We start from the raw sequence: 230,686 nt of genomic DNA on the forward strand, positions 1-230,686 counted from the left end.
CGTAACGCTCCTGGATCTTGCCTTCGAGTTGATCGCGCTTGCCGGCGATGCGGTCAAGGTCATCATCGGTGAGTTTGCCCCACTGCTCCTTGACCTTGCCTTTCACCTGTTTCCAGTTTCCTTCCACGCGGTTCCAGTCCATGACACCGTTCTCCCTGTTTTGGAAAGGTCCGGAATAGGAAACGCAATCCAGTCAAGGATGTTCCTGGAAACAGCCAACGCGCTGCCCGATGCCGAATCGGTTGCCAGAAGTTATCGCCCCTTGCGGTCCGCAAAGTACGTTCGAGCCAACTTTCAGCCGAGCCATCGTCGCTCGCTCAAACCCGCGTATTGCACGTCATATGCCAAGGCTCTAAACGGCTCCGACGATGCTTTACATTCGTGCCCGATCACGTTTGAGTGCTGTCAGGCAATCAGCGCTAACTCCAGCGGAGGCGACAACACACCATCGCCGCCTAATCCCCCTACTCCCACTCAATCATCAACTAGACTTATAAGTCTATGATTTCCTTGGTAAATTGTTTTAACTTATTTCACGATACCGCCAAAAATACCGACGGATTCCTACGCTGTTGAAAAGGCTACAACAATGTAGCCGCTCTTGTGGCATGCACACTTTTGACTGCATCATCTATCGCCGATGTTTCGGGTAGCCCAGCCGGCTCTTTGCTAACCTGGTACTAGCAGAGGCGCGGCGACACTGTCGGGTTGCCGGCCAGTGCCCTTCCGCGCCTCAATTCACCTGGCCCTGCTCACAAGTTCGGAACCGGTTGCGCCTGCCCTGATAAAGTGCCAACATTCGCCCCGTCCACTGTTCCGAGGTGTGGACAAATTTCTGCCGGGCTTAGGCAATTAGGTAGTCCGTGACGTGGTCGGCGGGGCAGCCCAGGCTTCGCCCTCCGCCTTAGCACGATCAACGAATGGAAAGCCCGAGTGGGTCGCCCCGACTTTGCGCCGGACTTCAAGCGGATCCAGCCTGCCGAGCTCCTATAGGCATCTACACCTAGGCCCCGACCGCGACACCCGCGTTTGAGGAGCCTCCGAACCAGAGTGCGGAATGGGCTGCTGCACCGGCGGGAAGGTAAGGCCGTTTCCATTGCGGAAGGTACTTGCCCTCGAAGTCGGTCGGCTCACCCGAAAGGAACCGCCGCCAGATGATCAGGAACTCGCCGGTCTGCGCACAGCACTCATCCTAACTCAGCTTGTTTCGACAGCCGGCGTTCGCTGGGATTCGGACAGGTGACGACGTTGAGCAGGCGCGGCCGTGGCAGGTGGGCTCCCGAAGCAGCCCGGCCGCCCCCAAAGCCCTCGCTCTAGCGCCTGGCGAAGGCAAACAGCCCAGGAATTGGCATCCGGCACGGTGGCGAGTTGAGCAGCCGGACCTGGCACCCATTGATCCTCAGAACGCAATCTGCGGCTCATCGTATAGAGACGCGCCCCTTACATTTGACCTGCATATATGAAAGGCGGATGGTGGGCACTCAGAAACCAATAGCATCGTGGCCGGAGAGACGCTTTTCGTAGAAGATCACGGCATATCCGTGCAACGTCCCTTCCCCGCGGCCAATATAGCCAGCCGTCTCATAGAGTTTTTGAGCCCCTACTTGGATTGTGGTCGTCTCGAGCACTATGTATTTGAATCCGAGAGCAACGGCTCGCGATTCCAATTCGCTAAGAATTCTCCTTCCAAGCCCTCGTCGTTGAAAGGCGGGATCGACCCGCATACGTTTGAGCTTTGCGATTTCATCGTCGACAGGCTGCAATCCGCCCATAGCTGCGAGCTGGGTACCAATATGCGCAACCACGAAGTCCCCGCCAGATTCGATATATGCTTCTTCGACATTGCGCAAATCATCCTCCCACACCCCTTCCGGACCATACACACCAACAGCCTCGGATGCACTCCTATGCAGGTGCCATACACTATCAACATCCTCACGTTCAAACCTGCGAAAGACCATGCCGTCTTGAGACATCGACCATCACCTATTGGATGCCGGCGCGGCTGGAGTTGCGCCGGTTTTTACGCAGACAATTGCGCCCGTCAGCTTTGATCCGCCGCCGTTAACAGCCGCTGTGAAAGCACAGCGTCCATGCTTTCCGACGCCTCAACTCCAGCGATGGGGCGACCCGGTTCAATCGTATGCTTAAAGGCTGTCTTCCGATGCATCCGGGTGAACCGATCCAGCGCATCGACACAGGACGCGTACAGCTCTCGGATATGAGTGCCTTTCCGCTCCACGACGGGCGAGACGGTTGCAATTTTAGGAAAGGCTGCTTTCCCTTCAAGCCAGCCTGGCCGGACCCCCGCGCGCCTCTTATCTGGTGATAACCAGCCAAAGACCGCCCCAATGCATCCTCTGGGGTAATATTCTGACAGCCGATAAACATCCCTATAGAATTGCGGTTTTTGGCAGAAGATTTCTTCACCGATTAGCAGTACAGAGACCGCGACAATGCGGGCCGAGAATCGGCCACTTGGGGCCAGCCTATTCTTGTATGGGTTTTTTCCGTAGAACTCGCGAAATTCGCCAAATAGATCGGGCGACATATAATCATGAAAGCGCGTCAGAATGTAATTCGCCAACTCCAGGTGCTCTAGGCACAGCGTAAGGCACTGGCGCGCATCCGGCCCGACCTCGTCACGCAACATAAGCAGGGCGTCGATTGCGAACTGCAAGTCTCTCTCAATGAGTTGGTGACCTAGGCAGAAATCTCGCTCCTCGACACCAGCTGAGTCGAGACAATATACTCGAGGATCGCTCTCTACGGGATTGGTAAGGATCATATCTTCATAGGAAAGAACATCTATGCTAGGCTGCTGCTTGCAACTTAAATCTGCAATACGCCTCAGACGCCCTCCCACCGCTAACTCTGCATCGTCATGGTTAAGTCCCGCAAATGCAGACATCTGATAAGCAATATTGACGAGATATTGGATGTCTGTTTTGGCGACCCCAAACTCGGACTGGGTCAGGTTTAGCAGGTGCGCCTCGTAGTCCTCTCCCGCCAGCATCGTATCAATGCTACGCCCGAGCGCCTTGACCGCTTCAGCACGCCGTTCACTATTTTTGACCTCCGCGATACGGTGCGGGAGTTGGTCGGCGACAAAATCGCTAACCAGCCCAAGCGGGCGTATTCGCAGGCGGCGATTGATGTTGTCAGCTCGGTGAGAGAAGATCCCCCGCGCGGCCCGCTGATCTGGCAAGGCCGCGGCATAACTCGGCACGTTCATTTCTTCAGGGCTCCTTTGGGGGTCTTTCCTGGGAAGTCAAGGCGCAATGAGTTGCGCTCGGCAACATCGCTGTCAGTTTGGTGCACGTGGCGGAGTTCGATGAGCGGCCCCGCTCGGTGGTTTCCAGACGCGGACGAAGGTTAGGGGATGAACATAACGGTGCAGGTCTGTGGCATCGACTGATCGAATCGAGGTCATTTGAACTCCGGCGTACGGACTGCGAGACCCCGTGGTCGTGCCGGTCCTTTGCGGCGACCATGCAACCGGCATGCCAACAAAAGTTTGTTGTGAGGCTGCTCTTGAAAGACGGAAAAACATGGCACGGCTGGCCCGCCGAGGGAATACTCGTGGCCTGAGCGTTGGTTTTGGAACAACCGCGTCTGTAACCGCACACGGCTGAACTGTAAGACAGTTTTCGAACGCGGGAGAATAGACGCCTCGTGCGCGCTACAGGCAGGCCGAGACCTCTCACGACAAAGGCACTCTGTTAGCCTAGCCGCCCGCCGAAACGTCAACCGGTGGGCTGATGCGCCGAGGGCAGCAAGCGCGCCTGCCGCAACGCGGCCAGATCAGCCGAGCCGGTGCAGAAGCAAGCGACGGCCAAATGGCGGATGACGATCTCGAAATGCGCGACAACCGCCTCGGTGGACACCGTCGCCGCCCGCAGCACGCCGGCCGCCTGCCCGGCAATGTCCGCGCCCAAGCCGATGGCCTTGGCCACGTCGACGCCGTCGCGGATCCCGCCCGACGCGATCAGCTTCACCGCTGGCAGCGCCCGACGTACCGCCTGCACGCTGGCCGAGGTCGGAATCCCCCAATTGGCGAACGCCATCGCCCTGCACGATCGGCGGCATCGCGGGCGCGCTCGCCCTCCACGCGGCCCAACTGGTATCGCCGACTCGGAAGGTTTCTCACTCAGATATCGGGAGAGTGTCGGAGTAGGAAGGTAGGTCCAGTCACTTACCTCAGCCCGATTGGGCGCCGGGATTCCGTTGCATACAGCCACGCACCAATCATCAATTTCGCGCTCGATCAGTCCAGTTTCGACGCGCGCCTCATATCGAACACGCCGGCTGGCCCAGCGGCAATCAAGTCCCATCTCTTCTCGAGCCGGCGGTGAGCGGCGGCCAAAGTCGCCTCACTTGATCGGGGATGACCGCAGAACGTGTTAGACCAACAACCCGGCGAGTGATACTTCACTGCCGCTCCGACTGGCGCTGCAGCTCAGTACAACTTAGGAAGGAACACGGTTGGGCTATATGGTTCTAGCTTCGCTGCTCGGGGAACGATTTCCGATCTGGTGCTTTCATCGTTTGAGCATGGCCGAGATGACATGCCGGACAAGGGGAACATGTTGGGCGAATCGAAGCCCCGCATGGCGTGCAAGCCGTGCCACCGGTTGCTCGCTCGAGTAGAGGCCGACGAGTATATTCGTAGCGTGGTACAGAGGCGCCGCGGACAGGCGCAGCCACCTTTCGTATCTGTGCAGCATGGCGGGATCGGCAATGTCACGGCCGTCGCGACTTGCAGTTAAGATTGCATCGGCAAGTTGCTTTTGGCTGCTGAGACCGATGTTGAAGCCATGGGCAGTCACCGGATGCATTCCGATAGCAGCGTCTCCGATGAGTGCCGCGCTCGGAGCTTTAAATTTGTGCGCCCACGTGGTGACCAGCGGATAGGTGTGGCGGTTGCTTGCCAATCCCATCTTCCCGAGACGGCCTCGACACCGGTTCGTCAATTCCAAGAGGAACAAATCGTCATTGAAGGCAAGCAGACTATCGGCCTCGCTTGAGGGCAGAGTGAGCAGCAGCGAGGACACCCCCTCCCCGAGAGGCAACATCGCTATCGTTTGATGATGATCGAACCATTCGGTTGCCACCTGGTGATGGGCGCCCTCATGCCGCACCCGGCAGATCAGCATCGAGTGGCCAAGCCAATTAATGTCGGCGCCAATGCCTAGCAGGTCACGCGTGGGAGACAGGCGCGAATCCGCGGCAACAACAAGCCTGGCGCTCAACTGCATGCCGTCGGAAAGCGTTATCACTGCTCCTTTGTGGCTGGTCGTTGCACGGACAACCGGGTGGCCGCACAGCAGAAGTGGCGCGTCACGCAGCCGAACGACTTTGAACAACGCATCGCGAATGCGGCAGTTCGGGACCAAAATTCCGAGGGGTTCTCCAGACGCTATGGGAGCGTCAAAACGCAGTGCGAAAGCGCTCGAACCGTTGAGCACGCGCGCGCCATAAAGCGGAGATTTCTCCGAAGCTGGGATCGTATCCCAAGCGCCGAGCTGGCGAAGGATTCTGATGGAGGCGGAACTCAGAGCGATTTCGCGGCCATCGAAAGGCGCATTCGCGAGACAGTCGATGGAGTTCTGTTCAACAACTGCCACCTTGAGTTGGCTTTGGGCGAGCGAAGCGGCGAATGAAAGGCCGACCGGCCCGGCTCCCACGACAACAATATCGAAGCTATGGTTAGGGCTGCACATCACCGTACCGCCATGGGTGGATTGTGCAGGGCAGATGCAGGTTACAGCCGGACCGGTGCTGTGCGCCGCCTTCGGGCGGCTGCATCGCCCCAAGGCGCAGGGCAGTAAAACCCGAACTATACCATCGGTTCAATCGCGGACGCGCATGATTGGACCAGTCATAGTCTCCTCGCAGCCAAGCGTAAGGCCAGCCAGCAAGCGAGGTTCTCACAGTGCCGGCTGTTGACGGGCGAAGCGCCGCAATCACGCTGCGCACAGGGTCGGCATCAACCATTGTCGAGCGGGTCACCCCAGACCCGCGGAATGATCTGGCCGCCGCCCGCGCTCCCACATGGCCTAATCTGGCTCTGCTCATTCTTCGTGGCCGTTTTGATCGAAAGCGCGCATAGGTCTTCGGCCGCGGCTCGTCGAAGCAGCAGAGCCGACCCTAGCGTGAAAAAAGCCAAAACCGTCGAGACGGTGACACTGGCGGCCAAACTCCCACTGAGCATTAGTTCTCCCTTGCAGGGCCGATAAAGCACGGCAATGAGGAGATAGTCCTGATCTGGATCAGCCAGACGCATTGGAAGGTAGCGCGGGCTCCCGCTCCACTGGTGATCGCGAACTCGCGCTCGCAACCCGTACGCCGCCAACTCCGCACGTGGACTGGGCAACGCAATCACTGTCTGAGAGGGGCTTTTCACAATCAACGTCAGGTCGGGCCTGGGGATTGCAAGCTGCTGAGCATCCCCACCTTGTTCCAGAACATGGACAGCGGCTTCATTCAGCGTTCCAGATCGTCATCCTGGTCGATGAGGATCCGCTCGGCGGCGCCGTCGAGATCCTGATATTGACCACTCCTCAAGGCCCACACAACGCCAGACAGCCCCAGCGCGCCGAGAAACAGAGCAACCGGAATGAGATAGACAAGTGTCGTCACGACGGCTGCGCCGATGCCTGAATGCCGGAACCAGCGGCTGTCGAAGAAACTCTCGTCATCCTTTTCGGCGCAAAGCCTTGCAAACGCAGCGCATTTCCAATGACGAGCAGCGATGAGGCGGACATCGCGATCGCCGCTATCAATGGTGTCACGTGCCCCAGGACGGCGATCGGTACGGCGACAGTGTTGTAAACGATTGCGATCGCGATGTTCTGGCGGATCAGGTGTCCTGCCTGGCGCGAGACGTCAAGCGCCAGCGGCACAGCCAGAAGGCTTTCGCGCAGAAAAACGAAGTCGGCTGCATTGCGGCCAATGTCGGCGGCAGTGGCGGGCGCGATCGAGACGTGCGCAGCGCTCAGCGCCGGCGTGTCGTTGAGCCCGTCGCCAACCATCAGAACCTTGTGCCCGTCTCTCGCCAGACGCTCGATGCGTTCGACCTTGCCGGACGGCAGCAGGCAGGGAACGAAGTCATCGATACCCAGCACCTTCGCAACCTCGGCGCAGGCCGGTGCGGTATCGCCCGACAGCATTTCCACGGACCCCCCAGCGTTATGCATTTGATCGACGGCCGCTCTGGCGTCGGCGCGTAGCGCATCCTCGAAAAAGAAGGGTGCGACAATCATTCCGTTTTTGGTTAGGACCGTTCCGCCGTGGCCATATTTGCCTTCGCCGCCAGTTCGAGCCTTCCAGCCTGCCCATCCGCGTCGACCCAGCCGCCAGATGTTTCCGGCGTCGGTCGCTTCGATTCCAAAGCCTGGATGTTCTGTCACCGCATCGAATTTGTGCCGCCGGCCAGCAGCGGCAAAGCCGGCTATGGCCTTTGAAAATGGATGACGCGAGTGCGCCGCGAGGTCAGCTGCGACGGCCAGCATGGCGGGATCGATCGACGACGCGTTCACGAGCCGGGGCTGGCCAAGCGTCAGCGTTCCGGTCTTATCGAACACCGCAATGTCCACAGCCGCCAGGCGCTCCATGGCCGAACCGCCCTTGACCATGATGCCGTTCTCGAACAGGCGCCGCGCGGCGACCACCTGAACGATCGGCACGGCGAGGCCGAGCGCGCACGGGCATGTGATGATGAGAACGGCAATGGCGATGGTTATCGCCCGGTGCCAGTCACCGGTCGCCGCCATCCAGCCAAGGAACGTCGCGAAGGCGGTGAGATGAACCACCGGGGCATAGAGCGCTGAAACACGATCGGCTATCCGGCGATAATGCGCGCGGCCGCCCTCTGCAGCCTCCATCAGCCGAACCATTTCCGCCAGGAACGAATCCTTCGCGGCGGCTGTCGCCTCGATCGTCAGCGGGCCGGTGAGATTGAGCACGCCGGCCTGCACAGCTGCGCCCGGCGCCACGTTCTTCGGCGTGCTTTCGCCTGAGGCCAGCGAGCAGTCGAGATCAGACGCTCCGTGGATGATCTTGCCATCCACGGGGATCCTTTCACCGGCCGCGATCAGCAGCTGCATGCCTGGTTCGATCTCGCCAACCGGCAGATAGTCGCGCGCGCCGTCGCCGCGCAGCACCATGGCGCCACGCGCGGCGAGCTGCGACAGGCCTTTCACCGCGGTGCGGGCACGTTCGCGCATCACGTGATCCAGCGTGCGGCCGATCAAAAGGAAGAACAGCAGTGATACCGACGCGTCGAAATAGGCGTGATCGCCATGGTTGATCGTCTCGTAGAGGCTCATCGCGTAAGCGAGCGACACCCCAACCGCGATCGGCACGTCCATGTTCATGCGGCCGTGGCGCAGTGCATTCCAGGCCGAGCGGAAGAAGATGCCGCCGGCGAAGGCAAGTGCCGGGATGGCAATCAGCGCCGAGACCCAGTGAAACAGGTCGCGGGTAGCCCCTTCGGCGCCGGACCAGACCGAGACCGAAAGCAGCATGATGTTGCCTGCGGCAAAGCCGGCGACAGCAACGGCGCGGATCAGCTCGGCAAGCGTCTTGTCATTTTTATCGGTCTCGGCGGCGAACAGATGCGACTCGTAGCCCAGTCGTCCCAGTGAAGCGACGAAAGGCGGCACCTTGTCTCCACGCCATCGGATCGCGACCCGCTTCGTCGACAGGTTGACACGCGCGCCTTCGACATTATCGAGTTTCGCCAGCGCCGTCTCGATCGTCCGGATGCAGGCTGCGCAATGAACCATCGGCACTGAAAGATCGGTCTGACGAAGATCGTCGCCAAGCGAGCGACTCGCGAGCCTGATTTCCTGGCTGGATGGCAGCACCGATGCCGCGCTGCCCAGGTCCAGCGCCATTTCGGCGCCCGGTGCACAACAGCTCATTGTAGCGCTCCATGGGAGATCATGATCCGGCGGACGTCGCGATACGGTTTATCCAGGCCGGCGTCGGCGTCGACTTCCACAATCCAGACGCCGTCCTTCGGCATGTGCTGGGCTGCGAATTCCTGGTCCGAGGCGGGCGCGAGGATGACCGACTTGTCCTCTTTCTCGTAGGCCGGATGACGAAACAGCACCTTGACGCCATGCAAGGGAACCGGCTTGCCGGCGGCGTCGGCGAGGCCATAGCGAACTTCGCCCCATGCGATGGTCAGCTTGCCGGTCCAGCCAAGGGCTGCCTGTGCCCGTCCTTCCGTGGCCTTCTTGTTGAATTGCTGGCTCGCCACATAGGTGTTCTCGACGACAAGGCCGGTCCAACTGGTGTTGGCGAGCGTCGCCATGGTCAGATTGACCGCGATGACCACGCCGAAAAAGGCGAGGATGATGGCCAGCATGTGCCTGCCGGTAAATTCACGAGGCTTTTGTACATTGGCAGTCATCTGGGGGCCTCCGGCGCGTTGAAGGTGGCGGTGTACTCGTTCGACTCGAAGCTGGCTCTGTCCTCGACGCGGAACTTGAAAGTCTGCGCCGGCGCGCGGATCTGGTCCGCCGGCTGGCGCACGAAGACCTTCAGCATTTTAAGGCGGTCGGGTTCGATCGGAACAGCGAAGGAACGGCCTGCGGGAATGTCGTCGCCGACGACGACCATGTCAGCACCTTCCAGGCCCCTCATGGTGACGACGATCGTCCTCGGCTCGGGGATCATGTTGAGCAGTTTGACGGTATAGCCGTTGCGGATGGACCCGTCGGACAGGGTGACGAACTGCGGATTGCGATCATGCAGTACGTTCAGTTCGAGCCGGTCGCGCGTCAGCAGCGAATAGAGCAAGCCAAGGCCGATCAGTGACCACACGCCCATGTAGATGTAGGTGCGCGGCCGAAAGATCTTGCGGAAGTGAAAATGCGCCACCTTGTCGGAGAAAGCGACACCAGCAGTCCTGACCAGTGATGGATTGACTGAGCTGGACCCGCCTGCGGTCGCCAGCACCATGTTGGCGTTATAGTCGGATAGCGTCGCATAGGCGATCAGCCCACGCTCCTTGCCGAGCTTGTCCATGACGCCGTCACAGGCGTCGATGCAAAGCGCGCAGGTGATGCATTCGAGCTGCTGGCCGTCGCGAATGTCGATCCCCGTCGGGCAGACCGCCACGCAGGCATTGCAGTCGACGCAGTCGCCCACGGGCTGTCCCGCGGCAATGACCTTCTTGGCGTGACGCGAGCGCGGTTCGCCGCGCCAGTCATTGTAGGTGACGGTGAGAGAATTTTCGTCGAGCATGGCCGCCTGGATGCGGGGCCACGGGCACATATAGGTGCAGACCTGTTCGCGCATCAGACCGCCGAACGTGTAGGTGGTAGCCGTCAGGACGGCGATGGTGATGTAGGCGACGGGGGCTGCGGTGCCGGTGAAGAGTTCGCCAGCCAGCGTCGGCGCCTCGGCGAAATAGAAAATCCAGGCGCCGCCGGTGGCCGCGCCGATGACGAGCCAGATGGCGTGTTTCGATAGGCGCAGCAAGAGCTTGCGGGCGGTCCAGGGACCAGCGTCAAGTTTCATGCGGGCGTTGCGATCCCCCTCGATCGCACGTTCGACGACAAGGAACAGATCGACCCACACCGTCTGCGGGCACGTATAGCCGCACCAGGCACGGCCGACAGTCGAGGTAATCAGGAAAAGTCCAACGCCGGCCATGACCAGAAGGCCGGCCACGTAGTAGAATTCCTGGGGCCAGATCTCGATGAAGAAGAAGTAGAAGCGCCGATTGGTGAGATCGAGCAGCACGGCCTGGTCCGGGGCAAATGGACCGCGGTCCCATCGCAGCCACGGCGTCATGTGGTAGATGCCAAGGGTGATCGCCATCACCAGCCATTTGAAGCGGCGAAAGCTGCCTGAGGCGCGCTTGGGGAAGATTTTCTTGCGTCTGGCATAATGCGGCCGGCGCGGGTTGGGGGAATTCATGGCCGAGGCTTCGAGCCGTTCTATTCGCGTACTAATGCACACGTGCATCTCCACTCCCAGCCGATGTCAGAAGCGTGCCGCATTGATGATGCGGCGCAGCCGAAATGGTGTCGAGGCCCGGCTCGCGCCGGGCCTCGTCGCTTGGCAGGGGGAGGCCGAGAATAGGGCTTTCCTTCCTATTCTCCGCCGCCAAGCGAATGGACATAGACCGCAAGCTCCTTGACTTTGATCTCGCCGAGACGGCCGAGCCAGGCCGGCATGACTCCCTGTTTCGGTGCACGGACCTGGGCGGCGATGGCTGTCTCGCCGGATCCATAGAGCCAGATCGCATCGGTCAAGTCGGGCGCGCCGAGTTCCCTGTTGCCTTTCGCATTGTCGCCGTGACAGGCGACGCAATTTTCAGCAAAGACCTTGGCGCCGGCCTCGATCAGACTTGCGTCCTGGACCTTGCCGGAAAGGCTGGCGACGTAGGCGCTGACCTGAGCAATCTGGTCAGCGCCTATGATGTCGCCAAAGGCAGGCATTTCCGACAGGCGCGTTTCCGGATCGGACGCGAAGCGGATGCCGTGCGTAATCGTCTGCTGGATCTGCTCGGCCTTGCCGCCCCACAACCAGTCGTCGTCGTTGAGATTGGGAATGCCCTTGGAACCTTGGGCGCCGGAGCCATGACATTGGACGCAATTGATCTTGAAGGCGGCGCTACCGGCGGCAATGGCGAATTCGCGCAGGGCATCATCCGAGACGATTTCCGAGACACTTTTCGACTTCACCGCCGCTAGGTATTTGCTCTTCGCTGCTTCCGCATCCGCCAGTTCGTTCTTGACGTCATTGCGGCTCGAATAGCCGAGAACACCCGTCGTCGCAGAGTGCAGCAGTGGCCATGCGGGATAGGCGATTGTGTAGCCGATCGCCCAGACGATGGTGACGTAGAAGATGGTGATCCACCAACGCGGAAGCGGGTTGTTCAGCTCGCGGATGCCATCCCATTCGTGGCCGGTGGTCGAGACCCCAGAGACTTCATCGATGTGCTCCTCGCTCATGATCACTCGTCCTGAAGCGGAATTCGGGCAGCTTCGTCCGCCAGCTCGCGGCTGCCGGGACGCAGGGCAAAGACACTTGCCCCCGCGAAGAAAAGCGCCATGGCGACCAGACCCCAGCTGTCAGCAAACTCCCGCATAAGATTGTAATTCATGGAAAACTCCTCAGCGGTAGCCGGCGCCTTCGTCGTAGTTCTTGAAATTGACCAACGTGCCGAGCATCTGCAGATACGCAACGAGCGCATCCATTTCGGTGACCTGTTGCGGGTTGACGTCGAAGTCGCCGACCTTGGCTTTGGGATAGCGTTTCTCGAGGCCCGAGGTGTCGGCATTCGGGTCGGCCTGCGCCATCAGATCAGCGTTGGCGTTGGCGACCATGTCATCATTGTAGGGAACGTCGACCCGCCTGTTGGCGACCAGATGCGTCGAGAAATCCTTCACCTCGATCGGCGTGTCTTTGAGGAACGCGTAGCTCGGCATGATCGATTCCGGCACCACGGAACGCGGATCCGAAAGATGCGCAACATGCCAGGCATTCGAGTAGCGGTCACCGACCCGGGCCAGATCCGGCCCCGTCCGCTTCGATCCCCATTGGAAGGGGTGATCGTACATCGACTCGGCGGCCAGGCTGTAGTGACCATAGCGCTCGACCTCGTCGCGGAACGGCCTGATCATCTGGCTATGGCAGAGGTAGCAGCCCTCGCGCACATAGATGTTGCGCCCGACGAGCTCGAGCGGCGAGTAGGGACGCATGCCTTCCACCTTCTCGATCGTGTTGTCGAGGTAGAAGAGCGGCGCGATTTCGACGATGCCGCCGACAGTCACGACAAGAAGGGAGCCCACGAGAAGAAGCGTGGCGTTCTTCTCGATAATGGCATGTTTGTCCATCAAGCCCATTGGTTTGGCTCCCTGGCTGGCTGAAGGACAGGCGCGGCACCCGACATCGGTTTTTCCTCGCGCTGGCGGCCGAGAATCGTCATCGCGATGTTCCAGGCCATGATCAGGGCGCCGGAGAGGTACATGGCGCCGCCGATAGCGCGCATCACATAGTAGGGGCGCATGGCAGCGACGGTTTCGGCGAAGGAGTAGACCAGGAAGCCCTGCTCATCGTATTCGCGCCACATCAGGCCCTGCGTGATGCCGGACACCCACATGGCGGCGGCGTAGACGACGATGCCGAGCGTCGCCAGCCAGAAGTGCCAGGTAACCAGCCGCAGCGAATAGAGCCGGTCGCGGTTCCAGAGCTTCGGCACCATGTAGTAGATCGCGCCGAAAGAAATCATGCCGACCCAGCCGAGCGCGCCGGAGTGCACGTGACCGATGGTCCAGTCGGTATAATGCGACAGCGAGTTGACCGCCTTGATAGCCATCACCGGGCCTTCGAAGGTCGACATGCCGTAGAAGGCGACGGCCATCACCATCATGCGGATAATCGGATCGGTGCGCAGCTTGTCCCAGGCGCCGGACAGCGTCATCAGGCCGTTGATCATGCCGCCCCAGGACGGCATCCACAGCATGATCGAGAACACCATGCCGAGCGTCTGAGCCCAGTCGGGCAGAGCGGTGAAATGCAGGTGGTGCGGCCCGGCCCAGATGTACAGGAAGATCAATGCCCAGAAGTGGATGATCGACAGCCGGTAGGAATAGACCGGGCGGTTCGCCTGCTTCGGCACAAAATAGTACATCATGCCGAGGAAGCCGGCGGTGAGGAAGAAGCCGACGGCGTTGTGACCGTACCACCATTGCGTCAGGGCGTCCTGGACACCGGAAAAGGCTGAGTAACTCTTGGAACCTAGGAGAGAGGCCGGCATCGAAAGGTTGTTGACCACGTGCAGCATCGCGATGGTCACGATGAAGGAGAGGTAAAACCAGTTGGCGACGTAGATATGCGGTTCCTTGCGCTTCAGGATCGTGCCCAGGAACAGGATGAGATAGCAGACCCAGACGATGGTCAGCCAGATGTCCACATACCACTCGGGTTCGGCGTACTCGCGGCTCTCGGTGATACCGAGCAGATAGCCGGTCGCGGCCATGACGATGAAGAGCTGGTAACCCCAGAACACGAACCAGGCGAGATCGCCGCCGAACAGGCGCGCGCGACAGGTGCGTTGCACGACGTACAATGACGTGCAAAGCAATGCGTTGCCGCCGAAAGCGAAAACGACGCCCGACGTATGCAGCGGCCGCAAGCGGCCGAAATTAAACCAAGGTTGAATGTTGAGATCGGGGTAGGCGAGCTGCAGCGCGATAAGCACGCCGACCACCATGCCGACAACACCCCAGAACATGGTGGCGATGGCGCCGTAGCGGATTGGACCATCCATGTAAGCGGATGGATCGATCGGAGCGGCCGGCTTGAATTCCGTGTTGCGCAACAAGATCCCGGTAAAGGCAATAAGGGCAAAAGACAGCACCCCCATATGCTGGCGGAAAGGTCCATCAATGCCGAGGCCGGCAGCCACCAGGGCTGCAAAAGCAAAAAAGCCCACCACGACGATCGCTGTGCCGAATTTCATCGCAAATCCTGATCCCGAATCGGGCGGACGCAAATCCGCTCGGCATCAATTGCGCAGCTGCCCTCTGCCCGCCCTGATCCATGTCAGGTGCCAGGTTTGTTCGGCAGAATCGAGTTCGCGCAAATCAGAGCGGACGTTGCGGCGGCGGGTATGTCGAAGCGCGGCCCTCCGCGACGTTGGAAGTAGCGCTGCTAAGGTCGCTTGGAATGGCTCGGAAAAGACGCAGTGACATCGCCGCCACCCTGCGGGTACGAGGACCTCAAGGATCAATGCTTCACCGGCGAGCTTTCCGGAACTCTTGCCGGCTGCCTCGATATCCGACAAGGGTCGCGGATGCTCTTGGGTCTATGCTACCGGGGCGTCTCGAGGCTACAGCAATCGATTGTGTTCGAACGCAGCATGTCCTGCCGCGGATCGGAGTTGGAGGCGCAGAGCCCGCCGCTTGGGCTTATCCAAACTGCCGCGGCCTTCGGCCGCCGCAACGCTGCTCCAGCCGGCCGACGCTCTCCACCCTCACATGGCGTTTGTTCTCGATCCGGATCACGCCTTCAGCTCGCAATCGAGTCAGCTGGCGGCTCACCGTCTCATTCGTCAGGCCAAGGAAATCAGAGATGTCGGCACGAGTCAGTGGCAGATCGAAGGACGCCGAGATAGCGGCCGGATCAACACTGGAATCCATGTTCAGGGCGAGCATGACGAGAAAACTCGCCACCTTTTCCGATGCCGTCTTGCGCCCGAGCGTCACCATCCATTCGCGTGCTGCGTCAAGTTCGTCCAGCGCCTGCTTAAGCAGGCGATGCTCGAGTTCCGGTGATTCCTTCACCATCCGTTCGAGGGCTGCCTTGGGGAACGAACACAGCGTGACAACGGTTGCCGCTTCCGCACTGATCTCGCTTTCGACCTTGAAGGGTCGCCCCAGAAAATCCGGTGCAAACTGGAGCCCTACGATCTGCTGGCGCCCGTCCGAAAGGCTCTTCGTCAGCTTCACCACGCCTGAAAGCACATTCGAATAGCTGTTGACGGCCTCGCAGTCGCCGACCAGTTCGACTCCTGGCTCGATCTTGTGCCGCGATGAACTCCTGGCAAGCGCAGCCAAACGGTCTGGATCGAGTGCGCCGCAAATACCGCGACGCCTTCCCTCGCAAGAGCGGCAAAGAACGGGAATGCCGGAACTGTGAATGTCCTGCCGTAGTGTCATGCGCTCGCTCTACCCTCTTCCAAGCACCGACAGGGTAGCAATCCAGGGTAGGAAAATCCTTGCGGCAGTTTGTCCGAGCTGCACTTGATCGAAATCAGGGTGCTGGCCGGCCAATCAGTCAAGAGTTCCAGCGGTGCAAACATGGTGACCACGACATGCAGTCGAAAGTAGCTGCTCGGATCGTCGAAAACGTCCCTCGCTATACCAGCTATCCCACCGCACCGCATTTCCACGTGGGCGTCGATGCTGCGGCTTATCGTGGCTGGCTGGAGGCGCTCGGCGAGGACGATGAGATATCGTTCTACGTGCACATCCCTTTCTGCGACAAGCTTTGCTGGTCCTGTGCGTGCCACACCAAGCAGACACGCCACTATGAACCGGTCACCAGATATCTGAGATCGCTGCATGCGGAGATCGCCACCGTCTCACGTCTCGCCGGAGGCAAGGGCCGGGTGCGTGCCGTCCATTTCGGTGGCGGCTCACCGACGATGATCAAACCACAGGACATGGTGGCGCTCGGAGCAGTTCTGCGCAACAGCTTCTCATTTCTTCCCGGCGCCAAGATCAGCGTCGAAATCGAACCCAACGACATGGACGAAGAGCGCCTCGACGCACTCGCCAAAATCGGCATGACGAGGGCCAGCCTCGGGGTCCAGGATTTCGATGCGAAGGTGCAGAAGGCCATCAATCGCGAACAGACCTTCTTGCAGACCAAGACAGTCGTCGACGGCGTTCGGTCACGCGGCGTCGAGTCGGTTAACCTCGACCTGCTCTACGGCTTGCCGGACCAGACCGAGGAGAGCGTTTTGTCCACCGTCAGGCAGGCGCTGACGCTCGAGCCCGACCGGATCGCCCTTTTTGGCTATGCGCACGTGCCTTGGTTCAAGAAACATCAGACCATGATCGACGAGGCGTGGTTGCCAGGCCCGGACGAGCGGTTTGCCCAATCGCAACTGGCAGCACGCGCCATCCTCGACCGCGGATATGGAGCAATCGGTCTCGACCATTTCGCCAAACCGGACGATGCGCTGGCGCTTGCCGCGCATGCCGGAACGTTGCATCGCAACTTCCAAGGCTATACCGAGGATCGCTGCGAAACCTTGATCGGCCTCGGTCCGTCGTCCATCAGCCAATTCCGGCAAGGCTATGTACAGAACATGCCTTCTACCGCCGAGTATCGGCGCATGGTGGATGGCGGTGGGTTGGCTTCGGTCCGCGGCATTGCTTTTTCCAACGACGACCGCGCTCGCGGCTGGATCATCGAGCGGCTGATGTGCGATTTCGGTTTTTCGGCGATCGACCTCGTTGAGCGCTTTGGCAAAGCCGGCCAGAAGCTCCTTCTCCGGTCGAGTACCGTGGCCCTCGACAACCCCGTCCGATTGCTTGAACTCGATGGCGACCGTTTCGTCGTACCGATGGAAAGTCGTCCCTTTGTCAGATGCGTCGCTGCGAAGTTCGACAAATATCTCAAAACGGGAAAGGCCAGGCACTCCGTGGCAGTTTGAGCGAGCGAGTGCGTCGCGGTCCGCGCGAGGGTCCATCATCGGTGACCTATTTGCCATACGACGATGTTGCCCGCGCACACCCTTCTTTGACAGGCACGCAGGCAGATCAACGCGCTGCATCCACGCTGCCGCCGGTGATCGTCTTCCCGGTCGACATCGGCCGGCACATGATGGAGAGATGGAACCTTCGCTTGGCACAGCTCGGCCTCATGGATGGACCGGCCGAGCGTGCGGTGCGCTACAATTGCACTTGACTGACTCTCTGCTTCGGTCATTCGGAATCTGAGGCTTTCAAAGACCGCGATTCGTCTGAGATGCTGGCCGTCGCCAGACCTTCTTTTCTGGCCTTGGCAAACGCTCGGTCGCCGTCCAGAAATCCCGCCAGCATGAACGGGATGAGTTCCGCGACTGTTTCAGACTCGCCGTAGGTCTGACGATAGAGCGCAGCATAGGCCTTGAGTTCTTGGCTCAACTCCGCGCTGACGGTGATGGTAATCTTCAAAGGCGTTCGGTCTGGAAGCTTGCCAAGTTTCAAGTTGACCATAATCACTCCCGTTCAATTTTGTATGGTCGCAGCAAGAGATCCTTGTGCACGATGACGCGCAGTGGCCAGCCTGGTCGGATCGTTATGGTGGGCTGAACGTTGAGATTTTTCTCAGTTATGCGCTGGCCAGCTCGACTGACGTTCTGCTGGGCGGATTCGCGGATCGCCTTGACCAGATCGCTTTCATTGTCTCCAAGGGTCAATTCGGTACCCACGCCAAGCAAGGTCGCAAGCGCAACCCCCTTGATCAGCTGCCAGGTGTGGAAATCCACCTTGTCCTCAAGCCCTGCATATCCGGCGGTGTCTGTCGCCGGCAGATTATCGATTTCGATCGAGGACCCGTCCGGCAGGATTATTCGCTGCCAGACCAGCAATGCGCGCTTTTGCCCAAACGCCACCACGCTGTCATAGGTGCCGATCAGTCGGGAACCTTGTGGAATGAGCAAGATGCTCCCAGTGACTGTGTCTTGCACATTCTCTGTGACCTGCGCGACGACGAGGCCGGGTAGGTCGGAATTGATCCCGGTAATGAGGCTTGCCGCGATTACGCTGCCAGCCATCAGCTGGTAGGGCGAAGCAGATGTCTGCAGCGCATGCGGATTGTAGATTCCGCTTGTGCTCCGCTGACTGACAAAATCCAGCTTGCGCTGTTGGTTGTTCTGATCGCCCTCGGCTGGAGCGACGGAAGCCGACGCGCCTGTCGCTCCCGGTTGCGGAACCGCTTCAGGCCGCTGCTGTACACTCTCCCCGCCGCCGGCGAGATCTGTCGGTCTGGATCGATTGTCGATTCGGAACAACACTTGCGACTCGCGCGCTTCGATCGCCTGCTGGGCAAGGCGTTGATCCTCGGCGGAGACGTCCTGTCCCGGCGCGATGCCGAGTTGGCGCTGCCGCTCGAGGATGGGGCGGCCGAGATCACCGGGTAGCGGCGGTCCGAGCACCGGGGCCTTCGGCTTGACGCCGGAATAGTCCCTGGGCAGGCTGTCGAGCCCCTCGGCGGTGGGCTTGTGGTCAGGATGGTAGAGGTCTTCCGCCAGCTCTTTGAATCGCAATGCCGGTCCCTGAAGCGCAATGATCATGACGCCCAGAATGGCACCACATCCGGCGGCAGAGATCGCGACAATCACACCCCGCCTGAAGCGCACAGCACCGCGGGGTGAGGCGCGCAGCTGCAGCTGGTCGGGATCGAGTTTCGGCGGCGCATGGGAGTGGGACGTATCGGTCATGAGCCTTTCCCTCACCTGCCGAAACCGGCAAAGAGTGGCATCCGACGCGGCAATTGCCGGCCGTCAATCCTTGAGATGCGCACGACCTGCTGCGGCTTGGCGCCGAGGCGCAGTTCGGCCGCGGCGAACAGGCGATCGACGATGTAGTAGTTGCCACGCATGCGGTAGTTGACCAGCTGATTGCCGCCGTCAGTACCGACGATGAAGAGCGGCGGCGCCTCGCCCTGATCGATGCGGCGTGGGAATTCGATATAGACTTTGCTGCCGTCGTCAAAGGCTCGTGTCGGTCTCCAGGGCGGTGTGTCGCCGGCGATTGAATAGCGGAAGCGGATATTTTCGAGCGCAACATTCGATGCGACCGGCGTTGCAGCGTCGGCCTGAACGTTTCGCCGGGAGAGCGCAAGGATCTGGTCTTCGCTGTAAGTCCAAGAGATGGCCGCCATTGCGGTCTTCTCCGTGCTTTGGAGCTGCAAGTGATAGGTGCGTCGATCCGTGGTGATCACCAGATTTGTGGTAAGCTCGGGCGCGAACGGCTTCACCAAAACATGGGTGCGCTGACCGTCACCGGTGCCACTGACGGTGTCGCCTATGACCCAGCGGACCGTGTCCCCGGCGGACACCGCCGTCAGTTTCTCGCCCGGCTGCAGAGCGATATCGGTGACGCGCTCCGGCGCTGCAAAGAGCTGATAAAGCGCCCCATCGGTGAAGGGATAGACCTGGACCGCGTTGACATAGCCATACCTGGTTGGCTGCCGAGTTGCGGCCCTATTGGCATCGGCAACGCGTTCTTCAGGAGAACGCTTGTCTTCGGCGAACTTGACCGGGTCAGGCTGCAACTGGCCTGGAAGCGGTAGCGGCTTTGGCACCTGGACGATTTTAACCGGTTTCTCTGGCGGCTTCTCGATCGACGCTGCTTTGAAGTCGGCAGCGTCATAGGCAATCTCGGGCGGCGGCACCGGCTTGGATGCGCAGGCGGACAGCACCGCTGCTGAGGCCGACAGGATCAGCGCGGCACGGAGCGATGGGGCTTTATTTGTCATTGGCGGGCTCCTTGGGGGAAACGGAGGTCGGCGCGGCACTGTCGAGCTCGCGCGACCAATCGATGGCGTTGATGAAGAGGCCGAGCGGATTCTTGCGCAGTTGGTCTGTATTGCTTGGCGGGCGGATCATGACCGTGAGGATCGCCGTCCAGCGGGTCGTGCTGGCAAGGCTGCCGCGCTCAAAGACCTGCTCGGTCCATTTGACCTGGAACGAGCTGCCGGAAGCCCGCACCACGCTGGTCACCTGGACGGACACGCTTCGCGTTCCGATCTGACCGAAAGGATCGTTCGCCTTGGCATATTCGTTGAGGAAGAGCGCGGCGCGGTCACTGGCAAAGTCATAGGCGGCCAACCAGTTCTGCCGCACCAACACCGGATCGGTGGAAACGGAACGGATATTCTGAATGAAACGGCCAAGATGCCAGGCGATCTGGGCGTCCGTCGGCTCGTAGTCCCGGATTGCCGAGGCTACGGCGCGCGCCTCGCCGAAGCGGTCGACCTCGACGACGTAGGGCACAACCCGGCTCTGCATTGACTGCCAAACGAGCCCGCCGGAGAGCCCGGTTGCCAATGCCAGGCAGCCAAGAGCCATCAGCCGCCAGTTGCGGGCCTGCACCCGCGATGAGCCGATGCGCTCATCCCACAGCTGGCCCGCCTTCTGGTACGGTGTGATGGGCTCGGGTGTCTTGCCGTAGCGTTGAACGGATCGCTTGAAGAGCATCTAGTCGTCCTTGTCGTTGAGAGAGGGATTGGCGCTACCGCCCGGTCTGTCACCATCGCGCACGGCCTGCATGGTGGCGTGGCGGTGGGCTCGCGCAGACTGCTGGGAACGCAGGCGCCTGGCCCAGCTAGGGGCAGCATCGGTGGTCGGACCCGCAGGAGTTTCGGTCATCGAGGCGATGGGAGACCCGCCGGTCGCGGTCCATGCGGCCTGGCGCCCGGCGTCAGCGCTGCGCCCGAAGGTTTCCGCGGCAAATCGTGCCGCTCGCACAGCGGCGCCACTGGCGGCACCTGCCACGCCCTGCATCCCGGCAGCCACACCGGACAGGCCGGAGTCAGGCGAGGTTGCGCGCCCTAGTTGCCAGGCAGAGGAAGCTGCCGAACCGATCGTGGTGCCGGCGCGAATTGCGGCAAGCCCGCCATCAGCTGCCATGCGCACCCCGGCGATCGCAGCGCCTCCGGCAACGAGTGACGCACCGGCGGCGGCGGCGGCCGTACCCAGTGCAGCGCCCGCACCAAGCTGCGGGGCACCCGAGACGAGACCGGACGCTATTCCAGGCCCAAAAATACCTAGTCCAAGCAGCGCCAGCGCGCCCAACACCTGTGACATGGCGGCGGCCAAATCCGGCTCCTTGCCTTGCAGCGCCGAAGCGAACTCGCCGAACAGTGTGGACCCGATGCCGACGACGACGCCAAGCACCATCACTTTGATGCCCGACGAGATCACGTTGCCGAGCACGCGCTCCGCCAGGAACGCCGACCGGTTCCAGACTGCGAAGGGCACCAGAACGAAGCCGGCGAGAGTGGTGAGCTTGAACTCCAGGATGGTGATGAAGAGCTGGATGGAAAGAATGAAGAAGGCAATGATGATCAGGAACCAGGCCACGAGCAGCACGAAAATGGTGAGCGCGTTGCCGAAGATTTCGGGAAAGCCAAGAAGCTGGCTCGCTTGATCCAGCAGCGGCCACGCGCCCTCGAACCCTGTGGCGGCAATACGTCCGGGCCGCAGGAGACTGTCGGGCGACAGATTGGCGGCCGAAGCGTTGATGCCCAGCCCGGCGAAGGAGCGGTATATAATGTCGGCGAGATTCTTGAAATTGTTCAGGATGAAGGCGAAGACGCCGACATAGAGCACCTTGCGGATGAAGCGGCCGAGAATGTTGGGCTCGCCGGCGAATGCCCAAGCGAGCCCGGCTAACGTGATGTCGATGCCGATTAGGGTCGTGGTGAGGAAGGCGACATCGCCCGACAGCAGACCAAACCCGCTGTCAATATAGCGGATGAAAGTCTCCATGAATCGATCGATGACCCCGAGGTCGTTCATTGCGCCTTCCTCGTGACAGAAATGGTGATCAGTTGCCGGGATAGGCCGTGCCGGTGCCGAGGAAACGCTTTGTCGTCTGGCGCGCGGCTTCTTCGGACTGCGCCTTGCGAGCCGCATCCTCCGCCTCAGCGCGAAACTGCGTCGCAAGCAGCGTCTGGATCTGCATCTGCTGCTTGGTTGACAGCGCGATCAGTTGGTTGGTGGCCTGGCTTGCCTCAAGCGCACCGGCAGCACCCTGGCTGCGGTTGACGAGATCAGCAAGCAGGTCGCGATCGCCGCGGACGTTCTCGAGGATCTGCGACTGGACACCCATCGTCTGCCGGAACGCCTGCATGGCGCTCTGCCAGCGCTCGCGCGCTGCGCTTGCCACATCGCTGACCTTGATCGTGGCGTCGTAGCTTTCGGGATATTGATTGCGCCACTGGTCCTGCAGCTTGTCCAGATCAAAACTCAGGCCACTCGCCTGGTCCATGAGCCCGTCGATCCGCTGCAGAGAACCGGTGAGCTGGCCCACCGAAGAAAAATCCAACCTCTGAAGGTTGCGCGCCATGTTCTGTAGCATGGTCGCCTGGTTCTGGAGCGACTGTATCTGGTTGTTGATCTGCTCCAGTGAGCGTGCCGCCGTCAGCACATTCTGGGTGTAGTTCGAGGGATCGAAGACAATGAGCGCGTAGGCTGGCTGGACATAGCCGGCCATCGGTTTGGCCATCAGGGAAAGGGTGATCAGGCCGGAAAGGAAACGGCGCCGCATCATGATTACTCCATGTCTGGTTGAGGGAATTGGCGGAGAAGCTCGGCGGCCCAATCGAGCCCGCGGGCATTCAGGAAATGAAAGGCAAAGCCGTCCTGTCCGTGTTCCGACATGATCCTGTCGATCAGGGTCTGGCTGGCCGGATCGGAGGCGCCGCACAGCGCAAGCGCGATTGGACCCAAGCCCAGCTGAAACAGCCGGTTGCCGCGGCGCGATTGCAGATAATAGTGCCGCTTCGGCGTGGCGCGCGCGACCAGTTCGATCTGCCGCTCGTTCAAGCCGAAACGCTCATAGGCTTCCCGTGCCTGTGGTTCCACGGCACGGTCATTGGGAAGAAAAATGCGCTGTGGGCAGCTCTCGATGATGGCCGGTGCGATTGCAGAACCAGCGATGTCGGCCAGTGACTGCGTGGCGAAAATGACGGAGACGTTCTTCTTGCGCAGCACCTTCAGCCATTCGCGTATACGCCCCGCAAAGAGCGGATTGTCGAGATAGAGCCAGGCCTCGTCGAGCATGAGCAATGTCGGTCGTCCATCGAACCGCGCCTCGAGGCGATGGAAAAGATAGGTGAGCACCGGCAGCACAGCGCCTTGGCTGTGCATCAGCTCTTCGGTCTCGAAGCACTGCACATCCGACAAGGCCAGCCGATCGTGATCCGCGTCCAGCAACCGGCCGAAGGGTCCGTCGAGCGTGTAGGGCATCAAAGCGGACTTCAGCGTGTTGGACTGAAGCAAGACCGACAGGCCGGTGAGTGTGCGTTCCTGCGCCGGCGCCGTTGCAAGACTGGTGAGTGCCGACCAGATTGCCTCTTTCGCCTCCGGGGTGACGGTGACGTTCTCATGGGCGATCAGCCCGGCGATCCATTCGGCTGCCCAGCTGCGGATCGCCGGATCGTCAATCTTGCGCAGCGGCTGGAAGGCAAGCGCACCGTGCGCGCGCAGCGCGTGATGCTCGCCACCCATGGCAAGAATTGCGGCCCGGGCTGAATTGCCTTTGTCGAAGACATAGACCTGCGCGCCGGCATAGCGTCGGAACTGCAGAGCGAAGAGGGCAACGAGGACCGACTTGCCGGCGCCGGTCGGTCCGACGATCAGCATGTGGCCGACATCGTCGACGTGGGTGGAAAGCCGGAACGGTGTCGACCCGCTGGTTGAGGCGAAGAGAAGCGGCGGGGCCTCTGCCTGTGTAACTTTGGCGAGATGCTCGTTCGCCGCCGGGCCGGCCCACACCGAGGAAAGCGGCATCAAGTGGGCTAGGTTCAATGTGTGAACGAGCGGCTGACGGACATTGGCATAGACATGGCCGGGCAACGAGCCGAGCCAGGCCTCGACCGCATTCACGCCTTCATGGATCGTGGCGAAGCCGAGGCCATTGACGACCCGCTCGACCGCGCGGAGTTTCTCCGCGGCCGCCTGATGGTCCTCGTCCCATACCGTCACCGTCGTCGTCAGATAGCCGAACCCGACATGATCGCCGCCTAACGCCTGGAGTGCGGCGTCGGCATCGAGCGCCTTGTTTTCGGCGTCGGTGTCAACGAGCGGGACTGGTTCGCTGGTCACCACCTCGCGCAGGATGGCCGCGATCGATTTGCGCTTGGCAAACCACTGCCGCCGCAACCGCGTCAGCGTCCTGGTGGCCTCGGTCTTGTCCAGCGGAATGAAGCGCGTCATCCAGCGATAGGGGAAATCCTGATGGTTGAGCGCGTCGAGAATTCCGGGCCGTGTGACATTCGGAAAACCGAGAATGGTGAGCGTGCGCAGATGTTGCTCGCCGAGCATCGGCTCCAATCCGCCCGTAAGCGGCGCATCGACCAGGATGCCGTCGAGATAAAGCGGCGTTTCCGGCATGGCCACTGGATGGCGGCTGGTCGAGATCGTGCCGTGGAGGTAAGTCAGCGTCTCGACATCATCGAGTGCGCGTATTTCGGGCATCAAGCCCGACAGGAGATCCAGCACGCGGCCGGTTTCGTCCCGGAACCGCGCCAGTTCCTGGCGCCACTCTCTCTCGCCTTGTGAATGATGCGAGTCGACCAGAGCGCTTTGCGCCCGCGCCTGGCTGTCCGGCGGCGGCATGAACGTCAGCGTCAGGTGATAGCGGCTCTCGTAATGCGCGACCTTGCCTTGAAAGGACGCGCGCCGTTCTTCGTCGACCAACCACGACGCAGCGTCGGGGAAGCGCGAGTCTGGATAGCCCAGCGCCTCGATGCGGTCGGCCTCGAAGAACAATGCCCAGCCAGAGCCGAGGCGTCTGAGCGCATTGTTGGCCCGCGCGCAGATGCCGATGAGTTCGGCTTCTGTTGCGCTCTCGAGATCAGGGCCGCGGAACCCAAAGGTGCGCTGGAAACTGCCGTCCTTGTTGAGCACGATGCCTGGTGCGACCAGTGCGGCCCAAGGCAGATGATCGGCAAGCCGGTCGGCCTTACCCCGATATTCTGAAAGATTCAGCATGCAAGCCACCCCCTCAGGCGAAGGTGGCGGACGAGCACGCTGGCGAAGTCCGGGTCGCGGCGGGCCGCGTAGACAGCCACCGTGTGCCCGCAGATCCACAGCACCAGTCCGGCAATCCACTGCTGCAAGCCAAGCCCGACGGCCGCGGCGACGGTGCCACTGAGGATGGCCACCGCTCGCGGCGCGCCGCCGAGCAGGATTGGTTCGGTCAGTGCGCGGTGAACCGGAACCTCAAAGCCCTCGATATGGTGCTCTCCGGCCAACATCAGACGAGTGCCCCGCCGCCAAAGGAGAAGAAGGAGAGGAAGAAGCTCGATGCGGCAAAGGCGATCGACAGGCCGAAGACGATCTGGATGAGCCGACGGAACCCACCTGCCGTGTCGCCAAAGGCGAGTGTCAGGCCGGTGGTGATGATGATGATGACCGCGATGATCTTGGCGACTGGACCCTGCACCGATTCCAAGATTTGCTGCAGCGGCTGCTCCCAAGGCATGCCGGAGCCGGCGGCGTATGCCGGAAACGTGAGAAGAAAAGCGAACGCGGTGGCCCAGAGAAAGCGAAGCTTCTTGCGCATGAAGTGACCTTTCAGAGTTGCTGGAGTTGCGGAAGCGTGAGCTGGGTGACGGCGTAGTCGCCACTGCCGTCGAGGCCAGTGACCTCGGCGATCGCCTCGATGCGGCGCGAGGATCCGCGGCCGGCGATGAAGACGATCAGATCGATCGCCTCGGCGATGAGCCGGCGGGGAACGGTGACCACGGCTTCCTGTGCGAGCTGCTCGATGCGGTAGAGGGCAGACCGCGCCGAGTTGGCGTGAACCGTGGCTATGCCGCCTGGGTGACCGGTGTTCCATGCCTTCAGCATGTCGAGCGCTTCCGCGCCTCTGATCTCGCCGACGATGATGCGATCGGGGCGGAGGCGCAGTGTGGAACGCACCAGATCAGCGAGCGTGACAGAACCCCGCCTGGTCCTCAGCGCAACGCAGTCTTTTGCTGCGCATTGAAGTTCGCGCGTATCCTCGATCAGGATCACCCGCTCGTCGCAGTCGGCGACCACGGCCAGCAGCGCGTTGGCAAGGGTTGTCTTGCCCGAGGACGTGCCGCCTGCGATCAGGATGTTGCGCCGTTCGCGGACGGCTCCCTTCAACGCATTGGCCTGCAGCGGCAGCATGACGCGGTCGGCGACATAATCGGCCAGGGTGTAGAGTTTTGCGGCAGGCTTACGAATAGCAAAGCATGGCGCCAACACCACGGGTGGCAGCAGGCCTTCGAATCGCTCGCCCGACGGCAGTTCGGCGCTGACGATCGGCTTATCCGCATGCGCTTCGGCGCGCACATGGGAAGCGACGAGGCGGACGATTCGCTCCGCCTCGGTAGGATGGATGTGCACGCCTGTGTCGACCAGGCCTTCTCCGAGCCGATCGAGCCGCAGTGCGCCGTCGGGATTGACCATCACCTCGATGACCAATGGATCGGAGAGCGCTTTGGTGATCGCCGGACCCATGGCGGTGCGCAGCATCGCGCTGCGGCGGTGGTCGGCTTCAGGATGAGAGTTCACCCTTCCCCTCCCACGTTATTGTCTTTGGCAAGCGATCGCTTTCCGGACGCGATCTGCCGACCCACCTGCTCGACAAATTTGTCGAAGCGCTCCTGGCCAATGGCCTGCGTTACCCTGTCCGGAACGGGCGTGTGGGCGTGAAGCGTGATCGAAAAGCGAATGAAGAGCGCCAGGCTCTCCAGCATCATCTCGACGTCGCGCCTGACATAAGCGAGGTCGCGAGAAAGACGGTCGAGCCGTACTCCGTAGCGTTTGTCGAGCTCGTTCTCGGCACGCCGCTCCATGAAGGCTTGTACGGCCTTCGCGACAATCGCCGATTTGGTGGTCGAAGGGTCACGACTGAGTTTGTTCAGCTTCTCGCTCAGCTCAAACTCAAGCAGAAACTGGTGACGAATGCGGCGGGGCTTCATGTGGCTTGTTCCAGCTGCCATGCCGGCGCGCCGGCGACGGCAACAAGCATCCCCCAGATGCCCACGAAAGCTTATCGCCGTTATCTACGCCGAAGTACGCCGTCAGGAAGCGGCGTTCAGAAACCGGGCACGATGTCTTTATCGTCGCCCCTTCCCTCGTTGATGCCGTAGGCGCGGGCAGCCGTCGAAATCCGATCCATGACGCGCTTGTCGGCGACCGGCTCGCTATCATCGTCAACAGACTTGAAGAGCTCGCCCTGGTCAGCTTCTTGAGAAAGCACGACTTGATCTTCCGGCAGAGCTGGATGTCGCTGCTGCTGGACGCCGCCCTCGTCCCCGATCGCCGCGTCGACAATCTCGTCGCCTGCAGCTAGACGGCTGTCAACGCCGCGCACCAGACCAGTCCAATCGTCCGGGCGCGAAGCGGGACAGTCGGCGTAAGAGCCGTCCCGCAGCACCGGGGAAGATAGCACGCGTTCCGTGAAATTCCGATCCTGGTAGTAGCGCAGCTTCTGCGCGCGCAATGGCGGCAGCCCTGAAATCAGCACCAGCTCGTCGGCCTGGGGCAGCTGCATCACCTCGCCAGGAGTCAGCAGCGGTCGGGCCGTTTCCTGACGGCTGACCATGACGTGCGACAGCCAAGGGGCCAGGCGATGGCCGGCATAGTTGCGCATGGATCTCAGTTCCGTTGCCGTGCCAAGCGCGTCCGAGATGCGCTTGGCCGTGCGTTCGTCATTGGAGGAAAAGGCAATGCGCACATGGCAGTTGTCGAGAATGGCGCTGTTCTCGCCGTAGGCCTTGGATATCTGGTTCAAGGATTGCGCGATCAGGTAAGCGCGAATGCCGTAGCCGGCCATGAAGGCGAGCGCGGTCTCGAAGAAATCTAACCGACCGAGCGCCGGGAATTCGTCGAGCATCATGAGGAGCCGATGTTTGCGACCCTTCTTAGGGTCGCCCTCAAGACGCTCCGTCAGGCGTCTGCCGATCTGGTTCAGGATCAGTCGCACCAAGGGCTTGGTGCGCGAGATGTCCGATGGCGGCACCACCAGATAGAGCGACATCGGTCGCTCGCCATCCATAAGATCGACCAGGCGCCAGTCGCAGGCCGATGTTGCCGCCGCAACCGTCGGGTCGCGATAAAGCCCGAGAAACGACATGGCGGTCGATAAAACACCCGAACGTTCGTTTTCCGATTTGTTCAGCACCTCGCGTGCCGCCGAGGCCACGACCGGATGGACCTCAGGCTTGTCGGGCGTGCCCAGGTGGTTGGTGGTCATCATCCGCTGCAGCGTCGCGGAAAAGGAACGTTGCGGGTCCGACAGGAAAGTGGCGACACCGGCAAGCGTCTTTTCCTCTTCGGCATAGAGCACGTGCAAAACGGCACCGACGAGGAGGGAATGACTTGTCTTCTCCCAGTGGTTCCGGCGATCCAGCGCACCTTCCGGATCTACCAGAATGTCGGCGATGTTCTGAACGTCGCGGATCTCTTGCGGACCCTTTCGCACCTCAAGCAGCGGGTTATAACGCGCCGACCTCGGATCTGTCGGATTGAAAAGAAGACAAAAGGAGAATTTCGACCGCCAGCCCGAGGTCAACTGCCAATTCTCGCCTTTGATATCATGAATGACGGCCGAACCCGTCCAGGACAGAAGCGTTGGAACAACCAGTCCGACGCCCTTGCCCGATCGTGTTGGGGCAAAGGCCATGACGTGCTCGGGTCCGTCATGTCGCAGATAGCGATCCTCCAGCTTGCCGAGGAAAACGCCGGCCGGGCGAAACAGGCCTGCCGTCTCGATTTCCTGAATCGTTGCCCACCTTGACGAGCCATAGGTCGTCACCGATCCGAGCTGTCGCGCGCGCCAGAGCGAGCCCGCGATGGCTGCGGCACAGCCCACGAACCCACTGGCGCCGGCGAGCGCACCGGCCTTATCGAAGACCTCGGGCGCATAGGCGTCGAAATGGTACCACCATTCGAACAGGTTCCACGGTTTGTAGATCGGCCAGCCAGCCACGACAAACCACGGCGTGCCGAGTGGCGGCTGATAGCCTAGCATGTGGGCGCACCACTGCGTGGCCGTCCACACTCCGAGCATGACGATCGCGAATACGACGGCGATCTGCCCAATCAGCAACTTCGTGGGCGTCATTGGCTTGCTCCGCTGTTCTAAACATCGGGCAAGCATCGCGCGGCGCGATGTGAACTGAAATGCACACTACGCACGACCAGGTGCGATGGGGAACGGGGATCGCTCAGAGAGCAGCCTTTTACGCGCCCGCCCGCGCGCCAGACTGGGTCAACGGCCATGGCGGCCCTCGGCGATCGCGGCCTATTCTGTGTTTTTGCTTCGTCTGATCAAAACGCGGGCATGCGTTCAGCGCGAGATACGATCCACAGACAGCTGAACGGACCGGCATCTCCTCGACATCCAAGTGGCCGATGACGCGCTTTGCTCCGGCGTATTTCGTCGAAGCAGCGGCCCCTTTCTCATCAGTGAGTGTGGCTAGAACCACAAGCTGGCAGGTGAAGGCCTTGGTGGAGGCGACGCCGATCTCCGGGCCGGCAAGGATCGGGAAGACCGCGTCGGCCTCCCGCGCGATGCTCGATTCCCGGCTGTTGACGACATCGCCGGTCTTCAGCCCACGCGCCTTGCAGTATCTCAGGGATGCGAGCGTGTCGGCGGTTTCACCGGACTGCGAAATGAAAAGAGCCGCCGACCGCGGCGGCAATGGGATCTCCCGGTAGCGGAATTCGGACGCGACGTCGATTTCGACCGGCAGGCGCGCATAGCGCTCGAACCAGTATTTTTTGCGATCAGTCCAGCCAGATAGGCGGTGCCGCAAGCCGAGATCGCCAAGCTCGGGATCCTGGCAAAATCTATGCAAGAAGCCTTATCGACGCGATTTCCTTCGAAGCTGATGTGATGACCGAGCACGGGCGACAACCTCGGGCTGCTCATGAATTTCCTTCTCCATAAATGGCGATACTTGCCCTTATCGGCCAGGTATCCCCGGCAAGGGAAGCTGGCGCGGACGCTCTACGGGATGGCCATCCAAATTGAAGATATCGGCGCCTGTCTTGCTAATAACGGCCCAGTCGCCGTCGACGAGATAGGTGATTGCATTTGTGAAGGGAGCAAGCGCAATGGCGTCGGAGCCTAGGAACATCTCGCCGTCGCCGTGACCGATCGCCAATGGCGGTCCGTTGCGCGCCGCCATGATGGTCGAGGGATCCTCCTCAAAGAAAACAGCAAGCGCATAGGCACCCCTGACGCGCTTCAGCATGGCGTGCATTCCTCACCCCGCCCCATGCCCTCACGGCGATATCGTGCCAAGAGATGAACGACAACCTCGGGGTCGGTATCGATCTGAAACTCGGCGCCCGCCGCCGCCAGTTCGTCCTTCAGCTCGGCGAAATTCTCGATGATGCCGTTGTGAACCACGGCAACACCCTCCGCAATGTGCGGGTGCGCGTTGCGCTCAGTGGGTGGCCCATGGGTCGCCCAACGCGTGTGTGCGACGCCGACGATGCCGCTCAGCGGTTCTTCCTTAAATCTTCTCTCGAGATTGACAAGCTTGCCCTTGGCGCGCCAGCTTCTCTAGTAGAATTCGGCAAAACAGGTAAATCGATTTGCCATCCAGCCAGCGGATAGGCGAGCACGTGTTTGACATCGGCGAGACGGGGCCGTTGATTTCGGCTATCCAGGTCTCCTGACGTTAGCTTCACCCGTCACGGAGAGTGAGAAAGCCGTCAAATTCGCCACCAATTGCCGCGATGCGGCTTTGTTCAGTGCTTTTTCGACCTGCGCGGCCGCGCAGATTGTCCCTGCACGCTGTTCCTCTTGGGGACCGCGTTTCGCGGAGAGGATGGACCGGTGGCCGACTTAGTCGCGGAGTGTTCGGCTGTGCGGAGTTTCGGCCGCTGAAATTCAGCCGTGGCAACGTCGCCGAGTTGCCTACGCTGCCGCCGCAACCGGGCTGTGTCGATCTTAGACAAGGCCGAATGCCACGCTCTGCCGATGGCCCTAAGGATCATTTGCATTGCTAACTTCCTCTGCTGCCCAGCGCATTCCCGTCGTCTGCGTCAGTCGAATTGGGATCGTGCATCAAAGATCGATGCCGATGCGAATCGGGTGGCTATCAGCCCATTTTTGGCTGCCTATGCAAGGAGGCGGACGCATTATGCCATCTTATGCCTCATGGCTCGGATCACCTTGTCGAGCTCTTGCCGGGCCGGTCGAAGGCACACCACCTGCGCATTGCTGCCATGAAAGTCACGAAACGCTGGGTCCACTCCTTTGCCGACCGATGCTCCAAGAGATACCCTCGCGCTGCACCACGCCGGAAACCTCTTTGCCGATATGCCGCTCAAGAACCGGCCGCCAAGGCAGGAGCACGAACTCGCGCGATTTCTCGATGACGGCATATTTGCCGCTGGCGAGCTCAACTGAGCGGCGGAACGTGCCCTCTACGCGGTCTCCGAGTCGCGTTTCAGCATAGGATAGACCAAGCTCTTCCGAGAGCTGACCGGCAACACGGTTCAGCTCTCGCTGGCGGAGGATCGAAATCATGTTGGCGCGATAGACGATCCGATCCTGCTCCTCTTGGGCAAGGCCCTGCGCGATCAGCCACTGCTGCCGGCGGCTCCGCGCCTCCTTCACCTCACGGCCGAAGCCCGAGTTGCGTAACCTCTCTGACGCCTCGGAGACAAGCTGGCTGTCGACCCAGGTCGCGCCGTCAAAGCCAACCTGCCGCTCCAGCGGCATCGAAGAGAGCTTGTCGACCGTGACAGGTTGGGTCCTCGCTTGCTGGCGCTCGTAGGCGGCGACACGATCGAGATGATCCGGCGCGATGATCCAGGTGCCGTCTGGCTGGCGCGCCACGCCGCCGGTACCGCGCCGGATCGCCTCCAGCCGGCGGACATGTGTTTCGGCGAAGCGGTCGGTGGCGGCCGGATCGTGCTTCAGATGAATGTCGATGTTGTAGCGGCCGTCATGTGCAGCCGCGATTTCGGCCACAGTGCGGTCAGCCGGCCTGGGCTCTGTGTTCCTCGGCGCGACACGCACGATGCAGCCGTCGGGCGTCGGCTCTGTCGCCTCGCCTTTGCCGATGTCGATGTATCGGGTTTTGCCGTCCACACCGTCGACGATGAGGTAATGCCGGTCGCTGAGCTCGTCGGCCAACCCGCGTGCGACAACGCGGCCGACGACAGGGTCGGCCGGCTCGCCGGATCGATCGTGGATCACGCAGTCGGCGGCACTGCGGGAGATTCCCCTGCCCGTCAGTTCGCGATGCAAGGTCTTGATGATGTCGCCGCGTTCCCCGATGCGGCGCAGTATCGCTTCAAGCCCGTCATCCAGGCGCCAGCGGCCTAGGCCGACCTCTTCGGCCAGATGCATCCGCTCGAGCTTGCGCAGGCGCCCCTGGTGCAAGGTCTGCCGAAACGCGTCGCGGCTATCCGGTGAAACGAGCCCGCTGTCATCACGCAACTGCAGCAGGCGGCGGTCGATGCTGGTGAAGCGCTCCTGCTCCATTTCCTGGCGCAGGCGGTGCTCGATCTCGTGGTCTGTGCGCGGACCGAGATCGAGGCTGACCAGCTCGGCGGCGCGCTCGCGGATGCCGCTCGAGATGTATTCGCGCGCTATGACGAGATTCTCGCCACGATCGTCCTTGCCACGCACGATGATGTGGGTGTGCGGATGGCCGGTGTTGAAATGATCCACGGCAACCCAGTCGAGCTTCGTGCCGAGATCCTCCTCCATCTGCGCCATGAGGCGCCGCGTCAGCGGCTTGAGGTCGTCAAATTCGATGCCGTCTTCGGGTGCGACGATGAAGCGGAATTGATGGCGATCGCCATCGGCACGATCGAGGAAGTCGTTGCCGGCGACGCGGTCGCTGTCGGCGCCGTAGAGTTCGCCAGGCGCGCCGTCCCGGGTGACGCCGTCGCGCTGGATGTAGCGCAGATGCGCACGCGCCCCGTCCGCGCTCTTGCCGGCCAGCTTGACGACACGCGCCTTGACGACGACCCGGCGCTGGCGGAAGGCTGCATGGCGATCGCGTGATTTCAGCAGCGCGGCCGTCGCCCCGCCCCGGCCTATCCGGCTGCCCGCGAAGCGGCCACCACGCTGGGGCCGGCCACCAGCTCGGTTGATCGCCGCCCTGATCTGGCCGGCAAAGCGTTTGCCGGCCTTCGAACCACGGGAGCCTATTTTCCCGAGCTTCGGTCTGAACTCGTCATCCTGCATGCTTGGCCTCCGCCTGTAACAAGGTCGAATCAGCCATTTGCGCTCCAAAGCTCTCCTGACGCTGGAGGCTGCCTCCTGCAAAAATGATGTGCAGACAAACACTTCGCCGCTTCTTGGAGGCGGTGCCTTTATCTTGCCTTACGCGCCCTACCCCTTCGGACGCGCCCCCGCCCGCCCGATCCCTAGCCATCCGGCTTCTTCGGCCGCGTGCCATTCTTGCCAAGCGGTGCGAACAGATCGGCGCTTCCGGCGCCTGCGCGAACACCATTTTTGAGGAAGAACAGCGAGCGCCCCGAGGGCGCGTTCTGTCTGATTGGAGCGACAGATTTGCCCCTGAATTCCTTCATGTCGATGGAGGAAACACCCGCCGCCCTGAGCTGGTGGAGGTAGTCGATGGTTTCTTTCGGCAGCGGCTTGCCGCGCCTCAAATGCGCCTCATAGCGCTCTGGGCCGGCATTGTAGGCGGCAAACAGGCCAGGAAATCCGAAGCGGTCATACATGGCTTTGAGATAGGCGGTGCCGGCCAGAATGTTGTCGCGCGGGTCGTGCGGATTTGGGCCGAGACCATACGCGATGCGCATCTCCTGATAGGTACCGGGCATCACCTGCATGAGGCCCATGGCGCCGGCGCGCGAGGTGATCAGGCGGTCCTCGAGCATGGTCCTGCCGCTGCTTTCGGCATCAATGACGGCATAGATCCACGGTCGGGGAATATGGAATCGTGTGCTTGCTTCCGTTATGAAGGGGTGCCATTTTTGCAGCCGCGGGTTTAGGGAGATGGCGGCCGGCTCAGCACCGGTCGAGACGGAGCAGGCGCATGGCGCGACAGCGATCATGCCGAACAGCAGAAGGGTCACTCGGTCCATAGCGGCACGAGCCTCCCCACAACATTTGCGGCCGGCACCGGCCCGAAATAGCGGCTGTCGAAAGAGCGATTGCTCTCGCTGCCGAGCAGGAACACCTCGTTGCGGTCAAGCGCTCGGCAGCCGTTCCACCATGGCAAAGGCCGGCCCAGGGTGTCGGTGTTGAGCCGGCGCGCGACGATCTCCCCGCCGATGATGATGGCGTCATTAAAGGCGCAGACGTGCTCGGTCGGCAGCGCGGCAAACCGCTTCACCAGCGGAATGTTGCGCGGCAGATAGCCGCGTTCGGCGGCGAGATACGCCACGTAGTCAGGCGTGCGGACGAGCACGAGCTCGCCACGCGAAGGCGCGCCCGCAGCGACGCGATAAAGACCGATGGGAGCACTCGCCGAGGCATTCCACACCAACCGTGGCGCTGGTTTGAGGTGGCCGGCAAAACCGATCAGAGCAATGCCGATCGCGGCAACGGCGATGGTTTTGCGTGCCCGAAGGCGCCGCAGTCCGGAGCCGATCAGACGGATGGGAGGGCGCGTCCTCATCAGCGGCCTCCCGCATCGGCCGGCGGGGAACCGGCCTCAGAGGTCCTGTCCTGGGGACGGCCTTTGGACCACGCGTCGAGCTCGTCGATGTGATAGCGAACATAGCGGCCGTGCTTGCGGAATTTCGGGCCGCCGCCCTTGAGCCGCATCTTTTCCAGCGTCCGCTGAGAGAGCCCGATGTAGAAGGCAGCTTGCGCGGTGTTAAGAAACGGGCTGCCCTTCTTGGCGCGGGCCGCGCGTTCGTTTTCGTCGTCCATGATGGTCCTCGTTTCGCCGATGGAAGCCTCCTGGAGAGGATCGGCGAAGCAGGTCGCCTTGGGGACGGGCGAAGAGTCGGGGGCGAGTTTTCGCCGCTCTTGTGAGATGACCCCGCGCCTGTCACGGCGCGGGGTTCGAGGTCCGCTCGTCAGTCAGCCGGGTTCCAGATGATGGCGTAGGTGTCATCGTCATCCTGGCCGGCGGCGCGGCCGAGATTGGCGTAGAGCTTGCGGGGTCCGAACTCGGGGGCGGCGATCGACAGGCTCACATAATCCTTGCCGGATGCCTCGCCGATGCGGATCCAGCCGGCGCCCACTTCGACGCCCTGCGTCAGCAACCGGAAGTCGGGGTGATTGTCGGCGCTCTTGGCCTGGTTGGGTACGATGTCGATGTCGGCGCGGACGCTGAGCGTCTTGAGCTGGCCCTTGAAGCCGCCGTTGTCCTGCTTGGTGACGTATCCGATCGCGGTCATTTCTGTGTCTCCTTTTGCTGTCGCCGGGGACCATTCCCCTGCGATGGCGGACCGTGATGGGCGCGTCCGGCCCGCTCGAACCCGACAGGGCCGCAGCGGCAGCGGAGGACCCGAGCGCGCAGGTTTTTTGGAGCGAAGCGGGCGCGAGGAGCCGCCGCAGGCGGCGGGGAAAAAAGCTGCTGGCCGAGGGTTTCGGGCGGGCCGGAACGCCCATAGGTCGACAAGCCAGCCGCAGGGAATGGTGCTCGCACAGGAATGGAGACAGGGTACGCGAGCGCCAGCACGGCCCCAAGCTCCAAATGCAGGCGGCTTCCCGCGCGCAATCCGCATGATCCCGGGTTTGGCATCGTACCCTGTGAGCATGGCGCCAGACCTGGCAAACCCGGCCCGCCCGCGGGGCTGTTGCAACATGAAGAATGTAATATCGGAGTCCGCGCGATCATTGCCGGAAGGCACGGAAATGTGCCTCGCCGACCGCCGAAAAGCCCGACCGCCTGTTCAGCGCACGGGTATAGCCCGACACGGGCGGCGCTGAGCGGCGACAATCGTGTCTGCAAATTGCCATCCGTGTCACGCCATTCTCGGCCGGCGCAGGTCGTCGAGGTGCGGTTTTCGCCAATCAGGTGAGCTGGCACGTTCGTTGCGGTTGAGGGTCGTCATCGCTCAGCGAGACGGACGGAATAAAGATCGACAAGCGCGATGCTTTCGCGTTTGCCAGCTCGCGCTCGTGTCCAAGGCACAAGGGCGCCACTACAAGGGTGAGACGGTTTGTTGGAGTGGCCACTGTGCGGCTCCGAAACGGAGTCTCAAAAACAAAGCGGCGCCTGAAGCGGGTAAAAACGCCGTCGACTGGAGCTGCCGCCATCCCGAGAGGGGCTGCGATGCCCGTGCCGCAGATCCATGCCCAGACTCTTCTCCAGCCGGTTGGGAATGGCACACCGTCAGGAGGAGGAGAATGCCAACTGAAGCTGCCAGACAGAGAGGAAGCCGTTCAAATGACATCCCATGATCTTTGCACCAGAACCTCGGTGCACCGCCGCTCCCTGCCCAGTATTGGCAAGCATCTCCTAACGACCGCATTGACGGCGGCACTGATGGCGGCAACGTCGCTGGCGACCGAGGCGCGAGCTGACATTGCGGTCGACGCCACTGATCCGATCTTCGCAAACGGCATCATCGCGGCCGAACAAAACGTCCAGGCAGATTTGGTTGTCAGGGCCTTGGGCATTTGCAGCTATTCGAAGGAAAAATGCACCGCATTACCCCTCATCCTGATTCAACGGCGGACGTCAAAGGGATTGGAAGAGGTCAACAACACATCGATGACGGATCCTTTCGCCACCGCCCGATCACGTGAGAAAAGGATCACTGCCGATGGCTGCGAATGATTAGCTGGTCTTCGCCACGACGCCCACCAAAGCAATGCCCGAGTGGCGGCACTGGAAGTGCCGCCACTCGGTCATAGTGCTATTGGCCGGCGAAAAGCGTCCGCACCTTGGCCCATTGATCGGCCGTTCGGAAGCCATCACGCGCCGTGTAGCTTTCGACGGGGAATTTCATCCAGCGCGGCAGCCAGCTTTCCACCTTCTCGCGGCCGTTCTCGCCGGCAAGGAAGTCGCGGATGATCTTCTTTTGCGTCTTCACCTTCTCGGCGACATTGCCGTCCGCGACATGCTTGCCGCCGAGCTCGGCGAGCATGGAATTGGCAATTTCCTTGTCGCGCAATAGGTCGAAGAAGGCGTCGTCCGGTTGCCAGCAAGCGGCGAGGTCGACATGCAGATGATGCCCAAGCGCCTCGACGACGGCGTTGCCGGCTTCGAGCGTCTCGGCCATGACGATGGTGAGGACGCGCATGACATCGTCGTCGGATAGCGTCAGCAGACGGGCAAAGACATGTGCCGTGTCATAGCCGTCACCATGGCGGCCGACCACCGTGGCCTCCTCGTCCGGTTGCCCGAGCAGCGCGAGAGCCGCGCGCCGCTTTTCGGCGAATGCGGCCTCGGCCTTGCAGGCTGCAAGGCTGGCGGCGATCGTCTCGTTGGCGGTGCGCTGCGGCTCGCAGCGCACCTGCCATAACCCCGAGCCGGCAATCGCGTGCGCCACCATCAGGCGAAGTGCTGCTGCCGGATGGTCGAGCAGGCGCAAGCGCACGGCGGCATGACGGTGCAGATCGACATAGTTCTGCATCGGGCCGCTGAGTTCGGGGCGGGATGACTTGGCGGGCGCTTCGTCCTGCTCGCTACCCTGGCTTTGATCGCGGGCGCGACGGGCTTCCTTGCGCGACAGCCAGCCTTCGTGACACTCGACCTCGCCGCGATGCGACACGGTGATGACGACCTTGCCGCCCTTCTTGCTGGGCGTCTTCTCATGGTCCCATGAACGGAAATGCTGGCCGGGTTCGAGTACGGTCACGCCGCTCCAGCCGGCCTCGATATAGGCGTCGCGCCTGGCGGAAATCGCCTCGTTCTGCTTCAGCCAGAACAGGTCGGCATCGGCGAAATAGCTCTCCTCGCCGAACAGATCGGAGACGATCAGGCCGGGATAGTCCTCGATGGCGAACAGCGCCACCTTGGTGGAGATCGACTGGCCGCCGAACAGCCATTGCTTCAGCTGGTAGCCGCGCGGCGCGTATTGCTCGGGATCGGCATAAAGCGCCAGCCAGTCCTTCTGCTGCGTTTTCGAAGCCATGGTGAGATAGCGCGCCGTCTCGGCGTCGATCTCCTCGCGGCGATAGGCTTCGCGGATCTTGGGCAACAAGTCACCAAGCGCCAGCGAGCGCTTCACCATCAGTTCGGTGATGCCGAAGGTGGCGGCGATGTCGGCAATCGAGCGACCTTCCCTGATCAGCCGCGAGAACGTCTCCCATTGCGAGACTTCGTCGGGATCGAGGCGAGCGATGTTTTCGATCAGCGAGGCTTCGAGCGCATCGGCGTCGTCGCCGTCTTCCATGATGGCGCAGGGCAAGGGCTCGGCCTCGCCGCGTTCGTCGGCGACGGTCTTCGCGGCGAAATAGCGTCGCCGTCCGGCGACGATCTCGAACGTTTCCGGCGAGCCGTTGGGCCGCACCAGTAGCGGCACAAGGACGCCGCGCGCGCGCACCGACGGCAGGATGTCCGACAGGTCCGGCGCGCGTTTTGCGTGCCGCATGTTGGCGGGGGAAATGTTGAGCCTATCAAGCGGGATGTGGGCAAGCTGCATGGTTGGTCTCCTTCGGTTTGGTTGAGGTTCTCCCGTCGCAAAGGCCACAAGGCCGGCGCGGCGGGACGGTTTTCGCGCCTAGCGGCGCGTCTGTTCCGCCGTATCCGGCGGAAGCTCGGAATCAGATTTGGCAAGTGCTTCTGCCGCCTCGCGCAGCAGCCGCTCATCCTCGGTGATGTGGCAGGACAGCCGAGCGGCTTCGGCATAGACGGAGAGCGGAAACTCGGCCTTGAAATAGCGGTCGCGCTCGATGCCGAGGCCAAGCCGCCCCTTGACACTTTCAAGCTCGGCAAGGCTGACGCTTCCCAGTTCAGGGAATCCGAGGCCGAGGTCGCACAGGCCGAACAGCGTGTCGCCGTCGGCGTCGAGCTCGCTCAAGAGCCAGGTCGCGGGTCCGGTCGGATCGAACAGTTTGACGACCGGGTGATGGTCGGTTTCTGTTTCGGCCGCGCCGTTGGCGAGCAGCCGGGCGCGAAGGTCGTCGGTGATGAGGATCATGGCAAAACTCCTTGTCAGAACAGGTCGAACTGGTTGCGGGCGTTCGGCGGGGGAAAGATTCACTGGATCTTTCTCTGATCCGCCTCACCATCAAACAGGCCGATATCGAGTGGCTTTTGCGCCTTGCGCCGCAAAGGCGCGTCCGTGAGAGGGCAAAGCCGGTCGCGCGTGGTGACAGGCCGGAGACCGGGAATGAGCGTCTGCTCGCCTTCCGGCGTCGCCTCGGTCGGCAGCGCGTGGGGATCGCGCGCGTTCACGCCGCGATCTCCTCACGGTTCGAGATTTCAGCATCCGCGTTAGGGCCGAGCAGGAAATCGGCGGCTTTGGAGGCAAGGCTTGCGGCGCGGAAAATGGCGCGGTTGTCCTCGCGCAGCACGGTCAGCCATGAGCCGATGTAATCGGCATGGCGCACGGTCGGCTCGATGGCGAGAGAGCTGCAGACGAAGGCGGCGCAGATTTCTGCGACCAGTTCCTCGCGCGCATATGTCTTGGTGCCGAAACAGCCGGAGAGGTCGCGCGCAAGCCGCGCCGGGTGGCCGGTCCAGTGGCCAAGCTCGTGAAAGCAGGTGCGGTAGTAGTCGATCTGCTGAAAGAAGGCCGGCTGCGGCGGCACCTGAATGAAGTCGCTGCCCGGCATATAGAAAGCGCGATCGCCGCCGATGCGGACATCCGCGCCGCTTGCACGAATAAGGCTTTCGGCCTGCGGGACGATCTGACGCTGCGGCAGCGGCTCGGCGGCGGCATGGAGATGGTCCGGCAGGTTGTCGCATTGCGCGACATTGAAGACGGTGAAGCGCTTCAAAAAGGGCACGGCCTGCGGTTCGTCGCCATCGGCCTTGGCGCGTTCCTTTTCGTCCTTCGGAACAAAGCGGTCGGCGTGAACGATGGTCGTGCCGCGCTCGCCCTTCCTGACATTGCCGCCAAGGGCCAGCGCCTGCCGGAAGGTCAGCCAGTTCTGGCTGGCATAGCTGCGCTCGATGACCGCGCCCCAAAGGATAAGGATGTTGATGCCGGAATAGCGGCGTGCGGTGGCCGCATTCCTGGGCAGGCCGAGGCCGGCCTTTGCCCTGCCCCAGGGCTTGACCCATGGAACGGTGCCGCGCTCCAGCTCGGCGATGATGCGGTCGGTGATTTCCTGATAGAGGCTGGCGCCCGTGCGCTCGCCTTTGCCTGCGCCAGCCTGCCCGATGGCGGAACGCTTGTTGCTTGCACGCATCGTTTGGTCCTCCGCTCTTCAATTCCGCGCCGTCCCCCGGAAGCAGGGTGGGCGGCGAAAACGACCGGAAAGGCCCGCCGCCGAAGGCAGACCGCATCCGAAGGACCGGAACGAAGAGGAGGACCCTGAGCGGCAGCGAAGGGTTGCGGGATGCCGCGGCGGGCCTAGAAGGGAGAGCCGCCCACCGCGCGCCACCGGGGGATGGCCAACAGACAGACCACGCCGGGCAATCGGCCGGCGACCATCAGCAGCCGCCAGGCTGCCCGAGCCAGGGGGCGAAGCCGAATGGCCGAGACCGCCTGAGGCTTGCCGAAGAAAAGCGGGCTCGGTTCACGAGCACCCGGCGCGCGCCCCTTCAGGCGCGCGGGCACCCCATAATAGCAGCTGGCTGGTTTTCTTGACTGAGGTTGAGCACTAATCCCCGTTGCACGGCGGTCTTATGAGCTCGCACGGATTGACACTGAATGTTGCGTAATGGCCAAGATCGTCAGGCAAACCAAGCCCACCGGTCCGATCTGACGGAAGAGGAGCGGGAACAGATCGCGCCAATATGCCCAAGCCGGGCACTTTCGAGCCGTCCGCGCGAGGTTGATCTCCGCGAGGTGATCAACGTGGTGCGCTACCTTGTTCCATCAGGTTGCGCTGGCGGATGCTGCCGATCCATTCGGCGCCTGAGAGACGGTGTAGGGCTGGTTCTGCAAGTTGGCGGCGTCTGCTGTTCCAGCTGGTGCTGGGCCACGAGCGGGCCATGCAAGGGCCGGTGCACGGCATCATCGAAAACAGTCGGTCACCTCTCCGCAGGAGAAACAAGAGGATGCACGCCGTCAAAATTTGTTCCGCCTTAGTCCCACATGCGATCGATTCAGTTGGACGGCCGCTGGTCGTCAACATCACCTGCGCAAGCGCTCGTCCCGCCGTCCGTAACCTCTTGCCGACCGGGAATGGATGGCCGGGTGCCAGCTCGCCATCTTTGCTTTCAACGGGAACGGTCGCCAGCACCGTTTGCGGATCATGCCCGTCCCGGCATCAAGAGAGCGATCCGCCTCACAATTACCTTGGATTTATCTCGCCTGCGCTAGCCTGACGAAATGCGCTTAAAAGGGGCGCCCGGGAACAGGGCACCCCTTCTCGCCGACGAAATGCCCGGATGGAGGTCCGTAATCAAGCAATGCGCCGGCAACCGACTTGAAGGCTCGCACTCATCCGCTTCGAACGCGGGGTACGAACCGTTCAATTCTTAGAATGAGCGCTGGAACCGAACAACACCGCCAACGCTGTTTTTCTTGTCAGCAGCGGTCCAGTCCAAGGCCGCAGCAGGAGAAGCAGCACCGAACTGGTCGAAGCGGCCTGCATGCAGGTAATCGACTTCGGTCGTGATCGTGAAGCCGGGAACGATAGCGTAAGCGATATTCGCCGCAACACCGAGGTTCTTCCACTCATCGTAGGAAACCTGGGCATTCAATGAGGTCTTCTCGTTGAACTTGTAGGTGCCGCCGCCCCAGACCGCCCAGCTGCCGCCCCACTGTTTGTAAATGCCGCGACCGCGGCCCGGGATCGCGAAGGTCGGATCCGACAGGTTGTCATCCGTGCCATAGCCGCCCATCACGAATAGCGAAACGGCCTCGCTTACATCGACGTCCAGGCGGACCTTGCCTGCGAGTTCTTCATAGTTGCTGTCGTAAGCGATGACGCCGCTGATGGCGCCCCAGCCCTGCGTGTACTTCACGCCGCCGACGACGTGCGGCACATAGCTGTCGATGGTGCCCTTCGCGCCTGAGCCTTCTTCGAGCGAGACCACGGCCGAGAACCCATTGCCGGCGTCGAAGTAGTACTGGACGACGTTGGTGTCGAAGTCGCCGTAGGGAACCAGCGTATCCTGGATGACGTTGCCGGCGTAGCCAATGAACGTATCGAAGGCCGATTCGTCCTTACCGACGCGCAGACCGCCAAGCTGGATCCATGCGAAGTTGAGCGAGACGTCCTTGTTGTGCGCGTCGTTTGAGCCAACAAGAGGATTAACGGTGCTGTTGCCGAAGTTGAAGCGGGTCTCGGTGTAGGTCTTCAACGTGCCGAGCTCCGTTTCCTGACCGGTCCAGGTTTTCAGCGCGAAGCGGGCATCCTTGTACCAGGTTCCCTGGTTTTTGCCGTCCTGCACATCGTTGCTGCGAGCACCGTCGAACGAGCCGACATCGCCAGCGCCGATGTCATAGCGGACGTAGCCGCCGATGCGAAGGCAGGTTTCGGTGCCGGGAATATAGAAGTAGCCCGAGCCGTAAAGGTCGCAGATCTTGACGTGTTCAGCGGTTTCCGGCTCGCCGACGGCGACATCGGCGGCGCGCGCACCGGAAACTGCGATCAGGGCCGCAGCGGAGCCGAGAAGAAGGCTCTTGATGTTCATAGTTGATCTCCTTGAATGATTTGAAAAGAGCGAGGTCGCCGACGGACGAATCGCTCCCTATCGTCACGGTCGAAAAGGATGCGAGTCGCGAAGCATCCTTTCCGGTTCGGAAACTATTCACCGGACGAGATAGCGCAAGGCAGAATTACGTTGATCATCTGCATATAGAATCAAAGTTGTATTTTTATCACTATTTTCGATATTACTTGCACAATTGTACAACTATACATTTGCACAAACGGGACAATTGTACATTGGCCATTTGGAGCCCCTATAGAACACACCCTGTGATCGATGAATCGATTGCGAAGTGACGGCCGCGTTTTGTGCTGATTCAACGTCCACTTCGATGGAGGTTGACGATGGGATAAGGATTGAGCGTGGATCTTCGTCGCGGCTGAAGCCTACCTCGTCTGGCCGACCGAGGAGCGCAAGGACGTCACGCTGAACGAGATGGTGGAGCGGCTCGCCGCCGAGTAGTCGGTGCGCATCAGCCGCAGCGCGTTGAGCGCCTGCCTTCGCCGCCACGGCTGGACGTTCAAAAAAAGTCCGCGCACGCGCTGGAGCAGGATCTCTCCAACATCCTGAAGCGGCGCCGGGACTGGTTCGACGGCCAGCTCGACCTCGATCCGGCCAAGCTCGCGTTCATCGATGAGACGGCCTCTCCACAAAGATGGCCCGCCGGCGTGGAAGAGCGCCGCGCGGCGAGTGCTGCCGGGCCGGCGTGCCGCATGGCCACTGGAAGACCACCACCTTCACCGGAGCTGCGGCTGACGGGCATGACTGCGCCCTTCGTCTACGACAGCGCCAGGAACGGCAACGTGTTCCGGGCCTATGTCGAGCAGGTGTTGGTCCCGACATTGTCGGAGGGCGACGTAGTGGTCATGAACAACCTGCCCGCCACAAGACCGCCGGCATGCGCGACGCTCTCGAGGCCGCAGGCGCGAGCCTGCTTTACCTGCGCCTTACAGTCCCGACTCACCCGATTGAGAACGCCTTCGCCAAACTCAAGGCGCTGCTGCGAGCAAAGGCCGAGAACCATCAGGCTCTCTGTGGGACGCGGCCGACGCGGTCGTCGACCGCTGCACGCCAGCCGAATGTGCAACTACTTCAAAGCCGCAGTTTATCACCGGATTTAACAGGACGCTCTAAGTGTTTGAGGCACGCAAAGAGCCACGCACGTCTGACGACCGTCAGCCAGACCCAATCAGGGAAATAGCATCGGCGGCCGATGCAACAGCTTCCGTGTTCATCCCTGCCCTGAGCAATTCGATAGGGACGCGCCCCTTGAGAAGAGGCGAGGGACTGATCAGCCACAGCCAAGCCAACCTGGGGTCGGAGATCGAGGAAAGGACCTCCCGGATGCCGGGCACAGGCCTGCCGTCGATGAACTGAGCCAGGGGAAATACATGCTTGCGGGAGCCTTTGCGAAAGGCAATCACATCGTTGTGCCGCTGCCACCAATGCAGCGTTGACCGCGGTATTCCAAAATGTCTCTCGAGATAAGTTGAGCCCGCAACCGGACCGGCCCACTCAGCAATCGGCGCCCCTTCTCTTGGAAACTCTTTCAGAACCGGATGCCCGAGCGGATGATCGGCTGGCCGGGGTCGCGAATCGATCTCGAGCGCCTGAGTGTCTAGCCGTTGCGCTGCTTCGGCCTCGAGCCTGCCAAGCACCTCGGTGGCCACGGCGGTGGAGTCGTCGGGAGCAGAACCCAAAGGCGGAACAGCGGCCTTCTGGCGCTGCCTCGCCTCATCGCATTCGGCGAGAATGCGCTGCACCTCCCTCATGATAAAGCTTGAAAGCCTGCTCTGGCGCCGTTCATGCGCAGGATCATCCGCTCCGGACATATATGGTTTCCTAATAGCAGCCCCTCAGCAACCGGCCGAAAAAGCGTTGAACATAAGAGTTTCGAGGGCGGCGATGTGTTGCGTCCTTTCATATGATCGCGCCCTAGCAGGCATCTGGCGGCTTTAGGTTGTGCCGCTTCAACAGGATGGAGAAGAATGTCGATTGACGACCACCTTTGCCCCCCATCAAGTCCGCTGGCTTTGCCGAGCAATTCCGAAGCCAAACCTCGAACGCCGCTTGACCCCAATTTCATGATTCGGGCTTGCAAGGGCACGCTCATCTGATGATCAAGGCAGTGGGTTAATTGACCGGTGGCTGGCGGTAGTTGCTATGCAGCATCATCACAGGTCGGTAAACTTGGTTGTCTGGATGGAACGCATCCATTGCATGGATGCTCGCAAGCTGTCTCTTACGGCGCAACGCAACCTATAAGCCTCCGTCGAAAGTCGGCTGGATGCGAGATTTCGGGAGGTTGTCCTCGGACCTGCGGTGCTGAAGCTTGGTCACTCCGGTGTCCTCGGGCGGGGTCCGAATGGACCGCCTCACAGCCAGGCCATGCACTGAATAGCCTTTCGACCAGCATTCGGCCAAATCGGCGCATCTTTACCGGTGATGCCAGTGATCAACTTTCTCGCTTAAACCTGGGACGGCATTAGCTTGACTTGATTACGACCTGTGACGTTGGACTGTCACGTTCGGCCATATACGTCCTCAAGCCGCACTATGTCATCTTCGCCGAGGTAATCGCCGCTCTGCACCTCAATGATCACGAGGCTGATGCTGCCGGGATTCTCAAGCCGGTGTTTGTGGCCGCAGGGGATGTAGGTCGATTGATTGGTGGTCAGGAACAATTCCTGATCGCCGTTGACGATCTTGGCAAGACCGCTGACCACGACCCAGTGCTCGGAACGGTGGTAGTGCATCTGCAAGCTCAAGCGCCCGCCTGGTTTTACCTCGATGCGCTTGATCTTGAACCGCTCGCTTTCCTCCAGAACCGTGTAGGTACCCCAAGGCCGGTGCACCGTGTTATGGAGCAGATGCGCCTTGTGTCCCGCGGCCTTTAGTCCTTCGAAGAGCTTCTTGACGTCCTGAACGCGATCTCGGGATGCAACAAGCAATGCGTCGGGGCAATCCACAATCACAAGGTCACTGATGCCGACGGTGCCGATGACTCGCTTGTCCGAGCTTATGAAACTGCCGACGGTGTCCACCACGTGAACATCGCCGCGTATCCTGTTGCCGCTCGCATCCGCTGGGATCAGTTCGGCCATGGCACTCCATGATCCAATATCGTTCCACCCCATTTCGCTGGGGACCACAGCGAGATTGTGGGTTTTTTCCATTACGGCATGGTCGAGCGAAATACGTGGCGCCTGGGCGAAATGCTCTGATGAGAGTTCGATGCTGGCAGAGCGCTCGCCGTCAATGATTGCGGCGTTCTCATAGCTGCGGAGAACCGCATCGAGCACCTGCGGGCAATGCAGGGCCATTTCGTCGAGCATGACCTGCGCCTTGAAGCAGAAGATGCCGGCGTTCCAAAAGAAACGTGTGGAGGCGAGATAGGATTTGGCAGTCTCGACGTCCGGTTTCTCGACAAACCGCACGACTTCCCCACCTACGGCCTCGATATAGCCAAACGCCGTTTCCGGCCTGTCGGGCGTTATCCCCAGCGTTGCGATGCGCCCCTGGTGGGCGTGTTCGATGGCCCGGCTCATGACGTTTTGAAATGCCGGAACATCACCAATAATGTGGTCGGCAGGAAAGATGCATAAGATCGCATCGGGACCTTGTGTCGCCTCTGCATGGATGGTTGCCGCTGCGACTGCGGCAGCGGTGTCCCGACCCTCTGGCTCAAGCAGGAAGGTGCGTGGCAAAACGACGGAATCCAGCTCCTCCAAATCGTCTTTCATGAGGAAGATGTGCGCCGAGGACGCCACGGTAATAAACTCAACGACGTCCCGCATCGCGGCAGCTCGCAACACGGTATGCTGGATGAGCGAATGTCCATCCGCCATTTTGAGGAAAGGTTTGGGGTGCGATTGCCTTGAAGCAGGCCATAGCCGAGAGCCAGCCCCGCCGCTTATGATGACCGGTACCACTTTCATCAAACGACCTCTATTTCGTCGGTGAGCGCGAAAGCGTGCGCCCGTTTCAGCGTCAGGGCGACGATCGCTGTGGCCCTTCTTTCATTCCGAGCCTCGGAGTAGCAACGCAGTTCCGGGGCGTTGGCGGAAGGCCGCAGATGCACGATCTCACCGGTAAGCAGCTGGGTTCTCAGGCCGTCGGTTTGGTCCACTTCAGCAACCGTCCCGAAGGGGGCAAGAAAGCGCTGTAACGTGGCCCGGCTCGCCAGGCGATCCATCAATCTGCGCGAACGTTTCGTGGGGAAGTTTTGCAGGCGGCCACTCGCGCACACAGGAAGGTTCCACAACCGGCGCAGTCGCGACAGCTTCATTCTTGTCGACGCCATGGTGCTGAGGACGGCCAGGATCGGGAGGAATGAATCCCGCGTCGGCAGTGCGGCCAATGTCTTTCCGTTCAGTACGCAGTCCGACCCTAGCAGAACACCACCATTGGCCTCAAAACCAACAACGATGCTGCCGGCACGCTGTGCCGCTTGCATGGCTTCAATTACAAACGGAGACCCGACCTTCGTCCTGAGGACCTGCAAACCGAAAGCGTTCGAAATGCCCGAGTTGGAGGTCACTGGCGTCACGACGGTATCTGCTTTCAAAAACAGACCCGTGGCGAGCCCAATCAGGTCGCCCCGAAACAGATCGCCTCTCTCGTCGGCGATAAGAGGCCGATCGGCGTCCGCATCGGTCGACACGATGGCGTCGAGACCGAATTCACGGACCCACTGCTTTAGTTTTGCAGAAGTTGTTGCGTCCACGGCTTCCGTATCGAGAGGTACGAAAGTTTCGGTTTTCCCGACTGCGACCACTCTGGCACCGAGCGACTGAAGAACCTCTACCAACAGCTCCGCCGCGACGGAACTGTGCTGGTAGACACCAAGTCTCATTCCCGCAAGTGAGCCCGGCTCCAGCACGTCCTTGGCGCGATCTCGATAGACGGCGATCGCCTGTTCGTGCCGCATAGGCGATGCCGTTCCCAGAGGAGCCGGTGGCAAGCAATACAGATTTGACCTTTCGGCTACAAAGCGCGTAATCGCGGCCTCATCCGCCTTGGTGATTTCACCATTCGGACCATAGAATTTGATGCCGTTGCGATCGGCTGGAATGTGCGACCCTGTGACCATGAGAGCCGCCGCGCCGTATCTGCGTGCATATAGTGCCAGGGCAGGCGTAGGTATGGTGCCGCAATCGACCGGCCGGAAGCCATTTGCGGCCAATGCCGCCGTGCAATTGTTCACTATCGCCTGACTGCTGTCACGTAGATCGCGGCCTATGAAGACCAAATTATTCCGGTGAACCCGGCTCGAAGCCAAACGCACAGCAAAACCTTCAGTATAAAGTCCGCTGGCTTTGCCGATCAGTTCCGAAGCCAAACCTCGGACGCCGCTTGACCCGAATTTCATGATTTCGTATTGGAAAATGACGCGCTCATCTGATGATCAAGGCAGTGGAGTTGATCGACCGGGTGCCTGCCGGTAGTTCGCTATGCAGCGTCATGAAAGGGCGGTAAAGTTGGTTGTTTGGATGGGACGCATCCATTGCACGGATGCTCTCCAAAAAGCTGGTCCTATCCCGGTACAGCCTTTGGTTTTTTAGGTTTCATCAAAGTCGGCGAGAGAGCTGCTGATAGCGCGTCACCTGTGGCGCTCAGCCCAAGCAGAAACCCTACTTTGATCAGCTTCGACGATCGGACTTGCAAGGAAACTTGCCTCTGGGATTTGCAATCAGAGGCAAGTTCTCCATGGAAGCGCGGCATGATGGCGGGGAACGGCCGATGCAGGGTGAGGCAAAATTCTTGGTCTCATCCCCAAGCTGCGGCAGTCGGAAAAATCACCGAACGGGCGTCGTGATCAGTTTCGCCTGTCCACAGAGATGGCGCGCGGCGAAATCCAAAGCAGCGGATCGTCCTCTGTGCGAGTGACGCCCCGCACTCGGCGAAGCTCTCGGATTAGTGGCCGGTGAGCAACGCCGGGGCCGCAGCGGGCGAAGGCGTCGTCATGAATCAACGGGATGACCCGAAACCCCAGCCGACCGCAGCGTGTCGCGGATGTCCTGGCGCTTGGCCTGGCAAACATGTTGTTCTGAACATTGTGCGACACTCGGACAGGCTTTGCGCAACGCCAGCGCATTCATCGGGCATGCATTTGCAGACGAGCGATGCGGGCGGTAAACTGGCATGTCGCAAGCTTCCGCGCCGGCCAGGTTAACAATGCGCGATCCCGCGCTGGGCCCGGCCAGACGAGAGTCGCTCACTGATACCGTGATCGGCCGAGAACCGGTTTCCACAATACCGGTCCGTTCAGACGTCCCCTCCGGCGGATGCGCAAAAGGCCTGAGAAATCTCCAGATAGCCGGCCACCGCTTCCGTTTTGCCGACGGGCTTCGGTTGCCCGATGCGCGACAACGGCCACGTCGCGAGGCGAAGGATTCGTTCCACGCAGGTATCAGTCACCGTCACTATCCCGGTGAGCTTGCTGGTCAATCCGAACTCGATCATGCCGGCGAAGAGCTCGTAAGTTGCTTGGGCCAGCCCACCCGCCGCTTCGAGCGGATTCAGGGAAGTCCGGCCACTCCTCGCGACCCTCGTCGTCGCGCGACACCGCTGGAGCTTACCAGGCGACAGCCATCCGTTAGGGGGTTTCATGGCTAGCGAGGGCACGATGTCGGGTCTGCAACCAAAAGTCGGAAGTCGGACACAGAAGTCAGTTTACGCAGCTTATCCACGCAGCTTTTGAACACTTTAATCCTTCGGCACGATTAGTGCAGCGGATTGCGCAAAGTTGCAGGGAGCCGTTCCGATGAGAGGGCAGCGTCATCCAGATTTTGCGTTGACCGTCCACTCAATCTTGACCAGTGGCAGCGCGCGGCCGCAGGCGACGCCGCCCAGCCCGATAGCTCATCGATCCAGTGCGGCCGACGACAATAGACAGAAATGGGAGAGACACAGGTATGAACTGCGAAATGGAGATGGTTGCTCGGGTGAGTGCAATCACCTTGCTCTGTACGGCCAGCGCTGCATCGGCGAATGAAGGCATGTGGATGCCGGGCCAGACTGCGGAAGTGGGCGCGGCAATGCGCGCCGATGGCGTCGAGATCGATCCCGCGCAGCTGAGCCGACTGGACGCTGCCCCGCTTAATGCAATTGTATCGCTAGGCGGATGCTCCGCCTCCTTTGTGAGCCCACAAGGGTTGGTCGCGACCAATCATCACTGCGTGTTGCCTTCCATCCAGTACAACAGCAAGAAGGGCCAGGACTATCTAACAAACGGCTTTCTGGCGAAGAGCCTGGTTGACGAATTGCCTGCGACGCCCGCCAGTCGCATTTATGTGGTCGAAAATATAAGGGATGTGACGGCCGACATGCTTAGGGGCGTCTCGGACACGCTGAGCGGCTTTGATCGCCATGAGCAGCTCGACACGAACCGCATGGCGCTAATTGCTCTATGTGAAGAACAGCCCGATCGCCGCTGCGATGTGAGGCCCTATTATGGCGGCGCCTTCTACTACCTCCAGCAGAAGCTAGAAATTCAGGACGTGCGCCTCGTCTACGCGCCCGCGCTCGGCATCGGCAACTTCGGCGGCCAAACGGACAATTGGATGTGGCCGCGCCACACAGGCGATTTCGGGTTCTATCGCGCCTATGTCGCTCCTGATGGTTCCTCCCGGCCCTATGCGCGCGAAAATGTGCCTTACCGACCGAAGAGTTGGCTGCCCATAGCCCGCGAAGGCGTCCAAGAAGGCGATTTCGTGATGGTCGCCGGCTTTCCCGGTGCAACCCAACGGTTCCTCACCGCAGAAGAGGTCCGGTTCAACTTCGCGCAACTCGAACCGCTGTCTCAACGTTTGCTGTCGGATTATTCCGCCCAGATCGACCATGCCGTAACAGGCAATCGCGAAGCGGAGATCCGCTACGCATCGCTGCGCAATGCGATTGAAAACTTCGAGAAGAAGCTGGCTGGCGATCTTGCCAGTGCCGACGCGACCGGCCTTGACGCGCGCAAGGCTGCCGAGGAGAAAGCTTTTCGCGCCTGGGTCGCTGAGTATCCCGTGCGGCAGACGCGCTTTGACGCAGCAATCCGCGAACTGGACGCGATGGTGGGCGAGAATGGCCGGGTCTTGCTGGCGAGGGTGCGCCAGGCGTTGCTCAATCGCGCGCAACTACTGTCATCGGCACGCACTCTCTATCGCTGGACAAAGGAGCACGAGAAGCCGGATGAAGACCGTGAAAGCGGCTTTCAGGATCGTGACCGCAAGCAAATCTCGGATCAGTTGACACAGATTGAACGCGGTTATCTGCCCGACATCGATCGCAAGTTGTTCGAGGCCGCGCTCGATGAATATCGCCGGCTGGACGCAAAGGATCGCGACACTGCTTTCGAAAGCGCTTTGGGCCAAATTGGCCTTGAGCGAGTTTATGCAGACACCAAACTCGCAGACACGGCAACGCGGCTCGGCTGGCTTGACAAGCCCGCTGCTGCGTTGGAGGCGTCGGACGATCCTTTCATCAAGCTGGCGGTGGCGCTCTATCCCGGCGACATATCTGCGGAGCGCGCGGCGAAGGACCGCGCCGGCCGCGCGCAGGCGGCGCGCGCGACCTATATGCAGGGTCTGCTTGCCTATCGGAAGGCAACCGGTCGGCCGATCTATCCCGACGCGAATGGCTCGCTGCGCATCACCTGGGGCAAGGTGGCGGGGCGAACACGCGACGGGCAGATCTGGATGCCTTTCACCACGGCCGAGGGGCTTCTGGTTAAAGAAACCGGCAAGGGTGAGTTCGATGCCCCAGATGCGGCAATCGCCGCGATCCGAGCCAGGGATTATGGACCCTATGTCGCGCCGGCGCTGGGCACGTTGCCGGTCAACTTCCTGTCCACCGCCGATATTACCAGCGGCAACAGCGGCTCGGCCACGCTGAATGGGCGCGGCGAGTTGGTCGGTCTCGCCTTCGATGGCACGCTCGAGGGAGTGACCTCAGATTGGGCATATGCCGCAGACCGCAATCGCAGCATTCATGTCGACAGTCGCTTCATGCTCTGGACCATGGACAAGATCGACGGCGCCGGGCGGCTGCTCAAGGAAATGGGAGTGCGGCCGGCGCGCTCCTAAGCGGGTAGTCCGGCCGTCACAGCAATCGTTCATGCTCCAGATCGACGCGCGATGGTTCACGACACCAGACGTTCAGGTGCGGAGTTCCGGACGGCCTGCGCCGCGCCGGTCGCGTTGCGAAATTAGCCTCTGCGCCGGCAGCGGGCGTGAGTGGAGATTGCGCAAGCCCACCCTCCCCATGAACGTCAGGCAGATCCTGCGCGTGGCGAGTATTGCTACCGACCATCACGAGCCGCCTCAGATGTATCGCTCTCACCAATTTGCCCACCGGTCGATATTTCTGTCTTAGCTGCTGCGTTCCTGGTGGTGTTTGCCAGCTTTGCGATCACTTCCTGCAGCATCTCCACACCCGTCTCGATCTGCCGGATGCTCAATGCGGAATAGCCCATCACAAGCCCCACATGGTGAGACGGCCCCGGGGTTAGGCAATATAGCGGCGAGATCGGGTACAGCCCCAGCCCGGCGCGACGAGCCGTTTCGACCAGCACCGCTTCGACTGATCTCGAGAATTCTTTGAACCAAACGACGAGATGCAGTCCAGCTTCCGCCCCTTCAATGGCGATGTGATCGCCGAAGCGCTGCTTCAGGCAGCTCAGCAGTGCGTGCCGGCGCTCGCCATTGAGCCGGCGCACCCGGCGCACATGGCTTTCGTAGCTGCCGTTCTCAATCAAAGAGGCGAGCGCCTCCTGCTCCGCCACCGGAGAATGCCGATCGGCAAACTGCTTGGCTGTTTCGAAAACCTTCTGTAATTCCCGCGGAACAACGAGATACCCGATTCTTAGCATCGGCGAGAGGGTCTTGGAGATCGTGCCAAGATAGATTACGGACTCATGATCTCCGAGGCTGTGCAGCGGGGGAACAGGACTGATATCGTAGCGATATTCGCTGTCGTAGTCGTCTTCAATGATGTAGGCGCTCTCGTTGCGCGCCCATTGCAGAAGCTGATGCCGGCGCGCGATTGGCATGACACCGCCGAGCGGAAACTGGTGCGAGGGAGTCACGTAAGCCAGCCGTCCAGCCAGGCCGGCCAATCGCTCGGTCCGCATGCCGTGCTCGTCAACCCCGACTGGCACGGGCATGGCACCTGTGCTGGCAAACACCTGGCGCGCCATCCTGTAGCAAGGCTCTTCGATGACGAAGCTGTCGCTCGGGTCGAGCAGCAGGCGGGCACAGAGATCGAGACCTTGTTGTGAGCCATTGACGACGATAATCTGGTCGGGTTCGCAGCGCACCATACGAGCCCGCCACAGATAACTCTGAAGTGCTTGACGCAGCCGACGCGAACCGCGCGGATGCTGATAAGCGAGCCGGGCCGGCCGCTGCGCCATGGCGTTGTTCATCGCGCGTTTCCAAATCGATGTCGGAAAGTCCAAGGGCGCTAAGTCCCCATATCGAAAATCGATCTTCAGCGCGTTCGGCGGATGACCGAGCCACGGCGGTGTGGGCCGCAACCGTTCTCCATAGGCGGACAACCGGACCAAGGTGATTGGCCTTGGACGATTGACGGTTAGCCCATTTGCGATAAGTGAGAATACGACACGAGGTCGCGCACCTTGGCGGACCTCGATGAAACCTTCTGCGGCCAATTGCTCGTAGGCCACGGTAACGGTGGTTCGGGAGACGCCAAGTTCATTAGCGAGACCACGGGACGACGGGAGTTGACTACCAGTGCCGTAAACGCCTGTGAGTATCTGCTCGCGAAGTGCTTCGTAAATCTCGCGGGCGCCCAAGCCATGATGGCGGGCAGAAGACGGACCGGGAGTTGGAGAGTGGGTCATTCGATTTCTGCCAACTGGACATTCCACAAGACAGTTTGCAGCCACCCTTTGCAAAAGCCAAGAGACGTCCGCAGGTTCACGCCAGGATGGCCAGCCGTTCCAATTCTGACAGCCGGCGAGGCCTGCCGACGAGGCCGTTTTCGCCTTCGTCACCAGCGCCGTTCACACGGTCAGATCCGGCTGGCTCCGTTCGCCGACCATCTTGCTGACTCGATCTAACGCTTCGAAAGCGTTTCGATACGTGAGGCCGCCGCCTTGGGCGGGAGAGTCTATGCGCGCCAACCACCGAGATTCTTGGAAAAGGGTGTGGCTAATCTGCAAGGATTCCGAAGCTGGATTGGGTGGTCGCGTCAGAAATAGCGGACAGGCCGTCCCGCGGTTCGGGATTAAGGTCGTTTCGCTCGATGTCCGATCCTGCCAATCTCGACCGCCATCATGGACGGCGCCGCCTACTCTTCTTCACGCCAGTGAGCCCGTTGAGCCGCAATGTCGATATAGCTAAACTCCGAGCGAGCCCACGCGCAGCGCGATGGTGATAGCACCCTCGCCTCGCCCGGTTCGCGTCCGCTCGAACACGGCGCGGGGGTCGTTGTCCAATCGCTGACGGAACTACATCAACGTCGCAGCAATGGTCCCAGGGGGGCATCCTCGGGACTGCAAAAACACCGACACGCGGATCGTACTGTGCTATTGGAGCTGCGTTGGATGCGCGTTTGCCGCCGAGCGACGCGAAACGACATACATCGCTTGGATGCGATGCATTGAAACAATCGATTTCACGACGTTTAGAGGACATGAAAAGAGCACGCGGCAGGCAGCGCTCCCAGGAGCGCGCCTACCGGGCGGCTGCGGCAGCTTGCCGTTCTCTGTTCGACAGTTTCATCCACGGACACAACAAATGAGTTTACCCCGGCGAACGGCATTTATCACAGGCATCACGGGCCAGGATGGCGCGCTTCTTGCCGAGTTGCTGCTGTCGAAAGGCTACATGGTGCATGGCCTGAAGCGGCGAGCCTCGCTGATCGGGAACACTCAACGCATCGATCATCTTTATCAGGATCCTCATGAGGACCATCCCGACATGGTGCTGCATTACGGGGATATGACGGATGGGACCAACCTGATCCGCCTCCTGCAGGAAACCCAGCCCGACGAAATCTACAATCTCGCTGCGCAAAGCCACGTCCAAGTCTCTTTCGAGACGCCCGAATATACGGCCAACGCTGATGGTCTTGGCACGCTGCGGCTGCTGGAAGCTATCAGAATCCTGCGCCTTGCGGACAAGGCGCGGTTTTACCAGGCGTCCTCTTCCGAACTGTTCGGTCTGGTCCAGGATGCCCCGCAGCGGGAGACGACGCCGTTTTACCCGCGCTCGCCCTATGCTGTGGCGAAGCTCTACGCCTACTGGATAACCGTGAACTACCGTGAGGCATACGGGCTATTCGCCAGCAACGGCATCCTGTTCAATCACGAAGGACCGACGCGCGGCGAAACTTTCATCACCCGTAAGGTGACACGTGCGGTGGCTGCAATCTTAGCCGGCAAGCAGGACTGCCTCTACGTTGGAAACCTAGAGGCAAAACGCGATTGGGGCTCGGCGCGCGACTATGTCGAGGGCATGTGGCGTATCCTGCAGCACCATGAGCCTGACGATTTTGTGCTCGCGACCGGCGAGACGCATTCGGTGCGCAGCTTTGTCGAGGCTGCCTTCAAGCGCGTCGAGAAGGAGATCGTCTGGGAAGGTGAAGGCGTGGACGAGGTGGGCCGCGAGCGCAGGAGTAACAAGGCGCTGATTCGTGTGGACCGACGCTATTTCCGCCCGACCGAGGTTGACCTGCTGATCGGCGACGCCTCCAGAGCGGCGACCAAGCTCGGGTGGAAGCCAACGACCAGTTTCGACAAGCTCGTCTCGGAAATGGTAGAGGCCGATTGCCGCGCCTACGGGATCACATTGTCATGATTTCGCTGCAAGGCAAACGCATCTGGATCCCCGGCCATCGCGGCATGGTCGGATCGGCTCTGGTGCGTCGGCTGGACGAAGTGCCCGGTGTAGAGATTCTGACTGCGGACCGGAGAGATCTCGACCTGACCGATCGCGCGGCGACGGCCAGATGGACCCGGGCACAACGTCCCGACCTGGTTTTCATGGCGGCGGCCAAGATCGGGGGAATCCTGGCCAACAATGAACGTCCCGTTGATTTCCTCCAGGACAATCTCGCAATCGAACTCTCTACGATCGCGGCCGCGTTCGAGGCCGACGTCGAAAAGTTCATGATGCTTGGTTCGTCGTGCATCTACCCGAAGTTCGCAGAACAGCCAATCCAAGAAAGCTCACTGTTGAGCGCGCCGCTGGAGCCGACCAACCAGTGGCACGCGATCGCCAAGATCGCCGGAGTGATGCTGTGCGACGCTTACCGTCACCAGTTCGGGCGCAGCTTCATTTCGATCATGGCGACAAACCTGTATGGGGCCAACGACAATTTCGACCCGCTTTCGAGCCATGTGTTGCCTGCGACGGTCCGAAAGATCATAGAGGCGCGGAACGGCGGGTCGAATCGGGTCACCATATGGGGCAGCGGGTCGCCGTTGCGCGAAGTCATGCATGTCGACGATCTTGCTGACGCTCTCGTCTTTCTCATGGAGCGCTACGACCAAGCCGGGCCGATCAATGTCGGCAGCGGGCAGGAGATATCCATACTCGGCTTACACCAGCTGGTGGCGGAATTGGCTGGATGGCGCGGCGAGTTTGACTTCGATAGGTCTAAACCGGACGGCACGCCGCGGAAGCTCATGGACTCTAGCCGCCTGACGGCACTTGGATGGAAACCGAAGATCCAACTCCGCGACGGTCTGCGTCAGATGATCGGCAGCTACGAAAATGCAGTTGCTGTTCAAGCAGTCTCGCCATGATCACGGCCGCACCGCGAATTTGCCAGTCGGCCTCCTTGAGAAGCACACACTCTCTCTAGGCAGGAGGAAATTGTGAGCTGGATGATGAGATCGCCGAGGGCCAGACTCTTTCAAGGTAAAATGGAGCAATGCCGACGACAAAGACAGCGTCGGCGGGATGCTGCGTTTCGAAGGCTCATCTTGATGCCGGCTGCATTCCGGGGCACCGCTCGGGCTAAAACATCCGGTGGTCGCCACTTTCGACGAACGGCGGCTGCCTTGCTCTGGAGATTTACCGGTTTCGTGAGCAAATTCCGCGCATGGCTGTTCATGACGTTCAGATCCCGGCTGTCGCCGACCGTCGGTCTAACCCCTTAAGAGACCGCCTCGGGTCCGTCACACTGATCTGTTTCCGCTGCTCACGTGCCGTGTCATCGAAGCCGGGAGCAGTCATTTCAGGCCGATGGTGAAGGTGCTTGAAAAGGGCCGGAATTCCAGGGACGATCAAACGCCGGATTGCGACGCTAGAGTGCTATTGCAGTCCAAGTTTCCTTTTAAGTTCCAAGTTCTCCTTGCGCAGGCGTTCGGCCAGCAGGTTCTTCAGCCGCCTGTTTTCTTCCTCAAGTTCGACCAGACCCTGCGGATTGTCACCATCTGCTGAAGGATTCGTGACCTTCTTCCAGAGATAGTAGGTCTGCTCCGATATCCCAGCCTGCTTTACAGCGCTTCTCCCAGTGGCGCCGCCGCTGATCAACATCTCGATTTGGGTCAGTTTCTGGGTCCGTTCCTCGTCAGAGTAGATCTTGCGGCCCCTTCGCACTATCGCTGCTGGCACTTTCTCCGGCCGGGGCGCCGCACTGGATCCATTCTCCGGTGTACCCTTCCTGGGCTGCGCCTTTACCTTATTATGCGATTTTGGGCTTTTCTTGTTGGCTGGCGGTTCGGTTCCGGCTTCTGACTTGGCGTGCGACGGTTCTGGCATAAGATGCTCCGCTCGTGGACTGTGCATAGGTTCAGCATCAGGGGGTGACGGAGTGGAGTCAATACACCCAGCCATCGGCCGCTCGGTCTGTTCAATCTCCGTTGTCGTCTCGGCCATAGCTGCGGAGAGATCGACATCGGCCCAGATGGCACCACCTCGTCGCGGATGACTGCGTTTGTGTTTGACCTCCACTATGAACGGTCGAGTCTGCCGCCTCATAATCTCTTCCTTGTTAAATGAATGGGCAAGAGAGCCGCGGCTGATGGATTGAAGCTCTGGCGACTCCTGTGTCGCGCCGAGCTATATGGGATAAGGCAATGCGGGAGCAAGTCGCACCTGGCAATGAGCCCACACCTTTAAAAAAGCACTGGCGCAGTCGCTTGCGCACTGCTTTACGCGGCAGAAGTCGTTGGCCGCGAGGATCTCGCGGCATTCTTCCAAATGATGCATGTCGACCAACCTCGTGTCAGCTTTGTAGACTCCGCGACACGATGATGCAGGGGGCGTGATCTCGTTTGACCGATTCCGAAGGGAGAACAAATGCCGTCACTCTTTTCGCCCGCTTGGCATGAATTTTGAAGCTCTGGTCGCACCGGCGGCAGAACGATCGACCGGCTTAACCTACTGAAGGGGACGGCAATGATAGCCTGTAGGATAATTGATCCAGCGCCTGAGAGTATGTCCAGTGCCGGCGAACTTGCACTATGAACGGGCAATCGCTTACAAGCCAGATTCGCAGGTCGCAGGCTTAGCGGCGTGCCCGAATGCCCCCTCCTCCAGTCTTGACCAAAAATAATCCAAGGCCTATTTGTGCGTCGTTAGCACTCGCCGGAGTAGAGTGCTAACGACGCTCCGGCTACGGAGAACTGTTCAACCATCCACACCAGGGACATCCAAAAATGGCAAAGTCGAACTTCCGACCGCTGCATGACCGCGTGGTCGTTCGCCGGGTCGAATCCGAATCCAAGACCGCTGGCGGGATCATCATCCCGGACACAGCAAAGGAAAAGCCGCAGGAAGGCGAGATCATCGCCGTCGGCTCCGGCGCTCGTGACGAAGCTGGCAAGCTGGTCCCGCTGGACGTCAAGGACGGCGACCGCATCTTGTTCGGCAAGTGGTCGGGCACGGAAGTCAAGCTCAATGGCGAGGACCTTCTGATCATGAAGGAATCCGACATCATGGGCATTATCGGCTGATATCAGGCCTTTTCTCAACTGAATTCCCGGGCTCGATCAAAGCCCCTGCCAGGAGCTAAAAATGGCTGCCAAAGACGTAAAATTCTCCCGTGATGCCCGCGAGCGCATGCTGCGCGGCGTCAATATCCTCGCCGACGCGGTGAAGGTCACGCTCGGTCCCAAGGGCCGCAACGTCGTCATCGACAAGTCGTTCGGCGCCCCGCGCATCACCAAGGACGGCGTCACCGTCGCCAAGGAAATCGAGCTTGAAGACAAGTTCGAGAACATGGGCGCGCAGATGGTCCGTGAAGTTGCTTCGAAGACGAACGACATCGCCGGCGACGGCACCACGACCGCAACCGTTCTGGCACAGTCGATCGTCCAGGAAGGCCACAAGGCCGTTGCCGCCGGCATGAACCCGATGGACCTGAAGCGCGGCATCGATCTGGCCGTCACCGAAGTCGTCGCGGCGCTCGGCGAGGCTGCCAAGAAGATCAAGACCTCCGAGGAAGTCGCCCAGGTCGGCACCATCGCCGGCAATGGGGACGAGTCGGTTGGTGCCATGATCGCCGAAGCGATGCAGAAGGTCGGCAATGAAGGCGTCATCACGGTCGAGGAAGCCAAGACCGCCGAGACCGAACTCGAAGTCGTCGAAGGCATGCAGTTCGACCGCGGCTATCTCTCGCCCTACTTCGTCACCAACGCCGACAAGATGGTTGCCGAGCTCGAGGACGTCTACATCCTCCTGCACGAGAAGAAGCTGTCCAACCTCCAGGCCATGCTGCCGGTTCTCGAAGCCGTCGTGCAGACCTCGAAGCCGCTGCTCATCATCTCGGAAGACGTCGAAGGCGAGGCTCTGGCCACGCTGGTCGTCAACAAGCTGCGTGGCGGCCTGAAGATCGCCGCCGTCAAGGCGCCGGGCTTCGGTGATCGCCGCAAGGCCATGCTGGAAGACATCGCCATCCTCACCGGTGGCCAGGTCATCTCGGAAGACCTCGGCATCAAGCTCGAGAACGTCGGCCTGAACATGCTCGGCCGCGCCAAGAAGGTGTCGATCTCCAAGGAGAACACCACCATCGTCGACGGCGCCGGCAAGAAGGCCGAGATCCAGGGCCGCGTTGCCCAGATCAAGCAGCAGATCGAAGAGACCACTTCGGACTACGACAAGGAGAAGCTGCAGGAACGTCTGGCGAAGCTCGCCGGCGGCGTTGCGGTGATCCGCGTCGGCGGTGCGACGGAAGTCGAAGTCAAGGAAAAGAAGGACCGCGTCGATGACGCCCTCAACGCGACCCGCGCGGCCGTCGAAGAAGGCATCGTTGCTGGTGGTGGCGTCGCGCTGCTGCGCGCTTCGGCCAACATCAAGGCCACCGGCGTCAACGCCGACCAGGCCGCCGGCATCAACATCGTTCGTCGTGCGCTGCAGGCTCCGGCCCGCCAGATCGCGGCCAACGCCGGTGCGGAAGCATCGATCGTTGCCGGCAAGATCCTTGAGAACAAGGGCTTGACCTTCGGCTACAACGCCCAGACCGGCGAATATGGCGACATGATCGCCATGGGTATCGTCGATCCGGTCAAGGTCGTTCGTACCGCTCTCCAGGACGCGGCCTCGGTCGCCGGCCTGCTCGTCACCACCGAAGCCATGATCGCGGAGGCTCCGAAGAAGGAGTCGGCTGGCGGCGGCATGCCTGGCGGCATGGGCGGCGGCGGCATGGGTGGCATGGGTGGCATGGGCGGCATGGATTTCTAAGAAGCCTAAGACCCATTAGCCTTCACAAGTGGAAAGGGCGCCCAAAAGGCGCCCTTTTGCCTTCGAAACGGGTATCCATTACGGCCTACATACAAACTGCACGCAACCGGCTGAGCCATTCATTACGATGGCCGTCGACAACCAGGCAACGGGCCGCGTATGTGAATTGCACAGGGATCGCCCCCAACGCCGCTGAACCGGTGGCTCAAACGAGAAAGGCAGCATCTTTTGTGCCTACAGGTTTCCATGTAACGACTGTCGTGGACGAGCAAGGATCGCTTGGAATCCGTTTCATTCATGACGAAAGGGCGGAATGCTAGACGTTGCGCTAGACTAGTGCGCGTCCATAAACGGCTGTTTTCCCGGAGTTTTCAGCGGTCTTTGGCCTGCTGAAGCGATGTTTTTGGGGACGCGTGATGGTACAAGTGCATGGAGGTTGCGGCCGGGGGTCGATCTGGCGGCAATGGGGTCATAGGGGTATCGGCCGGCGCTCGCCGGCGTGCTCCTGAACGCAGCCCGATGACTGGGGTCAGGTCGATCTGAGGCGGGTGAAGAGGGCGAGATTGTAAGCGACCACCGAGGACCAGACGTAAGCCTTGAAGTGGTTGAGCCCGCGCCAGGTGCAGCGGGCCAAGCCATAGGCGCGCTTCAGGCAGGAGATGCTGGCCTCGATACCAGCGCGGAAGTTGCGCAGCTTGCGATAGACCCAGCGGCTGCTGACCATGTCTTCGATCCTGAGGGCGCTCTTCTTGTGGAACGCCATATCGCGCACGCCCCACGCCTTGGCTTGGCGCAGATTGGCGCGGCTGGCATAGCCGCCGTCGGCCGCCGCCTGACGCGGCGGCTCGCCGTAAAACGCGATGTGGCGCTCCAGCATTAGCAGCAGACGCTCGCTGTCGGCTGGGTTGCCCGCTTCGATGACGAGATCGAGGATCAGTCCGCTGCGACCGGTGGTCAGATTGATCTTGTGACCATAATCGACGTCGCGGCTGCCCTTGACGATGATATCGGCATGCGGCTCGAACAGGCTCACCAGCTTCTCGCCGGCCGGGACCGGCTCGCCTGCCAGGACCCGCCGTTCGGTCTGGGCGATGATCCGCTCGATCAGCGGCCGGTAATGGCGGACTTGGGCCTGCCACAGTTCAATGGCCGGGCTCGCCGTCAGGGTCAGCTGCTCAGCCGCCTGATGGAGATAGCCCAAGGTGGTGCGTGTGATCCTGAGCAGCTCGCGGTAGTGCTTCACCCGTTTCGGGCGGCCGCGGGTATATTCGATCGACCGGGACCGCTTCTTCGCCGCGCGGCAGTGATCGTGCCATGGGATGGCGCTGCCCAGTGCATCCGCGTGCTGCAACAGCCGCACCATCACCCGCACAGCGTCCCATAACAGGCTGCTGTCGCTCGGCTCGTGGACGAGTGCGGCGGTGACGGTGCTGTCCACGCGCACGACCTTGCCGCCTTCCAGCTTCTCTCGCCTGGCGCTTGCCAGCAGTACTTTGTTGATTTCTTCCCAGGTCGGCGCCTGGATCGCGCTGATCGTCTTGTGCAGGACTGATTTCTTTGGGCTCCACCCCCATGGCAGCCGGGCAAAAGCCCGGAACGAGGCGGAATCCTCCAAGTGAAAGGCCAGTTCCTGATAGCTTAGTTGGCGGTGCTGCTTGAGCAGCGCGCAGCGCAGCACAGCCTCCGCCGGCAGGCCCTCGCGGCCGGTCTCCTTGAGATCGTGCCGGCGCAGGTCCCGCGTCACCAGGCTCAGAAGCTCGCGATGCTCGTCCAGCCATTGCGACATGGCTTTCAATTCACAGCCGATCTCGTGTCCGGCGAAAAGATCAAATACACTGGATTGGACGGTGCGTTCTTGGCGCATTGTCGGCCCCGGCGGTGGCAGAAACGCTTTGGAATCAGTGGCTTGATCTCGAAGTGTATCTGAACCCGCCGGGCCTTGCCTACCCAAAATCAGGATTCATTCAATAATATCAGCAGCTTGCCGTTTATGGACGCGCACTAGACTAGTTTCCATCCGTAAACCTGCGTATTTCAGTCCGTTTTAATGAGTTGCGCATGATCGAAGGCGCCTTGAAGGGCGCGGACGGGTCGAAGAGTGCTGTTTGTCGCCAAAATAGTGTCACCGGTGCATGCGGTGGCGGCCGGCATGGGTCGGCGCGGGGCAACCTGCGATCCCGGGGGCAGTTCAGGTCGGATTGAGACAGGTGAAGATGACGAGGTTGTAGGCCACGACCGAGGACCAGACGTAGGTCTTGAAGTGATCGAGGCCGCGCCAAGCAACGCGCCAAACCGTAAGCACGCTTGAGGCATGAAATGCCGGCCCCGATCCCGGCGCGGAAGTTGCGCAGCTTGCGATAGACCCACTTGCTTCTGACCATGTCCTCGATCCTCAGGCCAGCTTTCTTGTGGAAGGCCATGTCGGAAACGCCGCACGCCTTCGCCGTGGCAAGGTTGGCGCGAGTGGCGAAGCCGCCATCGGCGGCCGCATGCCGCGGCGCTTGGCCATAGAATGCGACGTGGCGCGCCAGCATTGGCAGCAAGCGGTCGCTGTCAGCCGGGTTGCCTGCTTCGATCATCAGATCCGCCCATGAATACATCCATTCCGCAAATGTCCCTCATCAAAGCAATCGATTAATCAAATTTTCCGGTGAGGATTATGAAGGCGTCGTGTAGTGGTCGGATGAATCATAGGGAGTATTTGCGATGGCAAACATAATCGAGGGTAGGTTCGCGCGTCCCGAATGGCTCATCGGCACCGATCTCGATGATTGGATGGCGGGTGACCAGGGCAATGACCGGCTTGAAGGTCGTCGCGGAAATGACAAGATCGCCGGTGGCCATGGCGATGATCACGGCATCGGCGGCGAGGGAAATGACCGAATCTGGGGCGGAACGGGGGACGATTATCTTCGCGGCGACAACGGCCGCTTCCAACCGCGCCTGGTCGGTGAGGATAATGACAAGCTCTTCGGCGGTCCCGGCAACGATGTCCTCTACGTGAGTGACGGCAACGACATTTTAAGGGGGGAGGACGGCAATGATACGTTTTTGTTCCAGTTCCACAATCCAATCCAGGGAGTGGTCGAGGGACTGGCGGACATTACCACTATCAGCGATTTCAACGCGAAGGAGGACACTTTCGCCTTCGATGCGGTGGGCGTCGGCGACGACGGTTTTGGCGCGAACTTCGTCAACAACGCCGCCGCAAAGTCTGGCAGCCCGGTGAGCAGCTTCTACAGCGGTCCGTCTGCGGGTGCGAAGGGCGAGCATGTGGTGGTGATCACTGACGGTTCTTTTGAGACTGCCTCTGACGCAGCGCTTAAGATCTCCGGCGAGGCCGTCGGCGACATCATCGTCTACTACTGCCACGAGGATTTTAGTAAAATGGCGAAGCTGGCGTATGTCACCGGCGAGAACCAGGCGCATGACTTCGTCAACATAGGTGGTGTGACGAGCTTTAGCGCCATGGCCGACCTAGGCCTGACCGCGTCGGATTTCACCTACATTTAATCCGGAAAACCCCATATGAACCCGCGCCCCGCCCCCCCCGGCGGGCGCTTTCCTTTCCGCTACTTGCCGCTGGCCGCGGGTTCCGGAGCGGGCGAAGCGTGATTAAACCTGTGGGTCGAGCCCGAACCCCTCCCTGAGGCCGACATAGTCGAGGCGGTAAGGCTGTTCTGGCCTGCTGCCTGCGTCGATAAAGTTACCCCTCCAAAGGTTCAGCCGGAGGCTGTTGTTGACGCGCACCATCATATGCCGGGATCAGACGCGTTCGGCGCGAAACACTGTTGCCCTGGATCAGCGAGCGGATGCGGTCAGTGTCTAGGCTCCTGCGGCGAGCACTATGCGGTGCTGGATCGACAGATCCTCACAATGCTTGTTAACGGAGGGCGCCTTGAGTAACCATCCCTGGAACATTTCAGCTTTGAGACCTTTCCCTCTGACCTCCACTATGTGGGGAATTTTACTAATCAGTGGCGTGGTTAACGTGCTTGCGCTGATCTCGCCGCTGTTCATGCTGCAGGTCTACGACCGCGTTCTGGCAAGTGGCAGCGTACCGACGCTGGTGGGGCTCGTCGTACTTGCTGCGGGGCTCTTTGCGTTCCAATGCCTGCTCGACATTCTTCGCGCCCGCGTACTGCTGCGGATCGGGGAGCGTTTCGATGGACAGTTTTCCGGACGCGTTCACGATGCGATCGTTCGCCTTCCGCTTTCAACGCGTATGCCTGGCGACGGGTTGCAGCCGCTTCGTGATCTCGACAATGTTCGCGCATTCTTAGGTGGAAACGGCCCGACGGCGTTTTTCGATCTGCCGTGGATGCTGTTTTATCTTGGCATTTGCTTTCTCTTTCACTTCTGGATCGGCATGACGGCGCTTATCGGAGCGATGATCCTCATATCTCTGACACTTCTTGCCAACACTCTCTCGCGACGGGCGATAAGCGATACGATTGCCCACAGCATGGTACGCAGTGGTCTACTGGAAGCAGCGCGCCGCAATGCCGAGGTCGTGCAAGCTCTCGGTCTCGGAAAGCGGATCGCTGCCCGATGGCACAAGGCCAATGCCAAGTATCTGGCCGCCAACCGCAAAGCCGGGGACGTGGCAGGTGGGCTGGGTGGCGTTTCAAGATCGCTGCGCATGATGTTGCAATCGGCCATTCTTGCCGTCGGCGCGTACCTTGTCATTGGGCAGGAGGCTACGGCCGGAGTCATGATCGCCAGCTCGATCATGATGGGACGTGCGCTGGCTCCGGTCGATCTGGCCATTTCAAGCTGGAAACCCTTTCTCATGGCGCGCCAGGGTTGGGCGCGGCTGGAGGACCTGCTGGCAAAGGTTCCTGAAACCGCTCCTGTTATGCCAATGCCTGCACCAGAACGCGAACTGCGCGTCAACGGCGTGACAATCGTTCCGCCCGGCGAAAGCAAGCCAACCGTGATCGGCCTTGCGTTCGCCGTTCAGGCGGGAAGCGCACTCGGGGTCATCGGTGCGTCGGGTTCCGGCAAGTCGACACTGTCGCGCGCCATCGTCGGCGCATGGGCGCCGGTCGCCGGAAAGGTTCGTATCGACAGCGCAAGCCTCGATCAATGGGACCGGGAAGCACTAGGCCGTCATATCGGCTACCTGCCGCAAGGCGTTGAACTGTTCGACGGCACCATTGCCGAAAACATCGCTCGATTTGAAGACGATCCCGACCCTAAGGCTATTGTAGCGGCGGCGAAGGCAGCGGGCACGCACGAACTGATCCTCCGATTTGAGCACGGTTACGAAACTCCGATCGGTGATGCCGGATCGGCGCTTTCCGCCGGGCAACGCCAGCGTATCGGTCTTGCCCGTGCTCTGTATCGCGACCCCTTCCTTGTTGTGCTCGATGAACCCAATGCCAATCTCGATGCGGAAGGAGAGGCCGCCGTCGTTAAGGCGATCGCCTCCGTGCGCGAGCGCAAGGGCATTGCGGTTGTCGTCGCCCATCGGCCGAGCGCGATCCGCGTCGTGGACTACGTGTTGGTGATGGAAGGTGGGCGGCAGCGAGCATTCGGTCCGCGTGATGAAGCCCTTTCCAAGGTCCTTAAGGGGGCAGCAGTGGCCCCAGGCGCTGGGGTCAAGGCGATCGAGTGCACACAGGGTAACAAGGGAGAGCGCGCTGAGATGGAGGAGCCCAATGGCCGGCATTCATCAGAATAATGACGTTTCTCGCTCCATTCACCGCCACCTGTTGGCGGGCCTTCTGGCGAGCGTGATCTTTGTCGGAGGAGCCGGAGCTTGGGGGGCGGTCACGACCCTCTCCGGTGCGGTTGTTGCGTCCGGACACTTTGTCGTCGATTCCTACGTGAAGAAGGTGCAGCACCCAACAGGCGGTGTCGTGGGAGAAATCCTGGTGCGCGAAGGCGAAAAGGTAAAGGCCGGCGACATCCTCGTTCGGCTCGATGCCACCCAGACCCGGACCAGTCTCGCCATTGTCATCAAGCGTCTCGATGAGCTGGCCGCCCGGCTGGCGCGACTCGAAGCTGAGCGTGACGATTTGGCCGAGATCGCCTTCCCGGATTGGCTGCTCGCCCACAGGCATGTTCCGGACGCTGCTTCGGCAATCCACAGCGAGATGAGGTTGTTCGAATTTCGCAGACGATCCCGCCAAGGAAAACAGGCCCAGCTAGCGGAGCGCATTACACAATATGAGCACGAGATCGAGGGGCTCAAGGCGCAGGAAGTTGCCTATGAGAAAGGCATCGAGATTATCCAAAAGGAAATTGCCGTGCTCAGTGGGCTGCGCGATCAAGGCATTGTCTCGGACCAACGCTTGAACAGCCTGAAGACGCAGGTTGCCACTTTCGGCGGCGAACGCGGTGAGAAAATTGCTCATCAGGCACAGACGGAAGGTCGCATAACCGAAACGCGCCTGCAAATCCTGCAGATCGATCAGGATCTCAAGACGGAAGTCGGCCAGGAGTTCAGAGACGTTCAGACACAGGTTGGGGAATATATCGAGCGCAAGTCGGCGGCTGAAGACGAACTACGACGGATCGATATTGTCGCACCGCAGTCAGGCACCATTCAACAACTCGCAGTTCACACGGTCGGCGGGGTGATTACGCCCGCCGATCCCATTATGCTAATCGTGCCGGAAGGCGACGATCTCGCGCTGGAATTGCGGATCACCCCGAAGGATATTGACCAGATCCAGCTTGGTCACAAGGCAGTGCTGCGGATGTCAGCCTTCAATCTGAGAACCACGCCGGAATTGAACGGATATGTCAGCCGGATCGCAGCCGATCTGGCGACGGACGAAAAAAACGGCATTTCCTACTACCTGGTGCGCCTATCGGTTTCCCATTCGGAATTGGCAAAGCTCAAGGACCTGACGCTCGTGCCCGGCATGCCGGCCGAAGCGATGATCCAGACGAGCGAGCGGACGGCACTTTCTTATCTTGTGAAGCCGCTGTCCGACCAAATCAGTCGAGCATTCCGGGAGGAATGAAATTGCACCTTTCGCTGCTGAAGCCTTGCTTTGCGGAGCGTTGACTTGCGAAACCTGTTCGTCATTCCGCGTACTTCAGCGCAAAGGAAGGCGTTCTGAAGGCACCGCAGGTCGAAACCTCCAGCGCTTTCATGGCGCCGTAGACGAACACGAGCTTCGCCGGATCGAGATCGAGCTGGCCGTCGAACTAGGCACGGCGGCGCTTCAGGATATCGGGGCGGTCCTGCTCCAGTGCGTGTGCGGACTTTTTCTGAATGTCCACCCGTGGCCGAGAAGCCATGTGCTCAAGGCGCTGCGGCTGATCCATCGACCGCTCGCCTCCCAGCCGCTCCACCATCTGGTTCAACGTGATGTCCTTGCGCTCATTGATCAGCCCGACGATGAAGACTTCTGCGCATCGAGACTGGACGTGCGCGGCGGCCTTGCGGCCGGGGCGCCAGTATTTCCGCCGCTTCGGATATGTACTCGCGTCCTTTCCAACGGAAGACGATGGTCGACACGTTGGTGAACATCTTAATGATGACCACGGCCGCGGCTACGGTGGCTCCCGCTTCTGCCCAGCCAAGTTTGAGTCACTGCCGTAAGGCGATCGATTCCAACCCATAAAAGGCCCACGATGCCGCCGGCCTCGCACCTAGCTGAGCGACAAGGATGACGACATACCAGGTGCCGACAATGGCTTCTAATCTGACACACTCTCGAGATAGGCAATGACGTTCTTGATATCGTCGGGATTCTTGAGGCCAGCAAATCCCATTTTGTTCGCTGGCACTTTCGCTTGGGGATTTCTCAGATATTCCAACAGATTCGGCTGATCCCATACGAGGCCGGCTGTGCCCATATCCTTCATGGCCTTCGAATACGAATACCCAAGGACGGTCCCCGCTGTCCGGCCCACAACCCCTTTCAAGGTTGGCCCGACCTTGTTCGCGCGAGTATCAGCGCTGTGACAAGCGGCGCACTTTTTGAAGACCGACTTGCCTCCCTCAATGTTTTGGGCCCCGACGGCCGGAGGCAGTAGCGCCAAAACCATTGTAGCACCGACGACCATACTTTTCACGAAGGAACTCCCTGATTTGCGGTCGATCTGTTTGAAAGCCATGATGCCATCCTCGGTTGGTGTACGCTGCTCAGGCGGCCGTAAGAGGCCCGTAGGACTCCCACACGGCTAGACTTCGCCTTTGGCCGCAACGCGCAACGGTTTCGGGGGTGAAATGCTCAAGATTTGCTGCCCTCCGGCCCTTACTCTAGACATGCGGCGATTGCGGTTCATTGTTCTTGGAAATGGCTGTGCAACGCTTGTGCCAACCGGAAAGCCCGGACGCGTCGTTGACGATGAGAACTTCGGCGAACTCGCGATGCGCTGCTCCGGCGAGCGATCCGTCGAGTGCACCAGGAACGAAGGACAAACGGGCGCCGCGGTTTTCCGGCGCCAACAAGCGGGCAATTGATGGCCAGACTGAGAGCATCGAGATATTCGAGTCCTCTCAGTCGTTGTTTCCAGAGCCTCGCAGGCCAGCGTGACAGGTCGCCGGCCGACGTGACGATATCGAGCAAGGGTTAGTGGGACAAGTATAGCACTGCTGGCGCATCGATCAGGTCGCGCTTGAACGCTGAATTGCGGCGTAAGAACTCCCAAGCCCATTCGTGCAGCGTCAGGCCAGCAGTGTAACCGTATGATCTTTCATCCCGCCAATCGGCCTGATGTTCGCCAGCCATGACTATCATGACCAGCACCCCCTGCCCGCCCCGACCACCGAGCTTATGCTCGGCACCACCTATGCCAATATCACAGGCCGGGTTCGATCGGTGGGCTGGGCAATATCGGCAAGGTTTGGCTGCTGCCGCCGACGCTGACATTGCAGTACCGCTTTACCGATTCGGCGCCTTTAAACCCTATGTCGGCGCGGGCGTGAATCAAACCGCGCCAGAGCTCATGCTGGCGATCTAAGAAAGTGTGGGTGGGAATGATGGACCGGCAGGTTTTTTGACCGGCTCCGCTGACGCCGTACCCGCATCGCTGCTGACGCGGCGTGCAGGTCACGATGCAACGCCGGATTGCCCGTCCAAAGCACCGGACCTCAACGGCACTGGTCCTAAAGCCTGAAGTGTAGCCGATGAACGGGCGCCGCCTGTCAGTTCGTCCAATCATTCGACGGTGACTGATTTTGCGAGGTTGCGCGGCTGGTCCACATCTGTGTCCATGAAGACGGCTGTGTGATAGGCAAGAAGCTGTATCGGCAGCGAGAAGATTATCGGGGCGATTATCTCGTCGACAGCAGGCAGCACGATTGTGTGCATCGTGGCGAGCTTCGATGCGGCTGCTCCTTTTTCATCCGTGATGAGGATAATTCGCCCGCCACGGGCGGCCACCTCCTCCATATTGGAGACGGTCTTGTTGAAAAAGCGATCATATGGCGCGATGACGATCACCGGCATATTCTCGTCTATCAATGCGATCGGACCATGTTTTAATTCACCCGCCGCATAGCCCTCGGCGTGGATGTAGGAAATCTCCTTGAGCTTCAGCGCACCTTCCATCGCCAGGGGGAAACTGGTGCCACGGCCGAGATACAGGACGTGATGATACTTGGATAATTCGCGCGCCAGGGGCTCGATCTTTGGTTGGATGCTGTTGAGGACCTGGCCCATGATGCGCGGCATTTCGGCAAGGCTCATGACAAGCGCCTGCACCTCGCCTTCGGTTACCGTCCCGCGGGCCCGGGCGGCGTTGATGGCAAGTGCGGCAAGAACGGCAAGCTGGCAGGTGAAGGCCTTGGTGGAGGCGACGCCGATCTCCGGGCCGGCAAGGATCGGGAAGACCGCGTCAGCCTCGCGAGCGATGCTCGATTCGGGGGTATTGACGACAGCGCCAATTTTGAGCCCAAGCGCCTTACAGTACCTCAGTGAAGCCAGCGTGTCGGCGGTTTCGCCAGACTGCGAAATGAAAAGAGCAGCAGACTGGGGCGACAACGGGATCTCGCGGTAGCGGAATTCGGACGCAACATCGATTTCGACCGGCAGGCGAGCATAGCGCTCAAACCAGTATTTTCCGATCAGCCCGGCGAGGTAGGCGGTGCCGCAGGCCGAGATAGCCAGACTCGGAATGCTGGCGAAATCGAAGCTAGGAACCGGATCTGCGCGACTCTCAATCACGCTGATATAATGGGCGAGCACATGGGCGATGGCCCCAGGCTGCTCGTAGATTTCCTTCTCCATGAAGTGGCGATATTTGCCCTTGTCGGCCAGATAGACCGTTGCCATGGAGGTCTGACGCGGACGTTCTACGGGGTAGCCGTCGAAATCGAAGATGTCGGCGCCCTTCTTGCCGATAACGGCCCAGTCACCGTCCATGAGATAGGTGACTTCATTTGTGAAGGGAGCAAGCGCGACCGCGTCGGATCCCAGGAACATCTCGCCGTCGCCGTGGCCGATTGCCAGCGGTGGTCCATTGCGCGCCGCCAATATGCTCGACGGATCATCCTCGAAAAGGATGGCGAGCGCGTACGCGCCCTTGACGCGTTTCAGCATGGCATGCATCGCTTCGCCACGCCCCATGCCCTCCTGGCGGTGTCGGGCCAAGAGATGAGCGACGACCTCGGTGTCGGTGTCGGTCTGGAACTCGGCTCCCGCCGCCACCAATTCCTCCTTCAGCTCGGCGAAATTCTCGATGATGCCGTTATGAACGACGGCCACACCGTCAACAAAGTGCGGGTGCGCATTACGTTCCGTCGGCGCGCCGTGGGTTGCCCAGCGCGTGTGGGCGATGCCGATGGTGCCGTTCAGCGGCTCTGCATTCAGTCTCGTCTCGAGATTGAAGAGCTTGCCCTCAGCGCGCCTGCGCTGCAAGGCGCCCTCGGTGATCGTCGCAATGCCGGCGGAATCGTAGCCGCGATATTCAAGATGGTTTAACGCGTCGACCAACCGCACCGACACGGGCCGTTGTCCAACGATACCAACAATCCCGCACATGCCGTCCGAATTCTTTCCGGTAGCCTCAGTCGAAGCACCAATCACGAAGAGGATACCCAACGCGCTGTAATTCAGGATTCCTAATAGGATCTGATTAGATCGGTAAAATTGATTTTTGGAATAGCACTCATCCACCCGACAGATGGTCAAAAATTTCGCGGACGCCGCTCCGTGGCAAGAGCCCCGCGCCGGCTGCGGCGCGGGGCTCGGGTCGGCCCGATCAGTCGGCCGGGTTCCAGATGATGGCGTAGGTGTCGTCATCGTCCTGGCCGGCGGCGCGGCCCAGATTGGCGTAGAGCTTGCGGGGTCCGAACTCCGGCGCGGCAATCGACAGGCTCACATAATCCTTGCCGGACGTCTCGCCGGTGCGGATCCAGCCGGCGCCAACTTCGACCCCTTGCGTCAGCACCCGGTAGTCGGGATGGTTGTCGGCGCTCTTGACCTGGTTGGGGACGATGTCGATGTCGGCGCGGACGCTGAGGGTCTTGAGCTGGCCCTTGTAAGCGCCGTTTTCCTGCTTGTTGACGTAACCGATCGCGGTCATTTCGAAGTCTCCTTTTGCTGTCGCCGGGGACCATCCCCTGCGATGGCGGACCGTGATGGGCGCGTCCGGAGCGCCTGAACCCGACAGGGCCGCAGCGCCAGCGGAGGACCCGAGCAGGCAGCTTTTTTGCAGCGGAGCGGCGCGAGGAAGCCGCCGTAGGCGGCGGGGAAAAAAGCTGCTGGCGAGGGTTTCGGGCGGCCGGACCCGTCCATAGGTCGACAAGCCAGCCGCAGGGGATGGTCCTGGCACAGAGCATGGAGATCGTGGCAAGCGCGGTCGCTGCAGCCAAGCCAAGAGAGCCGGGATTTGCGGGACTGCGGCTGATGCCGTGGCATGCCGACAAGAGATCGTGCCTACGGGTCAGGCGCCAGAACAGACATCCGACGGTCTGATCGATCCACGCGGGATCAAGGCGGCTTGCAGGGCTGGATTTGTGCCGCGGGGACGCGGGGGCCAAAGGTCTCGAACATCCGGCCAGGGCGCCTGGGTACGATGCCGAACGGCGGCCAACCTGGCAGCCGCCGCCCAGCGTGACGCCTATTGGCAGCCGAACAGGGACCGGACCCGCGCCCATTGATCGGCGGTGCGCAAGCCGCCTCGCTGCGTGTAGCTTTCGACCGGGAATTTCATCCAGCGCGGCAGCCAGCTTTCCACCTTCTCGTGGCCGTTCTCGCCGGAAAGAAGATCGCGGATGATCGTCTTTTGCGTCTTCACCTTCTCGGCGACATTGCCGTCCGCGACATGCTTGCCGCCGAGCTCGGCGAGCATGGAATTGGCAGTTTCCTTGTCGCGCAATAGGTCGAAGAAGGCGTCGTCTCGATGGTGAGGACGCGCAGGACATCGTCGTCGGACAGCGTCAGCAGATGCGCAAACAGGATTGTGTCCGTGATGTCTTGATCAAGGCTGGCGCCTGAGCGCCCGCCCCTGCTTGCCCCAGCCTTTCGGCTGCCGGAACGCTTGTTGTTTGAACGCATGCCCTGGTCCTCCGCTCTTCAATTCCGCGCCCTCCCCCGGAAGCGGGGTGGGCGGCGAAAACGACCGGAAAGGCCCGCCGCCGAAGGCAGACCGCATCCGAAGGACCGGAACGAAGAGGAGGACCCTGAGCGGCAGCGAAGGGTTGCGGGATGCCGCGGCGGGCCTAGAAGGGAGAGCCGCCCACCGCGCGCCACCGGGGGATGGCCAACAGACAGACCACGCCGGGCAATCGGCCGGCGACCATCAGCGGTCGCCAGGCTGCCCGGGGCGAAGCCGGATGGCCGAGACCGCCCGAGCCTGCCGAGGAAAAAGCGGGCTCGGTGCACGAGCACCGGGCGCGCGCCTTCAGACGCGCGCGATTACAGGACTATTAGTCGGCACCGCGACTGATGGTCAAACCATCAGATCCTTGAACCTGGACGTATCACGATATGGTCGATGCCGCAGAGCCGCGAATTTCCACCTCTCGGCGCCCCTTGCTGCGTAAAGGAGAAGGTGTTCAGGAAGCGGTATCGCGACCGCCGCGAATGTCGGTTTCGATAGCTGCACAGCGGGACGCCGGCCACGTTCGCCGTCGCGCCCGCCTGCGTCACGATGCGGTCAAGAAGCCAACCACGAAAAAGGCGCTCAGGAGCACATCAAAACCACCCCGACAAGCGATCCTGCGGCCACGGCATTGCCGACAGTATGTCAAAATGCCGATTTTGCAGCTGTCGAAGATTGTACCTTTGCTTCCGCGCGCGCTTCAGCGATGGCGCGTTGCAGTCTGGCGATGCCGACTTTCCCTGGGAGCACCTCGTCGCCGATCACCAACGCCGGTGTGCCGTCGATATACAGATCTTTGGCGAGTGCGAGATTGCGTGTGATGGCATCTGTGATGGCCGGGTCTTGCATGTCCCGCTTCAGTTGCTCGAGATCGAGGCCCACACGCTCTGCAACGGTCAAGGTGCTGTGCTCGTTGACGAAGCCGGGGAAAGCCATGAGGGCGAGGTGGAACGCCTCGTACTTCCCCTGTTTGTGCGAGGCGAGCGCGGCGCGCGCGGAGAATCTGGAAGCTGGCCCCAGGACTGGGAAGTCCTTGAACACAAGCTTCACATTGGGATCATCCTTGAGGGCTTGCTGGAGATCGAGGGCTGCCGCCTGGCAAAAGCCGCAGTTGTAGTCGAAGAACGAGACCACAGCGATATCGCCAAGCGGATTGCCCGCGACTGGCGAGGCTTGGTCGTTGAGGAGGGCGTCGCGCCGCTGCGGAATGCGTATGCGCAAGTCAGCCGCTATCAGGCGCTGGTCTTCCAGACGTTGCAGGTTCTCGGCCGTATCCAGTTGTTGTTTCAGCGCTCCCAGCACGAACAAAGTGAGGGCCAAGAGAGCGATCACTGTAACAAAGGCGGCATTTAGCTTGGACATGGGTGAGGCTCCCATCAGAAATTAACGGCAGCACGCCGGGTACCGGCACTCCCGGCGCCTTGCCGCGCTTCCCATCGCGGCGCTCCGGTCAAGCGCTGCACCCCCGCCACTGCAAATCGCGAGCCAAGCGGCGGCGCGATGTCGCGCAGGTGCTGCGCTGCGAAAAGCGCCCGCTCGGGCATCGGAGATCGCTGTTTGGCTTGCCCATTGGACTTCGAACACCGTGGGGCGACGCGCGACAGCTATGTCCAGCGCACCATAAAACGGGGGGATCGGTGGCCGTTGTGCGACATAGGGTCGGGAACCATTCAATCTGCGAGGGGATTTGTTGGCGATCCCTGTTTTGGGCACTTTGTCGAAAATGGTTCTGTGCAGTTTCAAAACCGCGCGGCCACAAAGCCCAGGTGATCGCGGGGTCCCTCCGATATGCGCTCGCATTGCAAGCGCATATGCCTCGTTGATCTCCGCCCTGAGCACCCCTGCGGTTGCCCCGGCAGGCGCTGTCACATCCGGTTGAGTTCGTCAGCCGGAAATCCGGTGGATACAGTTCCGCGCCGGCATGCGGGACCTAGACGGCTCTCCTGTTCCCCCAGAGCAGAAGGTGCAGCTGCGGCAACACGCGAGCTTCGAACCACCTGTCTCGCGTCACCTTTTCGATCAGCCACTCCAAGCGTCTCATGATTCCGTCAAGGTCGACAGGTGCGTCTTCATCGCCAGGGCGCGGTGGCGTGTGATTGCCAGGTTGCAGATAGACCGGGAGACGTGGAAATCGCGCGGCGGCGTCTTTGGCGAAGGCGTAGTCGCTCTCGTCGAAAACGACGAGCTTGAGCACGACTTGCGGCTTCTCCCGCGCCGCTTCCATGCACGCCTGCAAGGAGGCCCAGTCGGGCCGCATTTCGCTCGACGGAGGCTTTGGGCTGAGGACCAGCACATCAAGCTCGGCAAACCAGTTCTTGACCACCGAACCCTGGGTTTCCAGCGCAAAACGGTAGCCTTCACCATGGCCTCGCTCGATCAGCCCGCCGAAGGGCTGAATGGCCGGATTGCCGCCCGACAGCGACACCATCACTGGCCGGCCGCCGGAAAGCGCAACCACGCTTTGCCACACCGCATCCACCGGCATCATTTTCCATTCATGGCGGAACTGGTTGTCCACCGCATGGAGGCTGTCGCACCAGGAACAGCGGTAATCACAGCCCCCGGTTCTGATGAAGACGGTCGGCAAACCGATGAGCACGCCCTCGCCCTGGATCGTCGGCCCAAATATCTCGCTCACCCGGATTGCGGCGCGCGTGTCCGTCACGGTCGGTACTCCGCCCAGGTTTTCGGGGTTTCGCTCACCCTCACGGCCGCGGTTTCCGGCAGCCGTGCCTTGCACCATTCATAGAAATGCCTGGCCAAGTATTCCGCCGTGACCTGCTCATGTGCCAACGCGTCGTTGAGATGTCGGTGGTCCAAGCTCTCGTCGATATAGCGTTTGAGCGGCGCCAGATCGTGATAGTCGCGCACGAAGCCGTGCGCGTTCAGCTCCTCGGCCGAGAGCTCCACTTCGACGATGTAGTTATGCCCGTGCAGGCGCGCGCACTGATGTTCGGGTGGCAAGGAGGTGAGCTGATGCGAGGCCGAGAAGTGGAATTCCTTGGTGATGCGGAACATCAGGCGCTGCGCCTCCGCAGTGCCTCAAGCCAGAAACCGGTGTCCTCATACTCGGTCGGATCGGCGTGCTGCGCGAGTTGAAACGCCTCGCGTCGCTCGACGCAGGTCCCGCACCGTCCGCAGTGACGCTCGCCGCCCTTGTAGCAGGACCAGGTCTGCGCAAATGGGGTTCCGTGTCTTGCTCCATCGCGGACGATGTCAGCCTTTGTGAGGTTCACATAAGGCGTATAAAGGCGGATCTGCGCGTCGCCATCGAGCGCTCGGTCCTGCATCGTCTGGAAAGCTTCGATGAAGGCGGGACGGCAGTCTGGATAGATGAAATGGTCCCCGCCATGAGCGGCCATCGCCACCGCTTCGGCCTTGTGCGCGGCGGCGAGACCAAACGCGATAGCCAGCATGATGGCGTTCCGGTTCGGCACCACCGTGACCTTCATGGTGTCTTCAGCGTAGTGGCCGTCCGGCACGTCGACACTGTCGGTCAGCGCCGAGCCGCGAAGGCCGCGGCCGATTTGGCGGATGTCGATGGTCTGATGCGCGACGTTCAGTCGCTCCGCGCACAGAGCGGCGAATCTCAATTCTTTCCTGTGCCGCTGACCGTAGTCGAAGGACAGCAGCCCGGCGAGTTCGTGCTCCGCTGCCACTTTGTGAGCAAGGGAAACGGAGTCCAATCCGCCGGAGCAGATGATGAGAGTCTTCATCGTGATATCCTTGTTTTGACCGGGTAAGGCTGCGACCGGAGATTTCTCTGCGCTCCCCCTACCCCAGCCAGCCAACTTTGTGAACCCTGCGGGGAGTCTGATGCGCTGAACGTGCCGGGGTGCGGCAGGGTCGCGAATGGCGGGACTGAGCATCGTTGCTGGATGTTCTACCCCGGGCGCACGCTCAGGAGCACAAATGCGGCGCGTCCTCGCGACGTGGACGCGAGTGCACAGGTCGAGGTTTAGCGACTGTGGGCGTGCCCCCGCTTCAGCATCAGTCCGACCGGACATCGCGGTCAGCCGGTGGCGGGGCGGCAGAACCGCTAAGGATTGGTCGTCAGCCGACATCTGTGAACAAGCCGTGTGCGTCGTTGTAATCACCCCTCCGTTGCGCGCTATTGCAGCCATGGCCTCGGATGAACTGGATTGGGCGATTTTCCAAATGGCGGTCGAAAGCGTCCGCTCCCTCTCGCTATGCTTCAACGAAAGAGCCGTGGAGATAGCGGCGAGGAGCCAGGGTACCTTGGTTTTCGACGTGCGGGTGTACGGTGACGCGCAGGTGCAGAGGGTCGCAGCCATCCGGTATCAAGGCGAACGGACTGGCGTGGTGGCGTTGGACAGACAAGGCCTCGTTACCCACTATTGCATGGTGAATGGCACTTTCTCAGATCTGATGGTGCCGTTGGAGAAATGGACCAGCATGCCCCTGGCGATGCAAGCTAAGATCGATGTTACTGTCCATGCCGGTCTCTTCCTCGGCGCCTTACGAAATGCCGGTCATATGCTTGGCGGTTAGCGTGACGCAATGGATGCGTGATTTTGCGTCCGCCCGACCGCAGCCTGCCAGCGGCTGTCTACCGAGCTTTCCAGGCGCGGATGGATCACGACGCGACCATTTGCTGCTCGTGTCGTGATATCCTGGCGCACGGACCCGTGGCGCAAACGCCGGATTCCAATATGTTGGGGAACGCAACGCCCGATCAGTTGATTGCTAGGAGACCTGATCCCCGGCAGCCGACGGGCAAACGAATCTTCCGCTGATCAGGCAGCGTCCAATATGTCCGGCTCCGCCTCAAGAATTCCGCTGGGTAGGGACAGAGATTTCGCGATCCGGTCGCGATAACCCTTGCTGTACCTCCGACCGGACTCAATGTTGAGGATTTCCTCAGCGGCAAGCCCGCACGCCACTGCCAGATCATCGACGGAATATCCAAGGTGCTCACGATAAGCGCGGATAATGTGGGTCCCCGCCGACATGGCCGTCAACACCGGCTCGGGAATGCATGGATCTTTCATAAACACCTCGAAGAAGAGCAAAGGCGGCTTGCCTCGGGAGAGCTCCTCTGGACCGGGACTCCCAGCAAGTCAAATAAACGCACGCCAATTCAGCCTGGAAAATCTCGTCACATTGGGCACTTTGGACTGGCGGGCGGAAGCGGTATATGGTGGTGCAACTGCGCCCGATCAAGTCGGAAGACTCTGGCCGCCGCAGGATGGTCTGACCGGCCGTGCCGTACCGATTCCTGCGCCATCCCCGTGGCTGATCATCGCCGAACTTCCTAGCAGGAATTCGGTGCCTGCTAGCCCTGAGATCGGTGGTCGTATCAGCTTCCTTGCCATCTCGGAGCGGCCGCCCCGGGCCTGGTAGGGCTGTCCGGGGAAAGTATCGAGTGAATCGAAATGCCGCAGGAGCAGCGAGACTCAAAAAGGAGCGGAGCCTGCGCTTTAGCCTGGCATTTTCCGACAACTGCTTGAAGCTTCAACCAGCGTAGGTTCAAGAGATCGTCCATCGTCACGACGGTGAGGCCTAAGACAGTCGTTCAGGAGGTGGGACCATCTTGTAGCGCTGATCTTTGCCCAATTCTGTGCCGGCACCAGCCTGCGTGGACTGGAAGCCACCTGGAACGCCAACGGCCAGCATCATTACCATTCGCCCAGCGGTCGGCTGATGCGATCTTACCTGGTCGGATGCCAACATGCGGCGTCCCGTCGCGGTCTTTTCCGAGACGTTCAGCTTGGTAGCGGGCCACTCGACCGCAGACGCGCCGCGAGGGCGCGGCAATGCTGCATTTGAAGGATTTGACTCCGGTCAGCTCGGCAAACTGTGCGATTGGGCCACGTCGAAACGGTCGCATCCACGGCATGAAGATGCATGTCGTCTACGATCCCAATGCCGATCATCCGCGCATCCTCGACATCACCGATGCCAATATCAATAATGCCCAGCCAGGCTTGACCATTCCGCGATCATCTTGCCGACCGATTCGTCGTCATTTGCCGAGATGGTGCCGACTTGGGCAACTTCCTCGGAGGCCTTTCTTGGCAGGAAGACCGCCCAAAAAGAACTCGAAGTCGTCCAAGGCATGCAATTCGACCGCGGCTATCTCTGGCCCTACTACGTGACCAACGCCGACAAGATGGCTGCCGATCTCGAGGGCGCCTACATCCTGCTCGACGAGAAGAAGCTCTCCAACCTGCATGTGATGCTGCCGGTACTCGACGCCCTTGTGCTGACCTCCAAGCCGCTGCTCATCATCTCGGAAGACGTAAGGTGAGGCCGCCAAGGGCACCAAACGAAAACTCGTGATCAGTGACCAACAGTGTTGGAGAAAAGGTTGATCACTACGACGCCGCAAATAATCAGGATGATCCCCAACACTGCAGGCAGATCAAGTGGCGTCCTATAGACCTGAACGCTCACTATAGTTGTCAGCACGATGCCGACGCCGCACCAGATTGCGTATGTGACACCCAGGGGGATCAATTTGAGGGCATGGGAGAGAAAGAACAACGCGACGACGAAGCTGGCGATGGCAGCTGCAGTAGGTCCAAGCTTCGTGAATTGCTGTGTTTCGGGCAACAGCGATGAACCGATGACTTCGGATACAATGCCCAGCACCAGGGCGCTGTAAGCTATGACCAGAGGGTTCATGAAGTCACCTTCCCGAGCAACGCCTGACAAGCCTCTCCAGAAGGGTGCGCAGCCAAGGCGTACGGCATTTTCGCGGCAACAGTGAAGTCCATTCGGTCGACGAGCGCCATGGGAAGCCCATTGTCGTGTCCTAACTACATGTTGCTGTGGTTCCGCCCTGTCGAGGCAGTGGGTACAAGCGCTTTCAGAACGTCCGTCATGTTGAGCGTGCCCACCCGAACTCCGTCCGAGTGCACCGCGAAGAATTTGTCGGCGGCGCCGTGGGATCGCAGGATCGCCCGCTCCAGGGTCTCGTCCCCGTCGAGGATCTCATAGCCATCGTCCTCCGTGATCGTCTTCTCCATTACCGATCGGACTCGCAGGACGCGTGCGCGGTTGATATCGCTGACGAAGTCTTCAATGTAAGGGTCGGCCGGGTTGAGGAGGATGTATTGCGGCTCCCCCTGCTGCACGATCTCGCCGTCCTTCAGGATCACCAGGTGGTCCGCAAGCTTGAGAGCCTCATCGAGGTCATGGGTGATGAATACGACGGTCTTCTGAAGGTCCTTCTGCAGCTCGAGGAGAAGGTCCTGCATGCTCGACCGGATGAGCGGGTCCAGCGCTGAATAGGCTTCGTCCATGAGCATTAGCTCGGAGTTCGACGTCAGAGCCCGGGCGAGGCCAACGCGCTGCTGCATGCCCCCCGAGAGTTGGTGGGGATAGAGCGCCTCGGAGCCCGCGAGCCCGACCCTGCTCAGCCACTTGCGGGCCGTTTCATCAGTTTTGGCCCGTCCGTCGCCTCGCACCGAGCATGGCATGCCGGCGTTTCGCAGCACCGTCTCATGCGGAAGCAACGCAAACTTCTGAAAGACCATCGACATCTGGGTCCGGCGCAGCTGCTGGAGTCTGGCCCGGTCGAGCTTCATGATGTCTGTACCATTAACGATAACCTCACCCGCTGTGGGGTCGACGAGGCGGTTGAGGTGACGGATCAGGGTCGATTTTCCCGAGCCCGAGAGGCCCATGATCACAGTGATTTCGCCTTTTTTGATCTCGACGTTGATGTCGCGCAGCCCGAGCACATGGCCGTGGGTCTGCAGCATGTCCTTCTTATGCATCCCCGACTTCGCGTAAGACACCATGGCTGGCGCATTGTTGCCGAAGATCTTGTAGAGGTTGCGGATTGATACGAAGCTCTCGGTCATGCTCATGTCCGCGGCTGGTGCATCTTGTTGACGCGCTGGAGGGCCGCCCGGCTGACTCGGTCAAGCACAATGGCCAGGAGGACAATGCCGAGGCCTGCGACGAGGCCGACGCCGAGTTCAAGTTTGTTGATACCGCGCAGAACCAGCGTTCCCAAGCCAGGCGCAGACACTAGCGAAGCGATGACGACCATGGATAAAGACAGCATGATGGTCTGGTTGATGCCCGCCATAATGTTCGGCAAAGCGAGCGGCAACTGGACGCGATAGAGCTTTTGCGAGGAGGTCATGCCAAACGCCTCCCCCGCTTCCAGAACGTCCTTGTCCACCAACCGGATGCCCAAATTGGTAAGCCTGATAGATGGGACAATCGCATAGAAAATGATTGCGATGCCGTAGAGCTTCGGCTCCGTGACGCTGAACAGGAAGATCAGTGGGATAAGATAGACGAAGGTGGGCAGCGTCTGTAGCAGGTCGAGAAAAGGCGTCAGCCAACGCTCCAGGCGGTTGCTGCGTGACATCGCTATGCCGATCGGCACGCCTAACAGGACACAGATGAATGTACAGACCATGATGATGGCGAGGGTCTGCATGGCGTAGCCAAAATGATCAATGAACGCCAGGCCTAAAAATGCCGCCAGTACGAAGATCGTCACGCCGATGCGGCGCCCGGCAAAATGGGCGATGGCCACCAGGATTATGATCGCCGCCCACCAGGGAAGAGACTGCATCAGGTCGATGGCGTTGCGCAGCGCCCAACTCAATGGCTGGGTAACCGGGTCCAGAACGACTTTCACGGGGTCTTTCACGTCAAGGAACAGGCGTTCCAACCCGGCTGTCATGTCGCGGGTGCGCGGGATGGCACCGCAGGCCTTGTGAAGGACGTCCAGCGATGGAAACGGGAAAGATTCGGCTTGGTCGGTCCCCGCCGCGCCAGCCTTGGCAAGTAGATCGTCCATCGACATGGGACCGCCGATGGCGCCGGCATCGCACCAGAACCGCAGTCCAAGCGAGTCAAAAGCTCTTTCGTACGCTGCCATGGATCGCCTTATATCGCGGTAATCCGGCAGCCACGCTCATCAGAGCGTGGGCCACCGGAACTGAAGGAGATTTGCTTGTGGACGTGTTTGAGGTGCCGCCAAGCCTTCGCGCCTTGCCAAATTCACTCAACAGGTCGGTCACCTCCGTTGGGTGCGGAGCCCAGGTGAATGACGGATCTCACTTGAGGACTGCCGCGAGCTTTTCCTTGGCTTCGGGGCTGAGCCAGTCCGCCCAAATCGTTTTGTAGGTGGTCAGAAAGTGGACCGCCGATTCGTCGGCCGAAGCCTTCTTGCTATCCTGCCAGGCCAGTGTCTCGCTCATCTGCTCATTTGTGAAGGTCACTTTGGACATGAGCGCTGCAATCTCCGGCTCGCGCTTCTCGAAATCCGTCGTCGCTGCCGTCACCACCTCTGCCGGCGGATAGGCCGACTTGCCGGGTGTCTTGCAGGTTTCTACCGCGTTGCAGGCGTGAATCTCGGGGACGTACGGGCCAATGTCCACCTTGACCATCTTGTACTTGCCGAGGACGGACGTCGGACCCCAATAGTAACCGAACCAAGGCTGCTTATTCTCGTTGGCCGCAGCTATCGCGGCTGCCAGCGTCTCTCCGGAGCCGTGATTAAAAACTTCTATGCCGTGGCCTTTAAGATCGAAAGCCTCAGCCAAATGGTCGTTGGTGATCTTACAACCCCAGCCTTCCGGGCAATTGTGGAATTTGCCGCCCACCCAGTCGGGGTGCGCCAGAATGCCGTCGATCTTCGCAAGTTCCGGATGTTCGTCCACCAGGTATTGCGGAACCCACCATGCATCAATGCCGCCGGGGGTGAGGACATGGCCCAGCGTCTTGACTTTGCCGGCGGTCACCAATCCTGGATAAGCCGGCGCGCCGTTGAGCCAGAGTTCGGTGACGATGTCGGGGCGGCCGGTCTCAGCAACTGAGGTGACTGCCGTAGCCGTGGCCGATGGAACCACCGTGACCTTGCAGCCGTATCCCTGCTCCATCAGGAACTTGGAAACGGCGGTGACGATCGAGCCCGAGGCCCAGTTCATCTCGGTGACCGTGACGTCACCGCATTTTGCCTCGGCCGCAGTCGCCGCGAGCGTTGCGATGAATACAGCGGCGCTGAGTTTCAACGTGCGTGAGAGCATTGTCTTCTCCTGTTGGTTTTCCATTCCAGGCGATGTCCTCGGCAGCCTGCGCTACCGGGCCGGTTCCCCACGTCGTCAATTATAGGATCACCCAGCATTTAACTAACGAATATAATTCGACCCTGACATCGAGTTATTCGATGCTCTGTCTCAATCGATGGCGAAGCGAGTCACGGCGGCCTCGTCGAAGGTGAAACCTGTCCCGGGACGGGTGGGTATCAGGATGTCGCCATCCACGATCTCCATCTCTTCGCGAAAAAGTGGGGCGTACCACGGCATATGTTCGACGGAGATACAATTGGCGGCTGAGCCGGCAATGCAAAGGCTGTGCTCCGTGAAAATATGGGTGGAAATGGGCAGGCAATACGCCTCCGCCAAGGCTGCCACCCGGCGCATTTCGGTGAGCCCGCCAATCCTTTGGAGGTCCGGCATCAGCACATCGGCGGCGCGTGCTTCGATCGTGTTGCGGATGCCGAAGCGGGTCCACTCCGTTTCACCCGAGGCAATCGCAATGTGGAGCGCATTCCGGACCTCGGCCTGGCCGATGAGGTCGTGGACGGATACCGGTTCTTCGAGCCAGCCGACGTCCAGTTCCTCGAGCATCCGGCCCAGGCGGATCGCCTGCTTCGGCCTGAGCGCTTGGTTGGCGTCCGCGAGGAGTTCAATTGAGGGTCCAACCGCCTCGCGGACAGCCCTGACGCGCTCAAAATCCTCTCGAGGGTCTTCTTTGCCGACGCGCACCTTCATCGCCCGGAAACCCTGGTCCAGGAAGGTCGCCGCTTCATCAGCCAGATCGTCAATGCTCTGGGATAGCCAGAGCCCGCCACTGGCATATGTGCGGATGCGGTCCCTGCACGCTCCGAACAGATGGTGCAGCGGCCGGTCCGCGCTTTTGCCGATCAGATCCCAGCAGGCCGTGTCGAGCGCGCAGAGCGCGGAGATCGTGACGCCTGCATAACCGGTCGGATTGATTTCAGACCAGATGGCCGAATTGATCGCCGTCACGTAGTGGGGATCCTGGCCGACAATGCGGTGCGAAAAGCCGCGGACCATCTCGTCGAACGATTTGAGCCGGACTGCATTCAATGTGAAGATATAGCTTTGGCCCACCAGTCCGGTGTCAGTTTCTAAGTATACAAGCAGGCAGCCGACCGACCGCATGTTATGAATGGCGGTCGTGATCGGCTTGGTAAAAGGTACGTCGGTCAGTCGTGTCTTCAACGCTGTGATTTTCATGTCATTCTCCGGCAAGGGACTGGAAATCAGGTGATTGTGTCGCGCAGAGCCTGCACAGCGGTTTCGATAAATTCCGGCGCAATGACGTCAATACGAACGGCGACAAAGACTGTCCGTTGAAAACGTGGTGCTCCCTCGACCACATGCAGGCGTCCAGACTTGACCTGAGACGCCACGGATTCGGCCAGAAAATACCCGGAGCCGTTGTTGGCCAGGATATGATCCATGGCTACTGCGGAACTGCGGATTGTGAGTTTGTGGCTGAAAACGCCCGGAAAATGCATGCTGTGCTGAGCCCGGAACGTCTCGCCCCAATCCACGAACACGTACCCCGGGACAACCCCGCTCTCCACGGGACGCGGCTTCGACGAGACCATCACGAGTTCTTCGCTGATGAGCGGCTCGATCCGTGCTTCCGCGCAATGGCGCGGATCATAAAGGACGGCAATGTCAAGCAGGCCGGCGCGCAGTTTCTCCATGAGAATGTCCGAGCGCTCGCTGATGGCGCTCGCGACGCCGTCGGGCAGCGCCTTTGCCATTCGTTCCAGCCAGCCCGGCACGACGCGTGGCCAATGATTGTCTTCAACACCCAGCGTGACAAAGGCATTCAGGCCCTCCGGCAGCGTCGCAACTTGCTGGCCCCGCTCCCAGGAACGCACGATATTCACTGCGCTTGCGTGGAATTGATGACCGCCCGTCGTGAGCGCAACTCCGTTGCGCTTGCGGTGAAATAGTTGGCGGTTCAGTCGGCGTTCAAGCGCCTTTATCCGGGCGCTGATGGTCGACTGGGTGACATTGAGTTGGTCGGCGGCGTGCTGGAAGCTGCCTGTCGTGGCGACTTCCAAAAAAGCCTTGATGTGCTCGATGTTCATGAAAGGAAACCCTGTTAAATCGAATTCCTCGATATGAGTCGGTAATTATATTCGTTTGCCACGTCAACCAGAGTGAGGAAGAGTGGGTGGGTAGAAAAAGCGCCTGCGCGACGGAGCAAACTCTGGCTGGCCAACGGAGACATTTATGCGGATTGCATTCATTGGGTTGGGCAACATGGGCGGGCCAATGGCCAGCAATCTGGCGCGTGCCGGGTACGAGCTTGCCCTTTTCGACCTGGATTCAAATAAGGTCGAGGCCGTGCGGGCGACTGGCGCAGCCGCCGGCAACCGAGCAGTCTCGTCTGCCCCCACCGCCGCGGAGGCGGCCGCCGGAGCCGACATAGCCTTCACATCGCTGCCAAACCCGAAGATCATCGAGGCCGTGGCGCTGTCCGAACAGGGCATTCTGGCCGGGCTGCCGAAAGCCGCCGTCTGGATCGACCTTTCAACCAACAATCTGGAGTGCGAGCGACGCATCCGCGCCGCTGCCACCGACCGGGAAATTGCCTTTCTCGACGCACCGGTAACTGGCGGGATTGAAGGCGCAGCTGCCGGCACTCTGATGATCATGGTTGGCGGCGACAAGCATGTATTCGCGCGGTGCAAGCCAGTTCTGGAAAAGATTGGCAACCGGATCATGCATCTTGGCCCTCATGGAGCTGGCTACGTGGCCAAGATTTCGCAGGTTGTGCTTTGCTACCTCAACTCGGTCGCGCTGAGTGAAGCCCTGATGCTGGGAGTGATGGGCGGGGTTCCTGCCGCGACGATGCTTGCAATCATTCAAGGCAGCACTGGGGCGAGCTATGTCGCAGACCGATACGGTCCGGCTATTCTTGACGGAAGCTACGATCCTGGCTTTGCGCTCGGTCTGGCACATAAAGATTTGGTCCTGACCCTGGAGCTGGCAAGGACGGTTGGCGCCACGTTGCCCATGTGCGAACAGGTTGAGGCAATCTACAAAAAAGCCGTCGACCAGTACGGGTTTGACCAGAACCACCTCATGGCCGTGAAGCTCTTGGAAGAGCAGAATGGCACATTCCTCCGCTCCATCTGACAATACGATCGAAAGGACAACCAATGGCACATGAGATGAAAGCCGAGGACTTCAGCGTCCAGGGCGGCCATGCGAACATCTCCAAGGAAGAATGGGAAGCGCGCGTCGACCTCGCTGCTCTGTACCGCCTCGCCAACATGTATGGCTATGACGATCTTATCTGGAACCACATCACCATGCGTGTCCCAGGCACCGATCACCAGTTCCTTCTGAACCGCTTCGGTCTACTCTACAACGAGGTCTCCGCGTCCAACCTGATCAAGGTCGACGAGCAGGGAAAGGTCCTTTACGGCCCGCCGGACGTCAACACCGCAGGGTTCGTCATCCATTCAGCAATCCATAACACCCATCACGACATGAAGGTAGTGTTCCATAGCCACGCGCCGGCAGGTCTCGCCATCACGGCGCTACAGGATGGGCTGGAGTTCCTGACGCAGGACGGCTCGATGCTTTGGGGCGACATCGGCTATCACGACTGGGAAGGCCTGTCGCTGACCCTCGAGGAGCGGGATCGTCTCGCCAAGAACATCGAAGGTAAGAAATGCCTGATCATGAAAAACCATGGGTTCCTTGCGGTCGGCGCGAACGCAGGCGAAGCGTTCATGAACCTTTATTACACCGTCCGCGCGTGTCGTGTACTGATCGATGCCTATTCCACCGGCCTGAAGCTCGACAAGAGCAGCGAGGACATCTGGCGGCTGGCACACCGCCAATACGACGATTTCCCGCTCGGCAAATATGAGTGGCCCGCCCTGTTGCGCCAGTGCGACCGGGTCGATCCTTCGTATCGCTATTAATCGAACAGCTTGAACCCGGCGGAGACTGGCCGGGCTTTCCAGCGCCTACTGTCTGCAGAAGCCTTGCGCGGAGGTCGAATGGCCAGCCGTTCCCTCCGTGCGGGCCTATTCTCCTCCAAGGGGGCGCCCAAACCCATGACCATCCTGTTGAACAACCATGGCTACGATAACGAAAGTTGGCGAAAGGAAATCAGCCGCCAGCTTCCTGAATTGCCCGTCAAAGTGTTTGGTGAACCCATCGACCCCAACGAAGTCGTATATGCGATGGTCTGGAACCACCCTGCCGGCGATCTCAATCGCTATCCGAATCTCAAGGCAATCTTCTCGCTCGGCGCCGGTGCCGAGCATTTCGTAGCAGATGCAAGCTTGCCGGACGTCCCGGTAATTCTGCTCGCTGATCCAGCCGTCGCCCGCGACATGGCTGCCCATGCCCTCTACTGGGTACTAACGTTCCACCGGCGGTACGCGGACTACCGATCGCAGCAGCAAGACCGGGTCTGGCATCGTAAGCAGATCGTCCCCACGAGAGAGTTTCGCGCTGGTGTATTCGGCCTGGGCCGCATCGGCACAGAGGTCGCCAGCCGCATTCGTGATTTTGGATACGCCGTGAGCGGTTGGGATCGCAGCGCTCGACAGATCGAGGGTGTAGACTGCTATTCAGGAAAGAACTCGCTTGCTGAGTTCCTGGGCCGCAACGATGTGCTCATTAATGCCCTCCCCTTGTCCCCGAAAACCCGCCACTTCGTCGATGGCAAGACTTTCGCGGCGATGCGGCCAGGTGGTTTTTTGATCAACATCAGCCGGGGAGCGGTTGTCCATGATGAAGCCTTGCTAGATGCCCTTGACCGGGGGCACCTTTCCGGCGCCGCCCTAGATGCATTCGCCCAGGAACCGCTTCCTCCCGAGCATCGCTACTGGTCGCATCCCCAAGTGTACGTTACGCCCCATATGTCCGGTGCAACATTTGCGTCGAGCGCAGTTGCCGTGATAGCCGACAATCTGCGCAGGCTTGAGCGCGGATTTGAAGTCTTTCCGCTGTTCAACCGGAAAGCAGGCTATTGACGCTGTGGCATGCAGCCAAGCTCTTACTTTGTATCACCGCCGCTCCCGATAGGCCCGCAGTCGTGGCACGCTGCTGCGTTGATACGTTCAAGAACCGTCCGGCCGGAAGGTTGCGAGCTTCGTGGGGGGCGATCTGATGCGCGTCTCGAAAACACCTCGAAAAGTGGGACGCCGACACGAAGCCGCAGCATACCGCAATTTCCAGAATCGGCATGGCCGACTGGGCAAGCAGGAGCTTCGCGTGTTCCAATCGCAATTCTCGGAAGTAGCGGCAGGGAGAGCGACCGATATCATTGCGAAACAGACGTTCCACCTGCCGCCGCGACAGCCCCACAGCCGCCGCGAGGTCGGTCATGGTCAGCGGGGCGGCCAGATTCCTCTGCATCAATTCGATCAGTTTCACGACGATCGGGTTGAGCCTGCCATGCTGACGCAGTAGCGGCAGCCGCTGGCGCTCATCGCCCGTGCGGGCACGGCCGGCGACGGCCAACTCCGCAACGCTCACCGCAAGAGGTTCGCCGCAATGATGTTTTACAAGCTCGATCATCATATCAAAGGCTCCCGTGCCGCCTGCGCAGCTCCAGATATCGTTGTCGACCTTGTAGACGGTCGCCTCCGCCTCGACGCGCATGAACCGCTCTTTGAACCCCGGCAGGGCCTCCCAATGGACGGCGCACTTGCGGTCATTGAGCAGACCAGCTTTCGCCAAAGCAGCGACACCACTCCCGAATGCGCCCGTGTCGATGCGGCGCTGCCGGCATTCGCGCAACCACGCGCTCAGCACCTTGGTTTCACGACCTTGATCAGGCTCATCGCCGCAGACGAGAGCCAGTGCGGGTCGTTCAGGCTGCTGCAGATGCCTGCGTTCTTGGGCCAGGTCGGCGTCAGCCGCGACAACAATACCGCAACTGGCCCGCACGGCTTCGCCCAAGTGGGAAACCGTACGCCAACGAAAAGCTTCCCGTCCGGCCGCTTTGTTGGCGAGGCGAAAGACGTCCAGGGCAGACGACAGAGCGAGGAGTTCGAACCCGTGCGCCAAGTAAAGGGTGACGGTAATTGGCTCATTGGCGGAAACGGACGCCCAAGTGTCGCGGGACCAGTGGTGGACCATGTCAGACTCTCCGCCGTGTTCTCTCAGCGACACCGGATAGCCGGCTCGCGCCCTATTTGAGGGACGGGGAGAAAACGCGAAAGGACGTTTGCGTCGGCATGACAGTAGATTTGCGACAAGGCCCCGGTTCATCAGCGAAGCCGGCACAAAAGGTAGGCCGAGCCCTTGCCCCGCTCTCTGTCGGTTTTCTCCTGCTCCATCGGTTTACCCTGGGGGCGTTTGCCAATTTCGTTGACGTGCTGCGTCTGGCCGCCGACGAAGGGGACCGCAGCCGCCCAATCCGCTGTCAATGGCGGATTATCTCGCCTGACATGTCGCCAATCCTGTCCAGTTGCGGCGTTGCCATCTCTCCCCACGAAAGGATCGGAGACCTTCGCCGCTTCGATTACCTAGTGGTTGTCGGCGGGGTGCTTGGAGAGGAAAGCCTCCTGGTCGACAAGCGGTTCGACGACCATCTGCGGCACGCTGCCGAGGCAGGCATACCGCTCGTGGGCCTGTGTACCGGCTCATTTATCTTGCATCGCGCCGGCCTCATGCACGGCTACAAGTGTTGCGTCAGTTGGTTCCACAATTCAGATTTCTTGCGGCTTTGCGAGGGTCTACAGGCCGTGTCAGACCAGATCTTCGTCGTCGATCGAGACCGACTGACCTGTTCGGGGGGAGCCAGCGCCGCACATCTAGCAGCCTTTCTGATCGAGAGGCACCTTGGTAAGGCCCTCGCCGCCAAAAGCTTGCGGATCATGATGTTCAACGAGGTGGCAAAGGGCGAGACCGCCCAGCCAACTGGAAGCCTGCAGGTCGTCGTCCGGGACGAAATTGTGAAACGAGCGGTGCTGGTGATGCAACATCACCTGGAAGTCCCGCTGACTATCGGCTGCTTAGCCGACAAGCTCGGCATAAGCAAACGAATAGTTGAACGCCACTTTCGGTCGGAGCTCCGCAGCTCACCTCGAGCCGTCTACACGCAGATCAGGCTTGATCATTCGCGCCATCTTTTGCTGAGAACGGACAAGTCTGTTTCCGAGATTGCACTTGAGTGCGGATTTTGCGACGGATCGCATCTGAACCGGATTTTCCGGGCCAATTATCTGCGGACTCCTCAAGAATTCCGTTCGCAGGAAGCAGTTCTGGCGGATGGGTGTGAAACAAAGACATCGCACGAGCGTGATATCATCTCCACATGACATAAAGCCTTTTGTTGTGCACTAGAGCAAATCCAGAGATCGATGAAATCGATTGTGTTGTGACACAGGCTCGCTCGGCTGATTCGAAGTAAGCGCCTGGCTTGGCAAACGCGGTTGCCATGACTTCATTCGGCTATTCGCCAGTTGAGCTAGCCAAACGCCGCCACATCGCAAGCCTCGAAATGCCAGCTTCGAAGTAGAGCCTTTGCCACCCGCCCATTTGAAGGCTATGCTTGCCTTATCGGCAGCGATTTGCATCGGATACGGCCGACTGTAAGAGGGTACTCGCTCTTGCCCGTACGGGAGAGCGCCATGCCCCAATACCTTCTTCGCAACCAGCTTTTGAAAGGCCTCTCCTCGGAGGATTTCGCACTTTTGCAGCCATCGCTGCATCAAGTCGAAATGGCCATCAAAAGCCAGTTGGAGGTCGCATATCAGCCGATCGCAAGTGTGTATTTTCCGGAGACGGGTATCGCCTCGGTGGTCGCCACGATGACTGGCGGGCGCAAAAGTGAGGTCGGCCTCGTCGGCTACGACGGCATGACCGGCATTGCGGTTATACTCGGCCAGGACAGGTCTCCCAATGAGACCTATATCCAAGTCGCCGGCCAAGGCTGGATCCTGTCGGTCAAGAGCCTTCGCGCCGCGATCGCCACAAGCCTGACCCTTCGCGAGTCACTGCTTCGCTATGCCCATGCGTTGCTAGTCCAGTCGTCCCGGACGGCACTGGTTAACGGCCACTCGAAAATCGAGGAACGGCTGGCCCGCTGGTTGCTGATGGTCCATGATCGCGGTGACGGAGACAAGATTTACCTGACGCATGATTTTCTAGCGACCATGCTTGGCGCTCGTCGCCCCGGCGTCACGACCGCCCTCCAAATGCTCGAATACCGGGGACTGGTCCGCGCCACGCGGGGTGAAATCACGATTGTCGATCGCGCCGGAATGATAAGGCTCACGCATGGCGCTTATGGCGAGGAGGAGCAACGCCATTTTGGCCTGGTTTCCGCGTGATTGTCCGGAATCAGACAGAGCCTTGCAAGCTGCGGAATTCCGGCCCTAAATCCACTTGGTCAGAGTTTCAGGGAGGAAATCTCGATGACCAACGCTTTTCACTCGGTCACGGTTGAACGAGCAGCCGAAGCCTATGTTCTTTCCAGGGGCAAGGCCCGGTTCCTCTCCATCGCACAGGCAATCCGCGCCATCCGAACACTCATGCCCGCATGCAAGGCGACCGACCGCGAACTGGAGGAGTTGCTGGCGGCGGCATCGATCATTCACGGTGTCCGCGTCGCCTTCGACGCAAGAACGGCGGAAGCCGCAGAACCGCGGCTCCATTCGTAGCGACGATGCCAGCGCCTGCGCAGTCCCACACCTTATCGGACGTTCGCCAAGCGATCGTCGGCCATCTGATCGATAACGTTGGCAGCCCGTGCATTTCGATGTCCGAGGTTCGTCACGCGGTGAGACGAATGTTTCCGCCTTGCGACCTCACGGATTGGGAACTTGACGATCTCATTGCGCGAAGTGCAATCGACGCGGGATTTGCGATCGAATTCGACGCCGCGGCACCGTAAGCCCGAAGGCCAAGTTGCCGGGAAGCCCGTGGGTTGTGCCGAGCCAGATCAGGTATATGTTTGCCGAACGGCTTGAGGACTTCGGTGTGGGAAATCACGGCAGCGTTATTGAAGGATGTTGCGAGGCATATTACCGCAAAGGGCAATTGCACGAATGGTGATTACTGAGGGCAAATATCCGGGAGAGCTCGCCTCCCCGCAGCAGATCCATGAACTGGCGGAAGAGTATCGCAAAGCGGCAGCCCTGCTCGTTCCGCTTGGCCGATCAGGCAAGCCGCTTAGCCGAGCGCCGTTTAGACTGTCCGCCATCCACGCGATCGAACTTTATCTGACCGCGCTTTTGCTCCACCGTGGGCACGAACCCCATCAAATCCGCAAGATGCATCACGACTTGGCAGCTCGGGCGAAGCACACTGTCGAAGCAGGACTGCGTCTTCGCGCAAAAACCGCCAATCATCTTCAGTCCCTCAGCCAGAACCGGGAATATCTGATCACCCGCTATGGCCCGGAACTGGCCGCAACCGCCTCGCAGATCAACCGGCTCACCGCCACCCTCGAAGAGGTGGCGGTGAAGGTTACCCTTTTGATCGCGCCGTCCTCAAGAACGGATCCACAGCCAGCCGCGACCGTAGCTGGCAAGGCCTGACCAGATTACCGACTTGCTTGGTTCAGGGCTGCGGTTCGGCGGCCTCCTTGTCGGCGTCATCTGGTAGGCCAATGACATGATGAACCACGAATACAAGCAGGCAACCTCGTCGCGCCACATCGGCAGCTTGTCGATCAGGTCACTAGCCAGCCTAAGGTCGCTGCACTGCCCTAATCTTAGTGGTGGGTCCGTACTTACTCGGCGGCGATTGCCAAGCTTTCGCTTTCAACCTTTGCCGACGTACGTAGCGCAGCGGGACCCAGCCCTTGCCGTCCAGTTCCGTCTCGGCGTGCAAGCGCCTTCAGGTTCGGAGCGTGTTCTACAGCTTTCGCCGTGGCATCGGCAGCATGACGTCAGCGATGTGGGCTTTCGACAGGCGTGCAACGAAGGCCCCCGGAGTCCACCTGAGGCGCCTGTCCAGCCCCACCGTTTCCGCCAGCAGGTCGGCTGTTGCGATGCCTTCCCTGCCGGTTTCATGGCGGGCGACCACGGCGTCGAGGTTCGCGGCAGTCGCCATCGCCGCCCGCGGGCAGAGGAGTGGTTAGGCCGAGCATCCTCAAGCGCTATGCCGACAGGCCGAGAACCGGCTGCCACAATACAGGTCCGTTCAAACGTCCCCTCCAGCGGACGCGCATGAGGCTGGCGTGGGAAACCTCGAGAGAACCGGCGACCGCCTCCGTGTTGCCGACCGCCTTCGGCTGCCCGATGCGCGCCAACGGCCACGTTGCGAGACGCAGGATCCGCTCCATGCGTGTGTCGGTCACTGTCACAATCCGATCGAGTTCGTTGGCCAAGCCGAATTCGATCATCCCCGCGAAGAGCTCGTAGGTTGCTTGGGCCAGCCCGCCAGCCTTGGGTGTTGATGCAGGCAGGTCCAGTGCAAAACGACTGCTCTCCCAAACGCGGGCACTCGCTGGCGCCGCTGTCTCACCCAGCAGCATCGGAAAGGTGTCGCGCAACATTGTCGGCCCCGTTGTAGGCAAAAAACGGACGCAGCCGCAAATGCGCCAGTCGGATCCTTTGAGAAGGAGATAGACTGGCTTCAGGCCGTCATATGCGTCTGTCTCCATTTCCTCTGCGGTCTGAACATCCCATTCCAGCCTTTCCTTGAAAACCCGATGCCTCAGTCCGAACATTTCTTTGAGCTCGCTTGAAAACTCGTCGTAGAGCTCAGGTGTAATTAGCTGCATCATTTGTCGCCTCCGTGCGGGATGTGTTCCCGCCATCGAAGAGCAAAGCCGACACTGATGCAGCCTGTAGACCTTTACAGGTATCCGAAGAAAGGAATCAGGATCTCGACTGACGGGAAGCAGCCAGCCGTGCTACAGCTTGGTTGATGGTTCTCACACCAAGTTTTGCCTTGGCGTTCTCCAGATGGAAGGTCACGGTGCGTTTGGAGACGCTAAGAATCTGGCTGATATCCCAGGCCGACTTGCCGTCCGCCGCCCATTTCAAGCATTCAAATTCTCGCGGGGTCAGGACTACGCCATCCACCACGCAGTCTTCGGCGAGCCTGCGCCGGGCATATATATGAAAGCTGATCGCCACCAGCTGCAATGCTTTTTCGTAACGTGTCAGTGACCGCAAAAGAGGCGGACGGGACTGGTCGGATGCGAAGGTCAGCGCAGCAAAGCGGCCGCGATGGTCGTGCATCGACATGGTCAATCCGCCACGAATGCCATATCGAGCTGCTTCTTCCAGAATTCGTTGCTGTGACGCCGCGAGATGTTGCCGAGGTCGATCCACACCCCAATCAAAGGTGTCCCAACCTTGAAGCCCGCGCAGGATGACCGGATCATGGCTATGGTAGCGCAATTGCATATAGCGAGATGTCCAGGAGGACGGATAATTTGAAATCACGCGCGGCTTCTGGCAGGAGGCCGACGGGCAACTGAAATAGGCGAAGAGCGGAAAGTCGAATGCGGCCGCGGCAGAGGCCATTGCCTCACACAGATCGACAGCATCGACGCTTTCGGAGAGTTGCTCGAGGAAATCTTCAAACACGCGATGCATCTGCGCTTTGCATAACCTCCGTGCCGTTGCTCGATCGCAGGCGGAGACCTTGGTTTAAATGCTTGGCGATCGAGGCAACGTGTGCGAGTTCGTCAGTTTAATCGCCGGCAGCTTTGCTACTTTGTTTAATGAGGCTGTTTGCGTGGCGACTCAGCGCCGCGAGCGTCTAAAATCGGTGACATCCCTATGTTGTCGATGAGCCGTATGTCGCCGAGCCATGCCGCGACGAGCAAGCGTGCTGGTCGGTCAAGGCTCGTCAGCGGTTGCAGATCCACCTCGCCGCGAAGTTCGAGATATTCGACTTCGCGATAGCCTGCAGCCAGAATTGCAGCGCGCGCTTCGGCTAGAGTGGGCAGGACAGGAGAGCCGCGCGCAAGCCGGTCAGCCACCCCGAGCAAGACCGCTGCCAACTTTGGGGCAATGGCGCGCTGTGCTGGCGTGAGCCGAAGGTTGCGCGAGGATAGTGCAAGACCATCGGCTTCGCGGACGGTCGGACAGGCTAGGACGGTGGTTGGAATGTCGAGATCCCGAACCACGCGCCTGACCAGCTGAAGCTGCTGAAAGTCCTTTTCGCCAAAACAGGCCAAGTCAGCGCCGGACTGCAGGAAGAGCTTGGCAACCACCATCGCCACGCCATCGAAATGGCCCGGCCGGAAGCCGCCGCACAGGCCCTCGCTGAGGCCGGACACCGAAACGGTCGTGGCGAAACCTGGCGGATACATCTCCTCGGCATCCGGCACATAGAGCAAATGCGCGCCCAGCGGCGCGAGCTTTGCAGCATCTTCGTTTTCCGTGCGAGGATAGGCAGCGAGGTCGGCAGCACTGTTGAATTGCTTGGGGTTGACGAACAGCGTCACCACGACCCGATCGGCCTTCTCAAGCGCGGCACGCACGAGACTCAGATGGCCTTCATGAAAGGCCCCCATGGTCGGCACAAGGGCGATACTGGCGCCCGAGCGACGCCATTGCGCGGCAACAGCGCGGAGCTCGGCAACGGTTCGAACGATCGGCACGCTCATATGACGTCTCCGGTCTCCGGGTCGTTGGTGTAGAGATGTTCCGCCGCCGGAAAGCACCGTCTCCTCACGTCAGCGGCATAAGCCGCAATCGCTGCATCGGCCTGTTCGCCCAGTTCGGCGTAGCGCTTGACGAATTTCGGCCGGAAGGAGCTGAAAAGCCCGAGCATATCGTCGCTCACCAGAATCTGGCCGTCGCAGGCGAGTGAGGCGCCGATGCCGATGGTTGGGACGGCGATCTCCGCAGTGATGCGCTTTGCGAGGGGCTCGGGCACTTTCTCCAGCACCACGCAGAAGGCGCCGGCCTCCGTAACCGCACTGGCATCGCGCCTGATGCGCTCGGCATCGTCTCCCCGCCCCTGGACGCGGTAGCCGCCCAAAGTATTGACCGCCTGCGGCGTTAAACCGACATGGGCCATGACAGGGACGCCGCGGGCGGCGAGGAAGCGAATGGTCTCGGCCATTTTCTCACCGCCTTCGAGCTTTACAGCTGCACAACCTGTCTGCGCCATCAGGCGCGCAGCGTTGCGAAAGGCCTGCTCGGGGCTCTCTTCATAGGAACCGAATGGCAGGTCTACGACCATTAAGGATCGCACCAGACCGCGGCGTACCGCCTGACCGTGCATGATCATAATGTCGAGAGTGACGCCCAGCGTCGACGGGAGGCCGTGCAGTACCATGCCGACGCTGTCGCCAACGAGAACGATGTCGCAATGTGGATCAACCAGTCTGGCGATCGGCGTCGTATACGCGGTCAGGCAGACGAGTGGAGTCTGGCCCTTCCGCATTTGAACATCCGGCGGTGTCATCGCCTTTGTCTCACCAGTTGCGCTCACCCGACGCATCCTTCCCTAGCGTTACCCGCTGCGGGTGTCGCGTTTGGCACATTTTTGTGCGAGTGCGAAGAGAAAAAAAGACCTCCAACTGTGCGGTGTTGACCTTCGTGCAGCAACGCTTAAATTCAATCGATTCAATCACCCTGAATTTGGGGCCAAATCATCATCGCGAACATGGACCATCAGGCAAAAGGAACCAGAAAAGGCAGAGCCGCTGTCAAGGCCGACGAAGCAAAAGTGGACCTGATCGCCGTTGTCGTCGCCGTAAACGACAGTGAACCCTGTCTTCTCACCATCGGGAACGCGGACACCCTTCCGTCCGGACCATATGCGCTAGAGCATCGATCGCTGCAATCCGGTCTGAGGGGTTGGGTGGAGCAACAGACCGGCCACCCGCTGGGGTACATCGAGCAGCTCTACACTTTCGCCGATCGGGACCGCATAGGGGCTGAGCGCCAGGAACGCGCCATCTCAATTAGCTATCTGGCACTCACTCGGAAGGACCAGGCAACGGGCTCCGCCAATTGTGGGTGGCGGAGTTGGTACGAGTATTTTCCTTGGGAGGACCATCGCTCCGGCACGCCGGTGGTGCTCGATATTTTACGGCCACGCCTGATCGAGTGGGCCGACGGCGCCGGCGATGCGACCACGCGACGCGAACGCCGGCAGCGCGCCGCGATCGCCTTCGGTTTCGACGACCGCAATTGGAACGAGGAACTCACGCTCCAACGCTATGAGTTGCTCTATGAATCTGCCCTGATCGAAGAGGCTGGTAGCGGACGGGACGTCGCGCCTGCGGTATCTGGCAAGGCAATGATCGCCGACCATCGGCGAATCCTGGCGACCGGCATTGCGCGGCTCCGTTCAAAGATCAAGTACCGGCCGGTGGTGTTTGAGCTCATGAGGCCGTCCTTCACGCTGCTCCAGCTGCAGCGGACCGTGGAGGCGCTCGCCGGGAGGCTCATCAACAAGCCGAACTTCCGAAGACTTGTCGAGCAGCAAGAACTGGTCGAGGAAACTGGCGAGACCTGCCTCGAGACGGGAGGGCGGCCGGCAAAGCTCTATCGGTTCCGCCATGCCGTCCTCGACGAAAGGGCTGTGGCCGGGACAAAATTGCCGCTCGCGCGGGCTTGACATACTTATAGTCAAGGTAGACATATTCCCCTTATTGTCAGATGGAATATAATCGGAGGCGCTGATGACTGGGGCGTTACCTACGGCTGCGTCCCTGTACGAGCGCGTCCGACGGGTGATCCCGCCGGTCGAGTGGCCGGCCTTCACCAACGACATTGAAGCCATCCTCGCGCTGAAGCGTGATCGCAATGCGGTCATCCTTGCGCACAACTACCAAACGCCGGAGATCTTCCACTGCGTGGCCGACATTGTCGGCGACAGCCTGGCACTGGCCCGCAAGGCGGCTACGATCGAGGCGCAAATCATCGTGTTTGCCGGCGTGCATTTCATGGCCGAAACGGCCAAGCTGCTCAATCCGAACAAGATCGTCCTCATCCCGGACCCCGGCGCCGGTTGCTCGCTGGCCGATTCGATCACGGCACAAGACGTGCGGCTGATGCGGCAGCGTTATCCGGGGGTCCCGGTTGTCACCTACGTCAACACTTCGGCGGCTGTAAAAGCGGAGTCGGACATCTGCTGCACCTCGGGCAACGCCAAAGCGGTGGTGGAATCGCTCGGCGTGCCGCGTGTGATCATGGTGCCCGATGAATATCTGGCGAAGAACGTGGCGGCGCAGACGGAGGTCGAGATCATCGCCTGGAAGGGCCACTGCGAAGTGCATGAGCGCTTCACGTCGGCCGACATCCGGGAACTGCGCGATGCGCATCCAGGGGTCATCGTGCTCGCCCATCCCGAATGCCCGCCAGAGATTGTCGCAGAGGCGGAATTCTCCGGCTCGACTGCGGCCATGTTGGAATATGTTGAGCGCGAGAAACCGTCGCGCGTCGTCCTGCTAACGGAATGTTCGATGAGCGACAATGTCGCGGTCGCGCATCCCGAGGTCGAGTTCGTCCGCCCATGCAATCTGTGTCCGCACATGAAGCGCATCACCCTGGCTAACATTCGCCTCGCACTCGAGGAGAACCGGCATGAGGTCCGGATCGATCCCGCGATTGCAGGGCGCGCGCGCCGCTCGGTCGAGCGTATGCTTTCCATATGAGCCTCGACGTCCATGACATCGGCGGGGCGCCGGTCATCATCGGCGCCGGTGTGGCAGGCCTGATGACCGCGCTTCACCTGGCGCCGGAACCGGTTGTGCTTCTGTCCAATGCGGGGCTGGGAACCGGAGCCTGCAGCGAACTCGCCCAAGGCGGTCTTGCGGCAAGTGGCGGCGGCGAGGACAGTCCCGAACTTCATCTTTGTGACACCCTCGCAGCCGGCGACGGCCTCTGCGACGTGACGATGGTGCGGCGAACTGTCCGAGCTGCACCCGAAGCGATCAGGACTCTAGAACGATTCGGTGTGGCATTCGACCGATGCGCTGACGGCGCGTTGCGTCTCGGGCTTGAGGCGGCGCACTCGCAGCGGCGGATCGTGCATGCGGCAGGCGATGCCACGGGACGCGAGCTTGTCCGGGCGCTGATCGCCGCGGCACGGCGCACAGCCTCCATCACTATCCTGGAGAACGTGGAGGCCCGCCGGCTTGTCGTGGAAGACGGGGCGATCATCGCCGTGGTCGCGGCCGGGTGCACGGGTGCAATCGCCTTGCCAACGCGCCGCGCGGTCCTGGCGACCGGCGGCATCGGCGGCTTGTTTAGCGATACGACAAACCCACCTGGCTCATTTGGACAGGGGCTCGCCCTCGCCGCCTGTGCCGGGGCGGAGTTCGCGGACCTGGAATTCGTGCAGTTCCACCCAACCGCCCTCGAGGGTCCGCGGCGGCCGATGCCGCTGGTGAGCGAAGCGGTGCGTGGCGAGGGTGCTGTGCTCGTCGATGAGCAAGGAGAGCGTTTCCTCGCTGAAACCCCAGGGGGCGAGCTTGCGCCTCGCGACGTGGTTGCGCGCGCGGTTTGGCACCAGCTCGCTGCCGGACGCCGTGTGTTCCTGGACGCAAGGCAATGTTTGGGCCTCAGATTTGACAAGCGCTTTCCGGCAATCGCCGATTTGTGCCGCAAGGCCGGCATCGATCCCGCGACCGACCTGATCCCGGTGCGCCCGGCGGCACATTATCACATGGGCGGTGTTGCTGTAGACGCTGCCGGCCGCAGCTCCATCGAGGGACTGTGGGCATGCGGCGAGGTCGCATGCACCGGTCTGCACGGCGCGAACCGACTCGCCAGCAACTCGCTTATCGAAGCGGCGGTCACAGCGGCCTGGGTTGCTGAAAGCGTCGCCGGCGTATCCCACACCCGGCGACCGCGCGTGTGTTCCGCATTCGTGCCTCAACGGCCAGACGCCTCCGGCATCCGCCCAATCGTCTCCGCCGCACTCGGCATCATCCGCGATGGCGAGACGCTACGCGACGGGGTGGCGGCCCTGTTGCCGATTGCAGCTCACGACAGTGCTGCCTCCGACCCCGCCTTGGTCGCGCTGATGATTGCCATTGCGGCCCTGCGGCGAGAAGAGAGCCGCGGCTCGCACTGTCGTTCCGATTTCCCCGGACGCGATCCCCATGCGCGCCAGTCGCGGCTCACACTGCGCAGCGCAATACAGACCGCCATCGGACTCAGCTGGCGGGCACCGATACGGAGCACCCTGACATGAATTCGTTCTCTCCCCTTCCCTCAACCCTGATCGAGCCGATCGTGCGCGGTGCTCTTCTCGAAGACCTGGGCAGATGCGGCGATCTGACCAGCGATGCCGTGATCCCGCGTGATCGCACGGCCACGTTGGTGCTCAAGTCGCGACAGACGGGGATCGTTGCCGGGCTCGATCTGGCAGCCTTCGCCTTCATGCTCGTCGAACCTGCGATCGACATGCAGATCTGGCGCGCTGACGGCAGCGATGTCGCGGGGGGAGAGACTATCGCCATGCTGTGCGGACCGGCGCGAGGCCTGCTCACGGCCGAGCGCACGGCGCTCAATTTTCTGTGCCGTCTGAGCGGCATTGCCACGGCCACGGCGGCGATGGTCGAAGCCGTGCGTGGCCACAAGGCGAGGATCGTGTGCACGCGAAAGACGACGCCCGGCCTGCGAGCTTTGGAGAAATATGCGGTACGCGTCGGCGGCGGCGCCAATCATCGCTTCGGGCTCGACGACGCCGTGCTGATCAAGGACAACCACATCGCAATCGCCGGCGACATTCGCACGGCAATAGAGCGGGCGCGCGCCGCCGCAGGGCACATGGTGAAGATCGAGGTTGAGGTCGAGACGCTTGAGCAGCTCGATACAGCACTCAGGCTGGGCGTCGACGCAGTGCTGCTCGACAATATGTCGGTTGAGGACCTTACCCGCGCCGTAACAATCGTCGGTGGCCGCGCCATCACGGAGGCTTCCGGTCGGGTGACGCCGAAAATGGCTCCCGCGATCGCCGCGACGGGAGTTGACCTTATCTCGGTCGGATGGCTGACACACAGCGCGCCCATTCTCGACATTGGCCTGGACATGCCGTGCCGCGGGAATATCCGCACTCATTTGAACTAAGGGAAACACAATGAGGAGCAACGCGCGCGCGGCTGCATGCGCAGACAAGACGCTGGAAAAGCAAGCTTCATACGGCTCACCTCAATACCCGGTGTCCGGGTACAGCGCTCGCCGACGAGCCCATCGAAAGGGGCTCGCCACTGGACGGTCTCATGTGCGCTCGCTGATCAGCAATAGAGGTTTTTGACGATGACGACGGGAATGAACGAGGAGTGCGACTCGAACTGTGCCACGCAGTCGATGGAGGCAGCACTGCCGCGATGGAATCGCAAAGAGGCCGAGGCTATTTACGGCATGCCGTTCAACGATCTGCTCTTCTTGGCCCAGACCATCCATCGCCAGAACTTCGATCGCAACCGGGTGCAGCTGTCGCGGCTGCTCAGCATCAAGACCGGCGGATGCCCGGAGGATTGCGGCTATTGCAGCCAGTCTGCGCATCACGAAACCGGCCTGAAGGCATCGAAGCTGATGGTGGTCAAACATGTCATCGAGGAGGCGACCAAGGCACGAGATGCTGGCGCAACCCGCTATTGCATGGGCGCTGCCTGGCGCAGTCCGAAGGACCGCGACATGGACGCCGTGCTCGCCATGATCGAAGGCGTGAAGGCGCTTGGCATGGAGACCTGCATGACGCTCGGCATGCTCGACCTCAGCCAGGCGCAGCGCCTGAAAGCGGCCGGTCTCGACTACTACAACCACAACATCGACACGTCCGCGCGCTATTATGGCAAGGTTGTTTCGACCAGGACCTTTGCCGACCGGCTCGAAACGCTCGGGCGGGTACGCGAGGCTGGGATCAAGGTCTGCTGCGGCGGCATTGTTGGCATGGGAGAGGAAAAGGCTGATCGCATCGACATGCTGGTAACGCTGGCGAACCTGCCCGAGCCGCCGGAAAGCGTGCCGATCAACATGCTGGTCCCCATCGCGGGGACGCCGCTTGCCGATGCCGAACCCATCGAGCCGATCGATTTCATCCGCACCATTGCGCTCGCCCGCATCATGATGCCGAAGTCGGATGTAAGGCTCTCCGCCGGCAGAACGGCGATGAGCGACGAGACCCAGGCGCTGTGCTTCTTTGCCGGGGCCAATTCCGTGTTTGTTGGCGACACGCTTCTGACGGCGGACAATCCCGGGGAGGACAAGGATACTCGTTTATTTAGACGTCTCGGCATCGAACCGATGCAATGCGAGGCGAAATGAACGAGCCACCGCTCGCCCGCTATGAAGCCACCTTGCAGGGACTGGCACGCAAGGACCGGCTGCGCACATTGGCGCCGCGGGTCGGTTTGGACTTCTCCTCCAACGACTATCTCGGGTTTGCCGCCTCGAAGAGACTTGGCGATGCAGTTGCGGCCGCAATCGAGCGGGGCACCCCTGTTGGCGCTACCGGATCGCGGCTTCTGCGCGGCAACGCGCCGGAGCATGAGGCATTGGAGGCAGATGCGGCGGTGTTCTTCGGGGCCGAACGGGCGCTGTTCTTCGGCAGCGGCTATGTCGCCAACTTCGCCCTGCTGAGCACCCTGGTGAAAAAGGGCGACCTGCTGGTCCTCGATGAACTGGCGCATGCCAGCATGCATGAAGGGGCGCGCGCTGGACGCGCCGAGTTCAGGCTGGTGGCGCACAATGACATTGATGCTTTTGAGGATGCGATAAGGCGCTGGCGCGCCGAAGGCGGCTTGGGGCGCATCTGGATCGGGGTCGAAAGCCTTTACAGCATGGATGGCGACCGCGCGCCGATGGGGAGCCTGGTCGAGCTTGCCGATCGGCACGGGGCATTCATACTGGTTGACGAGGCACATGCCACCGGGGTCTGGGGATCGGGGGGCCGCGGGCTGGCCGCGGCGTTCGAGGGCCGCGACAACATCATGGCCCTTCATACATGCGGCAAGGCGCTGGGTGCATCCGGCGCGATCGTCACTGGGCCGGGAGTGCTGTGCGACTATATTGTCAATCGCTGCCGGCCGTTTATCTACGCCACCGCGCCATCGCCGCTCATGGCAGCGGCGGCGCGCGAAGCGCTCGCAATGCTGGTCGACGAGCCGATGCGCCGCGTTCAGTTGCACCAGTACGTTGGCTTAGCAAGCAGGCAACTGGCCGAGCGTTGCGGAGCCAAGCCCAGCGGTTCGCAGATCCAGCCATTTGTCATTGGGGAGGTAACGCGCACAATGGCGATCGCGGCGGCTCTGCAGGCCCGCGGCTTCGACATACGCGCCATTCGTCCGCCGACCGTGCCGGAGGGTACCTCGCGGCTGCGCATTTCACTGACGCTCAATGTCGGCAAGGCTGACATTTCGGCCATGGTCGAGACGCTTGCTGAAGTGCTGGCCACGGCATGAGCAAGCGCATCGTCGTCACCGGAACAGATACGGGAATTGGCAAAACGGTTTTTGCCGCGGGGCTGGCGGGCCTGCTCGACGGCTTCTACTGGAAGCCGGTGCAATCGGGTCTCGATGAGGAGACCGACAGTGAGGTGGTCGAACGGCTCGCTGGCCTGCCATCAGGGCGCGTGCTGCCGGAGGCCCACCGCTTGAGGAGCCCGCTGTCGCCGCACCGCTCAGCCGAAATCGACGGTGTCTCGATCGAGGCTGCCGATCTTGCTTTTCCGGTCCTGCCCACACCGCTCGTCATCGAAGGCGCTGGCGGACTGATGGTGCCGATAAACCGACAGATAAGATTCATCGACATCTTCGCTGAATGGCGGCTGCCGGTGATCCTGTGCGCCCGCACCGAGCTCGGCACGATCAACCACACTTTGCTGTCCATCGAAGCCCTGCGGGCTCGCACCATCCCGCTGATCGGTGTTGCCTTTGTCGGTGAAGAGGCGGCCGATACGCAAAGGACAATCACCGAATTGGGCGCGGTGCGTCAGCTCGGCAGACTGCCACACCTGGCTCCGCTCACGCGCGAAACTCTGCGAAAGGCGATGATTGCCGGCTTCGACCTCGCCCAGATTGCCGGAGGCGAGTGATGTCGGGGTCGCGCGTGTGGCATCCATTCACCCAGCATGCGATCGAGCCGCCGATGCCGGCCGTTATCCGCACCGAAGGCGCTTGGCTACAGACGAATGACGGTAGGCGTATCCTCGATGCAATCTCCTCCTGGTGGGTGGTCACTCACGGCCACCGCCATCCACGGATCATGGAAGCGATCCGGATTGCGACCGGGACGCTTGACCAGGTGATCTTCGCCGGCCTAACCCATCAGCCGGCAGAGCAATTGGCCTCCGCGCTGATCGAAATGGTACCGCCAGGCCTCGACTGGGTCTTTTATTCCGACAGCGGCTCTACCTGCGTTGAAGTCGCGCTGAAGATGGCGCTCGGCTATTTCCGCAACATCGGCGCGCCGCGCTCGCGCATCGTCGCGGTGGAACACAGCTATCATGGCGACACGATTGGCACGATGAGCGTCGGCGCTCGGGGCGTGTTCAATGCCGCCTACGAACCGCTTTTGTTCGAGGTCGACATCATTCCTTTTCCGGCCGCGGGGCGCGAGCAGGAAACGCTTGATCGTTTCGAGGTTCTGTCTCGCGACCGCCGCGCCGCCGCGCTGATCATCGAGCCGCTCGTGCTTGGCGCCGGCGGCATGCTGATGTATCCGGCCTGGGTTCTGACCGAATTGAAGAGGATCGCTGAGGCCTCCGGCACGCTCTTGATCGCCGACGAGGTGATGACCGGCTGGGGACGCACTGGAACCATGTTCGCCTTCGAGCAGGCGTCCATCTCTCCGGATATGCTGTGCACCTCGAAGGGTTTGACCGGCGGGGCCGTCCCGCTGGCGGCCACGCTCGCCAGCGATACCATCTTCCAGGCCCACTATTCCGTAGACCGGAAGAAGACCTTTTTCCACTCAAGTTCCTACACCGCCAATCCTATCGCCTGCGCGGCCGCATTAGCCAACGTGGAGGTCTGGCGGAATGAGCCTGTCGCCGAGCGCATTGCGGCCTTGAGCGCGAAACAGGCCACTGGCCTGCAACGCTTCCGAAACAATCCCTTCTTCGCCGACGCCCGAGCGAACGGTACGATCCTCGCTCTCGATCTGCGCACCGGCTCGGCCGGCTATCTGGCGGAGATCGGGCCGAAGCTGCGTGCTTTTTTCCTCGAGCGCGGCCTGCTTGTGCGCCCGCTCGGCAATGTGCTCTATCTGCTGCCGCCCTATTGCATCACCGGAGACGAGCTGGACGGGCTCCATGACGCCATCGAGGAGGCCGGCGAACGTTTCGGCTCGCGGTCATGAGCCGGTCGTCGCGCATACTGGGCTTCGGTCATCATGCGCCTGCGCGCAAGGTCGAGAACGCGGAAGTCGAAGATCGTCTCGGGCTCGAACCCGGCTGGATCGAGCGGCGCACCGGAATCCGCTCGCGCTTCTGGGCAACAGACGAGGACACGCTGTCGGGCCTTGCCGCACATGCCGGCGACATGGCGCTGGCCAATGCCCGCATCGAGCGCAGCGACATCGGTCTGCTGTTGCTCGCGACGTCTACGCCCGACCATCTTCTGCCGCCGAGCGCGCCGCTGGTGGCACACCGGCTGGGACTCGGCCGCGCCGGTGCGGTTGACCTGACAGGCGCCTGCGCCGGCTTCATCTATGCCCTGATGTTCGCGGACGGATTCACCCGCCTCCATGGCAAAGCGAGCCTGGTCATTGCCGCCAACATCCTCAGCCGCCGCATCAATCCGGCCGAGCGCGCCAGCGCGGTGCTGTTTGCCGATGCCGCCGGCGCCGTGGTGATCGGCTTCGGTGACAACCCGGATCGGGGCATCCTCGGCGTTTCGGTGGATTCCGACGGATCGGGCTACGGGCTGATCCAGATTCCCGCCGGCGGAAGCAACACCCCATTCCATGGCGACCTCGACCTCGAGCAGACACGGATGACCATCACGGACGGCCGTGAAGTGTTCAGCAAGGCCGTGGAGATGATGACCGCCTGCTCGCAGGCCGCGCTCACTGCTGCCCGAATGAGGCCGCAAGACATCGATCGTTTCGTGCCGCATCAGGCCAATGCGCGCATTTTCGATGCAGTTGGCAGGAACCTCGGCATTGCCGATGAAGCGATCGTCAAGACGATCGCCGACTACGGCAACTCTTCCGCCGCGACCATCCCGCTTTCGCTTTCGCTTTCGCATCGGGCACAGCCGTTTCGGCCCGGTGAAAAGATTCTTCTTACGGCAGCCGGTGCCGGTCTCAGCGGAGGCGCCCTCATCCTAGGAATTTAGCCGCACGCCGATCATGCACAGGAGTTGTCACGGATGATCCAGCAAACGGGTCTGCCAAAAAAGGTCGCCGCCAAGCTTCACGGGCGCTGGCGCGGTGACGCGAGAGCGATCAAAGTTGCAGGCTATTCTGTCGATCAGCACAATCGGCAATGTTGTCTTGCCGCAAGGGTCGTCGGCGCCTGGGAGAGGACAGAGCTCATGCACAGCTTCCTCGTTCGACGGGTCATCCTGGTCGGGTGGTCGGCCCTTCCGATGCATAGATCAACATTGTAGCGCAGCAGTGCAGCCGAGAATTTGAATAAGCGGCCCTCGAAGGCATCATCATGCAGTCCGAAAAAAATACCCATCTGCCTGCCTCAACAACACTGGCTCCCTTTCGAAATCCGGTGTTTCGCTCGATCTGGACGGCTACACAAATATCCAGCCTCGGCTGGCTCGTGCAAACGGTCGCCATCAGCTGGCTGATGGCCACGATTTCCGCTTCGGATCTGATGGTTGCACTCGTGCAGGCTGCATCCACCTTGCCGGTATTTCTCCTTTCGATCCTGGCAGGAGCCATTGCCGACAACTTCAGCCGCCGATGGGTGATGTTTGCCGGACACTGCCTGATAGCCTTGGCGTCAACGACGCTGATGATTTCTGTGGGTCTCGGATTTGCCGGTCCCTGGCTAATTCTCGGATTGGGTTTCCTGGCCGGCTGCGGCTTTGCCTTGAATGATCCGGCCTGGCACGCTTCTGTTGGCGATATCCTTCACAAAAGGGACATCCCGGCCGCGGTCACCCTCATGTCGGTCGGATACAACATTGTGCGTAGCCTCGGTCCGGCCTTGGGGGGCATGGTCTTGGCGTTCTTTGGACCGCTGGCCGCTTTCGCCTTGGCAGCGTTGAGTGATCTGGCGCCGCTAAGCGCAATATGGCGTACTCGATGGGATGTTCGCACTTCCCCTCTCCCTCGTGAACGCATGACGATGGCAATTCATGACGGAGTGCGCTTCACGGTGATGTCTCTGGAGATCAGGGCAGCAATTGCCCGTGCGACCCTTTTCGGCCTGGCAAGCATCTCCATCCTTGCATTGCTGCCTCTGCTTGTCCGGGACCAGCTGAAAAGCGGACCCATCATCTACGGCATCTTGCTGGCCGGCTTCGGCATGGGTGCTTTCATGGCGGGCATGAGCAATAGCTTTCTGAGGCGGGTCACGTCTCAAAACAGGCTGGTGTCCTTCGCCTCCGTCGCTTGTGCAGCATGTTGCCTTTCGCTTGCACTCACATCGTCGATCCCTGTGGCGGCGATTTCGCTGGCACTTGGCGGCGCGGGTTGGCTCATCACCTGGACTGGCATCGACGTGTCGGTGCAGCTCGCAAGCCCCAGGTGGGTGGTCGGCCGCACATTGTCGATCTACTACGCGTTGAGCGCAGGCGGGATGGCGGCCGGCAGCTGGATCTGGGGTACTGTCGCACAGAACTACTCCTTAGGCTGGGCTTTGGAGGGCGCCGCAGGCGCTCTGTTGCTGGTTGCAGCTGCGGGAATACTGTTTCCAGTCGGTCCATGGGAGGAAACGGACCAGGAAAGTTCGGGTTTTCGGCCGCCGGAGCTGGCACTCGACTTGAAGCCCAGAAGTGGACCCATAGTGGTGAAGGTGGAATATCGTATATCCGAAGAGAATATCGAGACCTTTCTGGGCTACATGCGCGCAAGGCGGCATGTTCAGAGCCGTGCGGGTGCGCGAAACTGGACATTGCAGCGAAATCTTCAAACGCCTTCGATTTGGACAGAGACATTCCGCACGCCAACCTGGATGGATTTTCTTCGCCTGAATCATCGGCTCACGGCAGCGGATAAGGAAGTCGGCCAGCGTCTCCTGGCACTGCATGATGGAGAGCGTCCTCCGGACACAGTGCTTTCGATCGAACGAACGACTGAGGCAGCCCGTGCCTCAACACTCTTTTCTCGTCCTCCCAGGTGACGTGATCACAAAAGGAATCGCATCGGGCATCGGGATCTGCGGCGCCGGTCGAGTTCAAGCAGCGCGAAGCCCGCAGGCAGTACACGAGGTATGCGGCCGGTGCTCTCTCGAGAATTGCCCCGCGGCGTCGAGCTCGGGGAACTCCGCTCAGGGCGATCCGCGAGGCGGCGCGAGACCGCAAAGAAGCGCATGGGTCTTGAGTGCTGGTGGTCGCCCGGCTGCGCCCTTCGGCGGGCGGTTCAGCCTTTGTGCGGCCCGCCCGGATGGCAGGATGGCCGGCAAGAGGATCTGACTCGCTGCAGGCTGGCGCTGGGCCAGCCAGAACCGGGGCTGTTCGAGCCCAAGCGTTTCGAATCGCACTGGCGAAGCGCACGCGTGGCCTTCGAGCTTTCGGCGCCGGAGAGGGCGGCCAGACGGAGCACCAGCCGAGTTGACGCCCTCGAAGGGCGGCCTCCGAGGAACGAGAACGCATTCAGTATCATTGCTGCGCCCTTTGGGCGGCTTGCCTTTCGCGATGTTCGAACGCGTCGGTGAAGCTATAGTTCTTGGTCGGTCACTCCAAGCGCCCGCCCCTCCTCACGCCATGTGGCGACCGCCCTTTCGACTTCTGCGAGGATCGTCTTCGCTCGATCGCTCCTCATCCGGAAATAAGAGATTACCGACATCGGTGCGTCGACAGTCGCTTCGGGTCCAGTTTCCTCGGATATGCAGGTTTTCAGCTCTCGCACGCGCTCAGGGAACGGGTTGATGTCGAATGCAGGCGCCGAGCACCATTGGCCGCGATGCACATGGAGAAAGCCGTGATTGTGGAGGCGGTCTTCGACATTGGTGATAGAGATCGAGAACGCGATACGGCGCCAAATGCGTCGAGAGTTGGTCCGTTTGGCCGAATCGACAAGGCGGTGGCGCTGCAACCAAACACGCTACTCTCGTGAGCATGTATTCATCCGATCCGCAATGGGCGCCAGGTGAGTCGCACAGGGGGGCGAACGATTGCGCCGCGGCAAAACGAAACGGGCGATCCTTGGCACGATCCAGACGTGGCAGCAGCAGGGCTCCCGCCTGACGTACCGAGCGGCGCCGCCGCATGCCGTCTCGACCTGAGCTTTAGCAAACAGGTGCTGTCGGCACCCAACGAAAGTGTCACATATCGAACATAGAGCCGTGTCCCAAACGTCTGCTTGGGTGCTCAGCCTGACCCCAAAAAACCAAAAAGAAAGGAGCGCGACGAAGTTGCGCCGGCCAATTAAGTGTCAGCGCGGAGCTACCTCTTCAGAATGGCACGTCGCTTGCTGCTCCGCATCGAACGCCGACGGCAACCCACATAACGGAGATGAATATTGGTTCAGAAATGCTGAATCCCGATGTATCGCGCATTCCTCAGGTACGAAGGAGGACCGAGGTGCACATGTTTTTGGTCAGGGATAGGCCGCCAGTTCGCCCTTTGACGCTTCCGCCTTTTATTCTTTGAACTGGAGATCCAGAATGAACGTAAGCAGCCTTCTTTTCGGCTCAGTTGCGGCCCTGATCTCCGTTTCCGTCGCTCGCGCTACGGACGAAGTCTCCGCGCCGGGTCCGAACGAATACGTCAAGATCTGCGACGTCTACGGTTCGGGCTACTTCCTTATCCCCGACACCAAGACCTGCGTGCGCATCGGCGGCTACATCCGTTACGACATCGGCCTCAGCGATGTCCGACCGTATGACGGGATAGGAACCTCCGATGTGAGAACTGGCGAGGCTCAGGGCACCTGGCGAAACAACACGCGCTTCACGTTCAAAACTTGGACGCGCCAGGAGACTGAACTCGGCGCACTGAGGGCCTATACTGAAACTCGCGTGAACTTCGGCAATCACAACGCTTATCGGGGTCCGGAAAGCCCTCACAACTATAGCTTCAACAGCGGCGTCACGTTGAATTCCGCCTGGATCCAGCTTGGTGGCCTCCGAGTTGGCAAGGACGAGTCGGCCTTCGACACGTTTGCAGGCTACGCCGGAAACGTGCTCAATAACGTACTCGTTCCGTACGGGGACTTCGATACCAACGTGGCTCAGTATTACTTCGATGCCGATAATGGCTTTTCGGCCCTGTTTTCACTCGAACAAGCGTCGGATGTAGTCGGTACTGTCGCCAGCCACGTTCCGCACGTCGTCTTCGGCATGAAACAGACGCAGGGCTGGGGCGCGATCACCGGCGTAGTCGCTCGTGACAGCGACTACGAAGCTTTGGCCGGCAAGTTCCGAGTCGATGTCAATGTCACAGATGACCTGTCGCTATTTGGAATGTTTGGCTACGGCTCCATTGGCAATCTCAACCATGACCCAACCAACGCGGTCGCGGCTCACGGTCGCGGCTTCTACAAAATTTGGAGCGGCAGCTGGGCTTTCTGGGCGGGCGCCACTTACACGTTAAACGAGAAAATTTCGTTCAACCTTCAGGTCTCGGGTGATCAGCTCAGGAACTCCGGATTGGCTGCAAACGTCGCCTACACGGTCATTCCTAGTTTCACGGTCACAGCCGAAGTCGATTATACCAATTACGCCAAGTTCGCTGCCGTCGACCGTTCCGGAACGAACCCGGCTCACGTCGGCAAAAGGAACAGCCTTGGCGGCGTGCTGCGATTCCAAAGCTCGTTCTAACGGAGCGAATCTGAATGTCGAAGGCCCGACTGGAGGCCTCGGTGTCTAGCTTTACGATGTTCAAAAATGTGGTCCCGGACGATCATGCCCGGCCAGGCAGCCCTTGCTTTTAAAGACGCCGTCCATTTTGCTAACGATCAGCCCGAAGCCAGTCTTGGGCCTCGCGGTTTGTGCCCCGGCTCTTCATGCCAGATGACCTGCCGCGGATCACGCATGTCGACCTTCTGCCCGCAGTAGGGGCAATTGTAAAAATGGTCGCGTTCGTCCACCACAGGGGTGCCGTGCCGCTTGCCGGAGATCGGGGGGCCAGGATCCGATGTCTTTGTCATGGCTACCAAACTTTCAATTCGTCTAAAATGTTCCGGAACTCTTTGACCACGCTAATTGACTTGCCGCCTTGCGAGTCAGTTCATGCGAAGTTCATCCCGCCCTTGATGCCCACCTTGGTGGAGAAGCCTCCAGGAGGGGATGGATGGATTCACGAGATCAAATTCGACGGCTACCGCTCGCAGCTCATCAAACGCGTCCAGGAACACTCCGGTCCACCGCCGAAGGGATGAAGCGGCCAGCGACGCAATGGGTCAAGCCGGGCCTGATCGGCCGCGTTAAGCACTGGCGAGGATGATTTGCGGTACGCTTCGCTGCAAGATTTCCGGGAGGAGAAGAGTGAAGTCTGATCATGGCCATTCGACGAAAAGCTACGGAGGCCGGTGTCTTTGACCCGTCTGAATTGGCCTTGTTGGGACGAGTTTTCGAGCAGCTTAAGGCTACCGGCCAAGCAACGGATGCGAGGGAAGCACTCGCATCCCGGATTATCGCGAATTACATGGCCGGCGTGACTGACGAGGCAGAGCTGGTTTCGCTTTCCAGGCAGCCTTTGGGTCGTTAGAGCATTCGACCCGCGCGGATCATCGCGCGAGCGATGGCAAGTTGCGCTTCCGTGCGTGCGTTTTCTTTCTGGGTCATGTTGTCGTAGGCAATCAGTCGTTTCAATGCTCGCAAGGTCTCGCCTCGGGTCCATCCAACTTCCAGCATGCAATCGAGAATGGTCTGAAAACCCGGGCTCCATGGCCTCCTGGCAGTCGATCGAGCGATCGAGATAGTCGTATTGACGTCTTGGCGGTTGATCATCTTGCCCTATAGCGATCGCCATGCTCTCGGTGCCCGAAACAAAACCAGTGCGGCTCTTGCCCTGGCTTGGCAAAGCCGAACGGAGCACGCACGCCGCACTCAGGAAACTCGCAGACGTGGTTTTCAATCCTCGCCCGCTCACGCGGTATGGCTGTCAAATGGCTTCCGCAAGTCTGCTTGGCTCGTCGCTCATAGGAGTGCAATCGGCTCGATCATTCCTGCATTATCGTTGGGCTGCTTATCGATGACTGTCGCGTTGACCTCCCGGCCGACACGATAGAATTGCAGGCTGCCGTCAATGTCGTGGCTGAGTATGTCCTTCAGGTCGCCAGCCGGCGTCTTGGGGTCAAGCCAGACATCGTAATAGGCTGGATCCAGCATGATCGGCTGGCGGTCGTGGATCTGATTGATGGGTGCCGCAGATGGCTCGGTTATGATCGTGCAGCTGGTCACGTCCAAGTTCGAATTGTAGGCCCAGAGGCCAGCGAACGAGAACGGTGCATCGCCAGGCTGGAAAATGTGCCATGGGTCTTTCTTGCCGTCGGCAGGCGAAATCGTCCACTCGTAATAGCCATCGGCCGGAATGAGGCAGCGTTTCGATCTGAAGGCATCCCGGAATGCCGGCGTTGTGTCGACGCCTTCGATGCGAGCGTTGAACATGGTGGCCCTTGGTATTTCCTTGGCCCAGAAGGGAACCAGCCACCATCGCCCGGTTCGAAGCCTTTGGTTGCCATCGTCGGCAGCCGTTATGAAGGGCACCTCATCTGTAGGCGCGATGTTGTAGCGAGGGACATCGTTCCGGCCAACCTCGGCCGGCGCCGTCAGCCGGTAGAGCCGGTGGATTTCCGACCAGGATAGATATCGGGTGTAGCGTCCGCACATGGTCTTACCCCTAGCTGCGCAGGATCTCGTGAACGCTGAGAGGGCCGAGATCAAGAATCCGCTCGTAGCTGCCGGTGCGGCGCCACACGCCCCGTGCCTTGCCGCTTTCTCGGTCGCGCTTCGGATCGAACACCAAGTGGTCAAGGAATGCCGTGTCTGCGAAACAGTGGAGCCTCCAATTTTCATACTCGCCGCCCGGCCAGATCGCCTGCACTTGGCGCGTCCTGTGGCGCAGCCCCCGTTCATCGCAAAACTTCTTGATCAAAGCGAAGTTCCGGTCGACACCAGATCATCCGGCAAGGCGACCTGAACGGCCATTCGCGGTCGATCCTTGCCGGTGTAGGGCCGCCGCTGCGCGTTACCACGCCGGCTCGGAAAAACTGTCAGCCTGAAGCCGCATGGCCGCCAGCGTCAGAGCAATCGCGGTGTTGGCCGGGGGCTTATCCATGTAAAGGCGGCCGTCGAAGTAACGCCATGCCGCCACGCTCCTGTCGTCATCGTCTTCATCGTGCTCCAGATCAATGATCCGCGCATCGCAGGGCTCTTGGTCGATCTCGATCTTCCAGCCGGTGAGTGATTTCTCGGCAATTGCGGCCACCTCGGCAAGATTGGCGGTGAGGTAGGGCAACCTATTTCGGCAGCCTCTTCCGGCGTTCCGGGCTCATTCACCCAACCCATCACATAGCAGATGTCGATTTCTAGTTGCCGATCAGGTCCGACGGCGGTTTCAAGGCGCTCTATGATCTGAGGATAGAGCTCCTTCCTTTCGGGCCACGTCGCCGGATTGACCGTTTTCACTTTCGGTTCATCCGGTCCGACAGCTGTGGATGTGGAATATGCCGGATTCACGACATCGAGTTCAACCCTGCAAAGTCGGTGAACTGTCAAGCAAAGTCGTGCGCGCTCTTTGTTGTCCTGATGCGTGAGCACAAGTTAGAGCCATACATGCAGTCGCCTGAGGTCTTCGTTAGCAAGATCACACAACACGCGCGCGACCCCCGGCCTCACGAGACATATTGGAAGCAACAGCGGTTGGTGAACCCGCTGGTGGCTCTTTTTGGGTCCACTCGCGACGACGCAGGGTCGCTCAGCCGATCCAGTCACCCTTGGCGTTCTCCCGGTATACTGATTTGCCCTCATAATATTCTAGGCTGACGTTACCATCGGCATCGACATCACCGACGATTTGATCGTCGCGCTTGAACAGTAGCCGCCTGAACTCCACGGCAGCGTCGCTCGAAACAAGCGCCTGAATATCTGCATTTAGCCAAAGAGATTCAATTGAGTCGGCAACGAAGCAGAGTATGAGTCTAGACGAATACACCAAGTTGCTAGAGAGATGGCGGATTGCGTCACGGACCTCTTGGATCTCAAATCGCCCGTATCTGGCGTAGAGCCAGTGCAGCATCATGGTGTCGTCGCCGATCTTTATGAGGTGCCGATACCAATGGTAATCCCGGGGCATCTGGAAGATGCCGCAGAACTCGACGCGCTGGGCGTTCGCTGCGTGAACCCAGCCTTGCACTGCCAAGCCGACAACTTCGAGAAGATGGTTGCGGCGAGCGATTTGCTCAAGGTCGTAGCCGGAAGTCGCCAACCGATTCCGCGTGGGGATGCGCATCTTCCATCCTGCTTCTAACACCGTCACCGCTCCTGGGCTAAACTCCGCCCAATACGCTTCCCGCGTCACCGGGTCGCAAATCACCACCAGCACCGGGAGCGAGAAGTCGGACCAGTATTCTAGATGCTTCAGCTCTCCACGATAAATGAAGGCATCGTCATCTATCCCGCGGAAAAAACTCTCTCCGCACTTGATTTGGACGGCGACAAGCCGACCGGTGCCCCGGCGCTTCTCGTCCTGTTTGTCAACCAACTCGATTTCGCCATCGATGCCTAAGTCACGCCGCTCGCGAGGCCGAAAGATGTAGCGCAGCTCGTCATGGACGATCCCGTCCACTATTCGAACGCCCAGCGCCCCAAGTTCGGATTCATCGGTGACTATCGGTCGTGCCATGGCATCCTCCTGACCGCGATATCAGGTGCCGGAGCCAATCGCGTCAAGTACGATAGCCAGTCCATTTGGTTATCACCGACCGTAAAATCCGGTGCCTTCGACAGCCGCGTCTGCTTGCCCACTTACGCTGAGTGTTGGAAACTGAAGGAAAGGCGGCTTTCGGGATCGCTGACCTTTGTTCGGAGCGACTGTGATGAGGCGCGAAGCGGCCGTTCACAACGTAAAGAGCTTGGGGAGCGTGTTCCCGCGCTCTCAGGGAAGGCGCACGTGCCAGAAGTCGATGCCCTCAAAGCTATCCAAACCCGAATTTAGCGACGCCATTGTCCATAAGAAACCGCAATTCAGGCTGAGTCGCGACCCAGAAAGTTCGAAAAGCTTCCAAGAACCCCAACCAAACCGGATGCTGAGCAAGGCGACTTCGCTCCAAGAACCGCCTTAGTTCTACTGTCGCGAATACTCCTGAAATAACATCAAGGGTTGTCCGAAGACCGTGCGAACTCTGCGTCGCCTCCACTGCAATTCGATAGACCAGGCTTGTGAGGGCGGTTGCGTCGTTGATCATCAACCAATAGAGAGGGGATAAATCAGACAAAAGGACCAACCAATGACCAACCCAACCAGTACCCGCGCTGCCGAACTAGCTGAGTTAACCGCCGACATTGTCTCAGCATATGTCAGCAACAATCCTTTGCCGGTGGCTGGCTTGCCGGAGGTGATAGCATCGGTTCATGCTTCGCTGTCCGGACTTGGCACGCCGATCGCGCCTGTTGTTGAACCGCAAACTCCTGCGGTCAACCCGAAGAAGTCGGTGACGCCAGACTTCATTATCTGCCTCGAAGACGGCAAGAAGTTCAAATCCCTAAAGCGGCATCTTAGCACGGACTTCGGCCTGACACCGGATGCCTATCGCGCCAAATGGAACTTGCCGCACGACTATCCTATGACAGCTCCGAACTACGCCGCTCAGCGCTCGCAATTGGCGAAGTCCATCGGGCTTGGCCGCAAGGCTGAACCCGTCGCACCAGCCAAAAAGGCACCTGCGAAGCGGAAAGCCAAAGCGTAGTCCGCCACCACCTGACGCGACGGAAAGACTCAGCTATGTCTGGAGAGCGGCGGACCTGAAAAGGACCGTCTGGCCGGCGCCATTCGGGCAACCTCCTAGCGAGGGCGCCGGTCTTTTTTCCTAGCGAAGTTCGTCTTGTCAGGATATCTGCACTTAGAACCAGTGGGGAACGGGGCGTGACAATTAGGGCGATGCTGTCTTTTGCCCCGAGAACAATTTTTCCCGAGGTTGGCTGATCGGCGATTGTGGCCTTCGCCCAATAAATGTTCAGGTCGCCACAAGCGACTTGATTGTCAAACGCAGTTATCCGACCAACCGGCTTGCGGTCGAAGATGCGCTCGACAAAGAGAATTTCGGCCATGAGCCGGCCGCTCAGCACGAAGAAGAACTCGACACCCATGACACCGAGGTTGATATCAGAAACGGGGAAGAAGTGGCCGATCAACACCAGTGCGATCGACAGGCCGCGCCATCCATCGAGATAGGTCAGCCTTGTTCTTGACGATGTATCGGCGGCGGACAGGGACACGACAAGCTGCGTCGCCGAGATATCCGTCATGCCGTTGCCTTCGCATTCCAACGATGCGAGGGCTGCAGATGCTCCTAGTCCGTTCGCATTCCTCGAAGCATATTGCAGCGCAATAGAGAGCGAGATGGCAACACTGTGGCGTTTACGGCCGTTATATCCGGGAGCGACGAAAAGGGCCGCGAAGACCCCTTCCCCAGGGTTGCCAACCCCAAGATCGGCAATCGGTATCTCAGTTGGCGGCAGCCACCGCGCGACGATGAGGATGAGACGGCGTCTCACCTTGTATGGGATCCTCCTCGCATTTGGTGCAGGACTCTTTTTCGGGTGTCTCCTTTAGTTGGGTCAAGCGGCTGCCGGCGGTCGGCTCTGTGGGGGTGGATAGGCGCCGCACCGGTACGTTTTGAGGTCAAGGTGACCGGGGCGAACCACGGGCTAAGCCGAGCTCAATCCATGGTCCTATCCGGAGCAATGCCGCCAGCTAGGCGATAGCTGCTTTCGACCGGACCCGAATGCGCTTGACAAATCGGAGCCGGCCCGTTCAACCTGGGGCATTGACCAGGGGAGTCCCGGCAAGGGGCTGAGATACTGCTGGCTTTCGCGGCGCAGTGACCCGTTGAACCTGATCCAGTTCATACTGGCGTAGGGACGGTGCAAGCGCTTTGCGGGAGTTTACGCCCGAGGTCCTGTTTCAGCAGGTCAACAGAAGCGTCTTTTCATCCTTCCGGCACAGAACTGGGTCTCCAATGCATGAGCAAAGGAGCCTCACGATGAATGCCATCACCCCTGCGGTCTCGACGGGACCACTGCCCGCCTCGCGGAAAATCCACAAGCCCGGTGCCATCCATCCCCACATCAGGGTGCCGATGCGAGAAATCTCCCTCCATCCGACGGCGGGCGAACCGCCTGTCACCGTCTACGATCCGTCCGGTCCCTATACCGACCCGACTGTCGAAACCAGCATCGAAAATGGCCTTGCCCGACTTCGCCACGAATGGATTACGGCACGCGGCGATGTCGAGGACTATGACGGCCGCCACGTCCGGCCGGAGGACAACGGATTTGCGGCGGGCGAGCGGCTGACGCCGGAGTTTCCAATTCGGAACCGGCCGCTCAGGGCCAAGCAGGGCAAGGCGGTGACCCAGCTTGCCTATGCGCGCGCCGGCATCATCACGCCCGAAATGGAGTTCGTCGCCGTCCGCGAGAACCTTGGCCGCGACATCTGGCGTGGCAAGCTTGAGCGCGACGGTGAAAGCTTCGGCGCGGCTATTCACGATTTCGTCACACCGGAATTCGTGCGCGACGAGGTGGCGCGCGGGCGCGCGATCATTCCCGCCAACATCAATCATCCCGAGAGCGAGCCGATGATCATCGGCCGCAATTTCCTGGTGAAGATCAACGCCAATATCGGCAATTCGGCGGTCACCTCCTCGATGGCGGAGGAAGTGGAAAAGATGGTCTGGGCGATCCGCTGGGGCGCCGACACGGTGATGGACCTGTCGACCGGCCGCAACATCCACAACATCCGCGAGTGGATCGTTCGCAATGCGCCGGTGCCGATCGGCACGGTGCCGCTCTATCAGGCGCTCGAAAAGGTCAACGGCATCGCCGAGGACCTGACCTGGGAAGTCTACCGCGACACGCTGATCGAGCAGGCCGAGCAAGGCGTCGACTATTTCACCATTCACGCCGGCGTGCGGCTGCACTACATCCCACTGACCGTTGACCGGGTCACCGGCATCGTCTCGCGTGGCGGCTCGATCATGGCCAAATGGTGCCTGCACCATCACCGGGAAAGCTTCCTCTACGAGCATTTCGCGGAAATCTGCGACATCTGCCGCGCCTATGACGTGTCCTTTTCGCTCGGCGACGGGCTCCGTCCGGGCTCGATCGCCGATGCCAATGACGCGGCGCAATTCGCCGAGCTCGAAACGCTCGGCGATCTGACGCAGATCGCCTGGGCCAAGGACTGCCAAGTGATGATCGAGGGTCCCGGCCATGTGCCGATGCACAAAATCAAGCAGAACATGGACAAGCAGCTCGCCGTCTGCGGCGAGGCGCCGTTCTACACGCTGGGACCGCTGACAACCGACATAGCGCCGGGCTACGATCACATCACCTCCGGCATCGGCGCTGCCATGATCGGCTGGTACGGCACCGCCATGCTCTGCTACGTCACGCCGAAGGAACATCTCGGCCTTCCCGATCGCAACGACGTCAAGACCGGCGTGATCACCTACAAGATCGCGGCGCATGCCGCCGACCTCGCGAAGGGGCATCCAGCGGCGAAAGTCAGGGATGATGCCCTTTCCCGCGCGCGCTTCGAGTTCCGCTGGGAAGACCAGTTCAACCTGTCGCTCGATCCAGAAACGGCGCGATCCTTCCACGACCAGACCTTGCCCAAGGAGGCGCACAAGGTGGCGCATTTCTGCTCGATGTGCGGGCCGAAATTCTGCTCCATGCGCATTTCCCACGACATCCGCGCCGAGGCACATAAAGAGGGCATGGCGGCGATGGCGGCGAAGTATCGCGAGGGCGGCGATCTCTATGTGCCGGCGGACGAGACCGACGCACCGCTCATGCCACAGGCGCACGAGCGACCATGAGGGTGCTGGTCAAAGGGGCCGGCGTCGCCGGCCTCACCGCCGCCTTCGAGCTCGCCACACGCGGCGCGGCGGTGACAGTTGCCGAGACAAGGCCTGGGCTTGGCGGCAACGCATCATGGTTCGCCGGCGGCATGCTGGCGCCATGGTGCGAGCGCGAAAGCGCCGAGCAGCCGGTGCTCGATCTCGGACGCGATGCCGCAGACTGGTGGGATGCGGCAACGCCCGGGCAGGTGACGCGGGCCGGAACGCTGGTCGTGGCCGCGCCGCGCGATGCGGGCGAGCTCGACCGGTTCGCCCGCCGCACGTCGGGCCATCGGTGGGTCGATGAAAGTGAAATCGGGTTGATGGAGCCCGACCTCGCCGGCCGCTTCCGTCGTGGATTGCTCTTCTCCGACGAAGCCCATCTCGACCCGCGCCAGGCGATGGCGGCACTTCATGACAGGCTGGCGGTGATGGGCGTCGAATTCCGCTTCGGCACCGACGCCCGGCTTGCCTCCGGTTTCGATCGCCGGATCGACTGCACCGGAATGTCCGCGGTAGATGACCGACTGCGCGGCATTCGCGGCGAGATGCTGATCCTGCGCTCCCCCGATGTCTCGCTGTCGCGCCCGGTCCGACTGCTTCATCCGCGCTTTCCGCTCTACCTGGTACCGCGCACTGACCACCATTTCATGGCCGGCGCGACGATGATCGAGAGCCAGTCCACTGGACGGGTCACGGCGCGTTCCATGATGGAGCTTTTGGGCGCGACCTATTCCCTACATCCGGCCTTTGGCGAGGCCGAGATCGTTGAAACCGGTGTCGGCGTCCGCCCAGCCTTTTCCGACAATCTGCCGCGTGTCGAAGCACGCGAAAGCACTGTGGCGATCAACGGACTTTATCGCCATGGCTTTCTTCTCGCGCCCGCCATGGCGCGCCAGGCGGCCGAACTCGTCTTCAGTCACGACAAACCTTTGGAGCTCGCCAATGAAACTGATCGTCAACGGCCAAGCGCGTGAGATTCACGCCTCCACGCTGGCCGAACTGCTTGCCGCGCTCGACTATGAAGGCGATTGGCTGGCGACGGCTATCAACAGCGACCTCGTGCACAAAGCCAACCGGGCGCAGTTCCAGTTGAGCGACGGCGACCGGATCGAAATCCTCTCACCGATGCAGGGAGGCTAGCGTGTTTGACCTTCTCGGGACGACGCTTCCTTCCCGCCTGCTTCTCGGCACCGCGCAATATCCATCGCCGGCCATCCTTGCCGATGCGGTCCAGGCATCGGGCACGTCGGTGGTAACGGTGTCCCTGCGGCGTGAGATGGCCGGCGGCAGGGACGGCGAAAAGTTCTGGTTGTTGATCCGCTCTCTTGGCGTAAGAATCCTCCCCAACACGTCTGGCTGCCACTCCGTCAAGGAAGCGGTCACGACCGCGAAAATGGCGCGCGAAGTGTTCGGCACGAACTGGATCAAGCTCGAAGTGATCGGCAACCACGACACGCTGCAGCCTGATGTGTTCGGCCTGGTCGAAGCTGCGCGCATCCTGTGCGACGACGGCTTTGCGGTATTTCCCTATACCACCGATGACCTTGTCGTCGCCGAGCGGCTGCTGGAAGCGGGCTGCCAGACCCTCATGCCTTGGTGCGCGCCGATAGGCTCGGCCCTCGGGCCAATCAACCTCACGGCGCTGCGCTCGATGCGCAAACATTTCCCCGACGTTCCCATGATCGTGGATGCCGGGCTCGGACGGCCGTCGCACGCGGCCACCGTCATGGAGATCGGCTTTGACGCCGTGCTCCTGAATACGGCGGTCGCCAAGGCAGTCGATCCAGTCGGCATGGCGCGTGCATTCGGCAAGGCAATCGATGCCGGCCGTGAGGCCTTCCTGTCGGGGATGCTGGAACCGCGCGACGTCGCGGTGCCATCGACGCCGACCATCGGCAGAGCGGTTTTTTCATGAAGCTCGATCCCTTCTACCTGATCGTCGACAGCGCTGCCTGGATCGAACGGTTGGCGCCGCTCGGCGTGAAGCTGGTTCAGCTTCGCATCAAAAGCATGAATGAGACCGGGTTGCGCGCGGAGATCCGCAAGTCGAAGGGCTTGTGTGCCCAACACAAATGCCAGCTCATCGTCAACGATCATTGGCGCCTGGCAATCGAGGAAGGCTGCGATTTCGTGCATCTCGGCCAGGAGGATCTGCAAACCGCCGACCTCTCGAGGATACGGGCAGCCGGCGTCAAGCTTGGATTGAGCACGCATGATCGTGTCGAGCTGGAAACGGCTATGTTTGCCGAGCCCGACTATGTTGCGCTCGGACCGATCTATCCCACCATCCTGAAGAAAATGAAGTGGATGCCGCAAGGGCTAGAGCGGATCAGCGAGTGGAACCGGCGAGTGGCGCCGATCCCATTGATCGCTATTGGCGGCCTCAACCCTGACCGCCTCAACGGCGTCTTTGAGGCCGGCGCTAACAGCGCGGCAGTGGTTACCGACATCACGTTGAGCTCCTATCCCGAAACGCGCACGCGAGAATGGATCGAAAAGACGGACCGATGGCGATGAGACGAGAACCGCATGTGCTTGTCATTGGCGGTTCGGATTCCAGCGGGGGTGCTGGAATAGCACGCGACATCGAGACGATCTCTGCCATTGGCGTGCGCTCCTGTCTCGCCGTCACAGCGCTGACGGTGCAAACGCATAACGCCATAATGGAAATCCATCATTCGCCACCCAGCTTGGTGGCCGATCAGATGTGTGCTGCGCTGCAGGCCAACGAAGTGGCCACGATCAAGATCGGCATGCTCGGAACAGCCGAGATTATCGCTGCGGTTGCCGCCGTACTGCGCGAAAATCGACAGGTGCCGGCACTACTCGACCCTGTGCTGGCCTCCTCTTCAGGCCGCGCACTTCTGGAAGCAGGCGCCATCGCTGCCATGAAGCGCGATCTGATGCCGCTTTGCTGCATTGTCACGCCCAACCTGCCTGAACTGGCGCTCCTTACTGCCTGCGAACTGGCGGTGGATGAGGACGGAGTGCTCCAACAAGGACAAAGATTGCTGGGCGCCGGCACTCAAGCCCTGCTGATCAAGGCTGGGCATGCGTCGGGAGCCCGATCGACCGATATTCTGTTACGATCCAATCAAGAACCCATCCGCTTCGACGCACCGCGCCTTGCCGGATCAATGCGCGGAACAGGTTGCATGCTGGCCAGCGCGATTGCGGCGCATCTGGCGAAGGCGAAGGCGCTCGAAGACAGTGTGAGCGAAGGCAAGCTGTTTGTTTTCGAGAGGCTCAGAAGAAGGCAGTCACGCGAACGCGGCACCTGACGACAACGTGCTCGAGGCATGGCTTTCGGTGTTTCGCCTAAGAGTTCAGATCTACAAGGCCGCCATTTCGAGAAGTCCGTCACCGTGCTTTGCGTTCGTTGGGCAAATCTGACAACGGGCTGGGAGTCTTTGTCCACCTCTGCTTCTCTGAACCCGCGCTCGTCGGCTTCGGTCGAACGCTGCCCGTCCTCGCTCGGCTTTCTTCTGACACGCTGCTCGCTTTCGCGCGGTTTCCGCCTCGCTGCTGCCGTCGAGCCTCTCATACCGGATGCTGCGCTCCATCGCGCTGATTGGCGTCTGGTCGTTCTTAACGATCTCATCTCTATCGTGTGGGCGCGCCTTCTGCCAGCCTGCTGTCCGCGCGGCGCTGCTGCTAGAACTCGCGTCGAAGCGCCACGGGGACGCGCGCGGCGATCTGCCGTAGGACGAGCGGGCGACGAAATTCGCGGGGCATTAACTGCGCGCTGGCCTCGCCTCATCAGCCGAGGTCCACGACGCTACGTGCGAACAACTCGGCCTCGCCGAGATGATCCGAGCAAAGGGGCGTCCTCAGCAGCACCGCAAATTGGGCATGATGCATCCATTTCGTGGATGTTCTTTATCGAAGCAATCGATTTCTCTGATTGCCCGATGATGACTATGAAGCGTCTGTTGGCGTGGTGGGCGCCATCGGAGTAGTTGCATGGAATCGCTTGTCCAGTGCGGCCCGGGTGCCGAGGCGATCTTCGGTGGGGTCGACCATGTGATCTGCAGCCGAACGGCAATCGGCCGTCGTGGAGACAATGAGCATGGATCCGGCCGGGTGGTCTACCTTGTGAAAATAATAGCTGAAACAAACCGCGTGTGGTGGCGAGCAAGGCCACGCGCGGGAGTCGGAATCCACGTCGAGAATCATCGGCTTGCGCCGCGATGGTGACGCACCGAACTGTTCGGCCGCAAATTGGGAAGGCATCGCCCACATCACCGCTGTGCCTGCAGTCCCCATGCCAGCGCTAAATTTGACGTGTTCAGTAGGAGCCAAAGCAATATGCACCGCCGTAGTCTGATTAAGGGATTCGTTGCACTCGGCGCGTGTCCTGTTTGCGCTGAAGCCGCGCGGGCGACCAGCACCGAATGGGGATATGCCGGCCCGGTCGGACCCGAAGAATGGGGGCATCTGGACAAGAAGAACTTGGTCTGCTCGGCGGGCATGCAGCAATCGCCGGTCGATATCAAAGGCGCGGTCAAAGCGGATATTCCCCACATCGCCATAGGTTGGCACAGGGACGGCGGTAGGATGGTGAACAACGGCCACACCATTCAGATCAATCTGCCGCGAGGCAGCACGCTCACTCGGGGGGACCGTGTCTATGAACTGCTACAGTTCCATTTCCATGCGCCAAGCGAGCACCACGTTGCAGGCAAGAGTTTCCCGATGGAAGTGCATTTTGTCCATAAGGACCGCAACAGCGATACTCTCGGTGTGCTGGCCGTGTTTCTGACGCCAGGCCGCACAAATGCGAGCTTTGCCAGGCTTGCTGCAGCACTTCCAGCAACGTCAGGCAAAGAGGCAGCGGTCGACGACGTCGACCCGAATGGGCTTCTGCCGGCTTCGCTTCGCTATTGGACTTATGAAGGGTCTTTGACGACGCCGCCATGCACCGAAAACGTTGACTGGATGGTGGCGACGGAACCGGTTGAGGTCGACCCAGCGGATATCGAGCGATTTACCTCGCACTATCCCCGGAACGCGCGCCCTATCCGTTCACTCAATCGGCGATTCATCCTTGGCCTCAGTTGAGGCCCCTCCCGCCGCGACGGGGCGAAGCACCGCCTGCGCGTCATATTCATCTGCTTCCAAGATCGTGAGGATGAGCTCCGCGTCGCGGAGGCGCCTCTGGGGGCTCGTTCTATGCCTGGAAGCGGGCCAAGACCAAATTCGGCAAACGGTGTTTAAGCCGTCCTTATAAGGGGAGAGGTAGGCGTGGCTTTCCTGTTCCAGCAGCAACCGGCCGCATACCGAACCCATGACGAGCTGGACTTCAGGTTGGGCCTTCGCAAGGCGTGCACCGCGGATCAAACGCCGTTTCCTTGGGAAACACGGCTCAGTTCCGACAAAGCAATTGTAATCGCCCTAGCCGCCACGATTGCGCTCTTGATCGGGACGCAGGGGCAGCCCCCGCAGATCGACGACGCGATCCTAAGCCAGTTGCGAACGATACAGATCAACGATGCATTGCTGCGGCGCGACGTCGCCCGCGCCGGGACGTATATGGTATTGGACTCCCGGTCGGTTGCTTCTGCCGGACAGGCTTTGCAAAGGAATCGTGAGAACTTGCAACGCTCTCCCGAGGCTTCGCCGGATGAGAGCTCCGTGCAATCCAGATTGCGCGCGCAGCTCATAAACTCGATCGAAAACAAGGAGGCTGCCGTCTCAGCCTTGGTCAAGCAAGACCAGCTTGTGCAAAACTGTCTCGCAGATCTTGCTCGCTCGCTTGGTCGCCTTGGGGAGGCACCGTCGCGCAGGGTTGTACTGTCCAAGCTGATCGCATTTTCGGCCGAACCGGGGCTCACGCTCGCATCACAGATGGATCAGCCTCCCTACCGGGTTGCTGCCAGCCAGGCCCGGGCTGCCGCGGATGTTGTGGTCAAGGCCGGCGCTGCCGCGTCTTCTTTATGGAGGTTGGACCAAGCTGCCAATCAGGTCGCATCCCTCGACACGTCATCCAAGGCCGCCGAACTGGAACGAGAGCATCTGAAAGGCTATAGCCTGGCCAGTGCGCAAGCGCAGCGTACGCGACTTTTCTTTGGCTTTTTGTCCATATGGATCTGCTTGTTTGCGATCATTCGATCCTCCAGACAGCATCTGCGGACGAACCGACTGAAAAGGCGGCTGGAGGTTGAAGAGGCGATGAGTGAGATCGAAGCTCGCTTCAACGACAGTAGAGCAAAGAACGACGCAGCGCGCTTTTCCACTGAAGCAGCGCTTAGACTCGTCCAACGCGTTTTCCATGCGGATCAATGCGCACTTGCTCTGGTTGATCCGAGCCTCAGCAGGCACACCGAGTGCTTTTTGGCAAACACGTGCATACCCGTCTGGAACGTCGCACTTGTTGATGAAGTTGTTTCACTTGTCCGCGAAGGACGGCCAGTGTTTCGCGTCGTTCCTGCGGCGGAAGTGGTTCGCACCGCCAAAGGCGCTTCAGGTGTTTGTCAAATTGTTGCTTGCAGGGCCTCCGATCAGCAGGCTGCGGTTTGCATCCTTGTTTTTGAACAAAATCGCTCACTCCCCTCAGCTGACGACCTGCGGGTTCTTGCAAGTGCTATTGCGCGTTTGAGCCACCATCTTGAGATGCAACGTGTAAATGCCGAACGCGACCTTCTGGTGAGTCGATGGGAGCATTTGGAAAGGCTAAGGACAATCGGCACGATTGCAAGCGCCGCCACACATGAATTCAACAATATTTTAGGCGCAATAATCGGCTATTCAGAGATTGCTCAAGGTCTTGTACGTCGCCCCTCCAGAGTTCGGAACCACATCAACCAAATCATCTTAGCTGGACACCGAGCCAAGCTGATCGTTGACCAGATCTTGTCACTCAGCCGAAACCGGAAGCGCGAGGCGGTCCCTATCAGCGTCTCCGAGATTGTTATGGATCTTGCGCCATTGCTGCGGGTGACAGTTCGAGCGGATGTTCAGTTGAACTTCAAAATCGACGAGTGGCAAACGGTGGTCGAGGGCAGCCCAACCGAGATACAGCAGATCCTTATGAATTTGTGCAAGAACGCGTCGGAGGCTGTCTTGAACCAGGGCCGTGTCGAGATTAGCGTTTCTCGCGCCCAGGTTTGCCAAACAAAGCCGCTGGCTCAGGGCACCTTGAGACCTGGACATTACGTTCTCCTGTCCATCAGCGACGATGGCCCAGGAATTGCAAGTTCGATACTTCCGCATATCTTTGAGTCCTTTTTTACCACCCGCTCTCGCTTCGGCGGGACCGGGCTGGGTCTTGCTGCGGTTGACAGGCACGTGAGCGCGCTCGCAGGATGCCTTGACGTCACCTCGGCTGTTGGCCGAGGTACCCGCTTCGATATCTACTTACCGGCCTCTGAGGAGGAGCCCGTCAGCGCTGACATCGCTGTCGGCCCATACGACGGATCACTTGGCAACGGAGAAATTATTGCGGTCGTGGAGTCCGACCGAGCAGAGTTGGAGAACTACAAGAAGAATATCGCCGCGCTGGGTTATAAGCCGGTCGGCTTCGCGACCTTCGAAAGCCTTTGCGGCTGGATCGAGAGCGGGAAAGCAGCCGACCTGCTGATTTTCGGTAAAGCGCCTTTCCTCGAGCGAGGACAGGCAGAATCCGCATGCCCCACCCTCATGAAGGTGCCTGTTATAATTGTCGGTGAAATCGACCCCATGCCGGTCACATCTGCCAATCAGGCCTTCGTCCTTCGGCTAGCGAAGCCGGTCTCGTCCCGGACAATGGAGCATGCGGTTCGTACAATGATGATGGCATGATGCCGCCGACTCGCTCAGCTATCCAAGCACTCCGAGAAGGCCCGTCAAAAAAGACATCGGAGCAGAACAAACTGAGGCGTCACGTTCACCAACTGATCGATCCCCAGACGTTGTTCCAGCCTTAGTGCTTGTTGAGAAGGTCGGCCACTGTCTCTCCCCGTCGCCGGGCATCGGCGGCGAGCCATACCTCTCCCACCTCATACACGTCGCCTTGGGTACGGAACGGTACAATGACGTCAATGGCAGCCGACAGCATGTCAAGAAGCGTGCGGTCTTCCACAGCGGCTCCTTGCGCGCTGCTCTTGACGAGTGAAAAGAGCTTTTTGAAACCTTGGACCGGATCAGCCCCATGGATCGTTGATATTGATCCCGCATGACCGGAGACGACTTCACTAAGGTAGGCCCAAGCGGCATCGTCGCGCATCTCGCCAAGCAAAATTCGATCAGGGCGCATGCGCAAGCTGGCTTGCAACAGTTGCTCGGCCGTCACCCCACCTGCGCCTGCTCGGTCCTTCGGATAGAGTAACCGGACATGATTCTCGTGCGGGATTGCAAGTTCGAGCGTGTCCTCGATACTGATCAACCTCTCATGCGGGGGTATAGCGTTGATCAAAGTCTTGCTCATTGTCGTTTTGCCGCTTCCAGTAGGTCCGCAAAGCAGCAACGTGAGCCGCCCGCAGACGCAGGCTCGCAAAAATTGCTCCAAGTCACCATGGTCGTAGTGCTGAAGAATCGTTTCGTCCTGCCGCTCTTGGCGCTCTTTTCGCGAGCGCCATTGATTCCAACGCGAGTATTCGTAGCGAGATGAAACTTCCTTGAGTTCGGTCACACGACTTGAGGGACGCCGTATCGTCAGGCTTATTGTTCCTGATGGTACAGCGGGCGGCAAACAGATCTGCAGCCGCTCTCCGTTCGGCAACTCAGTCGCACAGAGGGGGCTTTGCGGTCCGACATCTTGCTTGCGCAGCGCTCCAGCGAGGATCGCGATGTCCTCAAGGTCATCATAAGACAGTGGCAGCGGATGTTTCGTGAACACGCCGGCCTGTCGGACAAAGGCTTCCCCAGGCCGGTTGATAGCGACCTCTTCGGTTCTTGGCTCCTCAAGCCATTTTAGAACGGGCTCGAGAAGCAAACGCAATTGAGGATCAGCCTCCGACCGCATTGTTGTCTCTCCTGCGTTCGCGATGTTGGGGGCTTGGCGCCGCGGCAGTCGCTCTAAGATCGTATACATCTGAGAAATCGAGGTCCCGAGCCACAAAGATGGATACAGCATCTCCCTGGTTTTTCTTCAGGGTTGGCGGAACGTTAATCGTCGCTCTCAGTGTCGTCTCGACGGCTTGTCCACCATTGCTCTGGAAGCTGTTGATGCCGCTTCCTCCACCAGAGCCGGCCGCGTATTGACCTGCCGCCTGAAACGCGCCTTGAATGACGCTCATGAGCATTGCGCCGCCAAAGCGTTCCCGGAAATGACTGTCCACCGTGCCAGGCATTCCGGAGCGGCCGAGCTCGTCAGCGCCCGGCGATGCAATCGAAACGAGGGCATGGTCAGGTGTTTCGATGCGCGTCCACAGCACGAAGACACGCGCATCACCCTGCTGGAGACCGCGCTGGATCTCGCCAATCACCGTCGTCCCGCGGTCCAAGAGCACGACATTGTTGGTTGTGCCGCGGACGTCTTGAGGTAAAACGCACTTCACATAGCCGGGTAAATTTGTGTCAATTGCTGTTTGCAAAATGCAGGGAATGATCGCTCCTTGCGTAATCACGAGATCAGGGTGCGGCAAAAGTGTGGCCCGGCTCGGCTCCTGTACATCTGGCTTCAATCGGCCTGACAGATCGCCACCGATTGAAATCTCATCCGGTGTCGTGGGAGCATCCTTATGGTCGTCTTCGCTCCGCTGACCGTCATTGGGCATTTGACTGCTGCTAGTGTAAGCGAAGATTGGTGTTTCCTCCGGCTGCACATCATCTGGCGCCGTTGGGGGCGGCGTGGATGGCGCAGGATCTGCTGCCTGCGCCGCCTGAACGGGTGCTGGAGGTTCGGGAGCAATCTCAATTGGCACGGGGCGGAATGGCTCGGCGTTGGCGACAATTGGCGGTTTTGGCTGAGATAGCTCGTCTTCTGTGCTGGAACGACCTCCGAGCCAGATAAGCGATAGAGATGAGACGAGAACAAGAGCAGCGACGGCCAACTTCTGCGATCCCGAAACATGCCGGCGGGTCGGCTCCGACACGATCGATCCGGATGCATGGACATCATGTCCCGCCTGTGGGCCGGTATCATTCATCGACCCGAGCCTTTCAAAACGCGCCACACGTCGGGTGTCACTGTACCGGTCCCTGGCGCTCGTCCCAAAGGATCATAAGCCCTGTTGAAAATGGACAAGACCGTATTGCCATCTCTCAGACGCCATTCCCGAGCGACTGCGGACACTTCCACATAGTCCCCTTTGACCGTGTAATTGGCAGCGGCTTCCTTGCCGTCGGGATTGATAACGTAGAGGGAGGGTATGCGGGAATTGCTTGCGAAGCCAAATACGGTCGTAAAGCCATTGTCGAAAACTTCCAGCGGCGCCAGCGATCGATCGCCCTTTGCGACGTAATGAAAATTGCTTTCGTCCGGACTTGCATTTGCGGCGGGGCGATTCAACAGATCCTGAACTCTCTCGTCTTGCAGCACTTTTGCCCGGTCCCGGCCAAGAATCGAGCGCCTTTCTACTTCCTTTCTCTGAGCAGCAGCCTCATCTCCTGGATAGGTGAACTGCACACTGTAGTATAAGTCTGGTTGCTTCTCATCGAGTTTTGGCATCGCCTTCGTTGAAATACTGAAGACGTATCTCCGTGTACCCGACTCACTCTCGGCCAGCACGATGACCGGCTGCGGCGAAAGGATCCGGCTAGCCTTAAAAAAGAGATAGTTGGCCCGTGGGAGCGCAGCCAGGTCTTTGCTATTGGAAACGGCTACGGCTGCGACTGTCTCGTTGGCCGCGAATGTGACGACCAGCGTCGCCCCCACTGCGGTCGATAGGCGCACCACTTCGTCGGGACGGTAAGCCAGGTAGCGCATCCGCGCATCATGTTTGCCCGCAAGTGGCGTGTCTTCCGCGCGCGCTTCCATCGCGAAGAGGAGTGAACAGGCCAGCGCGAGAAATGCTCTTTTTGTCATGGCTGCACGTAGCCCAGGTTCGATACGGTATCTTCCGAGGCTTGATAGGACGTGACGAGTAGACCTCCCGGATTGGTGAGCCTGGATTGGCCAGGCAGACCCGTCAAGCGCTCGTAGCGGATGGTAGCTGTCCAGGAGGTCACTGTCGGCATCTGCCCATCGACAACAAGCGTCCGTTTGTATCGGATCTGTTGAACGTCGGGACTGATGTCGTTCGATGAAATATGCCCGATCTCGAGCTTGCCGCGCTTGCCGACCGTGACTTGCGGCGAAGTGGGATTCGGATAGTTGAAGAAATCTTGGTATTGCTGTTGCACAGCCGGTGCGCTGAAACTGGATACGAGGTCATAGGCGTACTGGGCGGTATCTGCCGTGTAGCCCTCGCGCAGGCGTACATATTCCCACAGCGAAGCGTTTATGACGGCTCGGTCTTGGGTTGCGGGCAATCGAGAGATTGACACTTCGCTGTCAACGGTCCCGTCTGGCCGTACCCAGAGGAACACAGGTACTAGCTTGGCCAACGGGAACATGGCGGCGAGGGTAAATGCCTGGGCAACATTTCCTAGGACCGCCGCTGCCGCAAAGGCTATAAGGGCCTTTGACAAGCGCCCCGCAGACTTCGCTCGTGAAGTTTGAAACGCTTCCACCTTCTTGTAGTGAGCGGCTAGCGTTTCTCTCTCCACTAGGAGGGCATGTTCAGGAAATTTCATTTGGGCTCTTCCGCACACTCGACCTGAAGATCCTCAGGGGTGGTTTCCCATTGTCCCGCGTTCAGTTGGAATGGCGTACCCGTGCAGGTCGCAAGCCGATCGGTTGTCTTGCAGGCCGCCAAAGCGAGGATTGACAGAAGTAGATAGCGTTTCATGTTTTTGGCACCGCTCGTTGATTTTAACCGCCCGCCGTTCTGGCAAAGTAGCGATTGAGGTTGTTAAGAGGTCGGCTCGTCCCTGCCCAAGACCCGGCGGCGATGCTGCTGGCGATCGTCGGAAGCGCGACGATCAGAGCATCGCCAGCCAGGAAAAGCATGTCGAGCTCGTAAAGCCCGATGATCTTGGCTGCGGTCGTGCCCGAGTATTTGATCATCAAAAGCATCGCTGCCAGCGAGACTACTTCGGCCGCGATAACTATCGTGGCAACGATATTAAGAAGGAGAAGCAGCAGCCCGTACGAGAGCAGTTGGCCGATCCATCTTGTAGCCATGTCTCGAGTGTGATCAAAAAGGTAACCGACAAGAACCAGGGGGCCGATCGCCAAGAGCACCTTCGTCAAAATCCCAACGGCATCATAGATTTCGAACGCTGTCCACAGCGAGCCGTAGAAAATCCATTGCGCTCCTTCGAAAGCAAGTATGTCTTGGCCGTTCATAGGCCCGATTTCGGAAGCAATCATCTGAAAGGCATACTGAGTTGAAGCAAACATCCAGTCGAGCTTCTGGGGAATATCGGTGAAGGGCAAGTCGCTGCCACTGATCTGGTGAGCAAGCCTTGGAATCGTGTCGTCGAAGACCGTTTCAATGTAATTGTGGTAGTTGGCCTGCCCTAAGACAAGGCCGACTACAATCGACACCATAATTACGCGCGAGATACCTGCACGCGCATCGACTTGACCACGCATAACCAGACAGCCTTGGATTATTATCCAAAGCGTCACACACGCAACCAGAGGCGCGCTGACCGCCTCTTGGATTTTTTCAAGCACGTTGTGCAGCCCTGACGTAAAGGCCACATGAAAGATCGTGTGTATGGCCGTGAATGGCGCGGAAATCTTAAAATCCATGGCGTGAGCCTGATTTGTCCCTGATCAGCCCAGCTGAGCCGGCTTAGCGTCTGTTTACTGGCGCCAAAAAAAAGAGGCCAGCAGTCGTCTCGCGTTCGCGACGTTGCATCGCGGCCTCCTCTGCTGCGTGAAGGCTTGCTTGTGCAGTGGCCATCGTCAGCAGACTCGTGGCCTGGGCATTTTGGATGATCGCATCGTGAATCTGCTTGAGGACCAGACCGTTGGTCACTGTGGCCTGCATAATATTTCGCGAGCGGGAAAGCTGACCAAGAGTGCTGGCGTTCTCCTGAAGGCGCTTGTCCATCATAACCAGATTCTCAGCTGCGAGACCTGCAGCATTGGCAGCACCGGCGACCTGTCCCTGTAACAGTTTCGCTTCCAGATCGGTGCCGTCGACTTTCCGATCTGGGTCCTGCGCAATCGCACGCGCTATATTCGAAGCTGGCGTCTGGCTGTCAAACATCTGCCGCTCTAGCTGATTGCTCGACGGGTACTGATTTTTTTGGTTAAGTGAGCCCAGCAGTCCCATGACACCGAACGACGACGTTAGCATCTCCACCATGGCGATTGTGTTGCTGAGCGTCACGATTGAACTCTCAAGGATCGCCGCAGTGGAAATCGCGGTCGCGGTCGATTGTGCTTCTGTTATAGGGTCGCTGACGATAAATTGCGACCTGGCCTGTCCGTGAAGCAGAAGGGAAGCAGCAAGCGTCGTTGCTGCAAGCTTAGCAAATTGCATGAATATTTCTCCGTCAGTCTTTAACTTCATGGTAATGGGCCATGAACTTGTCGAGCCACCTATCTGGGGCATCTCCGTGCTGGTCGCGAAGCTGGTCGGCAAAGCGCACGGTGTTCGCCCGCCCCGAGAGTACGGCTACATACTCGCGCATCTGCCCAAGATCGAATTCGCAAACAATACTCCCGCTGTCGCGCTTGAGCAAAAACTTGCGGCTGCCGATTGCCATTTCCTGGCGGATTGCCTCGAACTCCGGCACAGTGCATTTCAGGCCATCGACATACGCGGATCGGTCCGCCGTCGGTGACGGGTAGAAAATTTTCGTCATACATTGCGCAACGAGACTAGCTCCAAGAGGCGATTCCAGCACGTGCTCAGGCTGCTGCGTAGCAAGTATCAACATGCCGTTGTTCTTGCGGACGGTGAGCAAGAACTTGTCGATAACAGCCGAGAATTGGGGGTTGAGCAGATAGAAGCGAAATTCGTCGCAGCTCATGACGAACCGACGGCCATCGACAACAGCGCCCACTCGATGCAGAAGATATGCCGCGGCCGGCGCACAGACCTCCTCATATTCCAGGAGTTGCGTCATGTCGAACCCGGTAATGGAGGCATCCAACCTTACTTCGTCGACATCGCCGTCAAAGGCCCATCCAAGCGCGTTGCCTCTACACCACCGCTGTAGCCGCGCTCCAGCGCCCTCGATGGGGCCGTGCAGCAGGAATTCGCGCAGGCCCGCAATTGAGCGCATTACGGGTTCGAACGAAAGTTGACGAACAATGCCACGTTCCAGTCGACGGCTTTCCTCCGGCGAGATCGGACCACGACCGTCACTCTCGATTAGCGCCACCAACCACTCGCGAAGAAAGTCCCGCGAGGCGGAACTGTTGTCCAGTCCACGCAGAGGGGCCAAGCCGCTCGCAGCGCCTCTGCGCAACGCCAGATATGTCCCTCCGGTGGCTCGCACCAGCAGTTCACCACCCCGGTCCTTATCGAAAAAGACGATCGCACCATCGCGATCGACCACGCTTTGCTCAAGCATCGCGAGGATAAAGGTCATCAGCGTCGTCTTGCCTTTGCCGACGGGTCCGAATATCGCCGTCATGCCGACGTCATTCTCATGCGGGATGTAGTCGAAAGAAGTTCCACCGTTCGTGCGAAAGCGCGCAACAGCTTTGCCCCAGTGGCCGGTAGTGGAACCACTTGGGAAGTTCTCAAAAGAGACAAGCCCGGCAAAATTGTGCGAAGTGATCGCCCCGGGGCGCGTGCGCCACTTCTTGTTCCCCGGAAGTTGGGACCAGTACGCGGCCTCCATGCCGATACCCTCTTGGACAATAACGGCGCCCGTGTCGGCCAGCCTTGCGCGGGCATTTGCTGCGCGATCTCCAAGGCTGTTGAGGCTGTCGGCATAGACGCACAGGCTCAAATGATGTGAACCCATGACGAATTCGTTGCTTGCCAGCGCGTCCTCTGCTTCGGCAAGTTCATTAATTTGGGTGAGAGCCTTGTCGCCGGCGCTCGTCATCTGGCTGGACTTAAGACTAAGCTTCGCATGAGCTTGTGGCCGAGTGAGGAAGGAAAAGCTCTGGCTGAGGACAAGCGGAAAGTTGGCGGACAGCAACGGATTTAGCATGCCTGGCCGCGTCGTCGCCGGATACTCACGCAACGAAAACAATGATCCCACGGAGCTATCCCCGGGTCTTCGAATCTCAAGCGCCCGCTTCCCGCATATGACCTGGTCAGTGTAGATCGAGGCGCCAAGTGAGCCGGTAACCATCGGAACCGGGAGAAACCGGCAAGTCATTATCAGCCGAAGCGCCTCGCCGATTTCCGTGAAGAGCACGTCGCCTTTCTCACGAATACCCAGCCGGCGCAGACCGTAACCGCCGAGTGACCCAGCAATGATCTGCCAGAGGTCCTCCAGGATTCGTATTTGTGCGGCCAGATCGCTGTCATTCCGCCTGGGGTATTTGGCAATGCGCCAGCCAATCTTGCCGATTGCGCTTCGTGGGAACACGACGACCGTGAGGAAGTGATCGTTGCGAAAGAGCTTGCCCGACAGCACACGGCTCTCATAGGCCTCGCTAAGACTGCCAGCGAATGCACTTTGAAACTGGCGCGATGCCGGCGCCGGCACATCGTTGTTTCGCACAAGATGGGCGTACAGCGTGACATTGTCGTCGGCGATGTTGCGCAAGAGAGTGTTGAACGCGCGGCAGCGCGCGTTGCGCATCTCAGGGTCTTCCAAATCAAACGGCAGCCCGTTCACATGTGCCATGGCCATGATCGATCCGTCCTCCAGAAGGACAACCTGATCGCTTAGATGACCGACATACGGAAGGTAGATCTCGCCAGATCTCTCGGTCCGGCCACTGGCGCCAAACATTACACCATTCCTCTTCCGCGTTTCGGCACTCTGATCGGATTGGCGCTGACGCTCGCGCCGCCCCACACCTGTCCGTCCACGCTTCTGCCGGCGGTCTGTAAATAGAGGAACGCGACGCTTGCCGCGTTATAGTCGCGCTCAACAATCAACCGTGCTCCGAACCAGAGTGGCACGAGCACGACTTCATAAAGTGGGTTCTTAAGGATAATGATGACGAGCCCACCCAACATCATGAGCGCTCCGGCCAGCGTCAGCGGCACCCCCAGAAAAAGTGCAGGGCGTGTCGCCGCCACATAGAGGGTGCTCACTTCCAACCGGTCGCTCATCAGCCACCGCCTATGAGCGCCTTGCCCAGGAAGCTGGCGCCGAACATGATGACGATCCCTCCAACGACACCCGCAACCAGGCCAAGTGAAGCACGACCGAACATCCAGGAGATACCGATGGCCACGAGTCCGAGCACGGCCAGCGATTGTCCGAAGGGGCCAAGTATGAAGGTGCAGATATTCTGGACCATCTTGGCAGGATCCGTCCCTCCGGTCACCTGGGCCGCGGCTGGCCCGCTGGAGAAGACCGCCCACGCCACGCCTGCAGCAACGGCCGGTACATATTCAGCCGCCATGCGCAGCATGGAAAAAGGCGAAGGAACATGCGTTTTAAGCGCACGAAGCATTTTGAGTGGCTTCATCATTGTATCTCCATGATTCAATCGAATATGAGTTTGTTCGGGTTCGAGGGTTCCCGCTCTCCAGCTGCCTGGCTGCCGGTCGGACCGGAGGGATCGGCCCCGGAGCCGTTTGGCTGATAGGAACCCCAGATGTCCCAGGAATTTTGGTTGGGCTGCTTTCTATTGGCCTGTTGGCTCTGTTGGAGCAGAGGCGGCACGGCTTTCCGACCGGGTGCCTCAAGATCTGGCGCATCTCGGGCGGTCGGCTCCAGCGTTCGCTCAAGGTGACTTGAGATGTCCTTTGCGGCCGACTCGACCTTGCGTACATAACCGTTGGCGAAGCCACGCGTGACGTCGCCCGTGTTATAGGCCGAGATGGCACGGCGAAGGGCCAGTTGCTGCGCCGGAGCAGTCGTGCCCCCGGCATACCGGCTTTCAAGCAAGTGGGCGGCAGCCGAAAGGGAGGCGCAGGGCTCGAAAGCCTTTTCCGGCGTGAGACTGAGCATGGAAAAGTTCTTGCTGTTTATCTGCATCAATCCAACATCGACAGAATGTTGTGCGTCGAGGCGGTCCTTGATGCCCCGCGTGGCTTCCAGGTGGTCTATCCAGCGAAGCTGCTCGCCTGTTGTGTTGTCATGGGCCACCAGCGTTTCAAAGCCACTTTCAATCTTGGCAATCGCGGCGAGCGTGGACGGCGCAACCCAGGGAGCGCATTTGCGCGATAGGCGGTGGAACTCACGGGGCGAAAGTGGCGCGGGCGCGGCCGGGAGTGACATGGATGTCAACAGGACAATGGCCAGCGACCAAACTGCAATAAACATTCCCTATCACCTACCTTTCCAAGCCGCCGGACGGGTTCTGGCCCTGTCCGGCACGCGCTTATCGGGAAGGTTTGTTACTGCGTGATGTTCAGGTTCGGCTTTTCGGTTTCAATTGAAGCAAAGACCGTGTTGGTCAGCGTGGGTGACCAGCTTGCGCATGCGTGGATGGCGCGGGGCGTGATCAAGCCGGCGACATCCAAAGCATCTTGCTACGAGACGCCCTGTGCGGGATTGCCCGTCCGGCGGTCCGTTGCTCCTGGACTGTAAGCCGCGGCTTCGGCGTCATGGATGATGATGGGATCTTCTACGGGCGCTGGTCAAAGGCAAATGGAAGCTCGGCGGGTTATCCAGGCTGCGGGTGCCGTGAGTCGATCGAACGGGAGAACCGACAAAGGCGCCAAGCTGCCCAATGTTGCGTATGCTGTCATTGGCCTATGAGACAGCCATGAGCGGCCCTGCAAGATCAGGTCATCGACACCGCGAGGTCTCCGCGAAGCTGGCTCGAAGGCGCAAATCCGCGGCGCGGGGGTCAACTGGAAGACGTCGCGGCGCAGCCCAGCCTGCTGCGAGCCTGGCTCAGCTGTTCGGCCGGTCGCCAACAGGGGATCATGTACAGTCCATCGGCACAAGAACCGCACGCAATCGGTGGCGTCCGACGGCGCAGTCGGCAAGCAAAGTGACTGGCTCAAAGGGAGGGTGTGCATTCAACTGAGAATATGTTAGCTCGGACGGTAGCCGCGACCGGACCTGCCGGTCGCCCGAACCAGGCGCTGCCGGCCGCTTCGGAAGAACCCGCCGTAGGCAGGAGACATACCACTGGAACAAGGCCGCTGTTGAGAATCCCTTGCGCCGACCGGCCCTGTGGTTAATCAAACGCCGCGCTGCAGCACCGCGTCCGAGCCGGACGCGCGAGCGGGAGGCTTTCGAGATGATCCAGCTCCGCAAGCGCGTGTTGGCAGGCCTGCATATAAGCTCGAAGCGAAAAAGCGAAGGACCCAGGGCGGGGTCATGCCGGCGCTTGGAACCTGTCTGATCGTCACGGGCTGCCTGGATGCAGTCAATTCGCTGTGGATGAAAAGACCAGGACGAGCAACGGCCTCATTGGCCGCAGGCGACGGCGAGTGTAGCAAGGGGCAGCTGTTTTGCGTCGGTGCCACAAGGTTGCTCGGCGCGCTTTAGACAAGGGGATTCAAGATTGAAGGTGAGCCGTTGAAACATGTTCTTGTCATTGACGATGATGCCGCAATGCGGCGCCTCATCGCCGAGTATCTCATGATGCATGCCTTAAAGGTGACCGCAGTCAACGATAGCAAGCACTTTAACTACGTTCTATCGCATGAGCCTGTCGACCTCGTGGTGGTTGACCTCAACCTGGGCCGGGAGGATGGGCTTGCGATCGTCCGCAATCTGGCGACAAAATCGGATTTACCCATCATAGTGATCAGCGGCGACCGGCTTGATGAGGCGGAAAAAGTTGTAGCTCTGGAGCTCGGCGCAACCGATTTCATCCCGAAGCCTTTCGGGCTGCGCGAGTTCCTGGCCCGCATTCGCGTAGCGCTACGCCAGCGCATTGCCAGTCCGTCAACCAAAGATCATCGCTCATTTCGGTTTGGAGCCTGGAAGCTCAGCGTCAAGCAGCGGCGGCTGATCTGTTCAGAGCGTGGCGAGGTCAAGCTTACGGCATGTGAGTTCAATCTCTTGATCGCGTTCTTGGAGAACCCCCGCAACGTGTTATCCAGAGAACGGCTTTTGCTCGCGAGCCGTGTGCGTGGAGAAGAGGTCTACGATCGAAGTATCGACGTCCTGATCTTGCGGTTACGACGAAAGCTGGAGGCTGACGCGGCCAATCCTCGCCTGGTCAAGACGTGCCGTGGTGCGGGGTACTTCTTCAACGCTGACGTAGAGGTTAGCTACGGAGGCACCTTGGCCGCGTGACAGGAGCTATTCTGGATAGCTGATGAGGCTGATCAAGCGTAAGCGTTGTTTTTCCGGCCACGGCCTTTAGCTCTCGGGCGTCCCAGTGTAAGCCCAAGGCGCAGGTCGTCGATTTGGCTGATGGAATGGCTGTTGACGATCCTGGCGAGGCGCCCAAAGGAGTGGCTCTTCCCCGGCGATCGTGCCGGCAGCCGATCACCAGGAATGCGGTGGGACAGGCCTGCGCGAAAGCGCGCGACCGCTCCGGATTGTCCAAGCCGGTCACGCCCCATTCGCTTCGCCACGCCTTCGCCGTCCATCTGCTGGAGGCCGGCGCCGACGTGCGCACCATTCAACTGCTGCTCGGTCACCGCAGCCTCGCGACCACCGCCCATTACCTGCGGATCGCCACCCTTCGAGCTCTTGCCGAGGCCGGCGCCCACCCCGCCGCCGCCCGCCAAGCCGCAGTACTTCTGAGCTCGCGCCGATGGCCTGCTCGGGGCCGGAAGTGGCGGACATCTTCCGCCGCTACGGCGAAGCTTATCGTGCGCATGACGCGCAGCTGTCGATCGCCCAGCGCCGCGTCATGACGGCGTCGAACTGTGCCGGACCGCCGCGCTCGGTGGGCATGTCGAGCAGTGCGATCACTGTGCCACCGGCGCATCGTCTTCAACAGCTGCCGCGACAGGCATTGCCCCCGCTGCCAATCGCTGGCCCGCGCGCAGTGGCTCGAGGATCGTCGCGCCGAGCTGCTCGACACACAGTACTTTCACGTGGTCTTCACACTGCCCGGCGACATTGCCGCCATCGCCTATCAGAACAAGGCGCTCGTCTACGGCCTGCTCTTCCGTGCCGCCGCCGAGACGCTGCGAACCATTGCTGCCGACCCCAAGCACCTGGGTGCCGAGATCGGCTTCTTCGCCGTGCTGCATACTTGGGGCCAGAACCTTCCATCATCCGCACCTGCATTGTGTCGTCGCCGGCGGCGGCCTTTCTGCCGACGGCAAGCGATGGATCGCCTGCAAGCCCGGCTTCTTCTTGCCGGTCCGGGTGCTCTCGCGCCTGTTCCGACGATTGTTTCTGGACCATCTTGGGAAAGCCATTCGACGCCGGCCAGTTGAGGTTCTTCTCTGGCCTGCAGGACCTGAGCGAGCGCGACGTCTTCCGGCGTTATTTGGCGCCGCTACGAAAGGCTGAGTGGGTCGTCTTTGCCAAGCCGCCCTTCGCAGGACCTGCCCAGGTGCTCGACTATGTCGGGTGCTATACGCACCGCGTTGCCATCAACAACCGTCTCATCGACATCGAGGACAACGCCGTTCGTCTCCGCTGGATGGACTATCGGACACGGCAATCGGCAGAAGGTCATGACCGTTACGTCCGACGAGTTCATTCGCCGCTTCTTGTTGCACGTCCTGCCCGAGGGCTTCCATCGCATCCGCTACTACCGCTTTCTCGGCAATCGCTACCGCGCGCAAAAGCTTGCCCACTGCCGCGACCTGCTCGGCATGCCGGTTCCCGAGCCGTCGGATGGCTCATCCGAAAGGGATTACCGCGACCCGCTATGAGGATCTCACCGGTCATTCCCTCAGGCAATGAAACCCGACCGTTCCCGAACGCCGAAAGCTGCCTGCGCCTGATCAGGGCGCTGGCCGTCGAAACCAACGAAAACTGGATGGAGCCAACCGCTACATCAACATGGCTGATCTGCGCGGCACAAGAAGCTCGCCTGCGCCAGCCGCATGACCAGCTTCATGGCCGCCCCCTTTTTTGCAGAACTTGACGCACAAAACCTTGCCAAAAGAGCTGTTCTGCTTCATCCGCAATCGACCTCAACGCCCGGCGTCGGAGCGCTCTCTGCTTCTGGAGGAAGCCATGAGATCTGCTCGGGCTTGATCGGGGTCTTGCCTGATGGACGACGTATTTGCTTCGCTCGCTTGCCGCCCCGTGGCGAGGGTTTGCGGACTGTCAGTCCTCTGCCTTTTCGCCGGTCTCAACAGCGCTGTGTAATGTTCGGTGTTGATGATGACGCCCCCGCTGTTGGCGCGGTTGCTCCTGTCAAGTGGTCTCGTCAGTTCGCCCTGGGCCTCGCGCGACTTGCTCAAGTGCTGGTCAAACGGCGCTGGCGCGACTTGTCGGGCTTGCTGCTCTTGCAACACGGCTTGTTGCGACCCGGCTGCTGCAAAAGCTTCCGCGGGGATTGCGGCAAGCTCGTGCGGCAAGCGGCCCTGCCTCAGTCGGTTTTGCAGCCCCTGCCGGTCGGCAACGAGGTCGGCGAGGTGCAGCGGCCGCTGCCGTTCCGGCCACTCTTGGTTCGCCAATCTCCGAACCAGCGCGCGCGTGCCGCCCACCACGAAGACACCGCAATCAACACCGTTGTTCTGCTGGGCCATGGCGGGTGTCACCACGGTGGTCGCGTCCAGTCTTGTTGCGAGCTCTCGTGCAGGCGCGTCGTTGTATCCCTGTCCATTGTGCTGGATGGAATCGTAGTGATAGGCGACCGCTCTTTCCGGGTCGCGGCGATCTACGAGCAGCAGCGACCAATGTTCGACGCGTCGAGAATCCGGCGCCGGATCCATAGGATCGGCACTGTTCACTGGCAGGAAAACGAATTCGGCTGGGGCGTCGCTTTGATGATAGATGGACAGCAACCTACCTTGCACGTCCCCGTCGTCACGGCGCAGCTGATGGGCGACCAACGCATCCACCAGCCGCGTTCGGGCGGCGAGCGCTGGGTGGGCCTCCTGCAGGTCCTGCTCCAGCAACCGATAATCCCTGTGGATATGGGCGTCGCTCAGCAGGTCGGCGCCGAGTACCGCCCCCTCGGGGAGGATGGACGAGCCTGACGGAAAAGCTCCGATCTGAGCATCGGAGGAGGTGGTCAGATCGACTAACGGAACACCGCGACCGGTGTCTGACAGCCTGGCGGTTGCTGGCGAGGCGAGTTCTGGGGTCCTTGCCGGTACTGCTGCCGCTGCAGCTTCCCTCAGCGGACCGCGATCAACGAGCCAAAAGTCGTTGCGCCCTTCCGGCCTCTCGGCGGTGTAGCCGTGACCTTTAATCTCGTAGTTCCATTCCGGCTTTTCCGCATCCGGCAAGAGGTCATAGTGGCCCAAGGAAGAGAGCATCGCGTCTGGGGCGGGTTGAGTCCCATGGGAGAAGCCTTTGGGGACGGCGAATGAGACGTCTATAGAGTGCTCGATCGCAGCGGGGGGCTCAGACCTTGCGGAGGGCGCGGCCTCCGCATGCAGCCTTCCGATGTATTCGGACCTTGTCCCTTGAACCGATAGCCCTTCCAATGGCAACTGCTGCATGGGAGGCTGCATCGGCACGCGGCCGGCTGAATTGCCGATTTCGCTCAGCGGCTGCTGAATGGCGGCGGCTTGCGGCGTATTCAGGGTCCTCTGCCTCTCCGCTGGCCGCAACGGCGCTGTGTAATGTTCATCGTTGATGATCACCCACTCGGGTGCTGGCGGGTGGTTGCCCGGGTCAAGCGCATCCGGCCAGGGCCGGATCTGCTGTTGGCTGGCAGCTAACGGCGGCGGGGCGGCGATCTCAACTCCGGCGTGCCCAGAGCCGGCCGCCGCGAAAGCGTCCGTCACGCTCCTGTGTGACGCAGACTCCGTATCGCGAACCCGTCCCAACGCCAGGCGGAGCTTGTTGTTGCCTGGAAACGACGTCTCGGCGAATTTGATCCGTGAATCATGATCCAGCCCAGAGATCGTTAGGCCCTGACTCTCCAGCGCCTCAGAAAATCTGCGAAGACTACGACCATAGACAACACGGGTCTCTGAGGCCAAGCTGCTGTCACTGGCCATTTGTTCCAAGATATGCGCGTCTGCCTTTGAGGGCACCGGCACTCGCCACCGGCCAGTCGCTGAATAGCCCGGCTCATGATACGCACGCAGGACGTTCAACGCCGGCCTTATATACCTTATGTCAGTGTTTTTCGGAAAGAAAGTATCGAGGTGATCGACCAGGGATTGGTGATTTTTTAGATCGGTCACTTGCCCGCGAGCGCCGAGATCATTCGCCAATCGGCGAAGCGCAAAGGAGTATATTTCGAGCGTGCTCCCGCGATATTTTTGCTGAGCCGCAGCGTGGGCGATCGCCTTATCAATAACGTCCCGGTGTTCGTCGGACAGATGGGGATGGCGGGCGCCAACAGTCGCTGAATAGCCCGGCTCATGATACGCACGCAGGACGATCAACGCCCTCTTCATATCATCGTCTTTCGGAAAGAAAGCAATGACGTGATCGAACAGGGGCTGGTGATTTTTTAGATCAGTCGCTTGGCCGCGAGCGCCGAGATCATTCGCCAATCGGCGAAGCGCAGACGTGTATTTTCGGACCGTGCTCTCGCTATATTTTTGCTGAGCCGCAACGTGAGTGATCGCCTTATCAATAACGTCCCGGTGTTCGTCGGACAGATGGGGATAGCGGGTAGCACGGGCGCCACTCGCGACAGGTTCGGCTCGGCGCGGCTCGGCCACGTGCTGCTCAAAGCCCACTTGCCGGGCCTGGCTCGCATCCGGCAAGAGGCCATAATGGTCCAAGGAAGAGAGTATCGCGTCTGGGGCGGGTTGAGTCCCATGGGAGAAGCCTTTGGAGACGGCGAATGAGACGTTTATGGAGTTCTCGATGGCAGCGGGGAGTGCCTCAGACCCTGCGAAGGGCGCTGCCTCCGCATGCAGCCTTCCGATGTGTTCGGACCTTGTCCCTTGAACAGGTACCCCTTCCAATGGCAACTGCTGCATGGGAGGCTGCATCGGAACGCGGCCGGCTGAATTGCCGATTTCGCTCAGCGGCTGCTGAATGGCGGCGGCTTGCGGCGTATTCAGGGTCCTCTGCCTCTCCGCTGGCCGCAACGGCGCTGTGTAATGTTCATCGTTGATGATCACCCACTCGGGTGCTGGCGGGTGGTTGCCCGGGTCAAGCGCATCCGGCCAGGGCCGGATCTGCTGTTGGCTGGCAGCTAGCATTGGCGGGGCGGCGGCAACTCCGGCGTGCCCAGAGCCGGCCGCCGCGAAAGCGTCCGTCACGCTCCTGTGTGACGCAGACTCCGTATCGCGAACCCGTCCCAACGCCCAGCGGAGCTTGTTGTTGCCTGGAAACGACGTCTCGGCGAATTTGATCCGTGAATCATGATCCAGCCCAGAGATCGTTAGGCCCTGACTCTCCAGCGCCTCAGAAAATCTGCGAAGACTACGACCATAGACAACACGGGTCTCTGAGGCCAAGCTGCTGTCACTGGCCATTTGTTCCAAGATATGCGCGTCTGCCTTTGAGGGCACCGGCACTCGCCACGGGCCAGTCGCTGAATAGCCCGGCTCATGATACGCACGCAGGACGATCAACGCCCTCTTCATATCATTGTTTTTCGGAAAGAAAGTATCGAGGTGGTCGACCAGGGATTGGTAATTTTTTAGATCGGTCACTTGGCCGCGAGCGCCGAGATCATTCGCCAATCGGCGAAGTGCATAGGTGTATATTCGGAGCGTCGCCGGGCTATGGTGTTGCTGAGGCGCAGCGTGGGCGATCGCCTCATCAATAACGTCCCGGTGTTCGTCGGACAGATGGGGATAGCGAGTAGCAGGGGCGCCAGCAGTCGCTGAATAGCCCGGCTCATGATACGCACGCAGGACGTTCAACGCCCTCTTCACATCATCGTCTTTCGGAAAGAAACCATCGACGTGATCGACCAGGGATTGGTGATTTCTTAGATCAGTCGCTTGGCCACGAGCGCCGAGATCATTCGCCAATCGGCGAAGTGCATACGTGTATTTTCGGGCCGTGCTCTCGCTATATTTTTGCTGAGCCGCAACGTGGGCGATCGCCTTATCAATAACGTCCCGGTGTTCGCCGGACAGATGGGGATAGCGGGTAGCACGGGCGCCACTCGCAACAGGATCGGCTCGGCGCGGCTCGGCCACGTGCTGCTCAAAGCCCACTTGCCGGGCCTGGCCCGCATCCGGCAAGAGGCCATAATGGTCCAAGGAAGAGAATATCGCGTCGCGTTGAATCCCATGGGAGAAACCTTTGGGGAGGGCGAATGAGACGTTTATAGATTTCTCGATCGCAGCGGGGAATGCCTCAGACCTTGCGGAGGCCGCGGCCGCCGCATGCACGCGGCCGCCTGAATTGCCGATTTCAATCAGCGGCTGCTGAATGGCGGCGGCTTGCGGCGTATTCAGGGTCCTCTGCCTCTCCGCTGGCCGCAACGGCGCTGTGTAATGTTCATCGTTGATGATCACCCACTCGGGTGCTGGCGGGTGGTTGCCCGGGTCAAGCGCATCCGGCCAGGGCCGGATCTGCTGTTGGCTGGCAGCTAACGGCGGCGGGGCGGCGATCTCAACTCCGGCGTGCCCAGAGCCGGCCGCCGCGAAAGCGTCCGTCACGATGCTGTTGAGGTCCCCCGGTCCAGCGGGCATCCCTAGGTCGCTGAAAAGAGACGAGGCGGCTTGATCATCGTGCCGTCGCTCAAGCCCTTCGCTCAATTGTTCTAGTCGCAGAACCTCTTCTGGATTGGTTGGCGACTCGTCAGGTTGATCGAACAGCCTCCGGGCCTCGGCAAGGTGCTGCTCATCGCTCACTTGCCTTGCTTGGTCCGATTGCCCGGCTTCCAAACCGGCGTCCTGCACCTGTGACAAAGCTGATGCCCAGGATGGGTTATTATTTCGCGGATTCATACTAGCCTCACATCAAACTATATCGTCAAAGTTCTGCGCCAATCCACGCAGCTCCTGATCGGGGTTGAAATTCTGCCGAGAGCCCCTCGTCTGCTTCCATCAAGGGTGCCGGCTCCGGGAGGGCGCCTGTCTGGCTTTCGAAGATGCGTTTAAGGATGCGGTCCGAAAAATATCGCACCTTCCTCAATTGCAGTGGTGGCAGGCCTTTGATGAGAACAATCTCGTAGTCGTCATCGAGCAGCCGAACCTGTTCGGGACGCAACAGCGGTGCACCTTGATGCGAATTCTGAATGTTCCAATCGAACGTTCGCGCCTGGCTGTAGGAAATCGACTTGGCTTCAAACGTGTATTCACCGATGGCTTTGGAAATGTAGGTTGGAGTCTCGTCATCGGCCGTGGCCATGAACACCTGCAGGCCGGTATTGCTGAGAAAATTCTGCTTGCCAGCCTCGCCATAGGCTCCAGTCAGTGCCGAGAGGCTTTGGATGATGAGCATGAAGCGCCCCTTGTAGCCCGCTATGGTCGTAATTGCGGTCTCGATCGCCTCCAGCTTGCCCAAGTGCTTGAACTCGTTGAGCAGAAACAGGACTTCGTATTTTTCATCCCGGCGAGGCAGCGACCGCTGTAGAATTGAAACGACTTGCTGAAAGAACAGGCGTATCAAAGGCGCGACCACCTCAAGATCGTTCGGACCAACGCAAAGATAGATGCACGTTTGCGGCGGCGAAGATCGTACACCGAAAAATCTGAGCGACTTGTCGCCGCCTTTACAGCGGGATCCGCCCACAAAGTGAGCCCGCCATCGCCGAGACGTCGCAGATATCCGGTGCGTCGCATTTCATCCACTCGCGCCCAGCGCGTTGTCCCGTGATGTTCGAGTTTGCGCCGTAACACGATCTGCTGAATCAGCAAGACGACCGCCGACGTGGCGAGCACGATAGCTACGGACGTGTACGACGTCAGGATTTGTATCGCCCCCGCCATGTCGTCGACGGTGCGTTGTGCCCCTTTGTTCCGGGTCTCCATGGCGACTTGCGCGAAGAGTTTGAACTTCTCCCCCGGCTGGGCGAAGAGGACCCCGATAGAAGACAGGAGTTGCGAGACCAGATAGAACGGCGTCTCGAACCAAAAGGCACCGATGTCAAACGTCATCAAAGCCTCGCCGCTACCCCCAGGCAGAACGTTGCGTACAGACTTGCCGCGCAGAAGCCGAAGGCGAGTGAGCAGGCGATGCTAATGGCTATGTTGGGGGGCGTCGTTTTGGTTGAAGGCATTGTTCCATTGCTGTATTAGCCATAGCTAATACAGCGCTTGCTTCAGACATTGGATCGAGGTCGCGCGATGTTCCCCCTCGACAGATCGATGCCGGAGCGGGTGGTGCGATGCTTGCATTGCACCACCCGCTCCGTGTTTCTGAAAGTTACCCCAAGGCAGATTCATCAACGGCCAGCGCATTTGGAAATGGCAAGACCGTGAACGGAATTCGGGGAGAAGGCGTCACTTACCATGGCCGAGACCTCAACGGCCGGAGCGATCTCTGCTTCTGGAGGCCGCCATTAGATCCTGGCGGGCGAGATTGTAGGCGGGGCTTATGGACTGTCCGACTTGACCACCCCGCCGCAGCTGTTCATAGGAGATTTGCGCACCTGTCGCACGGACTTCAGCCTCAAGACCTGCTATGGGGCCGTCCAGATTCGCATTCCGTTCCGCTGCTGCATACCGCGGCGGAGGGATGTGCGGCAAGATGTCTTGCATGCCGGGAACTGCATGAGCTTGGGCCTGTTGATTTGCGTCGAACTGCCGATACGCCGCCAATTCCGGCGGCTCGACAGGAGGCCGGGGCAGCGAGTCCAGCTGGTTGGCGGCCACCAGAACTGATTCCACTGCGCCTCGGTGCGTGCACGAGGAAGGATCCATTCCGTAGGCTTCCTGAATCATCAGTGATGCGATTTCCCTTTGTCGGTCTTCAGGAATACGGGACAATGCGTTGCGTACACTATCGGCGAACTCGGGTGAGATCACTTGTACTTCTGCATATTTTTCCCACGATACGGGTGCGTTTTGCTTTCGGCGCAAATTGTTGGCAGTCTGTTCATTTGTGTCCGGATGCACGAACGGAATCAACCCCTCAACACGGTTTTTCAGGAATTCGGCGGTGCTTTTGTCCATCGACCAATGACCTTCCTTGGCCGTGTCTCCGCTCCATGCGCAGTCTTTCAACCGAACAGCGGGACCGTTGGCCCAGGCGTCCATGACCACTGTCGACCTCGGGTCGCGGCTTCCGCGCCGCAGTTCGTTCCAAAGGTGACCCGCCTTGACTGGGATCTCTTCACCTCCGTCGGTTATCTCTTTCATTGACACCGAAGCACTTAAGGTCATGCTCCGCTCGTCGGCCGCCATGTGTGGGGCGTGGACGATAGCGGAAAGGGGAGCGGTCTGATTGCAGCACGCCGCTCCCATGACTACGGCCACTGCAACCTTATTGTCGCCGTCTGCTCCCAACATTGCAACCGACGATCCGATGCCGTTGTGGCCGTGAGAGGGAATGTCGTCCACCTTAACGTTTCCCCGGCCATGCTTGAGCAGCAGGCGAACGTCGTGAACTGTTTGCCCCGCTGTCGCGAGTCTTACCGGGCTAGTGACCTCGTCACCAACGACACACGCTCCCATATGGTAGGCGGCCTGCTGGATCTGATGTGGCTCCAGAGGCGCATCTCCGCCCCGTCGCAACCTGTCGGCAGGCGTGCCCAGGGAGACCCTCAGCGGCGCCGTGTATTCTCGCGGCGACTCTTCCGTGTCATATGTGGCATGTCGAGTCGATCCGGAGGGTTTGGAGATGCAAATTCCCATAGCCGTTCACCTGTAGTGGAGTTTCTGATTGCCGAGGGACGGAATACGCGAGACGGGCGCTTAACCGTCAGTGTCATCTGGATGAGCTTCCATCAAGGGTGCCGGCTCCGGGAGGGCGCCTGTCTGGCTTTCGAAGATGCGTTTAAGGATGCGGTCCGAAAAATATCGCACCTTCCTTAATTGCAACGGTGGCAGGCCTTTGATGAGAACAATCTCGTAGTCGTCATCGAGCAGCCGAACCTGTTCGGGACGCAACAGCGGTGCACCTTGATGCGAATTCTGAATGTTCCAATCGAACGTTCGCGCCTGGCTGTAGGAAATCGACTTGGCTTCAAACGTGTATTCACCGATGGCTTTGGAAATGTAGGTTGGAGTCTCGTCATCGGCCGTGGCCATGAACACCTGCAGGCCGGTATTGCTGAGAAAATTCTGCTTGCCAGCCTCGCCATAGGCTCCAGTCAGTGCCGAGAGGCTTTGGATGATGAGCATGAAGCGCCCCTTGTAGCCCGCTATGGTCGTAATTGCGGTCTCGATCGCCTCCAGCTTGCCCAAGTGCTTGAACTCGTCGAGCAGAAACAGGACTTCGTATTTTTCATCCCGGCGAGGCAGCGACCGCTGTAGAATTGAAACGACTTGCTGAAAGAACAGGCGTATCAAAGGCGCGACCACCTCAAGATCGTTCGGACCAACGCAAAGATAGATGCACGTTTTGCGGCGGCGAAGATCGTACACCGAAAAATCTGAACGACTTGTCGCCGCCTTTACAGCGGGATCCGCCCATAAATTGAGCCCTCCATCGCCAAGGACGGACGTGTAGGAGGTTAGGATTTTTGTGTCGTTCCCGGCCATGTCGTCGAAGATGCGTTGTGCCTCTTTGTTCCGGGTCTCCATGGCGAGTCGCGCGAAGAGTTTGAACTTCTCCCCCGGCTGGGCGAAGAGATCATAGACTGCGCCGATTGTTGGCGTGCCCCGCTCGATGCAGGCGAGGATGCCCGCGACAAACAGATCTCGCGCGCCATTGACGAAACCTTCCGCGCCCTCCCCCTTCGCCGTAATTAGGTTTGCCGCCAAGCGGCGGGCCTCGGTGAATTGATGCTGTGGAGACAGCGCTATGAGGTCCAACAGCGGATTATAGCAATTCGTGCGCCGCTCCGAATCCAGCGGCGCAAATTTGAACACCTCGGCGCCGGCGGCTTGGCGCGCTCTCGAGGTAAGCTCAAAGAGCTCCCCCTTGACGTCGAGAGCTATTACCGAGCCTTTGAATGTAAGTAGCGTTGGAATGACGATGCCGACGCCCTTACCAGCACGGGTCGGTGCAACGATAAGGCTGTGAGGCTGCTCGCCATTGGTCAGGTAGTAGCCAGGCCAGAAAGGGCCACTCGTTTTCCCAAATACCGGGCCTGTCACGCCGCGGTATCGTCGTAGATAACCCGGGCGTCGCATTTCATCCACTCGCGCCCAGCGCGCTGTCCCGTGATGTTCGAGTTTGCGCCGTAATACGATCTGCTGAATCAGCAAGACGACCGCGGACGTTGCGAGTACGATAGCTACGCCCCGATAGAAGACGGGGGTTGCGAAACCCCGATAGAAAGGCGTCTCGAACCAAAAGGCACGGACGTCAAACGTCATCAAAGCCTCGCCGCCACCCCCATGGCGGAAGGTTGCGTACAGACTTGCCGCGCAGAAGCCGAAGGCGAGTGAGCAGGCGATGCTAATGGCTATGTTGGGCGGCGTCGTTTTGGTTGAAGGCATTGTTCCATTGCCGGATTAGCTATAGCTAATGCTGCGCTTTTCTCAGACACTGGACCGAGGTCGCGCGATGTTGCCCCTCGACAGATCGTGCCGGAGCGGGTGGTGCGATGCTTGCATCGCACCACCCGGCAGACGTGTTTCTGAAAGTTACCCTAAGGCAGGTACGTCAACGGCCAGCGACTTGGAAACGGCCAGGCCGCGAACGGAATTCGGGGAGAAGGCGTCACTCACCATGGCCGAGACCTCAACGGCCGGAGCGATCTCTGCTTCTGGAGGCAGCCATTAGATCCTCGCGGGCGTGATTGTAGGCGTGGCTTATGGACTGCCCGACTTGACCACCCCGCTGCAGCTGTTCAAAGGAGGTTTGCGGGCCTACTGTATCACGGACTGAAGCCGCAATACTTGCTATGTGGCCGTCCAAATTCGCACTCCGTTCCTCTGCATGCTGCGGCGGAGGCATGTTCTGCAAAAGACCACGCAGGTCGGGAAGTGAGTTAGCTCGCGCTTGTTGATTTGCGTTTAATTGGTGATACGCGGTGACGATAGCATTTTGGGCGGTCATCTTGACCATGTGGTGCTGCTGAGGATCAGCAGCCAATTCAATGGCCTGCTCAAAAATGCGAGATTTATTTTGGTCATTGAACCTACTGAAGTTTTGCGCCATAAACATAACGCCTAGAGCTTGCTCCATTGGGTCCATGTTGCCAATGCGATTCACAAGAGCAGCCTGCTTCTGGGATCCTAGAAAATGGCCTACATTACTGGCCGCTTGGACCTGGAACAATGCTACATCATCCGAATTGAACCCCAATCCGGCCGTCAATCTGTCGGACAGAACGTTGGCTGATCCTCCGAGCTGGTGGTTGCGCCTATCAAATCTGCTGAGGTCAGATTCCTGCCCGGGTGCAATGTCCTGAACTGCACGTCGCGTTTGCCTTCCGGCGGATTTGAAGCTCCCAAGGTCACGTGCTGTATCGCGCGGGTTAGCGGTTACTAACCGTTCTGCAACATCGTTCAGTGGCCCGTCTGGCAGGAGGTGGTTACGGCTTTCCTCGGCCCTCCTCGCGCCGCCGGATGAACTTCCAGCTGCACGTGTCCGTCTGCTATCGCGATCCATTGCTCGGCCTCCAAAGGCGTTTCTCTACCCCATGAGGTTACCACCGAAGCTTGGTCTGCTAAACCAATATGGTGTTACACTTGTAGTCTCGCCGAGGCTTCTCCCAGCTCTCTGGGTCACGCCGAGAGCGCATCCAAAGAAATAGGATGAAGTTGGCCTCAAAGATGTTGCGTGTTTTCGCAGCCGACGGCACGAATGGCACGCCGATGCCGCCTCTTTCGCCTACTGCTTCCGGTCCTTGCAAGAGGCCCGCATTGATATCGCGCAGCACCTTCTCCTTTGAGCGCAGGCTTACATGCTCGAGGTTTCGATGACGAGGATCGCCCGCTCCGGCTGATCAGCGCGGCGAGCTGTCGTGTTGTCTGGCAAAAATCTGTCGAGCTGATCGACAATTTGCGCCACGCCGCGCAATGGCATCGCTGTGCCATGCCCACGACTAAAGGCATTCTTGCTGGAGGCCCGTGGCAATCTGCCGACCCAGCCGGCGCCGCGAGGAGCAAAGGTCCCGAGGAAAATCGCGCGCGGGGGGCCGCACGGTCTCGCAATGCCGCCCCGTCCGCACGCGGCAGTGTGTCGTCTATGAGTGCCGCGGTCGTCAGCACAAGCCGGTGGCGAGCCAACCGCCGCCTGGGCTATCGCGACTTCTTCAATGCCTTTGTGCCCGGGTTTTCTCAACGGGAGTCGCCTGGCGCAGCCACCTCGGAACGGACGGTATACTTCAGCGCCACTGTGACCAATGCAATTGCCGCGCGGCTTTGCGCCCCAACCGCATTGATGCAGGCGCACCATCGACATCACTGCTTTGGCTGCAACACCCCTCGCCTTCCACGCCTCGACGAACCAGGGCTCAAGAAATTTTCAATTCCCCAAAGACGGTCAGTTTCTTCACGCTGCACCTGGGGCCAACTGTGCAGGTCCTACACGACCGGGTGCAAGGGGATGAAGGAGGGTGCAAGTGGTGCCGACGCGCACTGCTTGTCAGACGCGATTGCATGAGTGAGCGAATGCAGCCATCCTGGCCGACACCATGCCTGTTCTGGGCACAGCCCGAATTGAACGCCCCATCAAGACTCAAGGACGTTTCAGCTTACGGTCGCGATCGGGCATTAGCACGCTCTCACCATCCCCATTTCTGCGCAATGCAAGGGCAAAGGATCTACGCGAACTTTCACGCCAGATCTCGAGTGCATCCGACCGCAATGATGTATTCGCCAGGGAGCATGTGCACGGTCCTTGTTGCGTTCTTTTGCCGACGCCCCCGCGCCTCGTCCCGAGGCGGCTCTGGGCTTGGAAGATCCAAGCCTTATGGCCAGCCAGGACGTCAGTGTTGGCTGTGCAACAATGTCGGAAGTCCGACTGACATAGGCGGCCCACAACCGTGTAGTTGAAAGCTTTTTTCTTTTTGCACGCTCAGTGCAGCAGATGATCCTCAAAGATCGCACGGAACCGCGATATACCGAGAGGCAACCCAGGAATTGACATGACAGGCATCATTGCGTCGGTCGCGCTGTCGACTTTGTCCGGCTACCAGAGGTTGGAACAGAGGCACGGAAGCCTGATATCGTTAGAGGCCGATCCTACAAAGCGGCATTTCACCTCCCGGGCGCCCCCGTTGCGCAGAGCAACATAGACGGTCAGCGTGTTTTCACGTGGGGAAGGCTCGGACGTGGCTGTACTCGGTTCCAAAATTCATTCGACCACGATCGGGAACAGGGAGTCGATCTACGGTCAGAGCCAGGCACAGAGACCGAGATCTACCACGATCACTGCAACATCGACGTGATCGTTGGATCATCAGACACAGTTGAGGCCACCAACTATGATCGAAGCACCGACAGCGGCGAGCGGTATGCATAGCCTGCTTAGCGACCAGCATCAGTTTGCTAATTTGAAGGAGTCTCTCACAGAAAAGGCATCGGGGAGCCGGCAAGAGTTGCCTCTCGCCTGAAGCCGAGGCGCGCCTCATACCATTGTTGCTGTACAGGTCTGCCCTGTGCGATTTGGGAAACCGCGCGTCAATGAAGCGGATCAGCTTGCTTCTGCTGAGCGCATTCGGGCTCGGACCTGAGTCCCTCAAGAAGGAAGTGGTTCGATCCGGCACTGACCCTTGGGCGGGGGCTTGGGGTGAGCCGGTGCCGGACCGAACCGTCTCAGGCAACGCCGGCTATGTCGTGGGAAGTTGTGGCAGCTTCGTGGCCAAACCGTGGCGGTAACGTGTCGCAGATTCACCGATTCCAACACGCGCGTTGCAAACGTGACTGGACGTTTCGGAAACCGCGCCGCGCTGCTGGGTTTGGCGGGAGCTCTGCAGGTGGGCGGCCACTCTTGGCTGTGAAAATTAGCCGCCCGATCAGGCGTCGGACGCAGGAAGGGAAAAGCTCGCATGTTGTTTCCGCGGGGGCCGGGCGACCTACCACCACAAGCCAGCCGGCGCGGCTCGCCCGCATCGAATTCGACCATCTCCTTCCGAAGGGCTCACAACAGAGGACACGTCTATCAGGACATGCGGATCCGAAGCAGAGGCATGCCCTCCAATCTTGCGGACTGATGCAAAAGGCCCGGCGATTTTCATGACCGGGCAAGGCCGTTGCATTTGTCGGCGACGCTGGAATGGCGGAACGGCCCCGAGTCGGGACTATGCGGCGGGCCGGCCGGGTGTGGGATCGGGCTATGGGCAGTTGGGGAGACGGCATGAGGGCAGGGTTTCGCCGCGCCAGTTCATCGCAGGGGCGGCTAGCGCGGGGATCGCGGTCAAGATCGGTTTTCTGGGCCGAGCCCCATCGGTTGCACCCATTGCCAATTCGCCCCCCGTTCGCCAAACTGGATCGGATCGGACGGTCGGCCGCGTTTTAGGATGGATACCGTAGCCAAGGTCACCGGGGGGCGTTATCAACTTAACTCGCGTTCAGGGATTTGCGGCATAGACCCGATGTCATGAACACCGCAACAATCAGCTACAAGCGCCATCGTTTCCCGCGGCAGATCATCGCCAATGCGGTCTGGCTGCTACAGGTTCCCCTTGAGCCTGCGTCTGGTCAAGGAAATGCTGCTGGAGCGCGGGATCATGGTTTCGTATGAGACAATCCGCCGGTGGGGCATCAAGTTCGGCCCGCATTACGCTCGCCGCTTGCGCCGCAAGCAGCACAGCCGAAACGATGTCTGGCACCTGGACGAGGTCGTCATCACCATCGCCGGCAGGAAACACTGGTTGTGGCGCGCCGTTGACCAGGATGGCTATGTGCTCGACGAGATCGTCCAGAACCGCCGCAGCACCAAAGCGGCCAAGCGCTTGCTGACGCGGCTGCTGAAGAAGCAAGGCGTCGCGCCGAAGCGCATGATCACCGACAAGCTGCGCTCCTATGGAGCAGCCAGGCGACAGGTGATGCCGGACATCGAGCATTGGTCGCATAAGGGATTGAACAACCGTGCCGAGAATTCGCATGTGCCGCTGCGAAAACGGGAGCGGATTATGCAAGGCTTCCGATCACCAGGAGCACTGCAACGCTTCGTTTCGATCTTCTCGGCTCTGCGCAATCTCTTCGTCCCGCCCCGCTCAAAACGCTCCGCTCTCGCTACACATATTCACCGCCTGCAGGCCATGGCGGAATGGAAAGCCGTGGCCATGGTCAGCTGACATCAGCGGCCTGCAGGTCTCAACGCGTGTATATGCAGACAATGTGACATCCCCGGCTTCCTGAGCAACGTACTTTAAGCGAGGATTGGATCATGGCTTATAAACATATCGACCGCCTGCCGTACCTTCATTCGGGGAATTCCCGCGTGAAATATCTGTTCGTCGGCGCCACAATGGTTTTGGCGTGCTTGCCTCCGGTCGCCCGGGCTCAGGATATCGAGGCCGGAAAGACAGTCTTCAAAAAGTGTGCCGCCTGCCACAGCGCTGATACCGACGCGAATAAAGTCGGGCCAACCTTGAAAGGCGTTGTAGGCCGGACAGCTGGCACCGTCCCGGGCTATTCGTACTCGAAAGCCATGAAGGATGCGGGCGCAGTGGGCCTCGTATGGGATGAGCCGAACCTGATGGCATATTTGGCCAATCCCAAGGTGAAAGTCCCGGCGAACAAAATGGGGTTCCCTGGCCTCACGAATCCCGAGGACCTCAAAAACGTCATCGCCTATCTCAGGAGTGTGTCAGGTTAGAACCTTTGGCCGCTGCGTTTCGGGAACAACGCGAAGGAGGGAGCAATCGTGTTTCACGCCGTGAACCCAGTTTTGAAAGCCGACTGTTCTGTCGGGCAAAATGGCGAAGCTATCCGACGCGGCTGGTCGAGCAGGCCTGTGCTCATGCCGTCAGCAACCGCAGGACGGGAACCCATCCAATACGCTTGCTCTGGCTTCGCCACGACGGTACTCATTAGGCCGCGTCCTATGGCTATGCCCAAAATATAGCCATGCGTCGCCGCGCCCTTAATAGGTCAAAGTTGGTTAAGTTGCTCCCTCTTCCGGCAGCCTGCATTCAGCAAGGGCCGCCGACAATCGACTCATTTCGCTGAGTTTCCGGGGCTGTCGTCCCGTTTCCACGGGATGAGGGGGATGTCACATTGTCTGCATATACACGCGTTGAGACCTGCAGGCCGCTGATGTCAGCTGACCATGGCCACGGCTTTCCATTCCGCCATGGCCTGCAGGCGGTGAATATGTGTAGCGAGAGCGGAGCGTTTTGAGCGGGGCGGGACGAAGAGATTGCGCAGAGCCGAGAAGATCGAAACGAAGCGTTGCAGTGCTCCTGGTGATCGGAAGCCTTGCATAATCCGCTCCCGTTTTCGCAGCGGCACATGCGAATTCTCGGCACGGTTGTACAATCCCTTATGCGACCAATGCTCGATGTCCGGCATCACCTGTCGCCTGGCTGCTCCATAGGAGCGCAGCTTGTCGGTGATCATGCGCTTCGGCGCGACGCCTTGCTCTTCAGCAGCCGCGTCAGCAAGCGCTTGGCCGGTTTGGTGTTGCGGCGGTTCCAGTACCGATGCTACTGCATCCCGCGCCTGTCAGCGCAGGAAATCCCATCCTAACCGGTCGACCATGGATTTTTGCGCCCTAAAGTGCCGATTCCCTGATATCCAAGGCCGAAGTTTTCCCAGCCAGTATTTGATTGCAAATCTCCTCGAGTGTGGATGCAAACATTTAAGAAGCCTTTTCTAAAGAACGCTAAATTTACCGATTCTCAATATCGATAAGCGGAATTCATCGAATCAATAGGGTTACCGCTCAAGAGCTGGCCGCCACTGCTGCGGATAACAGCACATGCGGCATTCAAGCCCGTTTGTACCGCGCCCTCGACCCACCCGCCGGTAAAGGAGCATCCACATCCTGCGAGATACAAGCCCGTGTCTTCTTCCGGTCTTTTTGCGGTAGCGAATTGGAAAAACAACCGTTCTGAATAGATGTCTTCACCAGGATAATTGAGCTTGAAGGCACCTACTGAATATGGATCCATCAGCCAATCGTGCTGCAGGACATGACGTTCATAGTCACCGTTAGCCGGGACTAGATGACGGGAGAAATCAGGGGAAATGGTGGCCAGATCATCGACCAGACGCTGGCACCGTTCCTTTTTGTCCAGAATGGAAAGCATTTTGTTAGCATCATCTTCCCATGTATAACTTAACAGCACCACGCCCTTACCATCCGGATCATCTGGCTGATAGTCTAGGCAGTAAACCCCTCTGGCAAGGCCATCTGACAAGATGGTTGTCGGCGAGCCCTTTTTTAACCAGAACTTGTTTTCCGTCAGCATAAACAGCTTGGAAGAGCCGGTAAGGTGAGTTTCTCTGACCGCTCGCAAAACTTCGTGAGTAAGAAAGGTTCCATCGGCCGTGAGACGATGGGCCAGCTCCATAGCTCGATTGCTGGTAGTGACGATGACGCGGTCAAAAGGCATGACCTGCCCTCCTGCGCATGTCACGAGAATCTGACCGCCCTGTTTGTAAATACGGCTTACATGACCGTAGCGGACACGCTGCCGCAAACTCACACCGTTAAGCTCCTGTTCAGCCAACCGTTTCACCAACAGGGAGATCCCTCCCATAATCAGGCGCTGATCGTCCTCGTACCCGTTAATTACTAGACGCAGTATCTCAGTAAACGCGGCTTGGTACACAGGTAAAAAGCCTCCAGATCCAATCCCCAGCGATCCGAAAAGCTCAAAATCTTCCGGCCTTTTCCAAGGTACGCGTCCTGGTGGCTGCGGTCCGGTAAAGATGGTGACGAGGGCCGAATAGAAGGAGATGTCGCGAAACGAATCTAGCCAGGCCTGCCATGCGTCACGAGCTTGGTCAAAGCGACGCGACCGAAGCAAAGTTGTGATCTTCGCCGGTGCGGGCAGTTGAATCCCTTCGTGCACGTAACCGTCGCTTATCAAAGCCTGCCATCCTTGATGAACGCGTCTGAACAGTGGCGGCGGACACTCGCCGGCCTGCCATAAATGACGCGCACCTCGATAGTGCACCTCGGTATCCACGATGCCCGGATCGGGGAAGGAAGCTGCGGTATCTATCCTCAATTTGTCCAGATAATGGAACAGGCAGGTTGCGCTGGAAGGAAAGCGCATAGCGCCCATCTCGGCAATGAGATGCGGTTCGCGCGTGTCGAAGATTTGTGACCAAGCCCGCCCACCCATACGATCCCGCGCCTCAAATAGCACGATGTCCGTTATTCCGGCGCGCAAAAGTTCAGTCGCCGCCACCAAGCCACTGATGCCGGCGCCCACAATGCCAACCCGCGGGCGCCGGCTGTTTTGAGCAAAGCTCCCAATACCACCTTCAGACTCGCTCAATCGCAAGAACGGTCCATAATCATACAGAAGATCGATACTCGGCAATGAATTTCTTGCGATGGTATTGTTCAGCATACCGCTCTCCGGTGATAGCTATATTTCTTGAGATCTAGTGTGGCCGCCCTCAGAACGCCTCCCCCGTTAAATTGGACGCTGGCCACAGCATAACAATTTCTGATCACCGGAGGCGCAATTAACGTCGCGATCAGAAGATAGCTTTGCCATCTTCTGTAGTTAGTAATAATACTCAACGAGGACGCATCCTGCTAACCGGCGATTGCCGCAATATTCATTTGGATTATACGATTTCTCAGCCGAAACACATAGCGTCCCTCTCATATGGGGAAGTCGCTCTCCTGCCACCGAGCGTGCTCCAAATACTCGCACGCGATATCTTCTAATAGTGCTTGCTAACTATCAATATTATCTATTTCTTTCTATCACTAAATTCCCACTCATTGAATTAATATCACGTTTCATATGTAATATAATCCGCTTCTTCACTGATCAGAACCCATTTGCCGCCTCTCTTGCGCTTGGGGCGTCGCCGGAACAAAGCGTGCCCAATGCCAAGAAGTACGTATTCAACACCCTTGCTAATCAAAGTGAGATTTTGGCCACTTGGGATGATGAACAAGCCGCCGGATGAACGAAGTGCCCTCTTCAATCCAACAATCCTCTCGGTGGGTCTACCATTCTTCATGGGCAGGCCGGGCTGGCTGCGGTCGAGCGCCTGGATCTGGCTCTTCTCGTCGACCGACAGCACGATGGCGTGAGCCGGCGGATCAACGTAGAGGCCGACGACATTGCGCAGTTTGTCGACGAACTGCGCATCATTGATAACTGGCGCCAGCGGTTGGGCTGCAGCCCGTGCGCCCTTCCAGATGCGGCGCACCGCGCTGGCGCTGATGCCGGCTGCGGCCACCATCATGTCGGCGGTCCAGTGCGTCGTCTCGCCAGGCGGGTCCTGCAACGACAGTGCCACCAGCGCTCGGCGACTTCTAAAAACTGGATGAAGCCTGGATCGTGAACTGTCTGCAGGGACCTGGACGTAATCGGCTTCGGCGCTAGAATCCGTTCGAACCCCACATTGCGAAGGCCAGCGATTATTCGTTTCGGCCGTTCTGGCGTGTCGAAGCAGGGCACCATCTGTCCACGCCATAACCCGCCCGCGCTTTCATGAGCATATTGGTCCTCGGAAAGATAATAAGCACGTTACCCTAATCCTCTTCGCCAATTGGGCGTACTCGCATAGAGACGGCACGGCGCTCTGGCATGGATGTAATCAACGCACCGACGATAATGGCCAACGCTGCAAACATTCCTGGACCTGTCAGCCATTCGCCGAAGAGGGCGGCTGCGAAGAGCGCAGAAAAGAACGGCTCGCTCGATTCGATGACCTGCGTCTTGTATGCCTCGATATGCTGAAGAGCTAGAATTGTGCAGTAGAACCCAAAGAAGGAGGGGATAACTCCCAGTGCTAGCAAGCTTGGCAGCGCGTTCATTGACGGGATTGGTGCTCCGCTCCAAGCATAGGGAACAGCGAGCATAACGAGGCCATAAGCCAGGAACCACCAGAAGGTTTCTAGGGATGAGCGCAGCTTAAAGAATTTCCAGGCGAAGATAAAGCTGGCGTAGCCTAGACCCGCGACAAGGGCGAGGCTGACACCGGTAATGCTTCCGGTCATCAGGCCGTCCCCAGCAATCACGAAGTAGCCGCCAAGAAAGACCATGGTCATGGCGAACGCCTTTCGCGTCGTTACCCTTTCCTTCAAGATGAGGATGTCGAGCGCGATTGCACCAAGGCCGCCAGCGAAAACAAGGATGGCGACAAGCGGGATCGGTGCATACGTGAAAGCTTGGGTTTCGAAATGGTAAAGTGTGAAGATGCCAAGCGCGGAGCAGACGGCGATCTTCCACGATCCCGTGAACACTGAGACTAGTCGGGCTAAACCTCCAGACCTTAAAAGGATGATGATCGAGAGCAGCGAAAACGCAATGGCGCAACGCCAAAATGCAACTGCAGTTTGATCGAGGCCTTCCTTGAAAGCGGACCGCGAAAGAACGCCGACGGTTCCATTGGACAGAGCTGCAAGGAGAGCGAAACCGGCCCCAAGGATTGATGAAAGATAAGCATTTCTCATGGCGGTCACTTTGTTTCTATCATATGCGAGCGGCAGGCCTCGCCGAATGCACGAAAGATTTCGACGCTGAGCAGATCCTCAACGTGAAACCATTCAGGATGCCATTGTACGGCGGCAGCAAAAGTTGCCGTGTCCTTTACCGATATGGCTTCAATAACGCCGTCCACGCATCGCGCATCAACCGCAAGGCCATCCGCCAAACGCGCGATCCCCTGCCGATGCAGGGTATTGACCAAGACTGGATTTTTTTGCGAGCGGCGGATGCATCGGGCGATGTGGCCGTGGCCTTCGGCTAGAATTGCATGAAAGGGGGCGTATTGAAGGTCGCGTGGGAGAGAGAGGTCTTCCACATGAGTGATCCGACCTTCACCTTCCGAGATGTTGCTTGAGAGGCTGCCACCAAGTGCGACATTGAGTTCTTGCAGCCCACGGCAGATTCCGAACAGGGGAATGCCCGATGATAATGCAATCTTGATCGCAGCAAAGCTTGTCCTGTCCCGGTCAAGATCAAGCGTCTTTGGACAAGCCTCTGGGCCCCCGTAAAATGAGGGCGAGACGTTCGACTCCGCCCCGGTCAGCAGTACGCCATTGAGGACTGACAAACAGACTCGCAAATCCCCTTCCACCAGTCCGCACGGGATCACTAGCGGTAAGACACCTGCGGTCGTACGCAGGGCTTCAAGATAACGAACGCGTACGGTCTCATACCCGACGCCGTCCTCTGTCCGGCGGTCGGAAATGACACCAACGCGGGGCCGCTGTTTATCAGCGAGGCCATAATCAGGTGCCCTCAAGAGCTTGCCCGATATCGGCGATGATATCCTCAATGTGCTCAAGTCCTACAGAAATCCGGATTGTTCCATCGCGAACTCCGGCAGCAAGGCGCGCCTCGCGCGGGACCGAAGCATGTGTCGTCGAGGCTGGATGCGTGGCGAGTGTTCTCGCGTCGCCAATATTTGAGACGTGATAGGCGAGTCGCAACCGCTCGATAAAACGGCGCCCAGCCTCAATGCCGCCAGCGATCTCGAACACGAGCATCGGCCCACCATGATCACCCATGTTCTGCTCGGTGCGATGCCGTTCAACAATCCCGCCAAAAGTCGGATATGTTACGTCGAGAACGCAGGGATGCGCCATGAGAAACTCGGCTAGCTGGCGGGCATTGGAGCAATGTCGAGGCATTCGCAAAGGTAACGTTTCCAGACCTTGGATACAGAGAAAAGATGCGAATGGCGACGGGCAGGGACCGAAATCGCGCATGAGCGTATTGCGCATCTTGAGCAGAAACGGGCTGGCTCCGTAGGGCCCGGGCAGATTGCGCGCGGCATCGAGCCAAAGAATGTTACCGTGCGAGATGTCAGGACGTGTCATCAACGAAAAGCGTTCGGAATAGGCAGCCCAGTCGAAGGTGCCCCCATCCACAATAATGCCGCCAATCGTCGTGCCGTGGCCGCTGATATATTTGGAAGTGGAGTGCACGGTAATGTGGGCGCCAAGCTCGAGAGGGCGGGAGATAAGAGGGGTCAGCGTGTTGTCGATGATCAGCGGAATTCCGAGTTCCTGCGCGATCGCCCCGACCTCGACGATCGGGAAAGGGCTGAGCTTGGGGTTGGGAAGCGCTTCGCCGAACCAACAGCGCGTTCGGCGATCTGAGGCTTCGCGGAAACGTTCGGGATCGCTTGGATCGACGAAGCGGGTTTCAATCCCGAGCCGTTGAAACGTACTGGCCAGCAAATTGATTGTGCCACCATACAGGTGCGTGGAGCTTACGATATTGTCCCCGGCTACGGTGATGTTTAGGATTGCAAGCATAATTGCGGCTTGCCCCGACGAGGTTGCCAAGGCGGCGACGCCACCATCCAGAGCCGCAACGCGTTGCTCGAAAATATCCGTTGTCGGGTTCATCAACCGCGAATAGGTGCGCCCCTCGCGTCGGAGATCGAAGACGTCCGATGCGTGATCAATTGATTCGAATGCATAAGCATTCGAGAGATAGATCGGTACAGTTGTAGCAAGGGTCGCCGGATCATAGCGATAGCCGCCATGCAACACTGCCGTTTCCGGATGCAGGTGTGGCGTTGGCGCCAATCGTGCTGAAGGGTCATTTTTCTCTGGTTTGGTCAACATTGGATCTCTCCGGGAGTTGGATACTTCTCGGCGCGGCATTCAGACTGGGCGAAGCGCTTCCGGTTCTGGTCGCGGATCAGTTTCAGGATCGAAGGCTCACCATTTGGGCCAGACTGGAATATCCCACCCGTTTCGGAGCAGTGCGCCGCATAGACGCTGTCCCCCATGCGGATGGCATGTGCTTCGGGTAAGCGCCAGAACGGGGTTGTCGGGTCGAGATGATGATCGAGATGGTAGTTGTCGTTATTAATCGCGGTCAGCCACTTCTCGATATTACAGCTGCGGCGGTTCCTAGCCATGTGCAGGTTCACGGTCTGATTTTCGATGGAGCTGCAATGCTCAGACATCTCGATAAACCAGCCGATAATGTGGAATGAGGTGAGGTAGGGGACGACCCAGAGAAGGACGACTTCCGAGAAGTAGCCATAGATCAAAGCGTACACGACGATACAAGCCCAGAACGCGTAGAACCCCCAGCGATCGAACTCGTAACGCCACTTTTCTCCGCGCTTCACCCGCACTGAACTCTCCTTTCCGGAGAGGGAATTGAGGATTATTTGATATCTGTTGCGGACCAGATACTTCAGATAGGCGTAGGTTTTCGATCCAAGCAGGGGCAGGATGATGAGCTTCCAGACGAAGGAACGATCCGTTCGGGGTGTGAAGACACCTTCCGCGATGAAGAACTCCAGGTCAGGATCGGCGTCGGCTCTTCCCAGAAAGGGATGATGGCTGTGGACGTGTGATTCCTTGTAGGCAAAGTGGCGTTGAAAGATGGGCCAAGCCGTTGGCAATGTGCCGAGCAGGAAATTCAGCAGACGGTTCTTTGTCAGCACACCGTGCGCAGAATCGTGCAGAATGGTGGAAATTCCTCGCTGATGGGCTCCGATCATTATCACTGCGAGAGGATAGAACCACCAGCTGACCCCAATGACCAGCCACGCGAAGGCAGCGATCACCGTATAATCCTTCACGATATAAAGCGGGCCATGCCAATTGTCAGTTGTAAGAGCTTTGATGTCACTAGTGATGCATCGATCAAAACGATGGTGAACGTAGCGGCCGGGCGCCTCGATGCCGCTGTAGAGCGGCCGCGCGTGAGCGTTCATGAAGACACCTTTTGCCGAGAATTGCAGCGCCACTCTGCGGTATAGGCACCGACGAAGCGGTCAATGAGATCAGCTTTGACGTTTGGCATAACGATCGCGTGGGCGGAGTTGTCATGGCATGCGAGCTGGTATTCGCTGACGAGCCTCTCGGATGGCTTCGGAAATACAACCGTCAAGGACCATGGATTGAGCAACACCGGGATGCCCGCTGAACGAAATGCTGCTGCGAGGCCTTCCGCACGCTCGATGCAGGTTCGGGCATTATGGCGGAAACCGGCTATGCCAAGCCGCATCACCCGGTTCCAGATCGCGAGAACGGCGTGGCCGTTGCGCGATCCCATCAGAGTCGTATCATCTGAGCGCAAGTAGCTGACGGCGGAAGCCACTCGACTGACATGCTCACGTCGAACTACAAGGATACCGCAGGGCATTGGCGTGCCGATCATCTTATGACCTGAGGTTGACACGCTGTCGATCCCGTGCCGGAAAGAGGGACGGATGCAGTTCGGTAAGCCATCGACAAAGGGAAGGACCATTGCATTCAGGGCGCCATCGACGTGAACAAAGCGTCGGCTCGGATCGATCCCGACGCGGTCCAGAACGCTGACGCAGGACGTGATATCGTCGTGTGCGCCTTTCATCGTCGTTCCAGAGGTCAGTGCGAGAATGATGCTGCGATGACGATTTGCGTGGATAACCTCAGAAAGAGCATCTGGAGAGATGGCACCGGAACAATCGGCCCCGCACGTCAAAGCCTCGATCCGGAGGATTTTTGCAGCCTTTGGAAGCGAGTAGTGCGCCTCTGTGGAGTATATCAGAACAGGATTATCAAGGGTCTCGCGCGCAAGGTATATGGCCCATAGATTGCCTTCAGTTCCGCTCGCGCCCACAGTCCCCCAATATTTTTCTGGATCGGCGCACTCCCATACCCGCATGATCCAGTCGACCACCTCTCGCTCTAAGTCACAGACCTCGGTCGCATAGTGTGAACCGACATATGGATCACCTAAATTATTAATTAAAAACTTGTCGAATTGAGAAATTGGCTCGGGGTCAAAATCGAGATTGTAAGGATATCCCAGATGGTTATCACGCTTGTCGGAAAATTTCTTGCTAAGACTATGCAGCCTCGCATCAATATATCCATGCTTTCTTGAAAGACGGCCATCATCTTGGTTGCATATAAGCTTCACGCATATGATCCACTATTAAATTCTGCTGCATAGGATCTACACGATGAGACACTTATTATGCTATCATTATTATGTCACGTGACACTTTTGGATGCCAGATGCAGTTGAAATCGCCTTGGGAACCACGACTCACCGTAGGTAGTGAGCCGATCTACCAGCGCCTCGCAGCCGCGATCGCGGAGGATCTGAGCAGTGGCAAAATCCCACCTAGCGCCAGGCTCCCAGCGCATAGGGACTTGAGCTATCAACTAGGCGTGGGCTTGGGAACGGTCACCAAGGCCTATGGCCTGCTGGAGCGCCAAGGCCTCGCCTCATCTGTCCATGGTCGCGGCATGTTCGCGACCAAAAAAAATCTCACGATCACCAAGGCTATTGATCTGAGCGTGAACGTGCCTCCGAACATTATGTCGGACCGGTTGCTAAGTGGGACATTGGCTTCGCTAGCGTCGGCGATTGATGCCAAGACATTCGGAGCATATGCGCCTCCGCAGGGAATGTTTCAGCATCGTCTGGCACTCGCAGGATGGCTGCAACGTTACTGCGCCTCCGTCGACGCCGAGCGGATGATCCTCTGTAATGGTGGCCAGCAAGCACTTTCAATTGTGCTCGCAGCGCTGCTCGCGCCAGACCTTTGCATAGCGACAGACGATCTTCCGTTCCCTGGCCTCCAGATGATCGCGGGGCTATTGAGCCTTCAATTATTCGGCATAAAGACTGATTTTGAGGGCATTCTACCGTCTGCATTCGATAAGATTGCACACGAGGTCGCGGCGAAGGGAAAGCGTCTAATATTATTCACGAACCCGACAGCGCAGAATCCAACCGGCAAGACGATGTCGCGATCGCGCCTCAAGGATATTGCGGAAATTTGCAGGCACCGAGATATATTGATCATTGAAGACGACGTATACTCTGCCTTCTCCGCTCGAGATCACCTCTGTTTTCTCGATCTCGTGCCTGAAAGAACATACTATATCAACAGTTTAGCTAAGATTCTAACGCCTGGAATGCGACTCGGTATTCTCATCGCACCGTCTAACCAACTAGGTAATCTCCTGCGCGTGATCCACGCGCAGGGTTCCACTGTTTCTCCGATCGCAAGTCTTGTCATGTACAGATGGGTCGTGGATGGAGTCGCATCCCATATCGCGACGATGACACATTCAGAAGCGGTCGCGAGGAATAAACTAGCGGCTTCAGTCTTTAGCTCCATAACTGATGCCTGGATTGGCAGCGGGTTCCATATGTTCCTCCCGACACGCCGCGCGGCGGCCATCGCTCTTGCCAGCGCCGCCCGCGAAAACGGTATACTGGTCACCGAGCCTGCACTTTCCTTATCAGAGGAAAGCGATGAAAGTGGAATTCGCCTTTGTCTTGGTGGACCGACCTATGACGAGCTCAGCATCGCACTGAGAAAGGTTGCAGCTCTGCATGTGTGTACTTAATTTGAGAATTCGAGGCGACATATTGCACTTAATGCGAGAATCAGGACTCACCACGTTGATCTCCGTGTTGTGAGGCAAATGACCGAACCGTTTCCCGATGAGGTGGAACAGCAGCGCTGGGACGAGGCCTGCCGACGCGCGGACGCTATCCGCGATTTCCTGCGCCAGCAGCCTGATGGCTCAACGATCGGTGATGTCGCGAGGCTCGCGGCAACTCGGGTTGAGGTGTCAGGCCTCCGAGTGACAGACATACACCTTGATGACGCTATTCCGCACATCACGGTCGAATGGCACGACGACCGCCGAATTAAGAATGCAGTCTCACGCCGCAACGTGCCCTTGGTGGGGACGCGCTGGAAGCTGCGAAGGAAAGCCAAAGCTGCGGCAGGCGACGCGGCGATGCTGTTCCCGACCTACGGTAGGCCCAAAGGTGCATCCTCAGCGTCCGCCGCTCTGGGGAAGCATGTGCGGGCCTGCGTAGTCGACCCGAAGGCGACCACCCACTCGCTTCGCCACCCGATGAAGGACCGGCTGCGCTTGGCTGGCGTCAGCAAGTCTGACCAAGATATTGTTCGCGGGCACTCGTCGGGCACTGTTGGGGAGGACGATGGGGGCGATGAGGCGAGGCTTGAGGTAGCTAGAAGAGCACTGCAGCGCGCCAACCGAGCTACCGGCTAAAGAACCCGATGCGGCAGCTTGACGCTGCGCACAGCAATCACCAAATCTCGGGGCAGCCCTCAGAAGAGGGGCAGAAGGGAGAGTTTCCATGTTGGAAGCTTTTTTGGTGCTCCCATTCTCAAGGCTGGTTGTTGCACCTTCTTGAGGCGTCTCTAGGCGGGGGCCGGGTTAAGGTCGAAATGTGCCGAAGGCTTAGCAAGGCTGACGGTCTGCAAATGTGAGGGCACTCCTCCCCAAAGGGCAGGAACAAGCCCGGGGTCATAAAACCCGCAGATTGATGATGGAACGTTAGAGTCGCCTTGAGCTAGCGAACCGGACCCCGTGTCGGTGACATGGGCCACTCCGGTATCCGGAAGTGGTCAAAGAGTCAGAACCACTGTGAAAAGGTACTAGCTGCCGGACGATTCTTCGATGACTCTGGCTTCGCCGGCGGGATGCTCCACCCAGTTGGCAAGCTGGGGCGGGCGTCCTGCGACCTCCTTAATGATGCCCCGTCCAAGCGCGTGAAACGTCGTGACGCGGCACTCCAGCGCGCTTTCCTCGATCTGTAGCTGTCGTGCGATCCTGGTCCTGAGTTCATCTGCTGCGCTCTTATTGAAGGCCAGAAGCAGGATCTCATCGGGCCGGTAGAGCTGCCTTTCCAGGACATAGGCCACGTTGCCGACCATGGTCGCGGATTTACCTGACCCGGCCGAGGCGACGGGGAGATTGTTATCCTCCAGACGGATACAGGCTTCGCGTTGCTGATCGGAAAAGGAGCGCCCGTCGAGATCTTCGAAAAATGGCTGGAATTTGCGCAACTCCGCGGCAACGAATGCTTCATCATAGGCGTGGCGAACGCCCGGGTCGGTCAGCATGGCGAACGAAGCCGGCAGGGACGCCTTGAGTCCGGCCGGCATCAATTGTGGATCCAGAAGCGGGTGAGAAAGCGCGGCAGCGGCGCTGCCGGGCACGCTGGCGATGGCCCGCCCGAGATCGGCCTGCGCGAGATACTGTCTGTTGTCTTCGGTGATCTCCCGAAGCCTGGCATCGACATCGAGCAAATGATCCGTCTCTGTGCTGATGAGGTCGAACAGATGGGTGTTGATGAACGCATAAAGGTCTGCGGCCAGTTGCTCGGACGCGTCCCCCGACAGACTCGGCAGATTGTCCGTTCTGCCGCGTGCGCGGATCTCGACGGTATGCCACAGCAGCGCCTTGCTGGTCGAAAACGACACGATATCGAGGCAGCTGAGATCAACATCGCCACCCTGGCTCAGCCGAATGCGCCCGGACAGCTTGGGGTCCAGGGTCAGCTTTCCATTTTCCGGAAGGAAACATCCGCGCAAGGAAGCCAGGGCGGTATGTGCGCGCAGGGCCAGATAGCAATTTACTCAGTGCCACATTCGATCTGTCCAGTAAATCAGGGCCGAGCAGGTGGGCGCCGGGACCACTTTCGAGGTTTACATCGCTGTTCCGCTGGCGCTGGGGGTGGAACGGGCTCCCGGCCAATGGCCGCCGGCCCCGAGGCAGGGCTCATCGAGATGATCCGACCGCCTTGCAACAAGATGGGGGTAGAGCATGATGAAGCGTTGGCAGCGTGTCTCCATGGACGCGAGCGCCGAGGATGGGATCACGATCATTCGCATCACGCGCGGCCGCAAGGACGACGCCATGGCTACCTTGGAATCGTTGGAGTGGTTTGAGCCGGACGGTCACAAACACCGGCTACGCCGCGGCCCAGGAAACCGGGCGGCGTCCGGCCGTGGAGGTGCTCGCCGACTCTAAAAAGGTGCGGGCAGTCGTTGCGCTTGAGAGCGACGACATTTGGGATCCGGCATGGGGTGACCTGCTGCCAATCGGCCGTTAACTGTGCCCGACATTAGTGTGCACAACATGCTGCTGAAGTGGCCGTCCGGAAGCGCTACCGGAAGTCCTGCGTCTTGACCTTGATATGGTCGATATGGTCATAGGCATCGATGATGTCGCGCCCATTCGGCAAGCCGCGCGGATCGATGCCCGATCCGCCGTGATGAGCCTCGTCCCCGCGGCCGTGCGGCAACGGAAACGGCGTCTCGCGGTTTCCCACGCTGGCCAGCTCGGCCGACAGATCGGTCAGTTCGTGGGCGACGAGGTGCACCACCTCCCCTTCCCGCTGGATGCGTCCGCGGACGCCGAGCATGGCCGACGCAAGAAGCACGCGCCGGAATTTCTCGAAGATCTTGACCCCAGACGACGACGTTTGCCGCGCCCGTCTCATCCTCCATGGTGAGGAACATGAAGCCTTTGGCCGAGCCCGGCCGCTGCCGGACCAGCACCAGGCCGGCGGCCTCGAGCCAGCTTTTGTCTCGCGCCTGCATGGCTTCCTGACAGGTCACGATGCGGCGCCGGTTATGCGGCACGCCGATTTTGGTAACGCTTGCCTGTGAACTGAAAGATTGAAGGTCGGACTTGCGGCACATCGATTACGTTCAAATGAATAAGTTGCTGCCCGGCGAGGTCGTTTCAGTGCACCGGTGGCGACAGCGGTCATGGGGTCGACGTTGGTATCCAATGCGATCCCAAGCTCGAACGCTACGCGCTCCCGAACGCAGGGCATTCTGCTTGGCACACCGATCAGGACGACCTTATCCATATCGATGGGCGAATAGCCATTATTGGACAACAGTGTGCGGCATTCCGCGATGGAGCGTTCCACGTTTTCCGCGATCAGGTTCTCAAGCACTCCACGTCACCTCGACGTCAAGATAGATGTCTGTGCCGTCCTCGTCCTTGGTACCAATCTGGTTCTCATCGGCGGAGACGTGATCTACCTGCTGCGAGGACAACGCGATCTTGCACAGCTCAGCACGGTACGACGCGATCCGGATCAGACGGGAATATCGTGCGTCGGTCTGGAAGTTCTCGGGGAGATTGAAGGTCTCCAGCAACCACGGGCGCACCAGATTGTTCACGATGGCCCGGTCGAAATCGGCGCCACCCAGCATGTTCACACCAGCATGCGCGACAATGGTGATGTTGCCCGAAATGCTCTGCACGATTGCGGCGTCAAACGTGCCGCCACCCAGATCATAGACCAGGAACTGCGCTGACCCGCCGCCGATGCCGGTATTGGCAGCCATCGCTGCCGCAATCGGCTCCTGCAATAGCGATATCTTTGTCAAGCCCCGCCATCTTTGCGGCCCGCATGGTGGCCTCCGACTGCATCTGGTTGAATGCCGCCGGGATGATAACCACTGCACCCTCGATCTCCATTTCCGGAAGATCGCGACGGGCCTGTCCGACCAAGCTCTTGATGACCTCAGCACTGGCTTCCTCGGGCGTAAGCACGCGCTCGGTGCCAGGAAAGTCGACCGTGCTGCCCGTGCCCATCAAGCGCTTAAATTTCTGCTGAACGCTCTGTGGGGAGAACGCACACTGGTCGTAGGCCTTGCGCCCCACAAAGAGGCCACCCCGCCGGTCGATCGTGACTAGCGCTTGGCATGACGTCCATGCCTTCTACGGCCTTGAACAACCGCAGGGTTTCGCCATCGGTGCCGACAATTGCGGAGTTGGATGTGCCGAGATCGATGCCAAGATACATTATGTGCTCCTAAACCTTTTCGGCACGTAGAAAGACGCGGCCGGTCTTGACCGCGGTGGTTCCAACGATAATTGCGGGTTCCCTGTTCGATCACTGCATCAGCGCGCCGCCACGACTCCTTGCTCACAGCCATTGCGATGCTCCGAAGGCTTCATTCGGAGGGACGGCGTGCACCGCCCGAGCGTGTTCCGACCACCCATCTCAGTCCAACCGATCGGAAACTGATCTTTGGGCAGCAGAAGCCTGATCGCCGGCTCTATGAGATCGCCACGCTCGCCGCATTGCGCGAGCGCCTTTGCTCGGCCTCGGCCAGGCAAGTCCAGCGGCTAATGAAGACGTTTCAATCTGAAGGCGCGCCGGCTCTTCGCCACAAGGCGCGTGGCCGTCCCTCCAAGAACCGCAGTCTTGATGGCCCTGTGCCGCAAGGAGGTCCGCACGCTGACGCAGGCTCTGACGCTGCGTTACGATAAGGTCATGTTCATTCTCCACCCGACCGAATTGGCGAAGAAGCTTGCCTGCAAGAAGGTGGTCGTCTGCGACTATGCTGATGGCCGTCTCGAGATCATGCATGAGGGTGTCGCCCTGCCCTACAGAGCCTTCGATGAGCTGCGCTCGGTTCACCGTTCGGCGATCGTCGAGAACAAGCGGCTGGACGCCGCCCTGGAGATGGTTGCCGAGATGCAGGTCGGCCGCGAGTCGCGCGCTCTCGTTGTGGCCGTCCCCACCGCCATGCGACATTCTACTTTGCTGGCGCCGCGACATTCGAACTTTGGTTGCAACATCGCGCACAAAGCATGACATCGCCAGATGCCGGGCCGGTCCGAATTCGTTACGTTGAGGTAAGCACCACGCCGCCAACCGGACGATTGCGAGCGGGCTAGCGATGGAGGCGCGGTGGCCAGCTCTCGATCAGGCTGGTCGCGGCCTTGGTTGCCCATCTCAATGACATCGGATCGTACTTTCCCCTGCGCGCGCGAAATACGCCCCTCCCGTCATCGAGACGAAACGAGATCCTCTTTCACCTTCCTGCAGAAATGACGCCCGCCTGGAGCGCCATCACCAAGCGAATTGCGTTGTCCGCGAGGTCGAACAGCCCGAGCTTGATCACGAGCCCGTCGTGAAGCTTCTCCTGCCAACCGGCGCGCGACTTGGCTCTTGACCGAGTTCGACCGCGAACCCGGAGTCGCCGTCGGTGTTTGCGACCTTGGCATGGGATGGCCGGAGCTCGGCTATGTAGCCCGGTCGGACCTCGACAGCTTGCCCGGGCCGTTCGGCAGGCCATGTCCTCGCTTACCTGCTCGGCAACGAGCCCCGGTCAATTCCGGCAGTTCAGTCAACTTTTCGACGACGCTCAGTCATCGGATCCTTTCGGCAAGGTTGCCACGTCTGTTCGACCTAAAAGCTGGTGCAGGGTGAGCAGCGGCGAGCGCATCGCCTTGGCTAGGCGTAGTGGAAGCGACCGAAATTGCTGAGGCGCCGCTTTCCTATGCCGTGCTGTTCGGCGACGGCGACCGCGTAGGACAGGACGCGTCGGGGCGAACCGGGCTCGCGGAGCCGAATCTTTCGTGCTTCGAGCCATTCGACGACAACCGCCTCAGCCGCTTTGTAGGCGCAATTCAACTGATCCGGCCGTGAAAGGACGATGATGGCTTCCCAGGGTGCAAGTGTCGATGTGAGCGGCGATGCCGCATCGAGCAGCGCCGCTTCATAGGCGTCGGCCGTGTCCTCCCCGCCATTATCGAGACGATCGCACATGCATCGACGAACATTATTCGTCACCACCTGTGAGGTCATGGTCGAGCTCGTGATAGGCCTGCGGTGGAACCGGCTTTCGACCTGGCTGAAAAGACAGGCCGTGCTTAGCCAGAATCTTTTGCGCTGGCTCATACTTCACGGCGGCTTGTTCGTGCCGTTAGGTTCGCGGCTACGCAGCGCGGCCACCATGTTGGCGCGATGGACGATACGATCCCGTTCCTGCTGCGCCAGCCCTTCCGCGATCAACATTGGCGGCGAAACCCCTGAGCCACGCGACCCAAGCCCGGTATCGCGCAACGAACGGCTTCGGGAAGACGGGCAGAGGCTGCGTGCCGCACGCGCCCTCATGGTCTTGGCGCTTCGCGACCGCGCGGGCGGGCCACGCTGTTCTGGCGCCGCGAGGCGCGTGATGCGTGTCCACAACCTGACAGCGGCACACAAAATGCCAAGTTTAAAACAAACATTGGGCGAAATGTCAGGTTCTTACAACCCGCCATCTGGGCACTGTGGAGGTTTTTCAAAGCATATCCATGCGCTTACTGCGCGCTGAGCGCGCTGGCACGGGCTTTGCACATAGAAGTGCGACACTGAATCAGGGTGACTGCACGCGGACCGGCAAGACGAGCATGATCTCTTCCGTTGAACCCGTGTGCCCGTCTTTGAGAGGACGGACTGAAACAGCACCTTCTAACGGATTTGCTGCAGGCCCTGGCGAGCTACAAGGGGTCCAGCCCAGCCTCGCCCGTCATTCGAAAACACGTGCCCGACCAAGGAGAAGACGGATCGACACCTTCCTGGCGCGGCCGAGCATGTTGATGCCGACATTCTTGAGCTTGATGCCGAGGTCTTGGGAGATCACCTGGCCGCCGGTCACGATGCCGGCGGGCCGACGTGCGTTGTCCCACCGGGTGATGCGGGCAAGAGCGAGACGGAAAAATGGGCTCGACTTCCCGGTTGTCAACCTTTCCTTTTTCCCTCGTTCTCAGAAGTAATCTTGAGGAGTAAACGATGCTCAGTGGAATGGCCGACCGTGGCGACGCTCAGATATATTATGAAGTTCGTGGAAGCGGTCCATGTCTTCTGCTGATTTCGGGCGCCGGCGGTGACGCCGGGTATTTCTCAGGTCTGGCTGAGGATCTTGCCAGCGCCTTCACAGTCATAAATTACGACAGGCGGGGCAACTCACGCAGTACGGGCTGCTCTGAGACGCCGATCACGGTCGCGCAGCAGTCGGATGATGCGCGCGCGCTGATCGACCAGCTTGCCGGCGGCAAGGCCCTGGTTTTTGGAAACAGCGCCGGAGCGATCGTCGCGCTTGATATTGCAGCCCGTCACCCCGATGTCCTGCGCGGCGTGATCGCGCATGAGCCGCCCGTCACCGGGATGCTCGCTGACGGGGACCCGTTGCGGGGTTTTTTCGACCGCATCGCCGCGCGCTACCGTGAAGCGGGCGCTCAAGCTACTGTCTTCGAGTTCCTCCAGGCCGTCCGGGGCGAGGGCAGCGAAAGCACATATATCTGGCCGGAAGATCTCCAGGCGAGGTTCCTTGGGAATGCCGACCACCTGTTTGGGAATGAATGGGCGGCTTGGGGACGCTTTGTTCCCGACGAGGCAGCACTGCGCAGCGCCAAATTCCCTATAATTCTCGGCGCGGGTTCAGCTGACCGCGGGCTGTTCTATGCCCGGCCATCCGTCGAAATTGCGCGGCGGATTGGCGTTCCCTGGGTTGAGTTTCCAGGCATCCACCTCGAATTCATGCCTCGTCCCGCTCTTTTTGGCGCGGCAGTCCGTGTGCTGGCATGCCTGATGCACACTGCGGCGGACGCCCTCCCCGAGGCGTGGAATACCGAAGCTGGGGGATGAACGCGCAGCGATCCCCCCACTCGTGATTGACACGATTGTTTCGGGAAGCGATGGGCAGCTTCAAAATGTCCCGTCGACGCGCACCAGAGCTGCCATGCCACTAGGATAAGCATCATGGTTCTATGAGGAACGAAGGGCTGGTTTTCCGCTTTCCTGCACGAGTATAGCGCGATGCGTATCGGCGGGGCGAGGGTCAGTATCTGGCGCCCCGTGGCTCCGTCACGAGCCGCATTGAGCCGTTGCATTCGCATGGCCAGCGGCCCGTCGACGACCACGGAATGAATAGACATGGCGCCCGCCTCAGCCCTCTTTCCCGCGTCGAGCGAATGCAGCCTCGAGATGAGTGACCATGCCTTCGAGGGCGTCGCTCAGCCTTTCAAGGTCGGGCTTGCTTATGGATCGCTCTCGGCCGTCGTGATCGCGGCCGTAGCGGTGGACGCAATCGTGCCGCACCGGCACGAACGCCATAAGCGTTTTCTTGGTCGCCTCATCTGGAAAAATGGTCGAGCCGAGGGCGCTCCGATAGTACAGATCGATCTTCACGAAGTTATGGTACATCAGCTCGCGCAACCGCGTATGTACCCAATCCCGAAAAGCATTCGGATTGGACGCGAGTTCAACGACTTCGATCTTGTCCCCAACCCACTCCTTGTTGCCCTTCACCAAAGCTGACATTGCCTTCGGATCGTCGAGCACCAGTCTGATGAGACGATCGCTGAGATATGCTTCGATGGCGGAAAAGTACTGGACGAGCAGCATGCGGTTCAGCGCGTCACCGAGCCCGCGCCCCTCCATCTCGGCTGCGACGTGACCGATGTCGTAGGTTGCGAATTTGAAGATCTTTGCAGGATCCTCCGGCAGGTTCTCGCGCTGGTAGGCTTCCGCTTCCCATGGGCCGTCAGGCTCGTGGATCGGATCATCGATCACCCTCACATGCGTCTTGTGATCCGCGAGTTCGGCCACGAGGCAGGCGCCGGTGTTTCGGATACTGACAGCGGATTGGTGCTCGCAGCCACTGCAAGTCACCGTCTGTTCGACATAGCCCTGCGCGTCGGACTCCCGGTCCGCCAAGACGTCATAGCTCGGGACTTCCTCAATGGTCTCGCTGCTCGTATCCCCACATCGCGGGCATACAAACTCTAGCGATGGCTCCTGAGGCGACATGTCCTGCCCTCTCGATTGATGCTCGGGTGCTGGGTGCTGACGAACGCTCCCATCACTCCCTACTATGCGAGTTCACCATAGAGCGGCACGGTCGGGGCGTGGGCATCGACCGCCTCCACGACGGTATGCGTGAGGGGAAGGTGGCCCTTCTCGGCCTGCCACGCCAGCCGAAATCGCTGGACGGTTTCGGCGGCGGTGTCGATGACGAGCTTTTCGGGTAGGAGCGCCTTGGCCGCCAGGTGGCGTAGTTCATCGGCATTGAGCTCGGCCATCTTCTTTGTCCGAGAGTAGTTGAGCGCAGCCGTGTCCTCGCCCTTCATATAGGGAATGGTCGACACCAGGTCGTAAGCCGGCGAAAGCGCGGCCGACCGCCGGTCCGGATAGATCAGCGACCAGTTCTTGAGGTGCATGTCGCCATTGCCGATCAACGCGCTAAACACCATCCGCCGGACAAACTCGATGGCCCCGGCGTCTCCCGCTTCCGTGCCGATGACGCGCGCGATGTTTGCGTAGCTCGCTCGCTTGTACTTGTCGTCCGGAAAGACACCGAAGACCTGCGCGAAATCCTCGGTGTGAACGTGGCCGTCGGCGGTGCGGTCGAAACGACTGACCGCAAGCGCTTGCCCCTTCAACTCGCCGATGCCTTCTGGAATACCGGCGATCGCATCGAGATCGATCAGGTTGATGACGGGCACCTCCATACCGATCATATCGGCGATCGTCATCATCGAGAACTCGTTTTCCGGAACGCCGGCGAACTGCTGGGAGGGGAGCTTGACGATCCAGGAGCCCCCGACGCCCTCGAGGGGAATTGTGAGGCCGCCGCCCTTTCCGGCGTTCTCGAACGCGGAGAATTTCAGCTGCACGCCGGCGAGCGAAAAGCGCAAGGCGTTGGGCTTGGCATTCTGCGGCAAGGCATCGTCGGCACCCGGCGGCAGGGCGTCGCCGGCCGCGGGATGGATCGACAGAGCTCCCGGGAGATCGAGGCCCAACACCCAGAGTAGGAAGAATTCCCGCTGCTGGTTCACGCCTGCTCGCTCGGCAAGATAGCGCCGCATGCTTCCCTCGGGCAGCAGGTTCGAGAAAAATGGCGGCACCACTCGCTGGGTGGGTCGAATTTTGGTAATGAGGCCGCCCAGATCGTCCATGAACGAAAGGCTGAGGGTGGGCCGATCCGCGTTCTCGACGTAGGCTTCGTTGAAGGCAAAGATCGTCCGATCTCCCTGCAGATGGGTCAGAGTTCCGATGGGCTCGTTGTAGAGCCGCACCTCGAGAACCGAGACGTCAGGCATCTTCGTCTCCATCCAGCGAATAGGCCGGCCTCGGCTCAGAGATCGCGCGATGGGCGATGGAATTGCGCAACCGCTGCAGGTTCTGCGCGATGTCTCGGGCGATGGGCGCCGCCTGGTCGCTGGCCTGGTAGCGCTCGAGGCGGGCAATCAGTTCGCGCACCAGCTGCATCTCCTGATCCCCGACGCTCGCCCGGCGTAGGAATCGCAGTGTCTCCTCGATGCGATCAAGGTCGGCCGAGCTCCCGTAGAGGTGCTTCATTTTCTTGACCAAGCGCTCCGCGCGGGCAAAGCGCTTGTCGTTTGGCTGACCGGCGTGGATATGCATGTCCGGCGTTGCTTGGGCCTTGACTAAGCTCAGCACCGCCGGCACTAGTCTCTTCGGCACGAGCATGAGCTCGAGATCGAGCGCTCGGGTCATATCGATGAAGCTCGACAGCCCCGGCTCCATTTTGCCGCTCTCGATTTGCGAGATATGGCTCTGCGTGAGCCCGGCCCGCTCGCTGAGCGCACGCTGACTAACGCCGGAGGCCTCGCGGACCTCGCGAGTTTGCGCGATCAGGCTATCGCTCTGATAGGACATGATATAGAATCCCGATCACAAAGCTGCTATGATCAGGATCATATATCTAAGATCTGCGGCTTGTGTCAACCGCCTGATATAGAATGATGATTGAAGGCGCTTCATCGATACAAAATAACGTATCAGGATACCGGGCCACCGGCGCTGCGGATGATAAGGAGTTTGAGGGGGTGCCCAGAAAAGCAAAGCAATATGAAACGCTCGACGAAGCATTGCGTTCGGTCGAGCGATCTTCTGCGCGCAAGAAAAGGGCGCATGCAAAGCGCGCAGCGGAGACCGCCGCTCGCGTGCCAGGAGAGGGCTACGAGCCGTGCATTGTGAGCTTCATCGACGTGATGGGCTTCCGCAATCTCCTCGAAACGCGGCATGCCTATGACATTCGTGATGTGCTGCTGCAACTGCGAGAGTTCACCGCGCCGGTCGAAGAACTCCCGATCCGCCGAGTGAAGGAGGCCCGCCTGCTCAGCCGCGCCTTTGCAGACTCTGTTATCGGACGCGGTCGTGCGGGTCCGGGTCTTCGATACCCAGTACAATGATGGCGCCTTCTTCCACGAATTGCTCGATCTGCTTCATGCCCAAGTCGAGTGCATTGGACACGGGGTGGTGATCCGCGCCGGCGTCGCCGTTGGCAATGCTCATATCGGACTCGACGGCAAAGGACCGGTTTTCGGGCCTGCTATGGTCCGCGCCTATGAAATCGAGACCGATGAGGCGGTTCACCCCCGCATCCTCGTGGATGAGGCCGCATATCAGAGCTTTCTCGACGATGCGCGGCTGCGCCAGCAGGACTACGACCTCGAGGAGGAGCTGCGATATGTGGACCGTCTGCTGCGGGTCGGCGCGGACGGGAAACGCTTCATCGACTATCTTGGGGCAAGCGAGTCCGAGTTTGACGACCCTGCCGGCTATTTCGTTTTCCTCGAACGCCATGCGGAGCTCGTCCGCGGCAAGCTGGCCGCGACGAGCGGCCGGGTACGCGAGAAGTTCGAGTGGCTTGCCGCTTATCACAATTCGATAGTTGACGAGATTATTGCCCAGTTCGATGACGGTCGCCGGTCGGCTGAAGCGTTTATGGCAGAATGCGACCTTGATCCGATGTCGTTTCTGCGAGGGTTAGTCGTCAGTTCATGAAGGCAAATCGGACCGCGCTATTAAAAGGCGCCGCGCGCCAGGTGGTCAGGTGTGATTTTCATCACTGGCCTCCGTCGCTGCGGCTGCGCCGCGCGCTTCCGACAGCAGCGCACTCACCAGTGGCAACAGCTTCGTCCGCTCGGCCGGTGCTATCGGTGCCGGTGGGGTCTTGGCCACGAAGAGATCGAGTTGGCGGTGACAGGATTGACGAGGCTTCATGCTTGTCTCCTCCTTCGCAACGGGAATCGTCGCGAAGCAAGGTTAGACAGGCATCGAGCTGAAGACGAAGTTCGCGCAGATACGTCAGCGGCAGACGGGGACTCTCCGTCACCATCGTCGCCTCCGCACGATCCTGCGTCATCCAGATCGGCAACTGCACCAGGGTGCCGTCAGGCTGGCGGATGATCAGAGCGACCTCGTCACCATGGCGATTGCGCCCGCCAACAATAACCGCTTCCCCCGTAACGGGGATGAAATCGATAGCGGATAATCGCTTCACCCGACTTAGCGGGCATTATGAAGTTGTTGCACCGACACCAGGCACGGTCATCAACCGCCTGCAAACGGTGTCATCCTTCACGATCGACAACAACCTTTCATGCAGTAACGTGAACTGCTCGCGAAGTTTCTCCCGGGCGGCGAGCAACGGCTCCATAATGCCACGTAGCTCCGGAATGTCGTTGGAAAGGTCCTTTTGATGCGAGCTGCAAATTTTGCAGCGCCGACAATGCCAACCTTGAGACCGAAGTTACGCAACAGGCCTCGAATGTCGTTCTCAAAATTGCGATGGCCTTTTCCGGCAGCAACTTGCGAGCTGTCAACAGCGCCCGGCGTTTCTGGCTCATCAGCGTTTTGACGTGCACCGGCCGGAACAAATTGACCCGCATCATCTGCGCGATGCCGCGCGCGTCATTGCGGTCGGTCTTGTTGACCTGCGCCTTGAGAAAGGCCTTCGCATGACTGGGTTTCGATGCAGATTGCAGTAGTCCGGCTCCCGCCAGACCACTGAACAACCATTGTGATAAGGGACCCAGCCTCAAGCCCGATCCGGGCCAAATTCCAGGCGGGGTTCTTCAACGCCTCAACAAGATCGTCCGGATGGCTCGCAACCTTCATCTCTCGGCAAATGCGGCCTCCTTCATCCACGATGCAAACGGTCGTCTCTTTCACGGAGACGTCCAGCCCGGCATAATGCTTCATGCTGCGCTTCCTTTCCTGATGCTTGTGGCTGTTCACGCAGACCACGTTTTATCATCAGTTCAAAGCGCAGCACCTCAAACAGCCGTTCAAGACGTGGGGCAAAGCCGAATACCCCTCTCAACACCTAGCCTGAAAAATTCACGGCGAGTTGGCGGATGTGGTTCAAGCCGTTGAAATGACCTAGGATTTGGTTGCTAAGGCCGATCCGAATCATTTCCGGAGACCACACCCGCCATGAATGATCTTACGCTGCCGCTGAGCGGCTTGTCATCAGTGGGCGGCAAGTCCGTCGTCGCCCGTTTCGACGGCGGCATGCTGTCGTCGGACAGTGGCGTTCTGGCTCTAGCAGAGGTGGAGAAACGACTGCGGGTGGCCGACCGTCTGGCGCGCTGCATCGATGATCCGCGCAGCCCGGACCAGGTCATTCACAACTTTGCAGATATGATCGGCTTCCGCATGAAGATGATCGCCGCCGGCTACGAGGATGGCAACGACGCCAACCGGCTGCGTTCCGACCCGGTCTTCAAGATGGCCCAGGATGCGCCCCCTTCGGGTCGGGATCTGGCGTCGCAAATCGACGATGTGTCGGCTGGAGAACCTACCCGATGTGCGCTCGCTGCTCGCCATGGGCCGGGCGATGGTCGACCTCTACTGCGCCTCCTTCCGGCAGATTCCGAAGCGGATCGTGCTCGACATCGACGACACGTTTGACGCCGTGCACGGCAACCAGCAGCTCCGCCTCTTCAATGCCCATCACGACGAGTACGGCTTCCAGCCGATCGTTGTGTTCGATGGCGACGGCCGGTTCGTGGCTGCTGTCCTGCGACCGGCCAAGCGGCCAAGTGGGACTGAGATCCGCGCTCACCTGCGCCGCCTCGTGCGGGCGATCCGGAGCAACTGGCCAAACATCCGGATCCTGATCCGGGCCGACGGCCACTATTGCAGCCCGCAGATCATCGACTGGTGCCGCGCCAACGATGTCGACTTCATCCTCGGCGTAGCGCCCACCACGATCCTGCGCAAGCATGTCGCGGACCTGGAAGCCCGCACGACGGCGCGCTTTGAAGCGTCACCGAAGACGAACAAGGTCCGCCGCTTCAAGGAGTTCTTTGACGGCGCCGCCAGCTGGAGCCGCGTGGAGCGCATCATCGCCCGGGTCGAGGTCGGTGCCCAAGGTGCTGACACCCGCTTCATCGTCACCAATCTGGCCGGTGGCAAGGCCAAGGCGCTCTACGCGGATCTTTACTGCCGGCGCGGAGCGGCCGAGAACCACATCAAATCGTGGAAGACGCATCTCGCCGCCGGCCGCACATCCTGCACCAGAGCCACAGCCAACCAGTTCCGGCTGTTCCTGCATGCCGGCGCCTACTGGATGATGTGGGGCCTGCGCGCCGCGATGCCGAAGCGCTCGAGCTTTGCCGTCGCCCAATTCGACACGCTGCGTTTGCGCCTCATCAAGATCGCCGCGCGGGTGGTCGAGATGAAGACGCAAATCCGCCTGCACCTGCCGACATCCTGCCCCGACCAGCGCATCCTGCGCATCGTCCTCGATCGCATCCCGCGGCTCGTGACATAGCCGACGGGGCGCAGACGCCCCGAACGAACCCGCCGACCGCAACCCGCAAACCCCACCTGCCATCACGACGGATCACCGCCGGCGCCTGACGCGGCTCGCCGAAAAGCCCCCAACAGCGGCCACATCGCCGCTTCAGGCCGCCAAAACCTCATCGCCGTGCATCAAGGCGGCTAGGTGGTCATCCCCGCTAGAATAGAGAATCGGGTCTGGGCGTGAACCAGCCCCAAGCATCGCCGTGTTTTGTGGTTGCACGAACGTTTCTGAGAAAGTCCGTGACGGCAATATAGCCCCCGGCCTACCCACGATCCTTCAACTCTCGCAAGAGCCGCCGACCGCTAAGGGGCCGGATAGGCAAGACCATGACTATCTCCCCGAGTTTGATCACCGCCATTCCCCTCTCGATCATCGAGAGCAGTATCAGTGATGACGCGTCGCCGGTCCTCCGGGGAGCGCTCCGGAGGACCGGCGGCAACGCCAAACTGGGGAAGATTATGGGGAGTATTGATCGGTATCGACACTCCGCTGCTTGAGTTCACAGGTGTTCTGTGGGTTCGCACAGGAGATCGATCAGGCGCTTACGCTTGCGGTCATTGTTAGATCTTCGACGAAGTCGGACATTAGACACAATGCGTTCAGAGTGATCACATTGTTCTGAAATGTTTTTTCATTTGGCACGACACATGCGGTGCTATCCACAAACGCGCTGCGGCGCCGCGGATTAGGAGAGATCATTCATGATCACGCTTGCCGAATATGCGGTCGCCGCCGAACTTTGCGCTCTCATTCTTCAGGTGTCCCGACATGACCGCATTTGATGTCCGTCCCCCCTACCGTTCGCTTGAAGATGTAGAGGGCGACCGCGCACGTGCCTGGGCCGCCAGCCAGTCGGCAAGGACGTTGGAGCACTTCGGTGGAACGAAGTTCGAGCGCGACCGCGCGGCCCTCACAGCGATCAACATTCCCCTGGTCAGGCGCTGCGGACAGTACCTCTACAATTTCTGGCGAGACGCCCGAAACCTGCGCGGACTGTGCCGCCGAACTAAGGCCTATATGATGGCCGATCCCCGGGGGGAGTTACTGCTCGATCTGGAGGCCAAGGGCGGCACTAATCGGCTCGACCTTGGCACGCTTTTGCTTTCCAGTGGTGATGGCATGGCCACCCGCTGCGGTTACGCGCGCACCGTACAGCTGTGGAAGCTTGGCGCGGATCCGCTCACCGCGCCGGTAATCTTAGAAACCGATTCCGAATCCCTCGGCGTGTCTGGTCATCTAGACCGCACCGCCGAGAGCGAGCGCCTGTGGTTTATCGAACATCCGGCGCTCTTCGAGAAGATCGGCCGAATCGACCACTGATTGTTCTGTCGCAGAGGAAATGACGGGATCGATCAGCGGACTAAGAAATTTTGTGGAGACAAGCGGCATTGCGCCCAAGGAGTAATAGCATGAGGATAATGTCATTCAAACCGGACCATGATGGCACAATTGCAGCGTTGGATGTATCAGCAGGCGAGCTGATTTATTCATATGAGGCTGAGAAGGATAGCTTTCCGAGATATTCGACTATTAACCCGACGACTATCCTCGATGCCGCTGGGCGCCTGGACGCTATTCCGGATGTTATTGCCGTCGGTGGGTGGTGTACGGGATTCGGCCACGATGCGGTAGGCTACTACGGCATAGCTCAGGGATCGGAAATTGTCGGCAAGAGAACCATTTTCGGTCGCAAGGTGCATTTCTATTCCTCGACGCACGAGCGGTCCCATCTCTGGGGCTCCTACAGCATGTCGCCATTCCCCGCCGGGACACCCTGTTACGCGCTGATCTGGGAAGGATGGTGCGGCGATTTCTATGAAATCGATGAATACCTGCAGGTCGTGCATTTGGGGAAAGCGATGGCAAATCCTGGCCACAAATATTCTTTCCTTTATGCGCTCGCCGATCCTAAATTCACTTTGCCCAAAGGAGAACCGCGCCGCGAAGACGCCGGCAAGCTAATGGCGCTTTGCGCCTATGGGAAGGCGGGATCCCCTGACTCGGACGAGCAGGCGCTAATCGATTTCCTGCTTTCAAGCGATGTGTACCCCTTGCCCAAGGAGGATCTGCGGAATTCTCCCTACTACAACATTGGCGTAACCCACCAGAAGTTTACCAACCTCGCTAAGCGCGTTTCAGACGCCATCTTCGATTCGTTCCACACTTTCGCGAAGAAGAACCTGACAAAGGGCTACCCGCTGCTGATTTCCGGTGGGTGCGGGTTAAATTGCGAGTGGAACCGCAGATGGCTCGAAACAAACCTTTTTTCCGATGTTTTCATTCCTCCTTGCGCAAACGATGCAGGCTCGGCGATCGGGACCGCAGTCGACGCGATGCGGCATTTCACCGGCAATGCGAAGATCAAATGGAACGTCTATTCAGGCCAGCCCTTCGCTCTTGACGAAATTGACCGCACCGGGCTCGAGGTCCATCCACTCGACTACGGTCAGGTGGCGTCGGCGTTGCTCGATGACAAGGTGATCGGCTGGGTACAAGGGAATTGCGAAATCGGGCCACGGGCGCTCGGCAACCGGTCAATTCTCGCGGCGCCTTTCTCCAAGGCAACCCATGAGCGCTTAAACCGCATCAAGAACCGGGAGGGTTTCCGCCCGATCGCGCCGGTTTGCCTGGAAGAGGACGTCGCGCTCCACTTCGACTTGGCACGTCCGTCGCCCCACATGCTTCTTTTCCAGAAGGTTCTTGATAGCCGGTTGAAGGCTGTCACGCATGCTGACGGCACGGCCCGGGCGCAGACAGTTTCGTGGAAGCAGAACCCGCAGCTTTTTCAATTGCTTACCACGTTCAAGGCAAAAAGCGGAGTCGGTGTACTTTGCAACACATCGCTGAACTTCAACGGCACCGGCTTCATCAATCGCGCAAGCGATTTGCTGACCTATGCCCGGGCTGCTGGTCTTGACGGATTCGTGATTAACGATGCCTTTTATCTCATCAAGGAGGGGTCCCTCACGGCGTCGAGTGGACAGAAAGAGACCGCATAAGGTAGGAGGCGCATCCCTCCGAGCAATCGCGGAAACGGTTTGAGAAGAGGCAGCGCATCGAGGCGGGTGGTTAAAGCTTGCCAGGACCTCAAGGAGAGCGATACGCCATGGATGAGACTATCAACATTGTTCGCCTTCGTTAGCCCGACGAGATCGGGCGGCACATTGGCGTTGATCTGCTTGAGGAAGTCCAGAAACTTGGTCGCCCTGTGCCGCTTGTAGCATTTGCCGATCACAAAGCCGGACGCCAGAGCGCCGCGAACAGCGAGGTGGCGGCGTTCCGGCATGCCCGGCATCATCGGCAGGACCGGTTGCTCCGATCGAGTGCCTGGATCTGGCTCTTCTCGTCGACGCTCAAAACCGGTGCCCTGTTGGGCGGTGACAGGTAGAGCCCGACGATGTCGCGAACCTTGTCGACGAACAGCGGATCACTCGACAGCTTGAACGTCTCCGAGCGATGCGGCTGCAGCCCGAAGGAGCTGGCAGCTTGCGGCTTCATAGAGCAGTTTGGTCGCCACGTGTCGCCTATTATTGATGCAAACAGTCCAATCTCACCGGACTAGTGGCGCCTGGGAACGAGGCGAAGTAGGCGCCGGTGGCGCACAAATGCCGGAACCCCACGAATCGCTTCGCGGTCGTGCTTCGTGAAAGTGCAGCTAAACCAGCGGGGAATTCCAAGCGAGTCCCGGCAATTTCGCATTTCGTCGAACAAGCCCTCGATTGCCGATCGTATCTCCCCAAAATGTTACGTGACAGATATGAGATTAAATAATAATGCAACAGATAGTTAATGTTCTTTTCATTTTTATTGACGGTAATTTGGTTTTATTCTGCATAAATGCTGATACGTTGAGGTTGTACCAGGAGTACACCCATCCTTGACTTTGCTTGTAAAGGACGTCCCATGTCTGCTGCGGAGGCTCCAAGGGCCATGCGCGCTACCCGTTCCCGCGACGTCGAACGCATCGGATTCATTGGTGCCGGCAGCATGGGACGACCAATGATCGCCAAGCTCCTGCATGCCGGCTATCAGGTGGACGTCTCCGACATCGAGCCTGCCGCCGCGAAAGACGTGGTTGAAAAGGGAGCCCGGTGGCATGACGCACCGCGTGATGCGGCCCGCGATTGCGATATTGTCATCACCTGCTTGCCGCTGCCGGACGACGTCTTTGACACCATGACGGGCGAGCAAGGTGCTTTGGCCGGAATGGCACCGAGGAGCGTGTGGATCGATACGTCCACCACCGACTACCACAACACGATCGAGATCGCCCGCCGAGCCGCAGCAATTGGCGTCGATTCACTAGAAGCGCCCGTGAGCAACTTGTCCCACATGGGCGTCGATTTCGCCAATGTGAGCTTCTTCGTCGGCGGGCCATCGGAGGCCTATGGGCGTTGCGAGGCAGTGTTGCAAACCATGGGAGCCGTCTCCTTCCCTGTCGGCGACATCGGTCAGGGCCAATCAGTCAAATTACTGACGAACCTGCTCTTTTACACTGCAGCCGTTGCGAGCGGCCAAGCGCTCTGCCAAAGCGTGCAAGAAGGCGTTCCAGCCCAGCAGGCGTGGCGCAAGTTTGTCGCCTCCTCCGCGAACTCCGTTGCAGTCGAGCAGTTCGTCCCGTTTCTCCTGGATGGCAGCTACGATCGCTCTTGCACTCTGGAGATCACGGTGAAGGATATGGGCTTGACCGTCCACCTGGCCGACGAACTCGGCGTGGGACTCCCGATCGGGCGCGCGGTCGAAAGGCGTTATAGCGAGGCGGGACGGAAGTTCGACCGATACGACAGCCATCTGCGGGTCGTCGAGCTGGCGGAGGTGGCCTTCGGCGTTCGACTGCAAGTGCCGGGCTATCGCGCGCCATCCAACTACGGTGCCGACCCCGCGCATCCGCCAGACCAAGAATTCCTGACCGATCGCGTCGGACGGGTCAAACCTAAGCGTGGGCATGTGTTTCCGCTCGACGACGTCCCCCTCAGTGACATCCAGATGCGTTTGCTCAACTCGCTGGTCGGCGAGCTCACCCACGTCAATCGCCTGATCCTTGACGAGGCGTTTGATCTTGGGCGCGGCATGGGCTTGAACGATGGCCTGATCCGCGACGTCATCACCTGGAGCGTAGGCGCCTCAGCATGGTCGGATAGCCATGCTCAGCAATACGGCAACGAGCGCCCTATGGATTCAGACACGGCCATTGCGCCAGCGGTGACCACTGTACCGCATCTCATCTGCCCTACACGGAGGAAACTGTCATGACCACCCTCGACCAGGAGACGGCGTTGGAGCGGGCCGCACGAAAGCGCATCAAGGACTCCCATGCTCTCGACGGCGATGTCGATCGCTTGACCCACTTCTATCGCGGATGGGCCAGTTCCTATGAACTGGATGTTGGTCGCGAGGAATACTGCGGGCCGACGGTTGTTGCGGAACTGGCAGGCACCGTGCAGACGGCGTATTTGGCCGATGACCGAGCAGCCATCGCAATCCTGGACGCTGGCTGCGGAACAGGCCTCGTCGGCGTGGAACTGGAACGCCTCGGCTTCCGGTTGATCGACGGGATCGACCTCTCCGAGGAGATGGCCGAACAGGCCAGGCAAACTGGCGTCTACCGTCGTGTCCAAGGCAATGTTGACCTTAACGGGCTGCTCTCCGACTATTCCAGCGCGACTTATGACATTACGGTCTGCTGCGGCGTCTTCACGCTCGGGCACATCCGACCGGACGCACTGCGCGAATTGGCTCGCGTGACGCGCCCCAACGGATTCATCATCGCAAGCACCCGCAAGAGCTATGCGGAGGCCACTTCCTTTGAAGATGAGGTCCGGTCTCTGCAGGATGCCGGCGTGCTCGAGACGACACAGTGCCTAAACGACGGAAAATATATTGCGAAGGAGGGCGCGCATTACTGGTTTTTCAAAGTGCCCGATAGGGCCTGCGCAGAAACGGAGCAGCAGCTATGACCACATTCCCGCAAATCTCACTAGCAAAACTGGCCGCCGATACAACGCGACACCAAGAGCGCGAGCGCCTACGCCTGGCCTGCGAGGAGTACGGATTCTTTTACCTTGAGCACGGCATCCCGAAAGAACAGATCGCAAAAGCGATCCAGGCTTCCCGGCGGTTCTTCGCGTTGCCACAGGCGACAAAGGAACGTTTCGATCACTCCGCCCAAGACGTGTACCCTGCTACCGCCCGTGGATACAGTCCGTTGTACGGCGAGGTGCTACATCCCGAGGCCGGCCCCGATCCGAAGGAAATGTTCGACCTCGGAATCGAGAACGAAGGCGACCGGCGTCCGTTTGCTGGTCGCACACGCCTCCCGGATGACGCGGTGGCTCCTGGTTTCGCTCGAAGCCTCCTTGCTTTGCAAGCTACCGTGGTCAATGACGTTGTGCCGAAGCTCGGGATGGCGCTGGCCGACCTGCTCGAAATGGAAGAGGGCTGGTTCCGACGGCATTTCAGCCCGCCGACGGTTCTGCAGCGCGTGATCCGGTATCCTTCCACTGGCGGCATGGCCGGAAAGCATACCGACAATGGCTTCTTCACGCTGCTGTTGCAGGAGGAACTCCCCACACGCTCCTTGCAGGTGTGGTTCGCCGGGCGCTGGGTGCCTGCGCCGAGCTTGCCCGACAGTCTCGTTGTCAATCTGGGCGACATGCTTCAAACCTTGAGCGATGACCGATTCAAGAGCACGCCCCATCAGGTCGTGCACACCGGTCCGGCCGAACGTATTTCCCTTCCCTTCTTTATCTATCCCGACATCGACGCTCGCCTGACGTCCCGGCAAGGGAAGAAAACCTTAAGCGTCGCGAGTGTGATGTTAGGCAACTTCAGCTCGATCTGGGAAACTGGGAATGGCGCCGGACGAGCACGAGAGTTGCAGTAAGTCGTTCGGCTTTGTCGGCTTGCGTAAACATGGTGACGACGCAATCGCTCCTAAACGCAATGCGCCGCTGGAAGAACTCATCAGAAGGGCCTCGACCGCCGTCCCGTGCGAGAGGCCACGAATGTCCTGACTGTATGAACGAGATCCCTTCACTACGCTCAACTGTAGCACCCCCCGGCCTTCCTCTCGAACCCACAGGGAGTTCCGCGGCAATAGGATTTGCAGTGCGCGCGGCCTTTTTCAGGGTGACCCAGAACGCGCCAGTGAGACTGATAAGCGGCGATTTGCCGCTTTGGCAGATGTTCCCGGTCAGGTCGTTGATCGCAATAGCTCTCCTGACGGGCTTTGCGGTGGCCGATCCAACTCGCCAGGAAATCGGGCACCCAACGTTCGTTCCGGAAAAAGTCCTCGATGTTCCGCCCGCACCTGCAGTGCTGGATGCAATCAATCGAACAATGGGACCGCCACGCGACCAGGAACCTCCTGGCGAGTTGGCCTAGCCATCACCATCCCGGCATGGATACGGTTCCCGGACAGGGCGCCAGACACATTGACGGCTCTCGCATTGGAGTCGCCCAGATATCGGAAGTCTCAGCGAGCCGGTATGTCGCTGTCGACATTCTCGTAGCTTTGAGGAGCAATTATGAACCTGAAGAGATCCATGCGTGCTGTAATCCTCACTGGTCACGGCGGTCTTGACAAGCTTGAGTATCGTGAAGACTGGCCCGTTCCGACGCCGGGCGCTGGAGAAGTGCTCGTTGAGGTCGGCGCATGCGGCCTGAACAACGCGGACATCAATACGCGCACGGCTTGGTATTCCAAGCGTGTCACTGACGGCATTACCCCCGTTACTGGAAGCGCCGGATTTGCCGATGCTGAGTTTGACACAGGCAGTTGGGGAAGCTCCGAGATAAGCTTCCCGCTTATTCAAGGTTCCGACGTGGCGGGCAGGATTGCCGCGGTCGGTGGGGGCGTGAGTTCTACTCGGATCGGCGAAAGGGTCATCGTGGATCCCTGGCTTCTCGGTTCGGGGGACTGGATGAATCCTTCGAGCGCCATCTACTTCGGATCGGAATGCAACGGCGGCTTTTCTGAATTCACGACTATACGCTCCGAAAATGCGCTTCGCGTTGACTGCGATTTGTCCGATGCCCAACTCGCAACGTTCCCTTGCGCCTACGCCACGGCAGAGAATTTGGTGGCGCGCACAGGCCTGAAGCCGGCAGAAATCGTCGTAATCGCCGGCGCTTCTGGGGGCGTGGGAACTGCTGCGATCCAGTTGTGCCGATTGCGCGGAGCTCGGATCATCGCAATTGCATCACGGTCCAAATCGAGCGTTTTGAAGAAGCTTGGCGCCGACGCCGTGGTCGATCGCGAGACGCCGGAAATGTCCGAGGCGATCCGAACAGCGGCCGGCGGCGCCGTCGACGTCGCGCTCGACGTCGTGGGAGGCCGCATCTTCCACCAGCTCGTCCGTGCCTTGCGCCACGGTGGACGCTATTCGAGTTCCGGCGCCATTTCGGGACCAATAGTCGATTTTGACCTCAGGCAACTCATCTACAAGGACCTTCAACTGACCGGTGCGACGATCGTGCCGCCGGGAACAGCAAGGCGATTGGTCGATCTGATTGAACGTGGCTTCCTGAGGCCTCTCCTCGCAGCGGAGTATGCACTGCCGGATCTCGCAAAGGCGCAGCAGGCTTTCATGGAAAAGCGCCACATTGGGAACATCGTCGTTACCGTTGCGCGTGGGACATCCACGTGACCTACTGCGCATCATCAAGAACGCGCAGCACACGATCAAACAATCCAAAACCCTATCGGTATGTTTAGAGAGGATTCCGTTGGGAACGCAGTAATCCGTCCGCTGACATCCGCTGCTGCGGCTGACACGTCCGATCGGAACTCGGCAAACTCATCGCTGGCAATATCGGAGCCCTGACCTAGTACGCGTCGCCAAGGAGACGCAACCAGGCTGCTGGGAAAGCAGCCGGACGACAAATCGTCCCAAATCCTTCTCGCCACTGGAGAGTCATCTATGCAGTATAACAAGGACTTGACCGATGCCCTGGAATTCGTCTGGGGCGAGGGCATTCTTTCGCCGGGCGGTCCGGAGGAGGTCACGCAGATGCTGGAGGGCGTCGACCTTTCGGGCCGCCGTGTGCTCGATATCGGTTCCGGCCTCGGCGGCATCGATGTGCTGCTGGCGGCCCAGCACGGTGCGGCCGCGGTGGTCGGCATCGATGTCGAGCCGCAGCTGATCGAATCGGCCCGCCATCTAGCGGCCAGGAAGGGGCTCGCCGGGCGCGTCACCTTCCAGCTGGTCAAACCGGGGAAGCTCCCGTTTGCGGATGCCAGCTTCGACGTGGTTTTCTCCAAGGATTCGCTGTTACACATCGCCGACAAGCGGCCTCTCTATGCAGAACTCCTGCGCGTGCTGAAGCCTGGTGGCTGGCTCATTGCTGCTGATTGGCTTTGGTCGGAGGGCGCCGCCGAGAGCGCGGTCGTTCTTGCCTGGCTCTCGAAGTTGCAATTGAAATTCGCCTTCACGCAGCCCGCGGACGCCCTTCAGGCGCTCATCGACGCAGGTTTCGCCGAACCAAGGGTCACCGATCGCCGCCACGAACTGCAGGAGGTCAACCGCAACGAGGTAGCGCTACTCGCGGGTCCGGTGCGCCAGAAGCTTGCGGCGATCGTCGGCACGGAGATGGCCGAGAGCCGTCTCTCCAGTGCCAAGGGCCGCCAGGCAGCACTCGATTCCGGCTGCCTCATCCCTTGCTATCTCAGGGGCCGTCGCCCGACCTAAGGCGGTGTCCCCCGTTCGTCTGCGTATTTCGCAAAAACGGGACAGTCGTTCCGCTAAATCGCGGACAGCAGTGGAGTGCACCCCCAGACTGAGACAAGGACAATCGCGGACACCGTCCCGCGTTCAAGCTATGCCGCCTTTTCCATCCGTCGTCCACCTGAATGCTTCTGTTCGTATTCTTCCGGCGTGAGATAATCGAGCGCCGAATGTAGGCGCTGCGTGTTGTAAACGGTATCGATGAAAGCGCCGATGCGCCTTCGGGCATCATCTGCATCCTTATAGGCGAGACCTTGCACCTCCTCCTGTTTCAGGGTTTTCATGAAGCTCTCCGCCTTCGCATTATCGTAAGGATTGCCGACACGGCTCATTCGCCTGGATACCGTGACGGTTCAGAAGTTCGGAGTACGCTCCACACGCGTATTGGGCGGATTCAAGCGGTCGTCGCAACACCAATTGTGTTCACTCACGACAGCAACTCGTCAAGCGCCTCTGCCGGTGTTTTCCAGCCCAGAGTTTTTCTCGGTCGGGCATTGAGGGCCGCGGCCACGGCGGCGATCTCGTCGGCGCTGTGGACGCTCAGGTCGGTGCCTTTCGGGAAGTACTGACGCAGCAGTCCATTGGTGTTCTCGTTGGTGCCACGCTGCCATGGGCTTTGCGGATCGCAGAAGTAGACTTGGACACCCGCGTCGATCTTGAGACGATCATGCTGAGCCATTTCGGCTCCCTGATCCCAGGTCAGCGAACGACGCAACTCTTCGGGCAAGGTGATGATGGTGCGCGTAATCGCGTCACGCACAGCTTCAGCTCCGTGTCCTGCGAGAGCAGGGCCATTCTTCGTGCGCGGAGCTTCGCCATGCCCCGCAAGTCGGGGAAGATGCAGCAACATCGTGAAGCGTGTCGTACGCTCAACCAGCGTGCCGATCGCCGAACTGCCAAGACCAAGGATGAGGTCTCCCTCCCAGTGACCCGGCACCGCGCGATCGACCGCTTCGGCGGGGCGTTGACTGATCATGATCTCCGGTGAGACAAAGCTCTTGCCTCGCCCGCGTACGCGCGCCCTGGGGACCCGCAACACGCGCCCCGTTCTCAAGCAGGCCGACAGTTCGCGGCGTAGCGCTCCCCGGCCCTGGACAAAAAGGGCCTGATAGATGGCTTCGTGGCTGATGCGCATCGTCTCGTCGTCCGGGAAGTCGATCGGCAAGCGTCGGGCAATCTGTTCCGGGCTCCAGGCCCTGGCCCATCGCCAATTCTTTCGCGGGCCATGCCGGCGGCCCTTCCACGAAACGGCGGGACCAGGAACGGGAGCGCCGCTCGGGGTCATGACGACGCCGGCAAGTCTCTGCTCCACATAAGTGCGCAAGGTCGTGTTGAGCGCAAGCTTGGTCGGTTTGGGCCGACGGGCCGATCGCTCGGCATGCCATTGGGCTGTCGATGCACGATACTCCAGGCCACCGCTGCGCGTCGCGGCATTGCGTCGTAGCTCGCGGGAGATGGTCGAGGCGGATCGGCCAAGTTGGCGCCCGATCTCGCGTCTCGAAAGGCCCTGAATGCGAAGTAGTGCGATCTCCTCACGTTCCACAAACGAGAGGTACCGCCCGGACGGCGGCTTGGTCGAAGATCTGAACATCGCTGGTGCCATGCCGCCCGCCTGTCGGAACAATCTGGTACCGACAGGCTGCGACATACCAGCCGCCAATGCAGCATCCTCGCTGGTCATTCCTTGCGCGATCCCCAACCAGAATCGCTGGAGTTCAGATCGTCCCGCTACTGGCGGCCGTCCCGGTGACGGCAGCGGCGCTCGTCCAGAACGGTGTGACCGTCGCTTTTGAATGTCCATCGCAACCTCCTTCGTTTAGGTGTTGCGACGACCGCTTGAATCCGCCTTGAACCCCGCGGTCGGAATGATGCACGAGGCTCCCGGGTTCGGGCCGGCGATCAGCGATGGCCATCTCGAGGGCCTCGATGGCAAGGCTTGCTCTGAGGTGCGTATCCAATGCCCAGCCGACCACCTTGCGGCTATAGGCGTCAAGCACAACGGCAAGGAAAGCAAACTCCTCAGCCAGATGGAGGAAAGTGATATCGGCAACCCATAGCTGGTTGACCCCACTGAGGATCATGCCCCTGGCAAGGTTCGGCACGACTTGCCAACCATGTCTCGAGTTCGTCATTGCGGGAACAAAAGGTCTCGCCCGCAGGCACAGCAGATTGTCTTCACGCATGATCCGTAGAACGCATTTATGATTGACCTGCCACCCCTCCCGCCGCAGCAGGGCTGCGATCCGGCGGTAGCCGTAGTGCGCGTTGCCGAGAGCCAGCTTCTGAATGAGATCGCGCAAACCTGTCTCGGCCCGACGCGGTGCGGAATCCAGCCAGTAACGGTAATAACTCGCGCGGCTGACGCCAGCGAGCCAGCACATTCTATCGATGTTGAATTCGCCTTGCGACAGACCGGTCGTCATTTTTTCGATGACCCTGAAGATCCCGTTTCGCCAGAAGCGTTGCTCCGACGATGATCTCCCTCGAAGTGCCGCAAGGCTTCTCGAAAAAAATCGAGATCGAGTTGCTGTTGCCCGACTTTCTGCTCCAATTCCCTGATCCGGCGCCTGGCCTTGGTGAGTGCCTTTTCCTGAGCCGCCGGCACATCAACTGCGCTCTGCAACTGCGCGATCCCGTCAGCTCCTGCTGTCGATCTGGCCGGCCGGCCGCGCCGGCGTGACTTCAGATTACCGCGGAGTCTGAGTTGATCACGCCACTCGTAAAGTCGTTGGCGACTGATTCCAACCTCATCCGCCAACTTGCTGACAGTTTCGCCCGCCTCCATGCGCTGGAGAAGCTCCAGTTTTTGGTCCTCATCAATAACTCTTTGCCGTCCGGCCATGCCCCAGTTCCTCTCCTTGCGGGGAACTGTCCGCGATTTTCCTTGTCTCAGTCTGGGGGTGCACTCCATCGCTGTCCGCGAATTAGCGGAATGGGTGTCCGCGAATTTCTGAAACACGCAGTTCGTCATCCGCTGTGCTGTAACCTATCGCGGTACGGGTCATGCTCGCATTCGCCGTTCCGACACCACATTCTTTGAAACGAACTCAGAACATGGACCCCTCTACGTCTGGTGGGGTCGCGCCTCAGGGTTCGCCTTCTGCGATGTAACTGCGCGCCTCCTCACGCGGGGCGCAGCGAGCTCAAGTGCTGCCGTCGTCCTCGCCTCAGACGGCGACGACTTCGGGCGTCGTTTGCCTTGGTTGGGGGCGCTGGCACCGCTGCGTCGTCCCGCACTTTGAGCTTCTCGACTCCTCCGTGCCCGGTCAGATGCATGGCTGTCATCGTTTTCAGAGCTATGGACTATGCCCCTCTCTGGCGCATCAGCTGAGCTCGTCGTTCAGTTCAAGAAGTGCCGATGGGAGGATGTGTCGGGATCTTTCCTCCGCGGTACCCTGGCCCTTGCCAACCACGTCTGGCATCTGCGGCAGCCCAAACGGATGGCTTCGGCCAGCGACAGGACCGGTGGGCCGCGGTCGACATCCCGCCGCCCACGGAACCCGACCAGGATTCCTCGGAATGGCCGCCAAGGATCGTCGCAGCCGAGATGTCGGAAAGGAGGTGCCGGATGCCGTCGGCTATGCCCGCCGCATAGTCGCCAATTAGGTTCTGCGGAACGACGGGCTTGTTATGTTCGTCGCGGATGAGAGAACGGGCACCGGAGAACGCCAAATAGTTGATGTCGTGTCCCGCCCTTGCCGCGTGAGGCACGTCACGGCCGTAGCCAGTGATCTCGCAGAGCACCAGCCGAGAATTTGCGGGATTTCAGGACGCCCCAGCCAAGGCCGAGACTCTCGAGCTTGCCGGGCCGCATTTCGCTGATGAAGACGTCCGCGGTGCCGAGGTGCCGAAGCGTTCGAGCAGATCAGCCCGATCCGTCTTCGACTTGAAGTTCAGCAAAAGACGAGATTTTCCCCTGGCCAGGGCGCCGTTGGGACCGCCGCGTCCCGCGAGCATTGGATCGCCATGTCGATCACCTGATGCTGCCGGTCAAAGCGGTCTTCACCCTCGAGCGTCACCAGCGACAATCAGGATCTGGTCACTGATCTTCGAGATCTGATGTGCGAGAACAAATACTTCTCCTAAGCCAATCGCGAAATTGACCAAGTTGGCTTCCAGCCTTTTCCGTCAGATTGTTGGCCTAACTGTTTGATCCCAGGCTTTGATGGGGCATCCTTATCCTCCGAATCGAGGGATGCACTATGGGCCAAGTTCTTCATGGGAGCGCCACGACGACAGAGGCAATCCGTCGAGCGATACAGCATAGTCAAGAGAGCCTGAGGACGCTGGCCAAGCGCTACGGCATCAATCAGAAGACTGTCGCCAAATGGCGGGAGCGGACTTCGGTGACCGATCTGCCGACCGGTCCGAAAGAGCCGAGATCGACGGTTCTATCTGTCGAGGAAGAGGCCGTCATCGTCGCCTTCCGCCGGTACACGCTGCTGCCGCTGGACGATTGCCTCTACGCCTTGCAGCCGACGATCCCGCACCTGACGCGTTCGTCCTTGCATCGCTGCCTGCAACGCCATGGCATCGGCCGGCTGCCGGATGTCGAAGGCGACAAGCCGGCAAGAAAGAAGTTCAAAAGCTACCCGATCGGCTACTTCCACATCGACGTCGCCGAGGTGCGCACCGAACAGGGCAAGCTGCACATGTTCGTCGCCATCGACCGCACCTCCAAGTTCGCTTTCGTCGAGCTGCACGAGAAGGCCACTACCGCTGTCTCTAAAGAGTTTCTGCTCCGGCTGATCGGCGCAGTCCCCTACAAGATACACACTGTACTCACTGACAACGGCATCCAATTCACCACGCCCGGCGCCGGTGGCTCGGCCGTGCCGCTGATCAAGGAAGCAATGGCAAACGGCGAGCTGTTTCGGGCGCACGCCTTCGAATACACGTGCGCCAGGAACGACATCGACCACCGCACGACCAAGGTCAGGCATCCATGGACCAATGGCCAAGTCGAGAGAATGAACCGGACCATCAAGGACGCCACCGTCAAGCGCTTCTACTATGAGAACCACGATCAGCTCCGGCAGCACCTCACCGACTTCGTCGCTGCGTACAACTTCGCCCGCAGGCTCAAGACCCTCAAGGGCCACGCCCTACGAGTTCATTTGCAAGGCATGGGCTGCGCAGCCAGAACGCTTCAAGCTTGATCCGCTCCAGCAAATGCCGGGACTAAACACCTAACCGCTGAAATGTGATCCGCCAGCCCACGTATTGCCCGGCGGTCAGGCTAGCCCGAGGATCGCAACAGGCTCACCCAGGATAGTCTCGTTGACCTCGACGCCAAGCCCCGGACCGCAATCGTCCGGCAGGCGTATCTCGCCATTCACAACAGCAAGCGGGTTCTTCACGAGCGGCAGATTGTCACTGACGTAGTCGTAGAGGCCGAATACCAGATTCCGGGGCAGCGTATGGCCAAGGTGTGTCACGCACGCGAGGAGGATCCCGGAGCCATAATAGTCCTCAATCCGAACCGGGATACCGAGTATGTTGGCAAGCTGCATCGCCTGTCTGGTCGCCTCGATGCCGCCGATGCAGGATGTTTTTAGCGACGCGACATCGAGTAGTTGATCCTCCACACCCTCGAGGAACCGCCGAGGGCTATCGATCACCTCGTCCAACATGATCCGAACTCCGGTGCGCTTGACGACCGTCCGGCACTCCTCGTAGCTTTCGCACGGATTCTCGATCATCGGGGAGAGTTCGCGCAGCGCCTTGATCACTCGGATCGCATCGTCGACGAGCCAACCGCGATTGGGATCGTACCAGAGGCGTTCGTGAGGGAGAGCGAGTTCTTCCACCATCCGGATGGTGGCTATGTCCTCGTGCACTTCTCCGGCTCCGACCTTGACCTGAAAGCGCGAATAGCCCTTCTTTCGCTCGGCTTCGAACGCAGCGATCGTCTGCTCGCGCGTGCCGATGCGGATTACCGAGAGAACGGGGGCGGATTCTGAAACGCGTCCGCCCCACAGGTCGATCAACGGCACGCCATGCGCCTTGGCGGCGAGGTCCCAGAGCGCCATCTCCAAGGCGGTCTTTGCGTTTCCATGACCCCTGAGCGCAGCGGATATGTCCCGTAGGATCGCCGCCACCCGCCGGGGATCGCGGCCCAACACCACGGACGCGACGTGACGGATGCCCTCGCGTGCGCCGGCGGACAGTTCCGGCAGATAGTACGGCGGCGCGGAGGAAACCTCGCCCCAGCCAATCAGCCCGCTGTCCGTCTCGATCTTCACGACGAGCACATCGAGCGCTGGATTGATCGACTGGCTGGCGACGTACCGGGTGAGTTCCATGCCGACGTCAATCGGCACGGAGTAGAGTGTTATCCGTTCGATGCGCATGGGTGTTACCTCTTCTTCACGGCGATACCTTGGCCAGCAACCGCCGGGATTTCGTGTCCGGACTGCGCTTGGAGTATCTGTTCGAGCCGCTCCGCGACCAAAGGCCGCCAGTTCTCCGGCCGCCGCTCCGTCAGGTCGAACCCGAGACACTTCACCTCGTTCGTGGCTGCCAGCTCGTTCGTCTCCGACTTCCAGATGTGGTGGAAGAGGACGAAGCGCTTGTTGTCCACGCCGATGAGCTGCGTGGTGACATGGATCGGCGTGCCCAACGCCAGCTCGTTGATGTAGTGAACGTGGTTTTCGACGATGACGTACTCATGGCCATCGCGCGCTTCCATCGTGCTGTCGGGACCGTTCAGCCAGTTCCAGAAAGCCCAGTTCGCGTGGTCACCTATGGTCAAGTAATGAGCGACATTCACGTGCTGGAAGACGTCGATCCACTCTTCCCGAACGTCCGCCCGGAACAGCGTAAGCGGCGCTTCGATCTTGCCCGTCCAAGGCAACGGGGCATCATAGACTTCCGCCATTGTCAGCGTCCTTTCCAGTTGGGTGCGCGCTTCTCCGATAGAGCCGCCATTCCTTCGGCTGCGTCCTCGCTCCCATAGACGCGTCGGTACACGGGCAGATCGGCCTCGCGCATGATCCGGTAGGCTTCCCGTTCTCCGTGCCCTTCGGTCGCCCGGTCGATCTCCTTGATCGCCTGCAACGACAGAGGCGCCGATGCGGCGATCCGATCGGCAAGCTCGCGCGCGGCCGACAACAGCTGGCCGCCGGGCACGACCTCATTTGCGAGACCCCAGCTCTTCAGCATATGCGCGGTGACTTGCCTCCCGGTGAAAAGCATCTCCATTGCTATGGGCCGTGGAAGTAGGCGCGGAAGACGGATCACGCCGCCAGCATCGGCAATGAGACCAATGGCCGCTTCCGTGAGGCCGAACTTCGCATGCGAGGCCGCGACAATCAGGTCGGCGGCCAGGGCAAGCTCGAACCCGCCGCCGAGTGCCAGCCCGTTCACCGCCGCGATGACGGGCTTCTTCAGACCCCAGTACTCGGTGAGGCCCGCGAACCCGCCAATGCCTTGGTCGGCGTCCGGCGATTCGCCCTCGGCGGCTGCCTTGAGATCCCAGCCCGCGGAAAAGAACCTGTCGCCGCTGCCGGTGATGATAGCGACCGAGAGGCTGACGTCTTCATTGAGGGTGCGGAACGCCTCGCCCAGTTCCTTCGACGTCGCGGCGTTGATGGCGTTCGCCTTCGGCCGGTCGAGAACGATCTCGAGCACGCGGCCACGTCTTTCCGTTCTAACTGAGGAACTCACGCATGCCTCTCCATGATCGGTTTTCCAATAACATCCATGTCGACGTCCACCCCAAGACCCGGACCACAGTCGTCGGAACCTTGACGCGACCGTCCACAAGCCGGAACGGGTTCTTCACCACCGGGACTTCCGGCAGGTGGTAATCGTACAGGCCGAAGCATGCCACCTTGGGCAGGCCCTGAGCGAGATGGGCGACGGCGGTGGGTGCCAGGCCCGTGCCGTAGAAGTCCTCGATGCGCATGGGGATGCCGAGCCATAGACCAAGCTCGGTCAAATGGCGGTGCTGCGGGACACCACCTGTCGAACCCATCATGAGGACGGCAACATTGATGATGCCGTCACGGGCGGCGGCCCGGATGAAGCTCGGCTGGTCCTCGATGGCTTCGTCGGGCATGAACCCCATGCCCGTGTGACGGGCGACCGTCAGGCAGTCCTCGTAGGATTCGCAGGGCTGCTCGAAGAGGGGCGCGATGTCGTGGCATAGCGACATGATGCGAATGGCCTGGTCGATGGTCCACGCGCGGTTGGCGTCGAACCAACAGCGCTCGCCTTCGCGCACGTCGCCCTGGCAAGCCCGGATGCGGGCGATTTCCTCTAAAGGCGAACGGTCGCCGATCTTGATCTGGAAGAGCTTGTAGCTCCGAGCGCGGAAGTCCGCGATCTCGGCAGGCTGCTCCTCCGGCGTACCCGTGCTGACGAGGCACAGGACAGGCATGTCGTCGACGACCCTGCCGCCCCACAGGTCAACTAGCGGCAGACCCCTAGCCCTTCCGACGAGGTCCCAGAGAGCCATGTCGATGACCGACTTCGTCGGCTTATGTCCGCGCATCGCGAAGACCATCTCCTCCATCCGTGCGCGGTGGTTGCGTGGATCAGGGCCGAAAAGGATCGGGGCGATAAGGTCCAGACCCGCGACGTGCGTCTGCGGCGACGTCGGCAGGTAGTAACTAGGCGGGGGCATCGTCTTGCCCCAGCCAACGAGCCCTTCGTCCGTGCGATGCCCAGAACAGTCGTTTCGAGCGGTGATCTTCACTTCTAGTCCTGCACTTTGGGAGGCAGGAGGACGATGCTGCCGACGTGCTTCTTCGCGAAGAACTCCGACTGAGCGGTGTGGATCTGATCCAGCGGCCAGGACTTCGTGCTGAACGGTTTGATCCGGCCGGAGACGACCAGGTCGATAAGCCGCGGGAACGTGTCGCGCAGGTAGACCGTGGAACCGAACAGCGACAGGTTCTTGAGATAGAGCGTCCGCAGGTCGAGATCGACCTTCGGGCCTCCGATGGCCCCTGCTGTCACGTAGCGGCCACCACGGCGCAGCAGCTTCAGGAGATCGGGGAACCGGTCGCCGCCGACCACGTCTGCGACGAGGCTAAGCTTCCTGCCGCCCGTAATCGCCAGCACCGCGGAGACGAGGTCCGGTGTCTCGCGGTCGATCACGTGATCGGCGCCGAGTTCGGAGACGTTCGCTATCTTCGACTTGCCCGCAACCGCAATGGCGGTCACGCCAAGAGCCTTCAGGATCTGCACCAAGAACGTGCCGACACCGCCGGAAGCGCCTGTGACGAGCGCAATATCGCCTGCCTTCGCGCCGGCCATCGAGAGCATGTTCATGGCCGTGCCGCCCGAACAGGGAAGGGTCGCAAGTGCCGCATCCGAGAGCGGAAAGTCCTTCGGGATCGAGACAGCATTGACGGTCGGGACGGTGGTGAACTGGGCGAACGCGCCGTCGTGCTCGGACCCCAGGAAGCCTGCGCTGTCGAATCCTTCGACATCTTCCGGATCGCGGATATAGGGATCGCAGACGACACGGTCCCCGATCCGTCTCACGTCCACGCCCTCGCCGACGGCCACGATGTAGCCGACGGCGTCGGCGCCCTGTATGCGCGGGAATGAGAGCCCGCCCTCCCAGTCACCCATGCCCTTCTCAGCCACCCCGAAACCGCTCTTGCCTCCTTCCGCCGTGGTGCCCGAACTGACCTGCTTGTTGTACCAGCCGGTGCGCGTGTTGATGTCCGTGTTGTTCATGCCAGCGGCAGTCACGTTGACGAGAACCTCGCCGGGACCAGGCTGGCGAACGGCAACGTCGTTGCGAACGACCAGCTTGTCGAGGCCGCCGTGACCGACGAGGTGCACGGCCGTCATCTTGTTCGCTGTCATGTTCACGCTCCTCTCACGCGCATGAGCTGTCGGCTTATGATGTGACGCTGTATCTCGGAGGTTCCCTCCCATATGCGCTCGACGCGAGCGTCACGGTAGATCCGTTCCAGCGGCAGGTCGGCCATTACACCCATGCCGCCGCAGGTCTGGATGGCCTGGTCGGCCACGCGCCCGAGCATCTCAGAGCACCAGACCTTCGCCATGGCGCAGTCCTCGGCGATCGTTGGCGCGCTCTGGTCCACCTTCCACGCCGTGTTCATCAGTAGAAGGTCGCCGATGCGGATGTCGGTCGCCATGTCGGCAAGCGGGAAGCTGATTCCCTGGAACTTGCCGATCGGCTGTCCGAACTGCTTTCGCTGGGCCGCGAAGTCGACAGCGACCTCGAAAGCACGTTCCGCACGGGCAACGCAAACGGCGGCCACCGTCAGGCGGCCTGGCCCGAGCCAGTCACTCACCACCTTGAAACCCTCGCCTTCGCCGCCGACCATCTGCCAGTTTTCGACGCGGACGCTGTCGAAGTTCAGGATGTTGTTGTAGTAGCCGCGGTGACCCATGTGGTCGTAGCCCGTGGCGACTTCGAGACCTGGAGTGTCGAGGTCCACGAGGAAGCACGAGATGCGCTTGCGGGGACCGCTCGACGTCTCTTCCTCTCCAGTAGCCGCGAACAGGATCACGAAATCTGAGTTCTGGGCATTCGAGATGAAGTGCTTCGTCCCGTTGATGATCCAGTCGCTGCCGTCCTCGACGGCACGGGTTTTCATGCCCTTGAGATCGGAGCCTGCGTCCGGCTCCGTCATGGCGATGCATTCCCGCTTCTCCCCCCGCATCACGGGTTCGAGGAAATGGGCGATCTGCTCCCCTTGGCACGCCGCTAGGATGTTGTTTGGCCGACGAACGCACTCGGCCAGGGCCAGGGATGCCCGTGACAGCCCTTTTTCGACAAGCGTGAAGGACACGCAGTCCAGTGCGGCTCCGCCCACGCTTTCTGGCATATTGCAGGCGTGAAGTCCGAGTGCCATCGCCTTGCGGCGGATGTCGAGTTCCAGTTCGCGCGGCAGTTCACTCGTCCGCTCTAGCAACGCCTCGTGGGGGATGAGTTCGGTTTCGCAGAAGTTACGGGCCGTCTTGGAGAGCATCACCTGCTCTTCGGTCAGCGAGAAGTCCATCCGTCCAGCTCTTCGTAACGAGAATTGGCGTGATCGAGGGCAGCCCGGAGTTCCTCCTCAGCAGTCATCCGACTGAACTCCGCATATTCGGGCATAGGCTGTGCGCCCATAATGGCAACCTGCTCAAGGTAGTAGTCGGTCGCCGTCCTGAGCCCCTGCATCTCGTAGCCGCGGTTCAGATACATCTTGTGCATCTGCTGCATCTCGCGCGGCAGGCGTGCCATCAAGGTGGCCTTGCGGCAGGTCGCTTCCGCGAGTTGGTCCGGCTCGACCACCTCCGTGACCAAGCCCATTTCCTTCGTCTGGGCGGCGGCCAGCTCCCGGCCGGTCAGCAGACGGTCCTTAGCGGTCTTCAAGTTCACCACTCAAGGCAGGAACATGCAGTGCCCGAACACGCCATAGCGGACCTCGTTGTAGCCCATTCGGGTGTCGGAGGTGACGATCGAGACGTTCGCAGAACAGAGCTCGAAACGCTTGCCCATGGCGTAGTTGTGGATCGAGACCGGCTTGGTGACGGTCCAAGGAGTGGTGAACTCCTCCAACTGATGGACGTAGTGAGCGCGGTAGTCGTAGATCGACGTGCGGTCCTCCGCGGCATCTTCATCAAGATTGTGTCCGGCGCAAAATCCCCGGCCGTTGCCGCGGATGACGATAAAGGCCTGCCTGTAGTTCGGCGAATCATCGCATTCAGCTTCTCCGGCCTGTTAAGCGTCAGCCAGCAGACGTGCTCGGCGTCCACCTCGTAGACAAGGTGCTTGTAATCAGTGGTTTCAGGAGTGATACCGTGCATGGACTTCCCCTTCGTGTTAGGCGACACACTTCTTGCGGAGTGCAAGCTTCAGGACCGCGTCCACGGCAAGCGCGCCTTCTCGGCCGACCAGGATCGGGTTGATTTCGATTTCCTCCACGCCTTCGGCGATGGCGAAGAGGCCTAGGGCCTCCAGCGTGTCGAGCAGCGCCTCGCGGTCGCCTGCGGGACGGCCCCGCCATCCCTTGAGGCGCTCGGCCAACTTCAGGCGGTCCAAGGCACGCGAGAGTTCTTCCCGTTGGAAAGGCGCAGCGACCAAAGTGCTGTCGTTCCAGAGCTCGGCCTCCACCCCGCCTCCGGCGATCATCATGATGGGACCGACGGACCGATCGTAAGTCACGGAAGTCATGACCTCGGCAACGGTGTTCGCCGCCATCGCCTCTACGAGGATCAGATTCAACGGAATGTTTGGTGCGAGGCGGCCCATGTCCGAACGCATCTTCTCGACCGCGTCCCGCACGTCCTGGGCCGACGACAAGCCGATGCGAACCGCACCGACCTCGGTCTTATGAAGGAGGCGGGAGTCGAGAGCTTTGAGAACGACCGGGAAGCCAATTTCGGCGGCGACTTCGTGGGCCTTCTCGGAACTGGAGACTCTCGACTTGGGAACCCGCACTCCAGCCTCTGCCAGCATCGACTTGGCAGATGCCTCGTCTTGATAGGAGCCGGCTTCAGGAACGCTCGACGGGGCGGCGGTCAGTTGATCCAGTCCTGCGGCATTAAGCTCTTCGCGGCGCTCGCGCCACCAGACACCGTGCGACATCGCGCGCATACACTCCTCCAGGCCCTGCATGGCGGCAAGGCCGAGGCTCTGGGTGTGATCCCGGGCGTGGGACGGGAAGCAGTCGATCATTGGGGCCAACTGCATGGCAGCGACGTCGCGGCCGCCGCAGGCTGCGCCAAGCGCTTCGACCTGCGCGGCGTATTCGTTGATGTCCCACATGCCTTCGCGGGGATAGTTCTGCACCATCAGGGCGGCGTCGTAGCCTTCGTCGAGCAGCGCCGAGTAGATGGCCGTCTGACGGTCCTTGTCGTTCCACGCACCCATGGTGACATCCTGCGGATTGCCAGGCGTTGCCATTACGGGAAGGACTTCCCGCAGACGGGCGACCCGGTCCCCGGTTGGCTGAGGAAGCTCGAAACCTGCGGCGCTGAGGTGGTCGGCGAGCATTACGCCCAGCACGCCGGACACCGCCGTCACGAGAACTCTGCGTCCCTTGGGCACCTGCCGCGAATGGAAGAGCTTCAGGGTCTCGAAGAACTCGGATTCCGAGTTGGTGGAGACGATGCCGAGCCTGTCGAACAGTGCCTCCCAGACAGCCCCTGCCCCGGTCATCGACGCGGTATGAGTAGCTGCCGCCTGCGCGCCCGCAGCGGTCTTGCCAAATTTAATGGCGACGATCGGCTTGCCAAGCGTGAGCGCCTTCGCCGCAGCCTTGCGGAGGATAGAGATATCCCGAAGGCTTTCGAAAGACAGGCCGACGGCGGTGACGCGTGGGTCGTCAAGGAGGTAGTCAACGCAGGCTTCCATGCCGGTAACCGCTTGATTGCCACCACCCACAAGATGCGTAATCGGCAGGCCACGATCGGAGAATACCGCGTCGCACAAAAGGCCACCGCCCTGGCTCACGACAGCGACGCCGTTTTCGACCGACTGCACCCCGAACTGATCCATCATGGCTGCCATCGGATCAACGAAGTTGACCAGTCCGACGGCGTTGGGGCCGAGCATGACCATATCGCCAGCCGCAGCGATGAGTTCCGACTGCAGGTTGCCACCGTCAGTCCCAGTCTCGGCGAATCCGGCGGCGTTGCAAACGATTGCTCTGCAGCCTTTAGCACGGAGCGATCCGACCGCTTCCAGCGCGGCTTCGCGCCGGATTGCGATGAAAGCCAGATCCGGTGCCTGCGGAAGCGCCTCGATCGAGGCGAAGCACGGAAATCCTTGCAGGGTCTCGTATTTAGGATTCACCACCCAAGTGTCCCCGGAGAAGCCGAGATCTCTGTGGTACTTCAATGCGGGATTGAGATTGCTGCCGCCGATGAACGCCACAGACCTGGGGCGAAAGATGGCGTCGAGGGGCTGTGTCATCTGGTTTCCGTAGAGAAGAGGCTTGCCCCCAGCATAGTGTTCTGCTTCCATCCGCGGATGATCCCAGCAAACAAAAAAATGACCTGGTTGCACATGAAGCTGGTGACTATCGTAATCGGCGAAGGATTCCCGCTTCTGTCGCTTTCGCTCATCACGGAACCGCTCCGGCTGGCGAATCGAGAAAGCCTGGGACCGGTCTTCCGCTGGCGCATCCTGAGCATCGACGGAACGACCCCACGCTCCTCTTCAGGGCATGCTCTGGAGATACAGGGCGGGCTGGACGAAGCGCCGACGGATGCGGTGATCTTGCTTGCCTCCTACACACCAGACCGGATGAAGACCGACGTGATGTTGAGCTGGCTCAGGAGGCGCGCGCGATCCGGATGCCTGATGGGCTGCGTCGACACCGGCGCGCTCATCTTCGCCGAGGCGGGGCTTCTCGACAGAAGGCCTGCAGCCGCGCACCACGAAGCGATAGTCGGATTCCGCGAGAGCCGCGGCGAAGCCTTCTTCGCCGATCGCCTGTTCGATCTCGATCATGACCGCTGCTCGAGCGCGGGTGGCGTCGTGACGATCGATATGACGCTCGCCCTCATCTCTCATTTCGAGAACAAGCGGCTATCGCGCCGCATAGCGGAAATCTTGAACTACAGGCCTCTCGATTCAGAGCGGGCGGACGGCTCATTTGGGTTAGACTGGTCGATTCCACGTCTCGATCGGACGCTCGCGAAGGCGATTGAGATGATGCTTGCGAACATGGAATCGCCGCTTCCGATCAAAGAGATTGCCAGCCGCCTGGAGGCCAAGGAATGGAAGCTTCGTCGGCTCTTCCTGCGGCACGTCGGACAATCGCCTCAAACCTACTATGTAGAACTACGCCTGGATCGCGCACGCAATCTTTTGCGAAATTCGCGCGAGCGCGTGGGCAATATCGCGCTCATGTGCGGGTTTCCGGCGAGCGAGAGCTTAAGCCGGGCCTATCGAAAACGGTTCAAGGTGGCTCCCAGCCTCGACAGATCGCTTTATGGGCAACCGGACAAATCTGACGAACCTTTCGCCTGATATGCGGGCAAGAGGATCAAGGCAAGCCGCAATTGACGTCGACACCCGGGGCCTCTTGATGCACGCCCTCGTCCATGCCGCCGACGTTCGGACCGCGCGCAGCGTGATAGTGATAGCGACCCTGTTCGGGTCCTATCCCTTCCTGCTCAAGCTCCGGAGGGGCCGAAAAAGGTCGTCACCCAAGTGAATGTGGAGATCGTCAAGCGGTCAGAACAGGCCAACGGCTTCATCGCGCTGCGCCTCCTGATCAGAAAAGTATCCTTCATGAAGTTCCGGATAGAATCTGAGTACCATGCCGTGTACCTATTGATGTCCGTATGATGCAGGTCGCAAGCCCCAAGCTGCCCAAGAGCAGGTTTTGGGCTCCGTCAATATCGGAACTCGAGTGTACTGAATCCACTATGCCTGGTTCGCACCACGACGCGCATGCTCGTTGGCAAGATCATAGAAGTGTTACTCGAACACTGATACCGGTGCCCCGAGTGCGGCGACGTCCGGCTCCACGCCAAGTCCCGGAGCTGTCGGCGGCGCAGCAAAACCATTGACATTCCTTGCTCCCTGGCCGGGAACAGGGTCGGCCGCTAGGTGATGATGGCAGAGCCAGCAGGCCAACCTGTTGGCGACAGGCGTCGATGATGCGAGATGGACTGCCGCAGTATCTGCCAACGCCGAACCTCCAACATCCTCAATGTGCATCTGCCAACCCACGGAGACACCGAAATCCCGAACCTGCCTCGCCTTGGTCAGACCGCCCACTCGGTTCGGCTTCACCTTGACGCCCTCACAGGCATCTAAGCGCCACGCCTGCAGGTGGTCCTCAAAAGTATGAAGGCACTCATCGAGCATGATCGGCTGTTTTACTCGTCGAGCAACCTGAGCGCATTGCTGCAGCGTCTCGCAAGGCTGCTCGATCCAGCCACGTGGGGACACGTTGTTCAGTACCTGGAGTGCAACCGCCGGGGACCAGGCGCGGTTCACGTCGTAGGTAACCTTCTCGTCCGGTTTCAGCGCCGCTTCAATCGCCTGAATGCGCGCGATATCCGCAGTTGGATCGCTACCGCCTATCTTAGCAGAGTGTGTACGATACCCCTCTGAATATGCATCTCTTATGAGTGAGATCATCTCGTCGCTAGTACCGGTGGAAATCGAAGAGTTAACTGCGACCAGATCTGCGTTAGTTCCACCGAGCAATCGCCATAGCGGCATCCCGGTGACCTTTCCCAAGATGTCCCAGCAGGCCATATCGATGGCCGACTTCACATACAGATGATCGGGGAGCGCCATGTCCATTGTCCGGTTGATCGCTTCAAGCGACCTCGGGTCCTGCCCCAGCAATGATGGCGCTAATGTTGCTATACCCGCCCTGATACCTGGACCATGGGCGGGTAGATAGGTGCTGCCCCAAGGGCAGCCTTCCCCCCAACCAGCCACATTCGCATCAGTATCAACTCTCACAAAGGTGCTGTCGAGTTTTTCGAACTTCAGGCGGCCACCGGAGAGCCAATATGGCTTTTTCAGTGGCAGGTCGAGTTGCCACATCGTAATACCGACGATCTTCATAGGCTATGCTCCTCCAGAACTTTCCTGGTAATCCGGAAGCACTCCAAAACGGTGCCGACGGTTCAGTGGGTTAAGCAGCATGTCCATCACCAGCGCGGCGCCGCGGCCGCTTCGGCGGTGTCGCCAGCAGACCGCGCGGCGCGGCTGCTGCGCGAGCAGCTTCACCCTGCGGTCGCTGAAGGCCGGCGCCACGATCGTGCGTAGCCGGGCATGCTCGCCCCCCTCGTGCGAGACCAGCCACCCCGGCGAACCAAGCATCACCGAATCCGGGGTGAATGCCGCCGGCGGCATTCCTGCGGGCCGGAACGCCGCGTCGGACAGCACCGCCTTGGCCTCGTCGTCGCCTGTCACCCACCAGCCTTCGTGCCCGGACGGGAAGCGTACCCGGTGGATCGGACCGTTGGCGCGTAGCGCCAACATCTCGGGCGAGGGCTCGATGTGATCGACGCGCCACATCGGCAACGTCGGCAAGGGTTGTTGGGACATGGTGGCACTTCACTCACTAAGCGATGGAAGGGCGGAGGGTGACCGGCAGACGCTGCGGGCAGCGAACTTGAGACGGCATGTAGACGACGTCCGCCGCGGCGTAGCCCGACTCGGCCTGCGCCTTCGAGTTCAGGATAAGGCGAGTGTGGTGGGCCTTTGAGTTGCAGCCGGCCATCAAGATTTCCTGCGCAAGGGTCGACAAGGGCGGCGAGCCTGTTGGTAGGGGAGGTTTCGCCAAGGCCCCCTTCTCGTAGAATGCTTTCTGATGCCGATTTGACATTTTGCTTTTCTTTCTTCGTTCCTTCGATCGCGGTGGCATCCACGAAATGAAGGTCGGCAGGGCTCCCGGCGCAACGAAGGAGTTCCAAAACTCGTGCCAATTTGGCCGACCCAGCAGAAGAAAAACATTGTGATTGCTTTTCAGCGGATTAGCATGAGGCTAGACAAGAGCTCGGCGAAATAGGCCGGTGTCGCAGACCCAACAAAGGCAACAGAACAGTGTCGGATTATACGGTCGTCAGACGCCAGACCGGCGACACCTTCTTTATCAGTTGTCCTGTCCTGGAATGATGGCAGGCCACCTGACCGTATTGGCCCATAGGGGGAGGCTGATTTCGATCAGCTTTCCCTGCGAAAGCTTGCGAGCGGTCAACAAGATGCGGATCTCCTTCGAGGCAACTGCTTTACAATGAACCGAACGGTACCAACCCATTCGCAGCACGTGTGCAATCCTCAGGGCATCGCGCCGGTCGGTACGCGTCTGCAGCACACCACATCGAATCCATCTGCAGTCAGACCGGCAAACAGCCACTGTGAGAGCGGACCCGCTTCCAGACCGATCCGGGACACTTCGCTCGAAAAAAGGTCGTCAAGGCATCGGGCTCTGACGCCACCTTCCGCTCTGTGGCCTCGATAGCAGTCTGCATTGGGAACTCATGTGCCCTCTACATATCAGCCAGGCGAGCAGACGCAGTCGCTTGTCCACGATCTCCCATCCGCTTCGAATTTATTTGGAGTTCAGCGAGCACGTCTTTGGTATGCGCGCCACGCGGCGGGACAGAGATCAGTTCGGCCGATGGAGTGACTGAGAAGCGTGGTGCGGGAGCTGTCTGCAGTACGCCGTCTATGGTCTTGTAGATGTTGCGCGCAATATTATGGGGATGTGCTGCCGCCTCTTCGGGTGCAAGGACCGGAGCAAAGCAGGCGTCCGTGCCTTCCAGCAGCCGAGTCCATTCGGCGCGGCTCTTTGTCCTGAATAGTGCCGAAAGCTCCTCTCCAAGCGTGGCCCAAGCCGCCGGATTTCGTTGTTCGTTGACGAAACGCTCGTCTTCGTCGAGCCCGAGGCGCCTAATGAGTTCCGCGTAAAATTTTGGTTCGACAGCTTGTATAACGATCCATTCGCCGTCGGCGCAGAGATAGGGACGATCCCAGTGCATCCCAAGACCCGCGGGCCGCGCCTTCTCGAAGGAGCCTCCATAGTGGTCGGGGAGAAAAGATATCGCAAAATTTAGCAAGTGCGCCGAGCCATCGACCATCGCCGCGTCGACTACTTGCCCTTGGCCGTCCTGCATGGCACGCAGAATGCCCGCGAGGAGGCCGATCGCGAGATACAGCGCGCCCCCGGCGACATCACCTAGCAGTCCGGGTGGAGCATCGGGCTGCTGACCAGACTGTGTCGCCAACCATAGAGCACCAGAAAGAGCCACGTAATTGGCATCATGTCCTGCAACCTGAGATAGTGGTCCATACTGTCCCCATCCGGTCATCCGCCCATAGACCAAAGATGGACGACGTGCGAGGCAAACCTCCGGACCCAGGCCGAGGCGTTCCATTACACCTGGGCGCAGGCCTTCGATCAGTGCGTCCGCCCCGTCAATCAATTCCAGGAAAGTTTCGACAGCTCCAGGCTTCTTGACATCCAGAATGATCGAACGCTTGCCACGACTGCATAGCTCCCACGGCCGGGGACTGCCCGCGTCAGCGGCCGGACGCTCCACTGCAATCACGTCGGCACCGAGATCGGCGAGCAACATCCCGCAAAATGGTCCAGGGCCAAGCCCGACCATCTCGATAATCTTCACCCCTTTGAGAACGCCCATTAGTGAATTTCCTCGGTTGGGATTGCTCAAATCGACTGGATGAATGGCATAAGTCAGCTTTTTGAGCGTTTCCATGGCCTCCGTAGCTGTGCATACTTCGACATGCCCAATCGCCGGAACTCAGGGCCAACATGACAACATCGTTGTCCGCTAGAGAGGCGGCGTGTGCCTGGGGCAGCGACGGCCTGCGCTATTCCGGCCGGCCTTGAGGACCACCACGGGAATCCTTTGCGCGCCGCCTTAAGGTCCGCGGCTGATCGCATCTGGGATACCTTCGAGGCAGAGATTCACGGCGCGGACGCGGTGATCGTCCAAGGGCACATTCATGACATCAGCGGCAGAGGCAATCGCCTGATTACCAAGTCCAACCGAATACGCATGAATACTGATCCCTTGTCTCTGTGATGAATGACTGGCCTTAACCGTGTCTCTTATGAGCGCAGTTAGGAGCGGTTGATGGGTCAGATCACATTGCTCACAGATCCCAAACGTCGGCGCGGTGAAACGACGAGGAAAGGCGTCAGACTTTGGAGGAGGCGTTTTCGCCCGGAGCCTGTGTGACGCAGGTGGCGCGGCGGCATGATGTTCCGCTGGCGGAGTGGAGACCGTGACCGAAATGCTATCTTAAATCGGGTCCAGATACTCAATCCAATTCTTTTTCGGACAACGTGACAGCACCGCATGGCTTCACCTCTTCTTAAGGGCGATGCCTTGGCCGGCAACCACCGGGATTTCCTCTTCCGCTTGCGCTTGGAGAATCTGTTCCAGCCGCTTGGCGACGACGGGCCGCCAGTTTTCCGACCGCCTCTCCGTCAGGTTGAACCCGAGACACTTCACTTCGTTCGTGGCAGCCAGTTCTTTGGTCTCCGACTTCCAGATGCGGTGGAAAAGAACGTAGCGCTTGTCGTCCGCAGCGATGAGCTGCGTAGTGACATGGATCGGAGTGCCCAGGGCCAATTCGTCGATGTAGCGGACGTGGGTCTCGACGATCACGTATTCATGGCCGCCGCGCGCCTCCACGGTCCCGTCGTGGCCGTTCACCCAGTTCCAGAACGCCCAGTTCGCGTGATCGCCGATGGTCACATAGTGGGCGACATTCACGTGTTCAAACACGTCGATCCACTCTTCCCTGACCGCCGTGCGGAACAGGGTCAGCGGCATCTCGATCTTGCCATCCCACGGCATAGGGGCATCATAAACTTCAGCCACTGTCAGCGTCCCTTCCAGTTAGGCGTGCGCTTTTCGGATAGAGCAGCCATTCGCTCGGCGCGCGCCAGCGACCATGATGGTTATGTTCTCGATGAAATTGTACAGACTCTCGGAACATAAAGGCCGCCAAGCGGTTGCTGATCCGGCTTCTGAAAGAAGCAAGGCGGCGCTCCGATGAGGGCTTCCGACCACCTGCAGGTCTCCATCTTTATCTTCTCTGCGCGTAATCTCTTGGTGCCACCAAGCTCCAAACACTCAACGCTAGTCATCCATATCAACCGCCTCAAGGCCATGGCGGAGTGGAAAGCCGGATCCTAGGCTCAGATACGCAATCCGGCTCTTTTGCGAATGACGTGACAGACGCACACCGTCTCGTTCAGCGCAGGCCAGGAGATACGTTTGAGAGCAGATGCATCGGAAGCGCGGATACCCACATGCGTGAAGAACGATTGCGAGCTTGCAGGTCGGTGCCACCTGAGGGACAACCACCTTACTGGCTATGCAAGGAGCGCCTAGCCCCTTACGGCATCTATATGCGTTCGTCCTTACGAGGATTTCTCGTGCGGTTCAAATCGCACTTGCAGAACTGATATCAGTATCGGTGCCGTTCGGCCAAGTGTTATTCGAGTCCTTCGTAACGCGCTTTGCTGCTTTCTAACGCCACTTTCAGACCTTTTTCAATTGTCAGCTTGGTTAGCTCCGCGTACTCAGGAGCCGGTTGGATCCCTAACATCGCAACCAACTCGAGGTAGTAGTCCAACGCACTCCTGAGCCCTTGCATTTCATATACGCGATTGAGGTACATTTTGTGCATCCGCTGCATATCGCGCGGCATGCGTGCCATGAGCGTGGCCTTGCGGCGGGTAACCTCCTGAAGGTCCTCAGGCGCCACAACCTCGGTCACCAAACCTAGTTCCTTGGCTTCCTCGCCGGAAACTTCTCGGCCAGTCAGCAGAAGGTCCTTTGCTGCCTTCATGCTGACTAGCCAGGGCATAAACATGCAATGGCCGGAGATGCCGTGGCGCAGCATGCCGTAGCCCATCCGAATGTCTGAGCTGACGATGGACACATCGCAGAACAGCGAAAGTTCGAACCCCTTGCCGATGGCATACTTATGAACGGATGCTATGACCGGCTTACTAATCACCCACGGCGTTGTGAACTGCTCGAACTGGCGAATATTTTTAAGGCGATATTCGTACAATGACGAGCGATCCTCCGACGTGTCCGCTTCGAGATCATGACCGGCGCAGAATCCGCGGCCAGCACCTCGGATAACAATAACATTCACATTGCCATCATCATCAGCGCGAAGTAGTCCGGCGCTAAGTTCAGCGAGCAGGCGCTCGTTCATAGCGTTGATCTTTTCAGGCCGGTTCAGCGTTAGCCAACAAACGTGCTCGGTGTCCACCTCATAGATGAGGTGATCGTATTCGGTAGTCTCAGGTGGGACACGGTACATCACTTTCTCCCATCAAGTCGGATTGGTGGCCGGGTCGTATTGGACCCGCTATCCGAGACCCCGGCCGATGAAATTCATGGAGAGTGATTTCATGCCGATCCAAAGCTGCGCTCGAATTTCGATGCTAGCGACAACAGGATGAGTTCTCCTCAGTCTGAGCCGCAGCGCGTTTGCGGATGGCGCTGCATGTGTCATGCCAAATGAGAAATGATTTCAGAACAATGGTATCGCGCTGATCGCGCTGTGTGTCGTGTCCAACTTCGTCGAATATCCGACAAAAAGTGCAACCGTAGCCACAACCGCTGTGGTGGTACGGTACGCGTCACAACAACTCGAAGTTTTTGGATCACAGCCGTCAACGATCTTGCGCCAGACCCGGCCAACACTCTTTGAGGTCGCCCTGGCCGAGCTATTAAGGCATCCCGACGCCAAATTGTTGGCCGTTATCCAAGCTGTTCCCGAAGAGGCACTCGATCGAGTGTTCAATGTGCTGTTGAATTTCACGGTCGCAACGGAAAGCTATGTCAAAGAAATTTGGTTGGCTGTTTTGTACGAGGATTGAAGCGCAATGTTAAAGTTTGGGCAGAAAAAGTCATAGACATCGCGGAGGCGTTCAAAGGCTCTGGAGATCGCCGACACCTTCGGCTACAACGAATTACGAACGAGGTAATTGCCTCTCTCGAGGCGAATTTTGAGGTCTGCCGACGTTTTAGCGACCTTCCAGACATAGGAGAAATCGTAGAAAAAGTTCAGCGAGAAAGCGACGACATCTCATCGAAGGCCTTGAGAAGGTTCACTCGATGGTCGCGGAGCTACTTTTCGATGGTCGCCAGAAAGCCGGGCCGAGGCTCTACGGAACATGGGATTGGTGGTCCGGAAACTGGTGGAGTTGAAAGCAACCGATTCAGTGCAGACTGCCGCAAAGGCTGAAAGGGTCAAGGCCGTTGAGCGTTATTGAAACGGTCATAGCCAGCGGAAATACATGACAAAGGCCGGGTCGTTGAGGCCCAGCGACGCGTGGCGGACTACCCGAGAATTGATTCCGCCGCGTCGCGCAGAAGGATCTGCGTACCGGCGAAGACCAGCACGGAGACTGCAAGCAACAGCAGATAGCCCAGCGCAGCGCGCTGGGCTATCAGTTTCAATACAAGTGAGGACATGCGCGCCGGGCGATCAAGCCGTGAGCCAGCACTTCGACAAGGCGTACCCGCCCATCAATTCAAAATTGCCGTCGGCAACCCACCCGCCGACCTTCGGGCCGGTGGCGTCGAGCAAGTCGTTGAAAACCGGGACGATGACGCCCCCTTCATCGCGGACGATCTGGCCCATATCCGCGTAGAGCTTCTTTCGGTTTCCGGCATCGAGCTCAGCACGCGCTTGAAACAGCATCTTGTCGAATTTGTCGTTGAAGAAGCGGGTGTCATTCCATGCCGCCTTGGAGTAATAGGCGGTGGAATACATCTGGTCTTGCGTTGGACGACCGGCCCAGTTTGAAGCTGAGAAAGGCACCTTGTTCCAGATCTCTGACCAATAGCCGTCGCCCGGCTCGCGTTTAATTTGGACGGTAATGCCGGCTTTGGCTGCGCTCTGTTGAAACAGCTGGGCGGCATCAACCGCCCCTGGAAAGGCGACTTCAGAGGTTTGGAATAGTATTGGTCCATCGTGCCCCGACTTTTTGTAGTGGAATTTGGCCTTGTCGGCGTCATATTTTCGCTGCTCTAGCTCCGTAAAGAGTGGATAAGCTTTGTTGATTGGAAAATCATTGCCGACAGTGCCATACCCATTCAAGATCTTTTTGACTATTTCTTCACGATCAAGCGCATGTTTCAGAGCTAGCCGAAGGTCGTTATTGTCGAACGGGGCGGCGTTGCATTGAGCGATGAATACATAGTGGTTCTTGCCTGCCACATTGCGGATTGTGATGCCTGGCAGATGCTTGACGAGCTCCACAACCTTTGGGTCGATGCGGTTAACCATATCGACCTGACTGCTCCGTAGCGCCGACATGCGGGCGGTCCCATCATTGATGACAGAGATTTCGACTTGGTCTGCGAAACCTCGGTCATCGCGCCAGTAATTCGCAAACTTTTCTCCGCCGTAACGAACTCCGGGGTTGTTGACAATGACCTTGTACGGCCCCGTGCCTATGCCTTCACCCGGATTGTCCTTGCCGCCGTTTGGCTGGATCATGAGATGATAGTCATCCATCAGAAACGGCAGGTCTGCATTTGGTTCTTTCAGGGTGAAGACGAGGTTCTGACCGTCGATAACGATCTTGTCGATGCCTTGCATGTTACCTAGCGCACCGGACTTAGAGTTGGCGTCCGAATGGCGTTCCATCGTGGCTAAAACGTCCTGGGGGGTTAGTTCTTTGCCGTTATGAAACTGCACACCTTTGCGGATCTTGAAGGTCCACACCTTGGCATCCTTGGAAGTGTCCCACTCTTCAGCGATCGCCGGCCTGAGTTGACCCTTGGCATCTATCTGGACAAGTTGCTCGCCCCACGTATGTCCAAAATGCACGGGTACGAGGCCTGACCAGGTCGCCGGATCAAGGCTGTCGGTGGCCGCGCCGCCCTCGATACCCGCTTTGAGGACGCCGCCCTTGACCGGTCCTGCGGCCCGGGCCGCCGAAGCCAGCAGGCTATTGGCGAAGGCTGCAGTCGCGCCGAGCGCAGCCGCGCGGCCAAGGAAATCGCGCCGTGAGAGTTTGCAGTTAGCGAAGCGTTCACTCAGAAATCCCAACTCATCATTCATGTCCGTTCCCCTTTTTTCCATGCCGTTACGGCGTAGTGCTTTTTCGTATTCTGCTTGGTCTATGCAGTCCCTACCGGCCAGTGCTCAGGGTCATTCTCACATAAGATGCCGTTCGCGCAGATCGGGACCGCATCATGTATTCAGGGCTGCACACGAACATCGTAGGCATTCGCGCGGAGAAGTTCTTGACGGGAAAGAACTTCTTCTTTACGCGAAATGACATGAGGACAATCGCAGTTGTGATCGGGGAAGGGTTCCCGCTGCTATCCCTTTCGCTGGTGATCGAGCCCTTACGATTAGCCAACCGGGAGAGCATGAAGCCAATATTCAACTGGCGTATCCTGAGCCCTTACGGTGAGTCGCCGCGCTCCTCCTCTGGGCGGGAATTCAAAGTGGATGGGCCTTTGGGCGACGCGCCTGCCGATGCCATTATCCTGCTAGCCGCGTATTATCCCGATAGGATGCTATCCGACCACCTGTTGGGATGGCTTCGACGTCGTGCCAGGTCCGGATGCCTTATGGGATGCGTCGATACCGGCGCGCTGCTGTTCGCAAAGGCGGGATTACTGGACAGGCGACCAGCGGCCGCTCACCACGAAGTCATTGTGGGATTTAAGGAAGCTTATGGTGAGGCCTGTTTCGCTGATAAGTTGTTCGATCTGGACGGCGATCGCTGTTCCAGCGCGGGCGGGGTCGTGACGATCGATATGACGCTGGCCCTTATTTCCCGCTTCGAAGGGGTCCATCTGGCGCGCCGCGTCGCAGAAATCTTGAACTATCGTCCGCTCGAGACCCCGCGCGCAGGTGGGGCGTTCGGCATCGACTGGTCGATCGCACGTCTAGATCGACACTTGGCGCGGGCTGTAGACCTCATGTTGCACAACATTGAAACCCCGGTCCCGTTGAAGGAGATTGCTCGCAGGATAGGAGTGCCCGAATGGAAGTTGCGTCGGCTGTTCATCAAGCATGTCTCGAAGACACCCCAAGACTATTATCTGGAGATGCGCCTCGATCAAGCGCGGAATCTGCTGCGGAACTCACAATTGAGAGTTGGCAAGATCGCTCTCATGTGCGGTTTCGGAGCACCAGCCAGCCTGAGCCGCACATACAGGGCTCGCTACGGCGTCTCGCCCGCCTCCGATCGAAAGCTGTAGCGTATCCTCTGTCCCAAGACCATGTCTCGGTCCGAAGGCACTGAGCGGCCTCATATCCTTACGCGGTACTGGAGAGGTTTAAACCACGTCACCGTCATTCGACGCGAAGAAACTGTGCTTTTTCGACAATACGGACGGATGTAAAGTGCGTACGCTCGCGATGAAATCTGCGTTGTGAGGCTCGCCTAAGCGGACACTCGATGTTTTTCAGGCTGAGAAGCAGTCCATTGGTGGGCGGTGCAAGCCCAGGTACGGCTGAGCGCTCGGTTTGCACCTCGGGTAGCACACTCAAAGGCGGTGTGTCAGTTCCAGTCCAGAATTCGAGCCAAACAGTCCGCGCGGCGTAAGGAGAATCGAATGTCTCTCACCCAACTCTCCGAGCATCTTTGGGAGTTTCGAGATACGTGTAACGTTTTCGTCCTTCAAAGTGGCGACGAAGGCCTGTTAATTGACGCTGGGTCGGCTGCGGTGCTGACGCACCTTCGCTCGATCGGCATCAAACAAGTCAGTTGGGTCCTGCATACACATCATCACCGTGATCAATGCTGGGGAACTCCAACCCTTCAAAAAACCGGGGCAAAAGTTGCCGTTCCGGAATTCGAACGCCACTTATTTGATAATGTTGAAGCCTATTGGCAATCCCGACGCATCTACGACAACTATAATAACAGCAGCGCCTTTTTTTCGTTAGGAGAAAATATTCACGTCGACGCCCTGCTAGAAGACTATGAGATTTTCTCTTGGAAGGAGTACGACTTCCTGGTTCTGCCAGCAAAGGGGCATACCTACGGAATGGTTAGTCTTGTGACCATTGTTGACGGCAAGAAGATTGCGTTTACCGGCGATCTTATGTCCAAAGGCGGCAAGCTATACCAACTTCACGCCATGGAGTACAGTTACGGTGACCTTCTCGGCGTCGAGTTCACAATGCAGTCGATACTTGCATTGAAAAATGCGAGCGTCGAGTTTATCTACCCCTCACACGGGGCGCCGATCACGGACGTAGCTTCTGATATCGAGGCGCTTGAAAGCCATCTTGAGCAGCTTGCTGGCGTCGGAAAGCTCCATACTGCGGGTCGGAACAATCCGTTTGCCGATACGCAGACCATTCGTGAGAGCAAACTTGTTCCCATCAGCGAGCATCTTTTGTGGGCTGGGCCCTACACCAGCTCTAATTTTTATATCGTATTGAGCGGTGCAGGCCATGCCATGCTGATCGACTACGGGTTTGTCTCACTTGGCCACGTCCATTGGGGCCCCGAACACGACACCATGCAAGCCCTCCGTTTCGTCGAGCATCATCTCGATCAACTTCGGGAAACCTTTGGAGTTCGCCATATCGAACTCGTGGTTCCTACCCACATCCATGATGATCACGTCTCGGGAATCCCCTATCTCCAACGGCATTTCGGCACAAAATGCTGGGCTCTCGACTGCGTTGCAGAGGTGATAGTGGACCCCGCAGCTTGGGCGAGTGCGCCTTGCTGTTATCACAAGCCCATCGACGTGGAACGAATTCTGAGCGATGGCGAAACGTTTGAATGGAGAGGGTTCAGTTTCGAGATTTATTACACCCCGGGCCACACCGAGCAGCATGCACTGATCGTGGGGACTATAGATGGAAAGCGCGTAGCTTTCGGCGGAGACAACTTGCTGCTGTTTAATCCCCAGTGTGGGGGAATTGATCGTGAGATCGCCTCTCAAAGCACGGTCTTGCGTAATGGTTTGCAGCTGGACATGTTTCGCCGTTGCGCATCTGTTATTCAGGCAACAAAAGCAGACCTCCTTTGCCCAGGTCACGGAGATCTCGTCACTTTAGATGGGTCCAAGCTGGCTGAGTACACGGATTACCTTGAACGGGCGACGTCAGCCATTACGAACGCAGTAAATGGCCCAGAGGACCAGTCTATAGATCTTTTTTGGATTAGAATGCTGCCTTACCTGTCGTCAACCGCTCCGGGCGGCCAACTGACGTTCACGCTCAAGTTCCGTAACAATTTAGGTCGCAAAGCTGCATTCAGCGCACGCCTGCTACCGGCATTTGGTTGGAACTCAGCGGGCGAAACTGAAACTATATTGCTGCGGCCGGGCGGCCGAGGCGAAATTTCGCTTAAGGCGACTGCCCCGTCCCAGATTGACACGTACCGACGGCTTATCAGCGCCGAAGTCTTGATCGATGGTGTTTCTCAGGGTCCAATCTGCGAGGCCCTGGTGGCGATGTCGACCCCACAGACGTTGTCCAACTGACGTTCCGTTGGCGCGCTTGCCGGGCAGGACAAACACTACCCAAAACGTTCGGTTGGTACGGGCAGTGAGATGTTATGGAATGTCATTTCGAGCCAACAAAAAGTTCGTTCACGACAAAGAATATCTGCCGGCGGTCCGTACTGTAGCTTTGAGATTTTGAGAAAGCCCGTCGGCGATGGCGACCGCGATCCTTGTTGAGGATCGCGATGGTCGCTGGCGTGGGGTGGCTCGGCAAGGATGGAGCGATGTTGAATAGTTTGATTGTCTTAGACAAAACGAGCCCGTCTCGCGGTGCGCGGCTTTCCCGGATGCTGGCGCCGAATAGCGTTGTTTTCTTCGGTGGCTCTAATCTCACCACATCGATCGAATATGCACGGAAGATCGGCTTCTCTGGACGCGTCTATGTGGTCAACCCCTGGCGCGATGTCATCGCGGGAATCAAGTGCCACGCAGCGGTGGCCGACCTGCCGGAAGTCCCAGATCTTGCATTTGTCGCGGTCCCCAAAGAGGCAGTCATAGAGACCGTGAATTCGCTGTCTACATTCGGAGTGTCCGGTGCGGTTTGCAATAGCGCCGGTTTCTCGGAACTACGCGCGGACGGAGAAGAGCGTCAAAATGCATTGATTTCGGCGTCGGGTCCTATGCTTCTGCTTGGACCGAATGGACCCGGCTTTGCTAATTTTTTCGATAAGTCCGCGTTTATGCAGGACTTCTTCGGCGACCATTCCGGCGTTAGCGAAGGCGTCGCCGTCATTTCGAATGGCGGCGCATATCTATCGGATCTGGGCTGCATGAAGCGCTCTTTGCCTGTCGGCTATCTGGTTGGCGTCGGAAATCAAGCGGACCTGACAATCGCCGATGTGATGGAAGCTTTGCTCGATGACCCACGCGTCAAAGCAATCAATCTCTATATCGAAAGCTTCCACGACGTGGCAAAATTGAGTCAAGCCGCGTTGAAGGCCGTGCGCAAGAATGTGCCTGTCATCGTGGTCAAAGGGGGGCGATCCGCTTCTGGAGAACGCGCTGCGCAGACCCATACGGCCTCTCTTTCAGGAGAGGCAGCCGTTGCATCGGCTCTCTTCAGTCGGTTCGGATTTATCGAAGTTAGTAACCAGCTGCAGGCCATCGAAACTCTGAAAATGCTTGTCCTGGCTGGTCGGCCCACCGGCGGCCGTACTGCGCTAGCTACTTCATCAGGCTCCTATGCCGTACTTGGCGCCGACGAGGCAGAGGTCGCAGGCCTTTCATTGCCTGCGATCAGTGAAGAGACTGCCCAACTCCTTCGGCCCCAGCTTCCTCACTTTGTTCTGCCAAACAACCCCCTCGATATATCCGATGGACAGTTTGAGGCGAGTGAGGTTGTTGAGAGTACGTTTCGAACCTTCTTTGCCAACGGCACGTACAATCTGGCCTTGCTCATCATGAGCTTCCCTCCTGCTGGCGGTTGGGATCCCGCCGGTTGGTACACTTGTTCAATCGCATTTGCCCGCGCCGCGCAGGCTAGTGGTTTGCCCTGTGCTTTCATCAACACTGTCCCTGAGGATCTTCCGGCCGATGCCCAGCGGCTAATGATAGAAAATGGGATGGCTCCCCTCATGGGACTCGACCACGGCATGAAGGCTGTGGGGGCTGTTGCCCGATATGTGAATAATCTCCCGGTACTCGCGGCTGCTGCAGACGCCGACATTCTCCTGCCGCAGTCGTCGACCTTCGACATAGCAACAGTGCAGCAATTTGATGAAGCTCAAGCAAAGGAACTGTTGTCCACTTCTGGTGTCTCAGTACCTACCGGGCGCGTGGTAAACAGGGACAACCTGCAGGACTGCGCCACCCTTGTCTTCCCGGTTGCCCTCAAAGCAGTTTCCCCTGAAATATTGCATAAGTCGGAATGTGGTGCAGTCGCTTTGGGCATAGCCAGCCTTTCTGATCTTCGATCCGCCATAGCCGCGATGGAGGTCAGAATGCAGCAGACCGTGCCACATATCGTGCCCAAATCCTTCCTCGTGGAAGAGATGGTCCAGAGTTCAATCGGCGAACTCTTGGTGGGCATAAGACAGGTGCCCGGAATTGGCCTTGCAATGACACTTGCGGTTGGCGGCACCGCAGTTGAGTTGTTGGAGGACGCTGTAACCATCTTTCTTCCGAGCCCCCGTTCAGTAATTAGAGCAGCCGTAAGTTCGTTGAAGCTTTTCCCGCTGCTCAACGGTTGGCGCGGAAAACCGCGCGCTGATATCGAAGGTGCTCTTGATGCCATCGAGGCTTTGGCGGCGTTTGCGTTGGCCCACGCGAGCACCCTGGAGGTGTTGGAAGTCAACCCCTTGATGTTACGAGCCTACGGTCATGGCGCCGTCGCTGCTGATGCCGTGCTCAGAATGGTGGCCAGCCAATGACGATGCCTTTGGAAGGCCTCCTGGTCCTTGATCTGTCAATGAACTCTCCTGGGCCCCTCGCAAGCATGATGCTTTCGGACTTTGGTGCGGCGGTCGTTCATGTCGTTCGACCCGCGACAGGAACATTTGGCCAGACCTACGGCGGCGACATCGCCGACGATCCGTATATAACCTCACGCTTCCAACCACATGATGCTGTTAACCGAAATAAGCGTTCACTAGCTTTAGATCTAAAGACAACTAAAGGACGCAATATATTTCTCGGTTTAGTCCGCAAGGCTGACATTCTGCTCGAAGAGTTCCGCCCAGGCAAACTTGCAGCGCTTGGGCTTGGTTACGACGATCTTAAAGCGATAAATTCACGGCTCATCTACTGCTCGATTACCGGCTACGGACAAAGCGGTCCGATGAGGAACGCAGCCGGGCACGATATCAACTATCTCGCCATGACAGGGGCCCTCGACATGATCCGGGGCCAGGATGACCAGCCGGTCAATCCTCAGAACATTCTTTCTGACAACGGCGGGGCTTCGATGAGTGCTGTGATCGGCGTCTTGTTAGCCCTCGTGCATCGGATGAAAACCGGAGAGGGCCAGTATATCGATGCGAACTGCACCGATTCCGTCATCTATCTCATGGCGGACCTCTTCAGCACGGCACTTGGCGGGCGTCATACCTCTCAAACGTGGCGTGATACCTTTCTCGGCCGCTTGCCGCATTATCGCGCGTATAGGTGCCAGGACGGCAACTGGATCTCCGTCGGGGCGCTGGAGGCGAAATTTACGAAAGACTTTTTCGGCGGACTTGGGCGGCCTGAACTGATGGAGTTGCTGGATGACCGAGCCCGATGGGCAGAGTTGACGACCGTGCTCACGGACATCTTTCTCACCAAGCCGCGCGACGCATGGGTCGAGACCTTCAACGGCACCGACGCCTGCATCACTCCTGTTTTATCCCTGGAGGAGATTGCGGAACATCCGCAGACACGGGAACGAGCGATGATTGTTCACGACTTCGGAATCCCTCAAATCGGAATAGCACCGAAGTTGTCATTGACCCCGGGGACAATACGGAGCGCTCCGTTCTGCCCCGGCAAGAATTCTCAAGACATATTGTCTGAGCTTGGTATCTCAACGGTTGAATACGAAACATTACGTCGCGAAGGCGTTACGGAATAAGGAGTATAAAATGAGCTATGATCACTTGCTTTACGACGTTCGAGATAAGATCTGCACCATCACTCTTAATCGGCCGGAAGTGCTTAATGCGGTCAATTCCAAGCTCTGCACTGAGATTTCAAAGGCCCTTTTCGCTGCCGACAAAGATCCGACGGTAAATGTCATCATCCTCAAAGGTGCCGGGCGTGCTTTTTGTTCCGGCCATGACCTGATGCAAGATGCCGAAGAGCCTAGGGAGATTTATGCCTATTACGAGCACTACAAGGCAGAGTTTGAGGAATTCACGACTATCTGGAAAATCTCTACCCCTGTGATTGTCTCCGCCCACGGCTATTGCATTGGTAAAGGTTTCGAAATGGCGATGATGGCGGACATTACGATCGTATCTGAAGAGGTGAAAATGGGCCTCGGAGAGTCGCGTTATGGGATTCCGGCAATCACGCTAACGATGCCTTGGGTGACTGGCACAAAGTCTGCAAAGGAAATGATGCTGCTTGGCCTTGATGTTCCCGCATCTGAGGCCAAAGAGCGCGGCCTGGTAACTCGCGTTTGCAAACGCGAGGAGCTTGACGCACTAACCATGAAGGTGGCGAAGCGCATGGCTCTTATGCCGCGCGATATGCAAAAAATGCACAAAAGCTATCTCAACCGAGTTTACGAGACTATGGGTTTTTGGAAGGCGAACAAGGATTATCTAGAAGTACTCGCTATGCTTGGAACCCAACCGGTGCCGGAATATCAGCGCTTCAGCGACACAACACAGAAAATGGGTCTCAGGGCGGCATTAGCCGAGGCAAATGCGCCATTCGATGAACTCGAAATAACCTGACCCGGTCTTCCTCCAAATTTTTGGTGAAGTCCGTCGTTACTGTGCTCCGAGACCCAACCTTGGATAGCCTTAGGTTTTCGCCAGCTCCGCCACCGCGCCGCCCCGGCCGGTCAGGGCCAAAAAACCTTCCCGGGGGCCAGAACAAGAACTGCTCGAAATCATACGCGGCCTTTATCAACCAAAGACAGCGATTCGCTGCAGATGATGCATTCTCATGCGATTCTTTGGCGTGATCCGAAGGAGATGAGTAACCGCTGCTTTTAGGCCACGGCCTTGAGTGGCGCAGGGGTGTAGGCCCAGGGCAGCAGGTCGTCGAGCTGGCTTTGTGGATGGCCGGCAACGATGCGGGCGATGACGTCAGCGAGGTAAGCGTACGGGTCGACGCCGTTGAGCTTCGCGGTCTCTATGAGCGAGGCGATGGTCGCCCAGTGCTCGCCACCGCCGTCGGAACCGGCGAAGAGCGCATTCTTTCGATTGAGGGCGATTGGCCTTATCGAACGTTCGACCACGTTGGAGTCGATCTCGACCCGGCCATCGTCGAGGAAGCGACCAAGTCCGGCCCAGCGCGAGAGCGGGTAGCGGATTGCTTCGGCGAGCTTGCTCTTCTGGCTGACCAGCGCGAGTTTCCCGCGCAGCCACGGCTCGAGGGCGTCGATGATGGGTCGGCTTCTCTCCTGGCGCGCGGTGCGCCGCTCTTCGGGCGAGCGGCCTCGTATCTCGCTCTCGATCTTGTAGAGCTCGGCGATGCGCTGGAGCGCCTCTGTCGCGATCGGCGCGGGTCCGGACTGGGCCAGTTCGTAGAAGCGGCGACGGACATGAGCCCAGCAGAAGGCCAGACTGACGGCATTACGCTCGGCCAGCGCCCGGTATCCGGCGTAGCCGTCGACTTGGAGGATTCCGACGAAGCCCTGAAGGTGCCGCAGTGGCTGCTCGGCCTTTCGGTCCGGCGCATAGAGATAGGCGACGCCGGGCGGATCGATCCCGCCCCAGGGGCGATCGTCGCGAGCATAAGCGAACAGCTGGCCCGTCTTGGTGCGGCCGCGCCCGGGATCGAGCACCGGCGCCGTGGTCTCGTCGGCGAAGAGCTTGCCGGACGCCTTCAGCCGCTCGAACAACCGCTCGTGGATGGGGCGGAGCAGGAAAGCCGCCTTGCCGACCCAATCGGCAAGCGTCGAGCGATCCAGGTTCACGCCTTGGCGGGCGTAGATTTGCGCCTGGCGATACAGGGGAAGATGGTCGGCGTACTTGGAGACCAGCACATGGGCGACGGTCGCCTCAGTCGGGATGCCGCCCTCGACAAGCCGTGGCGGAGCCGGCGCCTGCACTACAATCTCCTCGCAGCTCCGACAGGCATACTTCGGCCGGCGCGTGACGATCACGCGGAACTGCGCCGGCACGATGTCGAGGCGCTCGGAGCGATCCTCGCCCATGACGTGCAGCATCCCCTTGCAGCACGGGCAGATATTGTCGGGGATGTCGATGACCTGCTCGATACGCGGCAGGTGCGCGGGCAGTGAACCGCGGTTGGCGCGGCGCTTCCTGGCGCGAGCCTCGCGCTTGGCAGTATCGGCGGTGTCCTCCGCGGCGAAGCCTTCAGCCTCGATCTGCTCGGCCTCTTCCAGGCCCAGCAGCAGCTGGTCGACCGGCAGGCTCTCTGCTCTGCGGCCGAAGCGGTGGCGCTGCAGTTCCTTGATGATCTGGCGCAGCCGCTCGTTCTCGGCGCGCTCCGCCGCGAGCATCGCCTGAAGCGCGATCGGATCGTTGGTCTGAGGCTCGGCCGGGTTGCTCACAAGGCCGATTCAATCATGCATTCCAATGCTTTGCCAGCGCCTCTAGCCTATGGAATCAACTTGCCGCGACCGGCGCGCGCGTCTCGCGGGCGTCATGCACGCGCCGCCAATCCAACCCTTCCAGGAGCGCCTGCAATTGCGCCGCCGACAACCTTACCACGCCATCGGTGATGGCAGGCCAGCAGAACTTCCCGTCTTCCAGACGCTTCGCCAGCAGGCACACGCCGGTGCCGTCGAAGTACACCAGCTTGACCCGGTCGGCGCGCTTGGCCCTGAAGACGTAGACCGCGCCAGAGAACGGTTAGGTGGCGCGCCACCTAACCGTTCTTATGCATCGGGTGAGATTTTGTGGCGGAGCCGTCCTGGCGCCAGCAGGGGTCTGCCAAATCTGGAATCCTCCGCCACATAATATTTCATGCCTCTCTGACGGACGCGGGATCCCCCTGCGCCGCAATGCTGGAGGGGCAATATGCTTGACTTCTATTTTTCGTATCGTGGGGTACTCAAGCGCCTGCGTAGCGGTGCGCTCGGCGGCGAGATGGATCGCTTCGCGGAGCATTTTTTCACGCTCGGTTATAAGCGAGCGTCCGCCAAGATTTACCTGAGCCGGATTGCGCGCTTTAGCCAGTTTGCCGCGACGCGCTGTGGTCGGATGCCGATCCATCAAGATGTCATCGATAGCTATTTGTCCACGTTTATTACGGATACTCCGCGCATTGGTGCAGTATCGGCGCTAGGACACGCACTGCGAGTGGCTCCGGAGCGCTTCATTGCTTCCCCTCCCAAGGTAGATGATGATCCGGATACTCCGCTTCTGACCTCATTTTCCGACTATTTGCGCAAGGTGCGAGGACTTGAGCCGAAGACCCGCGAAGGCGTTCTTCTGGGAGGCCGCCGCTTTCTGGATTGGCTCCGCCATCACCATCCCGGTCAAGACCTCGAGGCGTTGACGGCTGAGCACGTACTCGCTGCTGTCGAGCATCGGCTGTCGCTATCGGCGACCACCGGCACCCGCACGGCAGCGACTTCTCACATCCGAACATTTCTTCAGTTTTTATGTTGGGCTGGCCACCATGATCAGGATCTCGACCGCGTCGTCCCAAGGACGCCTCATTGGCGTTTGGCGCATTTGCCGCCGCGCCTTGCATGGGATGACGTTCGGCGGGCAATCGATGCGATCGGTGCAACGACGCCGGTCGACATCCGCGATCGAGCCGTCCTGCTGCTACTCGCCACCACGGGCATTCGCAACGGTGAGCTACGCGCCATTCAGCTGCAGGATATCGACTGGCGTGCTGGCGAGGTTTGTGTCCGGCGCACCAAGGGCAAGCGGGATCGGGTGGCGCCGCTGCTCGAGGAGACTGGCGCTGCGCTCGCCGACTACGTCCTGCGCGCTCGACCGAAAGTGGATAGTCCGTATCTGTTCCTGTCCTTCACGCCGCCCGTGGCACCGTTCAAATGCGCGTGCGGAAGCGGTTGCGACATGGCGGGCTTGAACTCGGGCAGGTCGAAGGTGCGCATCTCATGCGCCACAGTCTCGCCACCCAGCTCGTCAAGCAGCGAAGGCCAATCAACGAGGTCGCCGATCTTCTTGGCCACCGGAGCATCAACACAACGGCGCTGTACGTGAAGGTTGCGGCCTCGCAACTCGCAGAGGTCGCACTCCACTTTCCGGGAGGCACGGCATGACCGCCTTTACCCGATTCCTCGGCGAGAAGGCCGAGCGTTACATCGAACTGCGCCATTCGCTTGGCTACTCTTTTAGCAAACAAGCTGGCACGTTGCGGGCTTTCGTCCGCTACGTTGAACGCGCTCAGTTCGATGCGCCCGCCACCCGGACGATGGCGCTGGACTTCGTCCTGTCATTCGGCGGCGCCGCCAACAGCCGTACCACTCGTCACGGCGTGCTCCGCCGATTCTACGAGTATCTCGCCGTCTATGATGCCCAAACGGAGACCTTGGAGCGTAGAGTCTTTCCCAGATCCAGGGCGATTCCGCCGCCGCGGATCCTCAGCGAGTCAGAGTTGGCGTCGCTCATCGACGCGTGTGCGCGCATTTCGCCAGGCATCCCTCTCAGGGGGCGGACGATGGCAACGCTGATCGGATTGTTGGCAAGCTCGGGACTACGATCTGGCGAAGTGGTCAGGCTTGATCGTTCCGACGTCGATCTGACCAGCGGGGTTCTTCTGGTTCGGAAGACGAAGTTCCGCAAGGACCGTCTCGTTCCAGTTCACACGACGACCCAGGCTGCCCTTCGCCACTACGCCCGTGAGCGTGACGCCGCTTTTCCCACGCCCAAGGACCAGGGCTTCTTCCTCAGCTCTCGTGGCAACCGTCTCTCAGCGACCGGCCTACAAAACGGTTTTGCCAAGGTCCGCAAGCTCGCCGGCCTTGATGGCGGTAAGGCACCGGTTCGCCGTGACCCGCCTCAGCTTCTGGCATCAACAGCGTGCAGACGTTCAGGCGTTGCTCCCGTTGCTCGCCACATATCTCGGCCACGCCAGCTACAGCGATACAGCTTACTACCTCACTGGTTCGGCGGATCTTCTCGCCATTGCGGCGGACCGCGCTTTCCTCGATGGAGGTGCAGCATGAGCGAACATCTGCTCCTGGAATCCTACTTTCGCCGGCGCTTGACCAAGCAGCGCAACGCCACTCCCGCGACTGTCGCGAGCTATCGCGACGCCTTGCGCATGCTGATCCTCTTTGCCGCTGCCAGGTTGCGGAAGAGGCCGGCGGCGTTGGTGCTCGAAGATCTCGATCGAGACCTCGTTCTCGCCTTTCTCGACGAACTCGAGGAGAAGCGGAACAACACCGTCGCCACGCGCAATGCCCGACTAGCTGCGATACGATCTTTCTTCCACCATGTGGCAGCGGCCGACCCGGCGTCCTTTGGTGTCGCGCAACGCGTGCTGACTATTCCCACAAAACGGGCGCACATTGAGGTGACGCGCCACCTCACCAACGCAGAAGTGGACGCAATCATTGCGGCGCCCGATCAGAGGACGCCCCGTGGTCGGCGCGACCGCGCGTTTCTGCTGTTCCTGGCGCGGACCGGTGCGCGGGTCTCCGAAGCCATCGGTGTCAATGCTGACGACCTTCAGTTGCAACGCCCGCGTTCGCAGGTGCTGTTGCACAGTAAGGGGCGCAGAGATCGCGTCATCCCCGTTCCTCAGGATCTGGCGAGAGCGCTGGCGGCCTTGTTGCGCGGACGCGGAATCGCCAACCACGAACCACGACCGATCTTTGTCGGCGCCCACAAGGAGCGCCTGACGCGCTTCGGGGCGACCCACATCGTACGACGAGCCGCGGCCAAGGCAGTGGCCATAAGGCCGGACTTGGCCGAAAAGCCCATATCGCCACACATCTTCCGGCACTCCCTCGCCATGAAGCTTCTCCAGTCCGGCGTGGATCTTTTGACGATTCAAGCCTGGCTCGGGCACGCACAGGTCGCCACCACCCACCGCTATGCCGCCGCGGATGTCGAGATGATGCGCAACGGACTCGAAAAGGCGGGCATCGAGGGCAATTACGGGGCGCGCTTCTGGCCCACCGATGCCGTTCTGCAACTGCTGAACAGCATCTAAGCTAAAATATTATGTGGCGGAGGATTCCAGATTTGGCAGACCCCGGCTGGCGCCAGGACGGCTCCGCCACAAAATCTCACCCGATGCATAAGAACGGATCGGCGCCCATCGTCTCGCGCACCAGCGCCGCCAGGCCCTCGGCCCCCTTGCGGAAGTCCACCGGCTTCGTCGCGACCATCACCTTGACCACACCCGTCGGCCCGATCACGACGGCGCCTTCAGCGCACGGATCACCGCCGCCACCGTCCTGGGGTCGGCGCCACGACCGACCCGCATGGCGACACCGTCAATCTCCAGCTCGATCACGCCGGCTTCTCGCGCGGCCTTCCGCTTCCGTGTCGATCTCGCGCGCTTCCCGGCCGGGTCGGGTTCCTGTGCCGCGACAACTGCGGGAACAAACAACGGCTCCGGTGCCGGCGCATTCGCCAACGGCACCCGCGCGGACCGGCGCCAGGCGAACAACTGCTGCGGGGACAATGCATGTCGCCGGGCCACTGCGCTCACGGTCTCGCCGGCATCATAGCTTTCCGCCACGATCCGCGCCTTCTCCTCCGGCAACCATTCGCGCCGTCGGCCGGCACCCGTGAACACCTCGAAACGTCGCGCCGGCTCAGAATCCTCGGACTTAAGCGTAAGCTCTGAAATCGTCATGTGTCGAAGCCCTCAAAGGCTCCGAACATCGCTGCTCACGACCACGCGCGAAAGGTGGCGACAGGACAACGCTTACGGAGATGAGAATGCCTGAAACGATGCTTGCAGCGCATTCCAATATTCCCACACCCCACACGATTGCTGTGTACGCTTCGCCGTGGTCGTCACCTCCCACGTCGCAAAACTCACTACCGGGCGGGCGCTACCCGTTGCCCGGGCCGAACTTGCACCGCTGGAACTCGCCAGCTTGGCCTGGCGCACCTCAACTTGATTGTCGCGCTGCACCAGCTCGTTACTCGCGTGCGTTGTGCTTTCGCTTCGAACTTGGCGCTGGGTCTCGAGTAGGGAGGCGGCGTTGCTCTTGTCCAACGGCAAGACTGGCAACGGCCACGCCGATGCAGCACGCACACGTCCACGGCCCTCGTCGACCGTCCCTTGGTTGTGCTCGGAATAAGAAGCGTAACCGCACTAGATGCGACATTCCGTTGCGGCACGCTCACCCACCCGCCCACCCCATTTTCTGAGATGGCTTTCGGTTGTCTCAAGCACGCGAAGACAGCTGAGCGCGTACATTCGAAGTCAGCCAATCTTGTACGGCAGTTCGCTACGTCGGTCGTGGTCGATCGTGATCGTACTCTTAAGCGGCGGGACGGCGCGTTGAATGCAATCCAGGCGCTCGCATATGCGGCATGAAACCCCGATGGGCTCGAACGCAGAGCTGGTCGCAATGTCCAGCCGGTCGGCATAGACGAAATCGCCCGCTTCGGAGATCTCGCATCCGAGCGCGATCGCATAGCGTCGATGAGGAGTTCCAAATCCACCGTCGGCCTTGGTGATTTCTGTGGCAATACTGAGATAACGCACGCCGTCTGGCGTCTCGGCCAGCTGGCAATCCATGCGGCCTGGGGTTTCGAACGCCTGATGGGCGTTCCACAACGGGCAAGCTGCGCCGTAGCGGGCGAACTGCAACTTCGCGGCGCTGTGGCGTTTGGTGATGTTGCCAGCTCGATCGATGCGCGCGAAAAAGACGGGAACGCCCTTCATCCTGGGCCTTTGCAACGTCGAAAGGCGATGCGCCACCTGCTCAAGGCTGGCGCCAAAGCGCATAGCGAGCAGGTGCAGGTCGTGCCGAAGTTCTTTTGCCGCTGCCAGGAACGGACGGTATGGCAACAAAAGCGCGCCGGCAAAATAATTCTGGAGGCCGATCCTGCATATCTCTGCCGCTTCGGCGGTACGTAAGCGCGCGCGCTCGATGATGGCGTCGATCTCCGCCCTATGCTCCAAGGCGCCGATCTGGAATGCCATCTGGAAACTGCGCGTTGATGCAGGCGAATAGGAGTTCAAGTAGAGCACGCGCGAGGAAGCGTCGAACCGCCTGATCACCCGTTCGCCATTGGCAGCACGCGCAATGCGAACGTGATGATGCTGTTCCAGATGATCTGACAACGCCGTACCGACATCTCGATCCGGTATGCCCAGGGCTTTCGCCAGATGCTCGGCCGCCCGGTCGAGCTCATCGATGTAGTTGTCAACAAAATGAAAGAAATCCCGCACTTCCTCATAAGGTGTCGGCTCGGCAAAAGCATTGGTTCGGATCAGCTGGTCGTCGAAGCTGGCAAGCTGCTCGCTATTTCTGCGATACGCCTGATGACACGTGATCAGCGCATGTGCGAAAGACGGTGCGTTTTGGGCAACGAGCTTGAGTTCCTGAAATCCGGCCAAAACACCACCGAATACGGGGTCAGCAAGGGCCTCGCTCAGTGCCGAGAGCAGCCGGTCGGCCTCACTGCCGCCAATTGAGGCGATATCAACCTGGAATTTTTCGGCCAGCGCAAGAAGCACTGCAGCTGACACCGGCCGCTGGTTGTTTTCTATCTGGTTCAGATAGCTGGTCGAGATTCCCAGCCGCTCGCCAAACGCCGCCTGGGTGGCCTTGCTAGCCTCCCGCAGTTCGCGCACCCGCCGCCCAATGAACAGCTTGCCGTTTGCCATTTGCAATTTCGCATGTTGCCGTTCGCAATTTCATACATTCGCAATCGCACACGGTCAAGCCTTTCCCGTGCATTACCGGCGAACTAATGCGGAGCGTAATTCCAGTGGAGGCCCTCATGCCATTGTGCAGCAAAGCAAAGCCGAGTTCGAGGCAAAGCCAGATCACCGCACTGC

At 59.8% G+C, this 230,686-nt stretch carries 188 protein-coding genes, 29 pseudogenes and 1 riboswitch (1 of these 218 running past the window's edge); of the genes and pseudogenes, 79 read left to right on the top strand and 138 right to left on the bottom strand.

The features are described 5' to 3' along the window. The 14 genes and pseudogenes from AC0NIL_RS27760 to AC0NIL_RS27825 all read right to left on the bottom strand — a co-directional run. A protein-coding gene (locus AC0NIL_RS27760) for a CsbD family protein (protein ID WP_013533227.1) crosses the window boundary here: on the bottom strand, positions 1–142 show its 5' portion. It extends 62 nt beyond the left edge of the window; the window shows 142 of its 204 coding nt (coding positions 1–142); the start codon lies at positions 140–142; its stop codon lies off the left edge, out of view. 1,339 nt (positions 143–1,481) lie between these two features. Then, on the bottom strand, positions 1,482–1,976 hold the full coding sequence (locus AC0NIL_RS27765; protein WP_473574047.1) for a GNAT family N-acetyltransferase: 495 nt from the start codon (positions 1,974–1,976) through the stop codon (positions 1,482–1,484). Between the two features lie 68 nt (positions 1,977–2,044). Continuing rightward, positions 2,045–3,235 carry a hypothetical protein gene (locus AC0NIL_RS27770; RefSeq protein ID WP_473574048.1) on the bottom strand — a complete coding sequence of 397 codons (1,191 nt, stop codon included), beginning with the start codon at positions 3,233–3,235 and terminating at the stop codon, positions 2,045–2,047. Positions 3,236–3,746: 511 nt separating this feature from the next. Then, positions 3,747–4,131 (bottom strand): annotated as a pseudogene (locus tag AC0NIL_RS27775) (alpha-hydroxy-acid oxidizing protein); the annotation flags it as partial. 410 nt (positions 4,132–4,541) lie between these two features. Then, positions 4,542–5,723, bottom strand: a complete 1,182-nt coding sequence (ubiM, locus tag AC0NIL_RS27780) for a 5-demethoxyubiquinol-8 5-hydroxylase UbiM (RefSeq protein WP_473574049.1) — start codon at positions 5,721–5,723, stop codon at positions 4,542–4,544. Positions 5,724–6,486: 763 nt separating this feature from the next. Then, positions 6,487–6,642, bottom strand: coding sequence for a cbb3-type cytochrome oxidase assembly protein CcoS (gene ccoS, locus AC0NIL_RS27785; RefSeq protein WP_473574050.1), 156 nt, complete (start codon positions 6,640–6,642; stop codon positions 6,487–6,489). Further along, positions 6,639–8,927, bottom strand: coding sequence for a heavy metal translocating P-type ATPase (locus tag AC0NIL_RS27790; RefSeq protein WP_473574051.1), 2,289 nt, complete (start codon positions 8,925–8,927; stop codon positions 6,639–6,641). The genes ccoS and AC0NIL_RS27790 overlap by 4 nt, the downstream gene beginning before the upstream one ends. After that, positions 8,924–9,421 (bottom strand): FixH family protein, encoded by a 498-nt coding sequence (locus AC0NIL_RS27795; protein WP_474048272.1) that lies wholly within the window; start codon positions 9,419–9,421, stop codon positions 8,924–8,926. The genes AC0NIL_RS27790 and AC0NIL_RS27795 overlap by 4 nt, the downstream gene beginning before the upstream one ends. Next, positions 9,418–10,983 carry a cytochrome c oxidase accessory protein CcoG gene (gene ccoG / locus AC0NIL_RS27800; protein WP_473574224.1) on the bottom strand — a complete coding sequence of 522 codons (1,566 nt, stop codon included), beginning with the start codon at positions 10,981–10,983 and terminating at the stop codon, positions 9,418–9,420. Before ccoG ends, AC0NIL_RS27795 begins: the two co-directional genes overlap by 4 nt. Positions 10,984–11,111: 128 nt before the next feature. Then, on the bottom strand, positions 11,112–11,975 hold the full coding sequence (gene ccoP / locus AC0NIL_RS27805) for a cytochrome-c oxidase, cbb3-type subunit III (RefSeq protein ID WP_473574223.1): 864 nt from the start codon (positions 11,973–11,975) through the stop codon (positions 11,112–11,114). Positions 11,976–11,977: 2 nt separating this feature from the next. Further along, positions 11,978–12,127 (bottom strand): cbb3-type cytochrome c oxidase subunit 3, encoded by a 150-nt coding sequence (locus AC0NIL_RS27810; RefSeq protein ID WP_473468882.1) that lies wholly within the window; start codon positions 12,125–12,127, stop codon positions 11,978–11,980. Positions 12,128–12,137: 10 nt separating this feature from the next. Beyond that, positions 12,138–12,869: a cytochrome-c oxidase, cbb3-type subunit II gene (ccoO, locus tag AC0NIL_RS27815; RefSeq protein WP_473574222.1), complete on the bottom strand. Its 732-nt coding sequence runs from the start codon at positions 12,867–12,869 to the stop codon at positions 12,138–12,140. Continuing rightward, complete coding sequence (gene ccoN, locus AC0NIL_RS27820) at positions 12,860–14,488, bottom strand: cytochrome-c oxidase, cbb3-type subunit I (RefSeq protein ID WP_473574221.1); 1,629 nt, start codon at positions 14,486–14,488, stop codon at positions 12,860–12,862. The genes ccoO and ccoN overlap by 10 nt, the downstream gene beginning before the upstream one ends. 448 nt (positions 14,489–14,936) lie before the next feature. After that, entirely contained in the window at positions 14,937–15,686 is a 750-nt protein-coding gene (locus AC0NIL_RS27825) for a Crp/Fnr family transcriptional regulator (RefSeq protein ID WP_473574220.1), read from the bottom strand. A gap of 155 nt (positions 15,687–15,841) precedes the next feature. Here AC0NIL_RS27825 and hemN point away from each other — a divergent pair, with 155 nt between their 5' ends. Then, a complete protein-coding gene (gene hemN / locus AC0NIL_RS27830) occupies positions 15,842–17,191 on the top strand; it encodes an oxygen-independent coproporphyrinogen III oxidase (RefSeq protein WP_473574219.1) in 1,350 nt (449 codons plus the stop codon). A 41-nt stretch (positions 17,192–17,232) separates the two neighbouring features. Next, entirely contained in the window at positions 17,233–17,445 is a 213-nt protein-coding gene (locus AC0NIL_RS27835) for a hypothetical protein (RefSeq protein ID WP_473574218.1), read from the top strand. Positions 17,446–17,462: 17 nt separating this feature from the next. Here AC0NIL_RS27835 and AC0NIL_RS27840 read toward each other — a convergent pair whose 3' ends face one another. From AC0NIL_RS27840 to AC0NIL_RS27925, 18 genes and pseudogenes are all read right to left on the bottom strand, one after another. Next, positions 17,463–17,735, bottom strand: a complete 273-nt coding sequence (locus AC0NIL_RS27840; RefSeq protein WP_473574217.1) for a DUF2274 domain-containing protein — start codon at positions 17,733–17,735, stop codon at positions 17,463–17,465. 2 nt (positions 17,736–17,737) lie between these two features. Then, complete coding sequence (locus AC0NIL_RS27845) at positions 17,738–18,961, bottom strand: TraB/TrbI/VirB10 family type IV secretion system protein (protein ID WP_473468868.1); 1,224 nt, start codon at positions 18,959–18,961, stop codon at positions 17,738–17,740. 11 nt (positions 18,962–18,972) lie between these two features. After that, positions 18,973–20,001: a P-type conjugative transfer protein TrbG gene (gene trbG / locus AC0NIL_RS27850; protein ID WP_473574227.1), complete on the bottom strand. Its 1,029-nt coding sequence runs from the start codon at positions 19,999–20,001 to the stop codon at positions 18,973–18,975. Beyond that, complete coding sequence (trbF, locus tag AC0NIL_RS27855; protein WP_473574216.1) at positions 19,991–20,722, bottom strand: conjugal transfer protein TrbF; 732 nt, start codon at positions 20,720–20,722, stop codon at positions 19,991–19,993. The genes trbG and trbF overlap by 11 nt, the downstream gene beginning before the upstream one ends. Further along, positions 20,723–22,045, bottom strand: a complete 1,323-nt coding sequence (gene trbL, locus AC0NIL_RS27860) for a P-type conjugative transfer protein TrbL (protein WP_473574215.1) — start codon at positions 22,043–22,045, stop codon at positions 20,723–20,725. A gap of 28 nt (positions 22,046–22,073) precedes the next feature. After that, the gene (trbJ, locus tag AC0NIL_RS27865; RefSeq protein ID WP_473574214.1) at positions 22,074–22,799 is read right to left on the bottom strand and encodes a P-type conjugative transfer protein TrbJ; all 726 of its coding nucleotides are present in this window, start codon (positions 22,797–22,799) and stop codon (positions 22,074–22,076) included. Positions 22,800–22,801: 2 nt separating this feature from the next. Beyond that, positions 22,802–25,243 (bottom strand): conjugal transfer protein TrbE, encoded by a 2,442-nt coding sequence (gene trbE / locus AC0NIL_RS27870; RefSeq protein WP_473574213.1) that lies wholly within the window; start codon positions 25,241–25,243, stop codon positions 22,802–22,804. Continuing rightward, positions 25,237–25,509, bottom strand: coding sequence for a VirB3 family type IV secretion system protein (locus AC0NIL_RS27875; protein WP_473468854.1), 273 nt, complete (start codon positions 25,507–25,509; stop codon positions 25,237–25,239). Before AC0NIL_RS27875 ends, trbE begins: the two co-directional genes overlap by 7 nt. Beyond that, positions 25,509–25,817 carry a TrbC/VirB2 family type IV secretion system protein gene (locus tag AC0NIL_RS27880; RefSeq protein WP_473468851.1) on the bottom strand — a complete coding sequence of 103 codons (309 nt, stop codon included), beginning with the start codon at positions 25,815–25,817 and terminating at the stop codon, positions 25,509–25,511. The genes AC0NIL_RS27875 and AC0NIL_RS27880 overlap by 1 nt, the downstream gene beginning before the upstream one ends. An 11-nt stretch (positions 25,818–25,828) precedes the next feature. Continuing rightward, a complete protein-coding gene (gene trbB / locus AC0NIL_RS27885) occupies positions 25,829–26,797 on the bottom strand; it encodes a P-type conjugative transfer ATPase TrbB (RefSeq protein WP_473574212.1) in 969 nt (322 codons plus the stop codon). Further along, positions 26,794–27,207 carry a CopG family transcriptional regulator gene (locus AC0NIL_RS27890; protein WP_473574211.1) on the bottom strand — a complete coding sequence of 138 codons (414 nt, stop codon included), beginning with the start codon at positions 27,205–27,207 and terminating at the stop codon, positions 26,794–26,796. Before AC0NIL_RS27890 ends, trbB begins: the two co-directional genes overlap by 4 nt. Positions 27,208–27,323: 116 nt before the next feature. After that, complete coding sequence (locus tag AC0NIL_RS27895; protein ID WP_473574226.1) at positions 27,324–29,354, bottom strand: conjugal transfer protein TraG; 2,031 nt, start codon at positions 29,352–29,354, stop codon at positions 27,324–27,326. Positions 29,355–29,601: 247 nt separating this feature from the next. Further along, a pseudogene (gene glmS / locus AC0NIL_RS27900) lies at positions 29,602–30,794 on the bottom strand (glutamine--fructose-6-phosphate transaminase (isomerizing)); the annotation flags it as partial. Positions 30,795–31,478: 684 nt separating this feature from the next. Beyond that, positions 31,479–33,449, bottom strand: a complete 1,971-nt coding sequence (gene rlxS / locus AC0NIL_RS27905) for a relaxase/mobilization nuclease RlxS (RefSeq protein ID WP_473574210.1) — start codon at positions 33,447–33,449, stop codon at positions 31,479–31,481. A 182-nt stretch (positions 33,450–33,631) separates the two neighbouring features. Then, on the bottom strand, positions 33,632–34,315 hold the full coding sequence (locus AC0NIL_RS27910; RefSeq protein ID WP_473574209.1) for a lytic transglycosylase domain-containing protein: 684 nt from the start codon (positions 34,313–34,315) through the stop codon (positions 33,632–33,634). Further along, the gene (locus AC0NIL_RS27915) at positions 34,303–34,851 is read right to left on the bottom strand and encodes a S26 family signal peptidase (RefSeq protein ID WP_473574208.1); all 549 of its coding nucleotides are present in this window, start codon (positions 34,849–34,851) and stop codon (positions 34,303–34,305) included. Before AC0NIL_RS27915 ends, AC0NIL_RS27910 begins: the two co-directional genes overlap by 13 nt. Beyond that, entirely contained in the window at positions 34,851–35,108 is a 258-nt protein-coding gene (locus AC0NIL_RS27920; RefSeq protein WP_473574207.1) for a helix-turn-helix transcriptional regulator, read from the bottom strand. Before AC0NIL_RS27920 ends, AC0NIL_RS27915 begins: the two co-directional genes overlap by 1 nt. Positions 35,109–35,257: 149 nt before the next feature. Further along, positions 35,258–35,581, bottom strand: a complete 324-nt coding sequence (locus AC0NIL_RS27925; protein ID WP_473574206.1) for a DUF736 domain-containing protein — start codon at positions 35,579–35,581, stop codon at positions 35,258–35,260. Between the two features lie 995 nt (positions 35,582–36,576). Between AC0NIL_RS27925 and AC0NIL_RS27930 the strand changes: the two genes are divergently transcribed. Further along, complete coding sequence (locus AC0NIL_RS27930; RefSeq protein WP_473468833.1) at positions 36,577–36,969, top strand: hypothetical protein; 393 nt, start codon at positions 36,577–36,579, stop codon at positions 36,967–36,969. Positions 36,970–37,048: 79 nt separating this feature from the next. Here AC0NIL_RS27930 and AC0NIL_RS27935 read toward each other — a convergent pair whose 3' ends face one another. The 5 genes from AC0NIL_RS27935 to AC0NIL_RS27955 form a co-directional block, all read right to left on the bottom strand. Further along, positions 37,049–38,779: a ParB/RepB/Spo0J family partition protein gene (locus AC0NIL_RS27935; protein WP_473574205.1), complete on the bottom strand. Its 1,731-nt coding sequence runs from the start codon at positions 38,777–38,779 to the stop codon at positions 37,049–37,051. 78 nt (positions 38,780–38,857) lie between these two features. Further along, positions 38,858–39,277, bottom strand: coding sequence for a DUF2958 domain-containing protein (locus AC0NIL_RS27940; protein WP_473574204.1), 420 nt, complete (start codon positions 39,275–39,277; stop codon positions 38,858–38,860). Positions 39,278–39,336: 59 nt separating this feature from the next. Beyond that, the gene (locus tag AC0NIL_RS27945) at positions 39,337–39,534 is read right to left on the bottom strand and encodes a hypothetical protein (RefSeq protein WP_473468825.1); all 198 of its coding nucleotides are present in this window, start codon (positions 39,532–39,534) and stop codon (positions 39,337–39,339) included. Next, a complete protein-coding gene (locus AC0NIL_RS27950; protein WP_473574203.1) occupies positions 39,531–40,493 on the bottom strand; it encodes an ArdC family protein in 963 nt (320 codons plus the stop codon). Before AC0NIL_RS27950 ends, AC0NIL_RS27945 begins: the two co-directional genes overlap by 4 nt. A gap of 1,237 nt (positions 40,494–41,730) precedes the next feature. Next, positions 41,731–42,891 (bottom strand): porin, encoded by a 1,161-nt coding sequence (locus tag AC0NIL_RS27955; protein WP_473574306.1) that lies wholly within the window; start codon positions 42,889–42,891, stop codon positions 41,731–41,733. A 417-nt stretch (positions 42,892–43,308) separates the two neighbouring features. Here AC0NIL_RS27955 and AC0NIL_RS27960 point away from each other — a divergent pair. Then, positions 43,309–44,030, top strand: a pseudogene (locus AC0NIL_RS27960) (IS630 family transposase); the annotation flags it as partial. Positions 44,031–44,084: 54 nt separating this feature from the next. Here the strand turns inward: AC0NIL_RS27960 and AC0NIL_RS27965 are convergent. From AC0NIL_RS27965 to AC0NIL_RS27980, 4 genes and pseudogenes are all read right to left on the bottom strand, one after another. Beyond that, on the bottom strand, positions 44,085–44,741 hold the full coding sequence (locus tag AC0NIL_RS27965) for an antitoxin Xre/MbcA/ParS-like domain-containing protein (protein ID WP_473574307.1): 657 nt from the start codon (positions 44,739–44,741) through the stop codon (positions 44,085–44,087). A gap of 690 nt (positions 44,742–45,431) precedes the next feature. Beyond that, the gene (locus AC0NIL_RS27970; RefSeq protein WP_473574309.1) at positions 45,432–46,847 is read right to left on the bottom strand and encodes a mannose-1-phosphate guanylyltransferase/mannose-6-phosphate isomerase; all 1,416 of its coding nucleotides are present in this window, start codon (positions 46,845–46,847) and stop codon (positions 45,432–45,434) included. After that, the gene (locus tag AC0NIL_RS27975) at positions 46,847–48,280 is read right to left on the bottom strand and encodes a phosphomannomutase (protein ID WP_473574310.1); all 1,434 of its coding nucleotides are present in this window, start codon (positions 48,278–48,280) and stop codon (positions 46,847–46,849) included. Before AC0NIL_RS27975 ends, AC0NIL_RS27970 begins: the two co-directional genes overlap by 1 nt. Positions 48,281–49,126: 846 nt before the next feature. Further along, positions 49,127–49,416 (bottom strand): annotated as a pseudogene (locus AC0NIL_RS27980) (acyl-homoserine-lactone synthase); the annotation flags it as partial. Between the two features lie 410 nt (positions 49,417–49,826). Between AC0NIL_RS27980 and AC0NIL_RS27985 the strand changes: the two are divergent. Continuing rightward, positions 49,827–51,983: a S46 family peptidase gene (locus AC0NIL_RS27985; RefSeq protein ID WP_473574311.1), complete on the top strand. Its 2,157-nt coding sequence runs from the start codon at positions 49,827–49,829 to the stop codon at positions 51,981–51,983. Positions 51,984–52,198: 215 nt separating this feature from the next. On the opposite strand, the gene pdxR is transcribed toward AC0NIL_RS27985, so the two are convergent. Beyond that, complete coding sequence (pdxR, locus tag AC0NIL_RS27990; RefSeq protein ID WP_473574313.1) at positions 52,199–53,761, bottom strand: MocR-like pyridoxine biosynthesis transcription factor PdxR; 1,563 nt, start codon at positions 53,759–53,761, stop codon at positions 52,199–52,201. A gap of 898 nt (positions 53,762–54,659) precedes the next feature. Between pdxR and gmd the strand changes: the two genes are divergently transcribed. Together gmd and AC0NIL_RS28000 are read left to right on the top strand one after the other, a co-directional pair. Beyond that, the gene (gene gmd / locus AC0NIL_RS27995; protein WP_473574315.1) at positions 54,660–55,721 is read left to right on the top strand and encodes a GDP-mannose 4,6-dehydratase; all 1,062 of its coding nucleotides are present in this window, start codon (positions 54,660–54,662) and stop codon (positions 55,719–55,721) included. Further along, on the top strand, positions 55,718–56,671 hold the full coding sequence (locus AC0NIL_RS28000; RefSeq protein ID WP_473574316.1) for a GDP-L-fucose synthase family protein: 954 nt from the start codon (positions 55,718–55,720) through the stop codon (positions 56,669–56,671). The genes gmd and AC0NIL_RS28000 overlap by 4 nt, the downstream gene beginning before the upstream one ends. A 511-nt stretch (positions 56,672–57,182) precedes the next feature. Here AC0NIL_RS28000 and AC0NIL_RS28005 read toward each other — a convergent pair. Beyond that, on the bottom strand, positions 57,183–57,632 hold the full coding sequence (locus AC0NIL_RS28005; protein ID WP_473574317.1) for a transposase: 450 nt from the start codon (positions 57,630–57,632) through the stop codon (positions 57,183–57,185). A gap of 899 nt (positions 57,633–58,531) precedes the next feature. On the opposite strand from AC0NIL_RS28005, the gene groES reads away from it, so the two are divergent. Both groES and groL read left to right on the top strand, forming a co-directional pair. Further along, positions 58,532–58,828, top strand: a complete 297-nt coding sequence (groES, locus tag AC0NIL_RS28010; RefSeq protein WP_473468798.1) for a co-chaperone GroES — start codon at positions 58,532–58,534, stop codon at positions 58,826–58,828. 61 nt (positions 58,829–58,889) lie between these two features. Further along, positions 58,890–60,554: a chaperonin GroEL gene (gene groL, locus AC0NIL_RS28015; RefSeq protein WP_474048276.1), complete on the top strand. Its 1,665-nt coding sequence runs from the start codon at positions 58,890–58,892 to the stop codon at positions 60,552–60,554. 529 nt (positions 60,555–61,083) lie between these two features. On the opposite strand, the gene AC0NIL_RS28020 is transcribed toward groL, so the two are convergent. Together AC0NIL_RS28020 and AC0NIL_RS28025 are read right to left on the bottom strand one after the other, a co-directional pair. After that, entirely contained in the window at positions 61,084–62,418 is a 1,335-nt protein-coding gene (locus tag AC0NIL_RS28020) for an ISNCY-like element ISMlo5 family transposase (RefSeq protein WP_473574393.1), read from the bottom strand. 324 nt (positions 62,419–62,742) lie between these two features. Continuing rightward, positions 62,743–63,139, bottom strand: a pseudogene (locus AC0NIL_RS28025) (transposase); the annotation flags it as partial. A 121-nt stretch (positions 63,140–63,260) separates the two neighbouring features. Here AC0NIL_RS28025 and AC0NIL_RS28030 point away from each other — a divergent pair. The 3 genes from AC0NIL_RS28030 (at position 63,261) to AC0NIL_RS28040 (ending at position 67,531) form a co-directional block, all read left to right on the top strand. Next, positions 63,261–64,067, top strand: a complete 807-nt coding sequence (locus AC0NIL_RS28030) for a calcium-binding protein (RefSeq protein WP_473574349.1) — start codon at positions 63,261–63,263, stop codon at positions 64,065–64,067. A 442-nt stretch (positions 64,068–64,509) separates the two neighbouring features. After that, positions 64,510–66,240, top strand: a complete 1,731-nt coding sequence (locus AC0NIL_RS28035; protein WP_473574353.1) for a type I secretion system permease/ATPase — start codon at positions 64,510–64,512, stop codon at positions 66,238–66,240. Further along, a complete protein-coding gene (locus AC0NIL_RS28040) occupies positions 66,218–67,531 on the top strand; it encodes an HlyD family type I secretion periplasmic adaptor subunit (protein WP_473574348.1) in 1,314 nt (437 codons plus the stop codon). The genes AC0NIL_RS28035 and AC0NIL_RS28040 overlap by 23 nt, the downstream gene beginning before the upstream one ends. A gap of 187 nt (positions 67,532–67,718) precedes the next feature. Here AC0NIL_RS28040 and AC0NIL_RS28045 read toward each other — a convergent pair whose 3' ends face one another. From AC0NIL_RS28045 to AC0NIL_RS28055, 3 genes are all read right to left on the bottom strand, one after another. Next, complete coding sequence (locus AC0NIL_RS28045) at positions 67,719–67,877, bottom strand: hypothetical protein (protein WP_473574355.1); 159 nt, start codon at positions 67,875–67,877, stop codon at positions 67,719–67,721. 336 nt (positions 67,878–68,213) lie between these two features. Further along, positions 68,214–68,564, bottom strand: a complete 351-nt coding sequence (locus tag AC0NIL_RS28050; RefSeq protein WP_473574351.1) for a c-type cytochrome — start codon at positions 68,562–68,564, stop codon at positions 68,214–68,216. Between the two features lie 527 nt (positions 68,565–69,091). Continuing rightward, positions 69,092–69,259, bottom strand: a complete 168-nt coding sequence (locus AC0NIL_RS28055; protein ID WP_474048279.1) for a transcriptional regulator domain-containing protein — start codon at positions 69,257–69,259, stop codon at positions 69,092–69,094. 30 nt (positions 69,260–69,289) lie between these two features. Between AC0NIL_RS28055 and AC0NIL_RS28060 the strand changes: the two are divergent. Further along, positions 69,290–69,455 (top strand): annotated as a pseudogene (locus AC0NIL_RS28060) (OmpW/AlkL family protein); the annotation flags it as partial. A 224-nt stretch (positions 69,456–69,679) separates the two neighbouring features. On the opposite strand, the gene glmS (AC0NIL_RS28065) reads toward AC0NIL_RS28060, so the two are convergent. The 7 genes from glmS (AC0NIL_RS28065) to queC form a co-directional block, all read right to left on the bottom strand. Next, the gene (glmS, locus tag AC0NIL_RS28065) at positions 69,680–71,503 is read right to left on the bottom strand and encodes a glutamine--fructose-6-phosphate transaminase (isomerizing) (RefSeq protein WP_473574350.1); all 1,824 of its coding nucleotides are present in this window, start codon (positions 71,501–71,503) and stop codon (positions 69,680–69,682) included. A gap of 220 nt (positions 71,504–71,723) precedes the next feature. Continuing rightward, the gene (locus tag AC0NIL_RS28070; RefSeq protein ID WP_473574344.1) at positions 71,724–72,047 is read right to left on the bottom strand and encodes a DUF736 domain-containing protein; all 324 of its coding nucleotides are present in this window, start codon (positions 72,045–72,047) and stop codon (positions 71,724–71,726) included. A 537-nt stretch (positions 72,048–72,584) separates the two neighbouring features. Beyond that, positions 72,585–72,815 (bottom strand): hypothetical protein, encoded by a 231-nt coding sequence (locus AC0NIL_RS28075; RefSeq protein WP_473574342.1) that lies wholly within the window; start codon positions 72,813–72,815, stop codon positions 72,585–72,587. A gap of 897 nt (positions 72,816–73,712) precedes the next feature. Beyond that, positions 73,713–74,429, bottom strand: coding sequence for a DsbA family protein (locus AC0NIL_RS28080; protein ID WP_473573965.1), 717 nt, complete (start codon positions 74,427–74,429; stop codon positions 73,713–73,715). Between the two features lie 568 nt (positions 74,430–74,997). After that, positions 74,998–75,732 carry a 7-carboxy-7-deazaguanine synthase QueE gene (gene queE, locus AC0NIL_RS28085; protein ID WP_473573966.1) on the bottom strand — a complete coding sequence of 245 codons (735 nt, stop codon included), beginning with the start codon at positions 75,730–75,732 and terminating at the stop codon, positions 74,998–75,000. Further along, positions 75,729–76,085, bottom strand: coding sequence for a 6-carboxytetrahydropterin synthase QueD (queD, locus tag AC0NIL_RS28090; protein WP_473564430.1), 357 nt, complete (start codon positions 76,083–76,085; stop codon positions 75,729–75,731). The genes queE and queD overlap by 4 nt, the downstream gene beginning before the upstream one ends. Beyond that, positions 76,085–76,783 (bottom strand): 7-cyano-7-deazaguanine synthase QueC, encoded by a 699-nt coding sequence (queC, locus tag AC0NIL_RS28095; protein ID WP_473573967.1) that lies wholly within the window; start codon positions 76,781–76,783, stop codon positions 76,085–76,087. The genes queD and queC overlap by 1 nt, the downstream gene beginning before the upstream one ends. 406 nt (positions 76,784–77,189) lie before the next feature. Between queC and AC0NIL_RS28100 the strand changes: the two genes are divergently transcribed. Beyond that, positions 77,190–77,579, top strand: a complete 390-nt coding sequence (locus AC0NIL_RS28100; RefSeq protein WP_473573968.1) for a hypothetical protein — start codon at positions 77,190–77,192, stop codon at positions 77,577–77,579. 245 nt (positions 77,580–77,824) lie between these two features. Here AC0NIL_RS28100 and AC0NIL_RS28105 read toward each other — a convergent pair whose 3' ends face one another. Next, positions 77,825–78,100, bottom strand: a complete 276-nt coding sequence (locus AC0NIL_RS28105) for a helix-turn-helix domain-containing protein (RefSeq protein ID WP_473573969.1) — start codon at positions 78,098–78,100, stop codon at positions 77,825–77,827. Between the two features lie 418 nt (positions 78,101–78,518). Between AC0NIL_RS28105 and AC0NIL_RS28110 the strand changes: the two are divergent. After that, positions 78,519–79,024 (top strand): annotated as a pseudogene (locus AC0NIL_RS28110) (DUF4372 domain-containing protein); the annotation flags it as partial. Between the two features lie 86 nt (positions 79,025–79,110). Next, positions 79,111–79,332 (top strand): annotated as a pseudogene (gene groEL / locus AC0NIL_RS28115) (chaperonin GroEL); the annotation flags it as partial. Between the two features lie 38 nt (positions 79,333–79,370). Here groEL and AC0NIL_RS28120 read toward each other — a convergent pair. The 6 genes from AC0NIL_RS28120 to AC0NIL_RS28145 form a co-directional block, all read right to left on the bottom strand. Beyond that, positions 79,371–79,715, bottom strand: a complete 345-nt coding sequence (locus AC0NIL_RS28120) for a DMT family transporter (RefSeq protein ID WP_473573970.1) — start codon at positions 79,713–79,715, stop codon at positions 79,371–79,373. A gap of 134 nt (positions 79,716–79,849) precedes the next feature. Continuing rightward, a complete protein-coding gene (locus AC0NIL_RS28125) occupies positions 79,850–80,899 on the bottom strand; it encodes a quaternary amine ABC transporter ATP-binding protein (protein WP_473573971.1) in 1,050 nt (349 codons plus the stop codon). Positions 80,900–80,901: 2 nt separating this feature from the next. Then, positions 80,902–81,936, bottom strand: a complete 1,035-nt coding sequence (locus AC0NIL_RS28130; RefSeq protein ID WP_473573972.1) for an ABC transporter permease — start codon at positions 81,934–81,936, stop codon at positions 80,902–80,904. Between the two features lie 178 nt (positions 81,937–82,114). Beyond that, complete coding sequence (locus tag AC0NIL_RS28135; RefSeq protein ID WP_473573973.1) at positions 82,115–83,086, bottom strand: ABC transporter substrate-binding protein; 972 nt, start codon at positions 83,084–83,086, stop codon at positions 82,115–82,117. A 150-nt stretch (positions 83,087–83,236) separates the two neighbouring features. Further along, positions 83,237–84,322 carry a mandelate racemase/muconate lactonizing enzyme family protein gene (locus tag AC0NIL_RS28140; RefSeq protein WP_473573974.1) on the bottom strand — a complete coding sequence of 362 codons (1,086 nt, stop codon included), beginning with the start codon at positions 84,320–84,322 and terminating at the stop codon, positions 83,237–83,239. 26 nt (positions 84,323–84,348) lie between these two features. Next, on the bottom strand, positions 84,349–85,194 hold the full coding sequence (locus AC0NIL_RS28145; protein WP_473564879.1) for a LysR family transcriptional regulator: 846 nt from the start codon (positions 85,192–85,194) through the stop codon (positions 84,349–84,351). A gap of 145 nt (positions 85,195–85,339) precedes the next feature. Here AC0NIL_RS28145 and AC0NIL_RS28150 point away from each other — a divergent pair, with 145 nt between their 5' ends. The 3 genes from AC0NIL_RS28150 to AC0NIL_RS28160 all read left to right on the top strand — a co-directional run bounded on the left by AC0NIL_RS28150 (position 85,340) and on the right by AC0NIL_RS28160 (position 88,107). Continuing rightward, a complete protein-coding gene (locus tag AC0NIL_RS28150) occupies positions 85,340–86,248 on the top strand; it encodes an NAD(P)-dependent oxidoreductase (protein ID WP_473573976.1) in 909 nt (302 codons plus the stop codon). A gap of 23 nt (positions 86,249–86,271) precedes the next feature. Further along, positions 86,272–87,045 carry a class II aldolase/adducin family protein gene (locus tag AC0NIL_RS28155; protein WP_473573977.1) on the top strand — a complete coding sequence of 258 codons (774 nt, stop codon included), beginning with the start codon at positions 86,272–86,274 and terminating at the stop codon, positions 87,043–87,045. Between the two features lie 135 nt (positions 87,046–87,180). Continuing rightward, a complete protein-coding gene (locus AC0NIL_RS28160) occupies positions 87,181–88,107 on the top strand; it encodes a 2-hydroxyacid dehydrogenase (RefSeq protein WP_473573978.1) in 927 nt (308 codons plus the stop codon). Here AC0NIL_RS28160 and AC0NIL_RS28165 read toward each other — a convergent pair. Further along, positions 88,085–89,218 carry a GlxA family transcriptional regulator gene (locus tag AC0NIL_RS28165; protein ID WP_473573979.1) on the bottom strand — a complete coding sequence of 378 codons (1,134 nt, stop codon included), beginning with the start codon at positions 89,216–89,218 and terminating at the stop codon, positions 88,085–88,087. The genes AC0NIL_RS28160 and AC0NIL_RS28165 overlap by 23 nt on opposite strands. Before the next feature lie 98 nt (positions 89,219–89,316). On the opposite strand from AC0NIL_RS28165, the gene AC0NIL_RS28170 reads away from it, so the two are divergent. From AC0NIL_RS28170 to AC0NIL_RS28185, 4 genes are all read left to right on the top strand, one after another. Continuing rightward, positions 89,317–90,402 (top strand): GlxA family transcriptional regulator, encoded by a 1,086-nt coding sequence (locus AC0NIL_RS28170; RefSeq protein ID WP_473573980.1) that lies wholly within the window; start codon positions 89,317–89,319, stop codon positions 90,400–90,402. 312 nt (positions 90,403–90,714) lie between these two features. Further along, positions 90,715–91,416 (top strand): Crp/Fnr family transcriptional regulator, encoded by a 702-nt coding sequence (locus AC0NIL_RS28175; protein ID WP_473573981.1) that lies wholly within the window; start codon positions 90,715–90,717, stop codon positions 91,414–91,416. Positions 91,417–91,500: 84 nt separating this feature from the next. Next, positions 91,501–91,746, top strand: a complete 246-nt coding sequence (locus AC0NIL_RS28180) for a hypothetical protein (protein WP_473543560.1) — start codon at positions 91,501–91,503, stop codon at positions 91,744–91,746. Between the two features lie 387 nt (positions 91,747–92,133). Beyond that, positions 92,134–92,625, top strand: coding sequence for a HEPN domain-containing protein (locus AC0NIL_RS28185; protein ID WP_473573982.1), 492 nt, complete (start codon positions 92,134–92,136; stop codon positions 92,623–92,625). 319 nt (positions 92,626–92,944) lie between these two features. On the opposite strand, the gene AC0NIL_RS28190 is transcribed toward AC0NIL_RS28185, so the two are convergent. The 5 genes from AC0NIL_RS28190 to panB form a co-directional block, all read right to left on the bottom strand. Continuing rightward, a complete protein-coding gene (locus AC0NIL_RS28190) occupies positions 92,945–93,142 on the bottom strand; it encodes a hypothetical protein (RefSeq protein ID WP_473573983.1) in 198 nt (65 codons plus the stop codon). Positions 93,143–93,188: 46 nt separating this feature from the next. Beyond that, positions 93,189–93,818: an acyl-homoserine-lactone synthase gene (locus AC0NIL_RS28195; RefSeq protein ID WP_473573984.1), complete on the bottom strand. Its 630-nt coding sequence runs from the start codon at positions 93,816–93,818 to the stop codon at positions 93,189–93,191. A gap of 94 nt (positions 93,819–93,912) precedes the next feature. Then, the gene (locus tag AC0NIL_RS28200; protein ID WP_473573985.1) at positions 93,913–94,638 is read right to left on the bottom strand and encodes a LuxR family transcriptional regulator; all 726 of its coding nucleotides are present in this window, start codon (positions 94,636–94,638) and stop codon (positions 93,913–93,915) included. A 125-nt stretch (positions 94,639–94,763) separates the two neighbouring features. Beyond that, a complete protein-coding gene (gene panC, locus AC0NIL_RS28205; RefSeq protein WP_473573986.1) occupies positions 94,764–95,657 on the bottom strand; it encodes a pantoate--beta-alanine ligase in 894 nt (297 codons plus the stop codon). Then, positions 95,654–96,490 (bottom strand): 3-methyl-2-oxobutanoate hydroxymethyltransferase, encoded by an 837-nt coding sequence (gene panB / locus AC0NIL_RS28210; RefSeq protein WP_473573987.1) that lies wholly within the window; start codon positions 96,488–96,490, stop codon positions 95,654–95,656. Before panB ends, panC begins: the two co-directional genes overlap by 4 nt. 174 nt (positions 96,491–96,664) lie before the next feature. Between panB and AC0NIL_RS28215 the strand changes: the two genes are divergently transcribed. The 10 genes from AC0NIL_RS28215 to AC0NIL_RS28260 all read left to right on the top strand — a co-directional run bounded on the left by AC0NIL_RS28215 (position 96,665) and on the right by AC0NIL_RS28260 (position 108,262). Next, positions 96,665–97,624: an NUDIX hydrolase gene (locus tag AC0NIL_RS28215; RefSeq protein ID WP_473573988.1), complete on the top strand. Its 960-nt coding sequence runs from the start codon at positions 96,665–96,667 to the stop codon at positions 97,622–97,624. A 64-nt stretch (positions 97,625–97,688) separates the two neighbouring features. Next, the gene (gene nadA, locus AC0NIL_RS28220; RefSeq protein WP_473573989.1) at positions 97,689–98,663 is read left to right on the top strand and encodes a quinolinate synthase NadA; all 975 of its coding nucleotides are present in this window, start codon (positions 97,689–97,691) and stop codon (positions 98,661–98,663) included. Further along, entirely contained in the window at positions 98,660–100,207 is a 1,548-nt protein-coding gene (locus AC0NIL_RS28225; protein WP_473573990.1) for an L-aspartate oxidase, read from the top strand. The genes nadA and AC0NIL_RS28225 overlap by 4 nt, the downstream gene beginning before the upstream one ends. Next, a complete protein-coding gene (gene nadC, locus AC0NIL_RS28230) occupies positions 100,204–101,085 on the top strand; it encodes a carboxylating nicotinate-nucleotide diphosphorylase (protein WP_473573991.1) in 882 nt (293 codons plus the stop codon). Before AC0NIL_RS28225 ends, nadC begins: the two co-directional genes overlap by 4 nt. 189 nt (positions 101,086–101,274) lie before the next feature. Continuing rightward, positions 101,275–102,285, top strand: coding sequence for a biotin synthase BioB (gene bioB, locus AC0NIL_RS28235; RefSeq protein WP_473573992.1), 1,011 nt, complete (start codon positions 101,275–101,277; stop codon positions 102,283–102,285). Further along, on the top strand, positions 102,282–103,421 hold the full coding sequence (locus AC0NIL_RS28240) for an 8-amino-7-oxononanoate synthase (protein WP_473573993.1): 1,140 nt from the start codon (positions 102,282–102,284) through the stop codon (positions 103,419–103,421). The genes bioB and AC0NIL_RS28240 overlap by 4 nt, the downstream gene beginning before the upstream one ends. Beyond that, positions 103,418–104,053 (top strand): dethiobiotin synthase, encoded by a 636-nt coding sequence (gene bioD, locus AC0NIL_RS28245; protein ID WP_473573994.1) that lies wholly within the window; start codon positions 103,418–103,420, stop codon positions 104,051–104,053. Before AC0NIL_RS28240 ends, bioD begins: the two co-directional genes overlap by 4 nt. Next, the gene (locus tag AC0NIL_RS28250; RefSeq protein WP_473573995.1) at positions 104,053–105,318 is read left to right on the top strand and encodes an adenosylmethionine--8-amino-7-oxononanoate transaminase; all 1,266 of its coding nucleotides are present in this window, start codon (positions 104,053–104,055) and stop codon (positions 105,316–105,318) included. The genes bioD and AC0NIL_RS28250 overlap by 1 nt, the downstream gene beginning before the upstream one ends. Beyond that, positions 105,315–106,298, top strand: coding sequence for a beta-ketoacyl-ACP synthase III (locus AC0NIL_RS28255; protein WP_473573996.1), 984 nt, complete (start codon positions 105,315–105,317; stop codon positions 106,296–106,298). The genes AC0NIL_RS28250 and AC0NIL_RS28255 overlap by 4 nt, the downstream gene beginning before the upstream one ends. Before the next feature lie 323 nt (positions 106,299–106,621). Next, on the top strand, positions 106,622–108,262 hold the full coding sequence (locus AC0NIL_RS28260; protein ID WP_473573997.1) for an MFS transporter: 1,641 nt from the start codon (positions 106,622–106,624) through the stop codon (positions 108,260–108,262). 536 nt (positions 108,263–108,798) lie between these two features. Here AC0NIL_RS28260 and AC0NIL_RS28265 read toward each other — a convergent pair. Further along, the gene (locus AC0NIL_RS28265) at positions 108,799–109,176 is read right to left on the bottom strand and encodes a HipA domain-containing protein (protein ID WP_473573998.1); all 378 of its coding nucleotides are present in this window, start codon (positions 109,174–109,176) and stop codon (positions 108,799–108,801) included. 571 nt (positions 109,177–109,747) lie between these two features. Here AC0NIL_RS28265 and AC0NIL_RS28270 point away from each other — a divergent pair. Further along, complete coding sequence (locus AC0NIL_RS28270) at positions 109,748–110,902, top strand: porin (RefSeq protein ID WP_473573999.1); 1,155 nt, start codon at positions 109,748–109,750, stop codon at positions 110,900–110,902. Positions 110,903–111,787: 885 nt separating this feature from the next. On the opposite strand, the pseudogene AC0NIL_RS28275 reads toward AC0NIL_RS28270, so the two are convergent. The 4 genes and pseudogenes from AC0NIL_RS28275 to AC0NIL_RS28290 form a co-directional block, all read right to left on the bottom strand. Then, positions 111,788–112,055 (bottom strand): annotated as a pseudogene (locus tag AC0NIL_RS28275) (hypothetical protein). Between the two features lie 167 nt (positions 112,056–112,222). Beyond that, positions 112,223–112,915 (bottom strand): SOS response-associated peptidase, encoded by a 693-nt coding sequence (locus AC0NIL_RS28280; protein WP_473574000.1) that lies wholly within the window; start codon positions 112,913–112,915, stop codon positions 112,223–112,225. Positions 112,916–112,925: 10 nt separating this feature from the next. Beyond that, positions 112,926–113,180: a hypothetical protein gene (locus AC0NIL_RS28285; protein WP_473574002.1), complete on the bottom strand. Its 255-nt coding sequence runs from the start codon at positions 113,178–113,180 to the stop codon at positions 112,926–112,928. Between the two features lie 93 nt (positions 113,181–113,273). Beyond that, positions 113,274–113,543 (bottom strand): hypothetical protein, encoded by a 270-nt coding sequence (locus AC0NIL_RS28290; protein ID WP_473574004.1) that lies wholly within the window; start codon positions 113,541–113,543, stop codon positions 113,274–113,276. A gap of 248 nt (positions 113,544–113,791) precedes the next feature. Here AC0NIL_RS28290 and AC0NIL_RS28295 point away from each other — a divergent pair, with 248 nt between their 5' ends. Continuing rightward, positions 113,792–114,070 (top strand): hypothetical protein, encoded by a 279-nt coding sequence (locus tag AC0NIL_RS28295; protein ID WP_473574026.1) that lies wholly within the window; start codon positions 113,792–113,794, stop codon positions 114,068–114,070. On the opposite strand, the gene AC0NIL_RS28300 is transcribed toward AC0NIL_RS28295, so the two are convergent. Further along, positions 114,003–114,929, bottom strand: a complete 927-nt coding sequence (locus AC0NIL_RS28300; RefSeq protein ID WP_473574005.1) for a DUF4365 domain-containing protein — start codon at positions 114,927–114,929, stop codon at positions 114,003–114,005. The genes AC0NIL_RS28295 and AC0NIL_RS28300 overlap by 68 nt on opposite strands. A 604-nt stretch (positions 114,930–115,533) precedes the next feature. Between AC0NIL_RS28300 and AC0NIL_RS28305 the strand changes: the two genes are divergently transcribed. From AC0NIL_RS28305 to AC0NIL_RS28350, 10 genes are all read left to right on the top strand, one after another. Further along, positions 115,534–115,992, top strand: coding sequence for a Ros/MucR family transcriptional regulator (locus AC0NIL_RS28305; RefSeq protein WP_473574006.1), 459 nt, complete (start codon positions 115,534–115,536; stop codon positions 115,990–115,992). A gap of 286 nt (positions 115,993–116,278) precedes the next feature. Continuing rightward, the gene (locus AC0NIL_RS28310) at positions 116,279–116,494 is read left to right on the top strand and encodes a hypothetical protein (protein WP_473574007.1); all 216 of its coding nucleotides are present in this window, start codon (positions 116,279–116,281) and stop codon (positions 116,492–116,494) included. A gap of 574 nt (positions 116,495–117,068) precedes the next feature. Then, positions 117,069–117,185: riboswitch (TPP riboswitch) on the top strand. A gap of 103 nt (positions 117,186–117,288) precedes the next feature. Beyond that, positions 117,289–119,124: a phosphomethylpyrimidine synthase ThiC gene (gene thiC / locus AC0NIL_RS28315; protein ID WP_473574008.1), complete on the top strand. Its 1,836-nt coding sequence runs from the start codon at positions 117,289–117,291 to the stop codon at positions 119,122–119,124. Beyond that, entirely contained in the window at positions 119,121–120,122 is a 1,002-nt protein-coding gene (gene thiO, locus AC0NIL_RS28320) for a glycine oxidase ThiO (protein WP_473574009.1), read from the top strand. The genes thiC and thiO overlap by 4 nt, the downstream gene beginning before the upstream one ends. After that, entirely contained in the window at positions 120,091–120,288 is a 198-nt protein-coding gene (gene thiS, locus AC0NIL_RS28325) for a sulfur carrier protein ThiS (RefSeq protein WP_473574010.1), read from the top strand. The genes thiO and thiS overlap by 32 nt, the downstream gene beginning before the upstream one ends. Before the next feature lies 1 nt (position 120,289). Beyond that, positions 120,290–121,063 (top strand): thiazole synthase, encoded by a 774-nt coding sequence (locus AC0NIL_RS28330; RefSeq protein WP_473574011.1) that lies wholly within the window; start codon positions 120,290–120,292, stop codon positions 121,061–121,063. After that, positions 121,060–121,665, top strand: a complete 606-nt coding sequence (locus AC0NIL_RS28335; protein ID WP_473574012.1) for a thiamine phosphate synthase — start codon at positions 121,060–121,062, stop codon at positions 121,663–121,665. Before AC0NIL_RS28330 ends, AC0NIL_RS28335 begins: the two co-directional genes overlap by 4 nt. After that, the gene (locus AC0NIL_RS28340; protein ID WP_473574013.1) at positions 121,656–122,429 is read left to right on the top strand and encodes a hydroxymethylpyrimidine/phosphomethylpyrimidine kinase; all 774 of its coding nucleotides are present in this window, start codon (positions 121,656–121,658) and stop codon (positions 122,427–122,429) included. The genes AC0NIL_RS28335 and AC0NIL_RS28340 overlap by 10 nt, the downstream gene beginning before the upstream one ends. A 1,027-nt stretch (positions 122,430–123,456) precedes the next feature. Continuing rightward, complete coding sequence (locus AC0NIL_RS28345; RefSeq protein WP_473574014.1) at positions 123,457–124,209, top strand: carbonic anhydrase; 753 nt, start codon at positions 123,457–123,459, stop codon at positions 124,207–124,209. Positions 124,210–124,392: 183 nt separating this feature from the next. After that, on the top strand, positions 124,393–126,927 hold the full coding sequence (locus tag AC0NIL_RS28350; RefSeq protein ID WP_473574015.1) for an ATP-binding protein: 2,535 nt from the start codon (positions 124,393–124,395) through the stop codon (positions 126,925–126,927). Positions 126,928–127,048: 121 nt separating this feature from the next. Here AC0NIL_RS28350 and virB11 read toward each other — a convergent pair whose 3' ends face one another. From virB11 to AC0NIL_RS28405, 11 genes are all read right to left on the bottom strand, one after another. Further along, on the bottom strand, positions 127,049–128,089 hold the full coding sequence (gene virB11 / locus AC0NIL_RS28355; protein WP_473574016.1) for a P-type DNA transfer ATPase VirB11: 1,041 nt from the start codon (positions 128,087–128,089) through the stop codon (positions 127,049–127,051). Next, positions 128,073–129,215, bottom strand: a complete 1,143-nt coding sequence (gene virB10 / locus AC0NIL_RS28360; protein WP_473574017.1) for a type IV secretion system protein VirB10 — start codon at positions 129,213–129,215, stop codon at positions 128,073–128,075. Before virB10 ends, virB11 begins: the two co-directional genes overlap by 17 nt. Next, the gene (locus tag AC0NIL_RS28365; protein WP_473574018.1) at positions 129,212–130,093 is read right to left on the bottom strand and encodes a TrbG/VirB9 family P-type conjugative transfer protein; all 882 of its coding nucleotides are present in this window, start codon (positions 130,091–130,093) and stop codon (positions 129,212–129,214) included. The genes virB10 and AC0NIL_RS28365 overlap by 4 nt, the downstream gene beginning before the upstream one ends. Continuing rightward, positions 130,090–130,803 (bottom strand): type IV secretion system protein VirB8, encoded by a 714-nt coding sequence (locus AC0NIL_RS28370; protein ID WP_473574019.1) that lies wholly within the window; start codon positions 130,801–130,803, stop codon positions 130,090–130,092. Before AC0NIL_RS28370 ends, AC0NIL_RS28365 begins: the two co-directional genes overlap by 4 nt. After that, a complete protein-coding gene (locus tag AC0NIL_RS28375; RefSeq protein WP_095814513.1) occupies positions 130,800–130,958 on the bottom strand; it encodes a type IV secretion system lipoprotein VirB7 in 159 nt (52 codons plus the stop codon). Before AC0NIL_RS28375 ends, AC0NIL_RS28370 begins: the two co-directional genes overlap by 4 nt. 23 nt (positions 130,959–130,981) lie before the next feature. Further along, positions 130,982–131,869 (bottom strand): type IV secretion system protein, encoded by an 888-nt coding sequence (locus tag AC0NIL_RS28380; RefSeq protein WP_473574020.1) that lies wholly within the window; start codon positions 131,867–131,869, stop codon positions 130,982–130,984. A gap of 43 nt (positions 131,870–131,912) precedes the next feature. Beyond that, positions 131,913–132,608 carry a TrbJ/VirB5 family protein gene (locus AC0NIL_RS28385; RefSeq protein WP_473574021.1) on the bottom strand — a complete coding sequence of 232 codons (696 nt, stop codon included), beginning with the start codon at positions 132,606–132,608 and terminating at the stop codon, positions 131,913–131,915. Positions 132,609–132,621: 13 nt separating this feature from the next. After that, positions 132,622–134,991: a type IV secretion/conjugal transfer ATPase VirB4 gene (virB4, locus tag AC0NIL_RS28390; protein ID WP_473574022.1), complete on the bottom strand. Its 2,370-nt coding sequence runs from the start codon at positions 134,989–134,991 to the stop codon at positions 132,622–132,624. Further along, positions 134,991–135,317: a type IV secretion system protein VirB3 gene (locus AC0NIL_RS28395; protein ID WP_473469022.1), complete on the bottom strand. Its 327-nt coding sequence runs from the start codon at positions 135,315–135,317 to the stop codon at positions 134,991–134,993. The genes virB4 and AC0NIL_RS28395 overlap by 1 nt, the downstream gene beginning before the upstream one ends. Then, positions 135,317–135,622, bottom strand: a complete 306-nt coding sequence (virB2, locus tag AC0NIL_RS28400) for a pilin major subunit VirB2 (protein WP_473574027.1) — start codon at positions 135,620–135,622, stop codon at positions 135,317–135,319. The genes AC0NIL_RS28395 and virB2 overlap by 1 nt, the downstream gene beginning before the upstream one ends. A 74-nt stretch (positions 135,623–135,696) precedes the next feature. Continuing rightward, entirely contained in the window at positions 135,697–136,479 is a 783-nt protein-coding gene (locus AC0NIL_RS28405; RefSeq protein WP_473574023.1) for a type IV secretion system lytic transglycosylase VirB1, read from the bottom strand. A gap of 1,209 nt (positions 136,480–137,688) precedes the next feature. Here AC0NIL_RS28405 and virG point away from each other — a divergent pair. The 4 genes and pseudogenes from virG to AC0NIL_RS28425 form a co-directional block, all read left to right on the top strand. Further along, positions 137,689–138,414, top strand: coding sequence for a two-component system response regulator VirG (gene virG / locus AC0NIL_RS28410; protein WP_473574024.1), 726 nt, complete (start codon positions 137,689–137,691; stop codon positions 138,412–138,414). 147 nt (positions 138,415–138,561) lie between these two features. Then, a pseudogene (locus tag AC0NIL_RS28415) lies at positions 138,562–138,870 on the top strand (tyrosine-type recombinase/integrase); the annotation flags it as partial. Positions 138,871–138,880: 10 nt separating this feature from the next. Then, positions 138,881–139,983 (top strand): annotated as a pseudogene (locus AC0NIL_RS28420) (IS91 family transposase); the annotation flags it as partial. 10 nt (positions 139,984–139,993) lie between these two features. Continuing rightward, a pseudogene (locus AC0NIL_RS28425) lies at positions 139,994–140,120 on the top strand (IS256 family transposase); the annotation flags it as partial. 102 nt (positions 140,121–140,222) lie between these two features. Here the strand turns inward: AC0NIL_RS28425 and AC0NIL_RS28430 are convergent. From AC0NIL_RS28430 to AC0NIL_RS28450, 5 genes and pseudogenes are all read right to left on the bottom strand, one after another. After that, positions 140,223–145,079 (bottom strand): C48 family peptidase, encoded by a 4,857-nt coding sequence (locus AC0NIL_RS28430; protein WP_474048288.1) that lies wholly within the window; start codon positions 145,077–145,079, stop codon positions 140,223–140,225. A gap of 25 nt (positions 145,080–145,104) precedes the next feature. Further along, positions 145,105–145,916 (bottom strand): annotated as a pseudogene (locus tag AC0NIL_RS28435) (type IV secretory system conjugative DNA transfer family protein). 681 nt (positions 145,917–146,597) lie between these two features. Next, a complete protein-coding gene (locus tag AC0NIL_RS28440) occupies positions 146,598–147,635 on the bottom strand; it encodes a type III secretion protein (protein ID WP_473574364.1) in 1,038 nt (345 codons plus the stop codon). Between the two features lie 354 nt (positions 147,636–147,989). Continuing rightward, positions 147,990–149,681 carry a type IV secretion system ATPase VirD4 gene (gene virD4, locus AC0NIL_RS28445; protein WP_473575139.1) on the bottom strand — a complete coding sequence of 564 codons (1,692 nt, stop codon included), beginning with the start codon at positions 149,679–149,681 and terminating at the stop codon, positions 147,990–147,992. Between the two features lie 244 nt (positions 149,682–149,925). Then, the gene (locus AC0NIL_RS28450) at positions 149,926–150,492 is read right to left on the bottom strand and encodes a hypothetical protein (RefSeq protein WP_473574361.1); all 567 of its coding nucleotides are present in this window, start codon (positions 150,490–150,492) and stop codon (positions 149,926–149,928) included. 3,240 nt (positions 150,493–153,732) lie between these two features. Between AC0NIL_RS28450 and AC0NIL_RS28455 the strand changes: the two are divergent. Continuing rightward, positions 153,733–154,432: pseudogene (locus tag AC0NIL_RS28455) on the top strand (IS6 family transposase). Between the two features lie 173 nt (positions 154,433–154,605). Then, positions 154,606–154,956, top strand: a complete 351-nt coding sequence (locus AC0NIL_RS28460) for a c-type cytochrome (RefSeq protein ID WP_473469892.1) — start codon at positions 154,606–154,608, stop codon at positions 154,954–154,956. A gap of 443 nt (positions 154,957–155,399) precedes the next feature. Here AC0NIL_RS28460 and AC0NIL_RS28465 read toward each other — a convergent pair. The 8 genes and pseudogenes from AC0NIL_RS28465 to AC0NIL_RS28500 form a co-directional block, all read right to left on the bottom strand. After that, a pseudogene (locus AC0NIL_RS28465) lies at positions 155,400–155,770 on the bottom strand (DDE-type integrase/transposase/recombinase); the annotation flags it as partial. A gap of 210 nt (positions 155,771–155,980) precedes the next feature. Next, positions 155,981–157,666, bottom strand: coding sequence for an NAD(P)/FAD-dependent oxidoreductase (locus AC0NIL_RS28470; RefSeq protein WP_473574183.1), 1,686 nt, complete (start codon positions 157,664–157,666; stop codon positions 155,981–155,983). A 613-nt stretch (positions 157,667–158,279) separates the two neighbouring features. Then, positions 158,280–158,543, bottom strand: a pseudogene (locus AC0NIL_RS28475) (IS630 family transposase); the annotation flags it as partial. 268 nt (positions 158,544–158,811) lie between these two features. Then, a complete protein-coding gene (locus AC0NIL_RS28480) occupies positions 158,812–159,735 on the bottom strand; it encodes a DMT family transporter (RefSeq protein ID WP_473574186.1) in 924 nt (307 codons plus the stop codon). A gap of 5 nt (positions 159,736–159,740) precedes the next feature. Next, positions 159,741–160,529 carry a gamma-glutamyl-gamma-aminobutyrate hydrolase family protein gene (locus AC0NIL_RS28485; RefSeq protein WP_473574182.1) on the bottom strand — a complete coding sequence of 263 codons (789 nt, stop codon included), beginning with the start codon at positions 160,527–160,529 and terminating at the stop codon, positions 159,741–159,743. Further along, a complete protein-coding gene (locus tag AC0NIL_RS28490) occupies positions 160,516–161,862 on the bottom strand; it encodes an O-acetylhomoserine aminocarboxypropyltransferase/cysteine synthase family protein (protein ID WP_473574181.1) in 1,347 nt (448 codons plus the stop codon). Before AC0NIL_RS28490 ends, AC0NIL_RS28485 begins: the two co-directional genes overlap by 14 nt. Then, positions 161,856–162,971: a fatty acid desaturase gene (locus AC0NIL_RS28495; protein ID WP_473574180.1), complete on the bottom strand. Its 1,116-nt coding sequence runs from the start codon at positions 162,969–162,971 to the stop codon at positions 161,856–161,858. The genes AC0NIL_RS28490 and AC0NIL_RS28495 overlap by 7 nt, the downstream gene beginning before the upstream one ends. Next, positions 162,968–164,164 carry a histidine decarboxylase gene (locus AC0NIL_RS28500; protein ID WP_473574179.1) on the bottom strand — a complete coding sequence of 399 codons (1,197 nt, stop codon included), beginning with the start codon at positions 164,162–164,164 and terminating at the stop codon, positions 162,968–162,970. Before AC0NIL_RS28500 ends, AC0NIL_RS28495 begins: the two co-directional genes overlap by 4 nt. Before the next feature lie 98 nt (positions 164,165–164,262). Between AC0NIL_RS28500 and AC0NIL_RS28505 the strand changes: the two genes are divergently transcribed. Then, a complete protein-coding gene (locus tag AC0NIL_RS28505) occupies positions 164,263–165,609 on the top strand; it encodes an aminotransferase-like domain-containing protein (RefSeq protein ID WP_473575129.1) in 1,347 nt (448 codons plus the stop codon). 78 nt (positions 165,610–165,687) lie between these two features. Next, positions 165,688–166,287: a site-specific integrase gene (locus AC0NIL_RS28510; protein WP_473574177.1), complete on the top strand. Its 600-nt coding sequence runs from the start codon at positions 165,688–165,690 to the stop codon at positions 166,285–166,287. Between the two features lie 389 nt (positions 166,288–166,676). Here the strand turns inward: AC0NIL_RS28510 and AC0NIL_RS28515 are convergent, their stop codons facing one another. The 5 genes and pseudogenes from AC0NIL_RS28515 to AC0NIL_RS28535 all read right to left on the bottom strand — a co-directional run bounded on the left by AC0NIL_RS28515 (position 166,677) and on the right by AC0NIL_RS28535 (position 169,707). Then, positions 166,677–167,615, bottom strand: coding sequence for a UvrD-helicase domain-containing protein (locus AC0NIL_RS28515; RefSeq protein WP_473574176.1), 939 nt, complete (start codon positions 167,613–167,615; stop codon positions 166,677–166,679). Between the two features lie 575 nt (positions 167,616–168,190). Further along, positions 168,191–168,656: pseudogene (locus AC0NIL_RS28520) on the bottom strand (OB-fold nucleic acid binding domain-containing protein); the annotation flags it as partial. Beyond that, positions 168,641–168,991, bottom strand: a complete 351-nt coding sequence (locus AC0NIL_RS28525; protein ID WP_473575131.1) for an Hsp70 family protein — start codon at positions 168,989–168,991, stop codon at positions 168,641–168,643. The pseudogene AC0NIL_RS28520 and the gene AC0NIL_RS28525, both read right to left, overlap by 16 nt. Next, entirely contained in the window at positions 168,984–169,388 is a 405-nt protein-coding gene (locus AC0NIL_RS28530) for an Hsp70 family protein (protein ID WP_473574175.1), read from the bottom strand. Before AC0NIL_RS28530 ends, AC0NIL_RS28525 begins: the two co-directional genes overlap by 8 nt. After that, the gene (locus tag AC0NIL_RS28535; protein ID WP_473574174.1) at positions 169,336–169,707 is read right to left on the bottom strand and encodes an Hsp70 family protein; all 372 of its coding nucleotides are present in this window, start codon (positions 169,705–169,707) and stop codon (positions 169,336–169,338) included. Before AC0NIL_RS28535 ends, AC0NIL_RS28530 begins: the two co-directional genes overlap by 53 nt. A 240-nt stretch (positions 169,708–169,947) precedes the next feature. On the opposite strand from AC0NIL_RS28535, the pseudogene AC0NIL_RS28540 reads away from it, so the two are divergent. The 3 genes and pseudogenes from AC0NIL_RS28540 to AC0NIL_RS28550 all read left to right on the top strand — a co-directional run. After that, positions 169,948–170,154, top strand: a pseudogene (locus tag AC0NIL_RS28540) (hypothetical protein); the annotation flags it as partial. A 106-nt stretch (positions 170,155–170,260) separates the two neighbouring features. After that, positions 170,261–170,551: pseudogene (locus AC0NIL_RS28545) on the top strand (ISNCY family transposase); the annotation flags it as partial. Between the two features lie 453 nt (positions 170,552–171,004). Next, the gene (locus AC0NIL_RS28550) at positions 171,005–171,265 is read left to right on the top strand and encodes a DUF2958 domain-containing protein (RefSeq protein ID WP_474048292.1); all 261 of its coding nucleotides are present in this window, start codon (positions 171,005–171,007) and stop codon (positions 171,263–171,265) included. Between the two features lie 24 nt (positions 171,266–171,289). Here the strand turns inward: AC0NIL_RS28550 and AC0NIL_RS28555 are convergent, their stop codons facing one another. After that, positions 171,290–171,736: a type II toxin-antitoxin system VapC family toxin gene (locus AC0NIL_RS28555; RefSeq protein ID WP_473469579.1), complete on the bottom strand. Its 447-nt coding sequence runs from the start codon at positions 171,734–171,736 to the stop codon at positions 171,290–171,292. Positions 171,737–172,349: 613 nt separating this feature from the next. Next, positions 172,350–172,565, bottom strand: a complete 216-nt coding sequence (locus AC0NIL_RS28560) for a hypothetical protein (RefSeq protein WP_473574187.1) — start codon at positions 172,563–172,565, stop codon at positions 172,350–172,352. A gap of 47 nt (positions 172,566–172,612) precedes the next feature. Between AC0NIL_RS28560 and AC0NIL_RS28565 the strand changes: the two genes are divergently transcribed. Continuing rightward, the gene (locus tag AC0NIL_RS28565; protein ID WP_473574173.1) at positions 172,613–173,467 is read left to right on the top strand and encodes an alpha/beta fold hydrolase; all 855 of its coding nucleotides are present in this window, start codon (positions 172,613–172,615) and stop codon (positions 173,465–173,467) included. A 300-nt stretch (positions 173,468–173,767) separates the two neighbouring features. Here AC0NIL_RS28565 and AC0NIL_RS28570 read toward each other — a convergent pair whose 3' ends face one another. The 3 genes from AC0NIL_RS28570 to AC0NIL_RS28580 all read right to left on the bottom strand — a co-directional run bounded on the left by AC0NIL_RS28570 (position 173,768) and on the right by AC0NIL_RS28580 (position 176,503). Further along, entirely contained in the window at positions 173,768–174,631 is an 864-nt protein-coding gene (locus tag AC0NIL_RS28570; protein WP_473574172.1) for a hypothetical protein, read from the bottom strand. Positions 174,632–174,693: 62 nt separating this feature from the next. After that, entirely contained in the window at positions 174,694–175,923 is a 1,230-nt protein-coding gene (locus tag AC0NIL_RS28575; RefSeq protein WP_473574171.1) for a type II toxin-antitoxin system HipA family toxin, read from the bottom strand. Then, positions 175,916–176,503: a helix-turn-helix domain-containing protein gene (locus AC0NIL_RS28580; RefSeq protein WP_473469571.1), complete on the bottom strand. Its 588-nt coding sequence runs from the start codon at positions 176,501–176,503 to the stop codon at positions 175,916–175,918. Before AC0NIL_RS28580 ends, AC0NIL_RS28575 begins: the two co-directional genes overlap by 8 nt. Before the next feature lie 83 nt (positions 176,504–176,586). Between AC0NIL_RS28580 and AC0NIL_RS28585 the strand changes: the two genes are divergently transcribed. Together AC0NIL_RS28585 and AC0NIL_RS28590 are read left to right on the top strand one after the other, a co-directional pair. Further along, entirely contained in the window at positions 176,587–177,039 is a 453-nt protein-coding gene (locus AC0NIL_RS28585) for a hypothetical protein (RefSeq protein WP_473574170.1), read from the top strand. Then, positions 177,005–177,634, top strand: coding sequence for a hypothetical protein (locus AC0NIL_RS28590; protein ID WP_473574169.1), 630 nt, complete (start codon positions 177,005–177,007; stop codon positions 177,632–177,634). Before AC0NIL_RS28585 ends, AC0NIL_RS28590 begins: the two co-directional genes overlap by 35 nt. Before the next feature lie 45 nt (positions 177,635–177,679). On the opposite strand, the gene AC0NIL_RS28595 is transcribed toward AC0NIL_RS28590, so the two are convergent. Together AC0NIL_RS28595 and AC0NIL_RS28600 are read right to left on the bottom strand one after the other, a co-directional pair. Beyond that, positions 177,680–177,853 (bottom strand): hypothetical protein, encoded by a 174-nt coding sequence (locus AC0NIL_RS28595; RefSeq protein WP_473574168.1) that lies wholly within the window; start codon positions 177,851–177,853, stop codon positions 177,680–177,682. A 298-nt stretch (positions 177,854–178,151) separates the two neighbouring features. After that, positions 178,152–178,834 (bottom strand): annotated as a pseudogene (locus tag AC0NIL_RS28600) (IS110 family transposase); the annotation flags it as partial. 234 nt (positions 178,835–179,068) lie between these two features. Here AC0NIL_RS28600 and AC0NIL_RS28605 point away from each other — a divergent pair. The 3 genes and pseudogenes from AC0NIL_RS28605 (at position 179,069) to AC0NIL_RS28615 (ending at position 183,442) form a co-directional block, all read left to right on the top strand. Continuing rightward, positions 179,069–180,410: pseudogene (locus AC0NIL_RS28605) on the top strand (IS1380 family transposase). Positions 180,411–181,211: 801 nt separating this feature from the next. Next, the gene (locus tag AC0NIL_RS28610) at positions 181,212–181,763 is read left to right on the top strand and encodes a hypothetical protein (RefSeq protein WP_473574167.1); all 552 of its coding nucleotides are present in this window, start codon (positions 181,212–181,214) and stop codon (positions 181,761–181,763) included. Between the two features lie 89 nt (positions 181,764–181,852). Further along, positions 181,853–183,442, top strand: a complete 1,590-nt coding sequence (locus tag AC0NIL_RS28615) for a carbamoyltransferase C-terminal domain-containing protein (protein WP_473574166.1) — start codon at positions 181,853–181,855, stop codon at positions 183,440–183,442. A gap of 292 nt (positions 183,443–183,734) precedes the next feature. Here AC0NIL_RS28615 and AC0NIL_RS28620 read toward each other — a convergent pair. Next, positions 183,735–183,923: pseudogene (locus AC0NIL_RS28620) on the bottom strand (IS630 family transposase); the annotation flags it as partial. A 519-nt stretch (positions 183,924–184,442) separates the two neighbouring features. On the opposite strand from AC0NIL_RS28620, the gene AC0NIL_RS28625 reads away from it, so the two are divergent. From AC0NIL_RS28625 to AC0NIL_RS28645, 5 genes are all read left to right on the top strand, one after another. Next, a complete protein-coding gene (locus AC0NIL_RS28625; RefSeq protein ID WP_474048293.1) occupies positions 184,443–185,696 on the top strand; it encodes an NAD(P)-dependent oxidoreductase in 1,254 nt (417 codons plus the stop codon). Further along, positions 185,693–186,400 carry a class I SAM-dependent DNA methyltransferase gene (locus AC0NIL_RS28630; protein WP_473574164.1) on the top strand — a complete coding sequence of 236 codons (708 nt, stop codon included), beginning with the start codon at positions 185,693–185,695 and terminating at the stop codon, positions 186,398–186,400. Before AC0NIL_RS28625 ends, AC0NIL_RS28630 begins: the two co-directional genes overlap by 4 nt. Next, on the top strand, positions 186,397–187,326 hold the full coding sequence (locus AC0NIL_RS28635) for an isopenicillin N synthase family dioxygenase (protein ID WP_473574163.1): 930 nt from the start codon (positions 186,397–186,399) through the stop codon (positions 187,324–187,326). The genes AC0NIL_RS28630 and AC0NIL_RS28635 overlap by 4 nt, the downstream gene beginning before the upstream one ends. 643 nt (positions 187,327–187,969) lie before the next feature. Beyond that, positions 187,970–189,091: an alcohol dehydrogenase family protein gene (locus AC0NIL_RS28640; protein ID WP_287300738.1), complete on the top strand. Its 1,122-nt coding sequence runs from the start codon at positions 187,970–187,972 to the stop codon at positions 189,089–189,091. Between the two features lie 273 nt (positions 189,092–189,364). Continuing rightward, entirely contained in the window at positions 189,365–190,132 is a 768-nt protein-coding gene (locus AC0NIL_RS28645) for a class I SAM-dependent methyltransferase (RefSeq protein ID WP_473574162.1), read from the top strand. Positions 190,133–190,260: 128 nt separating this feature from the next. Here the strand turns inward: AC0NIL_RS28645 and AC0NIL_RS28650 are convergent, their stop codons facing one another. The 5 genes from AC0NIL_RS28650 to AC0NIL_RS28670 all read right to left on the bottom strand — a co-directional run bounded on the left by AC0NIL_RS28650 (position 190,261) and on the right by AC0NIL_RS28670 (position 193,912). Continuing rightward, a complete protein-coding gene (locus AC0NIL_RS28650) occupies positions 190,261–190,452 on the bottom strand; it encodes an IS3 family transposase (RefSeq protein WP_474048295.1) in 192 nt (63 codons plus the stop codon). Between the two features lie 143 nt (positions 190,453–190,595). After that, positions 190,596–191,969 (bottom strand): IS30 family transposase, encoded by a 1,374-nt coding sequence (locus AC0NIL_RS28655; RefSeq protein ID WP_473574161.1) that lies wholly within the window; start codon positions 191,967–191,969, stop codon positions 190,596–190,598. Continuing rightward, positions 191,884–192,591, bottom strand: coding sequence for an IS3 family transposase (locus tag AC0NIL_RS28660; RefSeq protein ID WP_473574160.1), 708 nt, complete (start codon positions 192,589–192,591; stop codon positions 191,884–191,886). The genes AC0NIL_RS28655 and AC0NIL_RS28660 overlap by 86 nt, the downstream gene beginning before the upstream one ends. Beyond that, the gene (locus AC0NIL_RS28665; protein WP_473574159.1) at positions 192,588–193,010 is read right to left on the bottom strand and encodes a helix-turn-helix domain-containing protein; all 423 of its coding nucleotides are present in this window, start codon (positions 193,008–193,010) and stop codon (positions 192,588–192,590) included. The genes AC0NIL_RS28660 and AC0NIL_RS28665 overlap by 4 nt, the downstream gene beginning before the upstream one ends. A gap of 503 nt (positions 193,011–193,513) precedes the next feature. Next, the gene (locus tag AC0NIL_RS28670) at positions 193,514–193,912 is read right to left on the bottom strand and encodes a CoA transferase (protein ID WP_474048297.1); all 399 of its coding nucleotides are present in this window, start codon (positions 193,910–193,912) and stop codon (positions 193,514–193,516) included. A gap of 458 nt (positions 193,913–194,370) precedes the next feature. On the opposite strand from AC0NIL_RS28670, the pseudogene AC0NIL_RS28675 reads away from it, so the two are divergent. Beyond that, positions 194,371–195,361 (top strand): annotated as a pseudogene (locus tag AC0NIL_RS28675) (IS481 family transposase). A 41-nt stretch (positions 195,362–195,402) separates the two neighbouring features. On the opposite strand, the gene AC0NIL_RS28680 reads toward AC0NIL_RS28675, so the two are convergent. The 9 genes from AC0NIL_RS28680 to AC0NIL_RS28720 form a co-directional block, all read right to left on the bottom strand. Next, a complete protein-coding gene (locus AC0NIL_RS28680) occupies positions 195,403–196,521 on the bottom strand; it encodes a mandelate racemase/muconate lactonizing enzyme family protein (protein WP_473574228.1) in 1,119 nt (372 codons plus the stop codon). Between the two features lie 5 nt (positions 196,522–196,526). Continuing rightward, positions 196,527–197,048 carry an acyl-CoA thioesterase gene (locus AC0NIL_RS28685; protein ID WP_473574229.1) on the bottom strand — a complete coding sequence of 174 codons (522 nt, stop codon included), beginning with the start codon at positions 197,046–197,048 and terminating at the stop codon, positions 196,527–196,529. Positions 197,049–197,050: 2 nt separating this feature from the next. After that, positions 197,051–197,800, bottom strand: coding sequence for an enoyl-CoA hydratase-related protein (locus tag AC0NIL_RS28690; protein WP_473574230.1), 750 nt, complete (start codon positions 197,798–197,800; stop codon positions 197,051–197,053). A gap of 19 nt (positions 197,801–197,819) precedes the next feature. Continuing rightward, positions 197,820–198,869: a mandelate racemase/muconate lactonizing enzyme family protein gene (locus AC0NIL_RS28695; protein WP_473574231.1), complete on the bottom strand. Its 1,050-nt coding sequence runs from the start codon at positions 198,867–198,869 to the stop codon at positions 197,820–197,822. A gap of 2 nt (positions 198,870–198,871) precedes the next feature. Beyond that, positions 198,872–199,993 (bottom strand): zinc-binding dehydrogenase, encoded by a 1,122-nt coding sequence (locus AC0NIL_RS28700; protein ID WP_128177388.1) that lies wholly within the window; start codon positions 199,991–199,993, stop codon positions 198,872–198,874. Between the two features lie 2 nt (positions 199,994–199,995). After that, entirely contained in the window at positions 199,996–201,159 is a 1,164-nt protein-coding gene (locus AC0NIL_RS28705; protein WP_473574232.1) for an acyl-CoA dehydrogenase family protein, read from the bottom strand. Further along, positions 201,144–201,515: a Clp protease/crotonase-like domain-containing protein gene (locus AC0NIL_RS28710; RefSeq protein WP_128177393.1), complete on the bottom strand. Its 372-nt coding sequence runs from the start codon at positions 201,513–201,515 to the stop codon at positions 201,144–201,146. Before AC0NIL_RS28710 ends, AC0NIL_RS28705 begins: the two co-directional genes overlap by 16 nt. Positions 201,516–201,524: 9 nt before the next feature. Further along, positions 201,525–201,701, bottom strand: coding sequence for a hypothetical protein (locus AC0NIL_RS28715; RefSeq protein WP_473574233.1), 177 nt, complete (start codon positions 201,699–201,701; stop codon positions 201,525–201,527). A gap of 264 nt (positions 201,702–201,965) precedes the next feature. Beyond that, on the bottom strand, positions 201,966–204,059 hold the full coding sequence (locus tag AC0NIL_RS28720) for an acetate--CoA ligase family protein (protein ID WP_473574234.1): 2,094 nt from the start codon (positions 204,057–204,059) through the stop codon (positions 201,966–201,968). A gap of 78 nt (positions 204,060–204,137) precedes the next feature. Here AC0NIL_RS28720 and AC0NIL_RS28725 point away from each other — a divergent pair, with 78 nt between their 5' ends. Continuing rightward, positions 204,138–205,121, top strand: a complete 984-nt coding sequence (locus AC0NIL_RS28725; protein ID WP_473574235.1) for a GlxA family transcriptional regulator — start codon at positions 204,138–204,140, stop codon at positions 205,119–205,121. A gap of 453 nt (positions 205,122–205,574) precedes the next feature. Here AC0NIL_RS28725 and AC0NIL_RS28730 read toward each other — a convergent pair whose 3' ends face one another. From AC0NIL_RS28730 to AC0NIL_RS28750, 5 genes and pseudogenes are all read right to left on the bottom strand, one after another. Next, on the bottom strand, positions 205,575–206,681 hold the full coding sequence (locus tag AC0NIL_RS28730) for a mandelate racemase/muconate lactonizing enzyme family protein (protein ID WP_473574236.1): 1,107 nt from the start codon (positions 206,679–206,681) through the stop codon (positions 205,575–205,577). A 144-nt stretch (positions 206,682–206,825) separates the two neighbouring features. Further along, positions 206,826–207,167, bottom strand: a pseudogene (locus AC0NIL_RS28735) (cytochrome P450); the annotation flags it as partial. Positions 207,168–207,786: 619 nt separating this feature from the next. Continuing rightward, a pseudogene (locus tag AC0NIL_RS28740) lies at positions 207,787–208,069 on the bottom strand (IS110 family transposase); the annotation flags it as partial. A gap of 42 nt (positions 208,070–208,111) precedes the next feature. Continuing rightward, entirely contained in the window at positions 208,112–209,341 is a 1,230-nt protein-coding gene (locus AC0NIL_RS28745) for a CaiB/BaiF CoA transferase family protein (protein WP_473574237.1), read from the bottom strand. 612 nt (positions 209,342–209,953) lie between these two features. After that, positions 209,954–210,475 (bottom strand): thioesterase family protein, encoded by a 522-nt coding sequence (locus tag AC0NIL_RS28750; RefSeq protein WP_473574238.1) that lies wholly within the window; start codon positions 210,473–210,475, stop codon positions 209,954–209,956. 60 nt (positions 210,476–210,535) lie between these two features. Between AC0NIL_RS28750 and AC0NIL_RS28755 the strand changes: the two are divergent. Further along, positions 210,536–210,793 (top strand): annotated as a pseudogene (locus tag AC0NIL_RS28755) (IS6 family transposase); the annotation flags it as partial. A gap of 301 nt (positions 210,794–211,094) precedes the next feature. Here the strand turns inward: AC0NIL_RS28755 and AC0NIL_RS28760 are convergent. Beyond that, positions 211,095–211,937: an enoyl-CoA hydratase/isomerase family protein gene (locus AC0NIL_RS28760; protein ID WP_128177408.1), complete on the bottom strand. Its 843-nt coding sequence runs from the start codon at positions 211,935–211,937 to the stop codon at positions 211,095–211,097. Between the two features lie 250 nt (positions 211,938–212,187). Between AC0NIL_RS28760 and AC0NIL_RS28765 the strand changes: the two genes are divergently transcribed. After that, positions 212,188–212,499 (top strand): hypothetical protein, encoded by a 312-nt coding sequence (locus AC0NIL_RS28765; RefSeq protein WP_128177410.1) that lies wholly within the window; start codon positions 212,188–212,190, stop codon positions 212,497–212,499. A gap of 404 nt (positions 212,500–212,903) precedes the next feature. Here AC0NIL_RS28765 and AC0NIL_RS28770 read toward each other — a convergent pair. Together AC0NIL_RS28770 and AC0NIL_RS28775 are read right to left on the bottom strand one after the other, a co-directional pair. Next, positions 212,904–213,097: pseudogene (locus tag AC0NIL_RS28770) on the bottom strand (ABC transporter permease); the annotation flags it as partial. Between the two features lie 13 nt (positions 213,098–213,110). Next, the gene (locus tag AC0NIL_RS28775; RefSeq protein ID WP_128177412.1) at positions 213,111–214,694 is read right to left on the bottom strand and encodes an ABC transporter substrate-binding protein; all 1,584 of its coding nucleotides are present in this window, start codon (positions 214,692–214,694) and stop codon (positions 213,111–213,113) included. Positions 214,695–214,828: 134 nt separating this feature from the next. Between AC0NIL_RS28775 and AC0NIL_RS28780 the strand changes: the two genes are divergently transcribed. The 5 genes from AC0NIL_RS28780 (at position 214,829) to AC0NIL_RS28800 (ending at position 222,492) form a co-directional block, all read left to right on the top strand. Next, entirely contained in the window at positions 214,829–215,848 is a 1,020-nt protein-coding gene (locus AC0NIL_RS28780; RefSeq protein WP_473574239.1) for a GlxA family transcriptional regulator, read from the top strand. A gap of 357 nt (positions 215,849–216,205) precedes the next feature. Then, positions 216,206–218,095, top strand: coding sequence for an MBL fold metallo-hydrolase (locus AC0NIL_RS28785; protein ID WP_473574240.1), 1,890 nt, complete (start codon positions 216,206–216,208; stop codon positions 218,093–218,095). 206 nt (positions 218,096–218,301) lie between these two features. Then, entirely contained in the window at positions 218,302–220,485 is a 2,184-nt protein-coding gene (locus AC0NIL_RS28790; RefSeq protein WP_473574241.1) for an acetate--CoA ligase family protein, read from the top strand. A 65-nt stretch (positions 220,486–220,550) separates the two neighbouring features. After that, positions 220,551–221,663 carry a CaiB/BaiF CoA transferase family protein gene (locus AC0NIL_RS28795; protein WP_474048301.1) on the top strand — a complete coding sequence of 371 codons (1,113 nt, stop codon included), beginning with the start codon at positions 220,551–220,553 and terminating at the stop codon, positions 221,661–221,663. A gap of 10 nt (positions 221,664–221,673) precedes the next feature. Beyond that, a complete protein-coding gene (locus AC0NIL_RS28800; protein WP_128177423.1) occupies positions 221,674–222,492 on the top strand; it encodes an enoyl-CoA hydratase/isomerase family protein in 819 nt (272 codons plus the stop codon). 260 nt (positions 222,493–222,752) lie between these two features. Here the strand turns inward: AC0NIL_RS28800 and tnpC are convergent, their stop codons facing one another. Beyond that, complete coding sequence (gene tnpC, locus AC0NIL_RS28805; protein WP_473574243.1) at positions 222,753–224,231, bottom strand: IS66 family transposase; 1,479 nt, start codon at positions 224,229–224,231, stop codon at positions 222,753–222,755. Between the two features lie 106 nt (positions 224,232–224,337). Beyond that, complete coding sequence (tnpB, locus tag AC0NIL_RS28810; RefSeq protein ID WP_199645943.1) at positions 224,338–224,526, bottom strand: IS66 family insertion sequence element accessory protein TnpB; 189 nt, start codon at positions 224,524–224,526, stop codon at positions 224,338–224,340. A 408-nt stretch (positions 224,527–224,934) separates the two neighbouring features. Between tnpB (AC0NIL_RS28810) and AC0NIL_RS28815 the strand changes: the two are divergent. The 3 genes and pseudogenes from AC0NIL_RS28815 to AC0NIL_RS28825 all read left to right on the top strand — a co-directional run. Continuing rightward, positions 224,935–225,657, top strand: a pseudogene (locus AC0NIL_RS28815) (tyrosine-type recombinase/integrase); the annotation flags it as partial. Positions 225,658–225,740: 83 nt separating this feature from the next. Continuing rightward, a complete protein-coding gene (locus AC0NIL_RS28820) occupies positions 225,741–225,971 on the top strand; it encodes a tyrosine-type recombinase/integrase (protein ID WP_473574157.1) in 231 nt (76 codons plus the stop codon). After that, positions 225,968–227,869: a tyrosine-type recombinase/integrase gene (locus AC0NIL_RS28825; protein WP_473574156.1), complete on the top strand. Its 1,902-nt coding sequence runs from the start codon at positions 225,968–225,970 to the stop codon at positions 227,867–227,869. The genes AC0NIL_RS28820 and AC0NIL_RS28825 overlap by 4 nt, the downstream gene beginning before the upstream one ends. A 91-nt stretch (positions 227,870–227,960) precedes the next feature. Here the strand turns inward: AC0NIL_RS28825 and tnpB (AC0NIL_RS28830) are convergent. The 3 genes and pseudogenes from tnpB (AC0NIL_RS28830) to AC0NIL_RS28840 all read right to left on the bottom strand — a co-directional run. Next, a pseudogene (gene tnpB, locus AC0NIL_RS28830) lies at positions 227,961–228,047 on the bottom strand (IS66 family insertion sequence element accessory protein TnpB); the annotation flags it as partial. A gap of 26 nt (positions 228,048–228,073) precedes the next feature. After that, positions 228,074–228,520 (bottom strand): IS66-like element accessory protein TnpA, encoded by a 447-nt coding sequence (gene tnpA, locus AC0NIL_RS28835; RefSeq protein ID WP_473574155.1) that lies wholly within the window; start codon positions 228,518–228,520, stop codon positions 228,074–228,076. A gap of 579 nt (positions 228,521–229,099) precedes the next feature. After that, on the bottom strand, positions 229,100–230,512 hold the full coding sequence (locus AC0NIL_RS28840) for a helix-turn-helix domain-containing protein (RefSeq protein WP_473574154.1): 1,413 nt from the start codon (positions 230,510–230,512) through the stop codon (positions 229,100–229,102). Positions 230,513–230,686: the final 174 nt, after the last annotated feature.

Source organism: Mesorhizobium sp. WSM1343, assembly GCF_055901535.1.

Bases quoted from the DNA above. Each gene is read 5' to 3' on its own strand.
- AC0NIL_RS27765 (WP_473574047.1), bottom strand. From the start codon at position 1,976: ATGTCTCAAGACGGCATGGTCTTTCGCAGGTTTGAACGTGAGGATGTT.
- AC0NIL_RS27770 (WP_473574048.1), bottom strand. From the start codon at position 3,235: ATGAACGTGCCGAGTTATGCCGCGGCCTTGCCAGATCAGCGGGCCGCG.
- ubiM (WP_473574049.1), bottom strand. From the start codon at position 5,723: ATGTGCAGCCCTAACCATAGCTTCGATATTGTTGTCGTGGGAGCCGGG.
- AC0NIL_RS27790 (WP_473574051.1), bottom strand. From the start codon at position 8,927: ATGAGCTGTTGTGCACCGGGCGCCGAAATGGCGCTGGACCTGGGCAGC.
- AC0NIL_RS27795 (WP_474048272.1), bottom strand. From the start codon at position 9,421: ATGACTGCCAATGTACAAAAGCCTCGTGAATTTACCGGCAGGCACATG.
- ccoG (WP_473574224.1), bottom strand. From the start codon at position 10,983: ATGCACGTGTGCATTAGTACGCGAATAGAACGGCTCGAAGCCTCGGCC.
- ccoP (WP_473574223.1), bottom strand. From the start codon at position 11,975: ATGAGCGAGGAGCACATCGATGAAGTCTCTGGGGTCTCGACCACCGGC.
- AC0NIL_RS27810 (WP_473468882.1), bottom strand. From the start codon at position 12,127: ATGAATTACAATCTTATGCGGGAGTTTGCTGACAGCTGGGGTCTGGTC.
- ccoO (WP_473574222.1), bottom strand. From the start codon at position 12,869: ATGGGCTTGATGGACAAACATGCCATTATCGAGAAGAACGCCACGCTT.
- ccoN (WP_473574221.1), bottom strand. From the start codon at position 14,488: ATGAAATTCGGCACAGCGATCGTCGTGGTGGGCTTTTTTGCTTTTGCA.
- AC0NIL_RS27825 (WP_473574220.1), bottom strand. From the start codon at position 15,686: ATGACACTACGGCAGGACATTCACAGTTCCGGCATTCCCGTTCTTTGC.
- hemN (WP_473574219.1), top strand. From the start codon at position 15,842: ATGCAGTCGAAAGTAGCTGCTCGGATCGTCGAAAACGTCCCTCGCTAT.
- AC0NIL_RS27840 (WP_473574217.1), bottom strand. From the start codon at position 17,735: ATGGTCAACTTGAAACTTGGCAAGCTTCCAGACCGAACGCCTTTGAAG.
- AC0NIL_RS27845 (WP_473468868.1), bottom strand. From the start codon at position 18,961: ATGACCGATACGTCCCACTCCCATGCGCCGCCGAAACTCGATCCCGAC.
- trbG (WP_473574227.1), bottom strand. From the start codon at position 20,001: ATGACAAATAAAGCCCCATCGCTCCGTGCCGCGCTGATCCTGTCGGCC.
- trbF (WP_473574216.1), bottom strand. From the start codon at position 20,722: ATGCTCTTCAAGCGATCCGTTCAACGCTACGGCAAGACACCCGAGCCC.
- trbL (WP_473574215.1), bottom strand. From the start codon at position 22,045: ATGAACGACCTCGGGGTCATCGATCGATTCATGGAGACTTTCATCCGC.
- trbJ (WP_473574214.1), bottom strand. From the start codon at position 22,799: ATGATGCGGCGCCGTTTCCTTTCCGGCCTGATCACCCTTTCCCTGATG.
- trbE (WP_473574213.1), bottom strand. From the start codon at position 25,243: ATGCTGAATCTTTCAGAATATCGGGGTAAGGCCGACCGGCTTGCCGAT.
- AC0NIL_RS27875 (WP_473468854.1), bottom strand. From the start codon at position 25,509: ATGTTGGCCGGAGAGCACCATATCGAGGGCTTTGAGGTTCCGGTTCAC.
- AC0NIL_RS27880 (WP_473468851.1), bottom strand. From the start codon at position 25,817: ATGCGCAAGAAGCTTCGCTTTCTCTGGGCCACCGCGTTCGCTTTTCTT.
- AC0NIL_RS27890 (WP_473574211.1), bottom strand. From the start codon at position 27,207: ATGAAGCCCCGCCGCATTCGTCACCAGTTTCTGCTTGAGTTTGAGCTG.
- AC0NIL_RS27895 (WP_473574226.1), bottom strand. From the start codon at position 29,354: ATGACGCCCACGAAGTTGCTGATTGGGCAGATCGCCGTCGTATTCGCG.
- rlxS (WP_473574210.1), bottom strand. From the start codon at position 33,449: ATGCAGGATGACGAGTTCAGACCGAAGCTCGGGAAAATAGGCTCCCGT.
- AC0NIL_RS27910 (WP_473574209.1), bottom strand. From the start codon at position 34,315: ATGGACCGAGTGACCCTTCTGCTGTTCGGCATGATCGCTGTCGCGCCA.
- AC0NIL_RS27915 (WP_473574208.1), bottom strand. From the start codon at position 34,851: ATGAGGACGCGCCCTCCCATCCGTCTGATCGGCTCCGGACTGCGGCGC.
- AC0NIL_RS27920 (WP_473574207.1), bottom strand. From the start codon at position 35,108: ATGGACGACGAAAACGAACGCGCGGCCCGCGCCAAGAAGGGCAGCCCG.
- AC0NIL_RS27925 (WP_473574206.1), bottom strand. From the start codon at position 35,581: ATGACCGCGATCGGATACGTCACCAAGCAGGACAACGGCGGCTTCAAG.
- AC0NIL_RS27930 (WP_473468833.1), top strand. From the start codon at position 36,577: ATGACATCCCATGATCTTTGCACCAGAACCTCGGTGCACCGCCGCTCC.
- AC0NIL_RS27935 (WP_473574205.1), bottom strand. From the start codon at position 38,779: ATGCAGCTTGCCCACATCCCGCTTGATAGGCTCAACATTTCCCCCGCC.
- AC0NIL_RS27940 (WP_473574204.1), bottom strand. From the start codon at position 39,277: ATGATCCTCATCACCGACGACCTTCGCGCCCGGCTGCTCGCCAACGGC.
- AC0NIL_RS27950 (WP_473574203.1), bottom strand. From the start codon at position 40,493: ATGCGTGCAAGCAACAAGCGTTCCGCCATCGGGCAGGCTGGCGCAGGC.
- AC0NIL_RS27955 (WP_473574306.1), bottom strand. From the start codon at position 42,891: ATGAACATCAAGAGCCTTCTTCTCGGCTCCGCTGCGGCCCTGATCGCA.
- AC0NIL_RS27965 (WP_473574307.1), bottom strand. From the start codon at position 44,741: ATGTCCGGAGCGGATGATCCTGCGCATGAACGGCGCCAGAGCAGGCTT.
- AC0NIL_RS27970 (WP_473574309.1), bottom strand. From the start codon at position 46,847: ATGAAAGTGGTACCGGTCATCATAAGCGGCGGGGCTGGCTCTCGGCTA.
- AC0NIL_RS27975 (WP_473574310.1), bottom strand. From the start codon at position 48,280: ATGAAATTCGGGTCAAGCGGCGTCCGAGGTTTGGCTTCGGAACTGATC.
- AC0NIL_RS27985 (WP_473574311.1), top strand. From the start codon at position 49,827: ATGAACTGCGAAATGGAGATGGTTGCTCGGGTGAGTGCAATCACCTTG.
- pdxR (WP_473574313.1), bottom strand. From the start codon at position 53,761: ATGACCCACTCTCCAACTCCCGGTCCGTCTTCTGCCCGCCATCATGGC.
- gmd (WP_473574315.1), top strand. From the start codon at position 54,660: ATGAGTTTACCCCGGCGAACGGCATTTATCACAGGCATCACGGGCCAG.
- AC0NIL_RS28000 (WP_473574316.1), top strand. From the start codon at position 55,718: ATGATTTCGCTGCAAGGCAAACGCATCTGGATCCCCGGCCATCGCGGC.
- AC0NIL_RS28005 (WP_473574317.1), bottom strand. From the start codon at position 57,632: ATGCCAGAACCGTCGCACGCCAAGTCAGAAGCCGGAACCGAACCGCCA.
- groES (WP_473468798.1), top strand. From the start codon at position 58,532: ATGGCAAAGTCGAACTTCCGACCGCTGCATGACCGCGTGGTCGTTCGC.
- groL (WP_474048276.1), top strand. From the start codon at position 58,890: ATGGCTGCCAAAGACGTAAAATTCTCCCGTGATGCCCGCGAGCGCATG.
- AC0NIL_RS28020 (WP_473574393.1), bottom strand. From the start codon at position 62,418: ATGCGCCAAGAACGCACCGTCCAATCCAGTGTATTTGATCTTTTCGCC.
- AC0NIL_RS28030 (WP_473574349.1), top strand. From the start codon at position 63,261: ATGGCAAACATAATCGAGGGTAGGTTCGCGCGTCCCGAATGGCTCATC.
- AC0NIL_RS28035 (WP_473574353.1), top strand. From the start codon at position 64,510: ATGTGGGGAATTTTACTAATCAGTGGCGTGGTTAACGTGCTTGCGCTG.
- AC0NIL_RS28040 (WP_473574348.1), top strand. From the start codon at position 66,218: ATGGCCGGCATTCATCAGAATAATGACGTTTCTCGCTCCATTCACCGC.
- AC0NIL_RS28050 (WP_473574351.1), bottom strand. From the start codon at position 68,564: ATGGTTTTGGCGCTACTGCCTCCGGCCGTCGGGGCCCAAAACATTGAG.
- AC0NIL_RS28055 (WP_474048279.1), bottom strand. From the start codon at position 69,259: ATGATAGTCATGGCTGGCGAACATCAGGCCGATTGGCGGGATGAAAGA.
- glmS (WP_473574350.1), bottom strand. From the start codon at position 71,503: ATGTGCGGGATTGTTGGTATCGTTGGACAACGGCCCGTGTCGGTGCGG.
- AC0NIL_RS28070 (WP_473574344.1), bottom strand. From the start codon at position 72,047: ATGACCGCGATCGGTTACGTCAACAAGCAGGAAAACGGCGCTTACAAG.
- AC0NIL_RS28075 (WP_473574342.1), bottom strand. From the start codon at position 72,815: ATGCTCGCCGAGCTCGGCGGCAAGCATGTCGCGGACGGCAATGTCGCC.
- AC0NIL_RS28080 (WP_473573965.1), bottom strand. From the start codon at position 74,429: ATGTCCAAGCTAAATGCCGCCTTTGTTACAGTGATCGCTCTCTTGGCC.
- queD (WP_473564430.1), bottom strand. From the start codon at position 76,085: ATGTTCCGCATCACCAAGGAATTCCACTTCTCGGCCTCGCATCAGCTC.
- queC (WP_473573967.1), bottom strand. From the start codon at position 76,783: ATGAAGACTCTCATCATCTGCTCCGGCGGATTGGACTCCGTTTCCCTT.
- AC0NIL_RS28100 (WP_473573968.1), top strand. From the start codon at position 77,190: ATGGCCTCGGATGAACTGGATTGGGCGATTTTCCAAATGGCGGTCGAA.
- AC0NIL_RS28120 (WP_473573970.1), bottom strand. From the start codon at position 79,715: ATGAACCCTCTGGTCATAGCTTACAGCGCCCTGGTGCTGGGCATTGTA.
- AC0NIL_RS28125 (WP_473573971.1), bottom strand. From the start codon at position 80,899: ATGACCGAGAGCTTCGTATCAATCCGCAACCTCTACAAGATCTTCGGC.
- AC0NIL_RS28130 (WP_473573972.1), bottom strand. From the start codon at position 81,936: ATGGCAGCGTACGAAAGAGCTTTTGACTCGCTTGGACTGCGGTTCTGG.
- AC0NIL_RS28135 (WP_473573973.1), bottom strand. From the start codon at position 83,086: ATGCTCTCACGCACGTTGAAACTCAGCGCCGCTGTATTCATCGCAACG.
- AC0NIL_RS28140 (WP_473573974.1), bottom strand. From the start codon at position 84,322: ATGAAAATCACAGCGTTGAAGACACGACTGACCGACGTACCTTTTACC.
- AC0NIL_RS28145 (WP_473564879.1), bottom strand. From the start codon at position 85,194: ATGAACATCGAGCACATCAAGGCTTTTTTGGAAGTCGCCACGACAGGC.
- AC0NIL_RS28150 (WP_473573976.1), top strand. From the start codon at position 85,340: ATGCGGATTGCATTCATTGGGTTGGGCAACATGGGCGGGCCAATGGCC.
- AC0NIL_RS28155 (WP_473573977.1), top strand. From the start codon at position 86,272: ATGGCACATGAGATGAAAGCCGAGGACTTCAGCGTCCAGGGCGGCCAT.
- AC0NIL_RS28160 (WP_473573978.1), top strand. From the start codon at position 87,181: ATGACCATCCTGTTGAACAACCATGGCTACGATAACGAAAGTTGGCGA.
- AC0NIL_RS28165 (WP_473573979.1), bottom strand. From the start codon at position 89,218: ATGGTCCACCACTGGTCCCGCGACACTTGGGCGTCCGTTTCCGCCAAT.
- AC0NIL_RS28170 (WP_473573980.1), top strand. From the start codon at position 89,317: ATGACAGTAGATTTGCGACAAGGCCCCGGTTCATCAGCGAAGCCGGCA.
- AC0NIL_RS28175 (WP_473573981.1), top strand. From the start codon at position 90,715: ATGCCCCAATACCTTCTTCGCAACCAGCTTTTGAAAGGCCTCTCCTCG.
- AC0NIL_RS28180 (WP_473543560.1), top strand. From the start codon at position 91,501: ATGACCAACGCTTTTCACTCGGTCACGGTTGAACGAGCAGCCGAAGCC.
- AC0NIL_RS28185 (WP_473573982.1), top strand. From the start codon at position 92,134: ATGGTGATTACTGAGGGCAAATATCCGGGAGAGCTCGCCTCCCCGCAG.
- AC0NIL_RS28190 (WP_473573983.1), bottom strand. From the start codon at position 93,142: ATGGCGACTGCCGCGAACCTCGACGCCGTGGTCGCCCGCCATGAAACC.
- AC0NIL_RS28195 (WP_473573984.1), bottom strand. From the start codon at position 93,818: ATGATGCAGCTAATTACACCTGAGCTCTACGACGAGTTTTCAAGCGAG.
- AC0NIL_RS28200 (WP_473573985.1), bottom strand. From the start codon at position 94,638: ATGCATCGCGTGTTTGAAGATTTCCTCGAGCAACTCTCCGAAAGCGTC.
- panC (WP_473573986.1), bottom strand. From the start codon at position 95,657: ATGAGCGTGCCGATCGTTCGAACCGTTGCCGAGCTCCGCGCTGTTGCC.
- AC0NIL_RS28215 (WP_473573988.1), top strand. From the start codon at position 96,665: ATGGACCATCAGGCAAAAGGAACCAGAAAAGGCAGAGCCGCTGTCAAG.
- nadA (WP_473573989.1), top strand. From the start codon at position 97,689: ATGACTGGGGCGTTACCTACGGCTGCGTCCCTGTACGAGCGCGTCCGA.
- AC0NIL_RS28225 (WP_473573990.1), top strand. From the start codon at position 98,660: ATGAGCCTCGACGTCCATGACATCGGCGGGGCGCCGGTCATCATCGGC.
- nadC (WP_473573991.1), top strand. From the start codon at position 100,204: ATGAATTCGTTCTCTCCCCTTCCCTCAACCCTGATCGAGCCGATCGTG.
- bioB (WP_473573992.1), top strand. From the start codon at position 101,275: ATGACGACGGGAATGAACGAGGAGTGCGACTCGAACTGTGCCACGCAG.
- AC0NIL_RS28240 (WP_473573993.1), top strand. From the start codon at position 102,282: ATGAACGAGCCACCGCTCGCCCGCTATGAAGCCACCTTGCAGGGACTG.
- bioD (WP_473573994.1), top strand. From the start codon at position 103,418: ATGAGCAAGCGCATCGTCGTCACCGGAACAGATACGGGAATTGGCAAA.
- AC0NIL_RS28250 (WP_473573995.1), top strand. From the start codon at position 104,053: ATGTCGGGGTCGCGCGTGTGGCATCCATTCACCCAGCATGCGATCGAG.
- AC0NIL_RS28255 (WP_473573996.1), top strand. From the start codon at position 105,315: ATGAGCCGGTCGTCGCGCATACTGGGCTTCGGTCATCATGCGCCTGCG.
- AC0NIL_RS28260 (WP_473573997.1), top strand. From the start codon at position 106,622: ATGCAGTCCGAAAAAAATACCCATCTGCCTGCCTCAACAACACTGGCT.
- AC0NIL_RS28270 (WP_473573999.1), top strand. From the start codon at position 109,748: ATGAACGTAAGCAGCCTTCTTTTCGGCTCAGTTGCGGCCCTGATCTCC.
- AC0NIL_RS28280 (WP_473574000.1), bottom strand. From the start codon at position 112,915: ATGTGCGGACGCTACACCCGATATCTATCCTGGTCGGAAATCCACCGG.
- AC0NIL_RS28300 (WP_473574005.1), bottom strand. From the start codon at position 114,929: ATGGCACGACCGATAGTCACCGATGAATCCGAACTTGGGGCGCTGGGC.
- AC0NIL_RS28305 (WP_473574006.1), top strand. From the start codon at position 115,534: ATGACCAACCCAACCAGTACCCGCGCTGCCGAACTAGCTGAGTTAACC.
- thiC (WP_473574008.1), top strand. From the start codon at position 117,289: ATGAATGCCATCACCCCTGCGGTCTCGACGGGACCACTGCCCGCCTCG.
- thiO (WP_473574009.1), top strand. From the start codon at position 119,121: ATGAGGGTGCTGGTCAAAGGGGCCGGCGTCGCCGGCCTCACCGCCGCC.
- thiS (WP_473574010.1), top strand. From the start codon at position 120,091: ATGAAACTGATCGTCAACGGCCAAGCGCGTGAGATTCACGCCTCCACG.
- AC0NIL_RS28335 (WP_473574012.1), top strand. From the start codon at position 121,060: ATGAAGCTCGATCCCTTCTACCTGATCGTCGACAGCGCTGCCTGGATC.
- AC0NIL_RS28340 (WP_473574013.1), top strand. From the start codon at position 121,656: ATGGCGATGAGACGAGAACCGCATGTGCTTGTCATTGGCGGTTCGGAT.
- AC0NIL_RS28345 (WP_473574014.1), top strand. From the start codon at position 123,457: ATGCACCGCCGTAGTCTGATTAAGGGATTCGTTGCACTCGGCGCGTGT.
- virB11 (WP_473574016.1), bottom strand. From the start codon at position 128,089: ATGCGGTCGGAGGCTGATCCTCAATTGCGTTTGCTTCTCGAGCCCGTT.
- virB10 (WP_473574017.1), bottom strand. From the start codon at position 129,215: ATGAATGATACCGGCCCACAGGCGGGACATGATGTCCATGCATCCGGA.
- AC0NIL_RS28365 (WP_473574018.1), bottom strand. From the start codon at position 130,093: ATGACAAAAAGAGCATTTCTCGCGCTGGCCTGTTCACTCCTCTTCGCG.
- AC0NIL_RS28370 (WP_473574019.1), bottom strand. From the start codon at position 130,803: ATGAAATTTCCTGAACATGCCCTCCTAGTGGAGAGAGAAACGCTAGCC.
- AC0NIL_RS28375 (WP_095814513.1), bottom strand. From the start codon at position 130,958: ATGAAACGCTATCTACTTCTGTCAATCCTCGCTTTGGCGGCCTGCAAG.
- AC0NIL_RS28380 (WP_473574020.1), bottom strand. From the start codon at position 131,869: ATGGATTTTAAGATTTCCGCGCCATTCACGGCCATACACACGATCTTT.
- AC0NIL_RS28385 (WP_473574021.1), bottom strand. From the start codon at position 132,608: ATGCAATTTGCTAAGCTTGCAGCAACGACGCTTGCTGCTTCCCTTCTG.
- virB4 (WP_473574022.1), bottom strand. From the start codon at position 134,991: ATGTTTGGCGCCAGTGGCCGGACCGAGAGATCTGGCGAGATCTACCTT.
- AC0NIL_RS28395 (WP_473469022.1), bottom strand. From the start codon at position 135,317: ATGAGCGACCGGTTGGAAGTGAGCACCCTCTATGTGGCGGCGACACGC.
- virB2 (WP_473574027.1), bottom strand. From the start codon at position 135,622: ATGCTGCGCATGGCGGCTGAATATGTACCGGCCGTTGCTGCAGGCGTG.
- AC0NIL_RS28405 (WP_473574023.1), bottom strand. From the start codon at position 136,479: ATGTTTATTGCAGTTTGGTCGCTGGCCATTGTCCTGTTGACATCCATG.
- AC0NIL_RS28430 (WP_474048288.1), bottom strand. From the start codon at position 145,079: ATGAATCCGCGAAATAATAACCCATCCTGGGCATCAGCTTTGTCACAG.
- virD4 (WP_473575139.1), bottom strand. From the start codon at position 149,681: ATGCCTTCAACCAAAACGACGCCGCCCAACATAGCCATTAGCATCGCC.
- AC0NIL_RS28460 (WP_473469892.1), top strand. From the start codon at position 154,606: ATGGTTTTGGCGTGCTTGCCTCCGGTCGCCCGGGCTCAGGATATCGAG.
- AC0NIL_RS28470 (WP_473574183.1), bottom strand. From the start codon at position 157,666: ATGCTGAACAATACCATCGCAAGAAATTCATTGCCGAGTATCGATCTT.
- AC0NIL_RS28480 (WP_473574186.1), bottom strand. From the start codon at position 159,735: ATGAGAAATGCTTATCTTTCATCAATCCTTGGGGCCGGTTTCGCTCTC.
- AC0NIL_RS28490 (WP_473574181.1), bottom strand. From the start codon at position 161,862: ATGTTGACCAAACCAGAGAAAAATGACCCTTCAGCACGATTGGCGCCA.
- AC0NIL_RS28495 (WP_473574180.1), bottom strand. From the start codon at position 162,971: ATGAACGCTCACGCGCGGCCGCTCTACAGCGGCATCGAGGCGCCCGGC.
- AC0NIL_RS28505 (WP_473575129.1), top strand. From the start codon at position 164,263: ATGCAGTTGAAATCGCCTTGGGAACCACGACTCACCGTAGGTAGTGAG.
- AC0NIL_RS28510 (WP_473574177.1), top strand. From the start codon at position 165,688: ATGACCGAACCGTTTCCCGATGAGGTGGAACAGCAGCGCTGGGACGAG.
- AC0NIL_RS28530 (WP_473574175.1), bottom strand. From the start codon at position 169,388: ATGGCTGCCAATACCGGCATCGGCGGCGGGTCAGCGCAGTTCCTGGTC.
- AC0NIL_RS28555 (WP_473469579.1), bottom strand. From the start codon at position 171,736: ATGAGCCAGCGCAAAAGATTCTGGCTAAGCACGGCCTGTCTTTTCAGC.
- AC0NIL_RS28565 (WP_473574173.1), top strand. From the start codon at position 172,613: ATGCTCAGTGGAATGGCCGACCGTGGCGACGCTCAGATATATTATGAA.
- AC0NIL_RS28570 (WP_473574172.1), bottom strand. From the start codon at position 174,631: ATGTCGCCTCAGGAGCCATCGCTAGAGTTTGTATGCCCGCGATGTGGG.
- AC0NIL_RS28575 (WP_473574171.1), bottom strand. From the start codon at position 175,923: ATGCCTGACGTCTCGGTTCTCGAGGTGCGGCTCTACAACGAGCCCATC.
- AC0NIL_RS28580 (WP_473469571.1), bottom strand. From the start codon at position 176,503: ATGTCCTATCAGAGCGATAGCCTGATCGCGCAAACTCGCGAGGTCCGC.
- AC0NIL_RS28585 (WP_473574170.1), top strand. From the start codon at position 176,587: ATGATGATTGAAGGCGCTTCATCGATACAAAATAACGTATCAGGATAC.
- AC0NIL_RS28595 (WP_473574168.1), bottom strand. From the start codon at position 177,853: ATGAAGCCTCGTCAATCCTGTCACCGCCAACTCGATCTCTTCGTGGCC.
- AC0NIL_RS28610 (WP_473574167.1), top strand. From the start codon at position 181,212: ATGACCGCATTTGATGTCCGTCCCCCCTACCGTTCGCTTGAAGATGTA.
- AC0NIL_RS28615 (WP_473574166.1), top strand. From the start codon at position 181,853: ATGAGGATAATGTCATTCAAACCGGACCATGATGGCACAATTGCAGCG.
- AC0NIL_RS28625 (WP_474048293.1), top strand. From the start codon at position 184,443: ATGATCGCCAAGCTCCTGCATGCCGGCTATCAGGTGGACGTCTCCGAC.
- AC0NIL_RS28630 (WP_473574164.1), top strand. From the start codon at position 185,693: ATGACCACCCTCGACCAGGAGACGGCGTTGGAGCGGGCCGCACGAAAG.
- AC0NIL_RS28635 (WP_473574163.1), top strand. From the start codon at position 186,397: ATGACCACATTCCCGCAAATCTCACTAGCAAAACTGGCCGCCGATACA.
- AC0NIL_RS28640 (WP_287300738.1), top strand. From the start codon at position 187,970: ATGAACCTGAAGAGATCCATGCGTGCTGTAATCCTCACTGGTCACGGC.
- AC0NIL_RS28645 (WP_473574162.1), top strand. From the start codon at position 189,365: ATGCAGTATAACAAGGACTTGACCGATGCCCTGGAATTCGTCTGGGGC.
- AC0NIL_RS28650 (WP_474048295.1), bottom strand. From the start codon at position 190,452: ATGAAAACCCTGAAACAGGAGGAGGTGCAAGGTCTCGCCTATAAGGAT.
- AC0NIL_RS28655 (WP_473574161.1), bottom strand. From the start codon at position 191,969: ATGGACATTCAAAAGCGACGGTCACACCGTTCTGGACGAGCGCCGCTG.
- AC0NIL_RS28660 (WP_473574160.1), bottom strand. From the start codon at position 192,591: ATGACGACCGGTCTGTCGCAAGGCGAATTCAACATCGATAGAATGTGC.
- AC0NIL_RS28665 (WP_473574159.1), bottom strand. From the start codon at position 193,010: ATGGCCGGACGGCAAAGAGTTATTGATGAGGACCAAAAACTGGAGCTT.
- AC0NIL_RS28680 (WP_473574228.1), bottom strand. From the start codon at position 196,521: ATGCGCATCGAACGGATAACACTCTACTCCGTGCCGATTGACGTCGGC.
- AC0NIL_RS28685 (WP_473574229.1), bottom strand. From the start codon at position 197,048: ATGGCGGAAGTCTATGATGCCCCGTTGCCTTGGACGGGCAAGATCGAA.
- AC0NIL_RS28700 (WP_128177388.1), bottom strand. From the start codon at position 199,993: ATGACAGCGAACAAGATGACGGCCGTGCACCTCGTCGGTCACGGCGGC.
- AC0NIL_RS28705 (WP_473574232.1), bottom strand. From the start codon at position 201,159: ATGGACTTCTCGCTGACCGAAGAGCAGGTGATGCTCTCCAAGACGGCC.
- AC0NIL_RS28720 (WP_473574234.1), bottom strand. From the start codon at position 204,059: ATGACACAGCCCCTCGACGCCATCTTTCGCCCCAGGTCTGTGGCGTTC.
- AC0NIL_RS28725 (WP_473574235.1), top strand. From the start codon at position 204,138: ATGACCTGGTTGCACATGAAGCTGGTGACTATCGTAATCGGCGAAGGA.
- AC0NIL_RS28730 (WP_473574236.1), bottom strand. From the start codon at position 206,681: ATGAAGATCGTCGGTATTACGATGTGGCAACTCGACCTGCCACTGAAA.
- AC0NIL_RS28745 (WP_473574237.1), bottom strand. From the start codon at position 209,341: ATGGAAACGCTCAAAAAGCTGACTTATGCCATTCATCCAGTCGATTTG.
- AC0NIL_RS28760 (WP_128177408.1), bottom strand. From the start codon at position 211,937: ATGTACCGTGTCCCACCTGAGACTACCGAATACGATCACCTCATCTAT.
- AC0NIL_RS28775 (WP_128177412.1), bottom strand. From the start codon at position 214,694: ATGAATGATGAGTTGGGATTTCTGAGTGAACGCTTCGCTAACTGCAAA.
- AC0NIL_RS28780 (WP_473574239.1), top strand. From the start codon at position 214,829: ATGTATTCAGGGCTGCACACGAACATCGTAGGCATTCGCGCGGAGAAG.
- AC0NIL_RS28785 (WP_473574240.1), top strand. From the start codon at position 216,206: ATGTCTCTCACCCAACTCTCCGAGCATCTTTGGGAGTTTCGAGATACG.
- AC0NIL_RS28790 (WP_473574241.1), top strand. From the start codon at position 218,302: ATGGTCGCTGGCGTGGGGTGGCTCGGCAAGGATGGAGCGATGTTGAAT.
- AC0NIL_RS28795 (WP_474048301.1), top strand. From the start codon at position 220,551: ATGATGCTTTCGGACTTTGGTGCGGCGGTCGTTCATGTCGTTCGACCC.
- AC0NIL_RS28800 (WP_128177423.1), top strand. From the start codon at position 221,674: ATGAGCTATGATCACTTGCTTTACGACGTTCGAGATAAGATCTGCACC.
- tnpC (WP_473574243.1), bottom strand. From the start codon at position 224,231: ATGCTCGCGGCGGAGCGCGCCGAGAACGAGCGGCTGCGCCAGATCATC.
- AC0NIL_RS28820 (WP_473574157.1), top strand. From the start codon at position 225,741: ATGCGCGTGCGGAAGCGGTTGCGACATGGCGGGCTTGAACTCGGGCAG.
- AC0NIL_RS28825 (WP_473574156.1), top strand. From the start codon at position 225,968: ATGACCGCCTTTACCCGATTCCTCGGCGAGAAGGCCGAGCGTTACATC.
- tnpA (WP_473574155.1), bottom strand. From the start codon at position 228,520: ATGACGATTTCAGAGCTTACGCTTAAGTCCGAGGATTCTGAGCCGGCG.
- AC0NIL_RS28840 (WP_473574154.1), bottom strand. From the start codon at position 230,512: ATGGCAAACGGCAAGCTGTTCATTGGGCGGCGGGTGCGCGAACTGCGG.